This is a genomic window from Citrobacter werkmanii (genome assembly GCF_008693645.1).
In the GTDB taxonomy this organism is placed as follows: Bacteria; Pseudomonadota; Gammaproteobacteria; order Enterobacterales; family Enterobacteriaceae; genus Citrobacter; species Citrobacter werkmanii.
On sequence record NZ_CP044101.1, the window covers coordinates 3,217,141 to 3,447,826 of the forward strand.

The 230,686-nt window shown below is 52.1% G+C and carries 198 protein-coding genes, 1 tRNA gene, 1 pseudogene and 1 riboswitch (2 of these 201 running past the window's edge); of the genes and pseudogenes, 85 read left to right on the forward strand and 115 right to left on the reverse strand.

Translation table 11 applies throughout. The annotated features are described in order from the left end of the window. From wcaJ to FOB24_RS16375, 16 genes are all read right to left on the reverse strand, one after another. Positions 1-1,240, reverse strand: partial view of an undecaprenyl-phosphate glucose phosphotransferase gene (gene wcaJ, locus FOB24_RS16300; RefSeq protein ID WP_038641768.1) — the 5' portion only. 155 nt of this gene lie to the left of the window's left edge; only the first 1,240 of its 1,395 coding nucleotides appear in the window; its start codon is at positions 1,238-1,240; its stop codon lies off the left edge, out of view. A gap of 54 nt (positions 1,241-1,294) precedes the next feature. Then, complete coding sequence (gene cpsG, locus FOB24_RS16305) at positions 1,295-2,665, reverse strand: colanic acid biosynthesis phosphomannomutase CpsG (protein ID WP_150345178.1); 1,371 nt, start codon at positions 2,663-2,665, stop codon at positions 1,295-1,297. A gap of 130 nt (positions 2,666-2,795) precedes the next feature. Next, positions 2,796-4,232 (reverse strand): mannose-1-phosphate guanyltransferase, encoded by a 1,437-nt coding sequence (gene cpsB / locus FOB24_RS16310; RefSeq protein ID WP_150345583.1) that lies wholly within the window; start codon positions 4,230-4,232, stop codon positions 2,796-2,798. Beyond that, positions 4,232-5,458 (reverse strand): colanic acid biosynthesis fucosyltransferase WcaI, encoded by a 1,227-nt coding sequence (gene wcaI / locus FOB24_RS16315; protein WP_150345179.1) that lies wholly within the window; start codon positions 5,456-5,458, stop codon positions 4,232-4,234. Before wcaI ends, cpsB begins: the two co-directional genes overlap by 1 nt. Next, positions 5,455-5,934 carry a GDP-mannose mannosyl hydrolase gene (locus FOB24_RS16320; RefSeq protein WP_038641775.1) on the reverse strand — a complete coding sequence of 160 codons (480 nt, stop codon included), beginning with the start codon at positions 5,932-5,934 and terminating at the stop codon, positions 5,455-5,457. The genes wcaI and FOB24_RS16320 overlap by 4 nt, the downstream gene beginning before the upstream one ends. A 2-nt stretch (positions 5,935-5,936) precedes the next feature. After that, positions 5,937-6,902, reverse strand: coding sequence for a GDP-L-fucose synthase (fcl, locus tag FOB24_RS16325; protein WP_150345180.1), 966 nt, complete (start codon positions 6,900-6,902; stop codon positions 5,937-5,939). 2 nt (positions 6,903-6,904) lie between these two features. Beyond that, positions 6,905-8,026 (reverse strand): GDP-mannose 4,6-dehydratase, encoded by a 1,122-nt coding sequence (gene gmd, locus FOB24_RS16330; protein WP_038641779.1) that lies wholly within the window; start codon positions 8,024-8,026, stop codon positions 6,905-6,907. A 24-nt stretch (positions 8,027-8,050) separates the two neighbouring features. Beyond that, positions 8,051-8,605 (reverse strand): colanic acid biosynthesis acetyltransferase WcaF, encoded by a 555-nt coding sequence (wcaF, locus tag FOB24_RS16335; protein WP_150345181.1) that lies wholly within the window; start codon positions 8,603-8,605, stop codon positions 8,051-8,053. Positions 8,606-8,614: 9 nt separating this feature from the next. Next, on the reverse strand, positions 8,615-9,361 hold the full coding sequence (wcaE, locus tag FOB24_RS16340; protein WP_150345182.1) for a colanic acid biosynthesis glycosyltransferase WcaE: 747 nt from the start codon (positions 9,359-9,361) through the stop codon (positions 8,615-8,617). 5 nt (positions 9,362-9,366) lie between these two features. Further along, entirely contained in the window at positions 9,367-10,584 is a 1,218-nt protein-coding gene (gene wcaD, locus FOB24_RS16345; RefSeq protein WP_150345183.1) for a colanic acid polymerase WcaD, read from the reverse strand. Beyond that, positions 10,559-11,776: a colanic acid biosynthesis glycosyltransferase WcaC gene (wcaC, locus tag FOB24_RS16350; RefSeq protein WP_150345184.1), complete on the reverse strand. Its 1,218-nt coding sequence runs from the start codon at positions 11,774-11,776 to the stop codon at positions 10,559-10,561. The genes wcaD and wcaC overlap by 26 nt, the downstream gene beginning before the upstream one ends. Beyond that, the gene (gene wcaB, locus FOB24_RS16355) at positions 11,773-12,261 is read right to left on the reverse strand and encodes a colanic acid biosynthesis acetyltransferase WcaB (RefSeq protein WP_038641791.1); all 489 of its coding nucleotides are present in this window, start codon (positions 12,259-12,261) and stop codon (positions 11,773-11,775) included. The genes wcaC and wcaB overlap by 4 nt, the downstream gene beginning before the upstream one ends. A gap of 2 nt (positions 12,262-12,263) precedes the next feature. Further along, positions 12,264-13,106 carry a colanic acid biosynthesis glycosyltransferase WcaA gene (wcaA, locus tag FOB24_RS16360; RefSeq protein ID WP_069323489.1) on the reverse strand — a complete coding sequence of 281 codons (843 nt, stop codon included), beginning with the start codon at positions 13,104-13,106 and terminating at the stop codon, positions 12,264-12,266. A 77-nt stretch (positions 13,107-13,183) separates the two neighbouring features. Then, the gene (wzc, locus tag FOB24_RS16365) at positions 13,184-15,346 is read right to left on the reverse strand and encodes a tyrosine-protein kinase Wzc (protein ID WP_087855953.1); all 2,163 of its coding nucleotides are present in this window, start codon (positions 15,344-15,346) and stop codon (positions 13,184-13,186) included. After that, entirely contained in the window at positions 15,343-15,792 is a 450-nt protein-coding gene (gene wzb / locus FOB24_RS16370) for a low molecular weight protein-tyrosine-phosphatase Wzb (RefSeq protein WP_038641798.1), read from the reverse strand. Before wzb ends, wzc begins: the two co-directional genes overlap by 4 nt. Before the next feature lie 5 nt (positions 15,793-15,797). Further along, positions 15,798-16,937 carry a polysaccharide export protein gene (locus FOB24_RS16375; protein ID WP_038641800.1) on the reverse strand — a complete coding sequence of 380 codons (1,140 nt, stop codon included), beginning with the start codon at positions 16,935-16,937 and terminating at the stop codon, positions 15,798-15,800. Positions 16,938-17,592: 655 nt separating this feature from the next. Between FOB24_RS16375 and FOB24_RS16380 the strand changes: the two genes are divergently transcribed. Then, the gene (locus tag FOB24_RS16380; protein WP_069323487.1) at positions 17,593-19,176 is read left to right on the forward strand and encodes a TerC family protein; all 1,584 of its coding nucleotides are present in this window, start codon (positions 17,593-17,595) and stop codon (positions 19,174-19,176) included. 44 nt (positions 19,177-19,220) lie between these two features. On the opposite strand, the gene asmA is transcribed toward FOB24_RS16380, so the two are convergent. The 3 genes from asmA to udk form a co-directional block, all read right to left on the reverse strand. Next, entirely contained in the window at positions 19,221-21,074 is a 1,854-nt protein-coding gene (gene asmA, locus FOB24_RS16385) for an outer membrane assembly protein AsmA (RefSeq protein ID WP_150345185.1), read from the reverse strand. A 25-nt stretch (positions 21,075-21,099) separates the two neighbouring features. Beyond that, positions 21,100-21,681: a dCTP deaminase gene (dcd, locus tag FOB24_RS16390; protein WP_003834269.1), complete on the reverse strand. Its 582-nt coding sequence runs from the start codon at positions 21,679-21,681 to the stop codon at positions 21,100-21,102. Between the two features lie 91 nt (positions 21,682-21,772). Beyond that, positions 21,773-22,414, reverse strand: a complete 642-nt coding sequence (gene udk / locus FOB24_RS16395; RefSeq protein WP_003036776.1) for a uridine kinase — start codon at positions 22,412-22,414, stop codon at positions 21,773-21,775. 316 nt (positions 22,415-22,730) lie between these two features. Here udk and FOB24_RS16400 point away from each other — a divergent pair, with 316 nt between their 5' ends. Beyond that, entirely contained in the window at positions 22,731-26,060 is a 3,330-nt protein-coding gene (locus tag FOB24_RS16400; RefSeq protein WP_087855951.1) for a diguanylate cyclase, read from the forward strand. Here the strand turns inward: FOB24_RS16400 and alkA are convergent. Continuing rightward, positions 26,028-26,897: a DNA-3-methyladenine glycosylase 2 gene (alkA, locus tag FOB24_RS16405; RefSeq protein WP_150345584.1), complete on the reverse strand. Its 870-nt coding sequence runs from the start codon at positions 26,895-26,897 to the stop codon at positions 26,028-26,030. The two genes, FOB24_RS16400 and alkA, sit on opposite strands and share 33 nt — an antisense overlap. A gap of 136 nt (positions 26,898-27,033) precedes the next feature. Between alkA and yegD the strand changes: the two genes are divergently transcribed. Next, positions 27,034-28,386: a molecular chaperone gene (gene yegD / locus FOB24_RS16410; RefSeq protein ID WP_038641815.1), complete on the forward strand. Its 1,353-nt coding sequence runs from the start codon at positions 27,034-27,036 to the stop codon at positions 28,384-28,386. 99 nt (positions 28,387-28,485) lie between these two features. Here the strand turns inward: yegD and FOB24_RS16415 are convergent, their stop codons facing one another. Then, positions 28,486-28,545 (reverse strand): type I toxin-antitoxin system Ibs family toxin, encoded by a 60-nt coding sequence (locus FOB24_RS16415; protein ID WP_106672390.1) that lies wholly within the window; start codon positions 28,543-28,545, stop codon positions 28,486-28,488. A 279-nt stretch (positions 28,546-28,824) separates the two neighbouring features. On the opposite strand from FOB24_RS16415, the gene FOB24_RS16420 reads away from it, so the two are divergent. The 7 genes from FOB24_RS16420 (at position 28,825) to trhP (ending at position 41,333) form a co-directional block, all read left to right on the forward strand. Next, positions 28,825-30,072: an MdtA/MuxA family multidrug efflux RND transporter periplasmic adaptor subunit gene (locus tag FOB24_RS16420; RefSeq protein ID WP_150345186.1), complete on the forward strand. Its 1,248-nt coding sequence runs from the start codon at positions 28,825-28,827 to the stop codon at positions 30,070-30,072. Further along, positions 30,072-33,194, forward strand: a complete 3,123-nt coding sequence (locus FOB24_RS16425; RefSeq protein WP_150345187.1) for an MdtB/MuxB family multidrug efflux RND transporter permease subunit — start codon at positions 30,072-30,074, stop codon at positions 33,192-33,194. Before FOB24_RS16420 ends, FOB24_RS16425 begins: the two co-directional genes overlap by 1 nt. Then, positions 33,195-36,275, forward strand: a complete 3,081-nt coding sequence (gene mdtC / locus FOB24_RS16430) for a multidrug efflux RND transporter permease subunit MdtC (RefSeq protein ID WP_038641823.1) — start codon at positions 33,195-33,197, stop codon at positions 36,273-36,275. Then, positions 36,272-37,684, forward strand: coding sequence for an MFS transporter (mdtD, locus tag FOB24_RS16435; RefSeq protein ID WP_150345188.1), 1,413 nt, complete (start codon positions 36,272-36,274; stop codon positions 37,682-37,684). The genes mdtC and mdtD overlap by 4 nt, the downstream gene beginning before the upstream one ends. Next, positions 37,684-39,087 (forward strand): envelope stress sensor histidine kinase BaeS, encoded by a 1,404-nt coding sequence (gene baeS / locus FOB24_RS16440; RefSeq protein ID WP_085047912.1) that lies wholly within the window; start codon positions 37,684-37,686, stop codon positions 39,085-39,087. Before mdtD ends, baeS begins: the two co-directional genes overlap by 1 nt. Then, positions 39,084-39,806 carry an envelope stress response regulator BaeR gene (gene baeR / locus FOB24_RS16445; protein WP_038641831.1) on the forward strand — a complete coding sequence of 241 codons (723 nt, stop codon included), beginning with the start codon at positions 39,084-39,086 and terminating at the stop codon, positions 39,804-39,806. The genes baeS and baeR overlap by 4 nt, the downstream gene beginning before the upstream one ends. A 165-nt stretch (positions 39,807-39,971) precedes the next feature. Then, entirely contained in the window at positions 39,972-41,333 is a 1,362-nt protein-coding gene (trhP, locus tag FOB24_RS16450) for a prephenate-dependent tRNA uridine(34) hydroxylase TrhP (protein WP_150345189.1), read from the forward strand. A 268-nt stretch (positions 41,334-41,601) separates the two neighbouring features. Here trhP and clpA read toward each other — a convergent pair whose 3' ends face one another. Together clpA and clpS are read right to left on the reverse strand one after the other, a co-directional pair. After that, entirely contained in the window at positions 41,602-43,878 is a 2,277-nt protein-coding gene (gene clpA, locus FOB24_RS16455) for an ATP-dependent Clp protease ATP-binding subunit ClpA (protein WP_038641840.1), read from the reverse strand. Between the two features lie 30 nt (positions 43,879-43,908). Beyond that, positions 43,909-44,229, reverse strand: a complete 321-nt coding sequence (clpS, locus tag FOB24_RS16460) for an ATP-dependent Clp protease adapter ClpS (protein ID WP_006683877.1) — start codon at positions 44,227-44,229, stop codon at positions 43,909-43,911. 323 nt (positions 44,230-44,552) lie between these two features. Here clpS and cspD point away from each other — a divergent pair, with 323 nt between their 5' ends. Then, a complete protein-coding gene (gene cspD, locus FOB24_RS16465; RefSeq protein WP_003036813.1) occupies positions 44,553-44,777 on the forward strand; it encodes a cold shock-like protein CspD in 225 nt (74 codons plus the stop codon). A gap of 74 nt (positions 44,778-44,851) precedes the next feature. On the opposite strand, the gene macB is transcribed toward cspD, so the two are convergent. Continuing rightward, complete coding sequence (macB, locus tag FOB24_RS16470; RefSeq protein WP_150345190.1) at positions 44,852-46,798, reverse strand: macrolide ABC transporter ATP-binding protein/permease MacB; 1,947 nt, start codon at positions 46,796-46,798, stop codon at positions 44,852-44,854. Continuing rightward, complete coding sequence (macA, locus tag FOB24_RS16475; RefSeq protein WP_038641845.1) at positions 46,795-47,910, reverse strand: macrolide transporter subunit MacA; 1,116 nt, start codon at positions 47,908-47,910, stop codon at positions 46,795-46,797. The genes macB and macA overlap by 4 nt, the downstream gene beginning before the upstream one ends. 159 nt (positions 47,911-48,069) lie before the next feature. Between macA and FOB24_RS16480 the strand changes: the two genes are divergently transcribed. Beyond that, the gene (locus FOB24_RS16480; protein ID WP_150345191.1) at positions 48,070-49,017 is read left to right on the forward strand and encodes a VirK/YbjX family protein; all 948 of its coding nucleotides are present in this window, start codon (positions 48,070-48,072) and stop codon (positions 49,015-49,017) included. Here the strand turns inward: FOB24_RS16480 and FOB24_RS16485 are convergent. After that, the gene (locus FOB24_RS16485) at positions 49,014-50,672 is read right to left on the reverse strand and encodes an ATP-dependent endonuclease (protein WP_038641848.1); all 1,659 of its coding nucleotides are present in this window, start codon (positions 50,670-50,672) and stop codon (positions 49,014-49,016) included. The two genes, FOB24_RS16480 and FOB24_RS16485, sit on opposite strands and share 4 nt — an antisense overlap. Before the next feature lie 371 nt (positions 50,673-51,043). Between FOB24_RS16485 and aqpZ the strand changes: the two genes are divergently transcribed. The 4 genes from aqpZ to hcr all read left to right on the forward strand — a co-directional run bounded on the left by aqpZ (position 51,044) and on the right by hcr (position 55,567). After that, on the forward strand, positions 51,044-51,739 hold the full coding sequence (gene aqpZ / locus FOB24_RS16490) for an aquaporin Z (RefSeq protein ID WP_137347121.1): 696 nt from the start codon (positions 51,044-51,046) through the stop codon (positions 51,737-51,739). Positions 51,740-51,880: 141 nt separating this feature from the next. Continuing rightward, entirely contained in the window at positions 51,881-52,780 is a 900-nt protein-coding gene (locus FOB24_RS16495) for a lysine exporter LysO family protein (RefSeq protein ID WP_087855944.1), read from the forward strand. A gap of 155 nt (positions 52,781-52,935) precedes the next feature. Next, positions 52,936-54,588: a hydroxylamine reductase gene (gene hcp, locus FOB24_RS16500; protein ID WP_150345192.1), complete on the forward strand. Its 1,653-nt coding sequence runs from the start codon at positions 52,936-52,938 to the stop codon at positions 54,586-54,588. Positions 54,589-54,598: 10 nt separating this feature from the next. Continuing rightward, positions 54,599-55,567: an NADH oxidoreductase gene (gene hcr, locus FOB24_RS16505; protein ID WP_150345193.1), complete on the forward strand. Its 969-nt coding sequence runs from the start codon at positions 54,599-54,601 to the stop codon at positions 55,565-55,567. A gap of 67 nt (positions 55,568-55,634) precedes the next feature. Here hcr and FOB24_RS16510 read toward each other — a convergent pair whose 3' ends face one another. Beyond that, complete coding sequence (locus tag FOB24_RS16510; RefSeq protein ID WP_137350825.1) at positions 55,635-56,069, reverse strand: DoxX family protein; 435 nt, start codon at positions 56,067-56,069, stop codon at positions 55,635-55,637. A 153-nt stretch (positions 56,070-56,222) separates the two neighbouring features. On the opposite strand from FOB24_RS16510, the gene poxB reads away from it, so the two are divergent. The 4 genes from poxB to FOB24_RS16530 all read left to right on the forward strand — a co-directional run bounded on the left by poxB (position 56,223) and on the right by FOB24_RS16530 (position 61,531). Then, positions 56,223-57,941 carry a ubiquinone-dependent pyruvate dehydrogenase gene (poxB, locus tag FOB24_RS16515; RefSeq protein ID WP_042307401.1) on the forward strand — a complete coding sequence of 573 codons (1,719 nt, stop codon included), beginning with the start codon at positions 56,223-56,225 and terminating at the stop codon, positions 57,939-57,941. A 36-nt stretch (positions 57,942-57,977) separates the two neighbouring features. Further along, positions 57,978-58,979 (forward strand): low-specificity L-threonine aldolase, encoded by a 1,002-nt coding sequence (gene ltaE, locus FOB24_RS16520; RefSeq protein ID WP_085047903.1) that lies wholly within the window; start codon positions 57,978-57,980, stop codon positions 58,977-58,979. A gap of 10 nt (positions 58,980-58,989) precedes the next feature. Continuing rightward, the gene (locus tag FOB24_RS16525; RefSeq protein WP_038641871.1) at positions 58,990-60,420 is read left to right on the forward strand and encodes an SDR family oxidoreductase; all 1,431 of its coding nucleotides are present in this window, start codon (positions 58,990-58,992) and stop codon (positions 60,418-60,420) included. Positions 60,421-60,517: 97 nt separating this feature from the next. Beyond that, positions 60,518-61,531 carry an NAD-dependent epimerase/dehydratase family protein gene (locus FOB24_RS16530; protein ID WP_038641874.1) on the forward strand — a complete coding sequence of 338 codons (1,014 nt, stop codon included), beginning with the start codon at positions 60,518-60,520 and terminating at the stop codon, positions 61,529-61,531. On the opposite strand, the gene FOB24_RS16535 is transcribed toward FOB24_RS16530, so the two are convergent. Together FOB24_RS16535 and FOB24_RS16540 are read right to left on the reverse strand one after the other, a co-directional pair. Next, positions 61,528-62,358 (reverse strand): N-acetylmuramoyl-L-alanine amidase, encoded by an 831-nt coding sequence (locus FOB24_RS16535; RefSeq protein ID WP_150345194.1) that lies wholly within the window; start codon positions 62,356-62,358, stop codon positions 61,528-61,530. The two genes, FOB24_RS16530 and FOB24_RS16535, sit on opposite strands and share 4 nt — an antisense overlap. Then, a complete protein-coding gene (locus FOB24_RS16540) occupies positions 62,355-62,678 on the reverse strand; it encodes a heavy metal-binding domain-containing protein (RefSeq protein WP_001160725.1) in 324 nt (107 codons plus the stop codon). The genes FOB24_RS16535 and FOB24_RS16540 overlap by 4 nt, the downstream gene beginning before the upstream one ends. Positions 62,679-62,804: 126 nt before the next feature. Between FOB24_RS16540 and FOB24_RS16545 the strand changes: the two genes are divergently transcribed. The 7 genes from FOB24_RS16545 to yegS all read left to right on the forward strand — a co-directional run bounded on the left by FOB24_RS16545 (position 62,805) and on the right by yegS (position 68,355). Then, a complete protein-coding gene (locus FOB24_RS16545) occupies positions 62,805-63,320 on the forward strand; it encodes a lipoprotein (RefSeq protein ID WP_121529270.1) in 516 nt (171 codons plus the stop codon). 227 nt (positions 63,321-63,547) lie between these two features. Further along, entirely contained in the window at positions 63,548-64,276 is a 729-nt protein-coding gene (artP, locus tag FOB24_RS16550; RefSeq protein ID WP_003027295.1) for an arginine ABC transporter ATP-binding protein ArtP, read from the forward strand. 16 nt (positions 64,277-64,292) lie between these two features. After that, entirely contained in the window at positions 64,293-65,024 is a 732-nt protein-coding gene (artI, locus tag FOB24_RS16555; RefSeq protein WP_003027298.1) for an arginine ABC transporter substrate-binding protein ArtI, read from the forward strand. 6 nt (positions 65,025-65,030) lie between these two features. Further along, entirely contained in the window at positions 65,031-65,747 is a 717-nt protein-coding gene (artQ, locus tag FOB24_RS16560) for an arginine ABC transporter permease ArtQ (RefSeq protein WP_038641891.1), read from the forward strand. Continuing rightward, complete coding sequence (artM, locus tag FOB24_RS16565; RefSeq protein WP_003844364.1) at positions 65,747-66,415, forward strand: arginine ABC transporter permease ArtM; 669 nt, start codon at positions 65,747-65,749, stop codon at positions 66,413-66,415. Before artQ ends, artM begins: the two co-directional genes overlap by 1 nt. Before the next feature lie 178 nt (positions 66,416-66,593). Then, on the forward strand, positions 66,594-67,325 hold the full coding sequence (gene artJ / locus FOB24_RS16570) for an arginine ABC transporter substrate-binding protein ArtJ (protein WP_061382043.1): 732 nt from the start codon (positions 66,594-66,596) through the stop codon (positions 67,323-67,325). 130 nt (positions 67,326-67,455) lie between these two features. Further along, positions 67,456-68,355, forward strand: coding sequence for a lipid kinase YegS (gene yegS, locus FOB24_RS16575; RefSeq protein ID WP_038641896.1), 900 nt, complete (start codon positions 67,456-67,458; stop codon positions 68,353-68,355). 21 nt (positions 68,356-68,376) lie between these two features. On the opposite strand, the gene fbaB is transcribed toward yegS, so the two are convergent. After that, positions 68,377-69,429, reverse strand: a complete 1,053-nt coding sequence (gene fbaB / locus FOB24_RS16580; RefSeq protein WP_038641899.1) for a class I fructose-bisphosphate aldolase — start codon at positions 69,427-69,429, stop codon at positions 68,377-68,379. A 252-nt stretch (positions 69,430-69,681) separates the two neighbouring features. On the opposite strand from fbaB, the gene FOB24_RS16585 reads away from it, so the two are divergent. Genes FOB24_RS16585 through FOB24_RS16595 form a run of 3 tightly spaced genes read left to right on the forward strand, consistent with a single transcriptional unit; the run spans position 69,682 to position 72,925 of the window. Further along, positions 69,682-70,959: a nucleoside permease gene (locus FOB24_RS16585; RefSeq protein WP_038641902.1), complete on the forward strand. Its 1,278-nt coding sequence runs from the start codon at positions 69,682-69,684 to the stop codon at positions 70,957-70,959. After that, complete coding sequence (locus tag FOB24_RS16590) at positions 70,956-71,960, forward strand: ADP-ribosylglycohydrolase family protein (RefSeq protein WP_150345195.1); 1,005 nt, start codon at positions 70,956-70,958, stop codon at positions 71,958-71,960. The genes FOB24_RS16585 and FOB24_RS16590 overlap by 4 nt, the downstream gene beginning before the upstream one ends. Then, a complete protein-coding gene (locus FOB24_RS16595) occupies positions 71,957-72,925 on the forward strand; it encodes a PfkB family carbohydrate kinase (RefSeq protein ID WP_150345196.1) in 969 nt (322 codons plus the stop codon). The genes FOB24_RS16590 and FOB24_RS16595 overlap by 4 nt, the downstream gene beginning before the upstream one ends. Here FOB24_RS16595 and FOB24_RS16600 read toward each other — a convergent pair. The 5 genes from FOB24_RS16600 to FOB24_RS16620 form a co-directional block, all read right to left on the reverse strand. Further along, positions 72,899-73,645: a GntR family transcriptional regulator gene (locus FOB24_RS16600; RefSeq protein ID WP_038641911.1), complete on the reverse strand. Its 747-nt coding sequence runs from the start codon at positions 73,643-73,645 to the stop codon at positions 72,899-72,901. The genes FOB24_RS16595 and FOB24_RS16600 overlap by 27 nt on opposite strands. Before the next feature lie 42 nt (positions 73,646-73,687). Beyond that, the gene (gene thiD, locus FOB24_RS16605) at positions 73,688-74,488 is read right to left on the reverse strand and encodes a bifunctional hydroxymethylpyrimidine kinase/phosphomethylpyrimidine kinase (RefSeq protein WP_150345197.1); all 801 of its coding nucleotides are present in this window, start codon (positions 74,486-74,488) and stop codon (positions 73,688-73,690) included. Next, the gene (thiM, locus tag FOB24_RS16610) at positions 74,485-75,273 is read right to left on the reverse strand and encodes a hydroxyethylthiazole kinase (RefSeq protein WP_137350830.1); all 789 of its coding nucleotides are present in this window, start codon (positions 75,271-75,273) and stop codon (positions 74,485-74,487) included. The genes thiD and thiM overlap by 4 nt, the downstream gene beginning before the upstream one ends. 31 nt (positions 75,274-75,304) lie before the next feature. Next, positions 75,305-75,401: riboswitch (TPP riboswitch) on the reverse strand. Between the two features lie 219 nt (positions 75,402-75,620). Continuing rightward, on the reverse strand, positions 75,621-76,238 hold the full coding sequence (locus FOB24_RS16615) for a TetR/AcrR family transcriptional regulator (protein ID WP_137350831.1): 618 nt from the start codon (positions 76,236-76,238) through the stop codon (positions 75,621-75,623). Continuing rightward, on the reverse strand, positions 76,231-79,356 hold the full coding sequence (locus FOB24_RS16620) for an efflux RND transporter permease subunit (protein ID WP_150345198.1): 3,126 nt from the start codon (positions 79,354-79,356) through the stop codon (positions 76,231-76,233). The genes FOB24_RS16615 and FOB24_RS16620 overlap by 8 nt, the downstream gene beginning before the upstream one ends. 823 nt (positions 79,357-80,179) lie before the next feature. Between FOB24_RS16620 and FOB24_RS16625 the strand changes: the two genes are divergently transcribed. Then, positions 80,180-80,512 (forward strand): RcnB family protein, encoded by a 333-nt coding sequence (locus FOB24_RS16625; protein ID WP_150345199.1) that lies wholly within the window; start codon positions 80,180-80,182, stop codon positions 80,510-80,512. 51 nt (positions 80,513-80,563) lie between these two features. On the opposite strand, the gene FOB24_RS16630 is transcribed toward FOB24_RS16625, so the two are convergent. The 6 genes from FOB24_RS16630 to apbC all read right to left on the reverse strand — a co-directional run bounded on the left by FOB24_RS16630 (position 80,564) and on the right by apbC (position 87,354). Then, the gene (locus FOB24_RS16630; RefSeq protein ID WP_150345200.1) at positions 80,564-81,610 is read right to left on the reverse strand and encodes a fimbrial protein; all 1,047 of its coding nucleotides are present in this window, start codon (positions 81,608-81,610) and stop codon (positions 80,564-80,566) included. Between the two features lie 9 nt (positions 81,611-81,619). Next, positions 81,620-84,109 carry a fimbrial biogenesis outer membrane usher protein gene (locus FOB24_RS16635; protein ID WP_150345201.1) on the reverse strand — a complete coding sequence of 830 codons (2,490 nt, stop codon included), beginning with the start codon at positions 84,107-84,109 and terminating at the stop codon, positions 81,620-81,622. Between the two features lie 12 nt (positions 84,110-84,121). Further along, the gene (locus tag FOB24_RS16640) at positions 84,122-84,805 is read right to left on the reverse strand and encodes a fimbria/pilus periplasmic chaperone (protein WP_085047892.1); all 684 of its coding nucleotides are present in this window, start codon (positions 84,803-84,805) and stop codon (positions 84,122-84,124) included. A gap of 45 nt (positions 84,806-84,850) precedes the next feature. Further along, a complete protein-coding gene (locus FOB24_RS16645) occupies positions 84,851-85,420 on the reverse strand; it encodes a fimbrial protein (protein ID WP_190971840.1) in 570 nt (189 codons plus the stop codon). A 277-nt stretch (positions 85,421-85,697) separates the two neighbouring features. After that, positions 85,698-85,979: a DUF2574 family protein gene (locus FOB24_RS16650; protein WP_085047890.1), complete on the reverse strand. Its 282-nt coding sequence runs from the start codon at positions 85,977-85,979 to the stop codon at positions 85,698-85,700. A 265-nt stretch (positions 85,980-86,244) separates the two neighbouring features. Beyond that, the gene (gene apbC, locus FOB24_RS16655) at positions 86,245-87,354 is read right to left on the reverse strand and encodes an iron-sulfur cluster carrier protein ApbC (protein ID WP_038641931.1); all 1,110 of its coding nucleotides are present in this window, start codon (positions 87,352-87,354) and stop codon (positions 86,245-86,247) included. Between the two features lie 164 nt (positions 87,355-87,518). On the opposite strand from apbC, the gene metG reads away from it, so the two are divergent. Then, positions 87,519-89,552: a methionine--tRNA ligase gene (gene metG, locus FOB24_RS16660; protein ID WP_150345203.1), complete on the forward strand. Its 2,034-nt coding sequence runs from the start codon at positions 87,519-87,521 to the stop codon at positions 89,550-89,552. Positions 89,553-89,758: 206 nt separating this feature from the next. Next, positions 89,759-90,217, forward strand: a complete 459-nt coding sequence (locus FOB24_RS16665; RefSeq protein ID WP_038641935.1) for a YehR family lipoprotein — start codon at positions 89,759-89,761, stop codon at positions 90,215-90,217. Positions 90,218-90,261: 44 nt separating this feature from the next. On the opposite strand, the gene FOB24_RS16670 is transcribed toward FOB24_RS16665, so the two are convergent. From FOB24_RS16670 to FOB24_RS16680, 3 genes are read right to left on the reverse strand one after another with little or no spacing between them, the layout of a single operon-like run. Beyond that, complete coding sequence (locus FOB24_RS16670; RefSeq protein WP_087856170.1) at positions 90,262-90,732, reverse strand: YehS family protein; 471 nt, start codon at positions 90,730-90,732, stop codon at positions 90,262-90,264. A 46-nt stretch (positions 90,733-90,778) separates the two neighbouring features. Then, positions 90,779-91,498, reverse strand: coding sequence for a two-component system response regulator BtsR (btsR, locus tag FOB24_RS16675; RefSeq protein WP_038641937.1), 720 nt, complete (start codon positions 91,496-91,498; stop codon positions 90,779-90,781). Continuing rightward, entirely contained in the window at positions 91,495-93,180 is a 1,686-nt protein-coding gene (locus FOB24_RS16680) for a sensor histidine kinase (RefSeq protein WP_150345204.1), read from the reverse strand. The genes btsR and FOB24_RS16680 overlap by 4 nt, the downstream gene beginning before the upstream one ends. A gap of 225 nt (positions 93,181-93,405) precedes the next feature. Here FOB24_RS16680 and mlrA point away from each other — a divergent pair, with 225 nt between their 5' ends. Both mlrA and FOB24_RS16690 read left to right on the forward strand, forming a co-directional pair. Next, positions 93,406-94,137: an HTH-type transcriptional regulator MlrA gene (mlrA, locus tag FOB24_RS16685; protein WP_042307362.1), complete on the forward strand. Its 732-nt coding sequence runs from the start codon at positions 93,406-93,408 to the stop codon at positions 94,135-94,137. A gap of 51 nt (positions 94,138-94,188) precedes the next feature. Then, entirely contained in the window at positions 94,189-94,296 is a 108-nt protein-coding gene (locus tag FOB24_RS16690; RefSeq protein WP_003027354.1) for a protein YohO, read from the forward strand. Here FOB24_RS16690 and FOB24_RS16695 read toward each other — a convergent pair. The 5 genes and pseudogenes from FOB24_RS16695 to bglX form a co-directional block, all read right to left on the reverse strand. Beyond that, positions 94,277-95,008: an ABC transporter permease gene (locus FOB24_RS16695; RefSeq protein ID WP_085047889.1), complete on the reverse strand. Its 732-nt coding sequence runs from the start codon at positions 95,006-95,008 to the stop codon at positions 94,277-94,279. The two genes, FOB24_RS16690 and FOB24_RS16695, sit on opposite strands and share 20 nt — an antisense overlap. Continuing rightward, the gene (locus FOB24_RS16700; protein WP_085047888.1) at positions 94,992-95,939 is read right to left on the reverse strand and encodes an ABC transporter ATP-binding protein; all 948 of its coding nucleotides are present in this window, start codon (positions 95,937-95,939) and stop codon (positions 94,992-94,994) included. The genes FOB24_RS16695 and FOB24_RS16700 overlap by 17 nt, the downstream gene beginning before the upstream one ends. Next, positions 95,932-97,098, reverse strand: coding sequence for an ABC transporter permease (locus tag FOB24_RS16705; protein ID WP_317889573.1), 1,167 nt, complete (start codon positions 97,096-97,098; stop codon positions 95,932-95,934). Before FOB24_RS16705 ends, FOB24_RS16700 begins: the two co-directional genes overlap by 8 nt. Positions 97,099-97,113: 15 nt before the next feature. Further along, positions 97,114-98,029 (reverse strand): annotated as a pseudogene (gene osmF / locus FOB24_RS16710) (glycine betaine ABC transporter substrate-binding protein OsmF). A gap of 223 nt (positions 98,030-98,252) precedes the next feature. Beyond that, complete coding sequence (gene bglX, locus FOB24_RS16715) at positions 98,253-100,550, reverse strand: beta-glucosidase BglX (protein WP_137347135.1); 2,298 nt, start codon at positions 100,548-100,550, stop codon at positions 98,253-98,255. Between the two features lie 232 nt (positions 100,551-100,782). Between bglX and dld the strand changes: the two genes are divergently transcribed. Continuing rightward, positions 100,783-102,492: a D-lactate dehydrogenase gene (dld, locus tag FOB24_RS16720; protein ID WP_150345206.1), complete on the forward strand. Its 1,710-nt coding sequence runs from the start codon at positions 100,783-100,785 to the stop codon at positions 102,490-102,492. A 64-nt stretch (positions 102,493-102,556) separates the two neighbouring features. On the opposite strand, the gene pbpG is transcribed toward dld, so the two are convergent. Next, on the reverse strand, positions 102,557-103,504 hold the full coding sequence (pbpG, locus tag FOB24_RS16725; RefSeq protein WP_038641951.1) for a D-alanyl-D-alanine endopeptidase: 948 nt from the start codon (positions 103,502-103,504) through the stop codon (positions 102,557-102,559). A 181-nt stretch (positions 103,505-103,685) separates the two neighbouring features. Next, a complete protein-coding gene (locus FOB24_RS16730) occupies positions 103,686-104,273 on the reverse strand; it encodes a Yip1 family protein (protein WP_038641953.1) in 588 nt (195 codons plus the stop codon). Between the two features lie 815 nt (positions 104,274-105,088). Between FOB24_RS16730 and FOB24_RS16745 the strand changes: the two genes are divergently transcribed. Further along, on the forward strand, positions 105,089-105,661 hold the full coding sequence (locus FOB24_RS16745; protein WP_038641956.1) for a DedA family protein: 573 nt from the start codon (positions 105,089-105,091) through the stop codon (positions 105,659-105,661). Between the two features lie 24 nt (positions 105,662-105,685). Here the strand turns inward: FOB24_RS16745 and mdtQ are convergent, their stop codons facing one another. Further along, complete coding sequence (gene mdtQ / locus FOB24_RS16750; RefSeq protein ID WP_038641958.1) at positions 105,686-107,125, reverse strand: multidrug resistance outer membrane protein MdtQ; 1,440 nt, start codon at positions 107,123-107,125, stop codon at positions 105,686-105,688. A 169-nt stretch (positions 107,126-107,294) separates the two neighbouring features. Between mdtQ and FOB24_RS16755 the strand changes: the two genes are divergently transcribed. Together FOB24_RS16755 and yohP are read left to right on the forward strand one after the other, a co-directional pair. Then, positions 107,295-108,029, forward strand: a complete 735-nt coding sequence (locus tag FOB24_RS16755; protein WP_087855922.1) for a class I SAM-dependent methyltransferase — start codon at positions 107,295-107,297, stop codon at positions 108,027-108,029. Positions 108,030-108,099: 70 nt separating this feature from the next. Then, positions 108,100-108,183 carry a small membrane protein YohP gene (gene yohP, locus FOB24_RS24730; protein ID WP_087855921.1) on the forward strand — a complete coding sequence of 28 codons (84 nt, stop codon included), beginning with the start codon at positions 108,100-108,102 and terminating at the stop codon, positions 108,181-108,183. Positions 108,184-108,286: 103 nt separating this feature from the next. On the opposite strand, the gene dusC is transcribed toward yohP, so the two are convergent. From dusC to mhbT, 6 genes are all read right to left on the reverse strand, one after another. Continuing rightward, the gene (dusC, locus tag FOB24_RS16765) at positions 108,287-109,231 is read right to left on the reverse strand and encodes a tRNA dihydrouridine(16) synthase DusC (protein WP_085047881.1); all 945 of its coding nucleotides are present in this window, start codon (positions 109,229-109,231) and stop codon (positions 108,287-108,289) included. Positions 109,232-109,292: 61 nt separating this feature from the next. Then, positions 109,293-110,486 (reverse strand): 3-hydroxybenzoate 6-monooxygenase, encoded by a 1,194-nt coding sequence (locus tag FOB24_RS16770; protein WP_085047880.1) that lies wholly within the window; start codon positions 110,484-110,486, stop codon positions 109,293-109,295. 14 nt (positions 110,487-110,500) lie between these two features. Continuing rightward, a complete protein-coding gene (gene maiA, locus FOB24_RS16775; protein WP_150345585.1) occupies positions 110,501-111,145 on the reverse strand; it encodes a maleylacetoacetate isomerase in 645 nt (214 codons plus the stop codon). Positions 111,146-111,153: 8 nt separating this feature from the next. Continuing rightward, positions 111,154-111,855 (reverse strand): fumarylacetoacetate hydrolase family protein, encoded by a 702-nt coding sequence (locus FOB24_RS16780; RefSeq protein WP_038641969.1) that lies wholly within the window; start codon positions 111,853-111,855, stop codon positions 111,154-111,156. A 15-nt stretch (positions 111,856-111,870) separates the two neighbouring features. After that, positions 111,871-112,908: a gentisate 1,2-dioxygenase gene (gene gtdA, locus FOB24_RS16785; protein ID WP_150345208.1), complete on the reverse strand. Its 1,038-nt coding sequence runs from the start codon at positions 112,906-112,908 to the stop codon at positions 111,871-111,873. A gap of 11 nt (positions 112,909-112,919) precedes the next feature. Beyond that, positions 112,920-114,278, reverse strand: coding sequence for a 3-hydroxybenzoate transporter MhbT (gene mhbT / locus FOB24_RS16790; RefSeq protein WP_137371589.1), 1,359 nt, complete (start codon positions 114,276-114,278; stop codon positions 112,920-112,922). A 126-nt stretch (positions 114,279-114,404) separates the two neighbouring features. Here mhbT and FOB24_RS16795 point away from each other — a divergent pair, with 126 nt between their 5' ends. The 8 genes from FOB24_RS16795 to preA all read left to right on the forward strand — a co-directional run bounded on the left by FOB24_RS16795 (position 114,405) and on the right by preA (position 121,360). After that, on the forward strand, positions 114,405-115,313 hold the full coding sequence (locus tag FOB24_RS16795; protein WP_085047876.1) for a LysR substrate-binding domain-containing protein: 909 nt from the start codon (positions 114,405-114,407) through the stop codon (positions 115,311-115,313). Positions 115,314-115,435: 122 nt separating this feature from the next. Next, entirely contained in the window at positions 115,436-115,834 is a 399-nt protein-coding gene (locus FOB24_RS16800) for a CidA/LrgA family protein (protein WP_137347653.1), read from the forward strand. After that, on the forward strand, positions 115,831-116,526 hold the full coding sequence (locus FOB24_RS16805) for a CidB/LrgB family autolysis modulator (protein WP_038641977.1): 696 nt from the start codon (positions 115,831-115,833) through the stop codon (positions 116,524-116,526). Before FOB24_RS16800 ends, FOB24_RS16805 begins: the two co-directional genes overlap by 4 nt. A gap of 148 nt (positions 116,527-116,674) precedes the next feature. Further along, positions 116,675-117,559 (forward strand): cytidine deaminase, encoded by an 885-nt coding sequence (cdd, locus tag FOB24_RS16810; protein WP_038641979.1) that lies wholly within the window; start codon positions 116,675-116,677, stop codon positions 117,557-117,559. Positions 117,560-117,694: 135 nt separating this feature from the next. Next, a complete protein-coding gene (gene sanA / locus FOB24_RS16815; protein WP_038641981.1) occupies positions 117,695-118,414 on the forward strand; it encodes an outer membrane permeability protein SanA in 720 nt (239 codons plus the stop codon). 2 nt (positions 118,415-118,416) lie between these two features. Continuing rightward, positions 118,417-118,656 carry a DUF2542 family protein gene (locus FOB24_RS16820; RefSeq protein ID WP_038641982.1) on the forward strand — a complete coding sequence of 80 codons (240 nt, stop codon included), beginning with the start codon at positions 118,417-118,419 and terminating at the stop codon, positions 118,654-118,656. A 233-nt stretch (positions 118,657-118,889) separates the two neighbouring features. After that, complete coding sequence (locus FOB24_RS16825) at positions 118,890-120,131, forward strand: NAD(P)-dependent oxidoreductase (protein WP_150345209.1); 1,242 nt, start codon at positions 118,890-118,892, stop codon at positions 120,129-120,131. Continuing rightward, positions 120,125-121,360, forward strand: a complete 1,236-nt coding sequence (preA, locus tag FOB24_RS16830; RefSeq protein ID WP_085047874.1) for an NAD-dependent dihydropyrimidine dehydrogenase subunit PreA — start codon at positions 120,125-120,127, stop codon at positions 121,358-121,360. Before FOB24_RS16825 ends, preA begins: the two co-directional genes overlap by 7 nt. Positions 121,361-121,417: 57 nt before the next feature. Here the strand turns inward: preA and mglC are convergent, their stop codons facing one another. The 6 genes from mglC to folE form a co-directional block, all read right to left on the reverse strand. Beyond that, positions 121,418-122,428, reverse strand: a complete 1,011-nt coding sequence (gene mglC / locus FOB24_RS16835) for a galactose/methyl galactoside ABC transporter permease MglC (protein WP_003027393.1) — start codon at positions 122,426-122,428, stop codon at positions 121,418-121,420. Positions 122,429-122,443: 15 nt separating this feature from the next. Beyond that, the gene (mglA, locus tag FOB24_RS16840; RefSeq protein ID WP_005129207.1) at positions 122,444-123,964 is read right to left on the reverse strand and encodes a galactose/methyl galactoside ABC transporter ATP-binding protein MglA; all 1,521 of its coding nucleotides are present in this window, start codon (positions 123,962-123,964) and stop codon (positions 122,444-122,446) included. 70 nt (positions 123,965-124,034) lie between these two features. Further along, complete coding sequence (gene mglB, locus FOB24_RS16845; RefSeq protein WP_006683804.1) at positions 124,035-125,033, reverse strand: galactose/glucose ABC transporter substrate-binding protein MglB; 999 nt, start codon at positions 125,031-125,033, stop codon at positions 124,035-124,037. Between the two features lie 292 nt (positions 125,034-125,325). Beyond that, positions 125,326-126,351: an HTH-type transcriptional regulator GalS gene (galS, locus tag FOB24_RS16850; RefSeq protein WP_038641992.1), complete on the reverse strand. Its 1,026-nt coding sequence runs from the start codon at positions 126,349-126,351 to the stop codon at positions 125,326-125,328. Between the two features lie 144 nt (positions 126,352-126,495). Continuing rightward, complete coding sequence (gene yeiB, locus FOB24_RS16855; RefSeq protein ID WP_137347649.1) at positions 126,496-127,653, reverse strand: DUF418 domain-containing protein YeiB; 1,158 nt, start codon at positions 127,651-127,653, stop codon at positions 126,496-126,498. 14 nt (positions 127,654-127,667) lie between these two features. Further along, positions 127,668-128,336: a GTP cyclohydrolase I FolE gene (folE, locus tag FOB24_RS16860; RefSeq protein WP_003027410.1), complete on the reverse strand. Its 669-nt coding sequence runs from the start codon at positions 128,334-128,336 to the stop codon at positions 127,668-127,670. Between the two features lie 322 nt (positions 128,337-128,658). Here folE and fghA point away from each other — a divergent pair, with 322 nt between their 5' ends. Both fghA and FOB24_RS16870 read left to right on the forward strand, forming a co-directional pair. After that, complete coding sequence (gene fghA, locus FOB24_RS16865; protein WP_085047873.1) at positions 128,659-129,495, forward strand: S-formylglutathione hydrolase; 837 nt, start codon at positions 128,659-128,661, stop codon at positions 129,493-129,495. Positions 129,496-129,773: 278 nt separating this feature from the next. Continuing rightward, positions 129,774-131,759 (forward strand): ligand-gated channel protein, encoded by a 1,986-nt coding sequence (locus FOB24_RS16870; RefSeq protein WP_087855914.1) that lies wholly within the window; start codon positions 129,774-129,776, stop codon positions 131,757-131,759. 865 nt (positions 131,760-132,624) lie between these two features. Here the strand turns inward: FOB24_RS16870 and lysP are convergent. Further along, the gene (lysP, locus tag FOB24_RS16885) at positions 132,625-134,094 is read right to left on the reverse strand and encodes a lysine-specific permease (protein WP_038642000.1); all 1,470 of its coding nucleotides are present in this window, start codon (positions 134,092-134,094) and stop codon (positions 132,625-132,627) included. 195 nt (positions 134,095-134,289) lie between these two features. Next, the gene (yieE, locus tag FOB24_RS16890) at positions 134,290-135,171 is read right to left on the reverse strand and encodes a DNA-binding transcriptional regulator YeiE (protein ID WP_069323445.1); all 882 of its coding nucleotides are present in this window, start codon (positions 135,169-135,171) and stop codon (positions 134,290-134,292) included. Positions 135,172-135,415: 244 nt separating this feature from the next. On the opposite strand from yieE, the gene FOB24_RS16895 reads away from it, so the two are divergent. From FOB24_RS16895 to FOB24_RS16905, 3 genes are all read left to right on the forward strand, one after another. After that, positions 135,416-136,465, forward strand: a complete 1,050-nt coding sequence (locus tag FOB24_RS16895; protein ID WP_038642005.1) for a YeiH family protein — start codon at positions 135,416-135,418, stop codon at positions 136,463-136,465. A 72-nt stretch (positions 136,466-136,537) separates the two neighbouring features. Beyond that, positions 136,538-137,395 (forward strand): deoxyribonuclease IV, encoded by an 858-nt coding sequence (gene nfo, locus FOB24_RS16900; RefSeq protein WP_121529286.1) that lies wholly within the window; start codon positions 136,538-136,540, stop codon positions 137,393-137,395. Positions 137,396-137,397: 2 nt separating this feature from the next. Continuing rightward, the gene (locus tag FOB24_RS16905) at positions 137,398-138,486 is read left to right on the forward strand and encodes a sugar kinase (protein ID WP_069323444.1); all 1,089 of its coding nucleotides are present in this window, start codon (positions 137,398-137,400) and stop codon (positions 138,484-138,486) included. Between the two features lie 43 nt (positions 138,487-138,529). Here the strand turns inward: FOB24_RS16905 and FOB24_RS16910 are convergent, their stop codons facing one another. The 4 genes from FOB24_RS16910 to hypT form a co-directional block, all read right to left on the reverse strand. Beyond that, positions 138,530-139,780, reverse strand: coding sequence for a NupC/NupG family nucleoside CNT transporter (locus tag FOB24_RS16910; RefSeq protein ID WP_121529287.1), 1,251 nt, complete (start codon positions 139,778-139,780; stop codon positions 138,530-138,532). 96 nt (positions 139,781-139,876) lie between these two features. Beyond that, positions 139,877-140,812, reverse strand: coding sequence for a pseudouridine-5'-phosphate glycosidase (locus FOB24_RS16915; protein WP_038642013.1), 936 nt, complete (start codon positions 140,810-140,812; stop codon positions 139,877-139,879). After that, positions 140,800-141,741 carry a pseudouridine kinase gene (locus tag FOB24_RS16920; RefSeq protein ID WP_085047870.1) on the reverse strand — a complete coding sequence of 314 codons (942 nt, stop codon included), beginning with the start codon at positions 141,739-141,741 and terminating at the stop codon, positions 140,800-140,802. Before FOB24_RS16920 ends, FOB24_RS16915 begins: the two co-directional genes overlap by 13 nt. 303 nt (positions 141,742-142,044) lie before the next feature. Beyond that, the gene (gene hypT, locus FOB24_RS16925; RefSeq protein ID WP_079226151.1) at positions 142,045-142,956 is read right to left on the reverse strand and encodes a hypochlorite stress DNA-binding transcriptional regulator HypT; all 912 of its coding nucleotides are present in this window, start codon (positions 142,954-142,956) and stop codon (positions 142,045-142,047) included. Positions 142,957-143,309: 353 nt separating this feature from the next. Between hypT and FOB24_RS16930 the strand changes: the two genes are divergently transcribed. Continuing rightward, entirely contained in the window at positions 143,310-144,029 is a 720-nt protein-coding gene (locus FOB24_RS16930) for a cysteate racemase (RefSeq protein ID WP_087857399.1), read from the forward strand. 73 nt (positions 144,030-144,102) lie between these two features. Continuing rightward, on the forward strand, positions 144,103-145,401 hold the full coding sequence (locus FOB24_RS16935; protein WP_085047868.1) for an anaerobic C4-dicarboxylate transporter: 1,299 nt from the start codon (positions 144,103-144,105) through the stop codon (positions 145,399-145,401). A gap of 64 nt (positions 145,402-145,465) precedes the next feature. On the opposite strand, the gene FOB24_RS16940 is transcribed toward FOB24_RS16935, so the two are convergent. From FOB24_RS16940 to fruB, 4 genes are all read right to left on the reverse strand, one after another. Then, positions 145,466-145,702 carry a YgdI/YgdR family lipoprotein gene (locus FOB24_RS16940; RefSeq protein WP_038642021.1) on the reverse strand — a complete coding sequence of 79 codons (237 nt, stop codon included), beginning with the start codon at positions 145,700-145,702 and terminating at the stop codon, positions 145,466-145,468. A gap of 145 nt (positions 145,703-145,847) precedes the next feature. Then, entirely contained in the window at positions 145,848-147,536 is a 1,689-nt protein-coding gene (gene fruA, locus FOB24_RS16945; protein WP_085047867.1) for a PTS fructose transporter subunit IIBC, read from the reverse strand. 16 nt (positions 147,537-147,552) lie between these two features. Further along, positions 147,553-148,491 carry a 1-phosphofructokinase gene (fruK, locus tag FOB24_RS16950; RefSeq protein WP_006683781.1) on the reverse strand — a complete coding sequence of 313 codons (939 nt, stop codon included), beginning with the start codon at positions 148,489-148,491 and terminating at the stop codon, positions 147,553-147,555. Further along, the gene (fruB, locus tag FOB24_RS16955; RefSeq protein WP_150345210.1) at positions 148,491-149,621 is read right to left on the reverse strand and encodes a fused PTS fructose transporter subunit IIA/HPr protein; all 1,131 of its coding nucleotides are present in this window, start codon (positions 149,619-149,621) and stop codon (positions 148,491-148,493) included. The genes fruK and fruB overlap by 1 nt, the downstream gene beginning before the upstream one ends. 368 nt (positions 149,622-149,989) lie before the next feature. Here fruB and setB point away from each other — a divergent pair, with 368 nt between their 5' ends. Beyond that, positions 149,990-151,171 carry a sugar efflux transporter SetB gene (gene setB / locus FOB24_RS16965; protein ID WP_150345211.1) on the forward strand — a complete coding sequence of 394 codons (1,182 nt, stop codon included), beginning with the start codon at positions 149,990-149,992 and terminating at the stop codon, positions 151,169-151,171. Here the strand turns inward: setB and FOB24_RS16970 are convergent. After that, on the reverse strand, positions 151,168-151,422 hold the full coding sequence (locus tag FOB24_RS16970) for a YkgJ family cysteine cluster protein (RefSeq protein ID WP_005129254.1): 255 nt from the start codon (positions 151,420-151,422) through the stop codon (positions 151,168-151,170). The genes setB and FOB24_RS16970 overlap by 4 nt on opposite strands. A 157-nt stretch (positions 151,423-151,579) precedes the next feature. Here FOB24_RS16970 and yeiP point away from each other — a divergent pair, with 157 nt between their 5' ends. Then, on the forward strand, positions 151,580-152,152 hold the full coding sequence (gene yeiP, locus FOB24_RS16975) for an elongation factor P-like protein YeiP (protein ID WP_038642029.1): 573 nt from the start codon (positions 151,580-151,582) through the stop codon (positions 152,150-152,152). A gap of 800 nt (positions 152,153-152,952) precedes the next feature. On the opposite strand, the gene torD is transcribed toward yeiP, so the two are convergent. From torD to torC, 3 genes are read right to left on the reverse strand one after another with little or no spacing between them, the layout of a single operon-like run. Beyond that, positions 152,953-153,585: a molecular chaperone TorD gene (torD, locus tag FOB24_RS16985; protein WP_150345212.1), complete on the reverse strand. Its 633-nt coding sequence runs from the start codon at positions 153,583-153,585 to the stop codon at positions 152,953-152,955. Further along, positions 153,575-156,076, reverse strand: a complete 2,502-nt coding sequence (gene torA / locus FOB24_RS16990) for a trimethylamine-N-oxide reductase TorA (protein WP_150345213.1) — start codon at positions 156,074-156,076, stop codon at positions 153,575-153,577. The genes torD and torA overlap by 11 nt, the downstream gene beginning before the upstream one ends. A 9-nt stretch (positions 156,077-156,085) precedes the next feature. Beyond that, entirely contained in the window at positions 156,086-157,219 is a 1,134-nt protein-coding gene (torC, locus tag FOB24_RS16995) for a pentaheme c-type cytochrome TorC (RefSeq protein WP_137347663.1), read from the reverse strand. Between the two features lie 165 nt (positions 157,220-157,384). Between torC and pdxR the strand changes: the two genes are divergently transcribed. Next, complete coding sequence (pdxR, locus tag FOB24_RS17000) at positions 157,385-158,857, forward strand: MocR-like pyridoxine biosynthesis transcription factor PdxR (RefSeq protein WP_038642037.1); 1,473 nt, start codon at positions 157,385-157,387, stop codon at positions 158,855-158,857. A gap of 45 nt (positions 158,858-158,902) precedes the next feature. Here pdxR and uxuA read toward each other — a convergent pair whose 3' ends face one another. Next, positions 158,903-160,093 carry a mannonate dehydratase gene (uxuA, locus tag FOB24_RS17005; RefSeq protein ID WP_038642040.1) on the reverse strand — a complete coding sequence of 397 codons (1,191 nt, stop codon included), beginning with the start codon at positions 160,091-160,093 and terminating at the stop codon, positions 158,903-158,905. A gap of 202 nt (positions 160,094-160,295) precedes the next feature. Between uxuA and FOB24_RS17010 the strand changes: the two genes are divergently transcribed. From FOB24_RS17010 to yejF, 9 genes are all read left to right on the forward strand, one after another. Continuing rightward, on the forward strand, positions 160,296-161,762 hold the full coding sequence (locus tag FOB24_RS17010) for a mannitol dehydrogenase family protein (protein ID WP_150345214.1): 1,467 nt from the start codon (positions 160,296-160,298) through the stop codon (positions 161,760-161,762). A 119-nt stretch (positions 161,763-161,881) separates the two neighbouring features. Next, positions 161,882-162,868 carry a CobW family GTP-binding protein gene (locus FOB24_RS17015; RefSeq protein WP_069323434.1) on the forward strand — a complete coding sequence of 329 codons (987 nt, stop codon included), beginning with the start codon at positions 161,882-161,884 and terminating at the stop codon, positions 162,866-162,868. 34 nt (positions 162,869-162,902) lie between these two features. Beyond that, entirely contained in the window at positions 162,903-163,616 is a 714-nt protein-coding gene (locus FOB24_RS17020) for a phosphatase PAP2 family protein (protein ID WP_069323433.1), read from the forward strand. Positions 163,617-164,029: 413 nt separating this feature from the next. Beyond that, the gene (mepS, locus tag FOB24_RS17025) at positions 164,030-164,599 is read left to right on the forward strand and encodes a bifunctional murein DD-endopeptidase/murein LD-carboxypeptidase (protein ID WP_003027474.1); all 570 of its coding nucleotides are present in this window, start codon (positions 164,030-164,032) and stop codon (positions 164,597-164,599) included. A 168-nt stretch (positions 164,600-164,767) separates the two neighbouring features. Then, on the forward strand, positions 164,768-166,327 hold the full coding sequence (locus FOB24_RS17030) for a cyclic di-GMP phosphodiesterase (RefSeq protein ID WP_069323432.1): 1,560 nt from the start codon (positions 164,768-164,770) through the stop codon (positions 166,325-166,327). A 100-nt stretch (positions 166,328-166,427) separates the two neighbouring features. Next, positions 166,428-168,242 carry an extracellular solute-binding protein gene (locus FOB24_RS17035; RefSeq protein ID WP_121529292.1) on the forward strand — a complete coding sequence of 605 codons (1,815 nt, stop codon included), beginning with the start codon at positions 166,428-166,430 and terminating at the stop codon, positions 168,240-168,242. After that, positions 168,243-169,337: a microcin C ABC transporter permease YejB gene (locus FOB24_RS17040; protein WP_003834575.1), complete on the forward strand. Its 1,095-nt coding sequence runs from the start codon at positions 168,243-168,245 to the stop codon at positions 169,335-169,337. Beyond that, entirely contained in the window at positions 169,337-170,362 is a 1,026-nt protein-coding gene (locus FOB24_RS17045; RefSeq protein ID WP_061382084.1) for an ABC transporter permease, read from the forward strand. The genes FOB24_RS17040 and FOB24_RS17045 overlap by 1 nt, the downstream gene beginning before the upstream one ends. 1 nt (position 170,363) lies before the next feature. Then, positions 170,364-171,953 carry a microcin C ABC transporter ATP-binding protein YejF gene (gene yejF, locus FOB24_RS17050; protein ID WP_121529293.1) on the forward strand — a complete coding sequence of 530 codons (1,590 nt, stop codon included), beginning with the start codon at positions 170,364-170,366 and terminating at the stop codon, positions 171,951-171,953. Positions 171,954-171,956: 3 nt separating this feature from the next. Here yejF and FOB24_RS17055 read toward each other — a convergent pair whose 3' ends face one another. The 3 genes from FOB24_RS17055 to rsuA all read right to left on the reverse strand — a co-directional run bounded on the left by FOB24_RS17055 (position 171,957) and on the right by rsuA (position 174,549). Further along, positions 171,957-172,301, reverse strand: coding sequence for a YejG family protein (locus tag FOB24_RS17055; RefSeq protein ID WP_029139605.1), 345 nt, complete (start codon positions 172,299-172,301; stop codon positions 171,957-171,959). A gap of 334 nt (positions 172,302-172,635) precedes the next feature. Then, positions 172,636-173,826 carry a Bcr/CflA family multidrug efflux MFS transporter gene (locus FOB24_RS17065; RefSeq protein WP_042307254.1) on the reverse strand — a complete coding sequence of 397 codons (1,191 nt, stop codon included), beginning with the start codon at positions 173,824-173,826 and terminating at the stop codon, positions 172,636-172,638. 15 nt (positions 173,827-173,841) lie between these two features. After that, positions 173,842-174,549: a 16S rRNA pseudouridine(516) synthase RsuA gene (rsuA, locus tag FOB24_RS17070; RefSeq protein ID WP_061382086.1), complete on the reverse strand. Its 708-nt coding sequence runs from the start codon at positions 174,547-174,549 to the stop codon at positions 173,842-173,844. 151 nt (positions 174,550-174,700) lie between these two features. Here rsuA and FOB24_RS17075 point away from each other — a divergent pair, with 151 nt between their 5' ends. Both FOB24_RS17075 and rplY read left to right on the forward strand, forming a co-directional pair. After that, complete coding sequence (locus tag FOB24_RS17075; RefSeq protein ID WP_150345215.1) at positions 174,701-176,461, forward strand: DEAD/DEAH box helicase; 1,761 nt, start codon at positions 174,701-174,703, stop codon at positions 176,459-176,461. A 124-nt stretch (positions 176,462-176,585) separates the two neighbouring features. Continuing rightward, on the forward strand, positions 176,586-176,870 hold the full coding sequence (rplY, locus tag FOB24_RS17080; RefSeq protein ID WP_006683755.1) for a 50S ribosomal protein L25: 285 nt from the start codon (positions 176,586-176,588) through the stop codon (positions 176,868-176,870). Positions 176,871-176,988: 118 nt separating this feature from the next. On the opposite strand, the gene yejK is transcribed toward rplY, so the two are convergent. Then, positions 176,989-177,996: a nucleoid-associated protein YejK gene (gene yejK, locus FOB24_RS17085; protein WP_006683753.1), complete on the reverse strand. Its 1,008-nt coding sequence runs from the start codon at positions 177,994-177,996 to the stop codon at positions 176,989-176,991. 134 nt (positions 177,997-178,130) lie between these two features. Between yejK and FOB24_RS17090 the strand changes: the two genes are divergently transcribed. The 3 genes from FOB24_RS17090 to FOB24_RS17100 all read left to right on the forward strand — a co-directional run bounded on the left by FOB24_RS17090 (position 178,131) and on the right by FOB24_RS17100 (position 180,301). Further along, entirely contained in the window at positions 178,131-178,358 is a 228-nt protein-coding gene (locus FOB24_RS17090; RefSeq protein WP_003027506.1) for a YejL family protein, read from the forward strand. A gap of 31 nt (positions 178,359-178,389) precedes the next feature. Further along, complete coding sequence (gene yejM, locus FOB24_RS17095) at positions 178,390-180,150, forward strand: LPS biosynthesis-modulating metalloenzyme YejM (RefSeq protein ID WP_038642064.1); 1,761 nt, start codon at positions 178,390-178,392, stop codon at positions 180,148-180,150. A gap of 74 nt (positions 180,151-180,224) precedes the next feature. Beyond that, a tRNA-Pro gene (locus FOB24_RS17100) sits at positions 180,225-180,301 on the forward strand. A 250-nt stretch (positions 180,302-180,551) separates the two neighbouring features. On the opposite strand, the gene FOB24_RS17105 is transcribed toward FOB24_RS17100, so the two are convergent. Both FOB24_RS17105 and FOB24_RS17110 read right to left on the reverse strand, forming a co-directional pair. Further along, positions 180,552-180,830 carry a hypothetical protein gene (locus FOB24_RS17105; protein ID WP_150345216.1) on the reverse strand — a complete coding sequence of 93 codons (279 nt, stop codon included), beginning with the start codon at positions 180,828-180,830 and terminating at the stop codon, positions 180,552-180,554. Beyond that, positions 180,830-181,309, reverse strand: coding sequence for an Ail/Lom family outer membrane beta-barrel protein (locus FOB24_RS17110; protein ID WP_150345217.1), 480 nt, complete (start codon positions 181,307-181,309; stop codon positions 180,830-180,832). Before FOB24_RS17110 ends, FOB24_RS17105 begins: the two co-directional genes overlap by 1 nt. 646 nt (positions 181,310-181,955) lie before the next feature. On the opposite strand from FOB24_RS17110, the gene FOB24_RS17115 reads away from it, so the two are divergent. The 4 genes from FOB24_RS17115 (at position 181,956) to narP (ending at position 184,490) form a co-directional block, all read left to right on the forward strand. Beyond that, positions 181,956-182,519 (forward strand): hypothetical protein, encoded by a 564-nt coding sequence (locus FOB24_RS17115; RefSeq protein WP_048211134.1) that lies wholly within the window; start codon positions 181,956-181,958, stop codon positions 182,517-182,519. Then, positions 182,516-182,848, forward strand: coding sequence for a putative T6SS immunity periplasmic lipoprotein (locus tag FOB24_RS17120; RefSeq protein WP_069323424.1), 333 nt, complete (start codon positions 182,516-182,518; stop codon positions 182,846-182,848). Before FOB24_RS17115 ends, FOB24_RS17120 begins: the two co-directional genes overlap by 4 nt. Positions 182,849-182,850: 2 nt before the next feature. Next, positions 182,851-183,348, forward strand: a complete 498-nt coding sequence (locus tag FOB24_RS17125) for an Hcp family type VI secretion system effector (RefSeq protein ID WP_121529294.1) — start codon at positions 182,851-182,853, stop codon at positions 183,346-183,348. Between the two features lie 494 nt (positions 183,349-183,842). After that, positions 183,843-184,490 (forward strand): nitrate/nitrite response regulator protein NarP, encoded by a 648-nt coding sequence (gene narP, locus FOB24_RS17130; protein ID WP_016153764.1) that lies wholly within the window; start codon positions 183,843-183,845, stop codon positions 184,488-184,490. Positions 184,491-184,591: 101 nt separating this feature from the next. Here narP and FOB24_RS17135 read toward each other — a convergent pair whose 3' ends face one another. The 15 genes from FOB24_RS17135 to napF all read right to left on the reverse strand — a co-directional run bounded on the left by FOB24_RS17135 (position 184,592) and on the right by napF (position 196,776). Then, positions 184,592-185,641 (reverse strand): cytochrome c-type biogenesis protein CcmH, encoded by a 1,050-nt coding sequence (locus FOB24_RS17135; RefSeq protein ID WP_150345218.1) that lies wholly within the window; start codon positions 185,639-185,641, stop codon positions 184,592-184,594. Continuing rightward, the gene (gene dsbE, locus FOB24_RS17140) at positions 185,638-186,195 is read right to left on the reverse strand and encodes a thiol:disulfide interchange protein DsbE (RefSeq protein WP_003834613.1); all 558 of its coding nucleotides are present in this window, start codon (positions 186,193-186,195) and stop codon (positions 185,638-185,640) included. The genes FOB24_RS17135 and dsbE overlap by 4 nt, the downstream gene beginning before the upstream one ends. Continuing rightward, positions 186,192-188,147, reverse strand: a complete 1,956-nt coding sequence (locus FOB24_RS17145) for a heme lyase CcmF/NrfE family subunit (RefSeq protein ID WP_150345219.1) — start codon at positions 188,145-188,147, stop codon at positions 186,192-186,194. Before FOB24_RS17145 ends, dsbE begins: the two co-directional genes overlap by 4 nt. Next, positions 188,144-188,623, reverse strand: a complete 480-nt coding sequence (gene ccmE, locus FOB24_RS17150; RefSeq protein ID WP_038642175.1) for a cytochrome c maturation protein CcmE — start codon at positions 188,621-188,623, stop codon at positions 188,144-188,146. Before ccmE ends, FOB24_RS17145 begins: the two co-directional genes overlap by 4 nt. Then, positions 188,620-188,832 (reverse strand): heme exporter protein CcmD, encoded by a 213-nt coding sequence (gene ccmD / locus FOB24_RS17155; RefSeq protein ID WP_085047853.1) that lies wholly within the window; start codon positions 188,830-188,832, stop codon positions 188,620-188,622. The genes ccmE and ccmD overlap by 4 nt, the downstream gene beginning before the upstream one ends. After that, complete coding sequence (locus tag FOB24_RS17160; protein WP_006683732.1) at positions 188,829-189,566, reverse strand: heme ABC transporter permease; 738 nt, start codon at positions 189,564-189,566, stop codon at positions 188,829-188,831. The genes ccmD and FOB24_RS17160 overlap by 4 nt, the downstream gene beginning before the upstream one ends. Positions 189,567-189,641: 75 nt before the next feature. Further along, complete coding sequence (gene ccmB / locus FOB24_RS17165) at positions 189,642-190,301, reverse strand: heme exporter protein CcmB (protein ID WP_038642180.1); 660 nt, start codon at positions 190,299-190,301, stop codon at positions 189,642-189,644. Beyond that, complete coding sequence (gene ccmA, locus FOB24_RS17170; RefSeq protein ID WP_038642182.1) at positions 190,298-190,918, reverse strand: cytochrome c biogenesis heme-transporting ATPase CcmA; 621 nt, start codon at positions 190,916-190,918, stop codon at positions 190,298-190,300. Before ccmA ends, ccmB begins: the two co-directional genes overlap by 4 nt. Before the next feature lie 20 nt (positions 190,919-190,938). Further along, positions 190,939-191,541 (reverse strand): cytochrome c-type protein NapC, encoded by a 603-nt coding sequence (napC, locus tag FOB24_RS17175; protein WP_003027548.1) that lies wholly within the window; start codon positions 191,539-191,541, stop codon positions 190,939-190,941. Between the two features lie 9 nt (positions 191,542-191,550). Then, positions 191,551-192,000 carry a nitrate reductase cytochrome c-type subunit gene (gene napB / locus FOB24_RS17180; RefSeq protein ID WP_038642185.1) on the reverse strand — a complete coding sequence of 150 codons (450 nt, stop codon included), beginning with the start codon at positions 191,998-192,000 and terminating at the stop codon, positions 191,551-191,553. Further along, positions 191,997-192,860 carry a quinol dehydrogenase ferredoxin subunit NapH gene (napH, locus tag FOB24_RS17185; RefSeq protein ID WP_085047852.1) on the reverse strand — a complete coding sequence of 288 codons (864 nt, stop codon included), beginning with the start codon at positions 192,858-192,860 and terminating at the stop codon, positions 191,997-191,999. Before napH ends, napB begins: the two co-directional genes overlap by 4 nt. After that, complete coding sequence (napG, locus tag FOB24_RS17190) at positions 192,847-193,542, reverse strand: ferredoxin-type protein NapG (RefSeq protein ID WP_038642189.1); 696 nt, start codon at positions 193,540-193,542, stop codon at positions 192,847-192,849. The genes napH and napG overlap by 14 nt, the downstream gene beginning before the upstream one ends. A 6-nt stretch (positions 193,543-193,548) precedes the next feature. Further along, the gene (gene napA / locus FOB24_RS17195) at positions 193,549-196,035 is read right to left on the reverse strand and encodes a nitrate reductase catalytic subunit NapA (RefSeq protein WP_038642191.1); all 2,487 of its coding nucleotides are present in this window, start codon (positions 196,033-196,035) and stop codon (positions 193,549-193,551) included. Then, complete coding sequence (napD, locus tag FOB24_RS17200) at positions 196,032-196,295, reverse strand: chaperone NapD (RefSeq protein ID WP_038642193.1); 264 nt, start codon at positions 196,293-196,295, stop codon at positions 196,032-196,034. Before napD ends, napA begins: the two co-directional genes overlap by 4 nt. Then, a complete protein-coding gene (gene napF, locus FOB24_RS17205) occupies positions 196,285-196,776 on the reverse strand; it encodes a ferredoxin-type protein NapF (RefSeq protein ID WP_038642195.1) in 492 nt (163 codons plus the stop codon). The genes napD and napF overlap by 11 nt, the downstream gene beginning before the upstream one ends. A 413-nt stretch (positions 196,777-197,189) precedes the next feature. Between napF and eco the strand changes: the two genes are divergently transcribed. Further along, positions 197,190-197,687 carry a serine protease inhibitor ecotin gene (eco, locus tag FOB24_RS17210; protein ID WP_038643271.1) on the forward strand — a complete coding sequence of 166 codons (498 nt, stop codon included), beginning with the start codon at positions 197,190-197,192 and terminating at the stop codon, positions 197,685-197,687. 93 nt (positions 197,688-197,780) lie between these two features. On the opposite strand, the gene mqo is transcribed toward eco, so the two are convergent. Next, entirely contained in the window at positions 197,781-199,442 is a 1,662-nt protein-coding gene (mqo, locus tag FOB24_RS17215) for a malate dehydrogenase (quinone) (protein WP_085047851.1), read from the reverse strand. Positions 199,443-199,719: 277 nt separating this feature from the next. Between mqo and FOB24_RS17220 the strand changes: the two genes are divergently transcribed. Continuing rightward, on the forward strand, positions 199,720-200,964 hold the full coding sequence (locus FOB24_RS17220; protein WP_150345220.1) for a SulP family inorganic anion transporter: 1,245 nt from the start codon (positions 199,720-199,722) through the stop codon (positions 200,962-200,964). Here the strand turns inward: FOB24_RS17220 and mgtE are convergent. From mgtE to FOB24_RS17255, 6 genes are all read right to left on the reverse strand, one after another. Continuing rightward, a complete protein-coding gene (mgtE, locus tag FOB24_RS17225; RefSeq protein ID WP_069323415.1) occupies positions 200,927-202,363 on the reverse strand; it encodes a magnesium transporter in 1,437 nt (478 codons plus the stop codon). The two genes, FOB24_RS17220 and mgtE, sit on opposite strands and share 38 nt — an antisense overlap. Positions 202,364-202,468: 105 nt before the next feature. Further along, the gene (locus FOB24_RS17230) at positions 202,469-204,112 is read right to left on the reverse strand and encodes a multidrug ABC transporter permease/ATP-binding protein (protein ID WP_150345221.1); all 1,644 of its coding nucleotides are present in this window, start codon (positions 204,110-204,112) and stop codon (positions 202,469-202,471) included. Between the two features lie 75 nt (positions 204,113-204,187). Beyond that, entirely contained in the window at positions 204,188-204,838 is a 651-nt protein-coding gene (gene alkB / locus FOB24_RS17235; RefSeq protein ID WP_137347674.1) for a DNA oxidative demethylase AlkB, read from the reverse strand. After that, the gene (ada, locus tag FOB24_RS17240; RefSeq protein ID WP_150345222.1) at positions 204,838-205,902 is read right to left on the reverse strand and encodes a bifunctional DNA-binding transcriptional regulator/O6-methylguanine-DNA methyltransferase Ada; all 1,065 of its coding nucleotides are present in this window, start codon (positions 205,900-205,902) and stop codon (positions 204,838-204,840) included. Before ada ends, alkB begins: the two co-directional genes overlap by 1 nt. A gap of 79 nt (positions 205,903-205,981) precedes the next feature. Beyond that, on the reverse strand, positions 205,982-207,034 hold the full coding sequence (gene apbE, locus FOB24_RS17245) for an FAD:protein FMN transferase ApbE (protein ID WP_150345223.1): 1,053 nt from the start codon (positions 207,032-207,034) through the stop codon (positions 205,982-205,984). Between the two features lie 116 nt (positions 207,035-207,150). Continuing rightward, the gene (locus tag FOB24_RS17255; protein WP_085047845.1) at positions 207,151-208,251 is read right to left on the reverse strand and encodes a porin OmpC; all 1,101 of its coding nucleotides are present in this window, start codon (positions 208,249-208,251) and stop codon (positions 207,151-207,153) included. A gap of 742 nt (positions 208,252-208,993) precedes the next feature. Here FOB24_RS17255 and rcsD point away from each other — a divergent pair. Then, complete coding sequence (gene rcsD / locus FOB24_RS17260) at positions 208,994-211,663, forward strand: phosphotransferase RcsD (RefSeq protein ID WP_038642214.1); 2,670 nt, start codon at positions 208,994-208,996, stop codon at positions 211,661-211,663. 16 nt (positions 211,664-211,679) lie between these two features. Beyond that, on the forward strand, positions 211,680-212,330 hold the full coding sequence (gene rcsB / locus FOB24_RS17265; protein WP_003027592.1) for a response regulator transcription factor RcsB: 651 nt from the start codon (positions 211,680-211,682) through the stop codon (positions 212,328-212,330). 87 nt (positions 212,331-212,417) lie between these two features. Here the strand turns inward: rcsB and rcsC are convergent, their stop codons facing one another. Continuing rightward, positions 212,418-215,264 carry a two-component system sensor histidine kinase RcsC gene (gene rcsC, locus FOB24_RS17270; protein WP_150345224.1) on the reverse strand — a complete coding sequence of 949 codons (2,847 nt, stop codon included), beginning with the start codon at positions 215,262-215,264 and terminating at the stop codon, positions 212,418-212,420. Between the two features lie 365 nt (positions 215,265-215,629). Here rcsC and FOB24_RS17280 point away from each other — a divergent pair, with 365 nt between their 5' ends. Further along, positions 215,630-216,385 carry a MurR/RpiR family transcriptional regulator gene (locus tag FOB24_RS17280; RefSeq protein WP_150345225.1) on the forward strand — a complete coding sequence of 252 codons (756 nt, stop codon included), beginning with the start codon at positions 215,630-215,632 and terminating at the stop codon, positions 216,383-216,385. A gap of 93 nt (positions 216,386-216,478) precedes the next feature. Here FOB24_RS17280 and FOB24_RS17285 read toward each other — a convergent pair whose 3' ends face one another. The 5 genes from FOB24_RS17285 to gyrA form a co-directional block, all read right to left on the reverse strand. Then, positions 216,479-217,495, reverse strand: a complete 1,017-nt coding sequence (locus FOB24_RS17285) for a Gfo/Idh/MocA family protein (protein WP_150345226.1) — start codon at positions 217,493-217,495, stop codon at positions 216,479-216,481. 11 nt (positions 217,496-217,506) lie between these two features. Continuing rightward, positions 217,507-218,520 carry a PTS glucitol/sorbitol transporter subunit IIB gene (gene srlE, locus FOB24_RS17290; protein WP_150345227.1) on the reverse strand — a complete coding sequence of 338 codons (1,014 nt, stop codon included), beginning with the start codon at positions 218,518-218,520 and terminating at the stop codon, positions 217,507-217,509. Continuing rightward, complete coding sequence (locus FOB24_RS17295) at positions 218,501-218,899, reverse strand: PTS glucitol/sorbitol transporter subunit IIA (protein WP_150345228.1); 399 nt, start codon at positions 218,897-218,899, stop codon at positions 218,501-218,503. The genes srlE and FOB24_RS17295 overlap by 20 nt, the downstream gene beginning before the upstream one ends. Before the next feature lie 9 nt (positions 218,900-218,908). Continuing rightward, the gene (srlA, locus tag FOB24_RS17300; protein ID WP_006683705.1) at positions 218,909-219,430 is read right to left on the reverse strand and encodes a PTS glucitol/sorbitol transporter subunit IIC; all 522 of its coding nucleotides are present in this window, start codon (positions 219,428-219,430) and stop codon (positions 218,909-218,911) included. Positions 219,431-219,787: 357 nt separating this feature from the next. Continuing rightward, positions 219,788-222,424 carry a DNA topoisomerase (ATP-hydrolyzing) subunit A gene (gene gyrA, locus FOB24_RS17305; RefSeq protein WP_150345229.1) on the reverse strand — a complete coding sequence of 879 codons (2,637 nt, stop codon included), beginning with the start codon at positions 222,422-222,424 and terminating at the stop codon, positions 219,788-219,790. A 158-nt stretch (positions 222,425-222,582) separates the two neighbouring features. On the opposite strand from gyrA, the gene ubiG reads away from it, so the two are divergent. The 4 genes from ubiG to yfaE all read left to right on the forward strand — a co-directional run bounded on the left by ubiG (position 222,583) and on the right by yfaE (position 227,513). Next, positions 222,583-223,311 carry a bifunctional 2-polyprenyl-6-hydroxyphenol methylase/3-demethylubiquinol 3-O-methyltransferase UbiG gene (ubiG, locus tag FOB24_RS17310; protein ID WP_038642230.1) on the forward strand — a complete coding sequence of 243 codons (729 nt, stop codon included), beginning with the start codon at positions 222,583-222,585 and terminating at the stop codon, positions 223,309-223,311. A gap of 420 nt (positions 223,312-223,731) precedes the next feature. Then, on the forward strand, positions 223,732-226,017 hold the full coding sequence (gene nrdA, locus FOB24_RS17315; RefSeq protein ID WP_087857375.1) for a class 1a ribonucleoside-diphosphate reductase subunit alpha: 2,286 nt from the start codon (positions 223,732-223,734) through the stop codon (positions 226,015-226,017). A gap of 111 nt (positions 226,018-226,128) precedes the next feature. Next, the gene (gene nrdB, locus FOB24_RS17320) at positions 226,129-227,259 is read left to right on the forward strand and encodes a class Ia ribonucleoside-diphosphate reductase subunit beta (RefSeq protein ID WP_038642234.1); all 1,131 of its coding nucleotides are present in this window, start codon (positions 226,129-226,131) and stop codon (positions 227,257-227,259) included. Next, positions 227,259-227,513 (forward strand): ferredoxin-like diferric-tyrosyl radical cofactor maintenance protein YfaE, encoded by a 255-nt coding sequence (gene yfaE, locus FOB24_RS17325; protein WP_038642236.1) that lies wholly within the window; start codon positions 227,259-227,261, stop codon positions 227,511-227,513. Before nrdB ends, yfaE begins: the two co-directional genes overlap by 1 nt. Before the next feature lie 3 nt (positions 227,514-227,516). On the opposite strand, the gene FOB24_RS17330 is transcribed toward yfaE, so the two are convergent. After that, positions 227,517-228,707, reverse strand: coding sequence for an MFS transporter (locus tag FOB24_RS17330; protein WP_038642238.1), 1,191 nt, complete (start codon positions 228,705-228,707; stop codon positions 227,517-227,519). A 161-nt stretch (positions 228,708-228,868) separates the two neighbouring features. On the opposite strand from FOB24_RS17330, the gene FOB24_RS17335 reads away from it, so the two are divergent. Next, the gene (locus FOB24_RS17335; RefSeq protein WP_137347681.1) at positions 228,869-229,747 is read left to right on the forward strand and encodes a LysR family transcriptional regulator; all 879 of its coding nucleotides are present in this window, start codon (positions 228,869-228,871) and stop codon (positions 229,745-229,747) included. A 60-nt stretch (positions 229,748-229,807) separates the two neighbouring features. On the opposite strand, the gene glpQ is transcribed toward FOB24_RS17335, so the two are convergent. Then, positions 229,808-230,686 carry the 3' portion of a glycerophosphodiester phosphodiesterase gene (gene glpQ / locus FOB24_RS17340; RefSeq protein WP_038642242.1) on the reverse strand. The gene runs 189 nt beyond the window's last position, so the window shows 879 of its 1,068 coding nt (coding positions 190-1,068); its start codon lies beyond the right edge, outside the window; the stop codon is at positions 229,808-229,810.

Consider the following 230,686-nt stretch of genomic DNA (forward strand, 5'->3'; position numbering starts at 1 on the left):
TTTGCGCCCAACCGGTAATGCCCGGCTTCACCTTATGACGTAACATGTAACCCTCAATCAGTTGGCGGTACTGTTCGTTATGCGCCACCGCGTGCGGACGTGGCCCGACGATAGACATCCCTCCCGTCAGCACGTTAATAAACTGCGGTAACTCATCCAGCGACGTCCGGCGCAGAAAATTCCCCACCGGCGTCACGCGTGGGTCGTTTTGCGTCGCCTGCGTCACCACCGCGTCGTTTTCCATCACTTTCATTGAACGAAACTTCCAGACTTTGATCGGCTTCCCATCCATGCCGTAACGGGTCTGGCGGAAAATTACCGGTCCTTTTGAGGTCAGTTTCACCAGTAACGCAATGCCACACAGCACCGGGGAAATCAGCAGCAGGATCAGCGAGGCCAGCACGATATCTTCCGCACGCTTCAACAGACGGTTAATGCCCGAGAGCGGCGTGTCATACAGCGGCACCACCGGAACACCGTTCATCTCTTCAATCCGTGAATGCAGGATGTTGAAGGTAAAGACATCGGGGATGAGGATCACTGAGCAGGTCGTGTCGGCCAGATCGCGCACCAGTTTTTTCACACTGGCGCCATCGTTCATCGACATAGCGATATAGACGTTATGAATGCGTGAAGCTTTAGCGTCATCCACCAGTTGTTGCAGATTCCCGGCCCAGTCGCGGGAGTTTTTCCCTGGAACAGGATCGTGATAGACACCGGCTACTTCAAACCCCAGCCACGGTTCATGGCGAAAGCTGTCCAGTAGCATTTGCCCGGCGGGCAGGTTGCCTGCCACCGCAACCCGGCGGGTGTTGTAACCGCGATTACGCAGCCATCCCGCACCGTAGCGAATAAACGAACGGCTCAACACCAGACCCACGCTTGACAGCAGATACCACGCCAGCCAGACCGCAAGACGGTTATCGAAATCGTTATTAAAGGCAATTAAACCTGCGCTAAAAATCAGGCTCAGCGTCCAGTTTTGCAGCAACAGCACCAGCTCAGTGGATATTTTGACGCCGCGCCAGGAGCGATAAAAATCCGTTATCCCGCCGAGCATCTGAAAAACCACCAGCGTGATCAACGCCACCAGCAGGTGCATGTACAGGAAAGGCAAACCGCTTAATTCGCAGATTACCCATAGCCCGCCAAACATGATGGTGATATCCGAAAAACGTTGCACCATCGAAATTAACGACGCATTGGTTTTGGCGCGTTCGCGCTTCTTTAGATGTGTCATCGTGGTTCCTGTTAGTCGCCTTTGGCCCATAACCGGGCAAAGGAAGCACCGGCATTACTGATTCAGCAACGCCAGAAGAGTGCGCGTTCGCGCTTCCATCAACGGGATATCTCCGCGCGATTCCACGTTCAGGCGCACCACCGGTTCGGTATTGGAAGAGCGTAAATTGAAGCGCCAGTCGACAAACGACATGCTGATGCCATCCGTTCTGTCCACCGTCAGCGCTTCCCGGGAAAAGTGCTGCTCCACCCGTGCTATCGCTGCCGTCGGCTCCGCCAGCGTGCTGTTTATTTCTCCACTCGCCGGGTATGCCGCCATCCGGTCACGGACCAGTTCGCCCAGCGACTGTCCTTTCAGACACAGCAGCTCCGCCACCAGCAGCCACGGGATCATCCCGCTGTCGCAGTACGCAAAATCGCGGAAATAGTGATGCGCGCTCATCTCGCCGCCGTAAATGGCATCTTCATGGCGCATCCGCTCTTTAATAAACGCGTGTCCGGTTTTTGACATCACCGGTTTACCGCCTGCCGCCGTCACCACATCCACGGTGTTCCAGGACAGGCGCGGGTCGTGGATAATTTTCGCCCCCGGATTCTTCTCCAGAAACGCTTCCGCCAGCAGACCGACAATGTAGTACCCTTCTATAAACTGGCCTTTTTCATCAAACAGGAAGCAGCGGTCAAAATCCCCGTCAAAGGCAATCCCCATATCCGCACCGTGTGCAATCACCGCGTTACGCGTGTCTGCCCGGCACTCCGGCAGCAGAGGGTTGGGAATACCGTTGGGGAAATTGCCATCCGGCGTGTTGTGAATTTTGATGAACTCGACCGGCACGCCCAGCGCCTTAAAACGGGTTTCAATGGCGTCCACCACCGGGCCTGCCGCGCCGTTACCGGAATTGAGCACCAGCTTCATCGGTTTCAGGTTGCCGGGATTGATGTAACCCAGCAGGTGGTCAATGTAGGCATCGCGAGGATTAATCCGCTGGTAGCGGCCACGTCTGCTCTCATCAACCGCCGGGAAGTCATTCGCTTCCGCCAGACGTTGCACATCGCGCAGACCGGTATCGCCGCTGATAGGCCGCGCCCCTTCCCGCACCAGCTTCATGCCGTTGTAATCCAGCGGATTATGGCTGGCGGTCACTTCAATGCCGCCATCAACGCCAAGATGGAAAGTGGCGAAATAAATCTCTTCGGTGCCCGACATGCCAATATCCAGCACATCCACCCCTGCATCCTGCAGGCCTTTCGCCAGCGCCAGCTTCAGCGCCTCGCTGGTCAGGCGGACATCGCCGCCGAGGACGATGGTTTTCGGCTGCAAAAACTCGCCGTAAGCGCGGCCAATACGCCACGCAATCTCTTCATTTAACTCTTCGCCCAGTCGGCCGCGGATGTCATACGCTTTAAAACAGGTCAGTTTTGTCATGATTTACCCTTTTTCAGGCAACAGGAGGCCCTGACTCTTAATGAGCCTTTTTAACAAGTGTTAATGCATTGCCCGGTGCGCTTCCCTTATCGAGCCTACGCTGTTGCAGGCCGGATAAGCGCATCCGGCATCAGGCGCGCCCGTATCTGTCCGCAAACCGCACCACATCATCCTCATCGAGGTAAGATCCGGAGCGTACTTCAATCAGATCGAGCGGGATTTTTCCGGGGTTCTCCAGACAGTGGGTCGCTCCCAGCGGAATATAGACAGACTCGTTTTCAGCGAGCAGTTTGATATCATCATTAATTGTCACTTTCGCGGTACCTGCAACCACAACCCAGTGCTCAGCCCGATGATGATGCATCTGCACGGACAATCCCTCGCCAGGCTTGACGGTAATTCGCTTGACCTGGTAACGGTCTCCGGCATCAATGGAGTCATATTTGCCCCACGGACGATAAACTTCGCGGTGAATGTGGTGCTCATGGCGCCCGTCAGCTTTAATTTTCTCCACCACTTTTTTGACATCCTGTACCGCGTTGCGATCGGCAATCAGTACCGCGTCTTTGGTCTGCACCACCACCAGATCTTTCACCCCGACGGTCGTCACCAACCCGGATTCGGCATAGACGTAGCTGTTTTCCGTTTTGTGGCTAATGACATCGCCGTGATGCACATTACCTTCAGCAGTATGGGCGCTGATTTCCCACAATGATGACCAGGAGCCGACATCGCTCCAGCCTGCATTCATAGGCATCACCACCGCATCGGCCGTATGTTCCATTACCGCATAGTCCACAGACTCTTCCGGGCAGGCGAGAAACGCCTGTTCATCAACGCGAATAAAATCGAGATCGGGGTCGACGGTGCTCATGGCGTTTTCGCAGGCCTCAAGAATATCGGGACGATACTTTTTCAATTCTTCCAGGTAACGGCCTGCCCGGAACAGGAACATCCCGCTGTTCCAGTAGTAGTCGCCGCTTGCCACATACGCCTGTGCGGTTTCCAGATTGGGTTTTTCAACAAACTGCGCCACCTCAAAAGCCACCGCGTCAGTATTCGACGGTGAAACCTCGCCTCGACGGATATAGCCGTAGCCAGTCTCCGGTTGGTCCGGGACGATACCAAACGTCACCAGCTTACCCGCACTGGCATACGGCATCGCATTGCGAACCGCTTCGCGAAATGCCTCTTCGTCGGCAATCATATGATCGGCCGCCAGCACAAGTAGCAGCGGATCGTCACCCGGACACTGACGTTTTGCCGCCAGCGCAGCCAGCGCTATGGCTGGCGCAGTGTTGCGTCCGGCTGGTTCGAGAATAATGTTCTCGGTCAGTTTGTGCAGTTGCCGTAACTGTTCCGCAACGATAAAACGGTGTTGTTCATTACAGATAACTACCGGGCTTTCGCACTCCACACCGTTCAGACGGCAAATCGTCGTCTGCAACATGGTGAGATCGCCTTTCAGACACAGGAACTGCTTTGGATACAGTACGCGGGACAGCGGCCATAAACGGCTACCCGAGCCACCGGCCATGACTACCGGAAAGAGTTTGTTTTGACTCATCATGTACCCCGAATATCAGCAATAAATTGATTCAGCACGTTTTCTTTATCCAACGAGCGTTCGGCATACTCACGTGCCACCGTGTTAACTTTTGGCATGGTTAGCGCCTGTTGAATCCCGCCAACCAGCGCATTGACTGATTCCGGCTCGACACACACCGCGATGCCAGGATGAGCGTCACACAACTGACCCAATTCGGTCTCAGGCTCAGCGGTAATCACCGCGTTACCGCCAACGGCGAGGATATTAGTCAGTTTGGACGGCAGTACCGCATCCGCCGAGCCACGCTTTTGTACGACCAGATGACAGTCCGCGAGCTTGAGCAGCGCAGGCAGCGCTTCATAAGATTGCAGCGGAAAGAACATTACGTTGCGCAGGTCGCGTTCGCTGACCATGGTCTCCAGTCGCGCTTTGCCCCCGCCCTGCCCGACGATCGCAAACAGCCAGGGTTGCTCACTCAATTGGGCCGCCGCGTCGATGACGCTCTCAAGCCCCTGCTTTTCACCGATATTGCCCGAGTAGAGAATGATTTTTTGATCCGCGGGCAATCCCAGTTTCTGGCGCAACGCCAAAGCATCGGCGTCGGTCACGTCACGAAAGCGCGCCACTTCCGACCAGTTAGGAAAGAAAATAACCTTGCGTGGCGCAACGCCTTTTTCCATGGCTTTGCGCATCATGGAACGGGAAATCGTCGAAATATTGTCCACGTTGTGCAAACCACTGCGTTCAAACACGCTGGCCAGTTTCGCCACCATACCGCGCTTGCCTTTGCCTGCCATGCCAAGTCCCAACATGGCATCGACTTCATAATCCTGAATGTGCAGCAGCGTGCGCGCGCCGCTGAGTTTTGCCAGCAAGCGCATCCCCGGCGTACAAAACAGCGTCGGCACCACGCCGATGATGCGATCCGGTTTCCAGCGACGTTGCGCCAGCAGCGGGAAGAAACTGCTCAGGGCGAAACTGCCCAAATGCAGCAGACGCTTGAGCGTTGAGGGTTGCTCAGGCACATACAGCGGACAACGCCAGACGGTAGCATCCCCCTCCTCGCGACGATAGCGCCAGGATGAATAGCGACCATTAACTTTCCATTGCGGATAATAAGGTGGTGCGGTGATCACCCGCACGTCATGACCTTGTTGCGCCATCCACTCCACCATTTCACCGGTGTACTTGCCGATACCGGTCAGCTCCGGCGAGTAGTTAATGCCATACACCAGGATCCTCATAGCCCTGGTACTCCGCTCTGGCTTGCCTGGCAGAAGTAAGCCCGGCTGTTGGCGTGTACGCTGTCACTGGCCTGAATCTCTGTCGCCGCCAGCCAGCGGTAGGCATCATGTTGTGCATCAGGCAGTTGCAGGTCGTTTTCTGATACGCGCAGACGAAATCCCAGCACGATGTAATGCGTTGAGAAATCATCCCCGGAAAAGTTGTCGTCATAGAAGTGCTGCCAGACACCATAAAACTCAGCGGCGGACAGCGGTAGACGCAACCCCAACTCAGCTTCAGTCAGCCGTTCAAAAGCCGCATGTAGCGATTCATCTTTTTGCACACGACCGCCGGGAACAAACCAGTAGCCCTGCGCCGGACGATTGAGACGCTTACCGAGCAGAAACTCTCCCTCGGCGTTTTCCACGATCAAGTCGATAGAAATCAGCGGGGTTGAACGTACGACGGTGGCAAAATCCTCATGACGTAAAAACATGCTTACCCCCGATAACGCTGCTGGTTTTCAAGGAACCACTGCCAGGTGCTGGCAAGCCCTGCCTCAAGTGATATCTCGTGATACCAGCCCAACTGATGCAAACGCGTAACGTCGAGTAATTTGCGCGGCGTCCCGTCCGGTTTGCTGGCGTCAAACACCACGCGCCCCTTGTAACCCACTACCTTGGCAATGGTCTGGGCCAGTTCACGGATGGTGCAGTCCACGCCGGTACCCACATTGATATGCGACAGCATCGGCTGGGTATATTCCTGCCAGACTTCATGAGCCAGCTCCATTACGTGGATGCTGGCCGCCGCCATATCATCCACATGCAGAAACTCGCGCATCGGCGTGCCGCTTCCCCACACCACCACATCCGGCGCATTTTGCTCGCAGGCTTCGTGAAAGCGGCGCAGCAGCGCCGGGATCACATGCGAATTGCTTGGATGAAAGTTGTCATGCGGCCCGTACAAATTCGTCGGCATCACCGAGCGATAATCACGGCCATACTGACGGTTATACGATTCACACAGCTTGATGCCAGCTATTTTGGCAATCGCATACGGCTCGTTGGTCGGCTCCAGTTGCCCCTGCAAGAGTTCGCTTTCGGCTATTGGCTGGCTAGCATGTTTGGGATAAATACAGGATGATCCGAGAAACAGCAGTTTATTCACATTATGCAGATGCGCCGCATGAATAATGTTGCTCTCAATCATCATATTTTCGTAAATAAAATCAGCGGGATACGTGTTATTGGCCACGATCCCACCCACTTTTGCCGCCGCCAGGTACACCTGGTCAATACGTTCAGCGGCGAAGAAGTGACGCACCGCGTCTCCATCCAGCAGGTTAATCTCATCTCGGGTACGCAGCACCAGTTCGACATTATCTCGTTGGGCCAGCTGTCTTACGATGGCGGCCCCCACCATCCCGCGATGGCCCGCCACAAAAATACGTTGTTTCTTCATCCTCAGTACTCCAGCGCGATGGCAACCTCGTAACCGTGCGACTTCAGCAGGGAATGTTTCTTCGCTGCTTCAAGGTCGTTAGCGACCATTTCAGAGATCATCTGGCGCAGCGTAATTTCCGGTTTCCAGCCGAGTTTTTCATGTGCTCTGGCCGGGTCGCCCAATAGCGTTTCTACTTCTGCCGGACGGAAATAGCGCGGATCGACGGCGATTATCACGTCCCCAGGTTTCACGCCTGGCGCATCGTGTCCGGTCACGGAAACCACAATGCCTTTTTCATTCACGCCTTCACCTTCAAAACGCAGTTTGATACCCAGTTGCGCCGCCGCCATTTCTACAAACTGACGCACGGAATATTGCACGCCGGTGGCAATGACGAAATCTTCCGGCTGATCCTGCTGCAGCATCATCCACTGCATCCTGACGTAATCTTTGGCATGCCCCCAGTCACGCAGCGAATCCATGTTGCCCAGGTACAGGCATGACTCCAGGCCCTGAGCGATGTTGGCAATGGCGCGGGTGATTTTACGGGTGACGAAAGTTTCACCACGGCGTGGAGATTCGTGGTTAAACAGGATGCCGTTACAGGCATACATACCGTAGGATTCGCGGTAGTTAACGGTAATCCAGTAGGCGTAGAGCTTAGCCACCGCATAGGGCGAACGCGGGTAAAACGGCGTGGTCTCTTTCTGCGGAATTTCCTGTACCAGGCCGTAGAGTTCTGAGGTGGAGGCCTGATAGAAACGGGTCTTCTTTTCCAGACCAAGGAAGCGGATAGCCTCCAGCAAACGCAACGTACCTATTGCATCGACGTCCGCGGTGTATTCCGGTGAGTCAAACGACACCGCGACATGACTCATGGCGCCCAGGTTATAGACCTCATCCGGTTGGACCTCTTTTAAAATACGGGTCAGGTTGGATGAATCCGTCAAATCGCCATAGTGCAGATGGAATTTGGGGTTGCTTGAATGTGGATCCTGGTAGATATGGTCCACACGTTCGGTGTTGAATGATGAAGCGCGACGCTTAATGCCGTGCACTTCATACCCTTTTTCCAGCAGGAATTCTGCCAGGTAAGAACCATCCTGCCCGGTTACGCCAGTGATGAGAGCGACTTTTGACATGTTATTACCTCTTAAATGATCCCCTCAGGGAGTAACTTTCTCGACGCGTTCGCGCGTGACTACTGCGGGGTTTCCCCGACAAACGACATTTGCTGGCAGCGATTTAAATACGCTGCTGCGTGCTCCAACGACGGTGCCATCGCCAATCGTCACGCCAGGCGCGACAAAGACATCTGTCGCCAGCCAGCATTTATCGCCAACCACAATCGGTGTGGCGTTAATATCAAAATGTTGGCTGGCGTAATCATGACTTCCGGTACATAAATAACTTTTTTGCGAAATAACCGCGTGTGCGCCAATCGTAATATTACCCAACGTATATAAAACCGCGTCATCACCCACCCAGGCATAATCTCCCAGGGTTAATTTCCACGGATAAGTAATTTTTACTGAAGGTCGAATAACTACGTTTCTTCCTATTTTCGCACCGAACATGCGTAATAAAAACGCACGCCAGCGATACATTACCTGGGGTGACCAGCGAAACAGTGTTGCCTGTACCGCCCACCATAATTGCACTTTAATGACACCGCTACCGCGAAAACCTTTCGGCACGCTGAAGCCGCTTAAATCCTGCATAATGTGCCCTTACGTTTTGCCATATAAAGTTTTTGTTTTACCGGTTGTACGCAGCCGTAAATATTCAGAAACCCCAGTCAAAAAACCTGGCATATGTAATATCTGCCGCTGAACTTTTTTTGCATCGCGGCATAATTCCAGATTATTCGTCGTTGACACTCCGCCCATCGAAAACTCCGATACCAGCCCGTCCAGTTTTTTGAAAGCGTAACCAGATTTATATAGTCTGGCAGCCAGCGCGTAATCTGACGATATTTTATATTGCAAATCATAGCGCCAGACATTCAGTCCTGAGAGCGGAAAAAAGATGGCCTGATGGCTGGCAGGCAGGCTGTGATAAATATACCACCCCGGCTTTGCCCGGCGCTTAATTTTGTTACCATTGCCAAAATCCAGCAACGCGTCGCCGATAACCATGGCTTTATCACTCTGCGTTTTTAACTGGCGGATAAACTGAGCCGCATCGGCATGCAGAATATCCCCGGAATTGAGGAACAGCGCAAAGCGCCCGCGCGCCATCGCAATGCCTTTGTTCATCGCATCATAAATGCCGTTATCCGGTTCGCTGACAAACCGCAACCGATGTTCATCACCGAGACCTTCAAGAAACGCCGACGTACCGTCAGAGGAGCCGCCATCAACAACAATCCACTCAAAACTGATATCGCCTGCCTGCGCCAGGTGTGCCAGCGAGGCGTGAGTTTTGACGATCCCTTCCAGATTGCGAAAGGCGACGGTAATAATACTAAGCAGCATGTGATTTACCTCGCGATATTCAGCGCCTTGCGCAAAATAAACGGACACACAATTAAAAACGCGTATTCCGGACTAAATACTGACCCTGTAAAAAACAGCGACAGCGGCGTAAAAAGATATAGCTGCACCCGATAATTCTGATTATCACCAAAAGCAGTGATCATCATCTTCATGACTTTCCCCATGTACCACAGGGTTAATATCACGGCGAACCACGAAAAATTAATAATCAGCAGATACAAACCATTGTCTATCGTTTTACCCACATCCGCACCGTTAAAAATTCCGAATGACGCGACATATTCATAAAGCGAACCGAATCTTACGACGCCATCAACATGCATTAACGAATAACCGACCATCACTAGCGGTCCCACGATTCGATAATACGATGACGACCCCTCGGTGCCTAAATCCCCAAGGCGCGTTGCGATGTATGGAAACGCAAATATCACACCGACTAAAAACACGCTTAATGAGATTATCGCCAGCGGCAACTTCTTTTTAATCGCATCCTTATTCAGGTACTGGAACGCCCACTCCAGGAGATAAAACAAAATAAACGTCATCACCCCGGAAAACGACCCTGATAATATTATCCCTGCCAGAATCATAGCATCGGACTTAGGCGTTTTGATACCAAACTGTTTGATACTGAGCCAAATTGAGATTAACGCCAGAGCGAAGAATGCCGGTTCGAAATAAAGCGCAGTGGTGCGTTTTCCGCCAAACTTAATAAAGTTCAGAACATAGCTGTTACTGTAAATAAGATATTTCGAAATAACTTCCATTAAACTGCTGCCGCCGCTGAGAATGATCTGCGCCATTTCAACTGCCGCTAACCCTACCACCAGCCCGACAACCAGCCAGAAAAAGCGCAGGATCTTAATATAGTTATGCGGCGAAATGGTTTTGAAGCGAATACTCCACACCATGCCAATAATCACCACGGTATAGACAAACAGCATCGCGGACGTGACGTACTTACTGGCATTCAGCGATTGACCGAACAGGTAGTTAAACGCCGTCAACCCTCCCCCCACGCCCAGCGCAATCATTAATTTTTTAATATTGATGCGCTCGACAAACAGCAACAGCAGAACGGGCAAGAATGTGACAATCGTTATCGGGAAGCTCTCGCCAAGTTGGGCAAGTTTGACGTTAACCAGCAGATAAAGCAGCGGTAGCAGCAGATAGCTACAGATTCTGATAGAACGAGACATATTCCTCCAGCATCTGTTGTCCACTGTATGCCACCCGGCTGCGCTGGCTGAACGCGGCAAGCGATGTGTCGAATACCGCCTGCGCAATGTCTGATTTTTTCAGTTGTACCAGCCGCAATACATCCGCTTCACTGAACGTTTTGCCGCCCGCTTTCGCCAGTACCTCTTGTGCCGCCTCGCTGTGCGTAGCAATCACCGGTACCCCGATGGAAAGCGCTTCGCACAGAATCAGCGGGTAATTATCAACGCGGGAGCTGAACACCAGTCCATCCATCTCGTTAAGCGCACTCATCAACGTTCGCTTATCGCTTTCGAAGCCATGATTGATGACGTTATCGCCAGCAAAGGGAGAAAATTTGCCGAAGGTATGCAGCTCAATTTTTTCCCCGAGCGCCATCATCTCCTGCACCAGGCGCTGATTGGTTTTACCGTCATAGCGCAGGTCATGAGCCACCACCGCGATTTTCGGTCTGCCGTGTGGTTCATATCTGGCGGGCAGTTCGGCAAGAATGGCTTCGGTTGCCACATCAATACCGTTGTTAATAATGCGGCAGCGCCCCATGCCATACAGACTGTTGAACGCGTCAGCCACATGCTGGCTGGGAGAGATAAACTGGCAGCCAAGCGCTAACATGTCGCGAAACCTCTGCCGCTTAGCGGGCACCTGCTGATGGGCTTTGTCGATTTTTACCGGCGGATAATTGCTTAACGTCGGGCATTTCTGGCAGCCGGTTTTCCAGCTTTCACACCCGTCTGTGAAAGCGCAACGCCCGGTCACGCTCCAGTGATCGTGCAGCGTCCAGACAAAGGTGATGTCCGGTTTATGCGCCTTCACCTTTTCGCAAAAGGTCACGACCTCTTCCAGGTTCAACCAGTAACTGTGCAGCACATGAAAATGCAGTACCAGCGGGCCGGATGTGCGGATCACCGTACGATATAAACTGTTAAGATTGCCAAACAGGTCGCGGTTAGCGAAACGAAATAGCGCAATATTCGCCGCCGACGTCAGGCGCGGCGTATGTTTGATAACATGCGGATAATTACCGTGGCTGGCGCTTTTCTTGCCGCCTTTGCCATAGCCGTACACAAAGCGTGACGTCAACCCTTTCGCCAGCGCGCGCAGATGCAGATCTAACGCCACACCTGCCGCTCCACCTTCTGCGAGTCGCACATTAAATTGTAAGATATTCATTTTGTTACCTTCACTCGTGCTTTCTCGCCCACCACCAGCGTGTTGTCAGGGATGCTATCCACTACCACGCTCCCGGCGCCAATGGTCACGTTATCGCCAATAGCGACATCGCCGAGCACAGTGACGTTGGCCCCCAGTTCGACACCGTTACCGATGACCGGACAGGACAAATCTTTGCCGCCAGGATTGCCAATGGTGACACCGTGGCGCAGGGTTAAATCGTCCCCTGCCACCACGTGTTTATTGATCACTACGCCATAACCATGATGGATAGTGAAACGACGACCGATAGATGCAGCGGCCTGAATTTCATAACCAAACAGGCATTCAGTGATCAGGCGATACAACACCAGCACCGGCGCAGCCCACAGGTTGTTCAAGATATTTTTTTTACGCCAGACGGAGCAAAAATGGGCAATCCGATAGGCCACTACCATACAGCAGGGGCGCAGACTCCAGCCGTTCGCACGTAAATCTTCCAGCATACTTAGCGTCCTCGCAGTCCGTCGGCCAGACGCTTACTGTTGCGAATGGAAAGCAACGTCAGCAGCGTGCGCCAGTTCATTCGTTTATTGCGGATCTGATAGAGCGTAAACAGCTGATATTTCTTACTCGCCCGGTCAAATTTACCTTTGTGCTTACGATAGAACTGAAAGTAGCCGGAGAATTTATGCGGTGACGAGGTAATGCGCATCTCACCGTGGTTCACATGCAGGATCTGCGTCGCCTCTTTGACCTTCCACGGTTTGCCGTACGCCACCACCATCCTGAGAAAAATGTCGTAATCCTGCGCGGCTTTCAGTGTGGTATCGAACAGGCATGCTTTAAAACGCCATGCCCACGTAAACACCTGATTACCAATAATATTGCGCTTGTAAAACTTGCGTCGGGAGTAAACTGACTTCGGATAGAGCGGCAGACTGGCCGGTTGCGAATACACTTCGCCTTCACAAACATAATCATTGGCATACAGAAACGCGTGCGTAACCAGTTGATGACGATGCTGCAGAAACACGCTCAGGCGATTCGGCGTCCATTCATCATCATCATCAATACCCGTAATATATTGCCCATTAGCCTGCATGATGGCCTGATTGCGTACCGCGCAGGCCCCGGAGTTCGTCGCGTTATGCGTATAGCACACGCGTGGGTCGTTCAGTTCCTCAACGAACTGCTGTAGTTGCTCATACGAGGAAGAACAGTCATCCACGATGATCATCTCCCAGTGAGGATAGTCCTGGCGCAACACCGATTTAATCGCCCGAATGGCCAGCTGTTGGCGATTCCAGGTTGGCATATAAATTGAAATGAGTGGGTTTTCTGTCGTCATTTTCGTTTCCCAAATAAAGTTGCCTGATGGCGCTACGCTTATCAGGCCTACATTCGATATGCGTTGCTGTTCGTTATCTATTTCGAATCCGACGTGTATTCGTATTCGTAGTAACCGTAATCCTGATAGCCACTGGCACGGCGGAAGATCGAGTTCAGAATCACCCCTTTAACCTGAATGCCGTTTTGCTCAAACCGACTCAGGCTGGTTTCCACCTCTTTCAGCGTATTGACCGCATAACGCGCCACCATCAGCGTGGTGCCGACATGGCGGCCAACAATTGCCGCATCGGTCACCGCCAGTATTGGCGGGGTATCTATCAGGACCAGGTCATAGTGCTCGCTGGCCCACGTAATCAGTTCGCCAAAGCGTTCACTCATCAGAAGCTCAGATGGATTAGGGGGTATTTGTCCGCGAGGGATCAGATCAAAATTCGCAATGGAGGTCGGTTTCGCGCTGGAGGAGATATCCCCCTTACCGACGAGGATCTCAGACAGACCGTTGACGTTACTGGTACCCAGCAGTTCGTGGGTATAGCCTTTGCGCATGTCACAGTCGATCAACAGCACGCGCTTGTGGGTCTGGCTAATGACCGCCGCCAGGTTAGCGCAGACAAATGTTTTACCTATCGACGGGCTGACGCCGGTCAGCATCAACACGTTGTTGCGCGCCTGCATCATGGCGAAGTGCAGACTGGTACGCAGGCTACGGACCGCTTCTATGGCGAGATCCGTTGGATTCCCCACCGCCAGTAACTGGGTTTGTTTGTAACGCTTCACACCTTTAATGGTCTGAACGTTATCGCGCGCTTTTTGCCATTCTGAAAGCGGGATGCTGGCATAAACGCTGATGCCATGCTCTTCCAGCGCCTGCGGGCTTTCAATGCCGCGATTAAACAGGGAACGCAGCAATACGCCCACCACCGAAAGCATCAAACCAAGAATAATGCTACCGAGAATAATCAACGCCTTTTTCGGCTTCAGCACGCCTGGCTGGGCAATCGCGGGATCGACGATGCGTACATCTCCGACCGTACTCGCCTCGGTGATCTTCAGTTCCTGTTGCTTATTTAACAGCTGCATATAGACCTGCTGACCGGACTCCACATCGCGGGTCAGCCGGACAATTTCCTGCTGCGTTTTCGGCATTGCCGTAACGCGCCCGTTCAGCTTGCTTTTCTCATCTTCCAGCGCCTGGCGTTTTTCCAGCAATGTGCGATACGCCGGGTGCGCTTTGGTGAATAACTTGGAGATTTCCGCTTCTTTAAAGGTCAGTTCGTTGAGCTGCGCATCGATATTTACCATGGAATCGAGCACCGCTTTAGCTTCCAGCGGCAAATCCACGGAGTCTTTATCCTGACGGAAGGCATTCAGCTTGTTTTCGGCAACGTCCAGCCGGTTACGCACCTCAGGCAACTGTTTTGCCAGAAACGCCAGACTTTTAGCGGCCTCTTCTGACTTACGTTCTACGTTTTGTTGCAGATAGTTGCGGGTAATACTGTCGAGGATCTGGCGGATTTGTTCGCGGTCTTCGCCGGTAAAAGTCAGGCTCAATACGCCAGTATCTTTGCCGGTTTCTGTCACCATCAGGTTATTTTGCAGGGTGTTAATCATGCCCAATGTGGAAAATTTGCTGACGGTAAATTGGCTCTCAGGGCTGGCATGAATCGCCTCAACCAGCATCGTCACGCCATCGTGATTCAACAATTGCCCAACCTGACCGCGGGCGCTAAATCCCCCATCACTGACTAATTGATAACTTTTATCGTTCAACACGCTTAGCGTAAAAGTCTGTTCCTTCATCGCCTTTGGCAGCGTAAAGGTGGTGACATTAACGGTTTCATTCTGGCGCCCCATCAACCGATCCCAGCCTGCGCCAAAAATCGGAAATGTATCTTTCGTCACCGCGATATCCAGATTGAGATCGTCTACCGTTTTTCCCAGTACCAGCCGTGACTGAATGAGCTGAATTTCCGCTTCCGAAGCCGGCGGTTTATTCGACAACGCCGAGCCAATATCCTGCACCAGGGAATTCCCGGTATTTTGCTCAATTTGCACCAGCGCATCCGCACTGTAGATCGGCGTGGCAAACAGCGTGTAGACCGCCGCACATAACGCAAACGTCGCCGTAATACCAAGCACCCACCAGCGAGCTTCCACCACCGTTCCTACCAGACGACCAATATCGATTTCATCATTGCCCGTAACCGGCGCGGCAGACTGTTTTACTTTTTCTGTCATTGTTTTCCCTGCTCCGCGTTCAATGCCTGAGCCCACTGGCGGGCAGACCGTTCAAGTAATGCGTACACCGCGTCAAACGCATCCCGACTTTTACGGTATGGGTCGGGAATTTCACGTTCGCTGTCCCAGTGACCAAAAAGCATCACTTTGCCGCGCATCTCCGGCACCATTTCGCACAGGGCTGAAATATGGCGTTTTTCCATGGTCAGGATCAGGTCGTACTCCCGGCACATGCGTCCTGAGATCTGGCGGGCACAATGATTTTCCAGTGACAGGTTGTGCGCCTGCGCGACGCTAATAGCACAGGGATCCGCACCTTTACCCACCAGCGCCCCGAGACCTGCAGAAGAGACCGTCAACGCCGGATGAAACTTCCTTAACAAGCGTTCTGCCGTCGGGGAACGGCAAATGTTCCCCACACAGACAACCAATATTTTGTTAAACATGACGATTACCAGTTGTGAAGGTCGCTGGCCGTGTCCGTCATATAGCGAACACCGCTAATGGTCGGCAGCAACTGATTGATCAAACGGTTCCAGCGGGCAACCGGCGCGGTCGTGACATACACCACATCGTAAGGCTGGAGTCGGAATGACGTCGCCATCACCAGCGAAGTCGCATCGGACATATCAAGCTGATAGATATTGGCGATCTTGCCGTTGTGCCCGCTTTCGCCTTTCAACGGACGAATAACGAAAATGCCGCTGGCGTTGGAGGTGGTTAGATCGATACCTTCCGCATTGCCAAGCGCTTCGGTGAGCGTCATACCGCTGAAGTCCATTTTGAGGGTGCTCTGCTTCTTCACTTCCCCCATCACGAAGACTTTCAAATCGTCATTACGCGGAACAAACAGAATGTCGCCAGGATAGAGCAGACGGTTCTGGCTCAGGTCGCCATTTTGCATCAGCGCTTGCAGTGAAATTCGTTGCTCCTGACCTTTGTGAGTCAGTACAACATTGCGCCAGTCAGCCGCCTCGGTGAGACCGCCTGCGGCGTTAATGGCATCAAGAATGGTAAGCGGTACGTTGGTGATGGCCTGCTGGCCAGATTTATTCACCTGCCCGGAGACATAAGCCTTCTGCGAGCGGAAAGCGGCGATATTAACGTCCACCTGCGGGTCAGCAATGTACTTCGCTAAGCGCCCGGTAATATCACTACGAATTTCTGCCAGCGTTTTTCCCACCACGCTGACTTTGCCAATGTAGGGGTAAAACATGGTGCCATCAGGCTGCACCCAGTTGCCGGTATCGCTTGAGCTACGATACTGCCCGGCCGGGGTTGTTAGTTCAGGATGATCCCAGACGGTCACATTCAGGACATCGCCTGGACCGACCCGATACTGATATCCTGCAATCTCCTGCTCCAGCGACATGTTAGGCTGCGCAACATTCGGACGAGGACGTAATTGCTCGACCAGTCGCGGGGTCAGTGGATAAACATTCACCATCCGATTGATATCAAAATCAGCGTCCTGCTGTTTAATCACATCTTTGCCCATCGTAGACATATTGCTGCCCGGAAGCACGGTACAACCGTTTATCAAGATTACCGATACCAGGACTGGTATCAATTTAAGTTTGGAGTTCATCATTGATTATTTATCACTTTGACAGAGTAATTATCACGTGCGTTCTAAATAGTGGCTTCGCCTGTACACATTTACCTTGCCGTTAATTGAAAAGGAATTTAACTGGCATCAGTCCTAAAAATAATGGATTCATCTGCGGTCTCTTGACAGAATAATTTAGGCTTGTTTTCAGGTGACCAGACACGCTACCGCCCCTGGCTTCATTAGCTACCAATGCACTGATTAATTTAAATTTTTATCTTCTCCTTTATTTTCATCATATTCAGAACAGCAACGCATCGGGAATAACGTCACCGGTTAATGAGGAAATATTATCTTTTGATTATTACCGCAAGAATTGTTGCAGCTAAGTGAATAGCAGGCAAGATAACAAGCCTCCGTTCACTTGCTTTTAAGATTAATATTAAGCGTGGAATTTATATGTTTTTAGGATTTTATTGATATTGACAACATGACTAAATAAATACGCCATCTGCGATATTTCCTAAATATAATTGGCTAAAGAAGTTTATTTCCTGTAGTTACATTACGGCTATTATCCCGCTGGCATCCTGATATAACCGCCAGAGAAATCCCTTTCCGGCATTGCATTTTCCGCCAGTTTTACCCATGATCGAATTGTGACAATTGTCATACAACTATGGGTATAGCATTTACTATGGAATGGATTGCCGATCCGTCAATCTGGGCCGGACTCGTCACGCTAATCGTGATCGAACTTGTTCTTGGCATTGATAATCTTGTTTTTATTGCCATCCTCGCGGAGAAACTCCCTCCTGCCCAGCGGGATAAGGCGCGTATTACCGGGCTCCTGCTGGCGATGGTCATGCGACTGCTGCTACTGGCATCAATATCCTGGCTGGTGACGCTGACTACGCCACTGTTCAGCATTCGCGGCCTCAGTTTCAGTGCGCGCGATCTGATTATGCTGTTTGGCGGTTTCTTCCTGTTGTTTAAAGCCACAATGGAGCTAAACGAACGGCTGGAAGGCAAAGACAGCGACAATCCCACCCAGCGTAAAGGCGCTAAGTTCTGGGGAGTGGTCGCACAAATTGTGGTGCTTGACGCCATCTTCTCTCTGGATTCCGTCATTACCGCCGTCGGGATGGTCGATCACCTGGCGGTGATGATGGCGGCGGTGATTATCGCCATCAGCCTGATGATGCTCGCCAGTAAGTCGTTGACTCGCTTTGTCAACAGCCACCCAACCATCGTCATTCTGTGCCTAAGCTTCCTGCTGATGATTGGTTTCAGCCTGGTCGCCGAAGGGTTCGGTTTCCATATCCCGAAAGGTTACCTGTACGCCGCTATCGGCTTCTCGGTTATGATCGAAGCCTTGAACCAGCTGGCAATCTTTAACCGTCGTCGCTTCCTGTCAGCCAACCATACCTTGCGCCAGCGCACTGCCGAGGCGGTGATGAGGCTGCTGAGCGGTCAAAAAGAAGATGCCGAACTGGATGCCGAAACCGCTGCTATGCTGGCGGATCACCAGGAGGGTCAGATTTTTGCGCCCCAGGAACGGCGGATGATTGAGCGCGTACTGAATCTTAATCAGCGTACCGTCAGCAGCATCATGACCTCACGCCACGACATTGAACACGTCGATCTCAACGCACCCGAAGCAGAAATTCGCGCTTTACTGGAAAAAAATCAGCATACGCGCCTGGTTGTTACCGGGGAAGACGAGGAGGAAGAGCTGCTGGGCGTAGTACATGTCATCGATCTGCTGCAGCAGTCCCTGCGCGGCGAGGCGCTCGACTTACGCGTCCTGATTCGTCAGCCGCTGGTGTTCCCGGAAACCCTGCCGCTGCTTCCGGCGCTGGAGCAGTTCCGTAATGCCCGCACGCACTTCGCTTTTATTGCAGATGAATTTGGTTCTGTCGAAGGGATCGTAACGCTCAGTGACGTAATGGAAACCATCGCCGGTAATCTGCCAAATGAGGTAGAGGAGATTGATGCCCGCCATGATATCCAGAAAAATGCCGATGGTTCGTGGACAGCTAACGGTCACATGCCGCTGGAAGATCTGGTGCAGTACGTCCCTATTCCGTTAGATGAAAAACGTGAATATCACACCATTGCCGGGCTTTTGATGGAATATTTACAGCGTATTCCAAAAACCGGAGAGGAAGTTCAGGTTGGCGACTACCGACTAAAAACTCTGCAGGTGGAAAACCATCGCGTGCAAAAAGTCCAGTTGATACCGCTACACGGTGAAGAAGAGATGGATTACGAGGTGTAAATCACCCGCCGGATGGCGCATTAGCTGCCATCCGGCAATGTGAATCAGAGTTTATCCAGCAACTTTTTAACATCTTTACCGTTGCGGGAGTCTTTATTGCGATCGGCCCAATCGTTCAGACGACGTTTCGCTTCATCCTGCAGATGCTTACGCAGCAACTGATCGACCTGCAAGTTATAGTTCAGCGCCTGCCACTGGCCATAAACCCTGAGAGGAACCGGCGTGGCTTTCAGGAACTTAATCAGCTTGCTTTCGCCATCCCAACCGCCCAGCACGCGAATGTTAAACAGCGTGTCGCAATTCTGCTTCACCAGGTCTAACGTCCCCTTGCCAGTCAGCGCAAGCATCGCCGACTCACCGGCCATGTTATCCAGCGTAACCTCGCCGTTATCCAGCGTCATATCGGTGACAAAGCGATCCAGACGGGTGACGTTATCCAGATTTTGCTGTGATTTCACATCACCGCCGCTGCGTTCTACGGCTTGTTGTATCATCTGTTGGAAGTTCATTCCTTCCATTCGCGTATCACTCATTTCGACATGAGCCTGGCCTTGCCAACTATGGCGAAACGCCTGGGCGTCAATATCCGAGCCGGAAAAATCTCCCGCCAGTGACAGCTTGCCGGTCAGCGCGATGGGGTAATTGAAGGCTTTGAGGATAGCGCCTATTTCTACGCCTTCCAGCCGCGGATGAAAGACTGCTCGCGGCGCATCTTTTCTGGCGTCCAACGTACCGGGAAGCGAAACACGTCCACCGTTACTTTTGCCTTCCAGCTGTGCGATATTCATTAAGCCGAACTGGTTATTTATTTTTGCCGAGACATTCTCAAACGCCATTTTACGCCACAATACTTTGTCAGCCTGTAACGTGATGTCTGCCGAAAATCCCTTGAGTCCCTGGTAAGAGACGGCATCAACCTGCGAAGCAATGACGGGGCGCGCCAGCGTCGACTGACTCTGCCCTTGCTGAACCTCACCGTTTGTCGCCGCCACGGCATCGCGTTGCACAATCAGATTGTCCAGATTGAGCTGACCAAATTTCAGATCGACGAGCCATTCTGGTTTATCTAACAACGACACCTGGGCTTGCCCGGCGAGAGAGCTGTCGTTAGCGGTTAAATGAATCTCGCTAAACGCGAGCTGTTTTTTCTCTTCCAGCCACTGCGCCTGAAGCTGTCCCTCACCTTTAATGCCCTGCGACGGAAGATCGGCCCCCTGTAGCTGCCAGCTTAACTGCTCAATATTAGCGGACAAATTATGCGGGTAGTCGGAAGCATCGACGGTGCCGTTAAACGATAGCGCAAGGTCACGCTGATCGCGGTTCACACGCCCGGAGAAATCAAACGTACCGCGATGCTGGCTATCCTGTTCCATCTCCAGACGAATATCGCGAACCGTTACCTGCTCATCGTCTTCATGCTGGAATACCAGAACGCTGTCGGCGACGCGCAGACGGGCGATATCAAACGACCATCCTTTGTCTTCCGCCAGATCGGGCAACGTATTGTCTTTGGGGGCAACGGGCGCATCTTGTCCACGCACCGCCTCAGTTTGCGGGGTCAGTTGAATCACAGCCCCCTTGAGCATCACCTGCTTCACACTGAGCTGATGACTCAACAACGGCCACAACGCGACGTCGAGGCGCATATTGTCAGCACGAATCAGGGGTTCGCTGGCACCTTCAGCCGTCAACGCCATGCGCCCCGAGAGGATGCTCAACTGAGGCCATACGTGCCAACGCAGAGGACCATCCAACTGCAGCTGATATCCGCTACGCACAGCAACCTGCTTGACCATATACGCGCGGAAATCATTCGGATTCACCAACAGTACTAACGCAGAAAAACCGGCCACCAGCACGACCAGAAGGATCATCAGCGTTGTCAGAAATCGTCTCATGCTATCCCCAATGGACTGAAAACATTCAGTCTTTATCGATCCGGCTGGCAACGGCGCCCTGCTGATCGCGATACTTTGCATCCTGACGACGATTGTAAGGTCGCGCAGCCGGACCGGAAAGCGGTTCGAAACTCAACGCGCCAATTGGCATGCCAGGGCGCAGGGCCAGCGGTAATTTTCCGGAGTTGTAAAATTCCAGTACGATGCACCCTGACCAGCCCGGATCGATACGGTGTGCGGTAACGTGTACCATCAGTCCCAGACGCGCTAATGAAGAACGTCCATCTAACCAACCGACGAGATCGGAAGGCAACGTCACGGATTCGAACGTCACCGCCAGCGCAAGCTCCCCCGGATGCAGGAAAAATGCCTCGCCGTCCTTAAGGACGATTTCATCGCTCATCACGCGATCCAGCGCAGCGCTGACTTCATCTTTCGGTCCACTCAAATCGATATACGCCGCCGTATGACCGCGGAACGTACGGAATTTGTTACCAAGACGCACATCTACCGTGGCGCCATTGATTCGCTCGACAGGAGGGCGTGGAGTGATCGACAGGCGACCTTCATCCAACCAGGCTTCAATATCTCGGTCACATAAACGCATGGCACTTTCTCCTTTCGTGCTTCAACCCCTTAATGCCAGGCGCGTTAAGGGTGAGCCAGGTTATCACTGAACGGTACACAATTCGCTGAACTTATTCAAAGAACTGACTGATTTTAGCCTTCAGAATATCGATGGCGATGCGGTTTTTACCCCCGCGCGGCACGATGATGTCGGCGTATTGTTTTGAAGGCTCAATAAATTGCAGGAACATTGGACGTACGGTTTTTTGGTATTGCGCCATCACCGAATCCATGGAACGGCCACGCTCGTTCACGTCCCGTTTAATACGGCGCATCAGGCATATATCCAGCGGCGTATCAACAAAAATAGAGAAGTTCATCTCGTCACGCAAACGCGCGTCTGTCAGCAGCAGAATGCCTTCCAGGATGATCACTTTCTTGGGTTCGATATGAATAGTGTCTTGCGTGCGTGTATGCTCAACATAACTGTAAACGGGTAGTTCAATGGCACTTCCGCGTTTAAGCGTCTGCAGATGTTGAAACAGCAGGCTGTGATCCATCGCGTTCGGATGGTCGTAGTTGGTTTTTACACGTTCTTCCATCGACAGATGGCTTTGATCTTTGTAATAGCTGTCTTCGGGAATAACGCCAATATGTTCGTCACCGACTTGTTCACGTAATTCGCGGTAAAGCGTGCTGGCAATAAGACTCTTGCCGGAAGCCGATGCGCCGGCGATGCCGATAATGACGCACTGATGGGACTGATCAGTCATAAATTTAGCGACCTGATTAACCTGGATGTTAAGGAAGGGCGGCGTCGAAACGCCAAACGCGGCAATTATAGGGATTTCAGCGGCGCGATGCCAGTCCAGCCTGCGCCAATGCTTTCCTTGTCGCAAATTAAAATGATCAGTTTTAAAGCAGGTGCTAAATTTATCTATCAGCCTTAGGAATTAATAGCTTGAGAGTGTTAATTTATGCGCAGCTGGCGTATAAATTGTAAATTATTTGTACTAGCATAATCGCAGATTAAACAAGATGTATTCGGCATATCTCCCGGACAACATCGGCTATTTGGGTAGAGTGGTAATGAGTAAACAATCCCAACATGTTTTAGTTACCTTACCTCATCCTCTACTGCGCATGGCCAGTTTAGGTCTGGTGGCTTTTATTTTTACGCTATTCTCGCTGGAACTGTCACGTTTCGGCGCGCAGCTGGCGCCGCTTTGGTTCCCAACGTCAATCATGATGGTGGCTTTTTACCGTCATGCGGGAAAGATGTGGCCGGGAATTGCGCTGGCTTGTTCATTTGGTAATATCGGCGCGTCCTTACTCTTCTTCCCCGGTGAATCGCTTAGCTTCACCTATACGGCTATCAACATTATTGAGGCTGTCGTTGGCGCAATGCTATTGCGTAAACTGCTGCCCTGGTACAACCCCTTACAAAATCTCAACGACTGGGCGCGCCTGGCTTTTGGCAGCGCCGTGGTTCCTCCCGTGTTGGGCGGCTTGCTACTGTGGTTATTGCTGCCAAAGGAAACCTCGTTAAATACCTTTCTTATTTGGGTGCTGTCAGAGTCCATAGGCGCGCTGGCGCTGGTGCCGTTAGGTTTGCTGTTTAAGCCCCATTATCTGCTCCGCCACCGCGACCCACGGTTACTGCTTGAAACCGTCATCACACTTCTGGTGACCTTGACGCTCAGTTGGCTGTCCATGATGTATCTTCCATGGCCTTTTACCTGCGTTATCGTCCTGTTGATGTGGAGCGCTGTTCGTCTGCCGCGAATGGAGGCATTTTTAATTTTCCTCAGCACCGTAATGATGGTCTCGATGATGTTGGCCGCCGACCCTTCGCTGCTCTACATCCCAAAACCCAACTTGACGACCAGCCTGCCTTGGCTGCCGTTTTTGATGATCCTGCTGCCGGCCAATATGATGACGATGGTGATGTACGCGTTTCGGGCCGAACGCAAACATATCTCTGAAAGCGAATCGCGCTTTCGCAATGCCATGGAATATTCCGCGATTGGTATGGCGCTGGTGGGAACCGAGGGGCAATGGCTCCAGGCGAATAAAGCGTTGTGCCAGTTTCTGGGCTACAGCCAGGATGAGCTACGTTCGCTAACCTTCCAGCAATTAACCTGGCCGGAAGATCTGAACAATGATCTCGAACAGTTGGATATGCTGGCACGCGGGGAAATCAACAGCTACTCCATGGAAAAACGCTATTACACGCGCTCCGGTGATGTCGTCTGGGCCTTGCTGGCCGTTTCATTGGTGCGTAATAGCGATAATACCCCACTCTACTTTATTGCGCAGGTTGAGGATATTAACGATCTGAAGCATACCGAGTGGATTAATAAACGGTTGATGGAGCGCATTACCCTCGCCAATGAAGCCGGGGGAATTGGAATCTGGGAATGGGAGCTGCAGCCTGACGTAATCAGTTGGGATAAGCGCATGTTTGATCTCTATGAAGTCCCTGCGCATATCAAACCCAGTTGGCAAGTCTGGTATGACTGCGTTGTGCCCGAAGATCGTGAACATGCTAAAAATGTCATTCGCGATTCGCTGGCCGCACGGGCCCCCTTTAAGCTCGAGTTTCGTATTGCGGTCAAAGATGGCGTGCGGCACATCCGCTCACTGGCAAATCGGGTACTGAATAAAGATGGTGAAGTTGAACGCTTCCTTGGCATCAATATGGATATGACCGAGGTGAAGCAGCTTAACGAAGCGTTGTATCAGGAAAAAGAACGTCTGCACATTACGCTGGATTCGATTGGCGAAGCAGTGATTTGTATTGATGTCGATATGAACGTGACCTTTATGAATCCGGTCGCAGAGAAGATGAGCGGCTGGCAGCAGGAAAGCGCCATCGGTATTCCGCTGCTGACGGTACTCCGTATTACTTTCGGCGACAACGGACCGCTGATGGAGAATATCTACAGCGCTGACATGTCGCGTACGGCCATCGAGCAGGAAGTCGTTCTGCATTGTCGCAACGGCAACAGTTATGACATTCAGTACAGCATCACCCCCCTCAGCACACTCGATGGTGGCAGCATTGGCTCGGTGCTGGTGATTCAGGATGTCACCGAGTCACGTAAAATGCTGCGCCAGCTTAGCTACAGCGCCTCGCATGACGATCTGACGCAGTTGGCAAACCGGGTCAGCTTCGAAAATCATCTAAAACAGTTACTGCATACGGTTCACGACACGCACCAACGTCATGCATTGGTTTTTATCGATCTCGATCGTTTTAAAGCCGTAAACGATAGCGCTGGTCACGCCGCAGGCGATGCCCTGCTACGCGAACTCTCTTCACTGATGCTCAGCATGCTGCGTTCCAGCGATATGCTGGCGCGCCTTGGCGGTGACGAGTTTGGTCTGTTGCTGCCAGATTGTAATATCGAAAGCGCCCGCTTTATCTCAGGTCGCATCATCAGCGCCATCAACGATTACCACTTTATGTGGGATGGACGCTTGCACCGTATTGGCGCCAGTGCGGGAATTACGCTAATTGATGAAAAAAACCATGTCGCGAGCGACGTCATGTCCCAGGCGGATATAGCCTGTTATGCGGCGAAGAACAGTGGACGTGGGCGAGTCTGCGTTTATGAACCCCAGCAAAGCGAGGCCCATGCGGCGCGAAGCCAACTGTCATTGGATGAACAAAGACACACCATTACGCACAATCCAATGTTAATCATCGCCAGGGGCGTGGCCTCCCCGCGGATACCAGAGACGTTTAGCTTCTGGCTGCTCTCACTACGCTTAGGGACAACTGAAGGGGAAATTATTGAAGAGCACGCTTTCCGTGCCGGGCTGGTCGATTCTACATTGAATCAGGCGCTTGACCGCCGGGTATTTACCGAGTTCTTCCAGAGCGCAGCCCCGGCCGTCGCCAGTAAGGGACTCAGCATTGCCCTGCCCCTTTCCGCCGCCGGATTGCTGAATACAGAACTTGTTGACGAACTGCTGGGGCAACTGCAAAGAAGTCCGTTACCACCACGACTGCTGCACCTGACCGTTCCGTCTAACGTGATAAAAACAAACCCAACGCAGGCTATATCCACACTACATCGACTGCGACAGTGCGGATGCCGAATTATTTTAAGTCATGTCGGTCGCGATTTAGATCTTTTTGACAACCTGAAGTATCACATGGTTGATTACCTTCTACTCGACAGCGAGCTAAGCGCCAGTGTCCACGGTAACTTGATTGACGAAATGTGGGTGTCCATTATCCAGGGCCATGCTCAGCGTCTGGACATTAAAACCATCGCTGGTCCGGTGCAGTTGCCGCTAATCATGGATGCGCTTTCTGGCATCGGGATTGATATGATTTATGGCGATATCATTGCCGACGCCCAACCGCTGGATCTGCTACTGAATACCAGTAATTTCGCCATCAACTGACGGCTGCCAGCCATCCGTATACCAGATATGTAATAACGCATAGGAGCGCCAGGGCTTCCAGCGCTCTGCATACCGCCGAATCTGGGCGGGCGTCATGCCGGCAAAACGTTGTTTAATCAGATAGTCATCCGGCAGAAAAACATCTTTCGCCTGCCAGCCGCGCAGCGCAAAGTAGTTGGCGGTCCAGCGCCCTATTCCGGGGAACGTTTGCAGATGTTTGACGCCTTGCTCGATATCGGCAGGCGCTTGTGTCGCAAGCGTTCCATCCAGCGTCGCGCGAGCCAGATGAATTAACGCTTCAGCGCGTTTGAGCGGCATCCCTAACGCTTTCAGGTGTAATGGATCGGCATCAGCGAGCGCTTCAGGGGTAGGAAAACACACATACTCTGGCGCATCCTCCAGCGTGTCCCCATAAGTATGCGCCACTTTCGCCGTCAGTTTCGCCGCCATAGCTACGCTGACTAACTGCCCTAAAATCGCCCGTACTCCTTGTTCAAACGCATCAACACTGCCCGGCAAACGCAGTCCCGGACGCGCTGCCCCAAGGCTTCCCAGCGCGCTGACTATTTGCTGCGGGCAACAGGTAAGATCGAATAAGCGCGTCATTTTAGCCAGACACTCTGCGGCAACCGGCTGTAGCCCCGGACTCAACGTCACGTGTAGTTGATGGGTGTGTAGATCCGGTATCACGCGCACCAGACCACAATGATTCCCGACAGTCAGGCTTCTGGCATAACGCAGATCCCCCACGGTTTCTACCCCTTCCACCGCACGGGCGGCCAGGAACCCCAGCATCCAGGGCCAGTCATAAGGCGGTTGCCAACTCAGCGTGAACATTGCGTTTTCCTTTTCAAGCAAACCTACAGCATAAACGGTATTCAAACGATACGCCTTGCTTTCATATTCCAGTTGTCGGGACGTCGACATTTCGTTAAAGTCACGCCCCTTCTTCACTGGCATGGGGATTTTTACGGTGTTTATTGGTTTTGACTACGGTACGGCAAACTGTTCAGTGGCCGTTATGCAAGACGGGCAGCCACACTTGCTCAAAATGGAAAACAACAGCACGCTTCTGCCCTCAATGCTGTGTGCGCCAACGCGCGAAGCTGTCAGCGAATGGCTGTATCGCCATCACGACGTCCCAACCACGGATGACGAAACGCAGGCGCTGCTGCGTCGTGCGATGCGCTATAACCGCGAAGAAGATATTGAAGTGAATGCCAACAGCGTGCAGTTCGGTCTGGCTTCACTGGGTCACTATATTGACGATCCGGAAGAGGTGTACTTCGTTAAATCACCAAAATCCTTTCTCGGCGCCAGCGGTCTGAAACCGCAGCAGGTTGCGCTGTTTGAGGATCTGGTCTGCGCCATGATGCTGCATATTCGTAATCAGGCACAAAGCCAGTTGCCGGAAGCCATCACCCAGGCCGTTATTGGTCGCCCAATCAACTTCCAGGGTTTAGGTGGCGATGATGCCAATGCTCAAGCGCAGGGGATTCTTGAACGTGCGGCAAAACGCGCTGGTTTTCAGGATGTCGTTTTTCAATACGAACCGGTAGCGGCTGGCCTGGATTACGAAGCCACGCTGCAGGAAGAAAAACGCGTATTGGTCGTGGACATTGGCGGGGGTACGACCGACTGTTCATTGTTGCTGATGGGGCCGCAATGGCATCAACGCGCCGATCGCGAAAATAGCCTGCTGGGGCACAGCGGCTGCCGCGTAGGCGGTAACGATCTGGATATTGCGCTGGCATTTAAACACTTGATGCCGCTCCTCGGCATGGGTGGAGAAACGGAAAAAGGCATCGCCTTACCTATTCTGCCCTGGTGGAACGCGGTCGCGATTAACGATGTCCCCGCGCAAAGTGAGTTCTACAGTAGCGCCAACGGACGCTTACTGAACGATCTTGTGCGCGACGCCCGGGAAGCCGATAAAGTCGCCCTGTTGCTCAAAGTCTGGCGCGAGCGTCTGAGCTACCGCCTGGTACGCAGCGCAGAAGAGAGCAAAATCGCACTGTCAGACCAGAACATCGTTACGGCGGCGATACCGTTTATCAGTGAAACGCTGGCCACCGATATCAGCCAACACGGACTGGAAGCCGCGCTCAATCAGCCCCTGGTGCGCATTCTCGAGCAGGTTCAACTGGCGCTGGAAAACGCGCAGGAAAAACCGGACGTGATTTACCTGACCGGCGGCAGCGCGCGTTCGCCGTTGATCAAAAAAGCTCTCGCAGAGCAGCTTCCGGGGATCCCAATTGCCGGTGGCGATGATTTCGGTTCCGTCACCGCCGGACTGGCCCGCTGGGCTGAGGTTGTTTTCCGCTAAGCCGCTCGCATGCTGAAAAGGACGTGTATTGACATCACCTTAGCTGTAGCTTATTTTCAGGAGTGAGGGTTAGGGAAGGTTTCCCCTCCCCTTGGTGTCTTAGTAAGCCGGTAAGCTAATCACTAAGAGTATCACCAGTATGATGACGTACTTCATCATAACCCTTTCCTTATTTTGGCCCCTTCCTCAGGAGGGGCTTTCCCGTTCCAGCGTCCCGCTGAAATCTCTGGCTTACCTCCTTTTTGCCTTGAACGCACTCTAACGCACTATTTCTTGTTCGCCGTTTTCACCGCTTAATGTTGCGTAATACCTCGCAAAGCCGCGTCAGCATTCAGACGAATCCCGACAGTGTTTCATAATTCCTCCATTTTTCTCCCTTGTTCGCTGGCTAAACTAGTATCATTCCGCGAATCGTTTCAGGATGAGAAACTCATAACAATGAAAGGCAGTAACAAATCCCGCCAGGTGATAGCAATTGTGATCGTCGTGGCCGCCATCGCCGCATTCTGGTTCTGGCAAAGCCGCAGTGAACCCCAGGGAACCGCACCAGGCGCGACTAAACCAGCACAGCACTCGCCAGGGGCTGGGCGTCGTGGTATGCGTTCCGGGCCGTTGGCTCCCGTTCAGGCTGCCACCGCCACCGAGGAAGCCGTTCCACGTTATCTGACGGGGCTAGGCACCATTACTGCCGCCAATACCGCTACGGTGCGAAGCCGGGTAGATGGCCAGCTCATCGCGTTACACTTCGAGGAAGGGCAACAGGTAAAAGCTGGCGACCTGCTGGCAGAGATAGACCCCAGCCAGTTTAAAGTTGCTCTGGCTCAGGCGCAGGGGCAACTGGCAAAAGATAAAGCCACGCTGGCGAATGCCCGTCGCGACCTTGCGCGTTATCAGCAGTTGGTAAAAACCAATCTGGTCTCCCGCCAGGAGCTGGATGCCCAACAGGCGCTGGTAAATGAGACGTTAGGGACAATCAAAGCGGATGAAGCCAGCGTCGCCAGCGCCCAATTGCAGCTCGACTGGAGCCGTATAACTGCCCCTGTCGATGGTCGGGTCGGTTTGAAGCAGGTGGATGTTGGCAACCAGATTTCCAGCGGCGATACCACCGGTATCGTCGTCATTACACAAACCCATCCTATCGACCTGATATTTACCTTACCTGAAAACGACATCGCCACCGTGTTACGGGCGCAAAAATCGGGAAACCCGCTGAAAGTCGAAGCCTGGGACCGTACTAATTCGCAAAAACTGAGCGAAGGCGTCCTGCTGAGTCTCGACAATCAGATCGACACGAGCACCGGAACCATCAAAGTTAAGGCCCGGTTTAACAATCAGGATGATGCCTTATTCCCGAACCAGTTCGTTAACGCCCGCATGCTGGTCGACACGGAACAAAATGCCGTAGTCATCCCCACGGCCGCCCTGCAAATGGGTAATGAAGGTCACTTTGTCTGGGTGCTGAACAGCGACAATAAGGTGAGTAAACACCTGGTGAAACCGGGTATCCAGGATAGCCAGAAAGTGGTGATTACCGCCGGGCTGTCCGCAGGAGATCGCGTGGTGACCGACGGTATTGACCGCCTGACGGAAGGGGCAAAAGTTGAAGTCGTGGAGGGGCAAGACGCCTCAGTGACAGACGAGAAAACTGCGCCGCGCGGCTACGGCAAAAAAGGAGCTAACTCCTGATGCAGGTGTTATCACCAGGCAACTCAGGCGGCCCATCGCGCCTGTTTATTCTGCGCCCCGTCGCCACCACGCTGCTGATGGTCGCCATTTTGTTGGCCGGTATTATCGGTTATCGTTTCTTGCCGATCGCCGCCTTACCGGAAGTGGATTACCCCACGATTCAGGTCGTAACGCTCTACCCCGGCGCCAGCCCGGACGTCATGACCTCGGCAGTGACCGCGCCGCTTGAACGTCAGTTTGGACAGATGTCCGGCTTAAAACAGATGTCATCGCAAAGTTCCGGCGGCGCCTCGGTCGTGACATTGCAGTTTCAACTGACGCTCCCGCTGGATGTCGCCGAGCAGGAAGTACAGGCCGCAATTAACGCCGCGACCAATTTATTACCGGGCGATCTGCCCAACCCGCCGGTTTACAGCAAGGTAAACCCGGCGGATCCACCAATCATGACGCTGGCTGTCACCTCCAGCGCCATGCCGATGACGCAGGTGGAAGATATGGTCGAAACCCGCGTCGCACAGAAAATCTCTCAGGTTTCCGGCGTGGGTCTGGTAACGCTTTCCGGTGGGCAACGTCCGGCCGTCCGCGTCAAGCTTAATGCGCAGGCCATTGCCGCGCTCGGTCTGACCAGCGAAACCATTCGTACGGCAATTACCGGCGCTAACGTCAATTCGGCCAAAGGCAGTCTTGATGGCCCAACGCGCGCCGTCACTCTCTCAGCTAACGACCAGATGCAGTCTGCAGATGAATATCGTCAGCTGATTATTGCCTATAAAAACGGTGCGCCGGTACGTCTGGGCGATGTCGCGACCGTGGAGCAAGGGGCAGAAAATAGCTGGCTGGGCGCATGGGCCAATAAGCAACAAGCCATTGTGATGAATGTTCAGCGCCAGCCTGGGGCAAACATCATTTCCACTGCTGACAGCATCCGCCAAATGCTGCCGCAGCTCACTGAAAGCCTGCCTAAATCAGTAAAAGTCAGCGTGCTTTCGGATCGTACAACCAATATTCGTGCATCCGTAGCTGATACCCAGTTTGAGCTGATGCTGGCGATTGCGCTGGTTGTTATGATTATCTACCTGTTTCTGCGCAATATCCCGGCGACGATTATACCCGCGGTCGCCGTTCCGCTGTCGCTAATCGGCACCTTTGCGGTAATGGTATTTCTTGATTTCTCTATCAATAACCTGACCTTAATGGCGCTAACCATCGCCACCGGTTTTGTGGTGGATGACGCCATCGTGGTGATTGAGAACATTTCACGTTATATCGAAAAAGGCGAAAAACCGCTGACCGCCGCCCTGAAAGGTGCGGGCGAGATTGGTTTTACCATCATCTCTCTGACATTTTCGCTGATCGCCGTGCTGATCCCACTGTTGTTTATGGGCGATATTGTCGGGCGATTGTTCCGCGAGTTTGCCGTAACGCTGGCCGTGGCGATCCTGATTTCTGCGGTGGTGTCGCTCACCCTTACGCCGATGATGTGCGCCCGCATGCTCAGCCAGGCATCGTTACGTAAACAGAACCGCTTCTCTCGCGCTTCGGAACGGATGTTTGATCGCGTCATCGCCGGGTACGGCCACTGGCTGGCAAAGGTGCTCAACCATCCGTGGCTGACGCTCAGCGTGGCGCTTGGCACGCTGGCGCTGAGCGTCATGCTGTGGATCTTTATTCCAAAAGGATTCTTCCCGATACAGGATAACGGCATCATTCAGGGCACGCTGCAGGCGCCGCAGTCCAGTTCGTTTGCCAGCATGGCCCAGCGTCAGCGTCAGGTTTCAGATGTCATCCTGCAAGATCCGGCGGTTGAGAGCCTGACCACTTTTGTTGGCGTGGACGGCACCAATCCGGCATTAAACAGCGCACGTATGCAAATCAACCTTAAGCCACTGGATGAACGTGACGATCGCGTGCAGAAAGTGATCGCGCGGTTACAAGAGGCAGTAAACAACGTTCCCGGCGTCGACCTCTATCTTCAGCCTACGCAGGACCTGACGATTGATACTCAGGTCAGCCGGACGCAATATCAATTCACGCTGCAAGCAACCTCCCTGGATGCGCTCAGCACCTGGGTTCCCCAACTGTTGGAAAAGCTACAACAGCTTCCGCAGGTGTCTGATGTCAGCAGTGACTGGCAGGACAAAGGGCTGGTAGCCTATGTGAACGTCAATCGCGACAGCGCCAGCCGTTTAGGCATCAGCATGGCGGATGTCGATAACGCCCTGTACAACGCCTTCGGCCAGCGCCTGATTTCAACCATCTATACGCAGGCAAACCAGTATCGCGTCGTGTTAGAACATGACACCAACACGACGCCAGGGCTTGCGGCCATGGACACTGTTCGTCTGACCAGTAGCGACGGCGGCGTGGTGCCGCTCAGCGCTATCGCCAGCATTGAACAGCGTTTTGCACCACTGTCGATTAACCATCTCGATCAGTTCCCGGTGACAACCATCTCGTTCAATGTGCCAGACGACTATTCATTGGGCGATGCGGTACAGGCGATTCTCGATGCCGAAAAAACGCTTAACCTGCCAGCAAACATTACCACCCAGTTCCAGGGCAGTACGTTGGCCTTCCAGGCCGCGTTGGGCAACACTATCTGGCTAATTGTGGCAGCGGTTGTCGCGATGTATATCGTACTCGGCGTGCTGTATGAAAGCTTTATTCACCCGATTACCATTCTCTCCACGCTGCCCACGGCAGGCGTTGGCGCACTGCTGGCGTTAATGATTGCCGGCAGCGAACTGGACGTCATTGCGATTATCGGCATTATTTTGCTCATCGGTATCGTCAAGAAAAACGCCATCATGATGATCGACTTTGCCCTGGCCGCAGAGCGCGAACAGGGTATGGCGCCGCGTGAAGCTATTTTCCAGGCCTGCTTGCTGCGTTTTCGCCCGATCCTGATGACCACGCTGGCGGCGCTGCTGGGCGCGTTGCCCCTGATGTTAAGTACCGGTGTGGGTGCTGAATTACGCCGTCCATTAGGGATTGGTATGGTCGGTGGTCTGCTGTTAAGCCAGGTATTAACGCTGTTCACCACCCCGGTGATTTATCTGCTGTTTGATCGTTTGTCGCTGTATGTGAAAAGCCGTTTCCCACGTCAGGAAGAGGAAGCGTAAATGAAATTTTTCGCGCTTTTCATTCATCGTCCGGTGGCGACTATTCTCATTTCTGTGGCCATCACTCTGTGCGGCATACTGGGCTTTCGTCTGCTGCCGGTGGCCCCGCTGCCGCAGGTGGATTTCCCGGTGATTATGGTTAGCGCCTCATTACCCGGCGCATCTCCTGAAACGATGGCCTCCTCCGTCGCCACCCCGCTGGAGCGCTCTCTGGGCCGCATCGCGGGCGTGAATGAAATGACCTCAAGCAGTTCGCTTGGCAGCACACGCATTATTCTCGAATTTAATTTCGACCGTGACATCAACGGCGCTGCGCGAGACGTTCAGGCCGCGATTAACGCCGCACAAAGCCTGCTACCAAGCGGAATGCCCAGTCGCCCAACGTACCGCAAAGCCAACCCTTCCGACGCGCCGATAATGATCCTGACGCTCACTTCTGATACGTATTCTCAGGGTGAGTTGTACGATTTCGCCTCGACCCAACTGGCGCAAACCATCGCGCAAATCGACGGCGTCGGTGACGTGGATGTGGGAGGCAGTTCTCTGCCCGCCGTGCGTGTAGGACTCAACCCGCAAGCGTTGTTTAACCAGGGCGTCTCACTCGACGACGTGCGTAGCGCAATTGATAACGCCAATGTGCGTAAGCCGCAGGGAGCTATCGAGAGTGAAACACATCGTTGGCAGGTACAAACCAACGATGAGCTGAAAACGGCAGCCGAATACCAACCCATTATCATCCACTACAATAACGGCGCTGCGGTGAGGTTAGGTGACGTTGCGTCGGTGAGCGACTCGGTGCAGGACGTGCGCAATGCGGGGATGACCAATGCCAAACCGGCCATCCTGCTGATGATCCGCAAACTGCCGGAAGCCAATATCATTCAGACAGTAGACAGCATCCGGGCCAAACTACCGGAGTTACAAGCCCTGGTCCCGGCCGCCATCGACCTGCAAATTGCCCAGGACCGCTCTCCGACCATTCGCGCCTCGCTGGAGGAAGTTGAACAGACGCTGATTATCTCCGTGGCGCTGGTCATCCTGGTGGTCTTTGTCTTTCTGCGTTCCGGACGCGCAACACTTATCCCCGCCGTCGCGGTTCCGGTCTCGCTAATCGGCACATTTGCCGCCATGTATTTGTGCGGATTCAGCCTGAACAACCTGTCGTTAATGGCGCTAACCATTGCCACGGGTTTTGTCGTCGATGACGCCATCGTGGTACTGGAAAATATTGCCCGCCATCTGGAAGCCGGAATGAAACCACTTCAGGCAGCGTTACAAGGCACGCGCGAAGTCGGTTTTACGGTGCTCTCCATGAGCCTGTCACTGGTGGCAGTGTTTCTGCCGCTGCTGCTGATGGGCGGCCTGCCGGGGCGGCTGTTACGCGAATTTGCCGTCACGCTGTCGGTTGCCATCGGCATTTCCCTGCTGGTGTCGCTGACATTAACGCCAATGATGTGCGGCTGGATGCTTAAATCCAGCGCCCCGCGCGCGCAGACGCGTAAGCGGGGATTTGGTCGCGTGTTGGTAGCGCTGCAACAGAGTTACGGCACATCGCTTAAATGGGTACTGCGCCATACGCGGCTGGTGGGCGTGGTATTACTCGGTACCATTGCGCTGAACATTTGGCTCTACATTTCCATCCCGAAAACCTTCTTCCCTGAGCAGGATACAGGCGTATTGATGGGTGGGATCCAGGCTGACCAAAGCATCTCTTTCCAGGCGATGCGCGGCAAACTGCAGGACTTTATGCAGATCATCCGCGACGATCCGGCGGTGAATAATGTCACTGGCTTCACCGGCGGTTCCCGGGTCAATAGCGGGATGATGTTTATTACCCTCAAGCCACGCGATGAACGCCGTGAAAGCGCGCAACAGGTGATCGACCGCCTGCGCGTCGCGCTGGCAAAAGAGCCGGGCGCGAATCTGTTTCTGATGGCAGTGCAGGATATTCGCGTCGGCGGACGCCAGGCCAACGCCAGCTATCAGTACACATTGCTGTCCGACGACCTGGCGGCGCTGCGTGAATGGGAACCTAAAATTCGTAAGGCGTTAGCCGCCCTGCCCCAACTGGCGGACGTCAACTCCGATCAGCAGGACAATGGCGCGGAGATGAATCTGATTTACGATCGCGACACCATGTCCCGTCTGGGAATCGATGTTGCCGCCGCCAACAGCCTATTGAATAACGCTTTCGGACAACGGCAGATTTCGACAATTTATCAGCCCATGAACCAGTACAAAGTGGTGATGGAGGTCGATCGGCGCTATACCCAGGATATTAGCGCGCTGGACAAAATGTTCGTCATCAACAATGACGGTAAGGCGATCCCATTATCGTATTTTGCCAAATGGCAACCGGCGAATGCCCCGCTGTCGGTGAATCATCAGGGCTTGTCCGCCGCGTCAACGGTGTCGTTTAACCTGCCGACGGGCTCTTCACTTTCTGAAGCGACAGAGGCCATCAACAGGACGATGACCCAGCTTGGCGTGCCCTCAACGGTTCGCGGTAGTTTTGCCGGTACCGCGCAGGTCTTTCAGGACACCATGAACTCGCAGGTGATCCTGATTATCGCGGCCATCGCAACGGTCTACATTGTGTTGGGCATGCTGTATGAAAGTTATGTTCACCCTCTGACTATTCTTTCCACACTGCCTTCAGCGGGCGTCGGGGCGTTACTGGCACTGGAGCTATTCAATGCCCCGTTCAGCCTAATCGCCCTGATAGGGATCATGCTATTAATTGGTATTGTGAAGAAAAACGCCATCATGATGGTCGATTTTGCGTTGGAAGCGCAGAGAAACGGTAAGTTGCAACCGGAGGAAGCCATTTTCCAGGCCTGCCTGTTACGCTTTCGCCCAATAATGATGACCACGCTGGCTGCGCTGTTTGGCGCGCTGCCGCTGGTGTTATCCGCAGGTGATGGCTCCGAACTGCGCCAGCCATTAGGGATCACCATCGTCGGCGGGCTGGTAGTGAGTCAACTCCTGACGCTGTACACCACGCCCGTGGTGTATCTCTTTTTCGACCGTCTGCGTCTGCGTTTTTCGCGTAAAAATAGCAAACCGGTAGCCGAGTTATGACAGAACTTCCCGACAGCATCCGCTGGCAACTTTGGATTGTGGCATTTGGCTTTTTTATGCAGTCGCTGGATACCACCATCGTTAATACCGCGCTTCCTTCGATGGCCGCCAGCCTCGGAGAAAGCCCGTTACATATGCATATGGTCATTGTGTCGTATGTATTAACCGTTGCCGTAATGCTGCCTGCCAGCGGATGGCTGGCCGATAAAGTTGGCGTGCGCAATATCTTCTTCACCGCCATCATCCTGTTTACGCTTGGCTCGCTGTTTTGCGCGTGGTCCGGCACGCTCAACGAGCTGGTGATGGCGCGCGTCTTACAAGGCGTTGGCGGCGCGATGATGGTGCCGGTTGGCAGGCTAACGGTGATGAAAATCGTCCCGCGTGAGCAATATATGGCGGCGATGACGTTTGTCACGTTACCCGGTCAGATTGGCCCATTGTTGGGTCCGGCGTTAGGCGGCGTTCTGGTCGAGTATGCCTCCTGGCACTGGATATTTTTGCTGAACATTCCGGTTGGTATTGTCGGCGCGATAGCAACGTTAATGCTGATGCCCAACTATACGATGCAAACGCGACGCTTTGATCTTTCGGGATTCGCGATGCTGGCGGTCGGCATGGCGGTGCTAACGGTGGCGCTCGATGGCAGTAAAGGAACCGGCATCTCCGGTATTACGCTGGCAGCGCTGGTTATCTGCGGGGTGTTGGCTATTGCGCTGTATCTGAAACACGCCCATCGTAATCCACGCGCGCTGTTTAGTTTGAATCTGTTTCACACACCAACCTTCTCGTTAGGTCTGCTCGGCAGTTTTGCCGGACGCATCGGCAGCGGTATGCTGCCGTTTATGACGCCGGTGTTTTTACAGATTGGCCTCGGTTTTTCACCTTTTCATGCCGGGCTGATGATGGTCCCGATGGTGCTCGGCAGTATGAGCATGAAGCGCATTGTGGTACAGGTCGTTAACCGCTTTGGCTACCGTCGCGTACTGATCGCCACAACGCTTGGCCTGTCGCTGGTCAGCCTGTTGCTGATGACCACCGCGCTGCTCGGCTGGTATTACGCCCTGCCCTTGGTGCTGTTCTTACAGGGAATGGTCAACTCAACGCGTTTTTCGTCCATGAATACCCTTACGCTTAAAGACCTGCCAGACGATCTCGCCAGCAGCGGCAACAGCCTGCTGTCGATGATCATGCAATTGTCGATGAGTATCGGGGTGACTATCGCTGGCCTGTTGCTAGGTATGTTTGGCCAGCAGCATATCGCTATCGACAGCGGCAGTACGCATACCGTCTTTATGTATACCTGGCTGTGCATTGCATTCATTATTGCGCTGCCCGCCATTATTTTTGCCCGCGTGCCGAACGACACGCAAACTAACGCGGTGATTTCACGGCGCAGAAGGAGCACCTGATGAAGTTCTGGCGGCCCGGTATTACCGGCAAACTGTTTCTGGCGATTTTCGCCACCTGCATCGTGTTGCTGATCAGTATGCACTGGGCCGTACGCATTAGCTTCGAACGGGGTTTTATTGACTATATCAAACACGGTAACGAGCAGCGTCTGCAAATGCTCAGCGACGCGTTAAGCGAGCAGTATGAGCAGCATGGCAACTGGCGGTTCTTACGCAATAACGATCGTTTTGTTTTTCAGATCCTGCGCTCATTTGAACACGACAACGACGATGATAAACCTGGTCCCGGCATGCCGCCGCACGGCTGGCGTACCCAATTTTGGGTTGTTGATCAAAACGCTCGCGTGTTGGTCGGCCCGCGCGCTCCGGTCCCTCACGACGGTATGCGCCATCCTATCCGCGTCAACGGTAGCGAAGTGGGTGCCGTGATTGCCTCTCCCGTAGAGCGCTTAACGCGAAATACGGATATCAATTTCGACATGCAGCAAAGACGCTCCAGTTGGCTTATCGTCGCACTCTCCACAATTCTGGCGGCGCTGGCAACGTTTACGCTGGCGCGCAGCCTGTTGGCCCCGGTCAAGCGACTGGTGGAAGGCACGCATAAACTGGCGGCAGGCGATTTCACCACCCGCGTTGCGCCGACCAGTACCGATGAGCTGGGCAAACTGGCGCAAGACTTCAACCAGCTTGCCAGTACGCTGGAAAAAAACCAGCAGATGCGGCGTGACTTTATGGCCGATATTTCTCACGAACTGCGTACGCCGTTGGCGGTGCTACGCGGCGAGCTGGAAGCCATTCAGGATGGCGTACGCCAGTTTACTCCTGACTCCATTACCTCTTTACAGGCAGAAGTCGCAACGCTCACCAAACTGGTGGACGATCTTCATCAGCTCTCCATGTCCGATGAAGGCGCGCTGGCCTATCAGAAAACATCGCTGGATCTTATTCCCCTGCTGGAAGTGGCAAGCGGTGCATTTCGTGAACGCTTTGCCAGTCGTGGATTGACGATACAACTTTCTCTCCCGGACAGCATGACGGTATTTGGCGACAGAGATCGTCTGATGCAATTATTCAACAATCTGCTGGAAAACAGCCTGCGCTATACCGACAGCGGCGGCGGGCTGCATATCAGCGCCGAACAACGTGAACGAATGGTGTTATTAACCTTCGCGGATTCCGCTCCCGGCGTGAGTGAAGAGCAGTTGCAGAAGCTGTTTGAACGGTTTTATCGCACCGAAGGCTCGCGTAACCGCGCCAGCGGAGGTTCCGGCCTGGGGCTGGCGATTTGCGTCAATATCGTCCAGGCGCATAATGGTCTGATCCGCGCCGCCCATTCGCCTTTTGGCGGGGTTAGCATTACAGTAGAGCTACCGCTCGAACGCGATTTACAGAGAGATGTATGACAGAGTTACCCATTGATGAAAACACGCCGCGTATTCTGATCGTGGAAGACGAACCCAAGCTGGGACAACTGCTTATCGACTATCTGCGGGCGGCAAGCTACGCGCCTACGCTCATCAGCCATGGCGATCTGGTTCTGCCTTACGTACGTCAAACGCCGCCCGATCTGATCTTATTGGATCTGATGCTGCCCGGCACCGATGGCCTGACCCTGTGTCGGGAAATTCGCCGTTTCTCTGAAGTTCCCATCATGATGGTAACCGCAAAAATCGAAGAGATTGATCGCCTGCTGGGACTGGAGATTGGTGCGGATGATTATATTTGTAAACCCTACAGCCCGCGCGAAGTCGTCGCTCGCGTGAAGACGATCCTGCGTCGTTGTAAACCTCAGCGCGAACTGCAACAAATGGATGCAGACAGCCCGCTAATTGTCGACGAAAGTCGTTTTCAGGCGTCGTGGCGGGGGAAAATGCTCGACTTAACGCCCGCGGAATTCCGCTTACTCAAAACGCTGTCACATGAGCCGGGAAAAGTGTTCTCCCGCGAGCAGTTGCTCAACCATCTGTATGACGATTACCGCGTCGTTACCGACCGCACCATCGACAGCCATATTAAGAACCTGCGACGCAAGCTGGAATCGCTGGATGCGGAGCAGTCATTTATCCGCGCGGTGTATGGCGTAGGGTATCGCTGGGAAGCCGATGCGTGCCGAATTGCGTAATCAGCGATAGTCCAAATGATATCGGGTAAGGCGAAGCGACCACCAGCACAATGACTTTACCTGCCCGCCCCTCAGCGCTACAATGCCCGCCCTTAATATGGGGGCACTCCCCTAACCGCCTCATTAAGTGAGGCGAGTCTGACCTGTCATCAGAACGAGATAATTATGTTTAAACCGGAACTCCTTTCCCCGGCGGGAACGCTGAAAAATATGCGTTACGCTTTCGCCTATGGCGCAGATGCTGTCTATGCGGGCCAACCGCGTTATTCACTGCGCGTACGCAACAACGAATTCAACCACGAAAACCTGCAGCTCGGCATTAATGAAGCCCATGAACTGGGTAAAAAATTCTATGTGGTGGTTAATATCGCCCCGCACAATGCCAAGCTGAAGACCTTCATTCGTGATCTGAAACCGGTGGTGGAAATGGGTCCGGATGCGCTGATCATGTCGGACCCGGGTCTGATTATGCTGGTGCGCGAGAACTTCCCTGACATGGATATTCACCTGTCGGTGCAAGCTAATGCCGTTAACTGGGCGACGGTCAAATTCTGGAAGCAGATGGGGCTGACCCGCGTGATCCTCTCTCGTGAACTGTCGCTGGAAGAAATTGAAGAGATCCGTACCCAGGTGCCCGATATGGAGCTTGAGATCTTCGTTCACGGCGCATTGTGCATGGCCTATTCCGGGCGCTGCCTGCTCTCTGGTTACATCAACAAGCGCGACCCGAACCAGGGCACCTGTACCAATGCCTGCCGCTGGGAATACAACGTGCAGGAAGGGAAAGAAGACGTGGTGGGCAATATCGTCCATAAGTACGAGCCGATCCCGGTACAAAACGTCGAACCCACATTGGGTATTGGCGCGCCGACAGATAAAGTCTTTATGATTGAAGAAGCCCAGCGACCTGGTGAGTACATGACCGCTTTCGAAGACGAACACGGCACTTACATCATGAACTCGAAAGATTTGCGTGCTATTGCCCACGTTGAGCGTCTGACGCAGATGGGCGTGCATTCGCTGAAAATCGAAGGCCGTACCAAGTCATACTATTACTGTGCACGTACCGCGCAGGTTTATCGCAAAGCCATTGATGATGCCGCTGCCGGCAAACCATTCGACCCGCAACTGCTGGAAACGCTGGAAGGTCTGGCGCATCGCGGTTACACCGAAGGATTCCTGCGCCGCCATACGCATGACGACTATCAGAACTACGAATACGGCTTCTCTGTGTCAGAGCGTCAGCAGTTTGTTGGCGAATTTACCGGCGAACGTAAAGGCGAACTGGCAGCCGTACTGGTGAAAAACAAATTTACCGTCGGCGACAGCCTGGAGTTGATGACCCCACAGGGCAATATCAACTTTACCCTTGAGCAGATGGAAAACGCGAAAGGCGAAGCCATGCCGGTTGCTCCGGGCGATGGTTACACCGTGTGGATGCCGGTACCTGAGGATATCGATCTGAATTATGCCTTGTTAATGCGTAATTTTGCCGGTGAGTCCACACGTAACCCGCATGCTAAGTAGTTAATTACGGTTATTTTTCAGCGATCGGAAGATTCTTAGAAATCGATCACATACCGTTTCGTTCATTAAGGGTATTATCCCACCCGCTGAAAAACATAACCCATAAATGCTAGCTGTACCAGGAACCACCTCCTTAGCCTGCGTAATCTCCCTTACGCAGGCTTATTTTTTGCCTGCCGGTTAAATACTCCGGGTACCCCCAATTCAAATCACAACATTCAGGCGAAAAAAAACCGGGCATTACGCCCGGCTCATTAGTGATTAGAACTTAATGTGCGGCTTCTGGCTTGTGCTTTTGCGCACTCTGGAAACCATAGGTCAGCTCATTTTTCTCTTTATCCAACTCAACGGTTACCTGACCACCATCCACCAGCGAACCAAACAGCAGTTCGTTGGCCAATGGTTTTTTCAGGTTGTCCTGAACAACACGCGTCATTGGACGTGCGCCCATCGCGCGGTCATAGCCTTTCTCAGCCAGCCAGTTACGTGCTTCCTGGCTTACTTCCAGTGAGACGCCTTTCTGATCCAGCTGTACCTGCAACTCGACAATAAACTTATCAACAACCTGATGAATCACCTCGGTAGAGAGATGGTCGAACCAGATAATATTGTCGAGACGGTTACGGAACTCCGGCGTAAACACTTTTTTGATTTCGCCCATCGCATCAGTGCTGTTGTCCTGATGAATAAGCCCAATCGATTTACGCTCAGTCTCACGTACCCCGGCGTTGGTGGTCATGACCAGCACCACGTTACGGAAGTCCGCCTTACGGCCATTATTGTCGGTCAGCGTACCGTTATCCATTACCTGCAGCAGCAGGTTAAAGACATCCGGGTGCGCTTTTTCGATTTCATCCAACAGCAGGACCGCATGCGGGTGCTTAATGACCGCGTCGGTCAGCAAACCGCCCTGGTCATAACCGACATATCCCGGAGGCGCGCCAATCAGACGACTGACGGTGTGACGTTCCATATACTCGGACATATCAAAACGCAGCAGCTCAATGCCGAGCGCTTTGGACAGCTGCACCGTGACTTCGGTCTTACCAACGCCAGTCGGTCCGGCAAACAGGAATGAACCGACAGGTTTATGCTCATGGCCGAGACCGGCACGGCTCATTTTGATCGCTTCAGTCAGCGCCTCAATGGCTTTATCTTGTCCGAATACCAGCATTTTCAGACGGTTACCCAGATTTTTCAGCGTATCACGATCGCTCTGCGACACGCTCTTCTCCGGGATACGCGCGATGCGGGCCACCACGGACTCAATATCGGCAACGTTAACGGTTTTCTTGCGTTTGCTGACCGGTAACAGACGCGCACGCGCCCCCGCTTCATCGATCACATCAATGGCTTTATCCGGCAGATGACGATCGTTGATGTATTTCACCGCCAGTTCGACCGCGGCACGCACTGCTTTCGCGGTGTAGCGAACGTCATGATGCGCTTCGTATTTCGGTTTCAGACCGTTGATAATCTGCACGGTCTCTTCTACCGACGGCTCAGTGATATCAATTTTCTGGAAACGGCGCGCTAACGCCCGGTCCTTCTCAAAAATATTGCTGAATTCCTGATAGGTCGTGGAGCCTATCACACGGATTTTACCGCTGGAGAGCAGAGGCTTGATTAAGTTCGCCGCATCCACCTGGCCACCCGATGCCGCACCCGCGCCGATAATGGTGTGGATCTCATCAATAAACAGGATGCTGTTGGTATCCTGTTCCAGCTGTTTCAGCAGCGCCTTAAAGCGTTTTTCAAAATCGCCGCGGTATTTGGTGCCCGCCAGCAGCGACCCGATATCCAGAGAGTAAAGGGTGCAGTCCGCCATAACTTCCGGCACGTCGCCCTGGACAATACGCCAGGCAAGGCCTTCGGCAATCGCGGTTTTACCGACGCCAGATTCACCCACCAACAGCGGGTTGTTTTTTCTACGGCGGCAGAGTACCTGAATGGCGCGCTCCAGCTCTTTTTCCCGGCCAATGAGCGGATCAATTCCACCCACACGGGCAAGCTGGTTAAGGTTAGTCGTGAAGTTCTCCATACGGTCCTCCCCGCCAGCTTGCTCTTCGTTATTTGGCTGATTCCCAGAGTCAGAAGACTGACTTGGTTCGTCTTTGCGCGTGCCATGAGAAATAAAATTCACCACGTCCAGACGACTCACTTCATGCTTACGCAGCAGATAGGCCGCCTGAGATTCCTGCTCGCTAAAGATAGCTACCAGAACATTTGCGCCGGTAACTTCATTACGCCCGGAGGACTGAACATGAAAGACCGCGCGTTGCAGTACACGCTGAAAACTCAACGTTGGCTGCGTGTCGCGCTCTTCTTCACTGGCAGGCAATACGGGTGTGGTTTGTTCAATGAAGGCTTCGAGTTCCTGACGGAGCGCCACCAGATCCACAGAACACGCTTCCAGCGCTTCGCGGGCCGATGGGTTACTGAGCAACGCCAGTAACAAGTGCTCGACGGTCATAAACTCATGTCGGTGCTCGCGCGCTCTGGCGAAAGCCATGTTTAAACTGAGTTCCAGTTCTTGATTGAGCATAGGCACCTCCCCCAATATTTATGCCTGCATTCAGGCTTTTTCCAGCGTACACAGCAACGGATGCTCGTTCTCCCTTGCATATTTGTTCACCATCGCGACTTTGGTTTCAGCCACTTCGGCAGTGAATACGCCGCAGATAGCTTTACCTTGATAGTGAACTGCAAGCATCAGTTGCGTTGCACGTTCTACATCATAAGAAAAGAATTTTTGTAACACGTCAATAACAAACTCCATCGGAGTGTAATCATCATTGATTAATATCACTTTATACATAGATGGCGGTTTTAGCGCGTCGCGCAATTTGTCTTCCGCCAGCAGATCGAAATCCAGCCAGTCGTTCGTCTTACTCATTGTCAGTCGTCATCTTCAGTTACGGTTTCCGGCAGAAAATGTTGCCGCTGACAAGCAGCCTATGCACACAATCAATCTACCTCAAGTATTAGATAACTATCATCTATTAGTGTCATCCGCGACATCTGTCACAGAACCGACAATAGCGTTAACTGCTTCAAATTTTGATGCATTTTTACCCTATTCCATCCGTCTGACGCTTGACGCCCCGCCTGATTTCTCTAAATTGTAGTTTCGAGAGTTGGCGAGGTTTTGAACAGCCCCCACTCCGCAACCGGTTCATTCCATCTTACTTATATAAGATCTACGAAGGATGTCGAAGTATGGAAACGGGTACTGTTAAGTGGTTCAACAACGCCAAAGGGTTTGGTTTCATCTGCCCCGAAGGCGGCGGCGAAGACATTTTCGCCCATTACTCCACCATTCAGATGGATGGTTACAGAACGCTAAAAGCCGGACAGTCTGTCCAGTTTGATGTCCACCAGGGGCCAAAAGGCAATCATGCCAGTGTCATCGTGCCTGTCATTGAAGCAGAAGCCGTCGCTTAACCCTTCTGTTTCATTGTGTACATCCCGCAGTCAAAATGCCAGCCCTTGCGGCTGGCATTTTTATCTCTGTAACATTATTCCCGCGCTAACGCATCTACCGGATCAAGCCGCGCCGCATTACGCGCCGGTAACCAGCCAAACAAAATTCCGGTAGCGGTTGAGCACAGGAATGCCGTGAGCAGCGCAACGGGTGAGAAGCCAATTTCCCAGCCGGGCAGGAATAACTGTAGCGTAAAGGCGATCAGCATCGACAACGTGATGCCCAACGCGCCGCCAACCAGACATACCAGCACCGCTTCAATGAGGAACTGTTGCAGCACATCACTGGCGCGCGCGCCAACCGCCATACGAATGCCAATCTCGCGCGTTCGTTCGGTTACCGAAACCAGCATAATATTCATCACGCCGATTCCACCTACCACCAGCGAAATGACCGCCACCAGCGTCAGGAAGAGTTGTAATGTACGTGTGGTCTTTTCGGCGGTTTTCAAGACGCCGTCCATATTCCAGGTAAAGAAATCTTTCTTCCCATGGCGTAACGACAACAGACGGGTAAGTTGCTGCTCAGCCTGAGCGCTATCAAAACCGTCCTTCACTCGCACGGTGATTGAGTTCAGCCACGATTGCCCCATGATTCGCCCGGACATGGTGCTGTAAGGCAGCCAGACCCGCAGGATCTTACTACTGCCGAACATCGACTGTTTCTCCTCTGCAACGCCAATCACCGTAGCAGGCATATTTCCCACCAAAATGACTTCGCCCACCACCTTCGCTTTATTGGGGAACAACTGACGTCGGGTATTACTGTCAAGCACCACCACCTGCGCCCGGCCAGCCAGTTGCTCAGCGTTAAAGGTGGTGCCTTCGCTAAACGTCATGCCATAGACATTGAAATAGTCGCCGCTAACGCCGTTCGCACTGGCTGCCACGTCAATATTACCGTAGCGTAACCGCAGGTTCTTCGACACCGCAGGCGTCACCGAACTTACCCAGGGCTGTTTCTGCAGCGCGGTTAAATCGTCATATTTCAGCGCCTGTTGATACTGCGGATCGTCATCGCCGAAATCTTTGCCTGGATAGATATCAATGGTATTGGTACCGATAGCGCGAATGTCTGCCAGCACCAGCTGTTTTGCCGCATCCCCCACCACCACAATTGAAACCACCGAAGCAATACCGATGATAATCCCTAGCATGGTCAGCAGCGTACGCATCTTATTCGCAGCCATTGCCAGCCAGGCCATGGTGAGCGCTTCGCGAAAACCGCTGATAAACTGACTCCAGCCGGATACTGTTTTCACTGTCGACTCGGAGATTTCGCGTCCGCCAGAAGATTTGTGCGGCGGCGGATTACGTACGATCTCTCCGTCGCGAATTTCAATGACGCGCTCGGCCTGCTCGGCGACCTGGCTGTCGTGCGTAACGATAATTACCGTATGTCCGCGATCGCGAAGTTGATGCAAAATCGCCATCACCTCTTCGCCAGAATGGCTATCCAACGCGCCGGTGGGTTCGTCGGCAAGAATCACCTGCCCACCGTTCATCAGCGCACGCGCAATACTGACCCGCTGCTGCTGACCACCGGAAAGCTGGGAAGGCTGATAGTCAACCCTGTCGCCCAGCCCCAGCCGCTGGAGTAATTTCTGCGCACGAGCCAGACGTTGCTTACGTTCAGTCCCGGCATAGACCGCAGGCACCTCAACGTTTTGCGCGGCGCTCAAATGCGACAGCAAATGATAACGCTGGAAGATAAAACCGAAATGCTCGCGTCGCAGCTGCGCTAACGCATCGCTATCGAGGGTGGAGACATCGCGCCCGGCCACCCGATACGTGCCGCTGGTCGGTTTATCAAGACAGCCGAGAATGTTCATCAGCGTCGATTTACCCGAACCAGACGCGCCGACAATCGCTACCATTTCACCGGCCTGAATGCTCAAGGAAACGTCCTTTAACACCTCGACCTGCCCTTCGCCTGACGGGTAACTACGGCGGATATTGCTCAGCTCAAGCAATGCCGTCATTTCGCCGCTCCTGGATTGCCCTCGCCGGTAATGACTTCATCTCCCTCTTCCAGCCCCTTCACAATCTCCACATCGGTGTCATTGCGCGCGCCGATCACCACCTCACGCTCGCGGGTTTCGCCGTTACGCAGCAGCCTGACGTTATAGCGATTATTGCCAATAGGATCGCCCAGCGCCGACAGCGGGATGGTCAGGACATTTTTGACATCCGTGAGCTGAATATGAACCTGTGCGGTCATATCCAGACGCAGGATCCCTTTCGGATTAGGCACTTCAAAGCGGGCATAGTAGAAAATCGCATCATTCACTTTTTCCGGCGTCGGCAGGACATCTTTCAGCGTACCTTCGTAGCGCGTCTGTGGATCGCCCAGGACGGTGAACCAGGCTTTTTGTCCGGGATGCAGGTGAATAACATCCGCCTCGGAAACCTGCGCTTTCACCAGCATGGTACTCATGTCTGCTAGCGTCAGAATGTTAGGCGCCTGCTGGGCGGCAATAACGGTTTGTCCTTGCAGGGTGGTTATTTGCGTAACCTCACCCGCCATCGGCGCCACAATGCGGGTGTAATCAAGGTTGGTCTTTGCTGTATCAAGAGAGGCTTGATTACGCTTAATCTGCGCATCAATGGTGCCGATTTGCGCCTGTTTGACCGCCATCTCGGTAGCCGCGGTATCGAGATCCTGTTGTGAAACCGCCTGGGTTTTCGCCAACTGTTGCTGACGGGAAAGCGTCACCCGCGCCAGCTTCCACTCGGCTTCAGCCTGTAAACGCTGGGCGCGTAATTCCATCAGCGTCGCTTCAACCTCTTTGATCTGGTTTTGCGCCTGTTCAGGATCGATAACGCCAAGCAGTTGATCTTTTTTTACTTTATCGCCAATCGCGACCGACAGCGTTTTTAACTGCCCACTGACCTGCGCCCCGACGTCAACTTTACGCAGCGCATCCAGTTTCCCGGTTGCCAGTACGCTTTGCTGGAGATCGCCTGGACGAACAATTAACGTTTGATACTGAGGTAAAGGCGCATTAAGCGTTCGCCATAGTGCAATTATCGCCACAATAAGGATGATGGCGAAGATAAAATAGCGTTTTTTGATTTTTCCCTTGAGCTTCATAAATGTCCCAATTCCCCCAATACGTCCATCAGAGTGGAGTGTTAAACGTCAACGTTAAATAAATAGCCGTTGAAAAGCGCAAGAATAACAGAGTTATTGATGAATGGTTAAGATCCGCTGTGCTGAAATTAATGCCAGGGTATCAATCGGATTTATATTATGAGTCAACTAACTGAAAGCGCTTTTCTTTCCAGCAAACCCATCACCAGCCTGAGTCTTTTTTACAGCCTGAGCCGCGGTCAATTACGGCCTGCACAGTGTTGGGATAAACGGAGCTTTCGGCGTAAGTTTATCTGGCGTTCATTGCTGATACCTCGCCTTACCCAGGAATGGATGACTGAACTGGCGCAGTGGCCGGAGCTTGAAGACCTGCTCGCCCGTCAACCCCGACTGCCCGTTCGTCTGCATCGTCCTTACCTTGCCGCCAACTTCGATCCCAGAATGCGATTAGATGCGGTGCGTTTTCATTATCATGTTATCCGCCATGCATTTTTACCTGGTGAATTTAACGCTTTATTAAGTCATGACGGCTTACAGTTGGCGCAAATTGCAGGCAAAGATAACGAGATATTTACCGTGACCATGATGATGTTTCCGGTACTGGATAAAGAAGGTGAAAGTACCATTCTGGTACGAAATGGCGATGGTGACGAGCTGACTAAAATGACATTTACGTTCTGCGAATATAATGGGAAAAGCACATTATTTATCGGCGGCATGCAGGGCAATTCACAACTTCCGCACGAAGCAACACAAAAAGCGACCAAATCCTGCCACGGAATATTCCCCAAACGCCTTGTTATGGAAGCCATTTGTCGTTTAGCGGAACAATTGAATATCGAAAAGGTAATGGCTGTCAGTAACGAGCAGCATATCTTTCGCAGTCCGCGTTACAACGATAAAAACAAAGTGATTCTTTCCGACTACAACGCATTTTGGTCGTCGCTTGGCGGCGAGTGCGACAGCCGCGGGTACTATCATATTCCGCGTGCGCTGGCACGAAAAAGCGAAGCGGAAATTGCCAGTAAAAAACGCGCAGAATACCGCCGTCGCTATCAGCTACTGGACAGCATCCACGCGCAGCTGTCGTCGATGTTTCGCCACTAATCCGCTCTGCCGCGTGCCAGCCACAGCACGCGGGAAAACATTTTCCGCAACAAAGTGGGAACGGCGTCTACACCACGCCGCCCTGCTTCCATCGCCACCTCGATCGCCAGATCCGGTTTTGACGAACGATGAATCGCCTTGGAGATAATTTTGCGCATATTCATTGGCACGTTTTCCGGAATCTGCGCGACGCGATGAAAGACATCGGCGAACCCCTGACGATACATAAAGTGTTCCATATCCAGCGCGGGGAGCATGGTTAAATGATCGCGCTCCTCCTCTCTGTCGTTATTCAATAAACCGCGCACCGTGGCGGCATACTTTTTCCCCGCTTCATCGCCATCGACCAGCACGTGCCATTCAATTCCCATCCGGCGGGCAAACTTAACCAGTGGTTTAAGGCCTGACTGAGCAAATTCGATGACTTTAATGCCTTCCGCATCAAAGTGGTGTCCGCACTGGCGGGCCAGCTCGTTAATGACCCAAGTTTCCGTTTCGCCTTCCACCAGCAGCCAGCAGCGGGCAAACAGTGAAGATGCGCGATTGAAACGAATATGGAAAGCAATACGCCGACCGTCCTCCGCGCTGATCCCACCCGGCCCCAGTCGCCAGGCGGCGACGCGGGATGACTCACGCACCAGACGGACAACATGTTCCACCGGCGTGAGAGACAGCAACTCACCGGAGTTGGTGGTCGCCACCCGCTGGAGAGGAAGTAGATTCAGCAGGTGCCAGGCAACCGACAACATGATGGGATGTAAACGCGTTTCCGGGTCTTCTATCAGCAATAAAGGCCGGGCATCTTTATCCAGCCTTAACGTGCCTTTGGCCTGCAACAGCGTCGAGAACAGTCCCAACAGGATAACGCGATGCGTTCGTCCGCCAGGTTTATCAATCATGCGGTTAATGATATCCAGATAGCGCCAGCTACGTTGCTCGTTATTGGAGCGGCGGCGCATCAGGCGATAGCGGGACTGACCAGAACCCTGCTCAGAAAAATAGTGCTCTAATAGCTGCACCATAGCCGACAGCCCCTGACGAATCTGCCCATCGGTCAGGTTTTGTGGTCGGGTAGCCAGTTCACGCGCCAGAAAATCCAGCTGGCGAGCGGTCACTTCAACATCCGCCGAATCCGGCACCGTACCGTTACGAATGCGCCGCATAAAACGCGCGTCGCGCAGACGCAACACAGGCATCAGACGCACGAGATGCCGCGCCAGATCGTTAATGTCGTCGAGATTTAGCGGATGACCATCACTATCAAGAAAACTACGTAGCGTCAGGACGGTCCCATCATCCGCGCACTCGCCCTCCAGACGATAGAATATACGGTGATAGCTATCGTGGCACGGCGTCCAGCAGGCTTCCAGAGGACGGTAGCGACGAACCCGATGACGACCCGGCTGAGATTCACGAAACGTCAGGATAATGTGCAAATGATGTTCCCGGCCCTGTATATCCCCCGGCGGGAACCAAAAATCATCGCGGTCAAAGTGGTACAAATCAGATTCCGGCGACAGCAGCAAGGTTAAGGCATCCAGCAGACTGGACTTCCCCCACGCGTTCTCCCCAATCAGCACGTTACTCTGCTCAAGCATCAACGACAGGCGGTTAATACCACGAAATCCAACAATCTCAACGCGTTCGAGAATCATATAGCCTCCGGAAATGCTAACTTTTTCCTTCAAGTTATCAGAAGTATAACGTTAACCGAGCGCTCAGGGCACCCGATATCATCAGGAGGTTAATCGCAGAAATCAAAAAAATTAAGAATATTCTTCTTATGTTTTCCTGTGATTATAATTTCTGAGCTCAATCATCATTTTTAGCTAATTGAACTATGCTTCATTCATCCAATATTCAAAAAGGAATCACGACATATTGCCTTAAATCAAATTTTTTCATCAATTTAACTGGCGAAGGGATGATGTTTTTTTCTAAAATACCCGCTCTTTCATCATCGTCCCTTTAAGCGATGAATTACCGGGCAAGGAATACGAACCCGGAACTTTTAATTGAGGTGGTTATGTTCAGGAAATTAGCAGCCGAATTCTTCGGTACGTTTTGGCTCGTCTTTGGTGGGTGCGGTAGCGCAGTACTGGCCGCAGCATTCCCGGAATTGGGAATTGGATTCACCGGTGTCGCATTGGCATTTGGTCTGACCGTATTAACTATGGCCTTTGCCGTGGGCCATATTTCAGGTGGACATTTTAACCCGGCAGTAACCTTCGGTTTATGGGCTGGCGGTCGCTTCCCGGCGAAAGACGTTATTGGATATGTTATTGCGCAGGTTGTGGGCGGTATTGTTGCAGCTGCGGCTCTGTATCTAATTGCCAGCGGTAAAGCAGGTTTTGATGCAACCGCCAGCGGTTTTGCTTCGAACGGCTTTGGTGAGCATTCACCTGGCGGTTATTCCATGCTTTCTGCTGTTGTAATTGAAATTATTCTGACCGCTGGTTTCTTATTAGTGATCCACGGCGCGACCGACAAACATGCTCCGGCAGGTTTTGCCCCTATTGCAATCGGTCTGGCGTTAACACTGATCCACTTGATCAGCATTCCAGTCACTAATACCTCCGTAAACCCGGCACGTAGTACCGCAGTTGCCATTTTCCAGGGCGGCTGGGCATTGCAACAATTGTGGTTCTTCTGGGTCATGCCAATTATCGGTGGGGTTCTCGGCGGTCTTATTTACCGCACTCTGCTGGAAAAACGCGATTAATCGATAACAAAAAGGCCTGGCGAAAGTCAGGCTTTTTTTCCTCGCTATATTTCCTTTTATTTGCAACTTTACTCCCCTCTTTGCATTGAGTAGTGTGTGCTTGCGCATTTCGTCTTACATCTCAGCAAGGATCGGGTTTTCATGTTTTCAGGGCTGTTAATCATTCTGGTTCCCCTTATTGTGGGCTACCTTATTCCACTTCGGCACATGGGCGCACTAAAACTCATCAATCGCCTGTTGAGCTGGATCGTGTACCTTATTCTCTTTTTTATGGGCATCAGCCTGGCGTTTCTGGATAATCTCGCCAGCAACCTGTTAGCCATACTTCATTATTCTGCTGTCAGCGTGACGGTCATTTTGCTGTGTAATATCGCCGCGCTGTTCTGGCTGGAGCGTTCACTGCCCTGGCGGCATAACCATCAGCAAGAGAAACTACCGTCGCGGATCGCGATGGCGTTTGAGTCGCTCCAGCTTTGCGGGGTTGTCGTGGTGGGCTTCCTGCTGGGTCTCACCGGTCTTTCCTTTTTGCAGCACGCCACCGAAGCAAGCGAATATACGTTAATCTTTTTACTGTTCCTGGTGGGGATTCAGCTTCGCAACAGCGGTATGACCCTCAAGCAAATCGTGCTGAATCGCCGGGGCATGATTGTTGCCGCCGTCGTCGTCGCCAGTTCGATGCTGGCGGGGGTTATCAATGCGTTTATCCTCGGCCTGCCGGTCAAAACCGCGATGGCGATGGCGTCAGGTTTTGGCTGGTATTCGCTGTCCGGTATTCTGTTAACCGAATCGTTCGGGCCGGTGATTGGGAGTGCCGCCTTCTTTAATGACCTGGCGCGAGAACTGATTGCCATTATGTTGATTCCCGGCATGGTGGGCCGCAGTCGCTCTACCGCGTTGGGGCTATGCGGGGCCACATCGATGGATTTCACCCTGCCGGTTTTACAACGCAGCGGTGGACTGGAAATGGTTCCGGCAGCCATCGTGCACGGTTTTATCCTGAGTCTGTTAGTCCCTCTGTTAATGGCATTTTTCTCCGCCTGACCCTCAAACAAATACCTCTCTGGCGGTAGTCAGCTACCGCCAAAATTGCGCTAAATCAATCTCCTTGCAAGTTGTAGCAGAAATCCCTTTTATCCCTGCGCGCACAGGCATAACCTTAAACATGTATATTAAATATAACTTTAAAAGGTGTGACCATGTTTTGTGTGCAATGTGAACAAACCATCCGTACTCCGGCAGGGAACGGCTGCTCTTACGCGCAGGGTATGTGCGGTAAAACGGCTGAAACCTCCGATTTGCAGGATCTGCTGATTGCTTCCCTACAAGGTCTGTCTGCATGGGCTGTTAAAGCGCGTGAATACGGCATCATCGACCATGACGTTGATAACTTCGCACCGCGTGCGTTCTTCTCCACGCTGACCAACGTTAACTTCGACTCCCCGCGTATTGTTGGCTATGCCCGTGAAGCGATTGCCATGCGCGACGCGCTGAAAGCGCAATGTCTGAACATCGATGCGAACGCAGTGGTCGACAACCCGATGGCCGACCTGCAACTGGTCAGCGACGATCTGGGCGACCTGCAACGTCAGGCGGCGGAATTTACCCCGAACAAAGACAAAGCGGCCATCGGTGAGAACATTCTCGGCCTGCGCCTGCTGTGCCTGTACGGCCTGAAAGGTGCCGCGGCTTACATGGAACACGCGCACGTTCTCGGCCAGTACGACAACGACATCTACGCCCAGTACCACAAAATTATGGCGTGGCTGGGGACCTGGCCTGCCGATATGAACGCTCTGCTGGAGTGTTCTATGGAAATCGGCCAGATGAACTTCAAAGTGATGAGCATCCTGGACGCCGGTGAAACCACTAAATACGGTCACCCGACGCCGACTCAGGTCAATGTTAAAGCCACCGTTGGTAAATGCATCCTGATCTCCGGTCACGACCTGAAAGATCTCTACAACCTGCTGGAGCAGACCGAAGGTACCGGCGTTAACGTCTATACCCACGGCGAAATGCTGCCGGCACACGGCTACCCGGAACTGCGCAAGTTCAAACATCTGATTGGTAACTATGGCAGCGGCTGGCAGAACCAGCAGGTTGAGTTCGCTCGCTTCCCTGGCCCAATCGTGATGACCTCTAACTGCATCATCGACCCAACCGTGGGCGCGTACGACGACCGTATCTGGACCCGTAGCATCGTCGGCTGGCCGGGTGTGAGCCACCTCGAAGGCGACAACTTCGGTCCGGTCATCGCTCAGGCACAACAGATGGCAGGCTTCCCGTACAGCGAAATCCCGCACCTGATAACCGTAGGTTTCGGTCGTCAGACGCTGCTGGGCGCTGCTGATACGCTGATCGACCTGGTCAGCCGTGAAAAACTGCGTCATATCTTCCTGGTCGGCGGCTGCGACGGCGCGCGCGGCGAACGTAACTACTTCACCGACTTCGCCACCAGTGTCCCGGACGATTGCCTGATCCTGACCCTGGCGTGCGGTAAATACCGTTTCAACAAACTGGAGTTCGGCGATATCGAAGGCCTGCCGCGTCTGGTCGATGCCGGTCAGTGTAACGATGCTTACTCTGCCATCATCCTGGCAGTCACTCTGGCAGAGAAGCTGGGCTGCGGCGTCAACGACCTGCCGCTGTCTCTGGTGCTCTCCTGGTTCGAACAGAAAGCGATTGTGATTCTGCTGACCCTGCTGTCGCTGGGCGTGAAAAACATCGTCACTGGCCCAACAGCGCCTGGTTTCTTCACGCCGGATCTGCTGGCTGTGCTCAACGAGAAATTCGGCCTGCGTTCCGTGACCACCGTTGAAGAAGACATGAAGCAGTTGCTGAGCGCGTAAGGAGTAAAGAATGACAATGCCAACTCATCAGTGCCCATGGCGGATGCAGGTGCATCACATCCATCAGGAAACGCCGGATGTATGGACGATTTCGTTGCTGTGCCACGACTATTATCCGTACCGCGCCGGGCAGTATGCACTGGTCAGCGTACGTAACTCAGCCCAGACGCTGCGTGCTTACACCATTTCGTCTACGCCGGGAGTAAGCGAGTACATTACGCTGACCGTTCGCCGGATTGACGATGGCGCAGGTTCAGAGTGGCTGACCCGTGACGTGAAGCGCGGCGACTATATCTGGCTGTCCGATGCCATGGGTGAATTTACCTGTGAAGATAAGGCGGAAGATAAGTTCCTGATGCTGGCTGCCGGTTGCGGCGTGACGCCAATCATGTCAATGCGTCGCTGGTTGGCAAAGTACCGCCCACAGGCCGATGTGCAGGTGATCTTTAACGTTCGTTCACCGCAAGATGTTATTTTTGCCGACGAATGGCGTGACTATCCGGTGACGCTAGTCGCTGAAAACAATGCCACCCACGGTTTTGTTTCTGGCCGACTGACGACCGATCTGCTGAAAAGCGTGCCGGATCTGGTCTCTCGTACCGTGATGACCTGCGGCCCGGCGCCGTATATGGATCTGGTCGAGAAAGAAGTCAAAGCACTGGGCGTGACGCGCTTCTTTAAAGAGCAGTTCTTCACGCCAGTTGCCGAGGCCGCCACCAGCGGTCTGAAGTTCACCAAGCTGCAACCGGCGAAAGAGTTTTACGCGCCGGTGGGCAGTACGCTGCTGGACGCGCTGGAAAGCAATAAAGTGCCGGTCGTTGCCGCATGTCGTGCGGGCGTTTGCGGCTGCTGCAAAACCAAAGTGGTTGACGGTAACTACACGGTCAGCAGTACCATGACGCTGACGGATGCAGAAATAGCCGAAGGCTATGTACTGGCCTGCTCCTGTCATCCGCAGAGCGATTTAGTACTCGCTTAATCTGTAAAATACCCCTTCGTAGCTGCTCCAGGCCGGATAATGCGTTTACGCCATATCCGGCCTTTTTTTACCGCCAGGCCGAATTTCCTGCCACCGAGAAACGCCCCGCCCCTAAAAACGCGACAGCCAGCGCGCCGAGCAAGAAGTACACCAGACTCTCAATCGCCCATGCGCCGGTTTTGTCCAGTGACCAGGTTTCGCCCATCCCGACCATCAGCCACGCCACCACCATCGTAAACGCCAGCCCCAACGCCGCCGGACGGGTCAGGATCCCCAGGATAATCAGGCAAGGCGCAACGACCTCCCCCAACAGAACGCCGTAAGCAATAAAGCCCGGAAAACCTTTCGCTATCAGCATGCCGCTGATGCCCTCAATACCGGAGAACAATTTATGTAAGCCATGAAACAGCATCAGCCCGCCGACAGCGATGCGTAACAGAAACTTGCCAAAGTCTTCATGAGTCAGCGTTCGGTTAACTGCATTTAATAGTTTAGTAACCATTTGAATTCATTCCTTGTTTCACCATGCCAGATATCAAACTACGCGTTATCTGCTCGAAATGTAAGCTGCCGAAAATAAGGGGGAAATGAGAAGCATAACTATCATCTTCATCTAAACTTGTAACCGGTATCACATTAAAGGAGATGGAAAACCATGAAACAAACGGTTGCCGCTTTTATTGCTAAAACCCTCGAACAAGCTGGCGTTAAACGCATTTGGGGCGTGACGGGCGACTCATTAAATGGTCTTAGTGACAGTCTTAATCGTATGGGAACGATTGACTGGATGCCGACCCGTCATGAAGAAGTTGCCGCCTTCGCCGCTGGCGCAGAGGCGCAGCTAACCGGCGAACTGGCCGTCTGTGCCGGTTCATGTGGACCAGGGAACCTGCACCTGATCAATGGGCTGTTTGATTGCCACCGCAACCATGTTCCAGTCCTGGCGATTGCCGCACATATCCCTTCCAGTGAGATCGGCAGCGGTTATTTTCAGGAGACCCACCCGCAAGAGTTGTTCCGCGAATGTAGCCACTATTGCGAGCTGGTTTCCAGCCCTGAACAGATCCCGCAGGTACTCGCCATTGCCATGCGTAAAGCCGTATTAAATCGTGGCGTCTCAGTCGTGGTATTACCCGGCGACGTCGCGCTGAAGCCCGCGCCGGAAAGCGCCAGCACGCACTGGTATCATGCGCCACTCCCGGTCGTCACCCCGGAAGAAGAAGAACTCAGAAAACTGGCGCAACTGCTGCGTTATTCCAGCAATATCGCCCTGATGTGCGGCAGCGGCTGTGCCGGCGCGCATCAAGAACTGGTTGAGTTTGCGGCAAAAATCAAAGCGCCGATTGTTCATGCCCTGCGGGGTAAAGAACACGTCGAATACGATAACCCGTATGACGTCGGTATGACCGGGCTGATTGGCTTTTCATCCGGATTCCACACCATGATGAATGCCGACACGCTGATCCTGCTCGGCACCCAGTTCCCCTATCGCCCGTTCTACCCCACCGACGCCAAAATTATTCAGATTGATATCAATCCGGCGAGCATCGGCGCGCACAGTAAAGTTGATATGGCGCTGGTGGGCGATATTAAATCCACTCTCCGCGCCCTGCTGCCGCTGGTGGAGGAAAAAACCGAGCGGAAGTTTTTGGACAAAGCGCTGGAGCACTATCGTGAGGCGCGCAAGGGTCTGGATGATTTAGCCAAACCGAGCGACAAAGCCATTCATCCGCAGTATCTGGCGCAGCAGATCAGCCATTTTGCCGCTGACGACGCGATCTTTACCTGCGATGTTGGTACCCCGACGGTTTGGGCGGCACGCTATCTGAAAATGAACGGCAAACGCCGCCTGCTCGGGTCGTTTAACCACGGGTCGATGGCGAACGCTATGCCACAGGCGCTCGGCGCCCAAGCGACCGAACCGGGACGCCAGGTCATCGCCATGTGCGGTGACGGCGGTTTTAGCATGCTGATGGGCGATTTTCTGTCGGTTGTCCAGATGAAGCTGCCGGTGAAGATTATCGTCTTCAACAACAGCGTGCTGGGATTTGTGGCGATGGAGATGAAGGCTGGCGGTTATCTGACCGACGGCACGGAGCTGCACGACACAAACTTCGCGCGGATTGCCGAAGCCTGCGGCATTACGGGCATTCGTGTGGAGAAATCCTCAGAGGTCGATGAAGCGCTGCAAAGGGCGATGTCGATTGACGGTCCGGTGCTGGTCGACGTGGTGGTGGCGAAAGAAGAGTTAGCCATCCCGCCGCAGATCAAACTCGAACAAGCAAAAGGTTTTAGCCTGTATATGTTGCGCGCAATCATCAGCGGACGCGGTGATGAAGTGATGGAACTGGCGAAAACGAACTGGCTCAGGTAAAACAGAGGGCATTACCTCACTAAAAAAGGAATGCCCGTGATTGACTTACGCAGTGATACCGTAACCCGGCCGAGTCGCGCCATGCTGGAAGAGATGATGGCCGCCCCGGTCGGGGACGACGTATACGGAGATGACCCTACCGTTAACGCTCTCCAGCAATACGCTGCAGAGCTTTCCGGCAAAGAAGCCGCTATTTTCTTACCTACCGGCACCCAGGCGAACCTGGTTGCACTGCTCAGCCACTGCCAGCGCGGCGAAGAATATATTGCAGGCCAGGGCGCACATAACTATCTCTACGAAGCGGGCGGCGCAGCGGTGCTCGGCAGCATTCAGCCGCAGCCTATCGACGCCGCGCCGGATGGCACCTTACCGCTGGACAAAGTGGCGGCAAAAATCAAAGCGGACGATATCCATTTTGCCCGCACACGCCTGCTTAGTCTGGAAAACACCCACAACGGCAAAGTGCTGCCACGCGAGTATCTGAAAGATGCCTGGGAATTCACTCGTGAGCGCAATCTGGCCCTGCACGTTGATGGCGCGCGTATTTTTAACGCCGTCGTCGCTTACGGTTGTGAGCTGAAAGAGATCGCGCAATACTGCGACTCGTTCACCATTTGTCTCTCCAAAGGTCTGGGAACGCCGGTAGGCTCACTGCTGGTCGGTAGTCACGACTACATTAAACGCGCCATCCGCTGGCGTAAAATGACCGGAGGCGGAATGCGTCAGGCCGGGATTCTGGCGGCGGCCGGACTGTATGCGTTGAAAAATAACGTGGCGCGTTTACAGGAAGACCATGACAACGCGGCCTGGATGGCGGAACAACTGCGCGAAGCAGGCGCAGACGTCATGCGTCACGATACCAATATGCTGTTTGTCCGCGTTGGCGAAGAACACGCTGCTGCGCTGGGCGAGTACATGAAGGCGCAAGGGGTACTGATTAACGCCTCCCCGATTGTACGCCTGGTGATGCATCTGGACGTATCGCGTGAACAACTTGCTGAAGTCGCCGCCCACTGGCGCGCTTTTTTAACTCGCTAAGGAGATAGGCGTGCCGCAACGGATTTTGGTTCTTGGCGCCAGTGGCTACATTGGTCAGCATCTGGTACAGGCGCTCAGTCAGCAAGGGCACCAGGTACTGGCTGCGGCACGCCGGATTGAACGGCTGGAAAAACTGCAACTGGCCAACGTCAGTTGCCACAAAGTCGACTTAACCTGGCCTGATAACCTGACGCCGCTGCTGACGGATGTTGATACGGTTTATTACCTGGTCCATGGCATGGGCGAAGGCGGTGATTTTATCGCTCATGAGCGCCAGGTCGCGATGAACGTGCGTGATGCGCTACGTAGCATCCCCGTCAAACAGCTTATTTTCCTGAGCTCATTACAGGCTCCGCGACATGAACAATCCGATCATCTGCGTGCGCGGCAGATAACCGCAGACATCCTGCGCGAAGCAGGCGTGCCGATGACCGAATTACGGGCAGGCATTATCGTCGGGGCGGGTTCCGCCGCTTTTGAAGTGATGCGCGATATGGTCTACAACCTGCCGGTACTTACGCCTCCGCGCTGGGTACGTTCGCGTACCACGCCCATCGCGCTGGAAAATTTGATGTACTATCTGGTGGCGCTGTTGGACCATCCCACAAGCCATCACCGCGTACTCGAAGCCGCAGGGCCACAGATATTAAGCTATCAGGAACAGTTCGAGCATTTCATGGCCGTCAGCGGCAAACACCGCTTGTTGATCCCTATCCCGTTTCCGACCAGTTGGATTTCGGTGTGGTTTTTGAATGTTATTACATCGGTACCGCCCACTACAGCAAAGGCGCTGATACAAGGCTTAAAGCATGACCTGCTGGCCGACGACGCTGAGCTACGCGCGCTGATCCCGCAAAAGCTGATCGCCTTTGATGACGCAGTGCGCAGCACGCTGAAAGAAGAAGAGAAGCTGGTTAACTCCAGCGACTGGGGGTATGACGCTCAGGCATTCGCCCGTTGGCGTCCCGAATATGGCTATTTTGCCAAACAGGCTGGCTTCAGCGTCGACACCTCCGCCAGTCTGAAAGCGCTGTGGCAGGTGGTGAACCGACTCGGCGGGAGAGAGGGCTATTTCTTTGGCAATTTTTTGTGGAAGACGCGCGCCGCACTGGATCTGCTGGTCGGCCATAAGCTGGCAAAAGGCCGCCCGGAAAACCCGTTGTTGCAGGTTGGCGATGCCGTGGATAGCTGGAAAGTGATCATCGTTGAGCCAGAAAAACAGCTCACACTGCTGTTTGGCATGAAAGCGCCGGGATTAGGCCGTTTAAGCTTTACACTGGAAGATAAAGGCGATCATCGGCGCATTGATGTACGCGCCTGGTGGCATCCGCACGGCATGCCCGGTCTCTTCTACTGGTTGTTGATGATCCCGGCTCATCTGTTCATTTTCAGAGGGATGGCAAAGCGTATCGCCAAACTTGCAGAACAAATCACAGACTAATGACAAAAAGAGACTGTATTCTTTCACGTTTCCCATTGCATACAGGCGTATTTCACGGAAGAATGCGCACGACGTTTTTTAAACACAGTGGATTGATATGAAGGTACTGGTTACCGGAGCCACCAGCGGCTTGGGCCGAAATGCGGTTGAGTTTCTATGCAGCAAAGGCGTCAGCGTCAGAGCCACCGGTCGCAACGAAGCGATGGGCAAGCTGCTGGAGAAAATGGGCGCAGAATTTGTGCATGCGGATTTGACCGAACTGGTCTCTTCGCAGGCAAAGGTCATGCTCGCAGGTATCGACACGCTGTGGCACTGCTCCAGTTTTACCTCGCCGTGGGGAACGCAGGAAGCCTTCGATCTGGCCAACGTTCGTGCTACCCGCCGTCTGGGCGAATGGGCCGTTGCCTGGGGCGTACGTAACTTTATCCATATCTCCTCTCCGTCACTCTATTTTGACTATCACCATCATCGGGATATCAAAGAGGACTTCCGACCACATCGCTTCGCCAATGAATTCGCCCGCAGTAAAGCGGCTGGTGAAGATGTGATTGCGCTGCTCGCGCAGGCTAACCCGCAGACCCGCTTCACGGTATTGCGTCCACAAAGTCTGTTCGGACCTCACGATAAAGTTTTTATCCCCCGTCTGGCCCACATGATGTACCACTACGGCAGCATCCTGTTGCCGCACGGTGGAAGTGCGTTGGTGGATATGACCTATTATGAGAACGCGGTACACGCAATGTGGCTGGTAAGCCAGGAAGCTTGCGATAACCTGCCGTCAGGCCGCGCATACAACATTACTAACGGCGAGCATCGAACGCTGCGCAGTATCGTGCAGAAGCTGATCGACGAGTTGAATATTGATTGCCGAATCCGCTCGGTGCCCTACCCGATGCTGGACATGATTGCTCGCAGCATGGAGCGTCTGGGCAATAAATCGGCGAAAGAGCCAAAGCTTACGCACTACGGCGTCTCGAAGCTGAATTTTGACTTTACGCTGGATACCACCCGCGCTCAGGAAGAGTTAGGTTACCAGCCCATCGTCACGCTGGATGAAGGGATTGAGCGTACCGCGGCCTGGCTGCGCGACCACGGTAAGCTGCCGCGTTAACCCTGCCCGTATTTCTCCAGCAAGGCCTCCGCAATCGCCTGCGTTTCTGCATCCGCCACGCCGTTCCACAACGTCGGGCGGAAGTGCATCTGGAATGCCATAATCACTCGCTGCTGTTCACGCGGCGTCATTTCGGGTTTCACCTCATAACCATAGCGCGACAGCAGATCGAGTAACGATGCAGTGTCTACCGGTGTAGACGGCGCTCTCCCGTTGAGATAAAACCCCACGCGCTGAGCATCAGGCCATGCGCCGATTCCCTGTGCAGCCAGCTGTTTCCATGGAAACAATGGGCCAGGATCGTCCTTACGCTGCGGTGCGACGTCCGCATGAGCCACCACGTTTTGCGGCTTGATGTCGTAGCGAGCAATAATGTCCTTCGCCAGTGGGATCAACGCCTGAATCTGCGCTGGCTCAAACGGGGCAAAATATTTCGTTCCCGCCGATTTTTGCCAGCCGCGGTTTTCCAGCTCAATGCCAATCGAGGTATCGTTAATCCGCGTCGCGCCGCGCCAGAAGCTAATCCCGGCATGCCAGGCCAGATCGTTTTCCGGCACCAGTTGCCAGATACGCGGCTTGCCGTGATAAAGCGGCGGCACAGCCGGGATCAGATAGTGCGAACTGACGTTTTTATCGGTCAGCGTAGCCAGAGAAGCGTCAAAATCATCAGCCGTGTAATGGATAACCAGCACTTTGATGCGCGGATAAGCGGCCTGCGCCTGACGGCGGGTATCTAACTGGTATCCGTCTTTATCGACAATCCCTTTTTCGCCAGCACAGCCCGCCAGCAGCAGCGTCAATGCCAGCAGCCACAACAGACGCTTCATCGGCGAGTTTTCACCGCAGTGCCGCTGACGCTCACCATCAACATGCTGCCATCTTTACCCACGGTTTCGTAATCAATGTCGATACCGACGACCGCATCGGCACCCAGCGCTTTCGCCTGTTCACCCAGCTCCTGAAAAGCAATTTCGCGCGCTTTACGCAACTCTTTTTCATACGCGCCGGAGCGGCCGCCGACAATATCGCGAATGCCGGCGAAGAAATCGCGGAAGATATTCGCGCCTAAAATCGCTTCGCCCGTCACCACACCGCAGTATTCCACGATGCTCTGCCCTTCAAGCGTTGGGGTAGTTGAAAACTGCATGATTAATCTCCTTTTTGCGCTAAGAGCACGATCTCAAAAGCATTATCGAACCGATCCACTATCATTGAAAGGATATATTCTATCAACGTAGAACACTAATAGTAGAAAGCTAATAAGGAAATCATTATGCGCTACTCGAAACTCTCACTGCTGGTTCCATGTGCACTACTTCTCAGCGCCTGTACTACCGTGACCCCGGTTTATAAAGATAACGGCTCTCGTAGCGGTGCATGCGTAGAAGGTGGGCCAGACAGCGTGGCTCAACAATTCTATGATTACCGTATTCAGCATCGTGACAACGACATTACCGCCCTTCGCCCGTACCTCAGCGACAATCTGGCGAAACTGCTGACCGATGCCAGCCGCGATAACACGCATCGCGACCTGTTTAACAGCGATCCTTTCTCCAGCCGCGCCACGTTACCGGATAGCGCCAGCGTCGCCAGCGCATCGACCATTCCGAATAGTGATGCACGCAACATTCCGCTGCGCGTAGAGCTGAAACAGGGCGATCAGAGCTGGCGTGACGAAGTGCTGATGATCCGCGAAGGCCAGTGCTGGGTAGTAGACGACGTCCGCTATCTGGGCGGCAGCGTACACGCGCCAGCCGGGACGCTGCGCCAGTCTGTGGAAAACCGCTAGTCCCCCCCATTCACCCGCCCGCATCATAACCCCCATAAATTGTCCGGCATTCTGCATAGAATGCCGACAATTATTCTTGCCCGCTGGTGGCCCCGCTATTTTGTGCTATGTTTAGATAAGAATGCGGTTTGCATTTAACTTTTAACGCATAAATATTGCATAACTATTCTGTCAAAGGTAGTATCTGCGGCTTCAATAGCTATCAGACTGCCAGCATACGAGTGTCAATGAGTATTCAATTAAACGGCATTAACTGCTTCTACGGCGCACATCAGGCGCTGTTCGATATCACGCTGGATTGCCCTCAGGGTGAAACACTGGTGTTACTTGGCCCTAGTGGAGCCGGGAAAAGCTCGCTACTGCGCGTACTCAACCTGCTTGAGATGCCGCGCTCGGGCACGCTCTCTATTGCGGGTAACCGTTTCGACTTTACGAAAACGCCGTCAGATAAAGCTATTCGCGATCTGCGCCAGAACGTGGGTATGGTTTTTCAGCAATATAATCTTTGGCCGCATCTCACGGTTGTGCAGAACCTGATTGAAGCGCCCTGCCGTGTGCTCGGTCTGACAAAAGAGCAAGCAATGGCGCGCGCCGAGAAACTGCTCGAACGTCTGCGTCTGAAGCCCTACAGCGATCGTTATCCGTTGCATCTCTCCGGCGGCCAGCAGCAGCGTGTGGCCATTGCCCGCGCATTAATGATGGAACCGCAGGTGCTGCTGTTTGATGAACCGACCGCCGCGCTTGATCCGGAAATTACCGCGCAAATCGTCAGCATCATTCGTGAGCTGGCGGAAACCAACATTACTCAGGTGATCGTCACCCACGAAGTGGAAGTTGCTCGTAAAACGGCCAGTCGTGTGGTGTATATGGAAAACGGTCATATCGTCGAGTTTGGGGATGCGAGCTGCTTTGCTAACCCGCAAACCGAAGCATTTAAAAACTATCTCTCTCACTAAGATTCGGGACAATACAATGAAAAAAGTTCTGATTGCCGCGCTAATCGCAGGTTTTAGCCTTTCCGCTACCGCAGCCCAAACCATTCGTTTCGCCACCGAAGCGTCTTATCCTCCGTTTGAATCTATTGATGCGAATAACAAGATCGTCGGTTTTGACGTTGATCTGGCGAACGCGCTGTGTAAAGAGATTGACGCCACCTGTACCTTCACCAATCAGGCCTTCGACAGCCTGATCCCGAGCCTGAAGTTCCGTCGTTTTGACGCGGTGATGGCCGGTATGGACATCACGCCTGAGCGTGAAAAACAGGTCCTGTTTACCACCCCTTACTACGACAATTCTGCGCTGTTTGTTGGCCAGCAGGGTAAATACACCAGCATTGATCAGCTGAAAGGCAAAAAGGTTGGCGTACAAAACGGGACGACGCACCAGAAATTCATCATGGATAAGCATCCGGAAGTGACCACCGTACCGTATGATAGCTACCAGAATGCCAAGCTCGATCTGCAAAACGGTCGCATTGACGGCGTCTTCGGTGATACCGCAGTGGTAACCGAATGGCTGAAAGACAATCCAAAACTGGCCGCTGTTGGCGACAAAGTGACGGATAAAGATTACTTCGGTACAGGTCTGGGCATCGCGGTGCGTCAGGGCAACACTGAGCTGCAGCAGAAATTTAACGCTGCGCTGGAAAAAGTGAAGAAAGATGGGACTTACGAGACCATCTACAACAAATGGTTCCAGAAGTAATATTTGATGAATGAATTTTTTCCGTTAGCAAGCGCCGCCGGGATGACCGTCGGCCTTGCGGTTTGTGCGCTGATCATCGGCCTTGCGCTCGCCATGTTTTTTGCCGTCTGGGAGTCCGTAAAATGGCGTCCAGTGGCATGGGCAGGTTCTGCGCTGGTCACCATTCTGCGCGGGTTACCAGAAATTCTGGTGGTTCTGTTTATCTATTTCGGCTCCTCGCAACTGCTGCTGACGCTGGCCGATGGTTTTACGATTAATCTCGGGTTTGTAGAAATCCCGGTACAGATGCAGATCGAAAACTTCGACGTCAGCCCGTTCCTGTGCGGTGTGATTGCGCTGTCTTTGCTGTACGCCGCCTATGCGTCGCAAACGCTGCGTGGCGCGCTGAAGGCCGTGCCGCTCGGACAATGGGAATCCGGTCAGGCATTGGGTTTGTCTAAAGCCGCGATCTTCTTTCGTCTGGTGATGCCGCAGATGTGGCGTCACGCTCTGCCGGGGCTGGGTAACCAGTGGCTGGTATTGCTGAAAGATACCGCGCTGGTCAGCCTGATCAGCGTGAACGATTTGATGCTGCAAACCAAAAGCATTGCCACGCGTACCCAGGAGCCATTTACCTGGTACATTGTGGCGGCGGCTATTTACCTGGTGATTACGCTGGTGAGTCAGTACATTCTCAAACGCATTGACCTGCGCGCGACACGTTTTGAGCGGAGACCAGGCTGATGCTTGAGTATTTACCTGAATTGTTGAAAGGGCTGCATACCAGCCTGACGCTGACGGTCGCCTCCATCGTGGTTGCTCTGGTGCTGGCGCTGATTTTTACCGTCATCCTGACGCTAAAAACGCCGGTACTGGTCTGGCTGGTCCGCGCCTATATCACGCTGTTTACCGGTACGCCATTGCTGGTGCAAATCTTCCTGATCTACTACGGGCCAGGACAGTTCCCGACGCTGCAGGAATATCCGGTACTGTGGCATCTGCTCTCCGAACCGTGGCTGTGCGCGTTAATTGCGCTGTCGTTAAACAGTGCGGCTTACACCACGCAGCTGTTCTACGGCGCTATCCGCGCCATCCCGGAAGGCCAGTGGCAGTCATGCGGTGCATTAGGGATGAGCAAAAAGGATACGCTGGCGATTCTGTTGCCATACGCCTTTAAACGCGCCCTCTCCTCGTATTCCAACGAAGTGGTGCTGGTGTTTAAAAGTACCTCACTGGCTTACACTATCACGCTGATGGAAGTCATGGGTTATAGCCAACTGCTGTATGGTCGCACTTATGACGTCATGGTCTTCGGCGCGGCGGGCGTGATTTACCTGATCGTCAACGGTTTGCTGACGCTGATGATGCGCTTAATCGAACGTAAAGCGCTGGCGTTTGAACACCGGAATTAAGCCGATAACTGCATAAAGCGAAATATAAAAGACGGGCAAGTCTAACAACCGCCCGTCTTTTTTTATATCGATAAAATACTTAATCATTTTTATTGCATATAAATTCATTAGATGGCATTGTTAATTCACGCCGCAGACACGGTAAATCATCATAAGATTGACAGACGGGAGTTCCACCATGAAAAAGTTAGTACTGGCCGCATTACTGGCTACTTTCGCCGCTGGCGCCTCAGCCGCTGATAAAATTAGCTTTGGTGTATCAGCGACTTATCCGCCATTTGAATCGCTGGACGCGAGCAACAAAATTGTCGGTTTTGACATTGACCTGGCAACGGCGCTGTGCAAACAAATGCAGGCGGAATGTACTTTTACCAATCATGCTTTCGACAGCCTGATCCCCGCGCTGAAATTCAAAAAATATGATGCAGTGATTTCCGGAATGGATATCACGCCTGAGCGTAGCAAACAGGTTGCGTTCACTCAGCCTTACTATGCTAACTCCGCGCTGGTTATTGCCAAGAAAGACGCCTATAAAACCTTTGCCGATCTGAAAGGAAAACGCATCGGTATGGAAAACGGCACCACGCACCAGAAATACCTGCAGGACAAACATCCTGAAGTGAAAACTGTGGCCTATGACAGCTATCAGAATGCGATTATCGACCTGAAAAATGGCCGTATTGATGGCGTATTTGGCGATACCGCCGTCGTTAACGAGTGGCTGAAAACTAACCCGCAATTAGGCGTGGCTACCGACAAAGTGACCGACCCACAATACTTCGGTACCGGTCTTGGCATTGCGGTTCGCCCGGATAACAAAGCCCTGCTGGAAAAACTGAATAACGCACTGGCCGCCATCAAAGCGGACGGCACCTACCAAAAAATCAGCGATCAGTGGTTCCCGCAGTAATTTCCGCTCAATCTGAAAAGCCGCAACCGCGGCTTTTTTTATCTCTTCTCCTGCGCTTTCAGTCAGTTCTTACGCCAGAAATGCATTCATGGCATACACTAATTAAAACGATAAAGAATGAGGCATAAGGATGATAGCGTTTCCTGCCAGCTTGCTGATCCTCAATGGAAAAAGTGCTGATAATCTCCCTCTGCGTGAAACTATTGCGCAGCTTCGCGATGAGGGCGTGGAAATTCATGTACGCGTCACCTGGGAAAAAGGCGACGCTCAACGTTACGTTGATGAAGCGCGTCGATTAGGCGTTGCAACGGTGATTGCCGGCGGCGGCGATGGCACGATCAACGAAGTCTCGACAGCGCTAATCCAGTCGCAGGGCGGCAATGTTCCCGCCCTGGGTATTTTACCGTTGGGAACGGCGAATGACTTTGCCACCAGCGTGGGTATTCCTGAAGCATTGGATAAAGCGTTAAAACTGGCTATCGCCGGAAATGCGACAGAGATCGATATGGTGCAGGTCAATGATAAAACCTGTTTTATCAACATGGCGACCGGCGGCTTCGGCACTCGTATCACCACCGAAACGCCAGAAAAACTCAAAGCCGCGCTGGGCGGCGTATCGTATTTTATTCACGGTTTAATGCGCATGGATACGCTCAAGCCCGACGTCTGCGACATCCGTGGAGAAGATTTTCACTGGCAGGGCAAAGCGCTGGTGATTGGGATTGGTAATGGCCGCCAGGCCGGTGGTGGACAACAGCTTTGCCCGACGGCGCTGATTAACGACGGATTGCTGCAACTGCGCATTTTTACTGGCGAGGAGTTGTTGCCCGGCCTGCTTTCAGCGTTAACGCAATCTGAAGACAACCCTAATATCATTGATGGCGCTTCATCGTGGTTTGATATCCGCGCCCCACACGAAATTACCTTTAATCTTGATGGCGAACCGCTCAGCGGACAGGAGTTTCATATTGAAATCCTGCCCGCGGCGCTACGTTGCAGATTGCCGCCGGGTTGCCCGCTGTTGCGCTAACAAAACGGCACCCCGCTGCAATCAGGCAATGGTGACTTTGCTGTCCAGATAAACATCCTGCACGGCGTTAATCAGCTTAACGCCGTCGGCCATGGTTTTCTTGAATGCTTTGCGTCCAAGAATCAGCCCCATACCGCCAGCGCGCTTATTAATGACCGCCGTACGTACCGCATCGCTCAGATCGGTTTCTCCACCGGCAGCGCCGCCAGAGTTAATTAATCCGGCGCGCCCCATATAGCAGTTCGCCAACTGATAACGTACCAGGTCAATCGGGTTGTCGCTGGTCAGCTTGTTGTAGACGCGATCGTCGGTGTAGCCAAAGTTAACGGCTTTGTATCCGCCGTTATTTTCCGCCATTTTCTGCTTCACGATATCCGCCCCAATGGTGGCTGCCAGATGGTTAGCCTGACCGGTGAGATCGGCGGAGACATGATAATCCACCCCGTCTTTCTTAAACGCGGAGTTGCGCAGATAAGCCCACAGTACGGTGACCATACCCAGCTCATGGGCACGCTCAAACGCGGCGGAAATCTCTTCAATCTGACGTCGAGACTCCTCAGAACCGAAATAGATAGTCGCCCCGACCGCCACCGCGCCCATATTGAACGCCTGTTCGACGCTGGCATATAACGTCTGGTCAAACGTATTGGGATAACTGAGCGTTTCGTTGTGGTTAATCTTCACAAGGAACGGAATACGGTGCGCGTAACGGCGGGAAACAGAAGCCAGCACGCCATAGGTCGATGCCACGCAGTTACACCCTGCTTCGATTGCCAGTTCCACGATATTCTTTGGATCAAAGTACAACGGGTTAGCCGCAAACGATGCCCCAGCGGAGTGCTCCACGCCCTGGTCCACCGGAAGAATCGACAGGTACCCTGTTCCAGCCAGGCGCCCCGTGTTATACAGCGTCTGCATATTACGCAGTACGGCTGGGGGACGGTTGTTATCAACCATTACGCGATCAACGTAATCATGTCCTGGCAGGTAAAGTTGGTCAGAAGGAATGGTCATACAACGATGCTGTAAAAGGCTGTCGGCATCTTTGCCAAGCAACTGCGCAATATCAGTCATAGCTATGCTCCCGTAAGTTCCGATTAATAATCGGAATGTGAATTATCCTGACCCGCTTTTTTGCGGGCAGCAATAAGCCTGGTACCGACTGCGCTTTTTTTCCATCTTTAGCGCACTTTTCAGCGATTTCCGCTGGAACGATTCAGGAAGAAATAATGTTAAGGCGGTCAAATTTAGACCACAAAGGTATTTTAAAGGTATTATCAGGTGGTACTATCAACGCGTACCTTACCTGTCATGAAGGATTTAAAGATGAAAACTACAGTTAAGCTGTCGTTCATGATGTTTGTTGAGTGGTTTATCTGGGGCGCCTGGTTTGTCCCGCTTTGGCTGTGGCTCAGCAAAAGTGGCTTTACCGCGGGTGAAATTGGTTGGTCGTACGCCTGTACCGCCATTGCTGCGATCCTGTCGCCGATTCTGGTCGGCTCTATCACTGACCGTTTCTTCTCGGCGCAAAAAGTCCTCGCCGTATTGATGTTTGTCGGCGCTATCCTGATGTACTTCGCCGCGCAGCAAACCACCTTTAGCGGATTCTTCCCGCTGTTACTGGCCTATTCACTGACCTATATGCCGACAATTGCGTTAACCAACAGTATCGCTTTTGCCAACGTACCGGACGTGGAACGTGATTTCCCACGCATTCGCGTGATGGGCACCATTGGCTGGATTGCGTCTGGTTTGGCCTGCGGCTTCTTGCCGCAAATGCTCGGCTATAGCGATATTTCCCCCACCAATATCCCCCTGCTTGTTACGGCCGGAAGTTCCGCGCTGTTAGGCGTTTTTGCGTTCTTTTTACCGGATACGCCGCCGAAAAGTACCGGCAAGATGGATTTCAAAGTCATGCTGGGGCTGGATGCGCTGATCCTGCTGCGGGATAAGAACTTCCTCGTCTTTTTCTGTTGCTCATTCCTGTTTGCCATGCCGCTGGCATTTTATTACATCTTCGCCAACGGTTATCTGACAGAAGTTGGGATGAAAAATGCGACCGGTTGGATGACGCTGGGCCAGTTCTCTGAAATCTTCTTTATGCTGGCGCTGCCGTTCTTCACCAAACGCTTTGGCATTAAAAAGGTATTACTGCTTGGTCTTATTACTGCGGCTATCCGCTACGGATTCTTCGTTTACGGCGGTGCGGAAGAATATTTCACTTATGCCCTGCTGTTTCTCGGCATTCTGCTACACGGCGTCAGTTACGACTTCTACTACGTTACGGCTTATATCTATGTCGATAAAAAAGCGCCGGTACACATGCGCACCGCAGCGCAAGGGCTTATCACGCTCTGCTGTCAGGGATTCGGCAGCCTGCTGGGTTATCGCTTGGGCGGCGTAATGATGGAAAAAATGTTTGCCTATAAGGAACCGATTAATGGTCTCACCTTCAACTGGGCGGGCATGTGGGGATTTGGCGCGATCATGATCGCCGTCATTGCCGTGCTGTTTATGATTTTCTTTCGCGAATCAGATAAAGAAATTACCGCCATTCAGGTGGACGATCGCGATGTAGCGTTGAAACAAGGGGAAGTGAAATGAAAGCAGAACGTATTCTCGGTGCTCTTTATGGGCAGGCGTTAGGGGATGCGATGGGCATGCCGTCTGAACTGTGGCCAAGAACCCGGGTTAAAGCACACTTCGGTTGGATCGACCGTTTTTTGCCTGGACCTGCGGAGAATAATGCCGCCTGTTATTTTAACCAGGCGGAGTTTACCGATGACACATCCATGGCCCTGTGTCTGGCTGATGCCTTGCTTGAATGTGATGGAAAGATAGTTCCAGACGTTATTGGCCGCAATATTCTGGCCTGGGCCGAGCGTTTCGATGCCTTTAATAAAAACGTGCTTGGTCCAACGTCAAAAATTGCGCTAAATGCCATTCGCAACGGCAAACCTGTTGCCGAACTGGAAAATAATGGCGTCACTAACGGAGCGGCAATGCGCGTTTCGCCGCTGGGATGTCTGCTGCCCGCGCGCGATCTCGATACCTTTATTGATGACGTCGCACTGGCCTCCAGCCCGACACATAAATCGGATCTGGCTATCGCCGGCGCTGTCGTCATCGCGTGGGCGGTGTCGCGTGCTATCGACGGAGAAAAATGGTCGGAGATCGTCGACGCGCTGCCTGCCATTGCCCGACATGCGCAGCAAAAACGGATCACCACCTTTAGCGCCTCGCTCTCTGCCCGTCTTGAACTGGCGCTGAAAATCGTTCGTCATGCCGATGGTATAGAGTCCGCCAGCGAGCAGTTATACCAGGTCGTTGGGGCCGGAACCAGCACCATTGAGTCCGTGCCCTGCGCCATCGCGATGGTCGAACTGGCGCAGACCGATCCTAACCGCTGCGCCATTCTGTGCGCGAATCTTGGGGGCGATACCGACACCATCGGGGCAATGGCGACCGCTATTTGCGGTGCGTTACATGGCGTAAGCGCGATTGACCCGGCATTGAAACAGGAACTGGATGCGGTAAATCAACTGGACTTTACCCGCTATGCCAGCGGATTACTGCGACTGCGCGGACAACGGGAGGCGCTATGAACAGCACCACGCGTCTGCAACAACTTCTCCCGCAGTTAGGTTCACACAGGCCGGTTACGGTGGTGGGGGCAGCGGTCATTGATGTTATTGCCGATGCGTATGCCCTCCCCTGGCGCGGGTGTGATATCGAGCTTAAGCAGCAAGGCGTTAACATTGGCGGCTGCGCGCTCAATATTGCCGTTGCGCTCAGGCGTTTAGGTATCAGCGCCAGCAATGCGCTACCGCTGGGTCAGGGGGTATGGGCCGATATTATCCGCAACCGGATGGCAAAAGAGGGATTGCATAGCCTGATCGACAACGCAGAAGGCGATAACGGCTGGTGTCTGGCGCTGGTGGAACCGGATGGCGAACGAACCTTTATGTCTTTTAGCGGCGTCGAAAACCAGTGGAACACCGACTGGTTGGCGCATCTGAACATCCCGCGTAACAGCCTGGTCTATCTGTCAGGCTATCAGTTAGCCTCTCCATGTGGCGAGCTGCTGGCACAGTGGCTGGAAGGTCTGGAAGACGTGACGCCGTTTATCGATTTTGGTCCGCGAATCGGCGATATTTCAGACGCCTTAATGGCGCGAATCATGGCCTGCCGACCACTGGTATCACTCAATCGACAGGAAGCCGAAATTGCCGCCGAGCGGTTTGCATTAAGCCAGGATGTAGAGGGTTTTGGCGCAGAATGGGTACGCCGTTTCGCCGCACCGGTGGTGATACGCCACGATAAAGACGGCGCGTGGTATTTCAGCGCGCAAACATCCGGTTGCGTACCAGCATTTAAGACGACCGTCGTGGATACCATTGGCGCGGGCGACAGCCACGCCGGCGGCATGCTGGCCGGACTGGCGTCAGGCTGGCCGCTGGCTGATGCGGTACTGCTGGGCAATGCGGTGGCTTCCTGGGTAGTCGGGCATCGCGGCGGCGATTGCGCCCCCTCGCGAGAGGCGTTACTCCTCGCACACAAAGACGTATAGATCGCTTCGGCAATAGCTGATGCTGTATTCAATGGGCCGTTGCTGCTGGTCAAGCGCTACCTGCTTGATCACCAGCACCGGCACTTTGCTGTCCATTTGAATGTGTGCCTGGAACTCTGCGTCAGGCATCCGGGCGCTGACGCGTGAGCGCGTGCGCTGCGGGAAGATATGCTGGCTGCGAAAATAGTCGTACAGCGAAACGCCGATGGCATCCACATCATGGATTAGTTGGACCGGCACCCATGACTCTTCAATAGAAACGGCGTCTTCATCGACATAGCGAATACGTTTGAGCAGGAAAACGTCACTCCCGGCGGCAACAGCCAACTGCTGCGCTACCTCTTCCGGACAAGGCACAATGCGCTTGTTGACCCACAGCGTATCTGGTTTTTTACCGCGTAAAACGACTTGCTGCGAAAAACCCCGCGCTTCTTTAAGCGAATACTCGAAGATGTTGTTGATCTGCGTCCCGTAACCGCGGGCGCGTGTCACCACGCCTTCTTCCTCAAGGGCCTGCATCGCCTTGCGTACCGTAATTCGCGACACGCCGGTCAACTGACTGAGATCGCGCTCGCCGGGCAGGATATTGCCATGCTCGAGGATCCCGCAGCGCACAGCGTTCTTCACCGTTTGCGCAAATTTCATATACAGCGGCGTGTTATCTGCCGCTGCAATGCGTTCATTCAGTTGCGCGATAAGCTGGGTATGCGCTTGTTCCATTTATCTTTTTCCAGGCAGACGTTTCTGCTGCCAGTATACTCATTACCACCACGCGTGGAAATGATGTACCGGACCTATTCCCTGCCCGACTTCAAGGGTGTCGGCTTGTGCCAGCGCAGCTGAAAGCCACAGCTTGGCTTCCTGTACCGTATCAGCCCAGTTGTTATGCCGTGGACGCAGCGCCGCCAGCGCTGCGGACAGCGTACAACCGGTACCGTGGGTATTTTTAGTGATAACACGGGGCGCAGTAAAACGCTGTTCGCCGTCACGGATAAACAGCCAGTCCGGGCTTTGCGCATCCTCCAGATGACCGCCTTTCATCAGCACCGCCTCACAGCCCAGCGCTCGCAGCGCCCTTCCCTGTTCTAACATCTCCCGTTCCGTTTGCGCATGCGATGCGCCGAGCAATGCCGCGGCCTCCGGCAAATTTGGGGTGATAATTGAAACCTGCGGCAGCAAACGGGTACGCAGCGTTTCTACCGCCGCGGGCGACAGTAACGGATCGCCGCTTTTCGCCAGCATTACCGTATCCAGCACCACATTTTGCACCCGATGGCGGTGCAAACGTTCGGCGACCGCTTCAACAATATCTGCTTCCGCCAGCATGCCGATTTTGGTGGTGTCGATACGTACATCGCTGAACACCGAGTCCAGTTGCGCAGCGACAAAGTCAGGTTCAATGCGATACACCGACTGCACCCCGCGCGTATTTTGCGCCACCAACGCCGTGATCACCGAACAGCCGTAAGCGCCAAGCGCGGAGAACGTTTTTAAATCGGCCTGAATACCCGCGCCACCGCTGGGATCGGTTCCGGCAATCGTTAATGCGTTAATCCGTTTCATGCTTGCTCCTGCGCGTTCAGGTTATAGAGGGCGTCGAGAAATGCCGGGACAAAACTGCCCGGCCCGGTCGATTGTTGCGTGGCGATTTGTCCGGCCTGTTTCATCCAGCTACAGGCGGAGGCGACGTTATCAAGCCGGTCACCGGGCAGTGCGCAACTGGCCGCAACGACCGCAGATAGCGCACATCCGGTGCCGACCACGCGCGTCATCAACGGATCGCCGCCATTCACGCAGACGGTGCGCAGGCCATCGGTAACATAGTCCACTTCGCCGGTCACCACGACGATGGTCTCTACCTGACGGGCCAGCGCCTGGGCCGCGCCGAGCGCAGCGGCTGGCGTATCGGTCGTGTCCACGCCACGCCCCCCGCCGTTCATTCCTGCCAGCGCCAGTATTTCCGAGGCATTACCGCGAATTACGGCTGGCTGTAGCGACAGTAAATCCAGACAGAAGCGGCGGCGAAACTCAAGAGCGCCCACGGCAACGGGATCGAGCGTCCAGGGGGTTTTAGCAAGAAGCGCCTGCTCAACGGCGACGCGCATCGCCGTGGCCCGCTCCAGGGTAAGCGTACCGACGTTAACCAGCAATGCGCTGGCGATAGCCGCAAACTGGCTGGCTTCTTCAGGTTCAACCACCATCGCAGGTGATGCGCCTAACGCCAGCAGCGTATTGGCGGTAAAGTTTTGCACGACCTCATTGGTCATACAGTGCGTGAGGGGGGAAAGCGTTCTAAAGTGGTGTAAGGCATGGGCCGCGAGCGCGCGGCTGTGCAGGTCAGGCTGCATGGTTCAGCTCCTGCCCGCGCGAAGAAGGGACACGAGCAGTGTCAGACTTCCCTACGCTGGCATTATCCAGATCAGGTGGTACGGGTATTTCTCAGCCTTCACAAAGAAGGGCACCCCGAGTCGTTTTACATAAAACTCAATAATATTAAAGGATAGCGAGAGAAACTTACATACTCGAGCCCCTGCTATCCATTTACTGAATGGCGGAATGTATCCACACCACATACTTTACCAGTCAGTGAGGGAAGTGAACAGCAGGGGTTGATTCTGGAAAGGATGATCATTGGCGCAGGCGACGTCATCCACTCAGGCATTTCGTATAGCGTCTCAATGCAGGGACACAACGATCATCCCTGCTTAAATTTCCAGGCAGACAGAAACGTTGCAACTGAACATTCAGCCAGTTTCTCAAGTTTATGGGGATCAACTGCTTTTTGCGCAATTATTGCACCAGGAAGGAGATATCCCATAATGGCCCCGAGGAAAGCAGTAGCCTGTAATTCCGGATTATCTAACGTAACTATTCCTTCATTATTTTTCTGTTCCAGAATTTCTGTCAACGCCTGCAAAACGCGTCCGGAGTTTCTTTGCTCGAGCATGACATGTAAATCGGGCTTTTGAACCAGCACTTGAATCAATAAACGCTGGAAATGGATATTCTCCGGAGTATAGAAATGATTCTGTACAACCCGGGCAAACCCTCTCAGGAGATCGGGAAAATCCAGTTGCTCCTGGAGTAACTGGCGTAAAGGCGGCTGCATTTTGTCATTCAGAAATTCAAACGTCGCCAGCAGGAGAGCATCCTTTCCCCCTGGAAAATGGCTGTAAAGTGTCGGCCGCGTTGTCCCTGCTTCACTGGCAATAGTATCAAGAGACACGTCAATGCCATGTTTGAGAAACAGCTCACATGCCGTTTGTAAAATGCGAGGACGGGACTTCATTGGCCGCCCGCGTTGATTAACCATTATTGCATTCCTTACGTTTGCCTTTTTTCAGTCTCGAGATTCCCTGCTGAATGAGAATAAAAAATATTGGGACAAAGAGCAGCGTCAGTAACGTGCCGGTGAGCATACCGCCGATTACCGAAGTTCCAATCTCTTTTTGGCTGGAGGCCCCTGCGCCAGTAGAGAGTACCAGAGGGATAACACCAACAACAAATGCCAGAGACGTCATGATGACAGGACGTAAGCGTAATCTTGCTCCTTCAAAAGCAGCCTGAATCAAAGGTTTACCCTTGCGGATTTGCGCCAGAGCAAATTCAATAATGAGAATTGCATTTTTTGCTGAGAGCCCCATCGTTGTGAGTATACCCACCTGGAAGTAGACATCATTTTCAAATCCGGCGATCAAGGCTGCGCTCACTGCGCCGAGAACCCCAAGTGGGATAATCAGCAGCACAGCAATGGGCACAGACCAGCTTTCATATAAAGCAGCCAGACATAAAAATACGAACGCAACGGAGGCAAGATATACCCATAGTGTCTGTGCCGATGAAGCCTGTTCCTGCCATGATATCCCGCTCCACTGCAGATCAAATCCTTCAATTGGCGCTATCAGCCGGGCCATTTCAGCCATTGCTGCCCCAGAACTTATTCCCGGAGCTGCGTCTCCTTGAAATTGCACAGCAGGTAATCCATTGAATCGCTGAAGCATTTGTGGACCAGTAGTCCAGCGGAAGGAAGCAAAACTGGCGAATGAGGTCATATTATCGCTACTGTTACGTACAAACCAGGAGGATAAGTTTTCAGGTAGTGAACGCCATGGCGCATCACCTTGTATATAAACCCTTTTTACACGGCCACGGTCAATAAAGTCATTAACGTAAATCCCTCCCCATGCAGCAGAAAGCGTTTCGTTGATATCCGCATGTTCAAGGCCGTGAGCTTGTGCTTTTTGTCTGTCAATATCTACCTGCAGCAACGCCTTCTCGGCCAGGCTGTTCATTCGCACAGCACTCAGATTTTGGTTTTCTCTGGCAGCCGTAAGTAACATTGTTTGCGCCTGATTAAGACTGTGGTAACCGCGGTCTGAAATGTCCTGAAGCCATAATTCGAACCCGCTGGATTGTCCTAGCCCCCGAACTGTGGGTGGCGATACAATGCTGACAGAGGCGTTCTGAGACGTTTGATTAAAATATTGATTAGCTCTTGCGATAATAGCCTGAGCGCTGTTAGTTTCCCCCTGACGTTCGTTCCAGTGCTTTAACTCAGCAACGGACATTCCCACATTTTGCCCGCTACCTGCGTTATTTCGTCCAGCGACAGTAAATATAGCGTTAAGATTGGCATTCTCCCGCGTCATGAAATAGCGTGTGATTTCATCTCCAACCCTCTGAGTCATTGACATTGGCGCCCCTGGAGGAAGAGTGAACTGGATTGATATTGCCCCCTGATCCTCCTCCGGAAGAAAACTGGTCGCGAGTTTTTGATATTGCCAAACCATGAACATCGACATCAGAAAAGCGAGAATAATGATTCTCACAGGGCGTGCTGATATTTGCGCGAGCACATTAATATAACGATGCTGGCTTTTTTCGACATACCTGTTGAAATGAGTGAAGAATTTCCCTTTCTTCTCATTTCGGCTTTTAAGCAAATGAGCGCACAATGTAGGGGTTAAAGTCAGTGCAACCAGCACGGAAAGCACCATAGCAGAAACAATGGTGACCGTGAACTGGCGGTAAATAATGCCGACTGAGCCACCAAAAAACGCAACTGGAATAAAAACTGCGGATAAGACCAGCGCGATACCTATTAATGCACCGGTTATTTCCCGCATGGAGTTTAGCGTAGCCTGCAGCGGCTCGAGATGTTCTTCTTCCATTACTCGTTCGACATTCTCAACCACGACAATCGCGTCGTCGACAAGTAACCCAATGGCAAGCACCATGGCAAAAAGTGTTAAGGTATTGATGCTATACCCTAGCAGGCTGAGGATGCCGAATGTGCCCAATAATACGACAGGCACCGTCAATGAGGGAATTAATGTGGCTCTCCAGTTTTGTAAGAACAGATACATTACCACCACAACAAAAACGATCGCTTCAATCAGCGTCTGCACAACATTTGTGATGGACACCGTCACAAACGGAGTACTGTCACGAGGATAGGCAACTACAATGCCTTGCGGAAATCGATCTTTTAATCTGTTAACTTCAGCGCGAACCTTTTCAGCAGTTTCCAGAGCATTAGCTCCGGATGCGAGTTGAATAGATATTCCAGCCGCAGGATGACCATTAAGTGTGGTCAGATTCTGATAGTTTTCAGCCCCGAGTTCGACTCGAGCAACATCTCGCAAATATACAGCTGAGCCATCATTATTTGTCCGAAGAATGATACTTTCAAATTGCGTCGATGTTTCCAGGCGGGACTGGGCGGTCACCGTCGCATTCAGATACTGATCATTGAGAGAAGGAAGAGAGCCAATTTCTCCGCTGGTAACTTGCGAATTTTGTGCCTCGATAGCCGTTTGTACATCAGAGGGCATCAAACCATAATTATTGAGCTGATGTGGGTTGAGCCAAATCCGCATAGCATATTGCGCACCAAAAACTGTTGTTTCTCCCACCCCCTTAACTCTACTTAAGGGCTCCTGCAACGTGTTGATAAGGAAGTCGCTGATATCGACACTGGTTAAACGGTCGTTCTGGTCATATAAGGAGATAACCATCAGGCTATCTCCCTGTGATTTAGTCACAGAAAGTCCCTGTTGTTGCACTTCCTGCGGTAGCCGTGTCATAGCCTGGTTTACAGCATTTTGTACCTGGACCTGGGCTATATCGGGATTGATACCTTGTTCAAAACTAAGGCTAATACGGGACTGGCCAGCTGAACTGCTGGTTGAAGAAAAATAAAGCAGACCATCAATTCCTTTTATTTGCTGTTCAAGCAGCTGCGTTACGCTGTCCTCAACGTTTTGCGCAGAAGCGCCTGGGTAGTTTGCCGTAACGTTCACCCCCGGTGGCGCAATATCCGGATACTGCTCAACAGGCAGTGTTAAAAGAGCCAGGATACCAGCAGAAACGATGCAAATAGCAATGACCGCGGAGAACACAGGACGGAAAATAAAGAAGTGAGCCAACATCGTGTTTTCCTCCGTTTAGTCAATGGGGTCGCGCAGTGAAAACACGTGCGGAGGCCTGGCTCGTTGAATAAAAGCCATATGCGATGTTTGCCACAAATTAAAAACAGGTTGAGGTATGGGTAATTTGACCGTTGCTGGGCATAGCAGAATATTGATTGCTTTCGCGACAATGTATCTGCTGATTTCGAGGCAAGACATTGTTCGTTGATGTTCACGCCATAAATAGTCATAGGTTTGGATAGTGAAACTATTTTGGAGTAGTAAAAAACGTAAATAGCTGAGTCGTAACTGCATATGCTGATAATTCAAATCGGTACACTGGAAGCAAGCCTGCTCCCGGTCCCGCGTAACAAGACAGCGATCAACCGTCTTTGGCTCTACAGCCCCCCCTCCAGGCAGAGATGCCTTAAGATGACATGACAAAGGCATTAACAATATGAAAATTAATAACTTTCCCCATTTACTAAAGTTCGTCATAGTAAAGCCTCGCCAATTTATTTACTTTACAGTAAAGTAAATAAATTGATTAAACAAGCATCAACTTTTTTACTCCATTCCAGTAGTGGGTTTTCTTGAAGACAATTGTTCCGGGTCACAGAAACCGGAGCAACTCATGTATGCTGTGGAACAGCGCCACCCTGAGTTGATATGCAAAAACGTGACACCTCATCGCTAAATTGCCACTCGAAATTGTCGCAATGCTGTACATTCATTTACACTTTTTACGAAATTACTGGAGTGATAACAAAAAAGTCCTTGTCAGATGCCCTGTAAGCCAGGAATGATACATGACTGATTTTGATGACCCGAAGAGGTAGAGAAGATGGGTATGAAGGATAAAATGTTGCTGGGTGCACTCCTGCTTGCGAGCAGTGTCGTCTGGGCCGCGCCGGCTGCAACAGCTGCCCCCACCGGTATCGATAAATATGAGCTGAGCAGCTTTATTGCTGACTTCACCCATTTCAAACCCGGTGACAAAGTTCCACCACTGTATCTCACCAGCGAATACACTATTAAGCAGTGGAATCTGCGCAACCTGCCCGCACCGACAGCAGGCACCCACTGGACCTACATGGGCGGCGCGTATGTGCTGGTCAATGATGCCGATGCTAAGATCATTAAAGCCTACGACGGCGAGATTTTTTATCACCGGTGATAAAACACGCACTCACTCTGATGAGGGAGTGCGTAAAATACCATAGCGTGATCAATCATAATCGATAACAATTTTTACACGGCTTAGTACCTGCCCGGCTTTAAATATCTTATCTCCATAAGGAGTGTATTTATATTTCAGCGGTATAATCGTATTTCTGGCCACGTTTTCTTTTAAATCTCCCCATGCTATCAGATCATAATGATTATTGCTTAAATTAACTACAGAACCATCTTTTATTAACTCAAAGCCAATATTTCCAGCGCTATCACTATTCGTATATTCATTAGGTAAAACATTACCGACAGCATTATCAGAAACGAATCTGTAATGAACTGCTCTTGTGGCATAGGCCACAATTTGGTCACAATCAATTTTCACTTCGGCATCAGCATCATGCACAAGCCCTTTACTTACATCTCCGTAATTTATGTTGCTAACTTTAACGGTAGTATCATTGAAAGAACATGTGGTTGGAGTGTAATTAAACTTAACTCTTATATATTGTTTTAAATTATAAGAATCCGATCCGGAACTTTCATTAAAACGCACATGATCTTTAAGAGTCACAGTTTCCCCTATTTTTTTTATTTCAGATGAAACAGATTTATTTTTCGTTAATCTGTATTTAATTGCATAGGTTACCTTAGAATTAAGATCATCTCTCGGAAAATTAAAATAATTACGAGCAATACCAAAAAAACTATTTACAACGCTATAAGGTCCGAGTGAACCATTAACAGACAACTGAACTTCAACATATACACCTTCATTATTTCCAGTTGTTAATACCTGATAATATTCAGAGGTGCCAGACTCTTGACTTTTGGCTATTAAATAATAAGGCGAGCCTGGGTTAGACGTTCCAAAATCACAATGATAGGTACTATTTCCTCCCGTAAAATTAAGAGGAATACCTTCTTTTGATTGAAATGAATTAAGAGAGGCATCATTCAAATCCAACTCAATCACTTCACTTTCAGCTATTGCACCAGCAGTACTTGGGTTAAAATCAAAATATTGAAATGAAACCGGAAAACAATTGCAGAGTACTGAGCTTGACATCATAACCAAAATTAATCCCAGGATAAATCTCATATCTCCTCCTCACCGACAAATATAAACTTTACTTTCATCAATCGTTTTACCAAAGGAGATTGAGCATGAAAGTCCCTGTTGTTTATCCACTGCGACTTTAATTTCCGGCGGCACACTGTCGGTACGAATAAAGAGCTGGCTGCCCTGACCGACCAGGCCAATATTATTCCCTTGGTTATCTTCCACCTCATAACCAAAAGTTAACGGTGAACCATCCGGGCGCTGGGCGCGAATAAACCAGGGCTGCCGTTGGTCGGTATCGAATTTCACCAGCACCACGGCGCCGCGATAAGGCGCGGCACTGTGTCGGTTACCCAATAGCTCGGTTTTACTGTCGGTATTAGAAACGTCCAGCGTCAGGCTATTTTCCCGGTACGGGGTCAACATATCATATAACACCACACCGCTGCGGTTAGTGGTGCGGTAACGTTGCCCGTTGACGTAGGCGCCTTGCAGTCCCGGCGCCTGCATTACTGCAAAAGTATCGGAAAGGCGGTTCGCAAGATTCACCCCGCCGGACCAGGCCACTATCCCGCCCGAAATATTACCACCCGCCTGCCGGTATTTATTAGACTGGCTATAGCTACCGCTTAGTTTAGCAATCGGTGCGTTCCAGGTTAAGTTGGTGCCTGCCGTCGTTTCGCTGTCCTGGCGCTGATGGCTCAGGTTAACGCCATAGTTAAACTGGTCGCGATCGCCCATCGTCCCGGAAAGTCCGGTATTGTTTGAGGAAAACCCATCGTTATTAAAGGTCGTTGAGTTAGATAAATATATCTGGCGGCGTCTTGAGGTAATATCATCCCCCCAGTCAAACGGAACAGAAATTAAAAGGTTAAAACGCTTATCCTCGCGATGATCCTCGTCATAGGTCTGGCTGGCCGAAAAGGTATAGCTAATACGTTGCCAGTTATTGGTATAACTCAACTGATAATCCTTACTCGTGCCACTACGCTCCCAGTAATCGCGCCACAATATACTTAGTGATAAGGAACCATAGCCCGCCGGTAAAGTTTGGCTCACATTGGCGGAAAAACTGTTTTTGCGACCAAAATCATACTGGTAATAATCTGCTATGTCATAAACATCATTTTCATCACGATGATAGCTGTCTTTATTATTGGCCCAAACGTGATCGTTAAAAGTCCGATAATCCCGTGATGAGTATCGATAGGCAGCAAGGCCAAAACGCGTGGCGGTTTGTGTCAAATATTTATTATAAGCAATTTGATAGCTTTGCCCATCAAATACATCACCATTATCCTGTTTACTGTGTGAACGCGTCGCATCCACGGAGATTGCGCCAATTCGGGTATTCCAGCCAGTTCCTAACGTGAACGAATTATAGTTATCAGCGAGCATCGTACCGCCATATAACGTTAATAGGTTACTCCACCCATATTGATAGCTCATCTGCGCAAAGTCGGTCTGATTACTTGCCCCTTCGATATGGCTACGTCCGGCGGCAAAATCATATTTTGAGACCCCAGGCTGCAACATGTTAGGTACCGCTGCATATGGCACCAGATAGGTGGTAACCGATCCATCGGCTTCTTTGATGCTAACATCAAGATCTGCACCTCCCCCTGCTAACTGCAAATCCGCGATAGAAAACGGGCCTGGCGGTACTTCTTTCTGATACACCACAAAACCGTTCTGCTCAATAGTGACCAGCGCATTGCTCTGCGCAATCCCCTGCACCACCGGGGTAAAGCTTTGTTTTGAGTTGGGTAACATCTGCATATCACGGTATAAACGCACCCCACGAAAGCGTACCGAGTCAAAAATATCAGATGAGGTGTACATATCCCCGGCGCGTAACGTGCCGAGAATTTGTGGAATACCGTATTCCAGATAAAGGGTGTTACTTTTCCATTCCCCGCTGCTGTCATCCGTTTTGTTGTAGCTGGCATCGGAATGCAACTGCCAGCCCAGCAGGTTTAATCCACTGGTAAATCGCGCATAGGTACTTTTGCTGTTACCAGAATTCTTATAGTCGCTATTGTACTGGCTGAGATAATAGGAGGTATAAAGGGCATTGATACCGCGATCCCAGCTTTCCGGCGGCACATAGCCATTTTCCAGCTCGTCAACGTAGGCCTGGGGTACGCTAAGATCTAACTGAAATTTTCCTATGTTCCAGCGATAACTCCCGCCCTGCACCGCTTGCTCAAGAGAAAGGCAGTTTTTGGTTTTATCAAGCTTATCGGTATTAATCCCTAAACGCGTGATGGTATCGCGAGTCAGGCAGGTTTCAGCAGCCGTATCTTTAACTGTAATCTCATATTTGCCGCGCCACTGTTTATTAACGTAGATATCCACGTCATATTGTCCAGGTAAAGGATGATTATCATCAACGCGTAAAGCAGAAACTTTTTCGCCCTTCATCCCGCCCATCATAAAGTGTGTATCAAAAGTTTCTTCTGCCGACAGGACAGAAAAAGACAACAAAGACAACAAAGACAATAATATCGCAGAAGCAAGCGGGGTCATCCTTAACATAATCAGCTCCTGTCATCTCAGGCTGACGTTATCACTTATATAATTGCCATGATCATCAATAATTGTTAGTTTATACTGACTGGCATTACTATTCTTCACCGTAAAAGATTCGCTAGATAATGGCGCAACCATCACCGAGTCATTATTTATCTTGATACTGCCAGCTTTAACTTCCGTGACCGTTATCCAGTTAGCGCTGCTATTTTTTATAGAAAAATTTCTTCCACTATGGTTTAACGATAATTTCTTAAAAATTTCTTTATTAACTGGCGCAACACCTGCAGGACGATAAAAGAGCTTAATCCGGTTCTGCATAGCAAATTTAAGTACATTTTTACCATCATATGCCGGATTATTGGGTGGGATATCCAACACATTGAGATAAAACAGACTCTCTTTATTATTTGGTAGCATATTAGGCATTTTCTTAATTTTAAGCTGCTGCCCTGAATTTCCCGCTACTTTAGCGACTGGAGGCGTCAGCAAAAAAGGTACCTGAATCTTCTCGGGTGGCAGCGTTGTATTACCATCATCAATCCAGGCCTGTATCAAAGAAGCGCTTTTTTCCTGGTTCATCAACTGTATAACTATTTCATTTTTTTCTGCAGGGTAAATTACTCTTGTGCCATAAATCACTATCCCTGCCTGAGCCGGTGTCATAAGTGATAATGTAATTACCGCGCCTAATATTTTCATTTTAATTCCCTTTTTATACCGGCAACCCAGGTTGCCGGTATAACACTAATCCTGAACAACAATCAGTTTTATATTTGCTTTTACTTCACCTGTACCAACGGGAGCACCCGCAGCACCTATAGCCTTTGCATAACGAGCCGAAAGTCGAAGCCCGTATTGAGTATTACCCTCAGTTGATAAACCCAACCGTTCAAGATCTGAAAGCTTAAATTCATCCTGACCATCTTTTGTAATTAAAACATTCTTGTGAAATAATTTAAAACCGACCTCCGCAGGACCTGTGCCTTTATTTTCAATAACACTATTATAATCAAAAGCACTACCATCAACTTTTATTTTGACATTATCGCTACTATTACACTCAAGAATTAAATTCTTATCTGCTTCATTTTCACCATACCCCGTATCCTGACCCGCGGCCAGTGGAGTAAGTATTGTAGCGGGAATATCGTCTAATGTAATAGTAGCGGTATTTGCTGTATCAAGGAACTTACAAGCGGTACCTGACACCATACCGGTAATAGTTAACGTACCTTCTTCAACCCCAGCAGCAAACGCCCCGCCACTCATAAATAATCCTGTTACCACTGCCGCAGCAATAATTGAACGTTTCATAGTATCTTCCTTAATCAACATATTTAGATTTGTTACGTGGTGTTATTCCTGTAATTAGAATCTACACGCTTAAATCGTTACCGCAATGTAAACGGAATGTTTTTTTGATTTAAGACAAGTTACTCAATGCAATATAATTACAACAAATAGTCAGGAACCAATCTTATTTACACAATTAATAAGTTAACGTAATTTACCATTCATATTTATTTTCAAGATAAATAAAAAAGCCCACATCATTCATGAGAGTGATGTGGGCTATATGAAAGAGAGTATCCTAGTCGTAGCGGTTGAGGATAATTTGACGATTATCGCTGCCCGGAACAGCGACCAGTTCCGTTGTTACTCCCCTCACCACCGATGAAACAGTTTGTTCGGTACTCGAAACGTGGGTGGTGTTGCCGCAGCGCTGTTGAAGCTGAGCATTTACCACTTCGGTACTGCAGGTCGGCGCGACAACGTTGCCGCTAATAGTTAAGGTTGCGGTATCTGTTCCCAACGCGGGAAGACTTAATCCATAAGCCAGAACTATAATTCCCAGCGACAAAGTTTTTTTCATCTAAATGTCATTCCTGTATTAAGCCCGATTTAACATGCAGGGTAGTTATTTAGCGTAATAATAGGTGCGCTACCACGCGAAAACCAATTGAAATACTAAATCAATAGGATAGGCATGATCAATTTAAATGATGAATAACGGATTTAATTCAGAAAAAAACATGTTTTATTAAGACAGGGTAAACAATGCTCTATTTTTTCTTCATCTTATATATTCACCGCATCAATATATCATTGATACGGTGAATAATATTTAACGCCAGAAATTACACCGCGCGGAAGGCAATTTCGCCCGGAATAACTTCACCCTGCCAGTACAGCTGCGCTGCCACGCGCCCTGCAAGGTCACGGTAAATGGCGGTAAATTCGCTGTCTGGGCGGCTGATAACCGTCGGCGTACCGCGATCGAGGTCTTCACGCAGAGAAATATGCAGCGGCATTTGTCCCAACAGTTGGGTGTGGTACTGCTCGGCCAGTTTCTGTGCGCCGCCGGTGCCAAAGATTGGCTCATGATGCCCGCAGTTGCTGCAAATATGCATACTCATATTCTCAACAATACCCAACACCGGCACTTCGACTTTTTCGAACATCACAATGCCTTTTTTCGCATCGATCAGCGCAATATCCTGCGGCGTGGTCACTACAACCGCCCCAGTTACCGGAATGTTCTGCGCCAGCGTCAGTTGGATGTCACCGGTGCCTGGCGGCATATCCAGTACCAGATAATCAAGATCTGGCCATAAGGTTTCCTGCAGCATCTGCAATAGCGCTTTACTGGCCATCGGCCCGCGCCACACCATAGCGTTATCGTCGGTTACCAGATAGCCAATGGAGTTGGTCGCCAGACCGTGAGACATGATCGGCGCCATATGGGTGCCGTCCGGTGAAGTGGGACGCTGGTTTTCCGCGCCGAGCATCGTCGGGATGGACGGGCCATAAATATCGGCGTCAAGAATGCCCACCTTTGCCCCTTCCGCAGCCAGCGCCAGCGCCAGGTTCACCGCAGTGGAAGATTTACCCACCCCGCCTTTGCCGGAACTGACGGCAATGATGTTTTTCACACCATTAATACCCGGCTGATTTTTCACACGTTTCAGGGTGGCGATGTTATGTGACAACTTCCAGTCAATCGCTTTCGCGCCGGTAATACGCAACAGATCGGCACTGCATTGCTCTTTTAATGCTTCAAACGCGCTATGCCAGACGAAGGGCATGACCAGCTCGACGTGCAACGTGTCATCCATCCAGGCGACGTGGTGCAACGCTTTAAGCGTCGTCAGATTATGCTTCAGGGTTGAATGCTGAAAATTCGCCAGCGTCCCGGCGACCATAGCGCGCAGGGTTTCTGGTGATTTGGCCTGGGATTGTGCGTTCATCCCGACTCCTTTTTGTTGTTCTGAAAATACAATAGTCACCAGGTAGTTTACTCCAACCGCAACAATTATTCATTTACGGATAAATGCCCTTATCGCTTGGCGCAGTAATTACCATTTTGGTACTATCAAAGCCCTTTTCACTACAAAAGAAGTAATTGCCCACTATGACTCAAGTCGCGAAGAAAATTCTGGTAACGTGCGCGCTGCCGTACGCCAACGGCTCTATCCACCTCGGCCATATGCTGGAGCACATCCAGGCTGATGTCTGGGTCCGTTACCAGCGAATGCGCGGCCACCAGGTAAACTTCATCTGCGCGGACGACGCCCACGGTACGCCAATCATGCTGAAAGCACAGCAGCTTGGGATCACGCCAGAGCAGATGATCGGTGAAATGAGTCAGGAGCATCAGACTGATTTTGCAGGTTTTGACATCAGCTACGACAACTACCACTCTACGCATAGCGAAGAGAACCGCGAGCTGTCTGAGCTGATTTACACACGTCTGAAGGAGAACGGTTTTATTAAAAACCGCACTATCTCCCAGCTGTACGATCCGGAAAAAGGCATGTTCCTGCCGGACCGTTTCGTTAAAGGCACCTGTCCGAAATGTAAGTCTCCGGATCAGTACGGCGATAACTGTGAAGTCTGTGGCGCAACCTACAGCCCGACCGAACTTATCGAGCCGAAATCCGTCGTTTCCGGCGCAACGCCGGTGATGCGTGACTCAGAACACTTCTTCTTTGACCTGCCGTCATTCAGCGAAATGCTGCAGGCATGGACGCGCAGCGGCGCGTTGCAGGAGCAGGTCGCCAACAAAATGCAGGAATGGTTTGAAGCCGGCCTGCAGCAGTGGGATATTTCCCGCGACTCACCGTACTTCGGTTTTGAAATCCCGAATGCGCCTGGCAAGTACTTCTACGTCTGGCTGGATGCGCCGATTGGCTATATGGGATCGTTCAAAAACCTGTGCGATAAGCGCGGCGACACCACTAGCTTTGACGAATACTGGAAGAAAGACTCTACCGCCGAGCTATATCACTTCATCGGTAAAGATATCGTCTACTTCCATAGCCTGTTCTGGCCTGCCATGCTGGAAGGCAGCAACTTCCGTAAGCCGACCAACCTGTTCGTACACGGTTATGTGACGGTGAACGGCGCGAAGATGTCTAAATCTCGCGGCACCTTTATTAAGGCCAGCACCTGGCTGAAGCACTTTGACGCCGACAGCCTGCGCTACTACTACACCGCGAAGCTCTCTTCACGTATTGATGACATCGACCTGAACCTGGAAGACTTTGTCCAGCGCGTTAACGCCGATATCGTCAACAAGGTGGTTAACCTGGCCTCCCGTAACGCTGGTTTTATCGCCAAGCGTTTTGACGGCGTGCTGGCGGCAGAACTGGCCGATCCGGCACTGTATAAAACCTTTACCGATGCCGCTGCGGTCATTGGCGAAGCGTGGGAAAGCCGTGAATTCGGTAAAGCTATCCGTGAGATCATGGCGCTGGCCGATGTGGCAAACCGCTACGTTGACGAACAGGCTCCGTGGGTTGTGGCTAAACAGGAAGGTCGCGACGCGGACCTGCAAGCAATTTGCTCAATGGGCATCAACCTGTTCCGCGTGCTGATGACTTACCTGAAACCGGTACTGCCGACGCTGGCTGAGCGTGTTGAAGCTTTCCTGAACAGCGAACTAAGCTGGGATGCTATCGAGCAACCGCTGCTCGGCCACAAGGTCAACACCTTTAAAGCGCTCTACAATCGCATCGACATGAAACAAGTTGAAGCGCTGGTTGAAGCGTCTAAAGAAGAGGTGAAAGCCGCAGCCGCACCGGTCACCGGCCCGCTGGCGGACGATCCGATTCAGGAAACCATCACCTTTGACGATTTCGCCAAAGTTGACCTGCGCGTAGCGTTGATTGAAAACGCTGAGTTTGTAGACGGTTCTGACAAGCTGCTGCGTCTGACGCTGGATCTCGGTGGCGAAAAGCGTAACGTCTTCTCCGGTATTCGTTCTGCTTATCCGGATCCGCAGGTTCTGATTGGACGTCAGACCATTATGGTAGCCAACCTGGCTCCGCGTAAAATGCGCTTCGGTATTTCCGAAGGTATGGTGATGGCGGCGGGTCCTGGCGGGAAAGATATCTTCCTGTTAAGTCCGGATGAAGGCGCAAAACCAGGCCAACAGGTGAAGTAAGACCTATCAAGCGCTGCAATGGCAGCGCTTTTTTTTTGCAGTAGCTATTCCCCTAATCTCAAACGCGTCACTTCACTCCATTTTCGGACTGCTCAGCCATCGCGATTAGATTTATTCTATACTGCTTTGCTATTAAGGTCGTACGGGCCCATCAAATTCATAGGCTCTATTATTTTGCATCCGATATTCATGAAATGGAGTTTTACATGACAGCGTTTCAAAAATTAGTTTCTCTTGCCGTAGCGTCGGTTGTCATTTTTTCCCTGACGGGGTGTGGTGATAAAGAAGAGACAAAAACATTTAATGCCAACCTAAACGGCTCGGATATTACCGTCTCTTACACCTATAAGGGCGATAAGGTTCTGAAACAAATCTCTGAAAGCAAAATCAGCTATGCGTCGGTCGGCGCCAGCAATAAAGAAGAAGCAGCAAAAGTATTTGACGCCTTAAGCGCTAAATATCAAAACATCCCTGGCATAGAAGAAAAGCTCACCTATTCAGACACCTATGCGCAGGAAAACGTCACTATCGATATGGAAAAAGTCGATGTAAAAGCATTGCAGGCAATTTCCGGGATGAAGCTGTCTGAGAATACCGATAAAAACATCAGCATGAAGCAAATGCAAACGGTAATGGAATCGGCGGGTTTTAAAGAAGTGAAGTAAACCGTCGGCGACCCGATTTTAATCGTGGTCGCCCGTTTTTCTCGTTATGCTTTCGTGCTATGTACGCGTGCGGTCAAACCGCGCAGGAAATAACGCAGGAACTGATCGCCGCATTCGCGATAGTTTTTATGATCCGGCGCGCGCATCATGGCGGTAATTTCCGGCATCGACACGCGAAATTTCTGCTCGGTCATAATGGCCAGAATATCATCGGTTTTCAGCGAAAAGGCGATACGCAGCTTTTTCAGCACCGTATTGTTATTAACACGACGCTCAAGCGCCAGCTCCGGCGCTGATTCATCTTTCCCACGCAGATGATAAATCAGACCGTTTAAAAAACCGGAAAGAATGATATCCGGGCAACGCACAAACCCGTCTTCATCTTCTTTTGTCATCCAGGTATCAAAACCCGCGGAGGTGGATTCCATGTCAGCAAGCGCAAGAATACGCACCATGTCGTTATTGTTCGCTTTCAGGGTGTAGCGCAGGCTACGAAGAATATCGTTACTTAGCATAGAGCCTTCAACAGTCGGTGATGCAATGGCGCGCAGTGTATCAGTTTTACAGTCCAATCGCCTCTTTTAGACTTTTAAGATAACGACGACTCACCGGAACGGTCAGCCCGTTACGCAAAATCAGCTCGGCCTGGCCGTTATCTTCCAGTCGGATTTCCTGCAATTGCGCCAAATTCACCAGATATTGGCGGTGGCAGCGCAGGAGTGGCGTACGGCTTTCCAGCGTTCTGAGCGTTAACTCTGTGAACCCCTCTTTGCCATCGCTACTGGTGACATACACGCCGCTCATACGGCTGCTGATAAACGCCACATCATCCATTTGCAGCAAATAAATACGGCTATGACCGCTGCACGGAATAAACTTCAGCGGCTGCTGATGCTCGGGCAGTAGCGATACATCCTGCTTCGTGCGTTCCTGACGTAAACGGCTCAGCGTTTTTTCCAACCGCGCTTCTTCAATCGGCTTGAGCAGATAATCAAACGCGTGTTCTTCAAAGGCTTTGACCGCATACTCATCAAACGCGGTCAGGAAAACAATGTATGGACGATGTTCGGGATCAAGCATCCCGACCATTTCCAGGCCGCTGATACGCGGCATCTGAATATCGAGAAACAGGACATCCGGGTGCAGTTTATGTACCGCGCCGATGGCTTCCACCGCATTCGAACACTCCCCGATAATCTCGATGTCGCTTTGCTCCTGCAACAGGATCCGCAGATTCTCCCGCGCTAACGGTTCGTCATCGACAATCAGCACTTTGATCATGCCAGTTCCTCCAGAGGAAGTCGTAAAGTAATTCGGGTAAAGCGGTCAGGTTCACACGCTACGCTGATGCCAAAGTCATCGCCAAACCGCTCGCGTAGTCGCTTATCGACCAGATTCATACCCAACCCGCTGGCCTCAGACGTTGGCTGATACAGCCCGGCATTATCTTCAATATCCAGCATCAGATACTGTCCTTCGCGACGGGCGGTAATCGACACCTCTCCGGTATCCAGTAGCTGAGAGGTACCATGCTTAATGGCATTCTCCACGATGGGCTGCAGGGTAAAAGCCGGTAATTGCTGATGCGAAAGTTCATCAGGCACCGTTAAAGTCACCTGTAGCCGTGACTGGAATCGTGCCTTTTCAATTTGCAAATAGGCGTTCACGTGCTCAATTTCATCGGCCAGTGTGACAATCTCCGACGGGCGTTTTAAGTTTTTGCGAAAGAAGGTCGACAGGTACTGCACCAGTTGACTGGCCTGCTCGCTATCGCGGCGGATCACGGCTTTGATGGTGTTGAGCGCATTGAACAGAAAATGAGGATTCACCTGGGCATGCAGGAGTTTTATTTCTGACTGCGTAAGCATTGCTTTTTGCCGCTCGTACTGTCCGGCCAGTATTTGCGCCGAAAGTAGCTGAGCGATCCCCTCCCCCAACGTGCGGTTGATCGAGCTAAAGAGGCGGTTTTTAGCCTCATACAGTTTGATGGTCCCCATCACCCGCTGATTTTCACCCCGCAGCGGAATCACCAGCGTCGAGCCTAATTTGCATTGCGGATGCAAAGAACAACGGTAAGGGACTTCATTCCCGTCGGCATACACCACCTCTCCGGTTTCTATTGCCCGTAGAGTGTACGACGACGAAATCGGTTTACCAGGCAGGTGGTGATCGTCACCAATGCCGGTAAATGCCAGCAGCTTCTCACGATCGGTAATCGCCACCGCGCCGATATCCAGCTCTTCGTACAGCACCTGGGCCACCTTCATGCTGTTAACCTCGTTGAATCCCTGACGCAAAATACCTTCCGTAGAGGCGGCAACTTTGAGCGCAGTAGCGGAAAAAGCGGAGGTGTATTTTTCAAACATCGCCCGTTTATCGAGCAATATACGCATAAACAGGGCTGCGCCCACGGTATTGGTGACCATCATCGGCGCGGCAATATTGCTGACCAACCGAAACGCATCATCAAACGGACGAGCAATTAACAAGATAATCAGCATCTGCACCAGTTCGGCCACAAAGGTAATCGCGCCCGCCGTCAACGGGCTGAAGACTTTATCGGTACGACCGCGACGAGTGAGCACGCTGTGCACCAGCCCGCCGAGTAAACCTTCCACAATGGTCGAAATCATGCAGCTTAGCGCCGTCATACCGCCCATTGAATAACGGTGTAAGCCACCGGTCAGACCGACTAAACCACCGACTACGGGACCGCCAAGCAGCCCGCCCATCACCGCACCGATGGCACGCGTGTTAGCAATAGAGTCATCAATGTGCAGCCCGAAATAGGTGCCCAATATGCAGAAAATGGAAAAGGTGACATAGCAAAGCAGTTTGTGCGGGAGACGGATAGTGACCTGCATCAGCGGGATAAACAAACGCGTTTTGCTCATTAGCCACGCGATAACGAGAAACACGCACATCTGCTGAAGCAGCAGCAACACCAGATTAAACTCGTACATACGCGCCAACCACACATCACTTAAAAGCGCGTAACATACATGGGCTGCGCGTAACTTTCTTTGAAGTGTTGCAAAAAAACAGGAATTTGTGAGAACGATCACTCGAAAGCGCGAGTAGGACGACAAACTCACCCCTTCACTGATCAAAAAACAGACAAAACTACCTGGTTCGTAAAAGAGCGTCTAAAGTAAAACTGGGACCTCGCGAGCAAGAGTGAGACGACGATGGCGCTTTACACAATCGGTGAAGTGGCTTTGCTTTGTGATATCAACCCTGTCACTTTACGCGCGTGGCAGAGGCGTTACGGATTACTCAAACCGCAGAGGACAGACGGCGGTCATCGCCTGTTTAACGACGCGGATATTGACCGGATCCGAGAGATAAAACGCTGGATAAACAACGGCGTTCAGGTCAGTAAGGTGAAAATGTTGCTCAGCAATGAGAACATTGATGTGCATAACGGCTGGCGTGAACAGCAAGAGACGCTATTAAGCTATTTGCAAAGCAATAATTTGCATAGTCTGAGAATGTGGATCAAAGAGCGTGGCCAGGATTATCCCGCACAAACGCTCAACACCCATTTGTTCACACCGTTACGCCGCCGTCTGCAATGTCAGCAGCCGATCCTCCAGGCGTTACTCGGGATCCTCGACGGCGTCCTCATCAACTATATCGCGATTTGTCTGGCCTCAGCGCGCAAGAAACAGGGTAAAGATGCGCTGGTTGTCGGCTGGAACATTCACGATACCACCCGTTTGTGGCTGGAGGGTTGGGTTGCCAGTCAGCAGGGATGGCGCGTTGACGTTCTGGCCCACTCACTGAACCAACTACGACCGGAAATGTTCGAAGGTCGAACCTTACTTGTCTGGTGCGGCGAGAACCAAACGCCCGCTCAGCAGCAACAGCTGAGTGAATGGCGCGCGTTAGGTCACGATATTTATCCACTCGGTATTTAATATTCTATTAACAAAAGTGTACAATCCTTAGATTCACATAAGGAGTGCACAATGAGCGCAGCTAAAATCGGTGTAATAACCCTCTTCCTGCTGATGGCTATCGGCGGTATCGGCGGCGTCATGCTGGCAGGCTACACCTTCATTTTACGTGCCGGGTAAGGTAGCTCGCTAATCGCTCAAATCCGCGATCGACAATCACTGCCGCCAACGCGACCAGCAACGCCCCCTGAATCACATAGGCGGTATTGAATCCGCTAAGTCCGATAATTATCGGCGTGCCCAGCGTATTCGCCCCGACGGTTGAGGCTATCGTTGCGGTGCCGATATTAATGATCACCGATGTGCGGATCCCCGCCAGAATAACCGGTGCCGCCAGCGGCAACTCCACTTTACGCAGGCGCTGCCAGCGACTCATCCCCATCCCGCTGGCGATATCCATCACGCTGACAGAGATGCCTCCCAGCCCCGCCAGGGTTGCCTGTAGGATCGGTAACACGCCATACAGGATCAGCGCGATAACCGCCGGCTCAAGACCAAATCCCATCACCGGCACGGCAATCGCCAGCACCGCGACCGGGGGAAAAGTCTGCCCCACGGCGGCGATAGTTTCCACCATCGGCCTGAACTCTGCCCCCCAGGGCCGGGTTACCGCAATTCCGGCGCCGGTGCCGATGAGTACAGCGATAAGACTCGATATTCCCACCAGCGCAAAATGACTCAGCGCCAGCGTCGTAAAACTTTCCTGCTGATACACGGGACGCGGCAACTCTGGAAACAACGAACTAAACAGGGCCTGACTGTGCGGCAACCCGACCAACAGGATCAGGAACAGGACAACCAGCCACAGCAGTGGATCAGCAAGACGTTTCACGGGGCGGCATCTCCGAAAGCAGATCGCGAAAGTGAAGCGTACCGCAGGACACGCCCTGCGGCGTCACAACCGGCAGGACATCGCATCCCCGCGCCACAAACATCGACAGCGCATCACGCAGCGTCATTTCAGCCACCAGCGGCTCACCGTCTGAATGTTCGCCGCGACGGATAAAATCACCTACTGTACGCAGCGACAGTAACCGTACGCCCAGTTCGCTGCGGCCAAAGAACGTTTGTACGAAATCGTTCGCTGGCGCCGTCAGCATCGACAACGGCGTCCCTTGCTGCACGACCTTACCCGCGTCCATCAGGACCAGATGTTCCGCCAGCCTCAGCGCCTCGTCGATATCATGCGTCACCAATACAATGGTACGCCCCAGAAGACGATGAATACGGGTCATCTCCTGCTGCAGCGCACCGCGGGTGACGGGATCCAGCGCGCCAAAAGGCTCATCCATCAGTAGCACCTGCGGATCTGCCGCCAGCGCGCGTGCAACCCCGACCCGCTGCTGTTGCCCACCGGAAAGCTGATGCGGATAACGGTGACGCAAACTCGCCTCCAGCCCCAACAGCGCCATAAGTTCATCTGTGCGATCATCAATACGCGAACGCGACCACTTTTGTAATTGCGGCACGGTGGCGATGTTCTGCGCGACGGTCCAGTGCGGGAACAAACCGATAGACTGGATCGCGTACCCCATACGCCGCCTTAACTCCAGTACCGGCAGACTGCGAATCTCCTCGCCCGCAAAAAGAATCTGCCCGCTGTCATGCTCGACCAGTCGATTGATCATCTTCAGTGTGGTGGATTTCCCGGAACCCGACGTGCCAATCAGCACCGAAAAGCTCCCCTCCGCCAAATGCAGATTAAGGTCGTCGACGGCTTTTTGCTGACCGTAGGTTTTACTGACATGACTAAATTCAATCATTATTCGTTCCCTTCAGCAGCGCTAGCCCTAAATCAAACAGCGCATCAATCAACACTGCCAGCACAACTACCGGGATCACGCCCAGCAGCACTAAATCAACGGCGCTACTGAGCAATCCCTGAAAGACCAGCGCGCCAAAGCCCCCGGCACCGATCAGTGCGGCAATCACCGCCATCCCTACTGTCTGGATCATCACCACCCGCAAACTGCGCAAGAAGACCGGCAGCGCCAGCGGCAACTGCACCGAGATAAACCGTTGACGCGCGCTCATCCCCATCGCTCGGGCGCTTTCCAGTACATCCTGTGGAACCTGATTCAGTCCAGCCACCACGCCACGTACCAACGGTAAGAGCGCGTACAGTACCAACGCAATAAGCGCGGGTGTCAGGCCGGTTCCCGCAACGCCGAGTGAGCTTAACCAGGGAAAATGCTTAACCAGCCCAGCGAGCGGCGCAATCAACAGGCCAAACAAGGCCACCGAGGGAATGGTCTGGATAATGTTCAGTACGGCGAAAACGGGTCCCTGACGCGAGTCAGAAAAAGAGCACCAAACGCCCAGCGGCACACCAAGGAATAGCGCGGGTATCACGGTGCCAAACAGAATAGTCAGATGCTGCGCCAGTGCGTCGTTAAAGACATCCTGGCGGTTGGCATACTCTTTAAGCAGGGAAAGATCGTTAAACGTGCCGGACAGTAATAACACTATCGGCATAACAAAAAGTTGCGTATGCAGCACCCATCGCCACAACATCTGACGGGTGATGCGCCGAATGGCGTCACTGGCAGCCAGCAGCATGAATCCGAGACCCAGCCAGAACCCGGAGCCAAGACTGGTTCTGGCCAACGTACTGCCCGTCTGCGCCAGATACGTTGCCGTTGTACCTGCGGTTACCAGCGCCGCAATCACCAACAGCTGGCTGATAACAAGCGTCAATATATTGCCGGATTTGCCCGACACAAAGCACAGAAGAAACAGTAGCAGACAGGCCACCGCCAGTCCCCACGCCATGTCGGGCCTGATATCCCAGAGTTGACGACCTTCGCCGGAAACCAGGCGATTGGGAGCATAGCTAATGAAAGGAAGCGCAGCTGCTGCGAAGGTAAGAAGAACCAGCAGCAACAGCACCCGATTAACCGAGATATTGGACAAAACACCCACCCGCCGTAAATTCCGTTACTTAACCCATCCTTTTTGCTTCAGATAATCTGCTGCAACTTTTTTTGCATCCAGCCCCTCTACGGCAATACTGGCGTTAAGCTGCTGGAGCGTTTTTTCATCCAGACTGGCAAAAACAGGCTGCAGCCATTCTTCCATTTGCGGATAGTCCTTGAGTACCGACTCACGTACCACTGGCGCAGGCGCATAAATCGGCTGAACGCCTTGCGGATCGCTTAACGTTTGCAGCCCCAGCGCGGCGACCGGACCATCGGTGCCGTAGGCCATCGCGGCATTGACGCCGGAGGTTTGCTGCGCTGCGGCTTTAATCGTCACGGCGGTATCCCCCCCGGCCAGTGATAAAAGCTGATTCTGATTCAGTTTAAAATCATAGGCTTTTTCAAACGCGGGCAGCGCGTCCGCACGTTCGATAAACTCCGCAGAGGCGGCCAGTTTGAAGGTGCCCCCCTCTTTCAGGTAGCGCCCTAAGTCTGCAAGCGAAACCAGTTTATTCTTTTCGGCGACATCCTGGCGGACCGCAATGGTCCAGGTATTGTTGGCGGGCGCAGGCGTTAGCCAGACCAGTTTATTTTTCTCTGCGTCCAGCTTTTTCACTTTGTCGAAACCAGCCTGCGCATTTTTCCACGCCGGATCATTCTCATCTTTAAAGAAGAAGGCGCCATTGCCGGTATATTCCGGGTAGATATCCAGCTCGCCGGATGTAATCGCGCCACGCACCACTGGCGTAGTCCCCAGTTGCACTTTATTGACGGTTTTCACACCATGGCTTTCGAGCACTTGCAAAATAATGTTACCGAGCAGCGCCCCTGGTATCAATTTTTGACCCAACCGTAACGGGCGACGCGGCCTGCAAGGGCATACTTATCGCGGCTAACAATGCCAACGACCCTACCCCAAACTTTGAGATTATCATGCTGTGCTCCTCATCCTTTTGCGGCCCTTTTCAGAGACTTGAGGAAAAAGCATAGTCGAAAAATCAGGCCTTAACCTGGCAATTGGGTAGTAACACTGAGAGTAATTAGCAGTAAGGCGATAAAAAAATCCGGCAAACCCAAAGTGAATTTGCCGGATAGCGTTATTTCATAGACCAGATAAGCATTGCGCCATCAGGCATGATGCGTGGCTTTCTTCATCAACTACAGCAGTTCAAATTCACCCTGCTTCACTCTGGCGGAATCCACGCCGATAAAGACGTTAAATTTACCCGGTTCAGCATCGTATTTCATACGCTGGTTCCAGAATTTCAGCGCTTCGATATCAATCGGGAAGCTGACAGTCTGCGTTTCACCCGGTTTAAGATTCACTTTCTCAAAGCCTTTCAGCTGTTTTACCGGACGGCTCATTGAAGCGGTCACATCCTGCAAATACATCTGAATCACCGTGGCACCTTCGCGCTTGCCGGTGTTGGTCACCTGGACGCTGGCCGTCACAGTCCCGTCACGTTTCATCGTCGGTGCAGAGAGTTTCACATCCGAAACGGTAAAGGTGGTGTAGCTCAGGCCATAGCCAAAGGGATACAACGGACCGTTTGCCTCGTCAAAATAACGCGAGGTGTACTTATTCGGCTTATCGGCGTTATACGGACGACCGGTATTGAGATGGCTGTAATAGACCGGAATCTGTCCGACAGAGCGTGGGAAAGACATCGGCAGCTTGCCTGATGGGTTGTAATCGCCAAACAACACATCGGCGATGGCGTTACCGCCTTCCGTCCCGGCAAACCAGGTTTCGAGGATCGCATCAGCCTGTTGATCTTCCTTAACCAGCGCCAGCGGACGTCCGTTCATCAGCACCAGCACCAGCGGTTTGCCCGTTGCTTTCAGCGCGGCAATCAGGTCACGTTGGCTCTGCGGAATAGTAATGTCCGTACGGCTGGAGGCTTCATGCGCCATTCCCTGTGCCTCACCGACCACCGCAACCACCACATCAGACTGTTTCGCAGCGTTAACGGCTTCATCAATCATCTCCTGCGGCGAGCGCGGGTCAACTTTCACCGCCTCTTCATACAGGTTCAGGAAGTCGACAATGCCTTTATCGTTGGTGATATTCGCCCCTTTGGCGTATACCACTTTACCCTGCTCGCCAATGGCATTTTTAATCCCTGTCAGCACCGTTACCGACTGATCGGCAACACCCGCTGCGGACCAACTGCCCATCACATCACGCTTGCTATCGGCCAGTGGCCCGACAACCGCCACGGTGGCGGATTTTTTCAGCGGCAGCGTGTCGAGGCGGTTTTTCAGCAGCACCAGGCTTTCACGCGCCACTTCACGCGCTTCTTTACGGTGCAGGCGGCTTTCGGCGTTGGTATCCACCGGGTCAGACTCTTTGGCTCCCAGATGGCTGTACGGATCGTTAAACAGCCCCATATCATATTTCACGTTCAGCACGTGACGCGCAGCGTCGTCAAGCTCCGCCATCGTCACTTTGCCTGATTTAATCAGCCCCGGCAGGTATTTGCTGTAATACTCATCGCTCATACTCATGTTGATACCGGACTTGATAGCCACGCGTACCGCATCCTCAGGATCGGACGCCGTGCCGTGCTTAATCAGTTCCTTAATCGCACCGTGATCGGAAACGGTGATGCCTTTAAAGCCCCACTCATCGCGCAGCACGTCTTTCAGCAGCCATGCATCCGACGTCGCCGGCGTACCGTTGAGTGAATTAAGTCCTACCATCACCGCGCCGCTACCGGCATCCAGCCCGGCTTTGTACGGCGGCATGTAGTCGTTAAACAGACGCTGCGGGCTCATATCGACGGTGTTGTACTCTTTCCCGCCCTCTACCGCACCATAAGCAGCGAAGTGCTTGACGCTGGTCATCACCGAATAGCGATCGGCCGGGCTTTTCCCCTGCATCGCTTCCACCATGGTTTTACCCATTGTGGCGGTCAAATACGTGTCTTCGCCAAACCCTTCCGATGCCCGGCCCCAGCGCGGATCGCGGGAGACATCAACCATCGGCGCCCAGGTCATGTTCAGGCCATCGTCAGCGGCTTCATACGCTGAAACGCGACCGACGGTTCTGACCGCATCGAGATTAAAGGAGGACGCCAGACCGAGGCTTATCGGGAACACGGTACGCTGGCCGTGCAATACGTCGTAGGCAAAAAAGAGAGGAATTTTCAGGCGGCTGAGTTCCATCACCTGATCCTGCATTTTGCGGATATCCTGGCGTGTGACGGTGTTAAAAATAGCCCCAACCTGCCCGTCTTTGATCATCTCGCGGATGGCTTCCTTCGGATTATCAGGCCCGACGCTGATTAAGCGTAATTGACCAATTTTCTCATCCACGGTCATCTGTTTGAGTAAATCGGTAACAAACGCATCCCGCGCTTCTGGCGTCAGCGGATGGTTACCAAACAGAGTGTCCGCCAGCGCGGGTTGCACTGCCAGACTCACCGCAACACCTACAGAACATAGCCATTTCATGTTGATTCTCTCTTTATTTTTTCCTGACGCATCAGCGAAAATATAACAAAAACCGCAATTTGCCGTAAGACTAAACGGGAGCGCTAAAGAAAGCTAAGGTTATTCTCCTAATTTTCAAAACCAGCGTGAATCAATGAAAGACAAGCCAGAGACAATATGAATGAGAAAGCGTATTGTCATACAAAGCGCTATGCTTGTTCCTGATATTGAGTCCCACCACAAGGAGTGGAGAATGTCTTCCATTACAACAGATAATAAAGCTTTCCTGAATGAACTGACCCGCCTGGTGGGTCATTCGCACCTGCTCACTGAAGCCGCTAAAACCGCCCGCTATCGCAAGGGATTCCGCTCCGGCCAGGGCGATGCGCTCGCCGTCGTTTTCCCGGGCTCGCTTTTAGAATTGTGGCGCGTCCTGAACGCCTGTGTCGCCGCAGACAAAATCATTCTGATGCAGGCCGCCAATACCGGCCTGACCGAAGGCTCTACGCCAAGCGGCAATGATTACGACCGTGAGATTGTTATTATCAGCACCCTGCGTCTTGATAAGCTGCACGTCATCGGCAAAGGCGAACAGGTGCTGGCCTGGCCTGGAACAACGCTCTATTCGCTGGAAAAAGCGCTCAAACCTTTTGGTCGTGAACCGCATTCAGTGATCGGTTCTTCCTGCATCGGTGCTTCCGTGATTGGCGGCATTTGTAACAACTCCGGCGGCTCGCTGGTGCAACGAGGCCCGGCCTACACGGAGATGTCGCTGTTTGCGCGTATTGATGAACAGGGCAAATTACAGCTGGTTAACCATCTGGGCATCGACCTTGGCCAAACCCCAGAGCAGATCCTTAGCAAACTCGATGACGAGCGCATCAAAGATGACGATGTTCGCCACGACGGACGTCATGCGCACGATCACGACTACGTGACCCGCGTCAGAGATATTGAGGCGGACACGCCCGCACGCTATAACGCCGACCCGGACCGCTTGTTTGAATCTTCCGGTTGTGCCGGAAAGCTCGCGGTTTTTGCCGTGCGTCTGGACACTTTCGAAGCCGAAAAAAATCAGCAGGTCTTTTATATCGGCACCAACCAGCCAGAGGTGCTGACGGAGATCCGCCGTCATATTCTGGCGAAGTTTGAACATCTGCCGGTTGCCGGTGAATATATGCATCGCGATATTTACGACATCGCTGAGCAGTACGGCAAAGATACGTTCCTGATGATTGACAAGCTCGGCACCGACAAAATGCCGTTTTTCTTCACCCTGAAAGGCCGCACCGATGCGATGCTGGAAAAAGTGAAATTTTTCCGTCCGCACTTCACCGACCGGGCGATGCAGAAGTTTGGTCATTTATTCCCCAGCCACTTACCGGCGCGTATGAAAAGCTGGCGCGACAAATACGAGCATCACCTGCTGTTAAAAATGGCCGGTGGCGGCGTGGCTGAAGCGCAAAACTGGCTAAATGAGTTTTTCAAAACGGCCGAGGGCGACTTCTTTGCCTGTACGCCGGAAGAAGGCAGCAAGGCATTCCTGCACCGCTTTGCGGCGGCTGGCGCAGCTATTCGTTATCAGGCCGTTCATGCGGATGAGGTGGAAGATATTCTGGCGCTGGATATCGCGCTGCGTCGTAACGACACCGAATGGTATGAACATCTGCCGCCAGAAATCGACAGCCAACTGGTGCACAAGCTCTATTACGGGCATTTTATGTGCTATGTATTCCATCAGGATTACATCGTCAAAAAAGGCGTGGATGCCCATGCGCTGAAAGAGCAGATGCTGGAGTTACTTCGCGAGCGTGGGGCACAGTATCCGGCGGAGCATAACGTCGGGCATTTGTACCAGGCGCCGGAAACATTAACCCGCTTTTACCGCGAGAATGACCCAACCAACAGTATGAACCCGGGTATTGGGAAAACGAGTAAGCAGAAGTTCTGGAAAGAATCGTAGGCCCGATAAGCATAAGCGCCATCGGGCACGTTGCCGGGGGCGCTTCGCTTGCCCGGCCGACGGTTTAATCGTTCTGCGCGGTTTGCTCACCCGTAGCTGAACCTGCCGCCGCCATCTGCGCCGCTTTTTGCTTTTTGTAGCTCAGCGCCGCCGCCGGAACCGGCATCACCTTGCCGGTTTCAATCCAGGTGCGTAAACGGCTGGCATCGGCAAAGTGGGTATATTTCCCAAAAGCATCCATCACCACCAGCGCCACCGGTTTGTTATTAATCACCGTGCGCATCACCAGACAGTGGCCCGCCGCATTGGTAAACCCGGTTTTAGTTAACTGAATATTCCAGTTATCGCGATACACCAGATGGTTGGTATTACGGAACGGCAATGTATATGCCGGATTGGCAAACGTCGCCATATCTTCACGCGTAGTACTTAGCTGACCAATCAGCGGATACTGTTTGCTGGCAATCAGTAACTTCGTTAAATCACGCGCGGTTGAGACGTTATGAATCGATAACCCGGTCGGCTCCACAAAACGGGTATGGGTCATGCCCAGCGCTTTCGCTTTCGCATTCATCGCCTTGATAAACGCGTTATAGCCGCCAGGGTAATGATGCGCCAGACTGGCTGCCGCGCGGTTTTCAGATGACATCAGCGCCAGTAACAGCATGTCTTTACGGCTGATTACACTGTTCAGCCGTACGCGAGAGTAAATTCCTTTCATCTCAGGCGTCTGACTGATATCAACTTTCAGCTTTTCATCCAGCGGCAGTCGCGCATCAAGCACCACCATCGCCGTCATTAATTTGGTAATCGACGCAATCGGACGCACCAGATCCGGATGGTTCGAATAGATAACCTTGTTGGTATTCAGATCAACAATCATCGCGCTACCGGACGCTATCTCAGGTTGAGAAGCCGCTACGGTAGGTGCCGTTTTCGCCACGGCTTGGGGTGCAAAAGGAACGGCCAGCACCAGGGCAAGGCTTAATAATGAAACTCGGAATTTCAGCATGATGAGATTTCTGATAAGGGTTCACGCACGTCACAACGCACACCGCCCGAGATTAAGTATTTTCTCAGGCTAGCTCAGGCATCATAGCGATCCGGCAGGTTTGCCGCTACAGGATAATCGTCTCGAAATGCTGCGTTGCTGACTTTTACGTCAACAACGCAGCGCAGAGGCGTTTTACAGGTCAGAATAAGCGATAGCCGTAACCCCACAGAATTACCGTAATCGCCAGCAGAACCTCCAGTACCAGCACACCAATAGCCAGCGTGGAACTGGAAAAACTTAACCCTTCCTCACGAGTGATATTCAGGAACGTTGGAATACCGAGATAGAGTAAATAACCGGTGTAAAACAGCGCGATAGTTCCCACCAACGCACACAGCCAGACCAGCGGATAAAGGGCGACCAGACCGCTTAAAAACAGCGGAGTCGCGACATATCCGGCAAAGACCATACAATGCGCCAGCGATGGACGCTGTGGGTAATTACGCGCCATCCACCAGATAACCCGGCCCATGACAGCCACGCCCGCCAGCATCACGCCGTAAAACAGAATGGCCAGCGCCAGTCCGGTCAACAGGGATAACTGCAGTATGTTGCCGTCACCAAAATTCCAGCCGATTTGTGTGGTACCGATAAACGCGCAAACAACCGGGATTGCCGCCATCAGCAGTACATGATGGGTATAGTGATGCGAAACGCTTTCGTTTTCGCTGTTGATCACGTGCATTTCACGATCGGGATGGGAAAACAGCCCCCAGACATGGTTCATACCGCCCCCTTCTTGTCAGCTCCGGACCTCAACACTTCAAGTATAATTCAGCTTTTGATTATTTTATGTACACAGAGAAAATACCGGATCGCTACGGCGTATTGTTACGTTCACCCAATGTTTATCACTTCTCTGAAACGATACTGCCTGTGAACGTGTTAAGGGTACTATCGCCGTACCCTTAACAATCCCGGCTCCCGGCGGGAAAATTGCCACTTCGTGGTTCCCCCCGCTTATTCCTTCAGGCTACCGGGCCGGGCGCGATGAAGCGTCCCTGTAAAGCGCGCCCTGAGCCAGCATCCATGCTGGCTCTCCCGGCCTTACGGAAACACGTCGGCAATTTTCAGCCGGACCAGCCCACACCTCACCATCTGCGTTTTTGGTCTGAACAGCAAAACAGATTTAACTGGAAGTCAGAGCATTGAAGCGATGACTCCGGTCCGGCTGAAAATCGATGAGGCGTTGACGGCTGACCGGGGTTGCCCGCAGGGATGCGGGCAGAGGGGACGGCCTGCATGGAGGCAGGCTCGGCCCCGACCCGACAGGCAGACGGCATAAGACGAATAACTCGCGCAGCGACGATTTTCCCGCCGGGAGCCTGGGATGCAAGGGAGGCGGCGGTAAGCCTCCCTTGCACGTTCACGGGTAACGGCGTTTCAGAGAAATGACACCGCGGAGGTGAACGGAACCCTGAGCCAGAATCACATGTCCTTCATAATACTTAACTGACAAGCATTAGATCGCTACGGCGCGGCTTTTCCGGCATCAAGTATTCATAGGGTGTATGCTATAAGCGGTGGAGGTCATACAATCGTATGGATATAAATCATTATGTTGCGCAATACGGCTATGCCGCATTAGTGATTGGCAGTCTGGCTGAAGGGGAAACCATTACCCTGTTAGGCGGCGTCGCGGCCCATCAGGGAGTACTTAAATTTCCGCTGGTGGTGCTCTCCGTCGCGCTGGGCGGGATGATTGGCGATCAGTTGCTCTATTTACTCGGACGTCGTTTTGGCGGCAAAATTCTGCGGCGTTTTTCGCGTCATCAGGCAAAAATTGATTACGCGCAGAAGATGATCCAACGGCGTCCTTATCTGTTCGTGGTCGGCACGCGTTTTATGTACGGTTTTCGCGTTATTGGTCCTTTGCTGATTGGCGCCAGTCACCTGCCACCGAAGATCTTTTTACCGCTCAATATTCTCGGGGCGCTGGTGTGGGCGCTGATATTTACCACTCTGGGTTATGTGGGGGGAGAAGTCATCGCGCCGTGGCTGCACAATCTCGACCAGCACATTAAGCACTGGATATGGCTGGTTCTGGTGATTGTACTGGTGGTAGGCGCGCGCTGGTGGTTGAAAAAACGCAGCAGCAAGAAGACGGCCCGGTAGAGCGGCATCTACCGGGCAGGTGTGTTACGACGCGTGGTAACCGCCGCCCAGCGCGCTGGTCAACTGAATGGAAGCATCCAGCCACTGGCCTTGCAATACCAGACCGTTACACTGCTCACGTAACGCCGGGATCTTTGCTTCGCTGACCCGGGAACCCGCGATAATACCGGCGTTAAATCGCGCCTGCGCAAGTCCCACCACACGCTGTGCATCATGTTCGATCTGCTGCTGATGCTGATTCTTCTGCGCCAGCGTTTCCACCTGCGATGCGGCACGCGCCACGTCATTCACCGCATCTACCACGGCTTTGTTGTAATTCGCCACCGTCAGGTTGCTTTGCGCTTTGGTGATATCAAGATTGGCATTCAATCTGCCGCTGTCGAAAATAGGCAGCGTGAGTCCGGCAGTGACGCCCATTTGCTGCGCGGAATGGCGGAACAGATCGCTCAGATGTAACGCATCTTGTTGTAAAAACGCCATCAAATTCACGTCCGGATAAAACGCGGCTTTGGCCGCATCAATGCTGCTCAGCGACGACTCTATGTACCAGTGCGCGGCCTGTAAATCCGGTCGACGGGCCAGCAGCGAATAACCTAACTGGGACGGGAGCTGGCTTTCTACGGTAGGTAACTTACTGGTATGCAGTTTCAGAACGGTAGACTGTGAATTAGTCAGGGCGCTCAGCCGCGCCTCAATCACTTTCATTTTGCCGTTAACATCGTTCAGCTGCTGATCCGTTTTACTGGAATCGATATCGGTCTCAACGCCTTCCACTGATGAGGTAATGCCGTTTTGATACAGCTGACGATCGACGGTTATCACGTTCTGTTGCTCATTTTTAATCTGCGTCAGCACGCTTTTCAGTGCCGCCTGCGTCTGCCATTCCCAGTACAGACGCGAAACACCGCTCGCCAGCAGTTGGCGGGTTTGTTCACGCTCAGCTTCACGCGCTTTAACGGCCCCAATACGCGCCGTCACTTCGGCCCGATTTTTCCCCCACAGATCCAGATTCCAACCGGCGGTTAAACCAAAGGTCCCGTTGGTGTACCACGGGCCTGTCGTTCCGGCGGCAGGATCGGTAATGGCAAACGGCCCCATCAGCCCTTCAGCTGACATTCTCTGACGCTCAACGTCCGCAGAGAAATCGATCTCCGGACCATCCTGCGCCTCAACGGCCTTCGCCTGCGCCTCCGCCAGTTGAATGCGCTGTTCCGCCACCTGCATATCAGGAGAGTTTCGCAACGTGCTGTCAATCAGCGCATTAAGCTGAGGATCGTGGTATGCCTTCCACCATTGGCTGTCCGGCCAGCCATTTTTTAACGCCGCAGGTAAGGCGGAATCGACATTCGCAGCAGGGGTCTGCTGCGACAGAGATTGACGGTCATCATGCATAGGCGCACAGCCAGCCATGAGAATAAAAAGGGGCAACAATGCCGTCGCGGCAAAAACAGAATTACGATTCATGGAGATATACAGGTAAGAAAAGATGCGCAGAGAGTACGACTTGTCGCTGTTACTTTTTTAGTTACGCGTGGCAATACATCTTTGGCAATAAAAATATATAATCAGAAAAATATACACCACACAAATAATACAGATTAAATAATTTTAATAATTTATAGATGGAAACCTTATGTCACAGAATATTTATGACGACCCGGAATTCTTTGCCGGATATGCCACGCTGGATCGTTCAGTAAAAGGGCTTGACGGCGCACCGGAATGGCCAGCAATACAGGCTATGCTCCCCGCTCTGCAGGGTAAAAACATTCTCGATTTGGGCTGCGGATATGGCTGGTTTTGTCGCTACGCGCGCGATAATCATGCCGCCAGCGTCGTGGGGCTGGATATCTCACAAAAGATGTTAACCCAAGCGCATAATATGACTCACGGCAATGGCATCGTCTATCGCCGTGAAGATCTCGAAACGCTTACGCTCTCGCCGGCGTCTTTCGACCTGGCGTATAGCTCCCTTGCCCTGCACTATTTACACGATATTGAACGATTATTCGTAACGATTTACCAGGCATTAACACCGGGAGGCATGTTGGTTTTCTCTGCCGAGCACCCCATTTATACCGCACCGCTTAACCAGGGCTGGATAAAAGACAAAACCGGGCAGCTGTCCTGGCCGGTTAATCATTACCAACAAGAAGGCGAGCGTATCAGTAACTGGTTTGCTGAAGGCGTTAAAAAACAGCATCGCAAGCTGGCGACCTGGATTAACGCGCTCATTGCCGCCGGATTCGACATTGTGTGTGTTGATGAATGGGGACCCTCTGCTCAGCAGATTGCTGAAAACCCGGCGCTGGATGAAGAAAAAGAGCGGCCAATGGTGTTTCTGCTAAGCGCACGTAAACCCGCATAACAGCGCCACCAGGCAGAATAGTTGATACTTTCCTATACTCAATCTGAATTTACCAAAAAAAGGAAAGTTAATGAAAATTCTGCTGTGGATTATTCTAATTATTTTTCTGATTGGACTGTTGGTGGTAACCGGCGTGTTTAAGATGATTTTTTGATGTTGTCTTTTAGCCCAGGCCTGATAGCAGAAATGTCAGGCGATTATTCTCTCTGATGCCGGATGGCGGCGTAAACGCCTTATCCGGCCTACCGGAACTGATGTCAGGCGGTAATCTTGATGGCCTGAATCGCCCGAGCGATATCCGGCGAATTGTTTAACGCGCGAATCTCCTGAAACAGTGCCGTGGCTTCTGAATATTCTTTACGCAAATACCCTAACCACTGCTTAATACGCGCCACATGATACAACCCCGTGTCACCCTGCTTTTCGAGACGGGTATATTTTTGCAGCAGCATCACGACGTCAGGCCAGGGCATACGCGGCTCGTTGTACTTCACCACGCGACTCAGGTTCGGGATATTTAACGCACCACGACCGATCATCACCGCATCGCATCCGCTGATGGCCATACAATCCTGGGCGCTCTGCCAGTCCCAGATTTCACCATTTGCGATAACCGGAATGGTAAGTCGCTGGCGAATTTCGCCAATCGCCTGCCAGTTAATATGCTCGGCCTTATAGCCCTGCTCTTTGGTACGACCATGCACCACCAGTTCACTGGCACCAGCCTGCTGGACGGCATCGGCAATTTCAAACTGCCGGTCGCTGTTGTCCCAGCCCAGGCGTACTTTCACCGTCACCGGGAGAGGGTCCGGCACCGCCTCGCGCATGGCTTTTGCGCCGCGGTAGATGAGCTCAGGATCTTTCAATAACGTCGCGCCACCGCCGCTGCCGTTGACCAGCTTCGACGGACAGCCGCAGTTCAGATCGACACCGTACGATCCCAGTTCGACCGCGCGCGCGGCGTTCTCCGCCAGCCACTGCGGATACTGGCCCAATAGCTGTATGCGCACCCGCGTGCCGGATGGCGTGCGGCTGTTGTTATGCAGTTCCGGGCAGAGCCGGTGAAATACTTTTGCCGGCAGGAGCTGATCCACCACGCGCACAAACTCCGTGATGCACAGATCGTAATCATTCACTTCAGTCAGCAGCTCGCGCACCAGGGAATCGAGCACGCCTTCCATCGGCGCCAGTAAAACACGCATATCGTCACCCGCAAAAAAAGAGGCGCTATGGTAGCGCCTCCGTTCGGGAGATTAAAGAGGCTCAGCGCGGCAACAGACAGTTATCTTCTTTCCAGCCGTACAGCCACTCCATACCGCGATAAAACTCCGCCTGTGATTTACCTTTCCACAGCAGATTACGCACCTGGCGCTCGACGCCCGCGGCGTGATAAACGCGGCCCATTTCGCGCGTCGACCAGACAATCCGCGCCGTACGCGGAATGCGCACCGACTCATACAGGGCAAAGGCATCAGCCGCATCGCCGTCACACTGCTGTAACGCCTTACCAAGCGTGACGGCATCTTCCAACGCCATACAGGCTCCCTGCGCCATATATTGCGCCACCGGGTGCGCGGCATCACCCACCAGCGTAATGCGGTCGGTACCCCATTTCTCGACCGGCTCGCGGTCAGCGGTGGACCAGCGCCGCCATGATGTCGGTTTATCCAGCATCTGGCGCGGACGTGGATGAATACCGGCAAAATAGGAGAGCACCTCCTCTTTACTGCCATCCTTCACGCCCCACTCTTCCTGCTGACGGCTATGAAAGGTCACCACCAGATTATATTGTTTGCCGCCGCGCAGCGGATAGTGCACCAGGTGACAGTGCGGTCCGGCCCACAGCACCGGCGCGTTAATGCGCAAATCTTCCGGCATATCATCGCAATCAATCACCGCGCGGTAGACCACGTGCCCGGTCACGCGTGGCGCATCGCCAATCAGAGACTGACGGACAACCGACTTCACACCGTCACAGCCGACCAAAATATCTGCCGTCCAGCTGTTGCCATGCTCGTCAAATACCGTCACGTCATTCTCGGTCTGGCGAATATCAACCACGTTAGTTGAAGTGCGATACTCAACGTTGGGATGAACCAGCGCCGCTTCCCACACAGAAGCATGAATATCCACCCGATGGATAACCGCATAAGGACCGCCAAAGTGATCGCGGAACGCCTGTCCGGTTTCAATACGCACGACTTCCTGCGCATTTACCGCATCCATCATGGTGATATGATCGGTAAAAACGGCGCGCTGGCGGGCAACCTCTCCCACGCCAAGGCTGTCGAGAGCAGAGAACGCGTTTGGCCCGAGCTGAATGCCCGCGCCGATTTCGCCAATCTCATGCGCTTTCTCCAGCAACATCACTTTGATTCCCTGACGGGCCAGCGATAACGCGGTCGCCGCGCCGCCAATCCCACCACCCACGATAATTGCGCGTGTCACTTTAGCCATTGTCGTTCTCCTTATCAGGCCGGAATTTTATCTTGTTGATTCTCGGGCGCGGCGGCGATAAACGCCGGAAGCTGGGTACAGGCATCATAGACCGCCTTACAGCGTGGATATGCGCTCAAATCGCAGCCCATACGTAGCGCGTTCGCCCATTGCGGGATCAGGCAGCAATCCGCCAGCGTCGGCGCATCACCCACGCAGAACGCCCCCGAATGACTCTGACGCAGCATCTGTTCCACTGCGCTTAACCCTTGCTGGATCCAGTGCGCATACCAGCGTTTTTTATCCTCTTCACTGATCTTTAATTCGTCGCTCAGGTAGCGCAGTACCCGCAGATTATTCACGGGGTGGATATCACAAGCGATGGCATAAACAATTTCCAGCACCCGACTGCGCATCGGGAAGTCACCAGGCAGCAGCGGCGACTGCGGAAAGTGGCCATCCAGCCAGTCGATTATCGCCAGCGATTGTCCAAGCGATTCTCCGTCGTCGGTCACCAGCGTCGGCACCAGCCCCACCGGATTCATCCGCCGGTAGGCCAGCTCGTTCTGCTGACCGATGCGAATGTTGACGCCCACCGTCTGGTAATCGAGCCCTTTCAGCGCCAGCGCAATACGCACGCGATATGACGCGGAGCTATTAAAGAAACTGTACAGCTTCATCATCCACCTCAGACAATCTTCACGGCGATGGGGGTTAAACCGTCTACGTTGCCGGTGATCACATCCCCTTTCACTACCGCCCCCACGCCTTCCGGCGTACCGGTGTAGATCAGATCGCCCGGCTGCAGTTCGAAAAATCCGGACAGATAGCTGATGGTTTCATTCACAGACCAGATAAGGTGACGAATATCGCTCCGCTGATGATCGTCGCCGTTAACCTGCAGCCAGATAGGCGCATTGTTAACATCAGCGATTTCACTGGCTTTATGCAGCGGCGCGATGGGCGCAGAGAGATCAAACGCTTTGCCGATTTCCCACGGACGCCCCATCTGGCGCATCTCCATCTGCCTGTCACGACGGGTCATATCCAGACCGGTGGCATAGCCCCAGATATATTCGTGCGCTTTTTCCAGCGGTATATCGCTGCCCTTTTTACCAATCGCCACCACCAGCTCTATCTCGTAGTGATAGTTATCGGTCTGCGACGGGTACGGCAGTTCAAGGGTTTGACCAGCCGCCACCGGAACCACCGCGTCGGCCGGTTTACAGAAGAAGAACGGCGGTTCGCGATCCGGGTCAAAGCCCATTTCACGCGCATGTGCAGCATAGTTGCGCCCCACACAGTAAACGCGGCGCACGGGAAATTGTTCATCACTACCAACCACCGGAACGGTAACAGGCGCTTGTGGTTCGAATACGTATTGCGTCATTTTCTCTCTCCCAAATTAATAGCGTGCTTCACGGAACAACCCCAGCGCTTCCTGAACCGGTCTGTCCGAAAAACTGAATAAGACGGCATCTTCGCTGGCCTGGAACGACACACCGTGCCAGGTCGGCACCACGAAGATATCTTTTGGCGAAAAGTTGAAGGTTTCGTTGCCGATGGTGACCCGCCCGCTTCCTTCCACCACATGGTAGATAGTGCTGTCAGTGGTACGCGCCATCCGTGAAGAAAAGCCCTTCGGCAACAATTGCAGGAAGGTCCCCATTGACGGCATGGGATAACCGCCGGTTACCGGGTTCACGTAGCGCATCTTGTAACCATCCCACTTGTCGGCTTCGCCCATGCGGGTCAGGTCATGCAGTGCTTCACGGCTACGATCGTAGCGATAGTTGAAAATGGGCGATGAGTTACCCTTCTGATGACGCAGCGGCAACATGTTGGCCGCATAGCGCGGTAAATAATCCCCTTCCTTGCGCGTGACCGGCTGCTGATCTTCCGGGTAGTCTTCCGCAAAGCCGCAGCCCAGCAGATTCACCAGCGGCAGATCCAGACCGTCCAGCCACACTACCGGTTCGCTGCCAGGGTTGCCGTGATCGTGCCAGCGCCATTGCGGCGTCAGAATAAAATCGCCTTCATGCATCTGGGTGCGCTCGCCATCGACGGCGGTAAATGCCCCTTTCCCTTCGACAATAAAGCGCAGCGCAGACTGATTATGGCGGTGGCTCGGCGCAACCTCGCCCGGCATGATCAACTGTAATCCCGCGTACAGCGTCGGGGTGATGGAAGACTGTCCGCGCAGCATTGGGTTTTCCAGCACCAGCACGCGGCGAATCGCCTCTTTCGCGCCAATCAGATCGCCACTTTCCAGCAGTAGCGGACGGATCTCCTGATAGTTCCAGTACGCAGGCGCGCAATTCGCGTTCGGCGTTGACGGCACCAGACGGTGCAACGACTCCCACAGCGGGGTCAGATTCTGCCCGGAAATATGCTGGTAAAACTGCTGACGGCTGTTCTTAACATCCTGATTCAGTTCAGACATAGGGATTCTCCTTATTCATTCACGATGCCTGCGCGTGGCAAGGCGTCAGGGACAGAGGCCGACTGGCGAACAACAACCGTCAGCAGCGTAAGCATCACCGCGCTGATGGCCGCCGGAACGGCAATAATGAAAAACAGGTTATCGAATGAGAAATTCATCGCCATCATCACGCCGCCGGAAAGCGAACCGACAATCGCGCCGCAGCGGCCAATGGCATTAGACCAGCTGACGCCCGTCGCCCGGCTTTGCGTCGGATAAAGGGTGGCGGTTAACGCATTGAGACCCACCTGAGAACCGCTAATCCCGATGCCGGTGCCAAAAATCGCCAACGCCATCAGCCACAGGCCGTTTTCGCTCAGGCCAATCATGACGATACATACCGCCCCCAGCGCATAGCTCACCGCCAGCACGCGGAAAGGATTGTATTTATCCATCAGTACGCCCAGCGCCAGCGCGCCTAACGTACCGCCAATCTGGAAGGCCGCAGTCACCCAGGAGGCATGTTGCAGGTCGATTCCTCGATGGTTAAGCAGCGTTGGCATCCAACTGGAGAGCAGATAAATAATCAGCAGGCTCATAAAGAACACCACCCATAACATCAGGGTAATGGGCAACTGTCGCCCGACGAACAGCTGGCGGATACTGCCTTTGGCAATCGCTGCGCCTTCGTTGAGATAAAAATGGGTATCGTCATAACGTTCCCGGGTAATAGCGCTGACAGTTCTGGCAATCACGTTTTGCGGTAGCTGGCGACGAACCTGCCAGCGCGGGGATTCCGGTAGCGCAAACAGCAGGGCGACAAACAGCATGAGCGGCAAAACGCCTCCCAGCACCAGAATGCCGTGCCAACCAATAACCGGCACCAGTTGAGCACTGACGATGCCGCCCATAGCCGATCCGAGAGTAAAGCCGCAGAACATCATGGTGACCAATGCGCCACGCCGACGGGCAGGCAGGTATTCCGACGTCATGGTGATGGTATTAGGCATCGCGCCGCCCAGACCTAACCCGGTAAGGAAACGCAAAATAACCAGCGTTTGCAGATCGGGCGAAAAAGCAGAGATCAGACTCAGCGCGCCAAACAGCGCCACGCAAAGCTCAATCACCCGTTTACGGCCAAAACGATCGGACAGCGGGCCGCAGAGCAACGCGCCAGCAGTTAGCCCCAGCAGTCCTGCGCCAAAAAGCGGCGCCAGATCCCCGGCGGTCAATTGCCAGTGAGTGCGTATATCGGGTGCGATAAAACCAATCGCCGCGGTATCAAAACCGTCGAGCATGACGACCAGAAAACAGCAAATAATCACGCGCCACTGCGTCTTACCGACGGGGGCGGAATCTATTAGTGCTTGTAGATCACGTTGTTGAGTCATAGTGAATGCCTCAGTGCAGGTAGAGTAGATGTCTGTTTTGTTTTAGGTATGTTGCGACTTTGTATGTTTGGAGATGAAATGTACAATGGCTTTTCATGCAGAGGCATAACCTAGAGGTTATAGCAAATGGCTAACTGGGCACAGAAACTGAAGTTGCACCACCTGCAAACGCTGGTCGCGCTAGGGGAACAGGGAAATTTGACTCACGTCGCCCGAATGATGAATATCACCCAGCCTGCCTTGTCCAAATGGTTATCACAGCTCGAAGATGAGATTGGCATCACGCTCTTTGAACGACATAGCAAAGGCTTACGCCCCTCCGAAGGCGGCAAGCTGTTGCTGCAACATGCTCAACGCCTGATCAATGATATGGAGCGTTCGCAGTACGAAATTGCCCGTTTCAAGCAAGGCGGTCTGGTGGGAAGTCTGAAGATTGGCTGCTCGCCGGTGGCGACCGACTGCGTTTCACAGGCAATACTGGGCTTGCTTACGGAGCTACCCACTCTGCATCTCAATATTGAAGAGAAAGTGATGACCCCGTTACTGCACGATCTGCTGGCGGGTTCAGTGGATGTCGTCGTCGGTCGCGTTGGCGGCCGGGCGCTTCAGCTGCCGCTTAATTACCAGGTGCTCTATACCGAGCCGGTCTGTTTTGTCGCCCGCCCCGATCATCCGCTGGCAAAATATCCTCTGCTCACCTGGAACGATCTGGCTAACTGGCGTTGGATTGTCTGGCCGACAGGCACCCCCATTCGGATTAGCATTGACAACGCGCTGGTCGATAATGGCGTAATGCTGCCGGAAAACACCATTGAATCAGCGTCGATAAACGTCAGTACCAACCTGCTGCAAAGTAGCGACATGGTTTCTATTCTTTCTCTGCGTCTGGCGCAGCGTTACGCCGCCCAGGGACAACTGGCTATCCTGAATCTGCCGAAGATTGAACAAAAAGGCAGCGTAGGCGTATTCTGGCGCAACAATGAAACGCCTACCACAGCCCTGAGTCGTTTTTTGTATTACCTGGCGCAGGTTTAGCGCGATCATATGCGCAATGTTCCAGACGTCTATTTCCTCTATGCTTAGAATTCATGATGTGATCGGTAGCACGTTTTGAAGTTTAATTGTATGATGAATCAGTCTCGTCAAGGGTTTCAATTATGAGCAAATCACTGAACATTATCTGGCAATATTTGCGCGCATTCGTCCTGATCTATGCCTGCCTCTATGCAGGTATTTTTGTCGCTTCGCTGCTGCCGATCACAATTCCGGGCAGCATCATTGGCATGCTGATTCTGTTTGTCTTACTGGCATTGCAGGTATTACCGGCAAAATGGGTTAATCCCGGCTGTTATGTCCTGATTCGCTATATGGCCCTGTTATTTGTCCCGATTGGCGTGGGGATCATGCAGTACTTTGATTTGCTCCGCGCACAATTTGGCCCGGTGGTGGTGTCATGCACCATCAGTACGCTGGTTGTTTTCCTCGTGGTGAGCTGGAGCTCGCATCTTGTACACGGTGAACGCAAAATTGTTGGCCAAAAAGGTTCGAAAGAATGATGACATATATCTGGTGGTCGTTGCCCCTGACTCTCGCGGTGTTCTTTGGCGCACGTAAGCTGGCAGCACGCTTTAAAATGCCGCTGCTGAATCCGCTGCTGGTCGCGATGGTGGTGATTATTCCCATTCTGATGCTGACCGGAATTCCCTACGATCACTATTTCAAAGGCAGCGAGGTGCTGAACGATTTACTGCAACCTGCCGTGGTCGCGCTGGCCTATCCGTTATACGAACAGCTGCACCAAATTCGCGCGCGCTGGAAATCGATAATCGCTATCTGTTTTGCGGGGAGCGTCGTGGCGATGGTTACCGGCACAACAATCGCCCTGTTGATGGGCGCCTCACCGGAAATTGCCGCGTCAATCATGCCGAAATCGGTCACCACACCTATCGCGATGGCGGTGGGAGGAAGTATTGGTGGTATTCCGGCCATCAGCGCGGTGTGCGTCATTTTCGTCGGCATTCTCGGGGCGGTATTTGGTCATACTTTACTGAATGCTATGCGCATTCGCACGAAGGCCGCGCGAGGACTGGCAATGGGTACCGCTTCGCACGCCCTGGGAACCGCGCGTTGCGCAGAACTGGATTATCAGGAAGGCGCGTTTAGCTCTCTGGCGCTGGTCATTTGCGGCATTATCACCTCGTTGGTCGCCCCGTTTCTGTTCCCGGTTATTCTGGCAGTGGTCGGCTAACCTTCACTTTTTGGTTATTTATTTGCGATGCGTTGCACATTTTTCATTTAAGTTTCATAAGTTGCACACACAATGAGATTTGGATCACATATAAAGCCGTAACAGGCCCGTAAACTACGATTCCATTACATTGTTATGAGGCATCGCCATGCATCCACGTTTTCAAACTGCTTTTGCCCAACTCGCGGATAACTTGCAATCAGCCCTGGCCCCTGTTCTGGCGGATACGCATTTCCCCGCCATGCTGACTGCTGAGCAGGTCTCTTTGCTGAAACGCGAATCGGGACTGGACGAAGACGCGCTGGCATTCGCTCTGCTGCCGCTGGCTGCGGCCTGCGCACGTACCCCGCTTTCCAACTTCAACGTGGGCGCGATCTCTCGCGGCATTAGCGGCACCTGGTACTTCGGTGGCAACATGGAGTTCCTGGGCGCAACAATGCAGCAAACCGTTCATGCCGAGCAAAGCGCCATCAGCCACGCCTGGCTGCGCGGTGAAAAAGGCCTCGCCGCCATCACCGTTAACTACACCCCTTGCGGCCACTGCCGCCAGTTTATGAACGAATTGAACAGCGGGTTGGATTTACGCATTCATCTGCCTGGGCGCGAACCACACGCACTGCGCGACTATCTCCCGGACGCGTTCGGGCCAAAAGATCTCGACATCAAAACGCTACTGATGGACGACCAGGATCACGGCTTCGCGCTGCAGGGCGACGCCCTGACCCAGGCGGCAATTACCGCCGCCAACAGATGCCATATGCCGTACAGCAAATCGCCAAGCGGCGTGGCGCTCGAGTGTAAAGACGGGCGAATTTTTAGTGGTAGCTATGCTGAAAACGCCGCCTTTAACCCCACTCTCCCACCGCTGCAAGGCGCGTTAAACCTGTTGAGTCTGAACGGTTACGACTATCCGGACATTCAACGCGCGGTGCTGGCAGAAAAAGCCGATGCGCCGTTAATCCAGTGGGATGCGACCTCCGCCACCCTGCACGCGCTGGGCTGCAACAATATTGAGCGCGTGCTGCTCAGTTAAATCATAAAGCCCGGTGGCGCTGCGCTAACCGGGTAACAGTGACTAAAATCCCCTCAATCAGACTGCTGTTTCTTGCGCTACGTCTTCCGGTACAGTAGCCTGATTGAAATTCCACCCAAATAACGAGTTTTCTGCATGTTAAAGCGCGTGTTTTACAGCCTGTTAGTCCTGTCAGGCCTGCTGCTGTTGACTGTGCTTGGACTCGACAGATGGATGAGCTGGAAGACTGCCCCCTATATCTACGACGAATTACAGGATTTACCCTACCGCCAGGTCGGTGTGGTCCTGGGTACGGCAAAATACTATCGAACCGGCGTTATCAACCAGTATTACCGCTACCGTATTCAGGGCGCATTGAACGCCTATAACAGCGGGAAGGTAAACTATCTGTTGCTGAGCGGCGACAACGCGCAGCAAAGCTATAATGAACCCATGACGATGCGTAAGGATCTGATTGCCGCAGGGGTCGATCCGGCTGACATTGTGCTTGATTACGCCGGGTTCCGTACGCTCGACTCCATCGTGCGTACCCGTAAGGTATTCGATACCAACGATTTCATCATTATTACTCAGCGATTCCACTGTGAACGCGCCTTGTTTATTGCGCTGCATATGGGCATTCAGGCCCAGTGCTATGCGGTGCCTTCACCAAAAGATATGCTTACCGTGCGGGTACGCGAATTCGGCGCGCGTTTTGGCGCACTCGCCGATCTCTATATTTTTAAACGTGAACCCCGTTTTTTAGGCCCACTGGTACCCATCCCTACCATGCATCAGGTACCCGACGATGCGCAGGGGTATCCGGCGGTTACGCCTGAACAATTACTCGAATTACAAAAGAAACAAGGAAAATAAGCATGGATGTACAAACCCTCTTCGTCGTGTTGGCCTTTCTGCTCATTCCTGTGTTTTGTTTCCGTGAGGCCTGGAAAGGCTGGCGCACCGGGGCCGTAGATAAAATTAAGAAGAATACGCGCGAACCGGTATACGCTTATCGCCATCAAGAGCCCCTGCAATTTTGGTCCTATGTGTTGGTTTATGCCGGATGCGGATGTTTATCCTTCGGTATGGTTATTTACTTAATTTTCTATCGATAAAGATATTATTTTTATATTAGCGTTTGAGAATAGCTAATATTATGATAACGGTTACCATTTCAAAGTAAGGGATTAATGCTGCCCGCCAGCATTTCCCGCCAACACTCTTCTATTTGTGAATCCTTTCACAGAATACTCTTCCTGCAGTGCTTAGCCTTAAGAATAGCCTTTCGATTTTTATATTTTGTTATTAACGGTTTGCCTTAATTTACTCACGCATTAAGGAAGAAAATATGCCACAACAAAATTATCTGGATGAGCTCACGCCTGCTTTTACGCCATTATTAGCCATAAAAGAGGCTTCCCGCTGTTTATTATGTCACGATGCCCCCTGTAGCCAGGATTGTCCGGCGCAAACTGACCCGGGAAAATTTATTCGCTCCATTTATTTTCGTAATTTTAAGGGTGCAGCCGAAACTATTCGTGAAAATAATGCACTTGGGGCAGTATGCGCCCGGGTATGCCCAACCGAAAAGTTATGCCAACGCGGGTGTACACGCTCAGGCATTGATAAGCCGATTGATATTGCACGTCTGCAACGCTTTATTACCGACTTTGAGCAGCAGACCGCAATGAAAATTTATCAACCCGCCACAAAAACACGTGGCAAGGTAGCCATCATTGGCGCAGGCCCGGCAGGATTACAAGCCAGCGTAACGCTGAGCAATCTGGGCTATGACGTCACTATCTATGAAAAGCAGGCCCAACCTTGCGGCTGGTTACGCTATGGCATTCCAGAGTTTCGTCTGCCGCATGCTGTTTTAGATAACGAAATTGCTCGTATCGTTGAAATGGGCGTAACAATCAAATGCAATTGTGAAGTCGGCACTGCCCTTTCCATTGAGCAACTCAAAACAGAATACCGCGCCGTACTGGTTACCGTAGGGATGTCTTACGGTTCAACGTTACCGCTGTTTGAGAAGGCCAATCACGTTGAAATTGCCGTCGATTTTCTGCAACGAGCCCGGCAAACCAGCGGCGATATTACCGTCGCGCAAAGCGCATTGATCATCGGCGGCGGCGATGTCGCGATGGATGTCGCCAGCACGTTGAAACTGCTGGGCTGTCCGTCAGTTACCTGTGTCGCCCGTGAAGAACTGGCCGATTTCCCAGCCAGCGATAAAGAGTTCAGCAGCACACAAGCGTTAGGGGTATCGATTATTGACGGTTTCACGCCTGTGGCGGTTAGCGGAAACCGGGTTACTTTTAAACACGTTCGCCTGCCGGGAGAACTGACGCTTGAAGCCGAACATATTATTCTCGCCGTTGGTCAACATGCTCAACTTGAACATTTCGCCGCGTTAAAACCACAGCGCAATCTTATCGACACGCATCATTATCAAACCGCCGATCCCGCTTTGTTTGCCGCGGGCGATATTGTAAAAGGCGATAAAACGGTGGTTTACGCCGTGAAAACCGGAAAAGAAGCCGCTCAGGCCATTCATCACTACTTAGAGGGAGCTTGCTCATGTTAACGAAAGATCTTTCTATTACTTTTTGCGGCGTCAAATTCCCCAACCCGTTCTGCCTCTCTTCTTCTCCGGTGGGCAACTGCTATGACATGTGCGCCAAAGCCTATGACACCGGCTGGGGCGGTATTGTTTTTAAAACCATTGGTTTCTTTATTGCGAATGAAGTCTCTCCACGCTTTGACCATCTGACCAAAGAAGATACCGGCTTTGTTGGCTTCAAAAATATGGAGCAAATTGCCGAGCACCCGCTGGAGGAAAATCTGGCCGCTATTCGCCGGCTGAAACAGGACTACCCGGATAAAGTTCTGATTGCATCGATCATGGGAGAAAATGAACAGCAGTGGCAGGAGCTGGCACGGCTGGTCGAAGAGGCGGGTGCAGACATGATCGAATGCAACTTCTCTTGCCCGCAAATGACCTCACATGCCATGGGTAGCGATGTTGGGCAAAGCCCTGAGCTGGTCGAAAAATATTGTCGGGCAGTTAAACGCGGTTCTTCCCTGCCGATGCTGGCTAAAATGACACCGAATATCGGTGATATGTGTGAGGTTGCGCTGGCGGCAAAACGCGGTGGCGCCGACGGTATTGCAACCATCAATACGGTTAAATCCATTACCAATATCGATCTGAACCGGAAAATTGGGATGCCGGTCGTCAACGGTAAATCCAGTATTTCCGGCTACTCCGGCAAGGCCGTTAAACCTATCGCCCTGCGATTTATTCAGCAACTGCGCATGCACCCTGAACTGCGCGATTTCCCGATTAGCGGCATCGGGGGTATAGAAAACTGGGAAGATGCCGCCGAGTTTTTACTGTTAGGCGCGGCCACGCTGCAGGTGACCACCGGGATAATGCAGTATGGTTATCGGATTGTGGAGGACATGACCAGCGGGCTGTCACATTACCTCGCCGATCAAGGATTTGACTCACTGGAGGAGATGGTGGGCCTTGCCAATGCCAATATCATCCCCGCTGAAGATCTTGACCGTAGCTACATCGTCTACCCAAACATCCATCTCGATAAATGCGTGGGCTGTGGTCGCTGCTACATTTCCTGTTATGACGGCGGGCATCAGGCGATGGAATGGAATGAGGAAACCCGAACCCCACACTGCGACACGGAAAAATGTGTGGGATGCTTGCTGTGCGGCCACGTTTGCCCGGTCGCCTGTATCGACCTGGGTGAAGTAAAATTTAAACCCGGAGAGAAAGAGCACGCGTTAACATTATAACGCGGACAAAAAAGGCCGGTGCAGATTGCGCTGCACCGGCCTTTTGGCGTTTTATCGTTACTTCTTACGCGCGTACTTCAGGGAGTCCAGCGCCACCGCAAAGATGATGATGCCGCCCTTAATAATGTACTGCCAGTATGGGTTAACGCCGATGTAAGTCAGCCCGTAGTTGATGACGGTAAAGATAATCACACCGGTCACCACGCCGAAGACGGTCCCTACCCCACCGCTAAACGAGACGCCGCCAACCACGCACGCCGCAATCGCATCCAGCTCATACATAAAACCGAGGTTGTTGGTCGCCGAGCCGATACGTCCTGCTTCCAGCAAACCACCGAAGGCATAGAACACACCAGACAACGCATAGATAATCAACAGGTTCAGCGCGACGTTCACGCCAGACACTTTCGCCGCCTCTGGGTTACCGCCGATAGCAAAAATGTTTTTACCGAAGCGGGTCTTGTTCCACAGCACCCACACAAAGGCCACGGCAATCAGCGCATAGAAGGTGATATAAGAGAGTCGGAAGCTGCCCAGCGCGATAAAGCCCTGCGCAAAGGTAGAGAATCCGCTGTCAAAGCCAGAAATTGGCGATGCGCCGACAAAATCATAGTACAGGGAGTTGATCCCGTAGACGATGATCATCGTACCCAACGTGGTAATAAACGGCGTCACGTTCAGATACGCGATGATGATACCGTTCACCAGACCGATAATCGCGCCGATGACGCAAACAATCAGTACCACCACGATAATCGGCATCGTCGCCATTTCCGGGAATACCTTGTTGGCGTTCTCCATCGATTGCAATAAGGTTGCCGCCACCACTGCCGCCAGACCAACCTGACGCCCTGCCGACAGGTCTGTCCCTTGCGTCACAATCAGTCCGGCAACACCCAATGCGATAATAATACGCACTGAGGATTGCGTCAGAATATTACTCAGGTTGAGTAAACTTAAGAAAGTGGGATCCTGGAAAATAATAATTGCCAGCAAAACCAAAAGAACAACGTATATTCCGCCTTCTTTCAGATAAGTAAGAAAACTTTTCTTATTTAACGCACTCATGAGGAGCCCCTAATCTTAAAGGTGCAAAGACGCAAGACGGAGGATTTCGTTTTGCGTTGTCGTTTTAGTGTCAACAATTCCGGCAACGAGACCATTGCTCATCACCAGAATACGATCGGTAATACCCAGCAGCTCCGGCATTTCAGAGGAAATAATAATAATCCCCTTATCTTTTTTCGCGAGTTCGGCTATCAACTGATAAATTTCAAATTTTGCGCCGACATCGATACCACGTGTAGGTTCATCCAGCATCAGGATTTCTGGCTGCGTTAATAGCCAGCGGCCAATAACCACCTTTTGCTGATTCCCCCCGGAAAGTGAACCAATTTGTGTACGATGGCCCGGCGTTTTCACCCTCATAGAGTCAATCACCCACTGGGTATCGCTCTTCATGCGGGAATTATCCAGCAGACCGACTTTATTTTTATAGTTTTGGATATTGGAGATTAACGAGTTAAAACCAATGTCCAGATACGCATAAATACCGGTCGAGCGGCGCTCTTCCGTGACCAGTGCAAAGCCATGGTTGATGGCTTCATTGGCGCTGTGGTTATTAATTTTTTTGCCGTGTAACGTAATCGTACCCGATGATTTCTCACGAATACCAAAAAGCGTTTCAACGATATCAGTGCGTTTTGCGCCTACCAGACCGGCAATCCCGAGGATTTCCCCTTTGTGCAAATCAAACGAGACATCACGAATCGACGGCTGACGCAGCGAGGTCAGGTTACGCACTTGCAGAATCACTTCACCAGGTTTGTTTTCTTTATCAGGAAAACGTTGGTTCAGCGAACGTCCAACCATCATGGCGATGATCTTGTCCATATCCAGCCCTTCCAGCGGCTGGGTTGCGATCCACTGCCCGTCGCGCAGCACGGTAATTTCATCACATAGTTGGAAAATTTCTTCCATTTTATGAGAAATATAAACAATACCGCATCCACGCTCTTTCAGCTTACGAATGATGGTGAACAGATGATTAACTTCTTTCTCGGTTAACGATGACGTCGGCTCATCCATGATGACGATTTTGGCATCGTAGGAGAAGGCTTTCGCAATTTCGATCATCTGCATTTGTGAAACGGATAATGTACCGACGCGCGCCCGCGGATCGATATCAATATCCAGCTCATCAAATATCGCTTTGGTATCACGGTACATTTTTTCCTGATCGACAAACATACCTTTGGTGGGATAGCGCCCCAACCACATGTTGTCCATCACGGAACGTTGTAATACCAGGTTTAATTCCTGGTGGACCATCGAAATACCATTTTCAAGCGCTTCTTTCGCCGAATGAAAATCGATTTCTTTACCCTGAAATAAAATACTACCGGAATCTTTTTGATAGATGCCGAAAAGACATTTCAATAATGTGGATTTCCCCGCGCCGTTCTCGCCCATTAAGGCGTGAATTGAATGCGGGCGGACCTTTAAATTAACGTTATCAAGAGCCTTAACGCCGGGGAAAGACTTGTTAATGCCGGTCATTTCCAACAAGTATTCGCCTGACGACTGAGTATGTGTGCTGACCATAAATATACCTTGTTGGCCTTGCAAAGCGCGTTATTAAGGGCGCAATGACATTGCGCCCATAGACGGAGATTTATTTATTAGTGAACTCAGCCAGATTATCTTTATCGACACCGACGTACGGAACGCGAACAATTTTGTTGTCAATTTTCCAGTTAGTGCCGTCTGCTGCGCCTTTGCCATCAGCCAGGTTTTTCGCCAAATCGAAGGTCGCTTTCGCCTGGTTGTTGGCATCGTTCAGCACGGTACCGGCCATGGCGCCGGATTTCACCAGGGCCAGCGCTTCAGGCAGCGCATCCACGCCAAACACCGGTACGCTGGTTTTGTTGTGCGCTTTCAGTGCTTCAACTGCGCCCATCGCCATCGCATCGTTGTTGGCGATAACCACTTCAATTTTGTTAGCGTTCGGACCGGACATCCACGCATCCATCTTATCTTTCGCCTGAGCGGTATCCCACATCGCGGTATCTAACTGCAGTTGCTCAGTTTTAATGCCCTTGTCGTTCAGCTCTTTGATCACGTAAGTGGTACGTGCTTCAGCATCCGGGTGTCCCGGTTCGCCTTTCAGCAGAACAAACTGGATTTTACCGTCTTTATTCAGATCCCAGTTCGGGTTAGCAGCCCAGTGTTTAGCAATCAAGTCACCCTGAATAATGCCAGACTCTTTAGAGTCAGTACCGACGTAATACGCTTTGTCATAGCTGTCCAGCGCTTTACGAGAAGGTTCTTTGTTGAAGAACACGATCGGGACGTTCTGACCGCGTGCTTTTTCAATTACCGTGCCTGCAGCTGCCGGGTCAACCAGGTTAATCGCCAGTGCTTTAACGCCTTTTGCCAGCAATACGTCGATCTGGTCGTTTTGTTTGGACTGGTCGTTCTGCGAGTCATTCATCAGCAACTGTACGTCAGGCGCCGCTTTGGCATCCTTTTCAATAGCCTTACGTACCACAGACATAAAGTTATCGTCGTACTTATAAATCGTCACACCAATGCGGGTATCAGCAGCGTGCGCAGCCGCGCCGAATAACATGCTTGCCATTACAGCAGACAGGGTCAACACCTTCTTATTCATGGTATCTCCGGTTTTATTATGCAGGGTAGTACTTGAGATAAATGCTCGGCAGGCAGAACGTTACTGAAGTGTTACTGAACGCCGAAGCTCACTTTTAAAAATAATTCTTCCGTGCCTGGCAACGCTCCAAAAACTGGCTTTAATTTTTGTTTAAGGCACCAATACCTCGATGAAAGTGATTATTCACCGTTACATAGTAGTTACAGCGCAACAAACAGAGTCATCATAGCTATCGCATTGTTAATATACTGTGAATTTACTCACATATTGAAAGCGGTTACATAGTTCGACTTTATGAGTTAGTGATCGGTGCCGCATTCTGCCGCAATGCCACAGAATGACGACGCACCAGTGTCGGCATAAAGCAATGCGACGCCGCAGGATCTAACGTGCCCGCCGCGCCTTGCAGCGCAAGCTCCGTCGCCATTTTTGCCATTGAAGCGATGGGATAGCGTACGGTTGTCAGTTGCGGATCGGTGTAACGCGCAATGGGAATATCATCAAAGCCAATGATAGAAAGATGTAATGGGATGGCGATGCCGTTGTCTTTTAACGCGGTCAGTGCGCCCGCTGCCATGTTGTCGTTGTAGGCGAAGACCGCCGTCAGTTGCAAATTGCGCCCCAGCAGCTCCACCATGGCAGACTCTCCTCCCTGCATATCGGGCGAACCGGTACCGATCCAGCTTTCCGCCGCATCAATTCCTTGTTCTTTCAGGGCCGATAACCACCCTTCTTTGCGCATCGCATCATCTTCAATACGGTGGCTTGATGCCAGGTAACCAATGCGTTGATGACCATTATTCAGCAGCATGCGGGTCGCCATTTTGGCGCCGCTGATATTATCCAGGCAGACGCAACGGTGGGCGTAACCCGGAACAAGGCGATTGATCAGCACCATGCCAGGAATCTGATCCATAAACTCTGCCAGTTCCCGATCGCTGAGCGCTTTAGAGTGAACAATCAGAGCGTTACAGCGTTGGCGAATCAAAACCTCGATAGCATGGCGTTCTTTTTCAGCCTCATGATAGCTATTACCAATCAGGACATATTTCTGATGCTGCTGGGCAACCATATCGACAGCTTTAACCAGCGCGCCAAAAAACGCATCTGATACATCCATCACCACCACACCAATGGTGTCACTTACCTGTGTCGCCAGCGCCTGCGCATTGGCGTTAGGTCGATAGCCTAACTGAGTGACTGCTTTCATCACCGCTTCACGCGTGTCGGGACTCACCAGCGCACTGTTGTTCAGTACGCGGGAAACGGTCGCTACAGATACGCCAGACTGTCGTGCCACATCACGGATGGTTACCATATTCACTGCCCTGTTTTAGATTGCGGTTATCCACAGACACCCCAGGCTGGGTATTTTGTCAGCACAATGAAACGGACTGCGTGAGTGATGTCACAGGAATGAAAGCGCTTACATCCATTTTGTTAATGAATGTGATCCAGATCGTTATCTGGATGTACGTGGTAATGATGTCCCTGAAGCACGCAGGGTTAATTGACGCCACAGCCACTCTACCGGGCCCTGCCGGTAAAAACGCAGCCAAATGACGGAGAACAGAAGATTAACGGCCCAGACAGGAATGACGAAACAGAGCAGCTCCAGCCGATCGAATTTCATAAACAAGCCGAATTGATAAAACAGCGTGGTGCAAATTAAGGTTTGCAACAGATAGTTAGTTAACGCCATACGTCCCACGCAGGCGATGGCAATCACCCACTTTAAGCGGCTCAACTGCGGCCAGAAGCCAAACATCAGGGCGGCGTAGCCGATAGTCTGCAACGGCGCGCCCAGCTCGCGCGGAGCTTGTAACAGGAAAGCACACCAGCGGTAGACCCACTCCAAATGCCACTGAATGATAATAGCAGGCAGGTTAATCGCCATGCCAATAATGACCAACAGTACGCCGGTACGTCGATAATGCTGCAAACTGTACTGCCCTTTCAGCCAGCCGCTGCGCATTAATGCTGCGCCAAGCAGCATCATCCCAGCCAGTTGCCAGCCGTACTGCGCGCCCAGTGCCAGCAAGCTATTGGACATCATATCCACGCGATTGCTGACCGCTTCCAGACCGCCATTCACTTTCCAGTATTTTTCATACAGCAAAGCTGAGGCATCCGGCGTCCACGCCCGACTGGTTTCCCCGCCGGAGATAACGCCCAGCAGCAGCAGTACGCCAATCCCCACCAGATAAAGCAGGACGCCGGTGTTAAACAGGCTTTTTACCGAAGGGGCATCGCGAATCAACCGCCAGCAAATCAGACCAATTAAGCCATACGCCAACAGGATATCGCCGTCCCAGAAGAGTAAACCGTGAATAAAACCCAACAGCACCAGTAGCGTAAGCCGCGACTGGATCCAGCGTTTGCCGCGCGGGAGCAGCATTTGCAGCCCTGCCCCAAACAGCAATGCAAACAGCGTGAGAAACTTGACCTGTGCGAAGAGATCAAGCACCGCCCAGCTCCAGGCGTCGGATAAGGTGATATTGCCATACCAGGCGGGATTGAGATATGCCGCCTTTGGCAAGCCAAAGGCGTTAATATTGAGAAGCAGGATACCAAGAATGGCGACGCCACGAATAAAATCCAGCGTGACATTACGCTCCATGGCTCCTGCCCTAATCAGTTGTGATGACGTACTGCGCGCAGGAATTCCTGACGCGTGTTCTGGCTGGACTTAAACAATCCGCCCAGAGAAGTGGTGGTGGTCGCGCTGGTCGCATCGCGAATACCGCGCGCTTTCACGCAGTAATGCACCGCATCAATCGACACCGCAACATTATTCGTTCCAAGCAGCGTTTGCAGCGCGGTGAGAATTTGCTGGGTCAGACGTTCCTGCACCTGCGGACGCTGCGCAAAGAACTGCACAATGCGGTTGATCTTCGACAGGCCAATGACTGAATCTTTCGGGATATACGCCACCGTCGCTTTACCATCGATAGTGACAAAGTGATGCTCGCAGGTGCTGGTCAGCGTGATATCGCGGACCGTAACCATCTCATCCACCTTCATTTTGTTTTCAATGACGGTGATTTTCGGGAAGTTGGCGTAATCGAGACCGGAGAAAATCTCATCGACATACATTTTCGCAATGCGATGCGGAGTTTCCATCAAACTGTCATCGCTCAAATCGAGATTGAGCAATTGCATAATCTCGGTCATATGGCCTGAGATAAGACGTTTGCGCGTTTCGTTATCCATCTCCTGCACGGGCGGGCGTAGTGGTGTTTCGAGACCACGCGCGACCAGCGCTTCATGAACCAAAGCCGCTTCTTTACTGAGTGATGACATTTCTTTTTCTCCTGCAGGTGTGGCGCCTCTGCCCTGCATGGGGCAAAGTTTTTAGGCTGTGTCACAGCCAGAACATTGTGCGTGAGGCGGCGCACATAATCCAGTATTCACCGCGATAATTATTGAAATTGGCACAGCCTTTCAGCTGTATCAAATTCACGTAGCGTTCAGCCCGGCGATGTTGAGTGTTAATGTAAAGTTATATAGATGATGAAGTATGTTTGCCCAATGCGGAAGTGAAAGTTACTCACAGTGCAATGAATAATCTGTATTATGATGAATTCGCAAACATATTCAGGTTCAACACAACAAGGAGCCACGCATGGAAATGCTTGAAGAGCACCGCTGTTTTGAAGGCTGGCAGCAACGCTGGCGTCACGACTCCGCCACGTTAAATTGCGCTATGACTTTCAGCATCTTTCTTCCCCCGCCTCGTGAGAATACCCCGCCTCCGGTGCTGTACTGGTTGTCGGGCCTGACCTGCAATGACGAAAACTTCACCACCAAAGCGGGTGCGCAACGTGTGGCGGCTGAGCTGGGTATTGTGCTGGTGATGCCGGATACCAGTCCACGCGGCGATCAAGTAGCCAACGATGATGGCTACGATTTAGGCCAGGGGGCTGGGTTTTACCTCAATGCCACCCAGCAACCGTGGGCAAGCCATTTTCGCATGTATGACTATCTGCGTGATGAGCTTCCGGCACTGATCCAGTCGCAGTTTAACGTCAGCGATCGTTGCGCCATCAGCGGACATTCCATGGGTGGTCACGGGGCGTTGATTATGGCGCTGAAAAATCCGGGGAAATACACCAGCATCTCCGCTTTTGCTCCCATCGTTAACCCTTGCCGCGTGCCGTGGGGCGAGAAGGCTTTTAGCGCTTATCTGGGTGAAGATAAATCGCTGTGGGCCGAATGGGATAGCTGCGCGTTAATGTTGGCCAGCAGGCCCGAAGATGCGATTCCGACGCTTATCGATCAAGGGGACAACGATCAGTTTCTTGCCGATCAGTTGCAGCCCGCGGTACTGGCCGAAACGGCACGTCAGACCGCATGGCCGATGACGTTACGCATCCAGCCGGGTTACGATCACAGCTATTACTTTATTGCGTCGTTTATTGAGGATCACCTGCGCTTCCATGCGCAATATTTACTGAAGTAACGCCTGAGTGAGGGCGAAAGCCCTCTTCATTTCGCCATCATCCCTTCACTTTTTCTCCATTTTTCTTTTTCACTTATCTTATTGATTTAATAATAATTCCCTCTCAATTCACATCAAACACAAATGATTTCGATTATCATTTGTGTTTACAAAAATTCATACTTTTGTACAATCCATTCGCTTCTTTACTGAAAAGAGTCCTTAAAAGACAAATACATACAATTGTCATGGCCTTTCACATGACGCGCAGTTTGATTCATTTAAATGGAATGATACAAATGACTATACCTCACGTTAAGGCTGTAGCTGCCGCAGTATGCGTCGCCAGTCTCCCATCACTCGGCCATGCCGCTGAACAGGACACCGTCGTCGTCACCGCTACCGGCTTCGAGCAGAAAATTCAGGACGCCCCCGCGTCGATATCTGTTATTACCAAGCAGCAAATTGAAGACAAAGCCTATCGCGATGTCACCGATGCGCTAAAAGATGTCCCAGGCGTCGTCGTCACCGGTGGCGGCAGCAGCAGCGATATCAGTATTCGCGGTATGGCTTCGCAATACACGTTGTTCCTGGTCAACGGCAAACGCATCAGCACACGCAGCACACGACCTAACAGCGATAACTCAGGGATTGAACAAGGCTGGTTACCGCCGCTGGAATCCATCGAGCGTATCGAAGTTATCCGTGGACCAATGTCATCGCTTTACGGCTCTGATGCGATGGGTGGCGTTATCAACGTCATCACCAAAAAAGTGTCGAATACCAAAGCCTGGACCGGCTCCTTACATGGCGATGCCACTTTCCAGGAAGACAGGGATTCCGGTGATATTTACCAGACGAATGCCTATGCGTCCGGGCCGCTGATTGACGGGTTACTCGGTGCGAAGGTGACCGGATTATTCTCTCATCGTGCCGAAGATGAAATCCTCAATGGCTACAATGAACAGCGTATGCGTAACGGGGGTTTAACCCTCAACTTCACGCCGGATGATAAAAACGACATCGACTTCGATTACGCACGTGAACTGCAGGATCGTGACAGTACGCCGGGCAAATCCAGGGCTGAAGAAATCTGCCGCAACGGAAGCTGTAAGCCCAACAGTAAAAGCGAAAGCAAGTATGTGCACACCACATATTCACTCACCCATAGCGGCTATTACGACGACTTCAACTCCACCAGCTATATCCAGCAGGAAGAGACCGACAACCCTGGTCGCCAGATGAAGTCCTACAACACCATCTTTAACAATCAGAACCAGATTTTCCTCGGGGCGCACACCCTGACAGTAGGTGGACAGTACCGTTATGAGAAACTGCGCGATAACGGCAATCAGTTGCAAGCTGCCGATGGGCTGAACAAACTGACCCGCTGGAGCTGGGCGCTGTTTGCTGAAGATGAATGGGCTATTACCGATACCTTCGCGCTGACCGGCGGTCTGCGTATGGATAAAGATGAAAACTACGGCGACAACTGGACACCACGCGGTTACGGCGTCTGGCATCTGAGCGATCAATGGACCTTGAAAGGTGGCGTATCCGCAGGCTATCGCGCACCGGACCTGCGTCAGTCTTCTGCAAGTTGGGGGCAGGTCACCGGCGGCGGTCGTCTGAACGGGATCATTGTCGGCAACCCGGATCTGAAGCCAGAGAAAAGCCTGAGCGAGGAGATCGGGTTATTGTGGGATAACGGCAACGACCTCAACGCGGGCGTGACGCTGTTCAATACCGACTTCAAAAACAAAATTACCGAAGTGCGTCGCTGTAACAGCAGTTCCGACCCGGCCTGCACCATCGGTGGCACCCATTATGATTTCGTCAGCGATCGTGTGAACGTCGATAAAGCCAATATGCGCGGCGTAGAATCCACCTTCGGCTGGAAAATCACCTCCGACGTCAACTGGACGGCGAACTACACCTATACGGAATCTGAGCAGAAAAGCGGTCAGTTCTCCGGTCAGCCATTAAACAAAATGCCAAAGCATATGTTTAACACCACGCTGGACTGGCAGGCAACGCAGGATCTCGGTTTCTGGAGCCGTCTGAATCTGCGCGGTAAAACGTCGGAGTACCTGAGCCGTACCTCCATGGCACAGGGTACGCCATCGTATACGCAGGTCGATGTTGGTTTACGCTACTATGCTACCAAGGATCTGCTGATGACCGCCGGCGTGTATAACGTGCTGGATAAGCAAATCGATTATGACACCTACGACACCGTTCTCGATGGCCGTCGTTACACGGTTGGCCTGACTTACAGCTTCTAAGTCTGGCGCAATAAAAAAAACCCGGCAAGGTGAATGCCTAATGCCTGTTAGTTAAGCATGTATGGAGAATATTTTATTCCGCTACGGGGTTCCGTTCACCTCAGCGGTATTACTTCTCTGAATCACAGATACCCGTGAACGTGCAAGGGAGGCTCACCGCCGCCTCCCTTGCATCCCAGGCTCCCGGCGGGAAAATCGTCGCTGCGCGATTCATTCGTCTTATGCCGTCTGCCTGTCGGGTCGGGGCCGAGCCTGCGTCCCTGCAGGCCATCCCCTCTGCCCGCATCCCTGCGGGCAGACCCGGTCAGCCGTCAACGACTCATCGATTTTCAGCCGGACCGGAGTCATCGCTTCAACGCTCTGACTTCCAGTTAAATCTGTTTTGCTGTTCAGACCAAAAAACGCAGATGGTGAAGTGTGGGCTGGTCCGGCTGAAAATTGCCGACGTGTTTCCGTAAGGCCGGGAGAGCCAGCATGAATGCTGGCTCAGGGCGCGCTTTGCAAGGACGCTACCTCGCGCCCGGCCCGGTAGCCTGAAGGAATAAGCGGAGGGTATTGCGCAGCAACAATTTTCCTGCCGGGAGCCGGGATTGTTAAGGGTGCGGCGATAGCACCCTTAACACGTTCACTGGCGTTCAGTGTACAGAGAAGCGATGAACATGAGGTGAACGGAACCCTTTCTCAGAGAGAGCATGTTCATTATCCCGCCAACACATGTTGATGCTTTCTGAAACTGAGATGTTAACTGAACATGGTGAGTGGCGAGGGGGGGGGGTTATTGTCTGCCGGATGGCAGCATGGAGGGCTTACCCGACCTACACTATCTTACGTAGGTCGGATTAGCACGGTGCCAGCAGGTACAAGATTACTTCTTCACGCGTCCAGGGAATTTCATTTCACTGTAGCGAACGAAATGAGTGCCTTTCGTCAGCTTGTAACCAAACCAGATAATCAGGAACAGTGGAATACCGATATAGGTTGCCATCACGCCGCCCCAGTCAATACTATCCTTCAGGAACGCTTCGTAGTTCTGACCCAGAGTGATGATCAGGCACAGCACAAAGGCAAAGATCGGCCCCAGCGGGAAGAAGCCAGAACGATACGGCAGATCCTGCACATCATGCCCCTGCAGCACATAACCACGACGGAAACGATAATGGCTGATAGCAATCCCTAACCAGGCGATAAAGCCCGTCATCCCGGAAGTATTCAGCAGCCACAGGTATACGGTCTGGTTGCCAAACATTGAGGTCAGGAAGCACAGCCCCGCCACCACCGTAGTTGCATATAGTGCGTTACGCGGCACACCACCACGAGACAGTTTGGCGAAGATACGCGGCGCTTTACCGTCGCAGGCCAGGGTGTAAAGCATACGCGTTGAGGCATACATCCCGGAGTTACCCGCTGACAGTACCGCCGTCAGGATAACCGCGTTCATTACCGCCGCCGCAGACAGCAGACCCGCATGCTGGAATACCAGCGTGAACGGGCTAACGCTGATGTCTTTCACATCGTTACGCAGCAGGCTTGGATCGGTGTACGGAATGATCAGGCTAATAATCAAAATCGCGAACACATAGAACAGCAGGATTCGCCAGAACACCTGACGCACCGCGCGTGGAATATTCTTCTCAGGATCTTCCGATTCACCTGCCGCGATACCAATAAGCTCAGTTCCCTGGAAGGAGAAGCCGACAATCATCGCCACGCCAATCATAGCGGCAAAACCACCGGCAAACGGCGCATCACCGGTCGTCCAGTTGCTCCAGCCCACCGGCTGAGCGCCTTTGAAGATACCGAAGATCATCATTACGCCAACCACGATAAAGATAATCACGGTGGTCACTTTGATCAGTGAGAACCAGTACTCCGCTTCGCCAAACCCGCGCACGGAAATGTAGTTCAGCAGGAAGATAACGCCGAGGAACAGCGCACTCCAGATCCAGCCTGGCGTGTCCGGGAACCACCAGCTCATTACCAACTGTGCGGCTACCAGGTCAACGGCAATTGTCACCGCCCAGTTGTACCAGTAGTTCCAGCCCAGCGCGAAGCCGAAGCCTTCTTCTACATAGTTCTGACCGTAGGTGGAGAACGAACCGGAAACTGGCATGAAGGCTGCCAGTTCACCGAGACTGGTCATCAGGAAGTACACCATCAGACCAATCAGAATATACGAGAACAACGCGCCGCCAGGACCCGCCGCAGAAATAGTTGCACCAGATGCAACAAAAAGACCTGTACCGATGGAGCCTCCGATGGCAATCATCGTCAGGTGACGCGCCTTCAGTTCACGACGTAGCGTGGGCGCTTCTGTGGTTTTAGTTTCGGAAACCATGTGAAAATGCTATCCATCCAAAAAATGAGGCGCGATTGTAGCAGACGAAAGGGCTTTCTTCCGGCACAAATGCGCTGTTATAAGAGACCTTCATGACTGGCCGCGGATTATAAGTAAAGCAGAAAATGGGCGGAGCATGGCGGTTAAGACGAAACCGCCGTTATACATAGAGGTGATATTACGCCAGTGAGTGCCTTATTCGCCCTGCGCAACCTGATCGCTGTAATGTAAAAAGCGCGTAATGGCATTAGAGAGATGCTTTTGTCGATGATGAACGCGCCAGAGCGTGCGAACTAAACGCGGCAGCGGCACAGGGACTTCACTCAGCGTACCCGCCTGTAACTGTTCTGCAATGACCCGACGCGACAAACAGCTGATACCGAGCCCATGGCGGACCGCATGCTTAATGGCCTCGGAGTTACCCAACTCCATCGCCATCTGGAATCTCGGCAGATGCGATAACAACAGATAATCTACCAGTTCACGCGTACCGGAGCCTCGCTCACGTAAAATCCACGGCGAAGCAGCCAGTTGATCCAGCGTCACGGGACCTTTTGTCAGCGGCGAAGATGGGGCGGCAAACACCACCAGTTCGTCCTCCAGCCATGGTTCAGAGATAATTTCTGTGCTGTGACACGGTCCTTCGATCAGCCCAATATCTACCCGAAAATCCAGAACAGCGTTGATCACATCCTGGCTGTTACCCACGCTTAGCTCCAGCGGTAAATCGGGAAAATCCTGGCGATAGCGGGCGATCATGGCGGGCAAAATGTAATTGCCAATGGTGCTGCTGGCATAGACGCGAATCGCACCATTATCCTCACGAAAAAGCTGTTCGATTTCTATCGTTTGCTCAAGTAACGCCAGCGCGCGCGGGTAGAGCAAGCGCCCGTGCTCATTGACCACCAGCCGCTTGCCAACGCGGTCGAAGAGCTGTACGCCAAGCTGCCCTTCCAGATCGGTAAGCGCCGCACTCACCGCCGACTGCGACAATGCCAGCATGACAGATGCCTGAGTCGTCGAGCCGCTTTTCAGTACCTCAGCAAACACTTCAAGTTGTCGCAGGGTGATATGCATAGTCGTTTTCCACCGGATATCCGTTACTTATACCCTAAATAATTCGAGTTGCAGGAAGGCGGCAAGAGAGAGCATCCCCGGGAGCGTACTTAAGTACGTGACTGGGGTGAACGAGCGCAGCCAACGCGCATGCAACTTGAAGTATGACGGGTATACCACTTATATAGATTAATTATAAATATATAATCAATTTTATTTTTAAACCACATCGCCGTACTCTTTTACCCAGATAAAGGAGAAGGATATGACAGAACTCACCTTACAGACTCATCGTCGTACAGCGTGGCATTTTATTCCGGGGCTTGCCCTGAGTGCAGTTATCACTGGGGCCGCCTTATGGGGGGGATCCATTCCCGCCGTTGCAGGTGCCGGGTTTAGCGCCCTCACCTTAGCCATCTTGTTTGGGATGGTTATCGGCAACACCGTGTATCCACAAATCTGGAAAAGCTGCGATGGCGGCGTACTGTTTGCTAAACAACATTTATTACGCCTGGGGATAATCCTCTACGGTTTCCGCCTTACCTTCGCGCAAATTGCTGACGTCGGCGTCAGCGGTATCGTAATCGACATATTAACGCTCAGCAGCACCTTCATGATTGCCTGCTTCCTTGGGCAGAAAGTGTTTGGTCTGGACCGTCACACCAGTTGGCTGATTGGCGCGGGCAGCAGCATCTGTGGCGCCGCCGCGGTACTGGCAACAGAGCCTGTCGTTAAAGCCGAAGCCAGTAAGGTGACGGTCGCCGTCGCCACGGTGGTTATCTTCGGTACTATCGCTATCTTCCTGTATCCGGCGATGTATCCGCTGTTAGCGCACTGGTTTACTCCCGAGACTTACGGGATTTACATTGGCTCCACCATGCATGAAGTTGCGCAGGTTGTTGCCGCCGGACACGCCATTAACCCGGATGCTGAAAACGCCGCGGTTATTGCCAAAATGCTGCGCGTCATGATGCTGGCTCCGTTCCTCATCCTGCTGGCCGCACGAGTAAAACAACTGTCTCCGGCAACCGGTGGTGAGAAGAGCAAAATCACCATTCCATGGTTTGCCATCATGTTCATTGTGGTGGCGATTTTTAACTCTTTCCACCTGCTGCCGCAGTCGGTAGTGAGTATGCTGGTGACGCTGGATACCGTGCTGCTGGCAATGGCGATGGCCGCACTGGGGCTAACCACTCACGTGAGCGCCCTGAAAAAAGCTGGTGCTAAACCTTTGCTGATGGCGCTACTGCTGTTTGTCTGGCTGATTGTAGGCGGTGGTGCGATTAACTTCGCTATCCACGCGCTAATGGCATAAACGATCACGACTAACGTTAGTTGACCCGCTATACTCTTCCTTTTTTGAATTTGAGTATGGCGGGTTTAATTCATGAAATACATCGGAGCGCACGTAAGCGCCGCTGGCGGTCTGGCTAACGCCGCTATTCGGGCCGCAGAAATCGAAGCTACCGCATTCGCCCTGTTCACCAAAAATCAGCGTCAGTGGCGCGCCGCGGCGTTGACCACTGAAATCATTGATGATTTCAAATCCGCTTGCGAGAAGTATCACTATACTTCCGCTCAGATCCTGCCTCACGACAGCTACCTGATTAATCTCGGCCACCCAGTCAGCGATGCGCTGGAAAAATCACGCGATGCATTTATCGATGAAATGCAGCGCTGTGAACTGCTCGGTTTATCGCTGCTCAACTTTCATCCGGGCAGCCATTTGATGCAGATCCCGGAAGATGAATGTCTGGCGCGCATTGCTGAATCTATCAACATCGCCCTCGCTCAGACCCAAGGGGTTACGGCAGTTATCGAAAATACCGCCGGACAGGGCAGCAATCTCGGATTTAAGTTTGAGCACCTTGCCGCCATTATTGATGGTGTTGAAGATAAATCCCGTGTTGGCGTCTGTATTGATACCTGCCACGCTTTCGCTGCCGGTTACGATTTGCGTTCTGTCGAGGAATGCGAAAAGACGTTTGCGGAATTTGAACGTATTGTCGGTTTCAGCTATCTACGCGGTATGCACCTGAACGACGCCAAGAGCACGTTTGGCAGTCGCGTCGACCGCCACCACAGCTTAGGTGAAGGGAATATTGGCCACGACGCTTTCCGCTGGATCATGCAGGACAATCGTTTTGATGGCATTCCGCTGGTGCTGGAAACGATTAATCCGGATATCTGGGCAGAAGAGATTGCCTGGCTGAAAGCCCAGCAAACAGAACAAGCGGTGGCGTAATCATGAACGACAGGGAAAAGCAGATCCTTAAGATCCTGCGTCGCAATCCGTTGATTCAGCAGAATGAAATCGCCGATATTCTGCAAATCAGCCGTTCTCGCGTCGCTGCGCATATTATGGATTTGATGCGTAAAGGCATGATCAAAGGTAAAGGTTATATCCTTACCGAACAGGATTATTGCGTGGTTGTCGGAGCAATCAACATGGATATTCGTGGTGTTGCAGACATCCATTATCCTCAGGCAGCCTCTAATCCTGGCAGCATTCACTGCTCGGCAGGCGGCGTAGGACGCAACATCGCCCACAACCTGGCGCTGCTGGGCCGTGACGTTCACTTAATTTCCGCTGTTGGCAGTGATTTCTATGGGGAAACATTGCTGGAACAAACGCGTCAGGCCGGTGTTAACGTTGCAAGTTGCATACGCCTGCATGGGCATAACACCTCAACCTACCTGTCGATCGCTAATCAGCAGGAAGAAACCGTACTGGCAATTAACGATACCCATATCCTGCAGCAATTAACGCCGCAGTTGCTGAACGGATCGCGAGATTTGATCCGCCATTCCGGTGTCGTACTGGCAGATTGCAATCTGACCGCCGAAGCCATTGAGTGGGTCTTTACTATTGCTGATGATATTCCGGTATTCATTGACACCGTTTCAGAGTTCAAAGCGGCAAAAATGAAGACATGGTTTACGCGTATTCATACGCTAAAACCAACGCAGAAAGAGCTGGCGATTTTGTGGGGCCAACCTATCCATTCAGATGCCGATCGCGTACTGGCCGTCAATAGTCTGCATCAGCAAGGGGTAAAACGGATCTTTGTCTGTCTGGAAGATGAATCTGTTTTTTGCAGCGAAAAGGACGGAGAACAATTTTTACTGACGCCTCCCAATCATACGATCGTAGACAGTTTTGGCGCCGATGACGCTTTTATGGCCGGATTGCTGTACAGCTTTCTGGAAGGTAGCGAGTTCCGTGAAAGCGCTCACTTTGCCATGGCCTGCGCGGCATTATCGCGAGCCAGCGTCAGCATTAACAACCCAACCCTTTCGGCAGATAACGCCTTATATTTGCTGCAAACAGCTTAAATGTAATGCCGGATAGCGCCACGCTTATCCGGCATTATTCTCACTATGCTATACCGATAAAGAAACCCGCTATGGTGGCGCTCATCAGGTTTGACAACGTTGCTGCTGCCAGCGCGCGCATTCCAAGCTGCGCGATTTCCGGGGCTCGCTGTGGCGCTATCGCCGAAAATGCGCCGACGACAACGCCAATCGAACCAAAGTTAGCGAACCCGCACAGCGCAAACGAGATAATCGCAATGGTCTTCACATCCAGTGTTCCGCCGGTTTGCAGATACGGCGAGAAGTTGAGATAGGCGACAAACTCGTTGATTGCCAGCTTCTGTCCAATCAGGCTACCTGCCAGCGTCGCCTCGCTCCAGTCCACGCCCATAATCCACGCCAGCGGGGCTAACACATAGCCAAAGATCCCTTCCAGGGTGGCGTGACCAAAACCAAACCAACCACCAATTCCGCCGATAATGCCGTTAATCAGCGCAATAATGGCAACAAATGCCATTACTACCGTCGCCACGCCTGCGGCAATTTTCAGCCCGGTCATCGCCCCGCTCGCCGCTGCTTCGATGATGCTTTTCGGCGGCGTTTCGGTAAATGACAGGTTCTCAAAGGTGACGCGAGATTCTTCAGTTGCCGGACTCAGCATACGCGCAAATAAAATACCACCAGGGATTGCCATCAACGATGCCGCCAGCAGATAGTCAATCGGAACGCCCATTCCAGCGTAACCAATCATCATTGAGCCAGCAATCGAGGCCATCCCGCTACAGATAGCGGTAAATAGCTCATTGCGATTCAGCCGGTCAATAAACGGTTTCACGATTGCCGGGATCTCGTTTTGCCCGAGGAAAATCGTGGTTACTGCGACAAATGACTCGATCTTACTGATGTTTAACGCTTTCTGGAAAATACCGCCAAGGATGCGGATCAACAGCCCCATCACGCCAATGTAGTAGAGTAGACTGATCAGCGCGGTCACAAAAATGATGGCCGGGAGCACCCGAAAGGCGAAGATAAACCCGGCTCCGTCGAACAGCACATCCATTTTTGGCCCGACCAGGGAGCCAAAGATAAATGCACTACCCGCGTCACTGTATGACATCACCTTGTGGACACCGAGCGCGGCCTGTTCAACCAGCCATTTCCCCGGCGGGAAATAGAGCATAATGCCGCCGATTGCAATTTGCAGCACCAGTGCTGCCCCGACCGTACGCAGACTAATACGCTTTTTATTTACTGACAGCAGAAACGCGATAGTCAGTAATACCACCATACCCACAACACTTCTCATTATATCCATAATGAAATTCCCTTCATGCCAGGAAACCCGGCGTTACCGCCAGGTTTTGGTAGGTTTGCTATCCGCGGGCGACCGCATTCTGCCCGGAAAATTTGGTCAGGCGAGGCGTTGATACTCCTTCGCAATTTCACAAGCCAGTACCGCGTTGTTGAACACCAACTGAATATTTGATTTCAGGCTGTCACCGCCGGTCAGCTCCGCAACGCGCGCCAGCAGGAACGGCGTACTCTCTTTGCCCACAACCCCCTGCTCTTCCGCTTCTTTTACCGCCCGATCGATTGCCGCATTAATTTTCTCTTCAGCCATCGCAAACTGTTCCGGGATTGGGTTTGCAACAACCAGACCGCCGTCGAGACCTGTCTGCCATTTCACCGCCATGGCACGGGCAATCTCTTTTGCGCTGTCCAGACGGATACTGACCTCAAACGGACTGGTTCGGCAGAAAAATGCCGGCAACGCGTTAGTCTGATATCCAATTAACGGCACGCCAAAGGTTTCTAAATATTCGGTCGTTAAACCGAGATCAAGAATAGATTTCGCCCCGGCACAAATTACCGTGACATTGGTATGCGCCAGTTCTTGCAGATCTGCGGAAATATCAAAGGTATGTTCAGCACCACGGTGAACACCACCAATCCCGCCCGTCGCAAATACTTTAATTCCCGCCAGGGAGGCAATAATCATGGTTGAGGCAACTGTCGTCGCACCATTTTTCCCTGCAGCAACCACAAATGGTAAATCACGACGACTGACTTTAGTAACGCTATGCCCCTCTCTTCCAAGCAACTCAATTTCATCTTTGCTTAAACCAACTTTCATTACCCCGCCAATAATGGCAATGGTCGCAGGAACTGCCCCGTGCTTACGAATAGTTTCTTCTACTTCAATAGCAGTCTGGGCATTCTGCGGAAATGGCATACCATGAGAAATAATGGTTGACTCGAGGGCAACAATCGGTTTTTTACTGTTTAATGCTTCCTGTACTTCTGGAGATATTTGTAATAATTCAGAGGAAAGAGTTAATTCAGACATTCTGTGTTCTCCACGATTGAGATAACATTCGCAACAGACAAATCAGGGTTATTGGTATATTCACAGGCTAATGCCATTGATGAACAACCCTGCGCAAATCGAACCGAATCAATAAAGGGCATGCCGTCTACCCAGCAGGAAGCCAGTCCCGCCATCATCGCATCGCCAGCCCCGGTAACATTAATGACGTGAGTTTTAATCGGCAGCGACCAACCGCAATCCCCCGCAATATCACTGTAATAAACTCCGTCACCGCCCATGCTGAGCACCAGGCGATTTAAGCCGCGATCGTGAAACCAGGCGGCCACTTTGCCAACATCATCACGCCCGGAAAGCGCAATACCGCTCAGCGTTTCGGCTTCAAGCCGGTTAGGTTTGAGGGTGTGAATTTGTCCAAGCCGCTCGCGAACTTTGACGCATTTCCATGCCGATACCGGGTCGACAAACACCGGAACATCTCCGGCATTATCCAGCACCCATGCAAGGGCGTCTTCGCTGATATTGCAATCGGCGACGATAACTTTCGCCTGCCGAATAAAATCATGCTGCTGCGATAAAAAACTCGGTGAAATATGTTCGGTAATGCTCATATCATTAATGGCAACCAGCATTTCACCGGTGTTATCAAGCAGAGATAAATAACTCGATGTATTCTCTCCCGGAACGATAAGACACTTATCAACATGTACTCCGGATAGATTAGTTTGCGCCAATAACGATTGACCATAAAAATCATTACCAACCGCGGTCAGTAACCACGAATTTTTACCCAGTAGCGCGAGATTATGTGCAATGTTGCGTCCAACTCCGCCGGGGGTGAATTTTATCTTTCCTGGATTCGAATCCGCATAATTTAGAGAAGCATGCGAATACCCAGCAACATCCATATTGGCTGAGCCAATAGTTACTATGTATTCCTTTTCACGCATAGCACGTCCCCTGGCAATTATCTTGCCACAAATGAGTTCGTTAAGAATAACCACCGCCACACACAAAATTATTAGAGCACATGTTCAGTATCGAACATGTGTTTATAGTAAGCATGTTTTTGACAAAGTAAATCTATCTGCAAGAACCAAAGTCAATAGATATGAACAGAATCACAATTTTTTATAGATACAGTTTGTAAGGGAGAGAGAAAATGAGAGGTAGTACACAAATTAAGCAGGCTAAAAAGTATAACTCCGGTATAACCGGAAATTTTTCAGATGCGCCAGGCGAGCTGGCGCGTCTCAGGTAAGCGAAACCAGGTCCTCTGGCATATGGTTGTACAAAATACGCCAGAAATGTTCAGCCGTTTTATTCAATCGGGTATCCATCCGGTAAATATAGGCCTGAATAGGTACCATCAGTTCAGGTGTCTCCAGGCGCACCAGACGCTTATCGCGCAGCTCGTTGACGATCGACCACGCTGGTAGCCAGGCGATCCCATGCCCATCCAGCGCCATGTTTTTCAACAACTCACTCATCGAAGACATAAACAACGTTCGTGCTGAAATGCCGCCAACTTCCGCTAACTGACGGTTTACCAATCTTCCCATGTAGGATGTGCTGGTATAGTTCAGAATCGGCGCCTGCGGCTGATAGATATCAAACAACGCGTTCCCCTGTCCATCGGTAGCACAGACAGGATAGAGCTCTGACTCAAAAACCTTCAAGCCACAGAAAGGCGACTGCATTAAATCCTCGTCACGAAACGAGATAATAAAATCACTTTTCCCCTCGCGCAGGGTATTCACCGCTTGCACCACATCAATCGCCTCGACGTGCCAGACAAATTCTTCCCCCCAGGCCGCCATTGAATGCACTAACCGGGGCAACATGGTCAGCGACAAAGAATGCGCTGCCGCGATTTTTATGTTGGGGACCCCAAGCAGATTGTGACCACTGAGTTCGTCCAGATTACATTCCAGCTGTTGTAGCAGGCTACGCGTTTGCGAATGGAATAACTTGCCCTCCTCCGTCAATTGCAGCGGCGTCGTCGTGCGATCAAACAGCTGCACCCCCACGGCTGATTCGAGCGCTTTGATCCTCCGGCTAAATGCCGGCTGAGATATATTGCGCTCCTCCGCAGCCTGGGAAAAATGACGGCATGCCTCCAGCGTCAGGAAATCATATAACCATTTTGTCTCAATATTTTTCATGCCTGTCACGCGGATGTTTAAATATGCTGATGAGCCTAAAAACATCATGCCTGAACAATTCCAAAGATGGTATTGACGATTAGCCCATAATGATTCGTTTTTTGCATCAAGCCTTCGTTTTTGACATTAACATGTCAGCGTCACCATCCAGCCGCAACCCTACTCTGCTTGCAGATCTTCAGGCTCCGCACCCTATCCTGACCTCATAGAACGGCGAAAAAAACTACAGTCATGCGGTTTTTGCATTAAGCCAAACATTATTGCATTTCTCGTCGCGACGCTCTGCTGTTAAACATTAGGGCAAGATAAAACACAGACTGAATATTATTTAATGGTTAAACGAGGTATATATCGTGAAAGGTTTAATTGGCGTACTTGGTGGTATGGGACCTGCTGCAACCGTCGATCTATTTAATAAATTCGTCACATTTACTGCAGCGCAACGCGATCAGGAACATATTCCATTAATTATTTCATCCATTCCTGATATACCCGACCGTACTGACGCATTAATGCGTCATGGTAATTCCCCGCTTCCGGCCATGCGTGATTATATGCATAAACTCGAAGATGCTGGCGCGGAGTGTATTGTGATCCCGTGTAATACCGCCCACTTTTGGTTTAAAGAGTTAAAAGAATCCTGTCATACGGAGTTGCTGAGTATTGTGGAGACAACCCTGAATGAGGTTAGAAGCTGCGGAAAATCGCGCATCGGACTGCTGGCTACCAATGCCACGTTGTACATGGGTCTCTACCAAAAGGGGATAGAGTCTCTTGGGTTAACCTGCGTCAGCCCTGATTCTTCCAGCCAGGAAAAAGTCATGGAAAGTATTTATTGCCTGAAAGCAGGAGATGTTAAGCAAGCACAAATATTAATGAATGAACAGGCTGAAGCACTTTTTGCACGCGGCGCGGAAGTCATCGTTCTGGGATGTACTGAAGTCCCCGTTATCCTTGCTGAAGCCGTCAAGAAATCACCAGCAAAATATATTGATTCAACCGGTTCATTGGTTCGTGCCGGAATTAAGTGGTATGAAAAACGCGTTGGAAAAAGCCACCTTCTGGCGCAATAAAAAAACCACAATTTAACCATCACATTTAATAAAAGCCATTCTTATAGCGAATTATTATCTGGCGGAGGCCATTATGCTTTGGTTGGAAATTATCGTAGTATTAGGCGCAATATTTTTCGGCATCCGCCTCGGCGGAATTGGTATCGGTTTATGCGGTGGGCTGGGGTTGGCTATTTTAACCCTGGGATTTGGTCTGAAAATTGGCTCGCCGCCTGTGGACGTCATTCTTATTATTATGACGGTGGTTGTGGCGGCATCAGCGCTACAGGCAGCCGGAGGCATGGATTATCTGGTACGCATTGCCGGTAATTTTATGCGTCGTAATCCTAAATATATCAATGTTATTGCACCGATTATCACCTGGTCGATGACCATAATGGCGGGAACAGGTTTCATTGTCTTTTCCACCCTGCCGGTGATTGCCGAAGTTGCGAAAGAGTCAGGCATCCGCCCTTCTCGTACGCTCGCAGGCTCCGTAGTGGCGTCCCAGGTGGCAATATCCGGCTCGCCGATCAGCGCCGCAATGGCCGCAATGCTGACCATCATGGAAGGAAACGGTATCAGCTTTATCCAGGTTATGGCGGTATGTCTGCCCGCCTCGTTTGTTGCCGCGATGGTTGGGGCATTCATCGCCTCGCGCCAGGGATGTGAACTCCAGGACGATGAGGTCTATCTGGAACGCCTGCAGAAAGGGCTGGTGCGCAAATACGAAGGGCAAAACAGTACCACACCGGGTGCAAAACTTTCCGTCGCCCTGTTTATGCTGGCCACGGTGCTCATCGTTATTCTTGCCGCATTCCCGCAGCTACGCCCTGGATTTGATGTTGGCAGCCCAATGAATACGCGGGATATCATTATTATCTGCATGCTGGCTGCCGCTTGCCTGATGGTGGTGCTGTGCAAAACATCTACAGATGCCATTGTCCTGACGTCAACTTTTCGCGCCGGGATGAGTTCGCTGGCAGTCATTCTCGGCATTGTTACGCTGGGAACCACATTCATTGACGCGCACCTAGCGGAGATTAAGGACATCGCGGGGAATATTCTGCAGGCCTACCCGATGCTGCTGGCTCTGGTATTGTTTGGCACCTGCGCGCTGCTCTATTCGCAGGGAGCCACCACGCCGTTGATTATCCCGCTTGCCGTCGCGCTTGGCGTTCCTACCTGGGCAATTCTGGCTTCCTATGTGGCTGTGACCGGCGTGTTTGTTCTCCCAACGTACCCGACTTCACTGGCGGCGATGGAGTTCGACACCACCGGGACAACGCGCGTAGGTAAGTATGTCTTAAACCATCCGTTTATGTTGCCAGGACTGGGTGGGATCATCGCGGGCGTTGCCTTTGGCTTTATCATCGCCCCAATGATTGCCTGAGCCGTCTTATTCAGGGGCGCGAAAGATTTCGCCCCTGAATGATTCTCTATTCACTTGACCCGGCTCACCACATCAATACCGTCTTACCTTTATCTATTTGCTTCACATCGCTGCTTTTAATCACGCGGTGATAACCATAGGCGTCAGCATATTTTGTCAGTCCTGTCCCGGGGTCTTGCTCAGGCTTGCCTTGCGTCTCTATTGTTGCACCTGATGTTGTCGTCATCACCCAGGTGGTTGAACATCCCGTCAGCAGCAGCGTCGCGAGTGACAGAGCAGCAAAAATGGGCGCTTTTTTCATATTCGATTTCCGTGACCAGTTTGATTTAAAGGCACTTTATCGAATTTGCTTAAGGCAGGATGGATTATTGTGGCGATGCTGCAACGGTAAGGGTTAAGGCATAAAAAAGGGCAGAGATTTCTCTGCCCTGGATTTCAGCGCTTAATCAGACCGCCTTTGCCACAACCTCTGCTTCCGGGCGCTTCAGCACCGCGTAGGAGAGACCGGCTACCAGCGTACCGGCAATAATGGCCAGCAGGTAGCCAACCACCGGTGTAATTGCGCCAGGGATTAACAGCACGAACAGACCGCCGTGGGGCGCCATCAGCTTAGCCCCTACCGCCATGGAGAGAGCGCCGGTAATCGCACCGCCAACGATACAGCAAGGCAGAACGCGCATCGGATCACGCGCGGCGAATGGGATAGCCCCTTCGGTGATAAAGCACAGGCCCAGCACCAGCGCAGCTTTACCGCCCTCCTGCTGGGCTTTGTCGAACTTACGACGCGCAACCAGCGTTGCCAGACCCAGCGCCAGCGGAGGTACCATACCCGCCGCCATAATGGCAGCCATCGGCGCATAAGTTTGCGTACTCAGCAGGCCCACACCAAAAGCATACGCCGCTTTGTTAACCGGACCGCCCATGTCAGTGCACATCATGCCGCCAAGAATCGCACCGAGCAGCACCGCATTCGCCGTACCCATGGTTTGCAGCCAGTGGGTCAGACCTTCCAGAATGCCGGCTACCGGTTTACCGATCAGGTAGATCATGGCCAGACCCACCACCAGGCTTGAAAGCAGCGGAATGATCAGAATCGGTTTCAGCGCTTCCATACTCTGTGGGAGTTTCAGCCTGGTGCTAATGAGCTTCGCCACATAACCGGCAAGAAAACCGGCAATAATCCCGCCAATAAAGCCAGAACCGGTGCTCACTGCCAGCATACCGCCGATAAGACCTGGCGTCAGACCCGGACGGTCAGCGATGGAAAACGCGATATACCCCGCCAGAACCGGCACCATCAACGCAAAGGCTGAACCGCCGCCAATCTGCATCAGCGCCGCCGCCAGCGTGCCCTGCTCTTTAAACGCTTCAATACCAAAGGCGAATGAGAGCGCAATACACAGACCGCCAGCAACAACCATCGGCAGCATGTAGGACACGCCCGTCAGCAGGTGGCGATACGCGCCAGCGCTCTCTTTCTTCCCTTCGGTTGCCGCAGACTGCGCCTTGCCGGTTGGCTGATACGGCGTCGCCTCTTCCAGCGCTTTATCCAGCTCCTGTTTGGTTTTCTTCAGCGCCAGGCCAGTAGACGTGCGGTACATTGGTTTTCCGGCAAACTTCGCCAGATCAACTTCAATGTCAGCCGCCACAATCACCAGATCCGCCTGAGCCACCTCTTCCGGGGTAATGGCATTGCCTGCCCCGACCGAGCCACGGGTTTCAACTTTTACCCACCAGCCACGTTTTTTCGCTTCTGTTTCAATAGCTTCAGCAGCCATAAACGTATGGGCAACGCCGGTCGGACAAGCCGTCACCGCCACCACGCGTTTTGGGCCACTGCTGGCAACAGACGTTGTCGCAACCGGGGCGCTGTAAGGTTTTGCATGACCTTTCGCTTCGCTGAGGAAGAGTTCAGGATGCGCAACCGCACGACCGATATCGCCGAGCCAGACTTTTTTGCCGTTCAGCGAACTGTCAGCAGGAAGCGTGTCGCCCAGAACAATCGCCAGTTCTGCATCATTCGGATTATCAATAATTTCCAGATGCGCTTTTTGCGCCGCCGCTCCAAGCAGGGTTTTCGCCATGTAAGCGCGAGCCTGGCCGAGATTGGCGTCAATAATCAGCAGCGTTTTCATTATGCCTCTCCTGCTGTCAGTTAAACGGTTTTAAGTCGACACGCGCCATCATTGCGGCCAACTGAGGACGATCGGTAATGCCCACGTTACTTTGGCTTACCGCCAGAGCGGCAACAGCCGTTGCCAGACGCAGGGTATGTTCGCTGGACTCACGCATCAGCAGGCCATAAATCAGACCACCAACCATCGAATCACCCGCGCCAACGGTGCTGACCACCTCAACTGACGGCGGTTTTGCGATCCACTCACCCGAAGCGTTGACCCACAGCGCGCCTTCCGCACCGAGGGAAATCACCACATGAGCAATACCCTGCTCGCGCAGCGCATGCGCCGCATCAATCACATCTTTCATTTCAGGCAGTTTACGACCCGCCCAGATTTCCAGTTCACGACGGTTTGGTTTCACCAGCCACGGCGCCGCCTTCAGACCTGCCACCAACGCTTCACGACTACTATCAAAGATAATGCACGGACACTGACTGCGCAGACGCGTCATCCAGTCGGTGAAAGCTTCCGGGCTCACGCCGGTCGGCAAACTACCGCTAACGCACACCATGTCGAACTGGCCCAGCCAGCTCAGCGAATCATTCACAAAGCGTTCCCAGTCAGCGGGGGTGACTTCAAAGCCAGAGAAATTGAAGTCGGTGACTTCACCGTCTTTTTCGGTCAGCTTGACGTTGATACGGGTACGCCCTTGTACAACCTGAAAACGGTTGGCAATGCCCAGCTCGCTGAACAACTGCTGAAAACCATCCTGGTTGTCTTTACCCAGAAAACCGCCCACCGTGACATCGATACCTAAATCTTTCAGGACTTTAGCGACGTTAATCCCTTTTCCCGCCGCATGCAGACCGGTGGTTTTCACCAGGTTCACTTCGCCACGTTCAATTTCCGGGCAGAAACCCACCAGGTCGTAGGCCGGGTTAAGGGTGATAGTAGCAACACGTCTGCTCATTACGCGCCCTCCCCAAGACCTGCAGCGATGGCTTCGCCAATCGCTTTCAGCGCCTGTTCAGCATCCTCGCCCTGGGCGGTAAAGCGCAGGTGATGTCCTTTCTTCACGCCTAATGCCACAACTTTCATCAGACTGCGTCCATTTGCCGGTTTGCCGGTTCCATCAAGATTTGTCACGGTAATTTCACTGTTAAATTGTTTAATCGTATTCACCAGCATGGTGCCCGGACGGGCGTGTAAACCATGCTCATTGCGCACAACAAATTCGGCGCTCAGTACATCATCGGTTAAGGCGTCATCGCTGGTCAGCAGCGCCAGCACCGTTGCCGCATCCGCTTTCAACAAACGGTCAGCTTTATTATTCAGCAGCAGATCGCCAAGGCGCTTCAGCACCGCAACCGGTTGATCGTCATTCATCGCGACGGTCACCAGCAGGGCTGCCGCATCCCCCTGGACATCAAACGCCGTTGCTGCGCGGCTGACCGCAACGGCGCTGCGCACGTTACCTTCAGCACAGTCATTCAGCCAGATCCCCTGACCGAGATTCATCGGCTGCTCATTGATTGCCCTGGCGACAAATGCGGCATCAACCGCACCAATTTCTTTCAGCCGCGCAGCGTTGAGCGCCTGCAGCGTCACCAGCGAGCTGGCAACGACGTCCAGTGACAGCGTTTCGTTATCAAGCTTTAATTGTTCGCTCTGCTTTTCGCCCATCAGCAACGCGCGCAGCTCTTCCGCCGAAGTCGCTGATTTCAGCTGTTCAGCAACGGAGTCATCGCTCAACACATGCGTTAGCTGACGCAGTAAACCGAGGTGCTCATCAGAGCTGGCGGCAATACCGATCGCGACATACGCGACCTGTCCTTCGCCCCAGACCACGCCCTGCGGAAACTGAAACACCTGCACACCGGTTTTCAGCACCCGATCGCGCGTGTCCGTCGTCCCGTGAGGAATAGCAATACCGTTGCCTAGAAACGTGGACGTTTGTTGTTCACGCGCCAGCATGCCATCGACGTAGCCTTCCGCAACGTTACCCGCTTGCACTAAGGCCGCGGCAACCTGGCGAATAGCCTCTTCTTTATTCCCGGCCTGTTCGCCCGGGTGAATATCCTGAACAGATAACTGGAACATGGTTCTCCTCTCCCGCTGAATTGAAACGATTCAGCCAATATGAGAAAAAAGGCGTCACCTGACTCCATCAGTTATGGCAAGATGACGCTGAAACGTTTCAAGAAGTCTTGATCTTTTTTCTTCAGCACACAAGTAAAGTTGACAAATTACTTGCTGAATTTAGAGATAACGCACATTTTCTTCTGGGGAGAGATAAAATTGCTGAAGCAAAAATGGCGTCAGCGTGTCAGATTCAGCAACATCAGCAAACAGCATTCTTTGACTGAAATGCTATTTTGATTTTTGATGCCGATTTTGATTTGGCTACCTGTTTATTTTCTGGCAAGCAGCGTAAACTCCGCGTCTCTTCACATCATTGATATCAAAACATGCATAACACCCCCGTAGCCGCCACACCTAAGGCGTTCGATTTAACGTCTGCGGCGTTCCTGCTTGTCGCGTTTCTGACGGGTATCGCCGGCGCTTTGCAGACACCAACGCTGAGTCTTTTTCTGACCGATGAAGTCCATGCCCGTCCCGGTATGGTCGGGTTCTTTTTTACCGGCAGCGCCGTAATCGGTATCCTGGTGAGTCAGTTTCTGGCCGGGCGCTCGGATAAAAAAGGCGATCGCAAAAACCTGATTGTCTTCTGTTGTGTCCTGGGCATGCTGGCCTGCGTGCTGTTTGCCTGGAACCGTAACTATTTTATTTTGCTGTTTGTCGGCGTCTTCCTCAGCAGCTTTGGTTCAACCGCCAACCCGCAAATGTTTGCTCTCGCTCGCGAGCATGCCGACCGTACAGGCCGGGAAGCGGTCATGTTCAGCTCAATTTTACGTGCGCAGGTATCGCTGGCCTGGGTAATTGGCCCGCCGCTGGCCTACGCACTGGCAATGGGATTTAGCTTCACGGTGATGTACCTCAGCGCGGCGGTTGCTTTTATTGTCTGCGGCGCAATGGTTTGGCTGTTCTTACCGTCAATGAGTAAAAATGTGCCTCTCGCCACTGGCGTGCTGGAGGCGCCACGGCGCAATCGTCGCGACACGCTGCTCCTTTTTGTTATCTGCACATTAATGTGGGGGACCAATAGCCTCTATATCATTAATATGCCGCTGTTTATTATCAATGAACTGCATCTGCCGGAAAAACTGGCGGGTATCATGATGGGAACCGCTGCCGGGCTGGAAATCCCGACCATGTTGATTGCCGGATACTTTGCTAAGCGTCTGGGCAAGCGTCTGTTGATGCGAATTGCCGTCGTGGCCGGCTTTTTCTTTTATGCCGGTATGCTGTTGGCCCACTCTCCGGCGGTATTGCTTGGTTTACAGCTGCTGAACGCGATTTATATCGGCATCCTTGGTGGGATTGGCATGCTCTATTTCCAGGATTTGATGCCAGGACAAGCAGGTTCAGCCACGACCCTTTATACGAATACCATTCGCGTAGGCTGGATTATTGCCGGATCGTTGGCAGGTATTGCCGCTGAAATCTGGAATTATCACGCCGTGTTCTGGTTTGCGCTGGTGATGATCATCGCCACCATCGTGTGCCTGGCGCGCATCAAAGATGTTTAAGGCGCGGTCAGCGCTTCAAGCTCAATAAGATACAGCATGGCCTGGTGCGTCGTCTTCCCACACATTTCCGCACTGGGCTGCAAACCGGCACATACTTTTGGCCGCAGCGGCGAAGCAAAAATTTTGCAGCGCAAGGATTCATCCAACTGAACGCATGGCGTATTAGCGGGCTTGCCATCAGGCATACCAGGGATAGGGCTGGAGATTGAAGGCGCGGTGCAGCATGCACCACAATCCGGACGGCATTCCATACAGTATTCTCTTTATCGTAAACCATCGGATTGTGAGAGAAGCGCACAGTAACACCTTTTTTGCACCAGCAAAAGCATCAATTCCACTTGCCTGAATGCCCCGGCGCGAGTAGTTTTACGCGATATTTTAGACACTCCTCACTACAGGATTTTTTCGATGCCAAGAGCGAACGAAATTAAAAAAGGTATGGTACTGAATTACAACGGCAAGCTGCTGATTGTAAAAGATATTGATATTCAATCACCAACCGCACGTGGCGCCGCCACGCTGTACAAAATGCGTTTTTCTGATGTCCGTACCGGCCTGAAAGTTGAAGAGCGTTTCAAGGGCGATGATATCGTTGATACTGTCACCCTGAGCCGTCGTGGCGTCGACTTTTCCTATGTCGATGGCAACGAATATGTCTTTATGGATAAAGAAGACTATACCCCGTATACCTTCACCAAAGACCAGATTGAAGAAGAACTGCTGTTCATGCCGGAAGGCGGGATGCCGGACATGCAGGTTCTGACCTGGGACGGCCAACTGCTGGCGCTGGAACTGCCGCAAACGGTAGACCTGGAAATTGTTGAAACAGCGCCCGGCATTAAAGGGGCATCAGCAAGCGCGCGTAACAAACCTGCGACCCTGACTACCGGCCTGGTGATCCTGGTTCCTGAGTATTTGAGTGCGGGCGAAAAAATCCGTATTCATATCGAAGAACGTCGCTACATGGGCCGGGCAGACTAATTTTCTGCTCCTCATTGACGAAAAGGGACAGCGCAGGCTGTAAGGCTTGTTAGTTTACAAAGATGAATGATCGTAACGATATCTGAGAGTAAAACAGCCACAGGTATTGAATCTGTTACCTCTGGTGTATTGTTACGTTCACCTTATGTATTTCATTTCTCTGAAACGATACTGCCTGTGAACGTGTTAAGGGTACTATCGCCGTACCCTTAACAATCCCGGCTCCCGGCGGGAAAATTGCCACTTCGTGGTTCCCTCCGCTCATTCCTCCAGGCTTCCGGGCCGGGCGCGATGTAACGTCCCTGTAAAGCGCGCCCTGAACCCGCATCCCTGCGGGTTCTCCCGGCCTTACGGAAACACGTCGGCAATTTTCAGCCGGACCAGCCCGCACCTGACCATCTGTATTTTTATTTGAATATATCTGAACAGCAAAAGAGATTTAACTGAAAGTCAGAGAGTTGAAGCGATGACCCCGGTCCGGCTGAAAATCGATGAGTCGTTGACGGCTGACCGGGTCTGCCCGCAGGGATGCGGGCAGAGGGGACGGCCTGCATGGACGCAGGCTCGGCCCCGACCCGACAGTCAGACGGCATAAGACGAATAACTCGCGCAGCGACGATTTTCCCGCCGGGAGCCTGGGATGCAAGGGAGGCGGCGGTGAGCCTCCCTTGCACGTTCACGGGTATCTGCGCTTCAGAGAAATGACTCCGCTGAGGTGAACGGAACCCTATGCTGCAATAAAATATTCTCCATAATGCTTAACTGGCTGGCATTACAGCACCAGCTGTCCCTTTTCATTTTCAACGCTGACTGCTGAGATAAAAATCATCCATTAACAGCGATTCCAGATACTGTTCATCCTCGCGCATAAAACTCACTATCAGATTGACCGCCTGCGGGTAAAACCCCTGTTCATCTCGCGCCAGGCAGGCATCGCGTAGCAATGGCGCCCAGCACATCATATGGTGATGCAAAAAGTAATACTGCGCAGATACCGCCTCCTCTTTAGCAACCATCTTCGCCATCAATGCCAGTTGAATGGCGATATGATCGGATGGCTCATTTTCCCGCGCGGTCAGACCGTGTTCGATCAGCAGCACATTCATTTGTTGACGTTCTGCTGACGCGGTCGTATGCGGATAGTGCCCTGCATAGGGAGAGACTCCGCTAGGCGGCGCCAGCAGAAACAGCGAGGCAAAATCCGCGGCGAGTTCCAGCTGTCGGGAATCACGGCGTAAAATCCGGGTCAGACTACGCTCAAAATGCTTAACCTTGCCAGACAATCCAGGAATCGCCGCCAGTGAGACAATCCACGCCCGATTATCGTCGTTTTCAAGGCTGGCAAGTTGCTTTTCGTCCAGCTCACGGAACAGCAATTGCGAGAACCACTGGTATATGTCCACCCGCTGCTGATGTATTTGGTTATGCTGCACTTTCCCCCTCCTCTTTTACTGTCTCCGGGCCGCCGAATGCCGTTACTGGTGGCGCTTTTTTCTGCTGATAACGTTCGACCTCCACCAGCACGGTATGCGCTGAAGGGCCTTGCGCCAGCTGTGAAGTACCAATATCGGCGCTCAGGACATTCGGGTCGCCATAAGTGCATAACGTCCCGGCTTTTCCCCCCTCCTGCGGGGAATACCACGCCCCTTCATGAATGCGGATTACGCCAGGGGTAAAATCCGGGCTAATCACCACCCCAGCCAGCACCTGACCACGGTCGTTGAAGACGCGAGCGATATCACCTGCTTTCAGACCACGGGCAGTGGCATCCTGCGCGCTGATATAAAGCGGTTCTCTTCCGGCAACCGCATAGGTATTGCGAAACGCCTCGCTCGAGCACAACTGCGAGTGCAGACGTTTATCAGGATGGCAGGATTGCAGATGCAGCGGATATTTATTTTTTTTAGCGGCATGATTACGTTCAAACGGTTCCATCCATACCGGATGACCGGGACAATCCTCGTAAGCAAAGCCAGCAATGGTTTTACTGTAGATTTCAATCAGACCTGACGGCGTTCCCAGGGGATTAAGATCTGGTTGGTCGCGAAACTCACCGTGACGCACCCACGGCTGTCCGGCCGGATATTCAATGTATCCTTCGCCCTGCCAGAACGTAGTAAAGTCCGGTAAGGAGACACCGAGCGACGCGCCCATCTTCACGCCTTCGTCGTAGAGCGCCTGTATCCACTGCATTTCATCACGGTTCTCGCGGTACACCGCCTCTTTATCAAAGCGCTTACATAATCCGGCAAAAACGTCAAAATCATGCCGCGCTTCATATTGCGGTTTAACAATCTGATGCAGGGCCATCAGCCCTTTGTTCGAATGCGTACCAAACTGTTCAATATCGTTACGTTCAAAGCGGGTGGTAACAGGCAGGACGATATCGGCAAATCGACACGACGCGGTCCATTGATGATCCAATACCACCACGGTTTCCAGCTTCTTCCATGCCTTGATCATGCGATTACGATCCTGCTGCGCATGGAATGGATTCGCCGCGCTGTAGATCGCCATTTTAATATCAGGCCAGGTTAACGTTTCGCCGTTAAAGGCAACCTTTTTGCCCGGCTCCAGCAGGCAGTCAACGATGCGTGAGGTGGGGATATGCTCCGATGCGCCGCGAAAATCCGCTTTATACTTCGCCGGTGGAGGATTCGCGATCCCTCCCAGCCCGGACAGTACAGGTCCGGTGGATGTCACCGTACCACCGCCGTTGTAATGCCAGCCAAACCCTACGCCGCCGCCCGGCAAGCCAATTTGCCCAACCATACTGGCCAGCACCACCAGCATCCAGGGATACTGTTCGCCATGATGCATGCGTTGTACGCACCAACCGCCCATAAATTGGGTCCGGCCTTTGACCAGCAAGCGGGCGAAATCACGGATCTGCTCCGCCGTCAGGCCACAGATTTGCGCTGCCCATTCGGCATTTTTCGGCTGCTTATCACTCTCCCCAAGCAGATAGGGCAAAAACTGCTCAAAACCCACGGTGTAATCGTTAATAAACGCCGTGTCATACAGTTTTTCTTCATACAGCGTATGGGCGAGTGCCAGCATTAGCGCGACATCGGTTTGTGGTCGTAGCGCCAGTTGTTCACAGCCAAGGTAGTTTTGCGATTTGCTACGCACTGGATCGACGCTGATAACGCGCATTTTACCCTGCGCAACCGCTTCTTTAATCTGTTGCCAGTAGCCAAACGCATCGTGATCGGGAACCAGGAACTCGATCTGCAAGTTTTTGATCGGATCGCACCCCCACAGCACGATGGTATTACTGTTCTGAATAACCAGCGGCAGTGACGTTTGCTGTTCATAAACTTCCAGCGAACCAATCACATGCGGCAAGATAACCTGCGCAGCTGCTGCAGAGTAGTCGCCAACGGTCGTCACATAGCTACCATGCAGACCAAGCCCTCTGTCCATCGCCCCGCCCGCTTTATGGTATTTCCCTACCATTTGCCAGTCGGCCAGCCCGGTAAATACCCCCGATGAGCCGTAGGTTTTTTGTACCCGTTCCAGCTCTTCGTAAAACAGATCCAGCGCCTGATCCCAGCTTACCCGCACAAAACGATTATCTCCGCGCTGGCTGCGATCCGATTTCTCGCGTTTACGTAACCAGTCCAGACGAACCATTGGATAACGCACCCGCGACGGGTTATAGACCACTTCACGCACCGCGTTCAGCATATCGCAAGGGTATTTGTCATGTTTGAAAGGCCGGGTTTCTGTCCACTCGCCGTTGACAACCTTGGCTTCAAAAGCGCCAAAATGCGAACCGGATTGAATCCACTGTGCGGGGTTTTCTCCCGCTGCCCATACTTTTGATATCAGCGGATTCGGCGCCAGCGCACTGGCCGCGCCCACCGCCAACATACCGCTCAGAAAACGGCGGCGAGACGGGTTAAAGTCATGAATATCCATATATTTTCCTTAATTTTTGTTAGGTTCAGACACATCGCTGGCATGGGTCTGGAGGTATTTCAACAACGTACGTTCTTCCACCGGATTCAGTCGGTAATAGGTGGACATCGCTTTCAATCCGGCGATCCAGCCGTTGGCGGTATATCGGGTCGTAGGAGGAGTGCTATGACAGGCGCTACAGGTGGATTGCAGCATTTGATCCGAATATTCCCAGATCGGTGCAATATTGCTGATAAGCCCCTGGGCGGAGGTCCAGGCGGTCACGCTCACCTGCTGCCATTGCTGGTGTGAGTCAGGATCGACCTGGGTTTGTAGTACTTTTACGTTCGCCATCAAGGCGTCATCAAGCACGGCCGAGAACACACGCTTACCCATATACTGGGTTATCACCCGCCCGCGTCCTTTGCTTTCACGCCAGCCCGTCAGTTCAAGCTGCACGTTGCTGCCCTCTTTTTTCAGCACTTTGACCTCGGTGGCAGGAAATAACAGCGCTTTACCTGCGGGGCTTCCGGCCGTTGGCGTCAATGCTTTTTCGCTTAACGAGAACAGCGTGCTCGCATTCGATAAAGACGCTCCCTGCTGCTGCAACTGCTTATAGCGATCGCGGAAACCCCTGCTCATATCGGGTTTGTGATGGGCAATACCTTTATGGCAATCAATACAGTTGCTGTCTTTTGCCGCCGCCGCGGTCATTTGCGCCGCCGCATTCGCAGATTGTTTGCCGTGATCCATCGCCTCATAGCTGTGGCAAGATTTACATGCCGCCGAATGGTTAGCGCTCATTCGCGCCCACTCTCGCTGGGCCAATTCCGCTCGTTTTGCGGCAAATTTTTCAGGGGTATCAATCGAAGGAGAGATAAAGGTGTGGTAGAGGTCGTTTAAGGCTTCCGTTTTACGAACCAGCGTCGGGACGATCCCTGGAGGAATATGACAATCCTTACACTCAGCACGCACGCCAGAAGCATTGCGAAAATGCACGCTGGTTTTATATTCCTCTCCTGGTGTACGCATCGAGTGACACGATAAACAAAATTCGGTGGTACTGGTGTAATGAACGCCTTGCCACGTCCCCCAAATTGCAAGGGCCATTGCTACTGCCCCGACGAATGCGCACCACAGTGCGTTCTTTCTTATCCACGACATGCTTGCCTCCATTTTTTTAATAGCGACACGCTAAGCGATCATAAAAATCAAAAATAGAGACAGTAAAAGCAGCTTATAGGAACAGCATCTACTCTATGAGGTGCATCAAAACGTAAAGAAGAGAAGCTCGTAATATAGTGCGTATATATACATAAGGAATTCCTCATGCTAACACTGACTCTCGATCGAGAAAGCCGTACCCCGCTGCAATTGCAGATATTTCAATTTTATTTCCAGGCCATTCAGCGCGGTGATTTGCTTTGTGGAGATAAACTTCCCTCTATTCGCGAGCAGGCGCAGGTATTAAACGTTGCCAAAATAACGGTCGTGATGGCCTATGATAAGCTCATGGCCGCGGGATTAATTAAGAGTCGACAAGGTATCGGCTACGAGGTCATCTTCACCACACCTGTACGCACAACGCCAGCAATCGTGCCCGTCGCGCAGGGTTCCCCGCCGATGAAACCTAAAGCGGCTGGGATCCCCACCGATGTTTATGCAGAGCCTGGGCGAGAGTGCTATTGCCAAATGAGCGTTCCCGATCCCAATGCTTTTCCCTGGTCAAGCTGGCGCAAATGGAATAACGCCCCCAGCGTCCTCAAGGAACAATTATTCACCCGATATCATTCACCAAATGGATTATTTTCACTGCGTGAACAATTGGTCAGATACCTTAATTTATCTCGCGGTATTAATACTCGAGCAGAGAACATCATTATTACTAACGGGATTCAGGAAGGACTGTCACTGCTCAGTCAACTCTTTATTAACCATCATACTTTCAGTCAGCAAAAAAAGTGCCATATTGTAACCGAGTCCCCTTGTTATTCGGGGGCCTGGCATCTGTTTAATTATTACGGCGCAGACATTACGCCAATTGCTGTCGATAACCACGGACTGCAAACAGATAATTTACCGGAATATGCTACCCAGCTTTGTTATGTTACTCCAGCGCATCAGTATCCGCTGGGTAGCGTCCTGTCACTGGAGCGGCGTCAGGCATTATTAACATGGGCGCAGCGCGTCGGCGCTTACATTATTGAAGACGATTACGATGCCGTTTTTACCTATGGAGAAAATCCCCTTCCCGCGCTGAAAGCCATGGATTATCACAACCGGGTTATCTATATAGGGACATTTTCCAAAACATTGGGACCAGGAGGACGTCTTGGCTATCTCATTTGCCCTGACGAACTGCTTCCGGCCGTACAGAATATGAAAGCGCTCAACAACAACGGGAGCCAGTGGTTGTTGCAGCAATTTTTGGCCGAATTAATGCAAAATCAGGTGTTTTATACGCATATCAGCAAGCTGGCCTGCAATTATGCGGCACGTCTTACGCTATTACGCGACGGCCTATCCGCACTGTTTCCCGAAGGGAAAATCGCGGGCGCAACGGCAGGTCTGCACCTCTCATTACGCATTGCCTGGTCCCCCGAAATTATCGCCAGGCTACAACAACGCTGCCTGCTGGCCGGGATTCGTTTCGATACGTTGCCAGATATAGAGAATGGCTCAGAAGCCGCATGGCGTGAAGAGAACAGCGACGCAGTTATGTTTTTTGGATTTGGTGGATTGCAGTTACAGCAGATAAAAAGAGTCCTGGCGGTACTGGAGCAGGCGCTATCGCAGCCTTAATGGATTACAGGGATCGAGCCTGCCGCTCAATCCCTGTTGTTCGCCTTACAGCAGATCGCGGAACTGTGTTTGTTTCAGCGCCAGCTCAACGCCACGGACTTCCGCCAGTCCTTTCAGACGACCAATCGCAGAGTAGCCCGGGTTGGTTTTTTTATGCAAATCATCAAGCATCTGGTGCCCGTGATCGGGGCGCATCGGGATTGGACGCAGATCGCCCGCCTTTTTACGACGCTGCTCTTCGCTCAGAATCGCCGCCACCACCGATACCATATCCACATCGCCCTGCAAATGCGCACCTTCGTGGAAGGTTTTCGGGTTATCTTCACGGCAAGTTGAACGCAGATGCGTGAAGTGAATACGATCGCCAAAGGTTTCAATCATTTTCACCAGATCGTTATCGGCGCGTACGCCGTAGGAGCCGGTGCACATGGTGAAACCGTTATTGATGCTGTCGACGGTGTCTTTCAGCCACTGCATATCTTCGATGGTCGAAACGATGCGCGGCAGGCCAAGGATCGGACGCGGCGGATCGTCCGGGTGTACGGCCAGACGCACGCCGACTTCTTCTGCCACTGGCACTATCGCCCGCAGGAATACCGCCATGTTATTGCGCAAGTCGTCTTTGCTGATGCCGTCATATTCAGCAAGGCGCGCACGGAACTGATCCAGGGTATACCCCTCTTCGGCACCGGGCAGACCTGCGATGATATTGCGCGTCAGTTTTTCAATATCGGCCTCGCTCATGGCATTGAAATAGTCCAGCGCCTGGCGTTGTTCTTCCGGGGTATAATCCGCTTCAGCCCCTGAACGTTTGAGGATATGCAGCTCAAAGGCAGCAAAAGCGATCTGGTCAAAACGCAGCGCTTTGGAGCCGTCCGGCAACTGATACTCGAGATCAGTACGCGTCCAGTCGAGGATCGGCATGAAGTTATAGCATACGGTATCGATGCCGCAGGTCGCCAGATTACGGATACTCTGCTGATAGTTAGCAATCCACGTTTGATATTGACCAGAGTGCGTTTTGATATCTTCGTGGACGGGGATACTTTCCACCACTGACCAGGTCAGCCCTTTTTCAGCCAGAATAGCCTGCCGCTTTTTAATCTCTTCTACCGGCCAGACTTCACCGTTGGCAATGTGGTGCAAGGCGGTCACAACACCCGTTGCGCCAGCCTGACGCACATCATCAAGCGATACTGGATCGTTAGGTCCGTACCAACGCCAGGTTTGTTCCATGGTTTCACCTCACAAGTTGTTATACCAAATTAGACTCACTTAATGACGACTACCATACAGGCATCTGGGCGAGGATCAACGAATCCGCAATGATTGGTTGATCCAGCTCACATTACCCGGATAAATGAGGCACACCAATTCAATTTGCTGTCATATAACTTTATACTGCCATTGTTAATTAATGGTTAATCAGGTGTATTGAATGAAAACTATTGCCTCAGTGCCGCTCGCGAAAAATGTCATGATGCCGCAGTACGATCGCCAACAATTAAAAACGCGGATTGTGCATTTTGGTTTCGGTGCTTTTCACCGTGCCCATCAGGCATTACTGACCGACCGGGTACTGAATGCACAGGGTGGGGACTGGGGAATTTGTGAGATAAGTCTGTTCAGCGGCGATCGACTAATGAGTCAGCTTCGCGAGCAGGATCATTTATTTACCGTGTTAGAAAAAGGGGCGAATGGCAACCAACCGATTGTTATCGGCTCCGTCAAAGAATGTCTGAACGCCACGCTGGATTCGCTGGCGGCCATTATCGAAAAATTCTGTGAACCTCAGGTGGCGATTGTCTCGTTAACGATTACGGAAAAAGGCTACTGCATCGATCCGGCAACAGGCTCGCTGGATCTTTCTCATCCACGCATTATTCATGATCTACAGACTCCGGCTGAGCCACATTCCGCACCCGGCATTATTGTTGAAGCGCTGCACCGCCGACGTGAACGCGGGCTGCAACCTTTTACCGTCCTCTCCTGCGATAATATCCCGGATAATGGCCATGCGGTAAAAAACGCCGTACTGGGAATGGCGGAGAAACGCTCACCTGAGCTGGCCCACTGGATCCAGGAGCATGTCAGCTTCCCGGGTACCATGGTGGACAGGATTGTTCCTGCCGCCACCGAAGAGTCACTGGCTGAAATCGCCCGCGAGTTGGGGGTGGCCGATCCCTGCGCAATCAGCTGCGAGCCCTTTATTCAGTGGGTGATTGAAGACAATTTTGTGTGTGGTCGTCCGCAGTGGGAAACCGCCGGCGTACAAATGGTTGAAAACGTTCTGCCGTGGGAACAAATGAAATTGCGGATGCTGAACGGTAGCCATTCGTTTCTCGCGTATCTCGGCTATCTGGCCGGGTTTCAGCACATCAGCGACTGCATGCAGGACAGCGCTTTTCGTGAAGCCGCCTACCGTCTGATGCTCAACGAACAGGCGCCTACCCTGCAAATCACCGATGTTGATTTAGACCAGTATGCCGCTAGCCTGCTGGAACGCTTTGCCAACCCGGCGTTGAAGCATAAAACCTGGCAAATCGCGATGGATGGTAGCCAAAAATTACCCCAGCGTATGCTGGAAGGGATCCGCGTACATTTAGCACGGCGCAGCGAGTGGCCGCTGCTGGCACTCGGCGTCGCAGGCTGGATGCGTTACGTAAGCGGAGTGGATGATTCAGGTGCGGCCATTGATATTCGTGATCCATTGAGCGAGAAAATCAGCGCGCTTGTGAAGCAGAGTACAGACTCAGAACGCGTCAGCGCCCTGCTGTCTCTGCATGAGATTTTCGCCACCGATCTGGTACAGAATCCGCAGTTTGTTGCGGCCATTCAGCTCGCCAGGCAACGTATTGCCCAATATGGGGCGCATCAGGCTGTCATTGAGACGTTAAAAAGTTAACGATTTCTGCCATTAATCAGGACGAAGCGCGTCTTCGTCCTCTCACCCCTTCTCTTTTTCCCCGTTTTTCGCCAGGATTGTTAAATGCCATTACGGCAATTTATGATTCTGGAGTAAATGTGACTAAAACCAATCTCATCACCGGTTTTCTCGGCAGTGGCAAAACCACCTCTATTCTTCATTTATTGGCAAACAAAGATCCCGCAGAGAAGTGGGCCGTACTGGTCAATGAGTTTGGCGAAGTCGGTATTGATGGTGCCCTGTTAGCCGACAGCGGCGCATTGCTAAAAGAGATCCCCGGCGGCTGTATGTGCTGTGTTAACGGTCTGCCAATGCAGGTTGGCCTCAATACATTATTGCGTCAGGGAAAACCTGACCGACTGCTCATTGAACCTACCGGTCTCGGACATCCCAAACAGATTCTGGATTTACTTACCGCTCCGGTTTACGAACCGTGGATCGATTTGCGCGCGACCCTTTGTATTCTTGATCCTCGCCAGCTACTGGATGAAAAAAGCGTCGCCAATGACAATTTCCGCGATCAACTGGCTGCCGCCGATATCATCGTCGCCAACAAAGCCGACCGCGCCACAACGGAAAGCGAAAACGCCCTGCAAACCTGGTGGCAGCACTATGGCGGCAATCGTCAGTTGGTTCATGCCGATCATGGAAATATTGCCGGTCAATTACTGGATTTGCCCCGACTAAACCTGGCGCAGCTTCCCGCAAGCGCTGAGCACGCCCATAGTCATGCTGACAAGAAAGGGCTGGCGGCGTTAAGTTTGCCCGCGCAACAGCGTTGGCGTCGCAGCCTGAACAGCGGTCAGGGTCATCAGGCCTGCGGCTGGATCTTTGACGCCGATACGGTGTTCGATACCATCGGCCTGCTGGAATGGTCGCGCCTTGCACCCGTAGGGCGTGTAAAAGGTGTAATGCGTATCAAAGAGGGGCTGGTGCGCATTAACCGTCAGGGAGACGACTGGCATATTGAGACGCAAAACGTCGCTCCGCCGGATAGCCGTATTGAACTCATCTCCGATACCGACACCGACTGGAATACGTTACAGAGCGCATTGTTGAGACTTCGTTTAGACGGTAGCGCGTAAGGTTGCCTTCGTTTTATAGCAATGGTAAACGACGATGAAAACCCGATACCCTCTTATTATACTGCTCAATATTGCAGGTATAGCGCTGTTTCTGTCCTGGTATATTCCCGCCGGGCACGGGTTCTGGTCCTCACTGGATACGGGCGTCTTCCGTTTCTTCAATCAGAAGCTGGTTGAAAGCCCGCTGTTTCTGTGGATTGTTGCGATCACCAATAACCGGGCATTTGATGGCTGCTCGTTGTTGGCTATGGGCGCACTGATGCTGCACTTTTGGCTGAAGGATACGGCGGAAGGTCGCCGGCGTATTGTGGCTATTGGTCTGGTGATGCTGCTCACCGCAGTGGTATTAAATCAGTTGGGCCAGGCGCTTATTCCGGTTAAACGCGCCAGCCCTACTCTGATGCTGGATAATATTTATCGCGTCAGCGAACTGCTGCATATTCCAACCAAAGATGCCTCCAGAGACAGTTTTCCTGGCGATCACGGCATGATGCTGCTTATTTTTTCCGCATTTATGCTGCGTTATTTCGGAAAAGTTGCAGGCATAATCGGCCTTATTATCGCTGTGGTTTTTGCTTTTCCACGCGTAATGATCGGCGCTCACTGGCTCACCGATATCGTGGTCGGCTCCATGACGGTTGTGCTGATTGGCTTACCCTGGTGGCTAATGACGCCATTAAGCGATCGTCTGGTCACGCTGTTTGTGAATTATCTGCCCGGCAAAAACAAACAATTTTCAAACAAATAACGCAAAACAATTAACATCATCAGGGAAACTTCTGATTCCCTGATGATGACGACCGATATTCCATCATTCTGATTGTCATTCTCCTGTCATCTTATTCATGTTTAGAATGAATGGCTTGCATATTTTTTACGCTAATTGTTCTTAATTTAGCCAATGCCGTTTATTCACTTTCTGTATCAATTTTTCTTATAAGAAATCACATAAAATCTCTCGCAATGACTGGGGCGATCGGGTAACCTCGAACTCGTTTTGCCTCGCGGGACAATTATTCCCTTTCTGAATAAATTTGTGCGTTCTGCCACAGATTTGACCTTAAGGAATTGTCTCATCGTGCGATGGTAATTAGTCTCGTCACGTTTGGCATTTTTTATAACGATATTTATCGTTAAGGACTTCAAGGGAAAACAAACAAAATGGTCAAATCTCAACCGATTTTGAGATATATCTTGCGGGGCATACCCGCGATAGCAGTTGCGGTTCTGCTTTCCGCATGTAGTACCACGAACACCGCCAGGAATATGCATTCTGAGACGCATGCTGTGGGCAATGGAGATAACTCTTCACTGCAAGCCTCTCAGGATGAATTTGAAAATATGGTCCGTAATATCGATGTTAAATCACGTATTATGGATCAGTATGCTGACTGGAAAGGCGTGCGTTACCGCCTTGGCGGCAGCACCAAAAAAGGTATTGATTGCTCCAGCTTCGTACAGCGTACGTTCCGTGAGCAGTTTGGTTTAGAGCTTCCGCGCTCAACCTACGAACAACAGGAAACGGGTAAATCCGTTTCGCGTACTAATCTGCGCACAGGCGATCTGGTTCTGTTCCGTGCTGGCTCCACAGGCCGCCACGTCGGTATCTATATCGGCAACAACCAGTTTGTTCATGCCTCGACCAGCAGTGGCGTTATCATTTCCAGCATGAACGAGCCTTACTGGAAAAAACGTTACAACGAAGCTCGCCGGGTTCTGAGCCGCAGTTAATTTCGTTTGGCAGCTATCCCTTGGCTATCCTGATGAGACATATCAAAAGCACTGCTTCGGCGGTGCTTTTTTGTTTCGCCTCTCGACTAAGAAAAATCTCACAGCATGGACCATTTCAGGTTATATTCATACAGAATAAGCGGTTACTACAGGTAAACATAAGGAACTATGTTCAGACGCAGCTCTTCATCCGGTCGGAAAATCCTGCTTTCCTGTATGTTAACGGGGCTTATCGTCGCATTGCTGGTGAGTACCCTGCAATTTTTGGTTACCTGGCATAAGCGAGAGGTTAAGTACGAAACGCTGCTTGCCGATATCCAGAATTATGTCAGTAGTTACTTTGCAGATCTCAAAACCACCACAGATGCGCTTCAACCCCTGCTGGAAAAGAACTGCCAGCAAGTCGCTGCAAAGCTTACCTCCAGTGCGGCTTTTAACCTCAACGTTCGCGCTTTTTTGCTGGTAAAAGACGGCATTGCTTTTTGCTCCTCCGCAACAGGCGCAATGAACGCCCCCATTTTGTCGCTGATCCCCAAGCTGAATATCAACAAAGATGTTGATGTGGAAATACTTTCCGGGACGCCCATGATGCCGGATAAGCCAGCGATAATGATTTGGCACCGCAATCCCTCGTTCCATAACAGCGGCGTATTTTCTTCATTGAATATCAACCTGGCGCCCTATCTGCTTTATACCGCCCGCGAGGATAATTTTAATGGTATTGCCGTTATTGCTGGCGACACGGCTATTTCAACATTTTCATCCCGAATTATGGACGTCTCTGCGCTGCCTAACACGCCATGGCGCCAGGCGACGCTTAAAGAGGTACCGCTGAAGATTCGTTTGTATGCGCAAGAGTGGACGTACAACGACATCTGGTACGCGATTATGTTGGGATGTATGGCCGGGATTATCACCGGGGTTCTCCTCTGGTATTACATCTTCACTGTCCGGTTACGCCCTGGTAAAGATATCCTCCACGCCATCAAACATAATCAATTTTATGTGGTGTACCAGCCCGTCGTAGAGATGCAAACGCTGGAGGTAAAAGGTGTTGAGGTGTTATTACGTTGGCATCATCCATCAACGGGTGAGATCCCACCGGATGCCTTCATTCATTATGCAGAATCGCAGAAAATGATTGTCCCGCTGACCCAACATCTCTTTAAGTTGATAGCGCAGGACGCCCCGACGCTGCAAAAAGTGTTTCCTGCTGGCGCCAAACTGGGGATTAACATCGCACCAACGCACCTGCACGGCGAGAGTTTTAAAGATGACATCCGACGGCTGCGCGCCTCGCTTCCCGCGAACCATTTTCAGTTAGTGCTGGAAATCACTGAACGCGATATGCTTAATCAACACGAGGCGACACAGCTATTCGAATGGCTACACTCTGTTGGCTTTGAAATTGCTATTGATGATTTCGGCACCGGTCATAGCGCGCTTATCTATCTGGAACGCTTCACCGTTGACTACCTGAAAATCGATCGCGGGTTTATTAACGCCATCGGCACAGAAACCCTGACCTCTCCGGTTCTGGACGCCGTGTTGACACTCTCTAAGCGTCTTAATATGCTGACGGTTGCTGAAGGGGTAGAAACACCTGAGCAAGCTCGTTGGCTGCGCGATCGTGGAGTACATTTTTTCCAGGGATACTGGATTAGCCGACCGTTAAAGCTTGCTGATTTCGTGCGTTGGATGGCGCAGCCCAATAAGCCAACGTGGTGATCGCAGTTTGCGATTCATATACTCTTACTCGCCGCCACACCCCTTATCTCTCAGGCATGATGCCCGTCGGGTTGTGACAGGAAAAGGAAAGCGCTTTTATATGATCCCTCGCCTACTGCTGCTGTTTATCGCCCTCATCGGGTTTAGCGTTCAGGCGCAATCCATCAAAGAAAGCTATGCGTTTGCCGTACTGGGCGAACCGAAGTACGCGTTTAACTTTAACCACTTTGATTACGTTAACCCAGCCGCGCCCAAAGGCGGGCAAATCACCCTCTCCGCGATTGGTACGTTCGATAACTTCAACCGCTATGCAATGCGTGGCAATCCCGGCGCGCGCACCGAAACGCTGTACGATACGCTTTTTACCACCTCTGACGACGAGCCTGGCAGCTATTACCCGCTCATTGCCGACAGCGCGCGCTATGCTGACGACTATTCCTGGGTAGAAATCGCCATTAATCCACGGGCGCGTTTTCACGATGGCTCCCCCATTACCGCCAGCGATGTCGCCTTCACCTTTCACAAATTTATGACTGAAGGCGTGCCGCAGTTTCGCCTCGTCTACAAAGGCACAACGGTAAAAGCCATTGCGCCGTTAACCGTGCGTATTGAATTAGCCAAACCGGGCAAAGAGGATATGCTCAGCCTGTTTTCATTACCCGTGATGCCTGAGAAATACTGGAAGGATCATAAACTCAGCGATCCCTTATCTTCCCCACCGCTTGCCAGCGGCCCGTACCGCATCACCCAGTGGAAAATGGGCCAGTATATTGTCTATTCGCGTGTCAAAGATTATTGGGCCGCGAACCTGCCCGTTAACCGCGGGCGCTGGAACTTTGATACCATCCGCTACGATTACTATCTTGATGACAACGTCGCCTTTGAAGCGTTTAAGGCCGGTGCGTTTGATCTGCGTCTGGAGAACGATGCCAAAAACTGGGCGACACGTTATACCGGCAAAAATTTCGCAAATCATTACATCATCAAAGATGAGCAGAAAAACGAATCCGCACAGGATACGCGTTGGCTGGCCTTTAATATTCAGCGTCCGGTATTCAGCGATCGACGCGTACGTGAAGCCATCACGCTGGCCTTTGATTTTGAATGGATGAATAAAGCCCTGTTCTATAACGCCTGGAGCCGGACAAACAGCTATTTTCAGAATACCGAGTATGCCGCAAAAAATTACCCCGATGCGGATGAACTGGTGATACTCGCGCCATTGAAAAAAGATCTCCCCCCTGAGGTCTTCAGCCAAATTTATCAGCCGCCAAAATCAACAGGTGATGGTTACGATCGTGACAACTTATTGAAAGCCAATACCTTACTGGAACAGGCTGGCTGGATACTAAAGGGACAGCAGCGCGTGAACAGCGCCAGCGGTAAACCCCTGAGCTTCGAACTGTTGCTCCCGGCGGGCAGTAACAGCCAGTGGGTACTGCCGTTCCAGCACAACCTGCAGCGCTTAGGCATCACCATGAACATCCGCCAGGTTGATAATTCGCAAATCACGAACCGCCTGCGCAGTCGCGACTATGACATGATGCCGAGGTTGTACCGCGCGATGCCGTGGCCGAGTTCGGACCTGCAAATTCTGTGGGCTTCTGAATACATTGACTCCAGCTACAATGCGCCCGGCGTGCAAAGCCCGGTGATTGATAAATTGATCAATCAAATCATCGCGGCACAAGGTGATAAAGCCAAACTGATCCCGCTGGGACGGGCGCTGGACAGGGTATTAACCTGGAACTACTACATGTTGCCGATGTGGTACATGGCCGAGGATCGTATCGCCTGGTGGGACAAATTTTCACATCCTGCTATTCGCCCAATTTACACCATCGGCCTCGACAACTGGTGGTATGACGTCAACAAAGCGGCGAAGCTACCCGCAGCCAGACGACAGGGAGAGTAAATGGGCGCTTATCTGATTCGACGTCTGCTGCTGGTGATCCCGACGCTCTGGGCCATCATCACCATCAACTTTTTTATCGTGCAAATTGCCCCCGGCGGTCCCGTTGAGCAGGCCGTCGCCGCTATTGAGTTCGGGCAAAGTGGCGCCTTACCCGGCGCGGGCAGCGAAGGCGTTCGCGCCAGCCACGCGCAAACCGGCGTGGGTAACATCAGCGACAGCAATTATCGCGGAGGCCGCGGTCTGGATCCGGAAGTGATTGCAGAAATCACCCGCCGCTACGGGTTCGATAAACCTATTCATGAGCGTTACTTCAAAATGCTCTGGGACTACATTCGTTTCGATTTCGGCGACAGCCTGTTTCGTAGCGCTTCGGTGCTGACGCTTATCAAAGACAGCCTGCCCGTTTCCGTTACGCTTGGGCTGTGGAGCACACTCATCATCTATCTGGTGTCGATCCCGCTAGGTATCCGTAAAGCGGTACACAATGGCAGCCGATTCGATGTGTGGAGCAGCGCATTCATTATTATTGGCTATGCCATCCCGGCATTTCTGTTTGCGATTTTGCTGATCGTCTTTTTTGCCGGGGGAAGCTACTACGACCTGTTCCCGCTGCGCGGGCTGGTTTCCGCCAACTTTGACTCTCTGCCCTGGTATCAGAAAGTGACCGACTACCTGTGGCATATTACCCTGCCGGTGCTGGCGACGGTGGTTGGCGGGTTTGCCGCGCTGACCATGCTGACTAAAAACTCATTTCTGGATGAAGTCCGCAAGCAGTATGTCGTTACCGCGCGAGCCAAAGGGGTAAGCGAGAAAAATATTCTATGGAAACATGTGTTTCGCAACGCGATGTTACTGGTGATAGCAGGTTTCCCGGCAACGTTTATCAGCATGTTTTTTACCGGCTCGCTGCTGATTGAAGTCATGTTCTCGCTTAACGGACTGGGGTTACTGGGGTATGAATCCACCGTATCACGCGACTACCCGGTGATGTTTGGCACGCTCTATATCTTCACCCTGATCGGACTGCTGCTGAATATTCTCAGTGATATCAGCTATACGCTGGTCGATCCCCGTATTGATTTTGAGGGACGCTAATGTCGCGATTAAGCCCCGTCAATCAGGCCCGCTGGGCGCGTTTTCGTCATAACCGCCGCGGCTACTGGTCGCTGTGGATTTTTCTGGTGTTGTTTGGCCTTAGCCTGTGTTCCGAACTGATTGCCAACGATAAGCCGCTGCTGGTGCGCTATGACAGCAGTTGGTATTTCCCTCTGTTCAAAAACTACAGTGAAAGCGACTTTGGCGGACCACTGGCGACCAAAGCTGATTATCAGGATCCCTGGCTACAGCAGCGCCTGGAGAAGCAGGGCTGGATCCTGTGGGCGCCCGTACGCTTTGGGGCCACCAGCATTAACTTTGCCACTGATAAGCCCTTCCCTTCCCCACCTTCTGCGCAAAACTGGCTGGGGACGGACGCCAACGGCGGCGACGTGCTGGCGCGTATCCTCTACGGCACGCGTATCTCGGTCCTGTTTGGTTTAATGCTGACCCTGTGTTCCAGCGTGATGGGCATCATGGCTGGCGCTATTCAGGGCTATTATGGCGGCAAGGTGGACCTGTGGGGGCAGCGATTCATTGAGGTTTGGTCTGGTATGCCAACGCTGTTTCTGATCATTTTGCTGTCGAGCGTGGTCCAGCCCAACTTCTGGTGGCTGCTGGGCATTACCGTGCTGTTTGGCTGGATGAGTCTGGTTGGCGTGGTGCGTGCGGAATTTTTACGTACCCGAAACTTTGATTACATTCGTGCCGCGCAGGCGCTCGGCGTGAGCGATCGCAGTATTATTCTGCGTCATATGCTACCCAACGCGATGGTCGCCGCCCTGACTTTTTTACCGTTTATATTATGCGCCTCGATAACCACCCTGACCTCGCTGGATTTCCTCGGATTCGGCTTACCGCTTGGCTCGCCATCGTTGGGAGAACTCCTGTTACAAGGTAAAAATAACCTGCAGGCGCCGTGGCTTGGGATCACTGCGTTCATCTCCGTTGCCCTGCTTTTATCGCTACTGATCTTTATTGGTGAAGCGGTACGCGACGCGTTTGATCCCAATAAGGCGATTTAAAATGACACAACCTCTGTTAGCTATTGAGAATTTATCGGTAGGTTTTCGCCACCAGGAGAGCGTGCGCACCGTGGTCAACACTCTCTCATTGCGGGTTGATGCCGGGCAAACGCTGGCGCTGGTGGGCGAATCTGGCTCAGGGAAAAGTGTGACCGCGCTTTCTATTCTGCGCTTATTACCGTCCCCTCCTGCGGTCTATCTTGCCGGTGATATTCGTTTCCATGGTGAATCATTGCTTCACGCCGACGAGCAAACGCTTCGCGGCGTACGAGGGAACAAAATCGCCATGATTTTCCAGGAGCCGATGGTGTCACTGAACCCGCTTCACAACCTGGAAAAACAGCTTTACGAGGTGCTGTCGCTGCATCGGGGAATGCGTCGCGAGGCCGCCCGGGCAGAGATTCTGACCTGTCTGGACCGCGTCGGGATCCGTCAGGCGGCCAAACGTCTCGCAGATTACCCACACCAATTGTCCGGCGGTGAGCGCCAACGTGTGATGATCGCCATGGCGCTGCTAACGCGGCCAGAACTGCTGATTGCCGATGAACCCACCACCGCGCTGGATGTCTCCGTTCAGGCGCAGATCCTGCAACTGCTGCGGGGGTTACAGCGAGAGCTGAATATGGGATTACTATTCATCACCCATAACCTCAGCATTGTGAAAAAGCTGGCCGATACCGTGGCGGTCATGCAAAACGGCCTGTGCGTTGAGCAAAATCGTGCCGCACAACTGCTCTCTGCGCCCTCGCATCCGTACACGCAGAAATTGTTAAACAGCGAACCTTCCGGTGACCCGGTCCCCTTACCTGTAGGGCAAACTCCCTTGCTGGAAGTGGAAAAACTCCGCGTCGCCTTCCCTGTCCGCAAAGGCATTCTGAAGCGCGTAGTAGACCATAACGTCGTGGTCAACGACGTCAGTTTTTCCCTGCGGCCCGGTGAAACGCTGGGGCTGGTCGGTGAGTCAGGTTCCGGGAAAAGCACCACCGGGCTGGCGCTACTGAGGCTAATCACATCGCAGGGGAGTATTGTGTTCGATGGCCAGGCGTTGCATACCTTAAATCGTCGCCAGCTGTTACCCGTACGTCACCGCATTCAGGTGGTATTTCAGGATCCTAACTCCTCGCTAAACCCACGTTTAAGCGTGCTACAAATTATTGAGGAGGGACTACGCGTTCATCAACCGACACTTACTGCCGAACAACGTGAAGCGCAGGTGAAAGCGGTCATGACGGAAGTGGGGCTGGATAGCGAAACGCGACATCGTTATCCCGCAGAGTTTTCCGGTGGTCAACGTCAACGCATAGCCATTGCCCGGGCGTTGATTCTAAAACCTTCGCTGATCATTCTGGATGAGCCGACATCCTCACTCGACAGGACCGTACAGGCGCAAATCCTGATGTTGTTAAAGTCCTTACAGGAAAAGCATCGTCTGGCCTATATTTTTATCAGCCATGATTTGCATGTCGTACGCGCGTTGTGCCATCAGGTTATTGTGCTAAGGCAGGGAGAAGTTGTGGAACAGGGGCAATGCGAGCACGTATTCAACGCGCCACAACAGGCCTATACGCGTCAGCTGCTCGCGCTAAGCTGACGCTCAAAACGGATTGTTATTTGAAAAAGGTTCTGCGATTGCCACGCCGAAATTTTTCAGTCTGCAGGTCGCAGCAAACTCATCCTGACGATTCACAAACAGGCACGGCTCCCCTTCGCATTCCAGAACGGAACAAGGAACCTCAATGTCACTGAGGGCCTGGCTGAGTTTATGCATGACTGACCACGCGCTATCACCATCCGGGCTGAGCAATTTGAGCGCCACCAGGCTGTTCTCATTGCTCTGGCCGTTTTGCGGAATCGGTTCAACTTTCGAACCTGCGAAACCCACCGACCAACGATAGCACTGCGGCAGACGATGAACGATTGAGAGTTGTAATGTCATCACTTTCTTTCCCTGGAAGCACAATCACTTCACAATTATTTTACATCAATATTAACACATCATTGACAAAACGTCTTTAAACAGTTGGTAAACGTTTACACCCATGTCCATATGCTGCTTTCCGAACCAGGTATTTAAATTTATTCAATGGTTCTGGCAAATTTCCGGGCTATATGTACTCGTTTCTGAGATCTAACTCAACCTTTTTAACTACAATGATGTGACTTTTTACATAAATTGATTTTACATAAAATAAACATAAGCAGGAGAATTGATAGATTTGCGGTTGATATACATCAACTCTGGAGGCCTTATGACCTCCAGGTTGTGTATTAGATCACCGTTTTTTAGCGCGACTGGCGTAGAGATAGAAGAGAATAGAGCTGGTGGCGCAAAACGCTATCGACCAAATCATCGGCCAGGCCGAGTTAAAAGTCGCCAGTGACAACAGTGCCCCAACAATAGCGCCAATGCCAAATCTGAACGTCCCCGCCAAAGATGATGCCGTTCCCGCCATGTGCGGGAATTCATCCAGGATGACCGCCATCGCGTTAGATGACACCATCGACACGCAGCCGACAAATGCCGCCACGCCCACCACCAGCGCCCAAAAACCTACCCCGAATAGCGCACTGAAAACCATCCAGCCCGCCATCACAAACTGGATCCACAGCCCCGCACGGAACATATTCAATGCCCCAACCCGGCGAACAAAGCGGCTGTTGATGATGGTCATCACGAACAGGAAAACAATATTCAGCGCGAAGTAGTAACCGAAATGCTGCGGTGAAACATGGTTAATCTCAATGTAGACAAAAGGCCCGGCGCTAAGGAAAGAAAACATTCCGGCAAAGCTGAACCCGCTGGCCAGCATATAGCTCAGTACGCGCTTATGACGAAACAACGAGGCAAAGTTGCCAAGAGTAGTGCGCAAGCGAAACGGCTGGCGACGCTCTACGGGCAATGTTTCTTTGATCAGCGTAAAGATCATCACTGAAGCCAGAATAGCCGCCACGGCGAGGATCCAAAAGATATAGTGCCAGCTCAGCCATACCAGCACCCAGCCGCCCACAATGGGCGCCAGCAATGGCGCTATCGTGGTGACCAACATGACGAATGACATCATGCGCGAGAACTCTTCCTTCGGATAGATATCGCGCATCAGGGCGTTGATAACCACGCTCGCCGCCGCAGCCGCCAGACCATGGAAGAAACGCATTATGATCAGTTGATCGATAGTTTGCGCCAGCGCACAGGCAACTGCCGCCGCCGCAAACACCAGCGTTCCGCCCAGTATTACCGGCTTACGCCCAATGCTGTCTGCCATTGGACCATACAGCAACTGCCCCACCGCAAAACCTAAAATATAGGTACTGAGGGTCATCTGCGCGCTACCGGCAGGCACACCAAACTGTTCAGAGATAACAGGCAGCGCCGGAAGATACATATCAATCGACAACGGCATCAGCATGGCTAACAAGCCAAGGATAAAGACAATGGCAATTGACGAGTTCTGCCGGGTGGTCACATTTAGCTCCTGAGATTAACGCGGGGTTAAGTTAACGCTGGCAATTTCTTCTTCAGTTAATGGACGGTATTCGCCAGGCTCAAGGTCATCATCAAGCTTAATGGCGCCGATCCGTTCACGGTGCAGTTCTACAACGTGGTTCCCCACGGCGGCGAACATGCGTTTCACCTGATGATAGCGCCCTTCGCTGATGGTCAATCGCACCTGAGTTGGCGTAATGACTTCCAGCACGGCCGGCTTTGTCAGGTCTTTTTCGTTATGCAGTTGTACGCCACGGGCAAACTGCTCGGCGGTATCATCCGCCACCGGCGATTCCAGCGTCACCAGATAGGTTTTCTCACAATGGTGACGTGGCGAAGTGATGCGATGCGACCACTGTCCGTCATCGGTCATCAGCACCAGTCCGGTGGTGTCGATATCCAGACGGCCTGCCGCATGTAATTTGTGTGCGACGGGTTCATCGAGGAAATAAAGAACCGTCGGGTGATCCGGATCATCCGTTGAACAAACATAGCCCTGCGGCTTATTCAGCATAAAATAGCGCGGGCCATTCTGTTGAATCAGGGAATTGCCGTCATATTCGACGTCATGTTCTGGCAGCAGCTTAAAGGCGCTATTTCTGACGATTTCACCGTCGACGGTAACGCGGTTAGCACGGATCTCACGCCCGGCAATAGCGCGGCTGACGCCGAGTTGCTGAGCGATAAATTTATCAAGTCGCATGAGTGTGATTTTTGCCTGTAAAAATACGAGAATCGGGTTTGCGCCCGAAAAGTGGGACTGTTATCCGCCCAGTATAGCGGCGTTACACCATCCCTCAAGGGAAATGATTCATGGCATACTATTCATTGTTACTGTTTACCTTAGTGAGCCCATGATTTTTACTCTTCGCCCGTACCAACAAGAAGCCGTGGACGCCACGCTCAACCATTTTCGCCACCACCGCACGCCGGCGGTTATCGTCCTGCCAACCGGCGCGGGCAAAAGCCTGGTGATAGCGGAACTGGCCCGCGTGGCGCGTGGTCGCGTGCTGGTACTGGCGCACGTCAAAGAGCTGGTCGCGCAAAACCACGCCAAATATTGCGCGTTGGGGCTGGAGGCCGATATTTTTGCCGCCGGGCTGAAGCGTAAAGAGAGCCACGGAAAAGTGGTATTTGGCAGCGTACAGTCGGTGGCGCGTAATCTGGATGCCTTTCAGGGAGAGTTTTCCCTGCTTATCGTCGATGAATGTCACCGCATCGGTGATGATGAAGAGAGTCAGTATCAGCAAATCCTCACTCACCTGACCAACGTCAATCCCCATTTACGCCTGCTGGGGCTTACCGCCACGCCTTTTCGTCTGGGTAAAGGCTGGATTTACCACTTTCATTATCACGGAATGGTGCGCGGCGATGAAAAAGCGCTGTTTCGCGACTGCATTTATGAATTACCGCTGCGCTATATGATTAAACACGGCTACCTGACGCCGCCGGAACGCCTCGACATGCCGGTCGTGCAGTATGACTTCAGCCGCCTGCAGGCACAAAGTAACGGCCTGTTCAGCGAGGCGGACCTTAATCGGGAATTAAAAAAGCAGCAGCGAATCACGCCGCATATCATCAGCCAGATTATTGAGTTTGCCCAGATGCGCAAAGGGGTGATGATTTTCGCCGCCACCGTTGAACACGCCAAAGAAATTCTGGGCCTGCTGCCTGCTGACGATGCCGCGCTTATTACCGGAGATACGCCAGGCGCGGAGCGTGACGCACTGATTGAAGAGTTTAAAGCCCAGCGCTTTCGCTTTCTGGTGAATGTGTCGGTCCTGACTACCGGCTTCGATGCCCCACACGTCGACCTTATCGCCATTCTCCGCCCGACGGAATCAGTCAGCCTGTACCAACAAATTGTTGGTCGCGGACTGCGCCTGGCCCCAGGTAAAACCGACTGTCTGATCCTCGATTACGCGGGTAATCCCCACGATCTGTACGCCCCGGAAGTGGGCGCGCCGAAGGGAAAAAGCGACAACGTGCCGGTACAGGTGTTCTGCCCTGCCTGCGGATTTGCCAACACCTTCTGGGGCAAAACAACAGCTGACGGCACGCTGATTGAACACTTTGGTCGCCGCTGCCAGGGATGGTTTGAAGATGATGACGGTCATCGCGAACAGTGCGACTTTCGTTTCCGTTTTAAAAATTGCCCGCAGTGCAACGCGGAAAATGACATTGCCGCCCGCCGCTGCCGTGAATGCGATACGGTGCTGGTCGACCCGGATGATATGCTGAAAGCGGCGTTGAGGCTAAAAGATGCGCTGGTCCTGCGCTGTAGCGGTATGGTGTTACAAAATGGCCAGGATGAAAAAGGCGAATGGCTAAAAATCACCTATTACGATGAAGACGGAGCCGACGTCAGCGAACGCTTTCGTCTACACACTCCCGCGCAGCGTACGGCATTCGAACAACTGTTTATTCGCCCGCACACCCGTACCCCCGGTATTCCCTTACGCTGGATAACCGCCGCCGATATCCTCGCCCAGCAGGCGCTGTTACGCCATCCTGATTTCGTGGTTGCGCGCATGAAAGGTCAGTACTGGCAGGTGCGTGAAAAGGTCTTCGATTATGAAGGTCGCTTTCGCCGGGCACATGAATTACGCGGTTAATTGTACTTTTGATTGATGTACCAGCCGTTTGAGTATAGAATCTCGCCCGCTTTTGCATACGCAAAGCAGATCACTTACCTGTTGCTGGGTCGCCTGTAGCAGGAATTATTAAAGAGAGATTTAAATGTTTACTATCAACGCTGAAGTACGTAAAGAGCAGGGTAAGGGTGCGAGCCGCCGCCTGCGTGCCGCTAACAAGTTCCCGGCAATCATCTACGGTGGCGCAGAGGCCCCGATTGCTATCGAACTGGATCACGATGCAGTTATGAACATGCAAGCTAAAGCTGAATTCTACAGCGAAGTTCTGACCATCGTTGTTGACGGTAAAGAAGTTAAAGTTAAAGCTCAGGCTGTACAGCGTCACGCTTTCAAGCCGAAGCTGACTCACATCGACTTCGTTCGCGCGTAATCGCCTGGAAGTTGAAGAAAACCCCGCCTCGGCGGGGTTTTTTTATGGAATTTTGTTCGCGATAAAGATGAATCACGCAGGCCGGATAAGGCGTTTTCGCCCCATCCGGCAAACAGTTTTATTTCCCGCCCGACGTGCGGCGCTGGAGTTGGTCGCGCAGGTTCGGCGGCGTACCTTTGATGGTTAACGTGTCCGTCGCCGGATCCCAGAAAATACGCTCGCCCAGCAGCATGGCGTCAAAATTAATGGTTAACCCACCGCCGCTGCCAGCAAATTTGGTTAATTGGCGCAACGTACTGCGATCCGCCGGGAAGCTCTCTTCCAGCTCATACCCTTTATCAGCAGCGAATTCGCTGAAGCTGACTTCACTGACGCCGGAAAGCTCTTTAGACAGCGACTCCAGCTCAATCTCCTCACCAGCCTGTAGCTGCTCGTTGCAGTAGCTGTACACCTGCTGCCGCACGTTCTGGCGCTCGGCTTTATCCAGTTGCGCCTCATTGGTGAAGTCATCAACCGCCTGCAGCAGACCGCGGTTTTGCGCTTTGGCGTTCAGACCTTCGCTGGCGCCGAGAAAGTCCATGAAGAAATCGGCGACTTTGCGCCCTACCCGCCCTTTCAGGAACGTCAGATAGCGTGTGGACTCCGGATTGGTTTCCCACTCGGTTAAATCAATACGCGCCACGATGTCCGCATGATTGATATCCAGATAGTGCGTCGGATTGATATCCAGATTTTCATTGACGCGCATGCTGCTTAAATTGTTCAGTACGGCAACCAGCAGATACTCTACCGCCAGATAGCGGTAATGGCAGAACAAGACAATACCACCATCGGCAAAAGGATATTTCGCCAGCTCGTCCCGCAAACGCCCTGTCGCGGCACGGCTAAAGGCCAGAAAATCCTCTTCACCCTGACGCTGTAAACGCAGCGTTTGCGCCAGCTCGCTCTCTTCGCTGAACAGGCCATAGGCTTTATTCTTGGCGCTATACACCCGATGCAGTTCAGCCATCATATCGACAACGGTCGCTGTCGGTTCCAGTAATGAATCGCGCAAGACCAGCTCAAGGTTTTGCTCATCACGTTTGATAAGCTGGTGCAGGGCAATCTGGTTGATATCCAGACTCATGATAAACTCTCCTTTTAGACCGGGCGGTATTCAACCACCTGCCGGGCAGTGACGCAATAGAAGATAAAAAAGCAGAAAAAAAACTGTCCGTACGGTAATATGTTGCCCTTTCATGAACAGACTGATTTCGATTTATGCCACAAATTTCCCGCTATAGTGACGAACACGTTGAACAACTGCTGAATGAGATGCTCAACGTACTGGAAAAACATAAGGCGCCGACCGATCTTTCCCTGATGGTACTGGGAAACATGGTGACTAACCTTATCAATACAAGCATCGCACCGGCCCAGCGCCAGGCGATTGCCAACTCTTTTGCCCGCGCATTACAGTCTTCGGTAAACGACGACCAAGCGCATTAAGAGCCTGATCCGGGGAAACGAACAACAGTTTATGGTAACTCATCGTCAGCGCTACCGTGAGAAAGTCTCCCAGATGGTTAGCTGGGGGCACTGGTTTGCTTTGTTCAACATTCTGTTGGCCATGGTACTCGGTAGCCGTTACCTGTTTGTCGCCGACTGGCCGACTACGCTTGCAGGGCGCGTTTATTCCTACCTGAGCGTTGTCGGGCATTTTAGCTTCCTGGTGTTTGCCACCTATCTGCTAATCCTGTTTCCCCTGACGTTTATCGTCATGTCCCAGAGGCTGATGCGATTCTTATCAGCTATTCTGGCGACAGCTGGCATGACGTTGTTGTTAATCGACAGCGAAGTTTTTACCCGCTTCCACCTGCACCTTAACCCGATCGTCTGGGAACTGGTCATTAACCCTGACCAGAATGAAGCGGCGCGTGACTGGCAACTGATGTTTATCAGCGTGCCGGTTATTCTGTTAATCGAAATGCTGTTTGCGACCTGGAGCTGGCAAAAACTACGCAGCCTGACGCGTCGTCGCCATTTTGCTAAACCGTTAGCCGCATTCTTCTTCGTTTCCTTTATCGCCTCGCATGTGGTGTACATCTGGGCAGACGCCAATTTCTATCGCCCTATTACCATGCAACGCGCGAACCTGCCGCTCTCCTACCCGATGACGGCACGCAAGTTTCTGGAAAAACATGGTCTGTTGGATGCGCAAGAATATCAACGCCGCCTGATCGAGCAGGGAAACCCGGAAGCGGTTTCCGTGCAATACCCGCTCAGCGAACTGCGCTACCGCGATATGGGAACCGGACAGAACGTTCTGCTGATCACCGTAGACGGCCTGAACTACTCCCGTTTTGAAAAACAGATGCCAGCGCTGGCTGAATTCGCTGAGCAGAATATCGCCTTTACGCGTCACATGAGCACAGGCAACACCACGGATAACGGGATTTTTGGCCTGTTCTATGGCGTTTCTCCAAGCTATATGGACGGCATTTTGTCGACCCGAACGCCTGCGGCGCTGATCTCTGCGCTGAACCAGCAAGGATATCAGTTGGGGCTATTCTCCTCGGATGGCTTTACCAGCCCACTTTATCGCCAGGCGCTACTGTCAGATTTTTCTATGCCGAGCGTGCAAACGCAGTCTGACGAGCAGACCGCCAGCCAGTGGATCAACTGGCTGGGCCGCTACGCGCAGGAAGATAACCGCTGGTTCTCCTGGGTCTCCTTTAACGGGACGAACCTGAACGACAGTAACCAGAAGAACTTTGCCAAACGCTACGCCAATGCCGCTCAGGATGTGGATGCCAACATTAACCGGATCCTTAGCGCCCTGCGCGACTCCGGTAAACTGAACAACACGGTGGTGATTATTACCGCGGGTCGGGGCGTACCGCTGACTCAGGAAGAGAACAATTTTGCCTGGTCGCGCGGTCATCTGCAGGTTCCTCTGATTATTCACTGGCCGGGAACACCTGCTCAGCGCATCAATAGCCTGACCGATCATACGGACCTGATGACGACGCTCATGCAACGTCTGCTCCACGTCAGCACGCCAGCTAACGAGTACTCGCAGGGCCAGGATTTGTTTAATGCAACCCGCCGCCATTACTGGGTTACCGCCGCCGACGGCAGCACGCTGGCGATTACCACGCCAGAGATGACGCTGGTGCTTAACAACAACGGTAACTATCAGACCTATGATTTACACGGTGAGAAGATAAAAGATCAGAAACCGCAGCTGAGCCTGCTGCTACAAGTTCTGACGGATGAGAAACGATTTATTGCTAACTGATTAATTATAAATCAGTTAGCAAACCATCCTCTTGCATTCACGCTGGAAAGCAGTAGTATTGTCAGCCATAGCGTCGGCACGTAGCGCAGCCTGGTAGCGCACCGTCATGGGGTGTCGGGGGTCGGAGGTTCAAATCCTCTCGTGCCGACCAAAAATCCCAAAAAAACCAACCCTTGTGGTTGGTTTTTTTATGCCTGTATTCTGAACGGGGAAGTAACGGGGAATTACTGGGGAAGAAAGCCGTTAAATGTTGTACCCGCCCCCTGGCTGCCCGCGAATAGCTGCGGATGGAGGTTCCAGGGAGAAAGGACGAAGAAACTGCAGTTCATAGTATAGTGCCAGTTGATAGATCTTTCTGGCACGCGGTGACACGCGCCATTTTTGTTCTCATGATTTAACTATCAATCATCATCCAAACCAAAAAGCTTGCCTAATTTGGATACTTTCTGCTTCTTATGATAAGGACTCGCGTCTTTATAAGCTTGCGCCTGAGTCTCTCCAGCCCTTTCGATAGAATAGTTGGTCTGATAGTTGCGCTGATTAGCCATATCCTCTTGATAGCAAACATTGCGATCTATGCCCATGGCCTGACAACGGTTAAGACGTTCTGCCTGACTAACACAACCAGAAAGCATGGAGACAGAAGAAACTGTGACCAATAACAGAATTAACTTTTTCATCAGAATCTCCACCCGGCACCGATAACCACGCTATTAGCTTGTGAACCAAAAACCTTAGAACCTTCGTAACCAGCATCAACAGTGAAGCCAGAAATGGGGGTTAACTGGATACCTGCACCATATGCAAAGCCTGTAGACGTATCTGTGTCGCCATCGTTCTTAATAGCACCACGTCCCACACCAACCATGACATAAGGTTTCACAATATCGCTAACGCGGTAACTTACACCTAGTAAGGCCGAACCATAACCACGATCAATATCGTTATCATTATTTCCTGAGATAGTTAGAGAACTTATAACCCCTAAATCACTTTTATCTGGTGTGTAACCAAATTTGCCATTTAATCCATTTAAGGTTTTCCCTTCTAAATTTGTATGTACATATCCAGCTGTTACCACACTCTCAGAAGCAGCCAGTGCTTTAATGGAAAACAGGATCACTAACGACAAAGTCAGAGTTAATTTATTGTTTTTCATAAGAACGCCATCACCTTAACTATTATTGCATTTATCATGCATGTTTTAACGTAAAGCAATGTAAGCTTAGTTTTAGGTGAGAACTAACAAAAAATTCAGTTTAAAATGAATAAATATTTTAATTGTCCGGCTATATATTACTTCATTCGAAAACAAAAACACCGCGTATGAAATTAATTTTCATGACCACATGTTTAACCACTTGAAATCAATGAATTTGATATAATATTTATTTATTAGTGAAATGTTATCAAAAAGAAAAAGATAAATTAAAATAGAAAAAGAAATACTGTTAATGCCCATTTTTACACAATATTTGTGCCCAGCCAATATTAACAACAAATAACCAACAAAATTTTAATATGAATTATCACTTACTGTTTTCTGTGCAGCCAAATAAACCGCGTACAGATCGCTTCCCAAAGAGAATTAAACCGAGAAAATTTCAAAGTCACACAGGCCCCAGCCCAATCATAATACCCTGCATTCACTTTGTAATGACAAGGCTGATTTATTCAGTAAACAGATGATTTATAATAGTTTAATTTTAAAGGATTCAGAATTTATCCCGGAAAGAAACATTCCCAATGCTTTAGGGTAGGAGTACGATTAGCGCATAAAACAATACAAATAATATGGATATGCTATGCCCGTAGACTGGACAATAAACCCCACGTCGGGAACTCCCATAGTCCCCGGAGGGGTCAGGCAACTTACAATAGGAGAGATTGCACTAGCCAGGACGCTGTTTGGTGGAAGTATTATCTATAGCAAGGTGTGGGTACACCTTGAAAGCTATCTCCCCTTCAATATGCAACCCGTAAATGTTGCCATGACGCCAAACGGTGAACTTTGGTTTAGAGAGGGAACTTATTCACCTGATTTCTCTTTGGAACGTGACATACAGAAAAAGCACAGATTCATGCATGAGATGGTTCACGCCTGGCAAGCACAGAAGGGAATGTTTGTCAGAACCAGAGGTTTGTTCTCTCGTTTCGCTGATTACAGTTACAGTTTAGATAAGGCTGATTTTCTTCATTACGGATTAGAACAGCAAGCATCAATAGCCAGTGATTATTGGTTACTTCTCACATATGGATTTAATAGTGGCACCTCATATTTATCTGTATACAGAGATTACAATCCTAATGAATCAGTTTATTCTTTAATATCAAAATACAAAGCTGTTATGAAAGGATTTCCCGGATGAAAAAATCAACTATTATCCCCTTAATATTTCTTCTGTCAGGCTGCCCCGGTGGAGGTGTACCAGTTCCACAGCAACGTAGTGTTTTTAAACAAGGCGATACTATTTGCTTCACTGTAAATAAAACAGATGTTTTAGAGCGTTATAGTATCTACTATTCGCCTGGCAGGAAATATACAGTTATTAAAGCAGATGATGGAATCTCTCTAAAATATCCTGACACTTGCTTTAAAATTAAATTAAAGCACGGATATATATATAATATATCTTATTCTCTCAATAATAAAAGCTATTCAGATTCATTCTTTATAGATAACGATGGAAACTATTAATCATGTCATTACCAGCTTATTTATTTTTATATGATGAAAACGGAATGCAGATTCCGGGAGATTGTTTATCCTTAGGCCGTGAAGGTGCTATAGAAGTCATGAATAGTAGTTACGGTGTGAGACAGCCTGTTGATAGCAACACTGGCAGCATGACAGGCTGTAGGCAGCATAATCCCGTAATTGTGCATAAGCAACTTGATAAAGTCAGCCCTTACCTGGCTGTAGCTGTTTGTGAAGGGAAGAGACTGCAAAAGGCAGTCATTAAATATTATGAGACTATAGAAGCAGGGATCGAAGTAGAGATTTATAATATTACTCTGGAAGATGTCGTTATATCCTCTGTAGATTTTACACATGTCTACTATCCCGGTAGTTCGTCCCCTAATATGCATGAGGTAGTAGGTCTTAGATTCCGTGACATTGAATGGAATTATGTTAGAGGGAATATTAAATACAATGATGCCTGGATGAAACCAGCAAAAAAAGAACAGCAACAATAAATAAACGGGCATCACGCGCCCTCTATTTCATCAATCAATTTTAAACTCAACAATATCAGAACGTGGGTAACATTTTTGTACCTGGGTACCCATTCCTGATGAAGAACGACGGCTGATGCGTAAAGACGTACGGGTCGATCCTCAATGCTCCAGATTGTTACACCATAACCATTTGTGAACGTTGGTTCTCAGTAAGTCGCTGTAACTATACATTACTGACAGAACCGTAACCGTATGCAGGATCGGCCCGATTACAGACACTGAAAAGTTATGCCATAGCCTGATCCCATTTTCCCCCGCCCCCCAGCACCCTCACGGCGTCTTACCGTTCTTGAGCATCACATTGTCCAGGTATTCTCCCTCTCTTCAGCACAGGTTTTACTACTTACCCATGCACAAATTGGGGTAAAATTTATCCTCTCATCAGCGCGATGAATCTGGACGATTGATGCGCTGAAAACAATAATGATACTAATAAAACTCAGGAGAATAGTATGCCTGAAGCAACGCCTTTTCGGGTGCTGATTGTCGATGACCACCCACTGATGCGGCGGGGAATTAGTCAATTATTGCAACTGGATCCCGCATTTAACGTAGTAGCTGAAGCAGGTGACGGCGCAAGTGCGATCGATCTGGCAAACCGTCTGGACCTTGACGTGATCCTGTTGGATCTCAATATGAAAGGTATGAGTGGGCTGGATACCCTGAATGCGCTGCGTCGGGACGGTGTGACCGCACAAATTATCATTCTGACCGTTTCGGATGCCGCCAGCGATGTATACGCCCTAATTGACGCGGGTGCGGATGGTTATTTGCTCAAAGACAGCGATCCTGAAGTCCTGCTGGAAGCCATTCGCAGCGGCGCCAAAGGCGGTAAAGCGTTCAGTACACGCGTCAGTGAATATCTGCGCGAACGCGACCTGTTCGGGGCACAAGAAGATCCGTTCAGCATTCTCACCGAACGCGAGCTGGATGTCTTGCATGAACTGGCTCAGGGGCTGTCGAATAAACAGATTGCTTCAGTGCTGAATATTTCCGAACAGACGGTGAAGGTGCATATTCGCAACCTGCTGCGCAAACTCAACGTGCGCTCTCGCGTTGCTGCCACTATTCTGTTTTTGCAAACGCGCGGTATGCAATAACCAGATATTGCCCGATAGCGCTACGCTTATCGGGCCTACACGTCACGTGCATCGCCAGGCCGGATAAGACGCGTTGCGTCGCCATCCGGCATCTTCCACTCTTACTTCTCCTGCGGCGTTAGCTGCTCCATCGCCTGTTTAATACTGCGCTCGATTACCGCCCGACGGGTATCGTTGGCGGGTAATAATTTCAGCATCATCTCCCACGCCGCAACCGCTTCGCCGAAGCGCTGCTGTTCGAAAGCGTTAAACGCGTACATGCTCAATACGCGCACGTTGGCATGTTCGCCGCGTATTAGTTGACGTAACAGCTCCCCGCCCCGACGGTTATCATCAGGATCGGATGAACGGGTTAGCGCTTCCGCATAGCCCAGCGCCGCATCGCTGTTTTTCGGATCCAGCCGATAAGCATTGGCATAGGCTTCAGTAGCCGTGCTGGCGTTGCCGAGCACCATGCCAATGCGTCCAAGCATAATCCAGCCTTCAACGTTTGCGGGATCGGCCTGTAAGCGAGTGCGCAGCCCCAACGCCAGACGCGTCATGTCTTCTTCATTCAACGGGTCGGCTTTTGGATCCAATGCCCGCTCCAGCAGCGCTGGGGCCTGAGCGGTGGCCTGTTGCCAGAGCTGCACCTGTTTATAGTTCCCGGTTTGGTAATAGCTCACCGCGCCGACCACCAGCGCCACCACAATGCCGGGCACAAAGAGTCCGAATCCACCGCGCTTGCCATCCGGGATGATGTCGTCAGGAAACTCTTCTTGTTTCACCCGCACGCGTCGGCGAGTACGGGCGAAAATAATCCAGCCCCCGAGACCAATCGCTACCACCGGCATCACCCACAGCAGCACGGTCAGCGGAGTTAACGGCGGATCGTAAGTGACGAAGTTGCCGTAGCGCGCCACCATGTAGTCAACAATCTCTTTCTGACTTTTGCCTTCCTGCATCAGTTCGTACACTTTCTGCCGCAGGTCGGTGGCAATCATTGAGTTAGAGTCGGCAATGCTGTTGTTCTGACACTTAGGACAACGCAGTTGCTCGGTAAGCTGGCGGAACTGCTGCTCCTGCGCTTCATCCTTAAACTGCATTACGTCGATAGTCGCCAGCGCGGATCCCGAGATAACCAGCATCAGCAGGCCCAATAAAAATCTCATTGCGCAGCCTCCTTACTGTACTTGTCCCACAACGGTTTGATCTCGCTTTCCCACACACGGGCGTTAAGATCACCGGCATGGCGATAGCGAATAATACCTTTCCCGTCGATCAGGAATGTCTCCGGCGCGCCGTACACGCCAAGATCGAGGCCTAGCATACCGTCGCCGTCAAACAGACTTAATGAGTAAGGATTGCCCAGCTCTTTCAGCCAGACAATGGCTTTCTGACGATCGTCTTTATAGTTCAGGCCCACTACCCGCACGCCTTGCGCAGACAGCTGATTCAGATACTGATGCTCGGCGCGACAGGTCGGACACCAGGTCGCCCAGACGTTCAGCAACACTGGCTTGCCCTGCGTCAGCACATCGGCCTGATAATGCTGACCCGGGTTTTCCAGCGATTCCAGGCGGAACGTCGGAACAGGTTTGCCGATCAACGCCGACTCCAGATTAGTAGGGTCGTCTCCCTGCGCGTTACGCGCTAACTGCCACAGCAGCGCCGCCGCAATAATGAGAAAAATAATAAACGGAATTAACAGTGCGTTGCGCTTCATACAGCCTCCGACGCATTTTTTTGCACCGCGGTGCGAGGGCGCGTGCGCTGGCGATAGCGTGGATCAAACAGGCAGAACACCCCGCCCAGCGCCATCAGCAATCCTCCGGCCCAAATCCAGCGAATAAACGGTTTGTAATACAAACGTACAGCCCATGCGCCGTTATCCAGCTCTTCACCCAGCGCAGCATACAGATCGCGCGTGAACCCGCCGTCAATCGCCGCTTCGGTCATCATCGAACTGGTGCTGTTATAGAAGCGTTTCTCCGCATGCAGCGTGGCTGCCGGTTTACCATCACGCGTGACGCCAATAATAGCGACCCCGCCCCGGTAGTTTGGTCCGGTAATATCTTTCACTTCACGGAAAGTAAACTGATAGTCATGGATGCTGACGCTATCACCCGCTTTCATACGGACATCGCGTTCCACGCTGTAATTCTGGCTAAAGGCAATACCAACAATGGTAATCGCCAGCCCAACGTGAGCCGATACCATCCCCCAGTAGCTGGGCGTCAGCTTCGTTCCACGAGAAATGCGCAGGTACGCTTCGGACATGGCCAGCACAAAAATCCAGCACGCCATCGCCAGCCCCACCACCGTCATGGCGGCAATACGATTCTCAAACAGCCACGGCAGCAGCAGCGACAGAATAAGCGTGGTGACAAACGCGATGATCAGTAACGTTTTCAGTTTACGCGGTCGGTCACGGCCCCAGCGCACTAATGGCCCAATGCCCAGCAGCAGCGCAAACGGCGCCATCAGCCAGGTAAACATGGTATTGAAGAACGGCTCGCCAATCGAAATGCTGCCCAGCCCAAGCTGTTTGTGCACCAGCGGCAGTAGCGTGCCCAATAACACCACCAGCATAGCGGCGATCAGCAGGACGTTGTTACCCAACAGCAGTGATTCACGCGACCACAGCGCGTTGTTTACCCGCGAGCGGACCTTATGCCCACGCACCGCAAACAGCAGCAGGGAACCGCCAATCACCAGCACCATGAAGGCCAGTATAAACATCCCTCGCGACGGGTCTGAGGCGAAAGCATGCACCGAAACCAGTACGCCGGAGCGTACCAGGAAAGTCCCCAACAGGCACAGCGAGAAGGCGCTGATTGACAGCAGCAAGGTCCAGGCTTTGAAGCTGGCGCGCTGTTCGGTTACCGACAGCGAGTGCATCAGGGCTGTGCCCACCAGCCATGGCATAAAGGAGGCGTTCTCAACCGGATCCCAGAACCACCAGCCGCCCCAGCCCAGCTCGTAATAGGCCCAGGCCGAACCGAGTACAATCCCCAGCGTCAGAAACACCCACGCCGCCAGCGTCCATGGACGCGAAAAGCGAGCGAAGGTGCTGTCCAGACGCCCGCTCATCAACGCGGCGATCGCAAACGCGAAAGCTACCGAGAAACCGACATACCCCATGTACAGCAACGGCGGATGGAAAATCAGTCCCGGATCCTGCAACAGCGGGTTCAGATCTCGCCCTTCAACAGGGAAATTGGGCAACGTGCGGGCAAACGGATTAGAGGTAAACAGGATAAACAGCAGGAAGCCGACGCTGACCATCCCCATCACCGCCAACACGCGGGCGACGATATCCAGCGGCATGCGCTGGCTGAACGCCGCGACGGCGAACGTCCAGCCGCTCATCAGCAGCACCCACAGCAGCAGCGAGCCTTCATGCGCGCCCCATGTCGCTGCCACCCGGTACCAGACAGGAAGCTGGGTATTGGAGTTACTGGCGACGTAGGTCACGGTAAAGTCATTAACCACGAAGGCATTAACCAGAATCAGGAACGCTCCCATCACGCAGATAAACAAGACCCAGGCAAAGGGCCGTGCGGAGGCCATCATCCGCACGTCGCCGCGCGCCACGCCCCACAACGGATAGACTGACAGCAGTAGTGCAACGCCAAGCGCAAGGCACAACAGCGCATTGCCAATTTCCGGCATCATGACGTTTTATCCTTATAAACACTTTCCGGGCGACGGTGGTTTTCCTGCATCGCTTTTTCGACTTCCGGCGGGGTGTAATTTTCATCATGTTTGGCCAGAACCTCTTTAGCCTGCACATGATTTCCCTTGTCCAGCTCGCCCTGAACAACAACCCCCTGCCCTTCGCGGAACAGGTCCGGCAAAATGCCTTCATAGGTCACATCCACCACACCTTCGGCGTCATAGATGCTGAAAGTTACTTTAAGCGATTGCGGGTCGCGCTTCACGCTGCCCGGCATCACCATCCCACCCACGCGCAGACGCTGACCGACTTCAGGCATCTGCTGTGTCTCGCGCTTACCGTAGAGTATCTCTCCCGGGGTGTAGAACAGATCGATATTGGAACGCAGCGCGTAGAGCACCAGCGAAATGGTCAACGCCAGACCTGCCAGTACCGCGCAGGCTATCCATAGCCGATTTTTACGTCGAATATTCACGCCGCCTCCCGTTGTACTTGCGCTGCGCGCATGCGCGCTTCCCTCGCCCGCTGCTGGGCCACGCCGCGTAAGATTGCGCGATGCTGTAATGTTGAATGCAGCACCAACACCAGCAGCGGAATAACGCTCATGGCAACAGCCAGCCAGACATACAAGGCGTAACCGCCCATCGCGAAAAAATCACTCCATGATGCAAATGCAGGGGTCATTGGCGGCCTCTTTTTAAGATCAGTTCACTCACCCACGGGCGGCGTTTTTCCATCATCAAAATCAGGTTACGCATGCGCATTAGCGCCAGCGTGACAAACAGCAACAGGTAACCGACAATCGCCAGACGCAGCGGTGCGCGCATTGCCGGATCGATGCTTTGCTGCATACGGGTTGACCCCTGATGCAGCGTGTTCCACCACTCGACCGAGTAGTGAATAATCGGTAAGTTGACCACACCAATCAACACCAGAATACCGGCGGCACGCCCTGCCAGGCGGCGGTCGTCAAACGCATGCCACAATGCAATGGCGCCAACGTAGAGAAACAGCAACACCAGTTCAGAGGTGAGTCGGGCATCCCAGACCCACCAGGTTCCCCACATCGGTTTGCCCCATGCGGACCCCGTCACCAGCGCAATAAAGGTAAACACAGCGCCAATGGGCGCCATCGCAGCCAGCGCCAGATTGGCCATTTTCATCTGCCAGACCAGGCCGATAAACGCCGCAACAGCCATCGAGGCATAAATTCCCATCGACCAGATTGCCGCCGGAACGTGCAGATAAATGATGCGATAGCTCTGTCCCTGCTGATAATCAGCCGGCGCGAAGCCAAAGCCCCACACCCATCCGGTTATCAGTACCACCGCGCTGGCAATCGCCAGCCACGGAATAAACCAGCCGCAGATCTGATAGAGCCGAGGGGGCATCGCCAATTGATGAAGTGTTTTCCACATAGTTCAGTCACCAGACTCCATTAATTAATATCCGTTTTGCCGGAGCGCCTTGCCCGGCCTGCAAATCCTGTCGCATTACTGCACGCTTATCCGTAACGCCGCAGCCGTGGCAAACGGGCTTAACGTGGCGCTGCCTACCAACAAAGCCCCCAGAATCGCCATGTATCCTTCAACAGGCAAGTGCATGGAGGCCGCATCCATCGCCGCGGTCGCAAAAATCAGTAGTGGAATAGTAAGCGGGAGAACCAGCACGCTTAACAGTACGCCGCCGCGCTTTAATCCCACCGTCAGACCTACGCCAGGCGCGCCGAGAAAACCCAGCGTCGGCGTGCCGAGCAGCAAGGTCAGCGCCATAATTTTCCAGCCGTACATATCCATGCCCAGCAGTAATGCCACCAGCGGAGAGAGGATTAACAGCGGCAAACCGGTTACGACCCAGTGCGCCATCACTTTCGCCAGCACGACCGCCGGAAGCGGCAGCGACAGCAGCATCAACTGCTCAAGGCTGCCGTCCTGTAAATCATCACGAAACAAGCGCTCCAGCGCCAGCAATGACGCCAGCAGCGCCGCAACCCAGATAATGCCTGGCGCAATACGCGCCAGCAGCTGTGGCTCCGGCCCAATGCTCAGAGGAAACAACGTGATAACAATCAGAAAGAACCATAAAGGATTGGCGATTTCCGCACTATGACGAAACGCAACTCGCAGTTCTAAACGGAAGATTCGCCACATCATTGCGTTGCCCTCTCGCTGGTCAGCGCAATACGTCGCACTTTATTGGTCTCAACATTAAGCGGCTGGTGGGTAGTGAGAATGACAATACCGCCCTGTTCCGTATGCTGTGCCATACGCTGAGTCAGTCGCTCAACGCCGTTTACATCAATGGCGGTAAAGGGTTCATCGAGGATCCACAGCCGGGCGCGGGTCAGCCACAAACGGGCCAGCGCCACGCGCCGCTGTTGTCCGGCGGAAAGTTGATTCACCGGAATATCTTCGTATCCGGCAAGTCCCGCCTGCGCCAGCGCGTCCAGACACTGTGCGATGTCGCCATCGTGATGGAAAAAACGCAGGTTCTCCAACGCCGAAAGCCGGGTTTTTATCCCCGGCTGATGTCCGATCCACAGCAATTGCTGATGGTAGCTGTCCCGCACGTGATGCAGGGGTTGCTCTTGCCAGCAAACCTCCCCTGCGTCGGGACGCGCCAGCCCGGTAAGCAACCGCAGTAAAGTGGTTTTCCCCGCGCCGTTGCTGCCGGTAATTTGTACCCATTCCCCTGCGTTGACGCGAAATGACAGATCGCTGAACAGTATTCTGTCATCCCGCTCGCAAAGTAATTCTCTGGCTTCAAGCATACCTGGTTATCTACATCCTGTTAAAAGCCCGGTTTGACTTCGCGCATATCAGGCAGTTTGTGCGCTATCCCTTTATGACAGTCAATACAGGTTTGCCCGTCTTTCACGGCCTGGTCATGCATTTTGGCCGCAACGCCTTTCTGGGCGGTTAAATCCATAAACTCGAAGTTGTGACAGTTGCGACACTCTTGCGAATTATTATCTTTCATACGCCGCCACTCATTTTGCGCCATCGTCAGACGATGATCTTCAAATTTCTGCGGTGTATCTATTAACCCCAGCGCCTTCGCGTACAGCTCTTTACTGGCCTTGATCTTACGGATCATTTTCGGGCCCCACTCATGTGGGACGTGGCAATCAGGACAAGTCGCACGCACACCGCTGCGGTTGTTGTAGTGTACGGTTTCCATATATTCCTGGTACACCGTATTGCGCATTTCGTGACAGCTAATGCAGAACTCTTCCGTATTGGCCTTTTCCATACCGGTATTAAAGCCGCCCCAGAAAATAATGCCGCCCACAAAGCCGATTAACAACAGCGTGCCGAGCGCCAGACGGCTGGGGCGACGCCACCATTGCCAGACGCGCTTAATCCAGCCTGGTTTACGGTTAGAATTTTCCATAATGACCTCTTATTTCCCGTAACCTTTCGAGGGGGTGAAGGTATTTTCAACAATCGGCGCAGCGTCAGCCTGCGGGACGTGACATTGCAGACAGAAATAACGACGCGGCGCGACTTCAGCCAATACCTTGCCGTCGCTGTCCATAAAGTGCGTCGGACTGATGCGCGGCGCGCCGGTGGTGCGATAGCTTTCCACACCGTGGCACTGCAGGCAGCGGTTAGTATTGGTCGTCACCTGATACCCTTCAACGCTGTGCGGAACCATTGGCGGTTGATTCACATAGTTCAGCGGCATACGCTCCTGCTCTTTCGGCATGCGAATCGCCCCTTCCTGCGTCCCTGAGACTTCCGGTGACTGGCTTAGGTCCACTCCGTTTGCAGCCCAAACGGCCCCACTGACGACCAGGGCAAGCAGGGCCGTCCATTGACTCAGCTTTTTAATCAGGTCATGGCTTTTCATGATTTCGCTCCCGAACTCCATCGTGTTGTTATTGTAAAAACATCCTCAGAACAGACATCCACACAGCGACCGCAGGCCATGCAATCGCGACTGGTTACCTGCACCGGGCTTTGCTCATCCAGCACCGGCGCACGTAGCACATGCGGTTCCGGGCAAACATGAAAACAATCCATACAGCGGTTACATCTGTTACGTTCTTTTGCCGAAACGGTTAATGCGCCTTTACTTCCCACTACGCTATACAGTGCGCCCAGTGGGCAGAGATGCCCGCACCAGCCATGCTCAACGACCAGTAGATCAAATAAAAACAGTGCCAGAATCAGCAGCGCTCCACTGCCAAATCCCATTATCAGACTCCGTCCGAGCAGAGAGACGGGATTTATCCATTCCCACAGCAGCGTACCGGTCAAGGCGGAACCGACCAGGATAACCACCAGCAGGACATACCGTATATAGCGCGGTAGGGTAGCGGACTGATTCAGGTCAAACCTTCTGCGTAACCAACTGGCTAAATCGGTGACCGGGTTCATCGGACAAACCCAGCTGCAAAACAGACGCTTACCCGCAAGGGCATACAGCACCGTGATGACGACCGCCCCCGTTAACGCAACCGTTGCCGGCAGGTGTCCGCTGGCCAGGCTTTGCAGCGTAATTAGCGGATCGGTGAATGGGACAGTATCCAACAGCAGGCTGCCACTGTAATTGCCATGCAGGATCCATACGCCAAACCACGGGCCGCTCAGGAACATCGCCAGTATCAGAAACTGACTCAGACGACGCAGCAGCAGCCAGCGATGACTCTTCCACCACCCTTTTTTTGCCTGCGCTTCACGCCCGGCGTCACGTTTACGATTTGCCATTGTTCCCCTCCAGCCAGCCGAAGCGGTAATGGTGTCCTAACTCCCCTTTCGCCAGCGACAGCGGCAGCACTTTTATTGCTGGCTGCTCCAGTACGCAGACTTTTTCGCATTTCCCGCAGCCGGTACAGGCATCGCTATGGACGGTTGGAATAAACCGCGCATGCTTGCCGGTACGCATATTGCGGTCCAGCTCAAGGGTGATAGCCTCATCGATTTTCGGGCACTCACGATAGCAAACATCGCAGCGTAGCCCTTGATAATTGAGGCAGTTTTCGTGATCCAGCAGTACCGCCAGCCCCATACGCGAATCGTCAATGGATTCAATTTCCTTGTCCAACGCGCCGCTGGGGCAGACTTTGGCGCACGGAATGTCCTCACACATTTCGCAAGGAATATCGCGGGCGACAAAATAGGGCGTACCTGCTGCCAGCCCGGAGGCCAGCGTCGCCAGCTTCAGCGTGTCATACGGGCATGCCTGAACGCACTGACCGCAGCGCACACAGGCGCTGGCGAATGCCTCCTCGCTCAGTGCGCCAGGCGGGCGTAACCGCACGCCGGTTGCACGTGCGGTTTGCTGTTGTAACCCCAGCGCCACGCCAACGACGGCCAGCCCGCCCGCCGCGCGAACCATATCGCGCAGAAAGCGGCGGCGGCCATTTTGGGGTTTTGCTGACCGGGACATAACGCGTTACACCTTCGCCAGTTTCACAGCGCACTTCTTGAAATCCGTCTCTTTGGAGAGCGGATCCGTCGCATCCAGCGTCAGATTGTTCACCAGTTGTGCGGCATCGAAGAACGGCATGTATACCAGCCCCTGCGGCGGACGGTTACGCCCGCGCGTTTCAACAATCGAGATAACTTCGCCACGGCGGGAAACCACTTTGACTTTATCGCCACGGCGCAGATCGCGCGCTTTTGCATCCAGCGGGTGGATAAACAGCACCGCTTCCGGGAAGGCGCGGTGCAGTTCAGGCACACGACGCGTCATGCTGCCGGTATGCCAGTGCTCCAGCACACGTCCAGTGGAAAGCCACAGGTCATACTCTTTATCCGGCGCTTCAGCGGCAGGTTCAAATGGCAGCGCGAAGATGACTGCTTTGCCGTCCGGCTTACCATAGAACTTGTAGCTTTCCCCCGCTTTCACGTACGGGTCGTTGCCTTCGCTGTAGCGCCACTGGGTCTCTTTGCCCTCAACGACCGGCCAGCGTAAACCGCGCGCTTTGTGGTAATCGTCGAATGGTGCGAGATCGTGCCCGTGGCCACGGCCAAACCAGGCGTACTCTTCGAACAGCCCTTTTTGCAGATAGAAGCCCAGCTCGCGGGATTCATCGTTGAGCTGATCTTCAGCCAGTTCAGCTACCGGGAATTTGGTCACGGCTGGCGTGGCGAACAGCACGTCATACAGCGTTTTGCCGCGCAGCTCCGGTTTCTGCGCCAGTAGTTCTTCCGGCCATACCTCTTCTGTTTTGAAGCGACGGGAAAACTGCACCAGTTGCCACAGATCCGATTTCGATTCACCCGGCGCTTTAATCTGCTGACGCCAGAACTGAGTGCGTCGTTCCGCGTTACCGTAAGCCCCTTCTTTCTCTACCCACATTGCGGTCGGTAGGATCAGATCGGCTGACAGGGCGCTGACCGTCGGGTACGGATCGGAGACGATGATGAAGTTGCGCGGATCGCGCCAGCCCGGCATACGTTCTTCGTTGATGTTCGGACCGGCCTGCATGTTGTTGGTGCACATCGTCCAGTAGACATTGAGTTTGCCATCTTTCAGCGCACGGTCTTGCGCCACGGCATGCAGCCCGACTTTTGCCGGAATGGTCCCTGATGGGATATTCCAGTGCTTCTCACAGATATCGCGGTGTTTTTCGTTGGTGACCACCATGTCCGCAGGCAGACGGTGGGAGAACGTCCCAACTTCACGCGCGGTACCGCAGGCGGAAGGCTGACCGGTCAATGAGAACGGACCACAGCCTGGCTGAGAAATTTTACCGGTCAGCAGGTGCAGGTTATAGACCAGGTTGTTGGCCCACACGCCGCGGGTATGCTGGTTAAAGCCCATCGTCCAGTAGGAGATGACTTTTTTCTTCGGATCGGCATACAACTGCGCCAACTGTTCCAGTTGATCTTTCGGTACGCCGGTCATTTCGGCGGTTTTATCCAGCGTGTACTCAGCTACGAAGGCTTTGTAATCCTCAAAGCTCATCGGTTCAGAGGCATCGGAACCTGGATTCTTCGCCGCTTTTTCCAGCGGATGAGTTGGACGCAGGCCGTAGCCGATGTCCGTCACCCCTTTACGCAGGTTAACGTGCTTGCTAAAGAAATCCTGGTTGATCGCATTGTTTTGAATGATGTAGTTAGCGATGTAGTTGAGGATCACCAGATCGGTTTGCGGCGTGAAGACCATACCGTTATCCGCCAGCTCAAAACTACGATGCTGGAAGGTGGAGAGCACCGCGACGGTAACATTCGGATCGGACAGACGACGGTTGGTGATGCGCGACCACAGAATCGGGTGCATCTCCGCCATATTCGCGCCCCACAAGACGAAAGCATCGGCATGCTCAATATCGTCATAACAGCCCATCGGCTCATCCATACCAAAGGTACGCATAAAACCAACCACCGCTGACGCCATGCAGTGACGCGCGTTCGGGTCGATGTTATTAGAACGGAAGCCGGCTTTAAACAATTTGGCGGCGGCGTAACCTTCCCAAATCGTCCACTGACCCGAGCCGAACATGCCGATAGACTCTGGGCCTTTTTCTTTCATGGACGTTTTGAATTTCTCTTCCATCACGTCAAAGGCCTGCTCCCAGCTAATCGGAGTAAATTCACCCTCTTTGTGATACTTCCCGTCCTTCATGCGCAGCATCGGCTGTGTTAAACGGTCTTTTCCGTACATGATTTTCGGCAGGAAGTAACCTTTGATGCAGTTAAGCCCACGGTTAACCGGCGCATCCGGATCGCCCTGGCATGCCACTACACGCCCTTGCTGCGTCCCGACCAATACGCCACAGCCTGTCCCGCAGAAACGGCACGGGGCTTTGTCCCATTTGATGGCTTCTTGCTGACCGACTACCGCGCGGGCTACGCCCGGCACGCTTAACCCGGCAGCCGCCGCAGCGGCCGCAACGGCGTTAGCTTTCATAAAGCTACGACGACTGAGTTTCATGGTGTTTCCTCACCTTGCTCATCCTGCTGGTGATAAACCAGCGACACCGCCAGCACGCCCGCAACGTTGCGCACTGACTCAATAGTTTTCATTAGCGTTTCACTTTGCTCTGCTTCCACCACCACAATGAGCTGGCCGCTTTCCACATCGCTAAGTGCAACTTCGCAACCTGGAAACGAACGCAACTGCGTGGCGATATCATTGATATGCTGACTTTTGGCCTGAACGACCAGGCTGCAGACCTGCCAGTTACTGTCCATGGTTGTACTCCGCATTAATGGCTGATACCGGGCAAATCGCGACACACGCGCCGCATCCGTTACAGGCCTGATTGTCGAGCTGTGGCTGATAAATACCGGACAGCGTGGGGCGAAAGGTTATGGCCATGGGTTCACAGCTATCCTGACAGCGATGACACTCAACTGACTGGTGTGCGAGACAGTTTTCCCCGATCGTAAAATTCAGATCCCATGCCCTGGTGTGGCGCGGAAGAAAAAGTGATTCGGGACAGGCCTCTGCGCAGGCATAACAAAAGCTGCACTCGCCGTGTTTGAAATTTACGCTCGGATAACCACCCTGGCCTCGCTGCAGGATGTCGGTTTCACACGCCTGGATGCAGGCGTCACAACGAAGGCAATGGGCCAGAAAGTGAGAGTCTTCCTTGCTCCACGGCGGACGGATCCCTGCGTTGGCGTTACGCCAACTGCCTGTCAACATGCCTCGACGGGATAAATCAACCATGACATTGTCCTTCCATAATGACGCTCTCCCCCGGCGGGTTGAACGACATAAAAAACTGCACTATTTATGAGTAGTTATTTTTAGTCGTAAGATATTTCAGGATGTGTAAGAGGAGCATACCCCGATCGGGGTAAATGCTGTTGCCGGATCAAAAGAGTGTTGAGTTGACGGGAAAAAATGCGCTTTTGCTCACATTTCAATGGGTTATATAATAAATTACACAACGAATACATCACAAAGAGAATAATCTTAAAATCAAGATAAATCTTAGAATATATCGCTACACACAACCGACAACGCTCAAATACTCACTGAAAATATAAGTAAATCCAGATTAATAGATAATGCAAATATGTTAACCTGCCCCAGACTCGTTCATAAGACAGAAGAAAGGAAACACTGTGAACAATAAGATGAAGACAATTGTCCCTGCCGTGCTTTTCGCCGCCTTTGCCAGCACCTCTGCCTGGGCTGGCAGTAACGATACCGGTGCTCAGCCGCTGGAAAAGGTCGCCCCTTATCCTAAAGCGGAAAAGGGTATGAAGCGCCAGGTAATCCAGCTTCCCCCTGAGAAAGATGAATCTACCCTGAAAGTAGAACTATTAATCGGCCAGACGCTGGAGGTCGACTGCAACCAACATCGCCTGGGCGGAGAACTGGATAGCAAAACGCTGGAAGGTTGGGGATACGACTACTATGTTTTCGACAAAGTCACCTCTCCGGTTTCAACCATGATGGCCTGCCCGGACGGTAAAAAAGAGAAGAAATTTATTACCGCGTATCTGGGTGATGACGGTATGCTGCGCTACAACAGCAAGTTGCCGATTGTGGTCTACACCCCGGAAAACGTGGAAGTGAAATACCGTATCTGGAAAGCGGAAGAGAAGATTCAGGACGCAGTCGCGCGCTAAGTGAGAATGTGCCGGATGGCGGCGTTCCGCCTTATCCGGCCTACAGACGCGTGAACCAGGCCGGATAAGCACTGCGCTTATCCGGCATTTTATTTACAGCGCGATATCCGCCACAGCTTTCTGCTCAGGCTGCGGTTGAGCCTGAGGTTTCAACTGCGGTTTTGGCGCTTCATCGGCAACCTGCGGCTTGTCGTATTTCAGACCCAGAACTTCGCTGGTGTATTGCAGCTCTTGTTCAGTTGCCTCAACGTTTCCGTTCAGCTTAGTACCATAAGACGGAATAATCGTTTTCAGCTTCGCCTGCCACTCGGGGCTGGCGACTTTATCTTTAAACACTTTTTCCATCAGATGCAGCATGATCGGCGCCGCGGTTGATGCACCAGGCGAAGCGCCCAGCAGTGCAGCAATCGTACCTTCTTTATCGCTGACCACTTCAGTTCCCAGACGTAGCACGCCGCCCTTTTCTGCATCACTTTTAATGATCTGCACACGCTGCCCCGCCTGCCATAGACGCCAGTCCTCTTTTTTCGCCTGCGGATAGTATTCTTGCAGTGCGGCAAAACGGTCGTCATCGCTCAGCATCACCTGACTTACCAGATATTTCACCAGATCGAAGTTATCCAGACCTACGTTGACCATCGGCATAAAGTTCGACGTCGTGGTCGAGCTGAGCAGATCCCACAATGAACCGTTTTTCAGGAACTTGGTGGAGAATGTCGCGAATGGCCCAAACAGCACGACACGCTTGCCATCCAGGATACGGGTATCGATGTGCGGTACCGACATCGGCGGCGCACCCACAGAGGCCTGACCATACACTTTCGCCAGGTGGCGATTCACTACGTCCGGGTTTTCCGCCACCAGGAACTGGCCGCCAACCGGGAATCCGGCATAGCCTTTCGCTTCCGGAATGTCGGTTTCCTGCAACAGCTTCAGCGCCGCGCCACCGGCACCAATAAAGACAAACTTCGCCTTGATATCATGTTCCGCTTCGTTGTTTTTCAGATCGGCGACCGTAACGGTCCAGCTATTGTCTGCATTACGCTTAAAGCCTCGTACTTCGGTGCTCAGTTGTAGCGCAAAGTTGGGCTTCTTCTGCAACGAGGCAATCAGTTGGCGCGTGATTTCACCATAGTTAACGTCAGTACCAATCTCGGTGCGCGTTGCCGCGACTTTCTGTTTCGGATCGCGACCTTCCATGACCAGCGGCGCCCACTCTTTAATCTGCGCGTGATCTTCGGAATAACGCATACCACGGAATAAGGTGCTCTGCTGCAGGGCGGTGTAACGGGCGCGCAGGAAATTCACGTTCTCGTCGCCCCAGACAAAACTCATATGCGGGACGGTAGTGATAAATGAGCGCGGTTCATGCATCACGCCATTATTGACCTGATAAGCCCAAAACTGACGGGAAATCTGGAAGGCTTCGTTGATTTCGACTGCCTTTTCAATGCTGATGCTACCGTCGGCCTTTTTAGGCGTGTAGTTCAGCTCCATCAGTGCGGAGTGGCCGGTTCCGGCGTTGTTCCAGCCGTTCGAACTTTCCTGAGCGACGCCATCCAGTCGCTCGACCATGGTCATTGACCATTGTGGCTCCAGCTCTTGTAAATAGGTTCCCAGCGTGGCGCTCATGATACCGCCGCCAATCAACAGTACATCCGTTTCCTGCTCTTCCGCCGCTTTCGCTTTTGCTGCCATTGAGACAACGTTCAGCCCTACAGCCATGGTGAAGAGCATGGCAGTCACTTTTTTCATAATGTTAATGCCTTACTTTTAGTATCGCTTTTTGCTTTTAATGCAGGTGAAAATCGAGCGGCACCAACGGTAACACTTAAGTAAAAATAATTAAATATTGTTTATAAATTATATTTTAATTTTAAAAATGTTATTAATACGTTGATAATTTATACGGTTATTGACAATCACTTCTGGAAACCTGCCCGCCAGACGCGTACTATGCTGCGCTTTGCTATTCACGCACGGATGCCTGTCGGTCTGCTGTTATCAGGCCCTTTCTGACCTGAGAGTTACTATGTCTGCAACACACTCCTCCCCTGCGGTGACAGAACAGAGCACCCGCGCCGCACTGCGACAACCCCGCCTGTTGGTACGAGAAACGCTGGCGGGGGTGGTAACCGCCCTGGCGCTGATCCCGGAAGTGATCTCTTTTTCCGTTATTGCTGGCGTCGATCCTAAAGTCAGCCTGATAGCTTCCGTCGTGTTGTGCCTGGCAATGTCTTTTTTAGGCGGCCGTCCGGCAATGGTTACCGCCGCGGCAGGATCGGTTGCGCTGGTGATTGGTCCGATGGTGCATCAACATGGCGTGCAGTACATTCTGCCTGCGGTGGTGCTGGCTGGGATGATTCAGATCCTGTTTGGCGTATCAGGGATGGCGCGTCTGATGCGATTCATTCCTACAGCCGTCATGACCGGCTTTGTCAACGCCCTGGGCATTTTGATTTTCTTTGCCCAGGTCCCGCATTTCTGGAGGAAAAGTCCGCTAATCTGGGGACTGTTTATCCTGACGCTGCTGATTGTGCTGTGGGTTCCGCGATTGATTAAAACAATCCCCGCGCCGCTTATCGCCATCGTGCTGCTGACGATATTTACTGTAAGCAGTGGGCAACTGTTACCAACCGTCGGTGATGAAGGTTCAATGAGCGGTAGCCTTCCGGGGTTAACGCAGTTGTTAGTGCCGCTCAACCTGCAAACATTGGCCATTATCTGGCCCTGTGCGCTGAGCATCGCTTTTGTCGGTTTGATGGAGTCACTGTTAACCGCCCGTCTGGTGGATGATCTGACGGTGACACCGTCGAATAAGAATCGAGAGAGCACGGGACTGGGGATAGCCAATATTCTGGCCGGATTTTATGGTGGCATTGCCGGATGCGCGATGATTGGTCAAACCATCGTTAACGTCGAGATGGGCAAAGGACGCAGCCGCGTTTCGACGATTGCCGCCGGGCTGGTGTTGCTGCTGCTAGTCACCGCGTTGAGCGAAGTCATGGCGAAAATACCCATGTCGGTGCTGGCGGGAATTATGGTGATTGTGGCGGTGAAAACCTTCAGTTGGCAGAGTATCCAGCCCGCGACACTGACGAAAATCCCCGTTACTGAAACGCTGGTCATGCTGATAACCGTCGGCGCAACGGTCGCTACCGGCAACCTGGCGATTGGCGTGGTTGCCGGGGTGATGACGATGTTCATCCTGCCGCGCATCGTCAGACGTAAACGCGCGGCTACATCAGAAATAGCGTTGCCAGACCGAGAAAAATAAAGAAACCGCCGGTATCGGTGATTGCCGTGATCATGACGCTTGAGCCGACCGCTGGGTCGCGCCCGAGCTTCACCATCGTCATGGGAATAATCACCCCCATCAACGCCGCCATCAGCAGATTAAGCATCATCGCCAGGGTCATCACGCCGCCGAGCGCCATATCATCGTACAGCCACCAGGTAATGCCGCCCATAATCCCACCCCAGACGAGGCCATTTACCAGCGCCACGCCCATCTCGCGCAGGATCAAAAATGTCAGGTTTCCCGGCTGAATATTTTGTAGCGCCAACGCGCGAACAATCATGGTAATAGTTTGATTTCCGGTATTGCCGCCGATCCCTGCCACAATCGGCATCAGCGAGGCCAGCGCCACCAGTTGCGAGATCGTATGTTCAAAGCCATCAATGACCCGCGAGGCGATAAAGGCGGTACAGAGATTAATGGCCAACCATGCCCAGCGGGTTTTTACCGCTTTGGTAACAGGAGCAAACACATCCTCTTCGGCGCTCAAGCCCCCCATTCGACGCAGATCGGTATCGGTCTCTTCGTATACCACATCAACGATCTCATCAATGGTCAAACGGCCCATCAACTTACCGGCAGGATCAACCACCGCGGCACTGACCAGGTTGTCACGTTCGAATGTACGCGCGGCGTTTTCGGCAATGTCTTCCGGGGAAAAGGTGAGTGGGTCATCTTCCATCACCTCGCTGACTTTACGCTGCACATCATTGAGCAGGATACAGGTTAGCGTCAGTTCGCCGACCAGCACCTTATTGCGATCGGTTACGAAAAGTTTATCGGTGTTCTCCGGCATCCTGCCCAGCCGCCGTAAATAGCGCTGCACCACTTCCAGCGTCACGTCCGGGCGCACGGTGATGACTTCGAACTCCATAATCGCACCGACGCGATTCTTCTCGTAGTGCAATACCTGGCGCACGCGCGCCCGCTCCTCTGCGGGTAACGTTGCCAGCAGACGACCTGTAAGATTACGCGGCAGATGCTGGACCAGGTAAATCTGTTCATCGATGTCGAGATATTGCAGGGCATCCAGCAGCTCGCGGTCGCTCATCTCATCAATCAGATCGTCCCAGACGTTTTCTGACGCCTCAAGCAGGACGTTACCACGTTTTTCATTTTGGACCAGCCGCCACAGGGCGTGGCGCTCTTCAGAAGGTAATGCTTCGAGGGTATCGGCCAGATCGGGCGGCGGCAGGTGCGCCACCAGCGCCCCTACCTCAGCAATATCGTCGGCTAAGGTACCGACGTCATATTGCTCAGCCAGGGTAAGCTTGCCCAACAGCGTGGAAATAATGGCTTTATCAGTGGTCAGCAGCCAGATGAGGCGCGCACGCTCTTCATCACGCAGTCTGGCGCTGTTTTTGTTGAATGCGGACATTAATCATAAATCCATGATATGAAATATCATTAATCATGATGCCGATTTATGTAAATAACAATAAACGCAACCGCCGGGCGGCTAAAAAACCGGCGGTTGCAGGGATTACGCAGTACGAGCGACGGCATCTCGCGAGGCGGCGTCACGCTCATTACCCACTAATTCACTTAACTGTCCGTTACGCATCTCCAACAGACGATCGGCGTGAACAAAATAGTGATCGTCATGGCTAATAGCGAAGATGGTTTTACCCATTTCCTGCATCAGCGGCAATAACACCTGATAGAACTCACGGCGGAAGTGCGGGTCCTGATCGGCAGCCCATTCATCCAGCAGAATAATGTCACGCTCCTCCGCCAGCGCCAGCAGCAGCGCCACGCGTTTTTTCTGCCCTTTCGACAGCTTGAGATTGAGAATACGCCCATCGTTCAGCTCAAGCTTGTGACCCATCTTCAGATGTTCCAGCCACTTCGCCACCAGCGCCGGATCGGCCTCTTTACCTTCCGGACCGAGCAGTTTGTCGAACAACCAGACGTCGGTAAACACAGCGGAGAACAGCTGGCGATAGTCCTCTGGTTTTTCGACAGCAACCGCTTTGCCGTCGAGCAGGATCTCGCCTGACTGCGGTTGATACAACCCGGTGAGTAACATAGCCAGTGTGGATTTCCCGCTACCATTGCCGCCAATCAGGAAGATCAGTTCCCCGCGACGAATAGTCAGATTTACCGGTCCGACAGAGAACGCATTATCCTGATAGTGGAATACCACGTTACGCAGCTCCAGCGTTTGCCAGTCCGGAAACGCGGTTGGTCGCGGGAATTCGGCCTTAAAGGGCACCAGTGAGAATTTATTCAGCTTGTTAAAAGCGACCTGTGCGGTGAGCAGCGTCGGCAATGCGCCAACGGCAGAAAGCAGCGGCGTACGCAGGAATAACAGCGTCAGCGAATAGGTCGCCGCCACGGCGGTATCCGCCCAGCCCAGACTGTTAGCCATCCAGAACACCAGGCCAATGGCGCCCAGCATCATAATGTTCGACCAGTTCACCGCGCTGAGGTGGAAGGTATCGGCACGGATAATATGGTGACGATATTCTTTAGCGTCCGGGACGTATAATTGATTAAAGATATGCTCGGCGCGCTCGCGGTTGAGCGTCAACTCTTTGCGCCCTTCCAGCACCGTCTGGTAATCGTTGTACAATTTGTCTTCTGTTTCGCGCAGGGTGGCCATATGTTTATATACCCGCGCGACCAGCACAAACCCGCCCCAGATGGTGATTGCCATCCAGATTGCCGTCACCAGCAGCATTTTGGTTGATAGCATCGCCAGATACGCCGCCGACCCAATAGTCAGGATAATCCCCTGCACCAGCTCAGGCAGACGAACAAAAGCAATGGTGATGTTGCGGATATCGCTGGTTAAACCGGCCAGCAACGAGGCGCTGCCAAGCTGTTCGATACGCTCGACGTGGGTGTCCAGAATACGCTTGATAAATTCACTACGCAGGCGGTAAACAAAGTGGTGTCCCAGCGTGGTTAACGCCAGCTGTGAGCCAAGGGTAACAATCATCAACAATAGCAGCAGGCCAAGAAACTCCGGCAGCACCATCAATGTGGTGTCGACCGTTTCAATCAGGCGCTGGTTAATAAACGCAATCAGCCCAATTCCCAATGCAGCGCTGGCGAGGCTGAGCGCCATGACGCTGATAAATGGCCAGCGATACTGCCGCCAGACAAGAAATAAAAGTTCCATGCAAACAACCCGGACAAGTAATAACAGCCCGCAGTTTAAACATCTCTTTGCCGACAGCAATAATAATTCTTATTTTTATTCTTTTTTACCAGCCTGGCGAAACGTCAGATTGTAACGACAGTCACCGGTTAACGGATGATACCCTGTCTTAAGCGGCTGGATCCCATGATAAAACAACCGTGAGTTCCCACCCCATACCACGACATCGCCATGCTCCAGCAGTAAACGTTTTAAAGGGTCATTACGGCGCAAACCGCCAAACTGAAAGATGGCCGGTAACCCCAGCGAAACAGAAACGATAGGCGCCCGCAGGTCAGGTTCGTCTTTATCCTGATGTAATGACAGTTTCGCCCCTGGCGTGTAGCGGTTAATAAGGCAGGCATCGGGTTGAAAATCGGCATAGCCCGCCGCCGTTGCCGCCTGCTGGCACAGCGCAGCGAAAGCATCCGGCATCGGCGGCCATGGCGCACCGGAAAGCGGGTCAAACGGAGAATAAAGGTAGCCATGTTGATCCGTCGTCCAGCCCAAATGACCGCAGTTGGTCATCGCCACCGACATCGTGTAACCGCCGGGCGTCACCATCTGGCGAAACGGCGACTGTCGGGCGACAGCCGCGATCGCCTGCAGCAAAGACGGCGCGGACTCAAAGGCAAAACGCCGCAAAATTACCGCGCCGGATGCCAGCGGTTCCTGCCAAGGTTTCTCATCCGCAAAGAGATCAAGCATTACGTTTCCTCCCCAGTAGTTTCTCGTTGCAGTAACTGCGCTTTGCGCGCAATACCCCAGCGGTAGCCCGAAAGCGCGCCATCATTACGGATCACCCGGTGACACGGGATGACAATCGCCAGTTTGTTGGCTCCGCAGGCGCTGGCCACCGCGCGCACCGCTTGCGGTTTACCGATGGCGCTGGCTAACTGCTGGTAACTAACCGTCTTACCACATGGGATTGCGCGCAGCGCCTGCCACACCTGCAGCTGGAATGCGGTCCCGCGGATATCCAGCGGCAGCGACAGTGGCGTATTGCGCGTATTAATCACGGCGATAACCTCACGCACATGCTGCTGGAAATCGGCATCGGCTGCTTCATCCTGAGCGGCGGGAAACAGCTCATGCAGTTCCGCGACCAATGTAGCATCATCATCACCCAGCAAGATCGCGCAGATACCGCGTTCGCTTTCCGCCACCAGGCAACGCCCCAGGGCGCAATCTGCCAAGGTATAGCGCACAGAAACGTTGTCGCCGCCTTTGCGAAATTGCCTGGCGGTCATCCCTAGTGCCTGATCCGCTTGCCGGTAATAGCTGCTGCTGTCGGGGAATCCGGCGTTCAGAATCGCCTCGGTTACTGGTGCCCCTTTTGCCAGGGCATCGCGCAGACGACGAGCGCGCCAGGACTGCTGCCACGCTTTCGGGGTCATGCCCGTCGTGGCTTTAAACAGACGGTGCAAGTGATACGGGCTCATCGCCACCTGCTGCGCCAGCTCATCCAGCGTGAGGGGCGACTCCTGCTCCAGCAACTGACAGGCGTGGGCTATTTTGTCCAGCCGATGCTGCTGCGCGCTGTCTTTATCCGGCTGGCAGCGTTTACAGGGCCGAAACCCGGCGGCCTGCGCCTGCTGGGCATCAGCAAAGAAACTGACATTTTTGCGCAGCGCATGTTTCGCCCGACAGGACGGACGGCAGAAAATACCGGTGGTGTGGACGGCGAAAACAAACTGACCGTCGGCGTCAGCATCACGATCCACAACAGACTGCCAGCGGTCATCATCAGTTATGCGTAAACGACTTTTCATTATGGACTCCTTTGTTAAGCATAGCGCTTAGCCTCAGTGTGTCCTGATAGCCAGGTATAAAAACCCGCAATCTTGCTTTTTAATTTTTTTCGCTGAGCAGAAAGCTTTTAAACTGCGGCGACATCCAGGTTTTAAACCCTTGCCCCTCTTTCATAATCATATACACCGCCAGCCCTTCACGACGCACCACCTCTTTGGCCTTTTCCGGGCCGAGCACCATCAAACCGGTATCCCAGCCGTCAGCCTCCAGCGCCGTAGGGGCTATCACCGTCACAGACACCAGATTGTGTTCGATCGGACGCCCCGTTTGCGGATCGATAACATGCGACAGGCGTTTACCGTCCAGCTCGTAATAGTTACGGTAGCTACCGGAGGTACTGATGCCGTGCCCGTTAATGTCGACAACCGCTTGCACCGCGTTTTCTCGATCGGTGGGTTTCTGGATCGCCACCCGCCATGGATGACCTTCCGCATTCATACCACGGCTGTTTAGCGCACCGCCAACGGAAACCAGATAACGAGCGATCCCCTCTTGCTCCATCAGTCGCGCCAGATGATCGGCGGCATAACCTTCACCAACGGTAGACAGATCCACATACAGATCCGGCAAGTCTTTTTGCAGGTAATCCCGATGAGCCTCATTAATCACTTTCAAATGTGAAAGTCCGGTTTGCGCTTTTGCGGCGTCAATTTGCTCCTGAGTGGGAATGTGTACGGGTTGCTGATCCGGACCGAAACCCCACAGGTTGACCAACGGTCCCACGGTGATATCCATCGCCCCATCGGTTTTCGCGCCAATTCTCAGCGCCGACGTGACGATATCCGCCATAGCGTCATTGACCGGCCACGGCGACAAGCTTTTCGACAGATTAAAGCGCATCAGGGCAGAATCATTTTTATAGGTTGAAAGAAGCTGATCGTCAGCATCAAGCTGAGTCTGGATCTTCGCCTGCAACTCCCTGGCGCGTTTGGCATCCACGCCCACCGCGCTGACCCGCCAGAAGGTGCCCATCGTTTTACCTTCCAGAACGGTGGCGGATTGAGCGGTCTGAGCCGGTTTCGGGGCCTCATCGCACCCGACAAAAAAGATCGTCACAGCCAGCAGCGCTGCGCGATAAAAATTCATTTCCATACGTAATTATCCTCATGCGAACGAGCGCAAGAGTACACCAAAAATCGTTGTTTGTACGGCGGAAAAAAAGCATTAAAAAAGGCCCCGCAGGGCCTTTTAACAATAATAAGCGCAGATTAGAACTGGTAAACCAGGCCCAGTGCTACGATATCATCGGTAGAGATGCCAGCATCACGGGTGAACTGGTTGTCATCCAGCAGGTTGATTTTGTAATCAACATAGGTGGACATGTTTTTGTTGAAGTAGTAGGTTGCGCCAACATCAACATATTTCACGATGTCCTGGTCACCGTAACCATTGTTCAGGTCTTTACCTTTAGACTGCAGGTAAGCCACAGACGGACGCAGACCGAAGTCGAACTGGTACTGCGCAACAGCTTCGAAGTTCTGCGCTTTGTTAGCCCAGCCCAACTTACCCGCACGCGTTGCGTTGTAGGTCTGGGTGTACTGTGCTGCCAGGTACACGTTGTTCGCGTCGTATTTCAGACCACCAGTGTAAGTTTCAGCACGATCGCCAGTACCGAAGTTCAGCTTGTTCTGCTCGTCAGTACGTTTAGAGCTGGTGACTGCAGTACCCAGGGAGAAGCCTTCACCGATATCATAGGTGATAGATCCGCCAACGCCGTCGCCGTTCTGATTCAGTGCATCACGACCGTTGCCGGTCACACCCGTCATGCCTTCGCCTTCCGGGCTACCGTTTTTACCCTGGTACTGAATGGCAAAGTTCAGGCCATCAACCAGACCGAAGAAGTCGGTGTTACGGTAGGTCGCGAAGCCGTTACCACGCTGCTGCATGAAGTTGTCAGAAGTGTAAGTGTCGCCACCGAATTCCGGCAGAACGTCGGTCCAGGACGTTACGTCGTAAACCACGCCGTAGTTACGACCGTAGTCGAAAGAACCTGCATCAGCGAACTTCAGACCAGCAAACGCCACACGGGTCCAGGCGTTGTTTTCGTTTTCAGAGGAGTTACCCATGATCTGGTATTCCCACTGGCCGTAACCGGTCAGTTGGTCGTTAACCTGGGTTTCGCCTTTGAAGCCGATACGCATATAGGTCTGATCACCATCTTTAGAAGAGTCATCAGAGAAATAGTGCAGACCATCGACTTTACCGTACAGGTCTAATTTGTTGCCGTCTTTGTTGTAAATTTCAGCCGCATTTGCTGCGCCTGCTACCAGCAGAGCCGGTACCAGGAGGGACAGTACTTTAACTTTCATGTTATTAACCCTCTGTTATATGCCTTTATTGCTTTTTTATGCCACTGCTCACTGGCTAACCCTCATTAACCAGTCGGCAACTTCATTCTCCGCAAAAACACAGAATAATCCAACACGAATATGATACTAATACTTTAAAGATGTTTCATTTATCTATGTAGATGTTTCAAAATATTAACAAAAGGGAACTTTTTTTAATTAAGGAAATGGAGAGAATAAGCACAAATAGTCAAGAATCATTATAAAATATATATAAATCAATAAATTAAACAAATGGCAACCATAGCACTGAATGATAAAAAAAAATCTTCACTCGCAACTAAAATAGACTCGCTATCATCATTAACTTTATTTATTACCGTCATTCATTCATGAATGTCTGTTTACCCCTATTTCAACCGAATGCTCTGCGTTCGGTTTTTTTTTACTCTTCTTTACACAAAGCTGACTGCTCTGTGCTACCGATGAAAAACTATCACGTCTATTAATCATCCCGTCACGTCGAGATCAGAAATAAACCTTATTATTAATTTCTTGTTATTTAATGCTAAATGTATACATTCACTACAAAATATTTGTACCCGTTATTATCCGCTGTACACTTTTGCACCATCGGGGGGTTGCAGCAAAATGTGACGTAGACAATGCAAACTCTGTGGCATGGTCCAGGTATGGCAATTCATACATTACCCTTTATACTGCCCCTTCAACTTTCGCGTCGTTTAACAGGTCATAAACACGAATGAGTCAGTCTGACACAACGGCTTCTACCCGATTCTCCCTACTACCGGGAAATATTACCCGTTACTTCTTATTACTGATCGTGGTGCTGTTGGTGATGATGGGCGTCATGGTCCAGAGCGCCGTCAATACCTGGCTAAAGGATAAGAGCTATCAGATTGTCGATATCACCCATGCCATTCATAAAAGGGTCGATACCTGGCGATACGTGACCTGGCAAATTTATGACAATATTGCCGCCACGCCGAGCTCGCCTGGCGCAGAAGGGCTGCAGGAAACTCGCCTGAAACAAGATGTCTACTATCTTGAAAAACCTCGCAGAAAAACCGAGGCGCTGATTTTCGGCTCACATGACAGCTCTACGCTGGAGATGACCCAACGAATCTCAACCTATCTGGATACGCTGTGGGGCGCGGAAAATATTCCATGGTCAATGTATTACCTTAATGGTCAGGACAATAGCCTGATCCTTATCTCAACATTGCCGCTAAAAGATCTGACTTCCGGCTTTAAGGAATCGACGATCGGTAATATTGTCGACTCCCGGCGCGCTGAAATGTTGCAGCAGGCCAATGCGCTGGATGAGCGCGAAAGCTTCTCGTCGCTGCGCCGCCTGGTCTGGCAAAACGGACATTACTTCACGCTGCGCACGACCTTTAATCAGCCGGGACATCTGGCAACGGTTGTCGCCTTTGACCTGCCGATTAATGACCTGATCCCTGCCGGCATGCCGCTGGACAGTTTCCATCTGGTCCCTGATGCCAGTTCAACGACTGAACACGTCAATGAAAAAGAGTCGCCTGACAGCGTCAGTATTAGCTTCAACAACAGTAAAATTGAGATCTCATCGGCGCTGGACACGACGGATATGCGGCTGGTCTGGCAGGTTCCATTTGGCTCATTGCTACTCGATACGCTGCAAAACATTCTGCTGCCGCTGTTACTGAACATCGCGTTGCTGGCCCTGGCGCTGTTTGGTTATACCACCTTTCGTCACCTCCCTGCCCGTTCAACCGAAGTGGCGCCAAATCATGCGGCAAATAATGAATTGCGGATCCTGCGTGCGATCAATGAAGAGATTGTTTCCCTGCTGCCGCTGGGATTGCTGGTGCACGATCAAGAAGCCAACCGCACGGTAATTAGCAATAAAATTGCCGACCACCTGCTGCCGCATTTAAATCTGCAAAATATTACCAGTATGGCGGAACAACATCAGGGCGTTATTCAGGCCACTATCAATAATGAACTGTATGAAATCAGGCTGTTTCGCAGCCAGATCTCATCGCGAACGCAGATCTTTATCATTCGTGACCAGGACCGTGAAGTACTGGTTAATAAGAAGTTGAAGCAAGCGCAGCGGCTGTATGAGAAAAACCAGCAGGCCCGCGCGGCCTTTATGCAGAATATTGGTAATGCGCTGAAGGACCCGGCTAAAACACTGGCTGCTAATGCCGCCGCGCTCAATACCCCCGACAGCCAAAAACTGGCCAATCAGGCCGACGTTCTGGTTCGCATGGTGGATGAAATCCAGTTGGCTAACTTGCTGGAAAGCGACGCCTGGAAAGGTGAATCGACGCTGTTTTCCGTGCAGGCGTTGATTGACGACGTGGTCCCGGAGGTGTTGCCGGCCATTAAGCGTAAAGGGCTGCAGCTACTGATTAAAAATCACCTTAGCGCTCATGACGAACGCCGTGGCGACCGCGATGCCCTGCGTCGTATTTTGCTGTTGCTGATTCAATATGCGGTAACCACCACGCAGATTGGTAAAATCACACTGGAGGTCGATCAGGATGAATCGGAAGCTGAACGTCTGACCTTCCGCATTCTGGATACCGGGGAAGGCGTCACGCTACAGGAAGTTGATAACCTGCATTTCCCGTTCATTAATGACACACAAGGCGATCGTTATGGCAAAGCCAACCCGTTAACGTTTTGGCTGTGCGATCAGTTAGCCCGTAAGCTGGGTGGACACCTGAACATTAAAGCGCGGGAAGAGCTTGGAACACGTTATATAGTCCATGTTAAAATGCCACTGCACGATCAACATGCTGATAGTGAAGAGCGCCTGTTAGATGACGTCTGCGTGATGGTTGATGTGACCTCTAATGACGTACGGAGCATCGTATTACGTCAACTGGAAAACTGGGGGGCAACCTGCATCACGCCCGACGAACGGTTGAATAGTCAAGAATATGATCTCTTTTTAACAGATAATCCGTCTAATCTTACTGCCTCGGGCTTGCTTTTAAGCGATGATGAGTCTGGCGTACGGAAAATTGGCCCCGGCCAGCTGCGCGTCAACTTTAATATGAGCAATGCTATGCAGGAAGCTGTCCTCGAGCTGATAGAAGAGCAGTTGGCACAAGAAGAGCTCCAGGAGCTCCCCCTCGGCGGAGATGCAAACGCCGAACTTCATGCCAGCGGTTACTATGCACTCTTTGTAGACACAGTACCGGATGATGTTAAGAGGTTGTATACTGAGGCAGCAATCAGTGATTTCGCTGCGTTAGCCCAAACGGCTCATCGCCTGAAAGGCGTGTTTGCCATGCTTAATCTGGTACCCGGCAAGCAGTTATGTGAAGCGCTGGAACATCTTATTCAAGAGAAAGATGCTCCAGGTATAGAAAAATACATCAGCGACATTGACGCATACGTCAAGAGCTTGCTGTAGCAAGGTAGCCCAATACATGAACACTATGAACGTAATTATTGCCGATGACCACCCGATTGTACTGTTCGGTATTCGTAAATCACTTGAACAGATCGAGTGGGTTAATGTTGTCGGCGAATTTGAAGACTCCACAGCACTGATCAACAATTTGCCTAAGTTAGATGCTCATGTGTTGATTACCGACCTCTCCATGCCGGGAGATAAATACGGTGATGGGATCACGTTAATAAAATACATCAAGCGCCATTTCCCGAGCCTGTCAATTATTGTGCTGACCATGAACAATAACCCGGCCATCCTGAGCGCGGTGCTGGATCTCGATATTGAAGGGATTGTCCTGAAGCAAGGCGCGCCAACAGACCTGCCGAAAGCGCTGGCCGCGCTGCAAAAGGGGAAGAAATTTACTCCGGAAAGCGTTTCTCGTCTGCTGGAAAAAATCAGCGCCAGTGGCTATGGCGACAAACGCCTGTCACCGAAAGAGAGCGAAGTTCTGCGCCTGTTTGCCGAAGGTTTCCTGGTGACTGAAATTGCCAAAAAGCTCAACCGCAGTATTAAAACCATCAGCAGCCAGAAAAAATCGGCGATGATGAAACTCGGTGTGGAAAACGATATCGCGCTGTTGAATTACCTCTCTTCCGTGACGCTGAGTCCTTCAGATAAAGAGTAATTAACTGCCTGATGGCACTGCGTTTATCAGGCCTACGAACAGTTTGTTCCGTAGGCCTGGTAAGGCAAACCCCGCTATCCGGCATCTTTATCCCCGCGCCTTCCTCACTCTTTCCGCATAGACCGTCAGCGTTTGCTTCAATACATCTAATGTCACTGGCTTGGAAAGACAGCTATCCATACCGGATTCCAGACACCGCTGCTTCTCTTCAGCCAGCGCGTTTGCCGTCACGCCCACAACCGGCAACGTTAAACCTAACTGGCGGATGCGCTGAGTCAGGCGATAACCATCCATGTTTGGCATGTTGACGTCGCTCAGCACGATGTCGATATGGTTTTTACTCAGTACATTGAGGGCATCGACACCGTCATTCGCCGTTTTACACTGATATCCCAACGATCCCAGTTGATCGGCCAGTAAACGCCGGTTGATAGGATGATCGTCGACCACCAGTATCATCATGTCATCGTTGGTAGCGCCGACTTTATCCGGAGCGGGTAGCGCCGTCGAGAGTTCTTCACTCCCCAGATCAACGCTGTAAATATGCGCCAGCAGCGCGGGCAGTTCGTGCGGTGACGCCACGCTGTGCACCCACTCCCCTGGCCCCCTTTCCAACGGAATCCCAATATGGCGACGGCAGAAAATCACCGCGGCACGTCCTTGCCACACCTGTTCCAGCACATCATCGGCAACCAACAAGTCATCAGCATCCGGGCGCTGCCCCTCATAACGCAGCACGGTCACCCCGTTACGCATCAGACTGGATTCGACAAAGCGATACAGCGATGCGTTACGCACCGCCAGCCAGCAACGGGTGCCAGCCAGTCCTTCTACGCCTTTTTTCTGCGGATACTGGGCGCCATAAAGAGGAATACGGAGCGTAAACTGGCTGCCCATTCCCGGTTCTGAATCAACGGAAATGTCGCCATCCATCATGCTGATCAGTTTTTCACAGATAGCCAAACCGAGCCCGGTTCCCTGGAAATTACGCTGTACGCCAGTGCCCACCTGGAAGAAAGGATCGAACAAACGGACCACTTCTTTGGCGGGGATACCCACCCCGGTATCACGCACACGGATACTGAGGTAATCACCGTCACACTGCACATGCAGCACAATGCAGCCGGTATCGGTAAACTTGATCGCGTTACTCAGCAGATTGGAGATCACCTGCTGTAAACGCATAGGATCGCCATTCAACGCGACGGGCACATCCGGGTCGATAAAACAGTACAATCCCAACTGCTTACGCACCACCAGCGGCAGATAGTTTGCCGTAATATGGCTCATCACTTCACGCGGTGAGAACTCGCGCGGTTCAATCTTCAACTGTTCAGATTCAATTTTCGAGAAATCGAGAATATCGCTGATAATTTTCAACAGCAGGCTGGAAGAGTTATTCATCGCCGTCACCAGGCGATCCACCCCGTTGGGTAACTCTTTGGTTTGCAACAAATCGAGGTTACCGATAATGCCATACAGCGGCGTACGCAGCTCATGGCTCACTGTCGCAAGGAACATCGATTTGGACTGACTCGCCTGTTCCGCCGCCTGGGCCATCTCCTGCAACGACTCTTCCATTTTAACGCGCGCACTGACGTCAACCAGGACGCAAATTGCCACGTTTTCATTGCGATAGCGCGAATGCACAAAGCTGATTTGCAGATTGGTATTGTTACTGGTCAGCACATCGACAAAATTAACCTGCTGGCCGCAGATGATTTGCGTTAACCGTTGCCGGTCTTCATGCGTCAGCATGTTCAGATAGGTATGCGCCAGTTCATTACTCAGGATGTTAATGCCATCCAGCGTGCGCAAAATACAAATTCCCACCGGCGCGGAAGCCACGATTTTACGGTTAAATTGCTCGTGTTCCTCCAGGCGCTGAGCATCGCTTTCCGCAGGAATAAAAATACGCCGCTCATACATACGCGTAAGCATAAACAATGCCGCGCCGACCAGCACATTCAGCAGAATAGCGTTCAGGATCATCATGCGGATCCGCTCCAGCACCAGATCAACCGGAACAGAGTACACAATGCTCAGCGATGACGGCGGCAGATTTTTCTTCAGCACCAGATCGCGAAAACCCGGCGTATAGCCAAACCAGGAACGCTCCTGCATCCAGCGTGGTTCAGCCTTAATATTCCCCTCAGGGCCGGTGAGCGAAATCAGCGCATGGCCATTTTCATCGAGAATGGTCACCCCCATCGGCAAACTGCCCGGCGTGAAGAAGTTCTCCATGCGAATAGGTTGTTCCACGCCCAGCAGCGCCTGCAAACGGTTGGCAAGATAAACCGGCGTCAGCGCATAGAAATAGCCCACTCCAGGACGCGGCCCCTGGCTAATCCAGAACAGGTTATTACCGTTTTCATCCTGCGGCGCATTGCGATACTTAATAATGCGCTCATGCAGCGCTTTCAGGGCCTGGTCACGTTCGACGGGCATCTCACGCAGACCAAAGTTCGCCATACAGAGATTATCGCTGCCGATCAGGAATACGCGATTCAAATCATAGGCAGCAGAAAAATTGTCGCGCCAGTAGCGCATAAACCACGCCAGCGACTCCAGAGAACCTCGCCAGGCGTTGCCCATCACCGAACAGTCGGAGTCGGCAAACAGCGGCTCAAAATTAGGTACGACGGTTTTGTCATCCCGCGCCCGCAGCGACATCACGCCGTTTTCCGCCGTTAAGCGATTCTCGGCAATATATTTCAGCTCTTTAATAACATCCGATGTGCGCTGGATATAACGCTGGGCCTGATCGGAGCTGAGGTTAAGTTCCTGATGGATCTCAGACTCTCTCTGGTGCAGCGCGTTCACAATGTAGAACACGGAGGCAAAAGCGATCAGACACCAGATCAGGAGCGCCAACGCTCTGAACAGGTAGCGTGAGACTTTTAGGGTTGAATGAACGGAAGCAAGGTATTTCAAAGGGGCGAAGCTCCGCCTCAGGGCATTAATAGAGTGTGGTTAAGGTAGCGGTAAATGTCCGGCGTCGCAATGCCCTCTCTTTACGGGAATATGATACACCGCTCTGAAACCGTTGTCTTAACCCCGCGACGTTTACACCACCGAACAATTTCTGCGCCGATGACTTCTCTTGTTTATATCGTAGAAATCGCCAGCCGTTCAGCAGTCTTATCTGAAAATGAGAAAAAACGCTTCGCGCCTTACCCTGCTTAACGACACGCAGAACATCGTCTACTCCCCTGCGCGTGCACGAGTCCGCGAGCGCCACAGAGGTAACTTGAAGGAAAAAGTGTATATGTCATAATAAACAAAACCGAGGGACCTCAATGAACATTATCGAACAGCTTCAGTTACTGGTAAAAACGGGCTCACACACGGAACAAACTATTAGCCGTTACATTCTGGCTACATTATCAGGTGCAGAAAAACTGACCTCGACAGCAATATCAAAAAAGACCCATACCAGCCAACCGTCTATTGTTCGTTTTGCCCAGGCTCTCGGTTATACCGGTTTTACTTCCTTTAAATATGATTTAATTAAGTGTCTGCGTAGTGAGCCCGCCGCCCTGCTTCCGGCGCAGGCGGCCAGGAACAATATTATTCTCAGTGAATTTATTAACAATAATAACCCAGCGGCAATTAATACTTTCTTTGAAATTATCAGTTCCAGTCGTAATCTTTATTTTTGTCACTCACGGGAACTCGGCTCTCTGCTCAGTAATATTATTCAGGACTATAGTGATATTGGTAAGGTGTGTATTCCCGTTGAGTATCAAAACGCCGATTCGCTGTTAGCCAACAGCCTGACAGATTGTGATTCCGTCATCCTGCTGCCGGGCCCTAAGGATGAGCCAGATAACCAGTTGATTACATTGATTCGCGAGCATGAAGCCGCCTCGCTGGCCGTCGCCTGCCATCAGAGCGGTACATCACTGGCCGATGTGACGCTCTACACCCCGCAATCCAGCGTCAGCCCTCTGAGTTTCGCCGCGTTGAAAATGTCACTGCATACGCTTTTTTTTCATGCCCTGCAATATTGCTATCTGAATATGAATAATGAAAAGACGTCCCATAAACGATGATCGTTGGCAGGGTCAGGGGGAATAAGATACCCTGCTTTAATCATAGAAATTAAAGCCAAAAAGAATGTTTATGAGACGTGAAAACCAGATTAATTACAACTGCACAATCTTCCCTGTTGATAACGAATGATGCACCGCCTCACAGATTAACGTCGCCTGTAGCCCATCGTCAGCTGTTGCCAGATACGGCGTATCAAATAATATGTGTTCCACAAAATCATGTATTGGCTGAATTCCATATCCGCTGGCCTTATTATTAACGTAATTAATGAAGTTATAATTTGGTGTCGCGCTACGCTGTGGGGTAAACATTTCATAACCGCGCAACTGCGCATCCGCACGATAATAGTTATTTTCAGTGATCACAAAACTCCGACCATCATTGGCTTTGGGGAACGTTGGAGGTAAACACCACCCTACTTCCACCGTCCATTGCGCACCATTTTCAAACGTAACAAACGACTGAATGGTATCCCAGGAATCGATGCCTTCAGCCACCAGTTTCTTCTTCTGTCCTATCGCATAGACACTTACCGCGTTAGCGCCGTTCATATAATAGCGAATTAAATCAAAACAGTGAGTACCGAGGAAATGGACCGGAGAGCTCTCGTTCGCCCACGATAACCAGTTTTTTGGCACGTCTATGATGTCATCCATGCTCATATAGCCACGCAGTACCTGTCCGGTTTCCGGCTTCAGCAGCTCATGATGAATATGTTGCGCCATCCCGTCCCAGCGCTTGTGGTAATCAACGCCGATTTTCACCCCATGCTCTGCGGCACAGAGAATAATCTCCCGACATTCCGCCGAGGTTGTCGCCATCGGTTTTTCAATCAGCACATGTTTGCCAGCGGTGATGGACTCAATCGTAGCATCAAAGTGGAACGGATCCGGGGTGGCGATCGACACCAAATCGACCTGCGTGGCGGCAAACAATTCTGCCAGCGATGCAAAGCCGGGAGTGTGAAACTCCTGCGCCACGCTGGCCCGGATTTCCGGGTTGATTTCGCAAAACCCGACCAGATTCACCCACGGATTATAGTGATAAGCATTGATATGGTGTTTGCCGTAAATTCCCGCGCCAACCACCGCGGCATTGATTTTGTTCATGACACGATTCCTCAGTTAAACAAACCAAAAGAAAACAGATAGCCGATAGCCACCGCCAGAGGTGCGGTAATCATTCGTGACAGCAGGAAAGCCGGTACACCAAGGCGAATGGTTTTCTCTTTCGCCTCCTGCATAGAAAGCCCAACGGGAATAAAGTCAGCGCCTACCTGGACATTTATCGCAAACAGCGCCGGCAACGCCATCAGGGGTGAAACCACTCCGCTGCCGATGAGCGTCCCCACCAGCACGCCCACCACCTGTGCTATGGCCGCCCCCGGAGCCAGAATCGGCGAGATAAACGGTAAGCCGCAGATAATCGCGATCACAAACAGACCGGTTAACGATCCGGCAAGCGGTGACAGCGTATTCCCGGCCCACTGACCAATTGCCGTTTCCTGCACCAGAGCAATCAGCACGGAGATAAAAGCCATAAACGGAATAACGTTTTTAATGCACAGCTCAACCGACTCGCGCGCGGAGGTATAGAGCAGGCTGACAAAGTTGCCTATCCCCGTCGCAAATCGGGTCATCAACTCCAGTGCGGTGTTGGTCGCCGAACCGCGCGGTTTGGTATCCCCCTGGCGACTGACGGCCACCGAAGCATCACCAGCGGACAGAGGTTCAACAACATCAACCTCTTGGGCAGTGACCGGCTGATTAAACGTTTCAATCAGCGATAGCGATTCACTGCTGACATCAGAAATGTAGATATCCTCGGTGATATACTTCGCCAGCGGCCCCATCGCGCCGGTGGGGAGAATATTGATGGTCTTGATTCTTTTTTGTGGGTAGATGCCGCAGCGCAATGAACCGCCGCAGTTGATCACCACGCAGAGGATTTTCTTATCATCCGGCATCGCATCAAAGCCGTTAACAACCGGCATCTCCAGCATATCACCCAATTTTTTGGCAATCGGGTCAATGCTTTTCCCGGTGAGCGACAAGATGACTTTGCTGGTATCGCGAGATAAATACATATCATCGCCAATCCCTGAATGACCTTTTTTAATCAGCACGGTTTTCATCGGTTTTCCTCATTATTGTCAATGGGCCCGTTAATTCATTCACGGCAGGCGGGCAATCGCTTTTTACGTGTAATGAACCATAGGCGATTGGCTTTTCTGCCCCGTCAAATACCACTGTCATATGCCCCAGCTCACATAAGTTTTGCCACGCCGCATCTCCCCAGCAGGTGATACTCCATATCTGGTTATTAATCTGTAAAACGTAGTTCGCTGTTTTTTGTAATGGCGCGCTATTACAAACAATATTCTTAATTACCAGCACATAATCGAGATAATCTTCCGGGGCGCGATCGTTAAACGTTATCAGCATGCCACTAAGCAATCCCTCTTCTACTTTCTTTCCAGCTTTTACGACGTCAGCCGAAAATAGTACTTTCATTTTTTTTCCTTATTCCTGATTAAGTTCACGCTTCTCCAGCCTGGTGAAGATATATTCGGTAAGAAAACCGCGGATAAATCCAAGCAGAATACCTGCCGCGATATAACGCAATGCCAGATCGGCAACGGGAAGGTCGAGTCGGGTAATCCCCGCAGCTACGCCCAGCCAGATAAAGAGTTCAGATGGCACAATGTGGGGAAACAGCGAGGTCAGCGGGTGAACGGTACTGCCCAGCGCATCCTGATAAGCGGGCTTACACCGTTCTGGCAGGAATTTGCCCATGGTCAGCGCGCCGGGACTGCTCAGGAAGAACCAGGCAAAACTGGGCAATATTCCGTAGGTTAATATTTTTGATTTACCCATCAGGGTGGCGACTTTTTCCATCCGCTGCTGACCTATTAACTTCATAATGAAATTAACCGTCAGAATTAGCGTTATTAACATCGGAATAGTGCTGACGATCATCCCGGAGAATATCTTGCCAGCACTCTGAAAAAGATGGATAAAACCTTCCGCAATTTCAACTATCATAGTTAACTCCCAACGCCGAGGTAAAAGTATATTCATCCGTCAGAGGTGAACTGACAGACTGAGGCAGCCAACGCATTTCTCTTTCACACTTCAGGTGTTTTTTCTTAAATAATTTGTCGGTCTCCTGTTCACAACGGATCTTAAAATTCTTTTAGTGGACAGAATAACGTTAGCGGTAAAAGTGTGAACAAACAGTGAGCACTCTCACGAAACTATAATTATTCATTTATTTTTGTATTTTTATACATGAAGCCTGCAGCAAGCGGATAAAGGATAATTAGCTGATGGGAAAGGGAATATTCAGAACGTAAAAAAGGGAGGCAAAGCCTCCCTTTTGTGCAGTATTAAAATACTGAATTACTCTTCTGCGTCGTCCGCCGCATCATCATCGGTTTCTGCTTCAGGCGCGATATCCTCGTCGCCCTCAGCGGCACTTCCGTCGATGGAGTCGAGTTCTTCATCATCAACCGGCTCAGCAACGCGTTGCAGACCCACGACGTTTTCATCTTCCGCAGTACGGATGAGGATCACGCCCTGGGTGTTACGCCCTACTACGCTGATTTCCGACACGCGAGTACGCACCAGCGTACCTGCATCGGTGATCATCATGATCTGGTCGGTATCTTCAACCTGTACCGCGCCAACAACAGATCCGTTGCGCTCGGTCACTTTGATGGAGATAACGCCCTGAGTCGCACGAGACTTGGTCGGATACTCTTCTGCCGCGGTACGCTTACCGTAGCCGTTTTGCGTCACGGTCAGGATAGCGCCTTCGCCGCGCGGAATAATCAGAGAAACGACTTTGTCTTCGCCTGCCAGCTTGATACCGCGTACGCCGGTCGCGGTACGACCCATCGCACGAACGGCATCTTCTTTAAAGCGCACTACTTTACCCGCGGCAGAGAACAGCATGACTTCGTCACTACCGGACGTCAGGTCAACGCCAATCAGCTCGTCGCCTTCGTTCAGGTTAACCGCAATGATACCGGCGGAACGCGGACGGCTGAACTCGGTCAGCGCGGTTTTCTTCACGGTACCGCTGGCGGTCGCCATAAAGACGTTCACACCTTCTTCGTACTCGCGTACCGGCAGAATAGCGGTGATACGTTCGTTCGCTTCCAATGGCAGCAGGTTGACGATTGGACGTCCACGCGCGCCACGGCTGGCTTCCGGCAACTGATAAACCTTCATCCAGTACAAACGACCACGGCTGGAGAAGCAGAGGATCGTGTCATGGGTGTTGGCCACCAGCAGGCGGTCAATAAAGTCTTCTTCTTTAATACGTGCTGCTGATTTGCCTTTACCGCCACGACGCTGTGCTTCGTAATCGGTTAACGGCTGATATTTCACGTAGCCCTGATGAGACAAGGTCACGACAACATCTTCCTGGCTAATCAGATCTTCGATATTGATGTCAGCGCTGTTGGCGGTGATTTCGGTACGACGTTCGTCGCCGAACTGCTCGCGAATCAGCTCCATCTCTTCACGGATAACTTCCATCAGACGATCTGCGCTGCCCAGAATATGCAGCAGTTCAGCGATCTGCTCCAGCAGCTCTTTGTATTCGTCGAGCAGTTTTTCATGCTCAAGGCCGGTCAGTTTCTGCAAACGCAGATCCAGAATCGCCTGGGCCTGCTGTTCAGTCAGGTAGTACTGACCGTCACGCACGCCAAATTCCGGCTCCAGCCATTCAGGACGCGCGGCGTCATCACCGGCACGTTCCAGCATGGCGGACACGTTACCCAGCTCCCACGAACGCGCAACCAACGCAGCTTTCGCTTCTGCCGGGGTCGGCGCGCGGCGGATCAGTTCAATGATTGGGTCAATGTTCGCCAGCGCAATCGCCAACGCTTCAAGGATATGCGCACGGTCGCGGGCTTTACGCAGTTCAAAGATAGTACGGCGCGTTACGACTTCACGACGGTGACGTACAAACGCGGCAATAATATCTTTCAGGTTCATGATCTTCGGCTGACCATGGTGCAGCGCAACCATGTTGATACCGAAAGAAACCTGCAGTTGGGTCTGGGAATAAAGGTTGTTCAGAACCACTTCCCCGACCGCATCGCGTTTCACTTCAATCACGATGCGCATACCGTCTTTATCAGACTCGTCACGCAGCGCACTGATGCCTTCAACGCGTTTGTCTTTTACCAGCTCGGCGATTTTCTCGATCAGGCGCGCTTTGTTCACCTGATACGGAATTTCATGGACGATGATGGTTTCACGGCCGGTTTTGGCGTCGGCTTCGACTTCCGCGCGGGCGCGAATGTACACTTTGCCGCGACCGGTACGGTAGGCTTCTTCGATACCACGACGACCGTTAATGATCGCGGCGGTCGGGAAGTCCGGACCCGGAATATGCTCCATCAGCCCTTCAATGCTGATGTCTTCATCGTCAATGTATGCCAGACAGCCGTTGATCACTTCCGTCAGGTTGTGCGGCGGAATGTTGGTTGCCATACCTACCGCGATACCGGACGAACCGTTCACCAGCAGGTTAGGAATTTTGGTCGGCATGACGTCAGGAATTTGTTCGGTGCCGTCGTAGTTATCGACGAAATCAACCGTTTCTTTTTCCAGGTCAGCCATCAGCTCATGGGCGATTTTCGACATACGGATTTCCGTATAACGCATCGCCGCTGCGGAGTCGCCATCGACAGAACCAAAGTTACCCTGACCATCTACCAGCATGTAACGCAAGGAGAATGGCTGCGCCATACGAACAATGGTGTCGTAAACGGCGGTATCACCATGAGGGTGGTATTTACCGATTACGTCACCAACGACACGGGCAGATTTTTTATAGGCTTTATTCCAGTCGTTGCCCAATACGTTCATGGCGTAAAGTACGCGACGGTGAACCGGTTTCAGGCCATCTCGGACGTCTGGCAGCGCACGGCCAACAATGACCGACATCGCATAATCCAGATATGAGCTCTTCAGCTCTTCCTCAATGTTGACCGGTGTAATTTCTCTCGCAAGGTCGCTCATCTAACCGCTATCCCTCTACTGTATCCCGGATTCAAAGGTCGCAAATTATAACACATTCGCACAGATTCAGGTAAATGGATTCCCCCTGACAGAGGCTTTATTCATCCCGTCAGGCTGATATACTCATTTGCATCGCAAATTTAGGAGTAGAAGCCCCAATGAATGCCGAAAAACCCCCGGTAAGTCACAACGTTGACCATGAAGAAATTGCCAAGTTTGAAGCAGTCGCGTCACGCTGGTGGGACCTTGAGGGGGAATTTAAGCCACTGCACCGCATTAACCCGCTGCGTCTGGGCTACATCACGGAGCGCTCAGGCGGCCTGTTTGGTAAAAAGGTACTCGACGTCGGCTGCGGCGGCGGCATTCTGGCGGAAAGTATGGCGCGCGAAGGCGCAACCGTCACGGGCCTGGATATGGGCTTTGAACCGTTACAGGTAGCAAAACTGCATGCGCTGGAGAGCGGTATCCAGGTCGAGTACGTCCAGGAAACCGTCGAAGAGCACGCGGAAAAACATGCGCACCAGTATGACGTGGTGACCTGCATGGAAATGCTGGAGCACGTGCCGGACCCGCAGTCGGTGGTCAGCGCCTGCGCCAGGCTGGTCAAACCGGGCGGCGAAGTGTTTTTCTCCACGCTTAACCGCAACGGCAAATCCTGGCTGATGGCCGTGGTCGGAGCGGAATATATTTTGCGCATGGTGCCGAAAGGCACGCATGATGTGAAAAAATTTATTAAGCCTGCAGAGTTATTACAGTGGGTAGATCAGACCGTGCTGAAAGAGCGTCATATGACCGGCCTGCATTACAACCCGATCACCAACAGCTTTAAACTCGGTCCGGGCGTAGATGTGAACTATATGGTCCATACCACTGCCAGCGTTGATTAACCGCTTCCTGTAGGCCGGATAAGGCGTCCAACGCTGCTATTCGGCATGCTGACAGGAACAGGGCCTGATGGCGCTTCGCTTATCAGGCCTACAATTCCTGTGCCAGATCATAAGAACTTTCTTCGCCTTAGATGAAGAAATCAGCACTCGATCAAATTTTCTATTTTTTTTCTCAATTATTGACATCCCCGCCAGGCCTTATAAGACGCGCACTTAGCGATTCTTACCCTTTTGCAACCTCAATTTAACGTCAAAATCAACTCTTGTGCTGAAAAGAATCCCTACTAGAATACTCACCATATAGCGTCTATTTTATCAAACAACCCCTACATATAGTATTTATCCACAGACTTAGTCACAACATGACTCTGTGGATAATATGGGGGATATTTTTTCTTTCACGGACAGGTAAAAAACCACATGAATCAGAGTCTGCTGGTGACAAAGCGTGATGGTAGTACAGAGCGCATCAATCTCGACAAAATCCACCGAGTTCTGGATTGGGCGGCAGAAGGACTGAATAACGTATCGATTTCTCAGGTCGAGCTGCGCTCTCATATTCAGTTTTATGACGGTATCAAAACGTCCGATATCCATGAGACGATCATCAAAGCAGCCGCCGACCTGATCTCCCGCGAGGCACCGGATTATCAGTACCTGGCTGCCCGCCTGGCCATTTTCCACCTGCGTAAAAAAGCCTACGGCGAGTTTGAACCGCCTGCACTTTACGACCATGTCGTGAAAATGGTTGAAATGGGCAAATACGACAATCATCTGCTGGAAGACTACACGGAAGAAGAGTTCAAGCAGATGGACTCGTTCATCGTACACGACCGTGATATGACCTTCTCCTATGCAGCGGTGAAGCAGTTAGAAGGTAAATATCTGGTGCAAAACCGTGTCACCGGTGAGATTTATGAAAGCGCGCAGTTCCTCTACATTCTGGTAGCGGCCTGCCTGTTCTCTAACTATCCACGTGAAACGCGTCTGCAATATGTAAAACGTTTCTACGATGCCGTTTCAACGTTCAAAATTTCTCTGCCGACGCCAATTATGTCCGGCGTGCGTACCCCAACCCGCCAGTTCAGCTCCTGCGTACTGATCGAGTGCGGCGACAGCCTGGATTCCATCAACGCCACCTCCAGCGCTATCGTGAAATACGTTTCTCAGCGCGCCGGTATCGGTATCAACGCCGGCCGCATCCGTGCGCTGGGTAGCCCGATTCGTGGCGGTGAAGCGTTCCACACTGGCTGTATTCCGTTCTACAAGCACTTCCAGACCGCGGTGAAATCCTGCTCGCAAGGCGGCGTGCGCGGCGGTGCGGCCACCCTGTTCTACCCGATGTGGCATCTGGAAGTCGAAAGCCTGCTGGTGCTGAAAAACAACCGCGGCGTTGAAGGCAACCGCGTGCGTCATATGGACTACGGCGTGCAGATCAACAAGCTGATGTATACCCGTCTGCTGAAAGGCGGTGACATCACCCTGTTCAGCCCGTCCGACGTCCCGGGCCTGTATGATGCGTTCTTCGCCGACCAGGACGAGTTCGAACGTCTGTACACCCAATATGAAAACGACGACAGCATCCGTAAACAGCGCGTGAAAGCGGTTGAACTTTTCTCCCTAATGATGCAGGAACGTGCCTCTACCGGCCGTATCTACATTCAGAACGTTGACCACTGCAACACCCACAGCCCGTTTGATCCGGTTGTTGCGCCGGTGCGCCAGTCCAACCTGTGTCTGGAAATCGCCCTGCCGACCAAACCACTGACCGACGTGAACGACGAAAACGGCGAAATTGCGCTGTGTACGCTATCCGCATTTAACCTGGGTGCTATCAACAGCCTGGACGAGCTGGAAGAGCTGGCCGTACTGGCGGTACGCGCGCTGGATGCACTGCTGGATTATCAGGATTACCCAATCCCGGCCGCCAAACGCGGCGCAATGGGCCGTCGTACGCTGGGTATTGGCGTCATCAACTACGCCTACTGGCTGGCGAAAAACGGTAAGCGTTATTCTGACGGTAGCGCCAATAACCTGACCCACAAAACCTTTGAAGCCATTCAGTATTACCTGCTGAAAGCTTCTAACGAGCTGGCAAAAGAGCAAGGCGCGTGCCCGTGGTTTAACGAAACCACTTACTCCCAGGGTATTTTACCGATCGATACCTATAAAAAAGACCTTGATGCTATCTCTGACGAGCCGCTGCATCTGGACTGGGAACAGCTTCGCGAGTCCATCAAGACGCACGGCCTGCGTAACTCCACGCTCTCTGCGCTGATGCCGTCGGAAACCTCTTCGCAGATCTCTAATGCGACCAACGGTATTGAACCACCGCGCGGCTACGTGAGCATCAAAGCGTCTAAAGATGGGATTCTGCGTCAGGTCGTGCCGGACTACGAACACTTGCACGACGCCTACGAACTGCTGTGGGAAATGCCGAGCAACGACGGTTATCTGCAACTGGTAGGTATCATGCAGAAGTTTATCGATCAGTCGATTTCCGCCAACACCAACTATGATCCGACGCGTTTCCCATCAGGAAAAGTGCCGATGCAGCAGTTGCTGAAAGACCTGCTCACCGCCTACAAATTTGGCGTCAAAACGCTGTATTATCAGAACACCCGCGATGGCGCGGAAGATACTCAGGACGATCTGGTGCCGTCCATTCAGGACGATGGCTGCGAAAGCGGCGCATGTAAGATCTGATGAATATTGCCGGGTGGCGCTACGCTTACCCGGCCTACGATTGCACGGTTTGTAGGCCGGATAAGGTGTTTGTACCACATCCGGCGCTCATCCCACAAAGGATTCACATTAATGGCATACACCACTTTTTCACAGACGAAAAATGATCAGCTTCTGGAACCGATGTTCTTCGGCCAGCCGGTGAACGTCGCCCGCTACGATCAGCAAAAATATGACATCTTCGAAAAACTGATCGAAAAGCAGCTCTCTTTCTTCTGGCGTCCGGAAGAGGTCGATGTTTCCCGCGATCGCATCGACTTCCAGGCGCTGCCGGAGCATGAAAAGCATATCTTCATCAGCAACCTGAAGTATCAGACGCTGCTGGACTCCATTCAGGGACGTAGCCCGAACGTCGCGCTGCTGCCGTTAATCTCGATTCCTGAACTGGAAACCTGGGTCGAAACGTGGGCGTTTTCTGAAACGATCCACTCGCGTTCTTACACCCATATCATCCGTAACATCGTCAACGATCCGGCGGTGGTGTTTGACGATATCGTCACCAACGAGCAGATCCAGAAGCGCGCGGAAGGCATTTCCAGCTACTATGACGAATTGATCGAGATGACCAGCTATTGGCATCTTCTCGGTGAAGGCACCCATAGCGTTAATGGCAAAACGGTTGTCGTGAACCTGCGTGAGCTGAAGAAAAAGCTGTACCTGTGCCTGATGAGCGTGAACGCGCTGGAAGCCATTCGCTTCTACGTCAGCTTCGCCTGCTCCTTCGCCTTCGCCGAACGTGAACTGATGGAAGGCAACGCGAAAATTATTCGTCTGATCGCCCGCGACGAAGCCCTGCATCTGACCGGTACGCAGCACATGCTGAACCTGCTGCGCAGCGGTGTAGACGACCCAGAGATGGCGGAAATCGCAGAAGAGTGTAAGCAAGAGTGCTACGACCTGTTCGTGCAGGCCGCGCTGCAAGAGAAAGAGTGGGCGGACTATCTGTTCCGTGACGGTTCGATGATCGGCCTGAACAAAGATATTCTGTGCCAGTACGTTGAGTACATCACCAACATTCGTATGCAGGCTGTTGGGCTGGATCTGCCGTTCCAGACGCGTTCTAACCCGATCCCATGGATCAACACCTGGCTGGTGTCCGATAACGTACAGGTTGCGCCGCAGGAAGTGGAAGTCAGCTCCTATCTGGTCGGCCAGATCGACTCCGAGGTTGATACCGACGATCTGAGTAACTTCCAGCTCTGATGGGCCGCGTTACTCTGCGCATCTCTGGCACACAGCTGCTGTGCCAGGATGAACACCCCTCCCTGCTTGCCGCACTCGAATCGCACAATGTTGAAGTCGAATACCAGTGTCGTGAGGGTTACTGTGGTTCCTGCCGTACCCGCCTGGTGGCGGGACAGGTGGACTGGATCGCCGAGCCTCTGGCCTTTATTCAGCCGGGCGAAATATTGCCCTGCTGTTGCCGGGCAAAAGGCGATATTGAAATCGAGCTGTAACGGTTAGTGCACTTCGTGTGCGCTAACTAACGGCATCGCCCCGCGGCGCTTCATCTGCGCAATGTACAGCGCCCCGGCTAAAACCACCAGCAGGGCCCCTACCAGATAAATCGCCCGATAGCCCACGCCCTCGACCATCATCCCCATAATGAACGCGCCGATCGCCATTCCCGCATCCATCGCATTGAAGAAAAGCGAATTGGCGATGCCAATTTTATGCGGCTCCACCGAGCTAATAATTTGTGTCTGGAATACCGGCGTGACGGAACCGTAACCAATGCCGATTAATCCCCCGGCAATAATCATCATGATACTGCCGTTGGTGTAGCCAAGCGCCACCAGTCCGATGGTAAAGGCCAGCAAACACGGATATACCACGTATTTCGGCCCCTTTTTATCACAAATATTGCCGGTAAAGGTTCGACAGATCATCAGACAAATGGCGTAGCACAACAGGAAATTACTGGCGGCGGCCATCAGATCCAACTCGCGCGCATACAGCGCAAGAAAAGCAGAAACACCCGCATAGGAGAAAGTCATGAAAAACGTCACCATCGCGAAAGGCAGCGCGGCGCGATCAAACATTGCCGCAAATCCCAGCTTCGGTTTTGAGCCGTCGGCATGACGGATGACCGGCGGTACGGCGACGATCAATGACAGGATAATACCCAGTACGGCAACCGCGCTACACAGCCAGAATGCGGTGGTAAAAGCTTCCCAGCGTGCCATATTCAGCCCTACCCACGGCCCCACAACCATTGCCAGTCCCATGGCCAAAGAGAAAAAACTGATGCCCTCCCCACGTCGGGAGGCCGGTATCAGCCGCGCGGAAATCGTTCCTTTTACCGTGGTAATGACGCCAAACGTCACCCCATGAAGCACCCGAATAAACAGCAGCGATTCAATTGAGTGGCAAACAGGATACAGCGCAGTGACAACCAAAAAGGCCAGAGAAGAGAGCACCAGAATCGTTTTATTCGAATATTTCCCCACCCATTGCCCGGCGAACGGACGCACAACAATTGCGGCACCTAAAAAGAAGGTGACCAATAAGCCGGCTTTATCTGGCGTGGCGTGCAGGCGATCCGAAATATAGATCGGTAATAACGTGAGCAGGACATAAAACACAAAGAATATAATGAAGCTAATTATCGTGATTGCCCAAAAATCTTTCGTCCACAGTTTTTCTTTCATATTCGACAGCCTGTCCAGACGGCGCACGCAGGCAACGCTCAGCTCAACTGAGCAACGGAGAGGTGCGTCAAAATGTGATTTATACGGTAGACCGCAAGTGTAAACAGATTCATCATATTAGAGAAATTAATCGTTTTAATATTGTTAATTAGAGGGAACTAATGACATTAACCCAGATCCACGCCCTGCTTACCGTGCTTGAATGCGGCGGTTTTACCGAAGCCAGTAAGCGGCTGTATATGACCCAATCCGCTGTAAGCCAGGCCATTTCGGCGCTTGAAGAAGAGTTGGGAGTCGAATGTCTTATCCGCGAGCGCCGTAAAGACATTCAGCTCACCCCGGTTGGAAGGCGGATCGTTCCGCACCTGCGCATGATCGTTGCAGAAACCAACGCGGTGAAAGAAATTGCCGAGCAGGAGCGAAAAAACCCAGCCCGAACCCTGCGCATCGGCTGCTTTCCCAGCGCCTGCGCCTGCATTTTACCGGGCATTATCCACCACTTCGAGCAGCATCATCCGCACATCAAAATCATTCCCTTCGAAGAGAACAGCACGGCGATCGTTGATTCCCTGCGCAGTGGGGACATTGATGCCGGATTTGTGCATTTTCCGGTGAGCGGCATGTACTGCGTACCGGTCTATCGCGATAAATTTACCGTTGTAGTTCCCGAAAGCCATCCTCTGGCAGCCCATACCGCGGTTACGGTTGAACAACTGGTGGGAGAACCGCTGATTATCAGTAAAGGTCGCTATGAATTAAGCATCATGACGCTATTTAAAGAGAAAGGTATCGAGCCGGTTATTAAATACGAATTTAACCATCCGGATACCGCGATGAGTTTTATTCGTCAGGGGCTGGGTATTGCGTTATTACCGGAGTTAACGCTGAAAGCCGTTGGCGGGGAGATACGCTCGGTGGCGCTGGAGCCGACGTTCTATCGACAGATATCGTTACTGGCAAAAGAGCCGCCGGTGGACGGCAGCCCTTTATTTCTCCTGCAGGCTTGTATGGAAATGTTGACAGCAGACGGCCTTATCTAACAGTTTATAACGTTATCCAATAAGGCCTGTGACCGGAGGTGCATCACAGGCCTTGTGCCATTACTCTTTATTCAGGAATTTCACTGCTTTGTCGGGGAAGTCGGTGAACAACCCGTCAACGCCCGCCTTGTTATACAGAATGTCATACAGCTGGTTTACGTCAGTGGTGTAATCCGGTAGCTGATCGGCACGAACAGTATAAGGATGCACCACCATCTTGTTCTGATGCGCGTCCTGAACCATGCCAGTTAACGAGATATTGCCTTTTTTCGACTTCTCATCAACCAGCATGTGGTAGTCCGGCCCAATGCCGTCCGCATACTGCGCCACCTGCTTCATGGCACCCGGTTTAAACATCCAGTCATAGTTGTAATTAACCCAACTACCGTCCGGCTTTTTCTCCTGGGTTTCATTCCAGTCAGTGTACGCAATCAACTGCACCAGATTGAGATCCATCCCCATCTTTGGTTCCAGTTCATTTTTAATGCGCTTTAACTCCGCGACATCAAAACACTGTAGGTAAACCTTGTCGTTTTTGCTGGTATACCCGTACTTTTTCAGCACTTCCAGCGTTTTCGCTGCGATGTCCTTCCCTTCCTGGTGATGGAACCACGGCGCCTTCATTTCCGGATAAATGCCGATGTTTTTACCGGTTGAGTGATTCAGTCCCTGAACGAACTCAATCTCTTCTTCGAAAGTGTGCACGCGGAAATCAGATTTACCCATCGGGAAGCGCCCAGGGTAAGTCTGTACCTTTTTGCCATTCTCGATATCAAAGCCTTCGGTAAATTTCAGCGATTTGATCTCGTCCAGCGTAAAGTCGATGGCGTAATAACGTCCATCTTTACGCGCACGATTCGGAAAACGCTCAGCGACATCGGTGACGCGGTCCAGATAGTGGTCATGCAGGACGACCAGATGGTCATCCTTGGTCATTAC

Bases quoted from the DNA above. Each gene is read 5' to 3' on its own strand.
- FOB24_RS16510 (WP_137350825.1), bottom strand. From the start codon at position 56,069: ATGGTTACTAAACTATTAAATGCAGTTAACCGAACGCTGACTCATGAA.
- FOB24_RS17120 (WP_069323424.1), top strand. From the start codon at position 182,516: ATGAAAAAATCAACTATTATCCCCTTAATATTTCTTCTGTCAGGCTGC.
- FOB24_RS16630 (WP_150345200.1), bottom strand. From the start codon at position 81,610: ATGAGATTTATCCTGGGATTAATTTTGGTTATGATGTCAAGCTCAGTA.
- maiA (WP_150345585.1), bottom strand. From the start codon at position 111,145: ATGAAGCTGTACAGTTTCTTTAATAGCTCCGCGTCATATCGCGTGCGT.
- wcaE (WP_150345182.1), bottom strand. From the start codon at position 9,361: ATGCTGCTTAGTATTATTACCGTCGCCTTTCGCAATCTGGAAGGGATC.
- macA (WP_038641845.1), bottom strand. From the start codon at position 47,910: ATGAAGCTCAAGGGAAAAATCAAAAAACGCTATTTTATCTTCGCCATC.
- wcaI (WP_150345179.1), bottom strand. From the start codon at position 5,458: ATGAGGATCCTGGTGTATGGCATTAACTACTCGCCGGAGCTGACCGGT.
- pdxR (WP_038642037.1), top strand. From the start codon at position 157,385: ATGCTAACACTGACTCTCGATCGAGAAAGCCGTACCCCGCTGCAATTG.
- FOB24_RS16615 (WP_137350831.1), bottom strand. From the start codon at position 76,238: ATGGTTAATCAACGCGGGCGGCCAATGAAGTCCCGTCCTCGCATTTTA.
- gtdA (WP_150345208.1), bottom strand. From the start codon at position 112,908: ATGTCTGAACTGAATCAGGATGTTAAGAACAGCCGTCAGCAGTTTTAC.
- FOB24_RS17105 (WP_150345216.1), bottom strand. From the start codon at position 180,830: ATGAAAAAGTTAATTCTGTTATTGGTCACAGTTTCTTCTGTCTCCATG.
- FOB24_RS16665 (WP_038641935.1), top strand. From the start codon at position 89,759: ATGACAGCGTTTCAAAAATTAGTTTCTCTTGCCGTAGCGTCGGTTGTC.
- FOB24_RS16755 (WP_087855922.1), top strand. From the start codon at position 107,295: ATGTCACAGAATATTTATGACGACCCGGAATTCTTTGCCGGATATGCC.
- yieE (WP_069323445.1), bottom strand. From the start codon at position 135,171: ATGCATATCACCCTGCGACAACTTGAAGTGTTTGCTGAGGTACTGAAA.
- yohP (WP_087855921.1), top strand. From the start codon at position 108,100: ATGAAAATTCTGCTGTGGATTATTCTAATTATTTTTCTGATTGGACTG.
- mepS (WP_003027474.1), top strand. From the start codon at position 164,030: ATGGTCAAATCTCAACCGATTTTGAGATATATCTTGCGGGGCATACCC.
- nfo (WP_121529286.1), top strand. From the start codon at position 136,538: ATGAAATACATCGGAGCGCACGTAAGCGCCGCTGGCGGTCTGGCTAAC.
- cspD (WP_003036813.1), top strand. From the start codon at position 44,553: ATGGAAACGGGTACTGTTAAGTGGTTCAACAACGCCAAAGGGTTTGGT.
- narP (WP_016153764.1), top strand. From the start codon at position 183,843: ATGCCTGAAGCAACGCCTTTTCGGGTGCTGATTGTCGATGACCACCCA.
- artP (WP_003027295.1), top strand. From the start codon at position 63,548: ATGAGTATTCAATTAAACGGCATTAACTGCTTCTACGGCGCACATCAG.
- napC (WP_003027548.1), bottom strand. From the start codon at position 191,541: ATGGAAAATTCTAACCGTAAACCAGGCTGGATTAAGCGCGTCTGGCAA.
- asmA (WP_150345185.1), bottom strand. From the start codon at position 21,074: ATGAGACGATTTCTGACAACGCTGATGATCCTTCTGGTCGTGCTGGTG.
- FOB24_RS16635 (WP_150345201.1), bottom strand. From the start codon at position 84,109: ATGTTAAGGATGACCCCGCTTGCTTCTGCGATATTATTGTCTTTGTTG.
- FOB24_RS16585 (WP_038641902.1), top strand. From the start codon at position 69,682: ATGAAAACTACAGTTAAGCTGTCGTTCATGATGTTTGTTGAGTGGTTT.
- FOB24_RS16795 (WP_085047876.1), top strand. From the start codon at position 114,405: ATGGCTAACTGGGCACAGAAACTGAAGTTGCACCACCTGCAAACGCTG.
- clpA (WP_038641840.1), bottom strand. From the start codon at position 43,878: ATGCTCAATCAAGAACTGGAACTCAGTTTAAACATGGCTTTCGCCAGA.
- ada (WP_150345222.1), bottom strand. From the start codon at position 205,902: ATGAAAAGTCGTTTACGCATAACTGATGATGACCGCTGGCAGTCTGTT.
- btsR (WP_038641937.1), bottom strand. From the start codon at position 91,498: ATGATCAAAGTGCTGATTGTCGATGACGAACCGTTAGCGCGGGAGAAT.
- poxB (WP_042307401.1), top strand. From the start codon at position 56,223: ATGAAACAAACGGTTGCCGCTTTTATTGCTAAAACCCTCGAACAAGCT.
- FOB24_RS16895 (WP_038642005.1), top strand. From the start codon at position 135,416: ATGACAGAACTCACCTTACAGACTCATCGTCGTACAGCGTGGCATTTT.
- fruA (WP_085047867.1), bottom strand. From the start codon at position 147,536: ATGAAAACGCTGCTGATTATTGACGCCAATCTCGGCCAGGCTCGCGCT.
- FOB24_RS16425 (WP_150345187.1), top strand. From the start codon at position 30,072: ATGCAGGTGTTATCACCAGGCAACTCAGGCGGCCCATCGCGCCTGTTT.
- nrdA (WP_087857375.1), top strand. From the start codon at position 223,732: ATGAATCAGAGTCTGCTGGTGACAAAGCGTGATGGTAGTACAGAGCGC.
- mglA (WP_005129207.1), bottom strand. From the start codon at position 123,964: ATGGTCAGCACACATACTCAGTCGTCAGGCGAATACTTGTTGGAAATG.
- FOB24_RS17115 (WP_048211134.1), top strand. From the start codon at position 181,956: ATGCCCGTAGACTGGACAATAAACCCCACGTCGGGAACTCCCATAGTC.
- FOB24_RS17020 (WP_069323433.1), top strand. From the start codon at position 162,903: ATGAAAACCCGATACCCTCTTATTATACTGCTCAATATTGCAGGTATA.
- napD (WP_038642193.1), bottom strand. From the start codon at position 196,295: ATGGACAGTAACTGGCAGGTCTGCAGCCTGGTCGTTCAGGCCAAAAGT.
- FOB24_RS16690 (WP_003027354.1), top strand. From the start codon at position 94,189: ATGAGCGCAGCTAAAATCGGTGTAATAACCCTCTTCCTGCTGATGGCT.
- FOB24_RS16540 (WP_001160725.1), bottom strand. From the start codon at position 62,678: ATGCAGTTTTCAACTACCCCAACGCTTGAAGGGCAGAGCATCGTGGAA.
- artJ (WP_061382043.1), top strand. From the start codon at position 66,594: ATGAAAAAGTTAGTACTGGCCGCATTACTGGCTACTTTCGCCGCTGGC.
- FOB24_RS17335 (WP_137347681.1), top strand. From the start codon at position 228,869: ATGACATTAACCCAGATCCACGCCCTGCTTACCGTGCTTGAATGCGGC.
- mglB (WP_006683804.1), bottom strand. From the start codon at position 125,033: ATGAATAAGAAGGTGTTGACCCTGTCTGCTGTAATGGCAAGCATGTTA.
- apbE (WP_150345223.1), bottom strand. From the start codon at position 207,034: ATGGAAATGAATTTTTATCGCGCAGCGCTGCTGGCTGTGACGATCTTT.
- FOB24_RS16800 (WP_137347653.1), top strand. From the start codon at position 115,436: ATGAGCAAATCACTGAACATTATCTGGCAATATTTGCGCGCATTCGTC.
- FOB24_RS16745 (WP_038641956.1), top strand. From the start codon at position 105,089: ATGGATATAAATCATTATGTTGCGCAATACGGCTATGCCGCATTAGTG.
- preA (WP_085047874.1), top strand. From the start codon at position 120,125: ATGTTAACGAAAGATCTTTCTATTACTTTTTGCGGCGTCAAATTCCCC.
- alkB (WP_137347674.1), bottom strand. From the start codon at position 204,838: ATGCTTGATCTCTTTGCGGATGAGAAACCTTGGCAGGAACCGCTGGCA.
- FOB24_RS17160 (WP_006683732.1), bottom strand. From the start codon at position 189,566: ATGTGGAAAACACTTCATCAATTGGCGATGCCCCCTCGGCTCTATCAG.
- srlE (WP_150345227.1), bottom strand. From the start codon at position 218,520: ATGAAAACCGTGCTGATTAAAAAAGGTCATTCAGGGATTGGCGATGAT.
- FOB24_RS17220 (WP_150345220.1), top strand. From the start codon at position 199,720: ATGTCTGCAACACACTCCTCCCCTGCGGTGACAGAACAGAGCACCCGC.
- macB (WP_150345190.1), bottom strand. From the start codon at position 46,798: ATGACGGCATTGCTTGAGCTGAGCAATATCCGCCGTAGTTACCCGTCA.
- FOB24_RS16530 (WP_038641874.1), top strand. From the start codon at position 60,518: ATGAAGGTACTGGTTACCGGAGCCACCAGCGGCTTGGGCCGAAATGCG.
- napF (WP_038642195.1), bottom strand. From the start codon at position 196,776: ATGGTTGATTTATCCCGTCGAGGCATGTTGACAGGCAGTTGGCGTAAC.
- alkA (WP_150345584.1), bottom strand. From the start codon at position 26,897: ATGTTCACGCTGAGTTGGCAACCGCCTTATGACTGGCCCTGGATGCTG.
- FOB24_RS17040 (WP_003834575.1), top strand. From the start codon at position 168,243: ATGGGCGCTTATCTGATTCGACGTCTGCTGCTGGTGATCCCGACGCTC.
- FOB24_RS16970 (WP_005129254.1), bottom strand. From the start codon at position 151,422: ATGGAATGCCGTCCGGATTGTGGTGCATGCTGCACCGCGCCTTCAATC.
- yejK (WP_006683753.1), bottom strand. From the start codon at position 177,996: ATGAGTCTGGATATCAACCAGATTGCCCTGCACCAGCTTATCAAACGT.
- FOB24_RS16600 (WP_038641911.1), bottom strand. From the start codon at position 73,645: ATGGAACAAGCGCATACCCAGCTTATCGCGCAACTGAATGAACGCATT.
- ccmA (WP_038642182.1), bottom strand. From the start codon at position 190,918: ATGCTTGAAGCCAGAGAATTACTTTGCGAGCGGGATGACAGAATACTG.
- sanA (WP_038641981.1), top strand. From the start codon at position 117,695: ATGTTAAAGCGCGTGTTTTACAGCCTGTTAGTCCTGTCAGGCCTGCTG.
- mqo (WP_085047851.1), bottom strand. From the start codon at position 199,442: ATGAAAAAAGTGACTGCCATGCTCTTCACCATGGCTGTAGGGCTGAAC.
- fruK (WP_006683781.1), bottom strand. From the start codon at position 148,491: ATGAGCAGACGTGTTGCTACTATCACCCTTAACCCGGCCTACGACCTG.
- baeS (WP_085047912.1), top strand. From the start codon at position 37,684: ATGAAGTTCTGGCGGCCCGGTATTACCGGCAAACTGTTTCTGGCGATT.
- FOB24_RS17045 (WP_061382084.1), top strand. From the start codon at position 169,337: ATGTCGCGATTAAGCCCCGTCAATCAGGCCCGCTGGGCGCGTTTTCGT.
- FOB24_RS16820 (WP_038641982.1), top strand. From the start codon at position 118,417: ATGGATGTACAAACCCTCTTCGTCGTGTTGGCCTTTCTGCTCATTCCT.
- lysP (WP_038642000.1), bottom strand. From the start codon at position 134,094: ATGGTTTCCGAAACTAAAACCACAGAAGCGCCCACGCTACGTCGTGAA.
- yfaE (WP_038642236.1), top strand. From the start codon at position 227,259: ATGGGCCGCGTTACTCTGCGCATCTCTGGCACACAGCTGCTGTGCCAG.
- FOB24_RS17010 (WP_150345214.1), top strand. From the start codon at position 160,296: ATGAAAACTATTGCCTCAGTGCCGCTCGCGAAAAATGTCATGATGCCG.
- FOB24_RS17330 (WP_038642238.1), bottom strand. From the start codon at position 228,707: ATGAAAGAAAAACTGTGGACGAAAGATTTTTGGGCAATCACGATAATT.
- FOB24_RS16825 (WP_150345209.1), top strand. From the start codon at position 118,890: ATGCCACAACAAAATTATCTGGATGAGCTCACGCCTGCTTTTACGCCA.
- FOB24_RS17295 (WP_150345228.1), bottom strand. From the start codon at position 218,899: ATGAAAGTACTATTTTCGGCTGACGTCGTAAAAGCTGGAAAGAAAGTA.
- torA (WP_150345213.1), bottom strand. From the start codon at position 156,076: ATGGATATTCATGACTTTAACCCGTCTCGCCGCCGTTTTCTGAGCGGT.
- napA (WP_038642191.1), bottom strand. From the start codon at position 196,035: ATGAAACTCAGTCGTCGTAGCTTTATGAAAGCTAACGCCGTTGCGGCC.
- gyrA (WP_150345229.1), bottom strand. From the start codon at position 222,424: ATGAGCGACCTTGCGAGAGAAATTACACCGGTCAACATTGAGGAAGAG.
- FOB24_RS16905 (WP_069323444.1), top strand. From the start codon at position 137,398: ATGAACGACAGGGAAAAGCAGATCCTTAAGATCCTGCGTCGCAATCCG.
- FOB24_RS16595 (WP_150345196.1), top strand. From the start codon at position 71,957: ATGAACAGCACCACGCGTCTGCAACAACTTCTCCCGCAGTTAGGTTCA.
- FOB24_RS16535 (WP_150345194.1), bottom strand. From the start codon at position 62,358: ATGAAGCGTCTGTTGTGGCTGCTGGCATTGACGCTGCTGCTGGCGGGC.
- FOB24_RS16940 (WP_038642021.1), bottom strand. From the start codon at position 145,702: ATGAAAAAAGCGCCCATTTTTGCTGCTCTGTCACTCGCGACGCTGCTG.
- FOB24_RS16320 (WP_038641775.1), bottom strand. From the start codon at position 5,934: ATGTTTTTACGTCATGAGGATTTTGCCACCGTCGTACGTTCAACCCCG.
- dld (WP_150345206.1), top strand. From the start codon at position 100,783: ATGTCTTCCATTACAACAGATAATAAAGCTTTCCTGAATGAACTGACC.
- FOB24_RS17075 (WP_150345215.1), top strand. From the start codon at position 174,701: ATGATTTTTACTCTTCGCCCGTACCAACAAGAAGCCGTGGACGCCACG.
- mglC (WP_003027393.1), bottom strand. From the start codon at position 122,428: ATGAGTGCGTTAAATAAGAAAAGTTTTCTTACTTATCTGAAAGAAGGC.
- FOB24_RS17285 (WP_150345226.1), bottom strand. From the start codon at position 217,495: ATGAACAAAATCAATGCCGCGGTGGTTGGCGCGGGAATTTACGGCAAA.
- hcr (WP_150345193.1), top strand. From the start codon at position 54,599: ATGACAATGCCAACTCATCAGTGCCCATGGCGGATGCAGGTGCATCAC.
- FOB24_RS17145 (WP_150345219.1), bottom strand. From the start codon at position 188,147: ATGATGCCGGAAATTGGCAATGCGCTGTTGTGCCTTGCGCTTGGCGTT.
- FOB24_RS17230 (WP_150345221.1), bottom strand. From the start codon at position 204,112: ATGGAACTTTTATTTCTTGTCTGGCGGCAGTATCGCTGGCCATTTATC.
- thiM (WP_137350830.1), bottom strand. From the start codon at position 75,273: ATGCAGCCTGACCTGCACAGCCGCGCGCTCGCGGCCCATGCCTTACAC.
- wcaF (WP_150345181.1), bottom strand. From the start codon at position 8,605: ATGCAGGATTTAAGCGGCTTCAGCGTGCCGAAAGGTTTTCGCGGTAGC.
- FOB24_RS16805 (WP_038641977.1), top strand. From the start codon at position 115,831: ATGATGACATATATCTGGTGGTCGTTGCCCCTGACTCTCGCGGTGTTC.
- hypT (WP_079226151.1), bottom strand. From the start codon at position 142,956: ATGAAAAATATTGAGACAAAATGGTTATATGATTTCCTGACGCTGGAG.
- fruB (WP_150345210.1), bottom strand. From the start codon at position 149,621: ATGTTCCAGTTATCTGTTCAGGATATTCACCCGGGCGAACAGGCCGGG.
- artM (WP_003844364.1), top strand. From the start codon at position 65,747: ATGCTTGAGTATTTACCTGAATTGTTGAAAGGGCTGCATACCAGCCTG.
- folE (WP_003027410.1), bottom strand. From the start codon at position 128,336: ATGTCATCACTCAGTAAAGAAGCGGCTTTGGTTCATGAAGCGCTGGTC.
- nrdB (WP_038642234.1), top strand. From the start codon at position 226,129: ATGGCATACACCACTTTTTCACAGACGAAAAATGATCAGCTTCTGGAA.
- FOB24_RS16700 (WP_085047888.1), bottom strand. From the start codon at position 95,939: ATGATTGAATTTAGTCATGTCAGTAAAACCTACGGTCAGCAAAAAGCC.
- yejM (WP_038642064.1), top strand. From the start codon at position 178,390: ATGGTAACTCATCGTCAGCGCTACCGTGAGAAAGTCTCCCAGATGGTT.
- gmd (WP_038641779.1), bottom strand. From the start codon at position 8,026: ATGTCAAAAGTCGCTCTCATCACTGGCGTAACCGGGCAGGATGGTTCT.
- ccmB (WP_038642180.1), bottom strand. From the start codon at position 190,301: ATGATGTGGCGAATCTTCCGTTTAGAACTGCGAGTTGCGTTTCGTCAT.
- uxuA (WP_038642040.1), bottom strand. From the start codon at position 160,093: ATGGAACAAACCTGGCGTTGGTACGGACCTAACGATCCAGTATCGCTT.
- wzc (WP_087855953.1), bottom strand. From the start codon at position 15,346: ATGACAGAAAAAGTAAAACAGTCTGCCGCGCCGGTTACGGGCAATGAT.
- rsuA (WP_061382086.1), bottom strand. From the start codon at position 174,549: ATGCGACTTGATAAATTTATCGCTCAGCAACTCGGCGTCAGCCGCGCT.
- FOB24_RS17090 (WP_003027506.1), top strand. From the start codon at position 178,131: ATGCCACAAATTTCCCGCTATAGTGACGAACACGTTGAACAACTGCTG.
- FOB24_RS17035 (WP_121529292.1), top strand. From the start codon at position 166,428: ATGATCCCTCGCCTACTGCTGCTGTTTATCGCCCTCATCGGGTTTAGC.
- napH (WP_085047852.1), bottom strand. From the start codon at position 192,860: ATGGCAAATCGTAAACGTGACGCCGGGCGTGAAGCGCAGGCAAAAAAA.
- dcd (WP_003834269.1), bottom strand. From the start codon at position 21,681: ATGCGTTTATGTGACCGAGATATTGAAGCCTGGTTGGATGAAGGTCGC.
- FOB24_RS17255 (WP_085047845.1), bottom strand. From the start codon at position 208,251: ATGAAAGTTAAAGTACTGTCCCTCCTGGTACCGGCTCTGCTGGTAGCA.
- FOB24_RS16625 (WP_150345199.1), top strand. From the start codon at position 80,180: ATGGGTATGAAGGATAAAATGTTGCTGGGTGCACTCCTGCTTGCGAGC.
- mdtD (WP_150345188.1), top strand. From the start codon at position 36,272: ATGACAGAACTTCCCGACAGCATCCGCTGGCAACTTTGGATTGTGGCA.
- napG (WP_038642189.1), bottom strand. From the start codon at position 193,542: ATGTCCCGGTCAGCAAAACCCCAAAATGGCCGCCGCCGCTTTCTGCGC.
- FOB24_RS16590 (WP_150345195.1), top strand. From the start codon at position 70,956: ATGAAAGCAGAACGTATTCTCGGTGCTCTTTATGGGCAGGCGTTAGGG.
- yegS (WP_038641896.1), top strand. From the start codon at position 67,456: ATGATAGCGTTTCCTGCCAGCTTGCTGATCCTCAATGGAAAAAGTGCT.
- artI (WP_003027298.1), top strand. From the start codon at position 64,293: ATGAAAAAAGTTCTGATTGCCGCGCTAATCGCAGGTTTTAGCCTTTCC.
- FOB24_RS17110 (WP_150345217.1), bottom strand. From the start codon at position 181,309: ATGAAAAACAATAAATTAACTCTGACTTTGTCGTTAGTGATCCTGTTT.
- aqpZ (WP_137347121.1), top strand. From the start codon at position 51,044: ATGTTCAGGAAATTAGCAGCCGAATTCTTCGGTACGTTTTGGCTCGTC.
- pbpG (WP_038641951.1), bottom strand. From the start codon at position 103,504: ATGCTGAAATTCCGAGTTTCATTATTAAGCCTTGCCCTGGTGCTGGCC.
- rplY (WP_006683755.1), top strand. From the start codon at position 176,586: ATGTTTACTATCAACGCTGAAGTACGTAAAGAGCAGGGTAAGGGTGCG.
- rcsB (WP_003027592.1), top strand. From the start codon at position 211,680: ATGAACACTATGAACGTAATTATTGCCGATGACCACCCGATTGTACTG.
- fcl (WP_150345180.1), bottom strand. From the start codon at position 6,902: ATGAAGAAACAACGTATTTTTGTGGCGGGCCATCGCGGGATGGTGGGG.
- wcaA (WP_069323489.1), bottom strand. From the start codon at position 13,106: ATGACGACAGAAAACCCACTCATTTCAATTTATATGCCAACCTGGAAT.
- baeR (WP_038641831.1), top strand. From the start codon at position 39,084: ATGACAGAGTTACCCATTGATGAAAACACGCCGCGTATTCTGATCGTG.
- wcaC (WP_150345184.1), bottom strand. From the start codon at position 11,776: ATGAATATCTTACAATTTAATGTGCGACTCGCAGAAGGTGGAGCGGCA.
- FOB24_RS16620 (WP_150345198.1), bottom strand. From the start codon at position 79,356: ATGTTGGCTCACTTCTTTATTTTCCGTCCTGTGTTCTCCGCGGTCATT.
- FOB24_RS17125 (WP_121529294.1), top strand. From the start codon at position 182,851: ATGTCATTACCAGCTTATTTATTTTTATATGATGAAAACGGAATGCAG.
- eco (WP_038643271.1), top strand. From the start codon at position 197,190: ATGAAGACAATTGTCCCTGCCGTGCTTTTCGCCGCCTTTGCCAGCACC.
- ccmD (WP_085047853.1), bottom strand. From the start codon at position 188,832: ATGACCCCTGCATTTGCATCATGGAGTGATTTTTTCGCGATGGGCGGT.
- dusC (WP_085047881.1), bottom strand. From the start codon at position 109,231: ATGCGTGTTTTACTGGCGCCGATGGAAGGCGTGCTCGATTCCCTGGTG.
- wzb (WP_038641798.1), bottom strand. From the start codon at position 15,792: ATGTTTAACAAAATATTGGTTGTCTGTGTGGGGAACATTTGCCGTTCC.
- FOB24_RS16645 (WP_190971840.1), bottom strand. From the start codon at position 85,420: ATGAAACGTTCAATTATTGCTGCGGCAGTGGTAACAGGATTATTTATG.
- wcaB (WP_038641791.1), bottom strand. From the start codon at position 12,261: ATGCTGGAAGATTTACGTGCGAACGGCTGGAGTCTGCGCCCCTGCTGT.
- FOB24_RS16915 (WP_038642013.1), bottom strand. From the start codon at position 140,812: ATGTCTGAATTAACTCTTTCCTCTGAATTATTACAAATATCTCCAGAA.
- FOB24_RS16680 (WP_150345204.1), bottom strand. From the start codon at position 93,180: ATGTACGAGTTTAATCTGGTGTTGCTGCTGCTTCAGCAGATGTGCGTG.
- yejF (WP_121529293.1), top strand. From the start codon at position 170,364: ATGACACAACCTCTGTTAGCTATTGAGAATTTATCGGTAGGTTTTCGC.
- metG (WP_150345203.1), top strand. From the start codon at position 87,519: ATGACTCAAGTCGCGAAGAAAATTCTGGTAACGTGCGCGCTGCCGTAC.
- fghA (WP_085047873.1), top strand. From the start codon at position 128,659: ATGGAAATGCTTGAAGAGCACCGCTGTTTTGAAGGCTGGCAGCAACGC.
- udk (WP_003036776.1), bottom strand. From the start codon at position 22,414: ATGACTGATCAGTCCCATCAGTGCGTCATTATCGGCATCGCCGGCGCA.
- fbaB (WP_038641899.1), bottom strand. From the start codon at position 69,429: ATGACTGATATTGCGCAGTTGCTTGGCAAAGATGCCGACAGCCTTTTA.
- thiD (WP_150345197.1), bottom strand. From the start codon at position 74,488: ATGAAACGGATTAACGCATTAACGATTGCCGGAACCGATCCCAGCGGT.
- FOB24_RS17280 (WP_150345225.1), top strand. From the start codon at position 215,630: ATGAACATTATCGAACAGCTTCAGTTACTGGTAAAAACGGGCTCACAC.
- dsbE (WP_003834613.1), bottom strand. From the start codon at position 186,195: ATGAAGCGCAACGCACTGTTAATTCCGTTTATTATTTTTCTCATTATT.
- galS (WP_038641992.1), bottom strand. From the start codon at position 126,351: ATGGTAACCATCCGTGATGTGGCACGACAGTCTGGCGTATCTGTAGCG.
- FOB24_RS16480 (WP_150345191.1), top strand. From the start codon at position 48,070: ATGAGTCAACTAACTGAAAGCGCTTTTCTTTCCAGCAAACCCATCACC.
- FOB24_RS16485 (WP_038641848.1), bottom strand. From the start codon at position 50,672: ATGATTCTCGAACGCGTTGAGATTGTTGGATTTCGTGGTATTAACCGC.
- FOB24_RS16420 (WP_150345186.1), top strand. From the start codon at position 28,825: ATGAAAGGCAGTAACAAATCCCGCCAGGTGATAGCAATTGTGATCGTC.
- yeiP (WP_038642029.1), top strand. From the start codon at position 151,580: ATGCCAAGAGCGAACGAAATTAAAAAAGGTATGGTACTGAATTACAAC.
- FOB24_RS16650 (WP_085047890.1), bottom strand. From the start codon at position 85,979: ATGAAAAAAACTTTGTCGCTGGGAATTATAGTTCTGGCTTATGGATTA.
- FOB24_RS17030 (WP_069323432.1), top strand. From the start codon at position 164,768: ATGTTCAGACGCAGCTCTTCATCCGGTCGGAAAATCCTGCTTTCCTGT.
- FOB24_RS16770 (WP_085047880.1), bottom strand. From the start codon at position 110,486: ATGGCTAAAGTGACACGCGCAATTATCGTGGGTGGTGGGATTGGCGGC.
- mgtE (WP_069323415.1), bottom strand. From the start codon at position 202,363: ATGTCCGCATTCAACAAAAACAGCGCCAGACTGCGTGATGAAGAGCGT.
- bglX (WP_137347135.1), bottom strand. From the start codon at position 100,550: ATGAAATGGCTATGTTCTGTAGGTGTTGCGGTGAGTCTGGCAGTGCAA.
- artQ (WP_038641891.1), top strand. From the start codon at position 65,031: ATGAATGAATTTTTTCCGTTAGCAAGCGCCGCCGGGATGACCGTCGGC.
- mdtC (WP_038641823.1), top strand. From the start codon at position 33,195: ATGAAATTTTTCGCGCTTTTCATTCATCGTCCGGTGGCGACTATTCTC.
- trhP (WP_150345189.1), top strand. From the start codon at position 39,972: ATGTTTAAACCGGAACTCCTTTCCCCGGCGGGAACGCTGAAAAATATG.
- cdd (WP_038641979.1), top strand. From the start codon at position 116,675: ATGCATCCACGTTTTCAAACTGCTTTTGCCCAACTCGCGGATAACTTG.
- cpsG (WP_150345178.1), bottom strand. From the start codon at position 2,665: ATGACAAAACTGACCTGTTTTAAAGCGTATGACATCCGCGGCCGACTG.
- FOB24_RS16545 (WP_121529270.1), top strand. From the start codon at position 62,805: ATGCGCTACTCGAAACTCTCACTGCTGGTTCCATGTGCACTACTTCTC.
- FOB24_RS16780 (WP_038641969.1), bottom strand. From the start codon at position 111,855: ATGACGCAATACGTATTCGAACCACAAGCGCCTGTTACCGTTCCGGTG.
- wcaD (WP_150345183.1), bottom strand. From the start codon at position 10,584: ATGTCTCGTTCTATCAGAATCTGTAGCTATCTGCTGCTACCGCTGCTT.
- napB (WP_038642185.1), bottom strand. From the start codon at position 192,000: ATGAAAAGCCATGACCTGATTAAAAAGCTGAGTCAATGGACGGCCCTG.
- FOB24_RS16400 (WP_087855951.1), top strand. From the start codon at position 22,731: ATGAGTAAACAATCCCAACATGTTTTAGTTACCTTACCTCATCCTCTA.
- FOB24_RS16375 (WP_038641800.1), bottom strand. From the start codon at position 16,937: ATGATGAACTCCAAACTTAAATTGATACCAGTCCTGGTATCGGTAATC.
- FOB24_RS16935 (WP_085047868.1), top strand. From the start codon at position 144,103: ATGCTTTGGTTGGAAATTATCGTAGTATTAGGCGCAATATTTTTCGGC.
- yeiB (WP_137347649.1), bottom strand. From the start codon at position 127,653: ATGGAGCGTAATGTCACGCTGGATTTTATTCGTGGCGTCGCCATTCTT.
- FOB24_RS16870 (WP_087855914.1), top strand. From the start codon at position 129,774: ATGACTATACCTCACGTTAAGGCTGTAGCTGCCGCAGTATGCGTCGCC.
- srlA (WP_006683705.1), bottom strand. From the start codon at position 219,430: ATGATAGTTGAAATTGCGGAAGGTTTTATCCATCTTTTTCAGAGTGCT.
- mdtQ (WP_038641958.1), bottom strand. From the start codon at position 107,125: ATGAATCGTAATTCTGTTTTTGCCGCGACGGCATTGTTGCCCCTTTTT.
- hcp (WP_150345192.1), top strand. From the start codon at position 52,936: ATGTTTTGTGTGCAATGTGAACAAACCATCCGTACTCCGGCAGGGAAC.
- FOB24_RS16920 (WP_085047870.1), bottom strand. From the start codon at position 141,741: ATGCGTGAAAAGGAATACATAGTAACTATTGGCTCAGCCAATATGGAT.
- setB (WP_150345211.1), top strand. From the start codon at position 149,990: ATGCATAACACCCCCGTAGCCGCCACACCTAAGGCGTTCGATTTAACG.
- ubiG (WP_038642230.1), top strand. From the start codon at position 222,583: ATGAATGCCGAAAAACCCCCGGTAAGTCACAACGTTGACCATGAAGAA.
- FOB24_RS16730 (WP_038641953.1), bottom strand. From the start codon at position 104,273: ATGAACCATGTCTGGGGGCTGTTTTCCCATCCCGATCGTGAAATGCAC.
- FOB24_RS16495 (WP_087855944.1), top strand. From the start codon at position 51,881: ATGTTTTCAGGGCTGTTAATCATTCTGGTTCCCCTTATTGTGGGCTAC.
- FOB24_RS17135 (WP_150345218.1), bottom strand. From the start codon at position 185,641: ATGAGATTTTTATTGGGCCTGCTGATGCTGGTTATCTCGGGATCCGCG.
- FOB24_RS16640 (WP_085047892.1), bottom strand. From the start codon at position 84,805: ATGAAAATATTAGGCGCGGTAATTACATTATCACTTATGACACCGGCT.
- FOB24_RS16380 (WP_069323487.1), top strand. From the start codon at position 17,593: ATGGAATGGATTGCCGATCCGTCAATCTGGGCCGGACTCGTCACGCTA.
- mlrA (WP_042307362.1), top strand. From the start codon at position 93,406: ATGGCGCTTTACACAATCGGTGAAGTGGCTTTGCTTTGTGATATCAAC.
- clpS (WP_006683877.1), bottom strand. From the start codon at position 44,229: ATGAGTAAGACGAACGACTGGCTGGATTTCGATCTGCTGGCGGAAGAC.
- cpsB (WP_150345583.1), bottom strand. From the start codon at position 4,232: ATGAGTCAAAACAAACTCTTTCCGGTAGTCATGGCCGGTGGCTCGGGT.
- FOB24_RS16910 (WP_121529287.1), bottom strand. From the start codon at position 139,780: ATGGATATAATGAGAAGTGTTGTGGGTATGGTGGTATTACTGACTATC.
- rcsD (WP_038642214.1), top strand. From the start codon at position 208,994: ATGAGTCAGTCTGACACAACGGCTTCTACCCGATTCTCCCTACTACCG.
- mhbT (WP_137371589.1), bottom strand. From the start codon at position 114,278: ATGACTCAACAACGTGATCTACAAGCACTAATAGATTCCGCCCCCGTC.
- apbC (WP_038641931.1), bottom strand. From the start codon at position 87,354: ATGAACGCACAATCCCAGGCCAAATCACCAGAAACCCTGCGCGCTATG.
- torC (WP_137347663.1), bottom strand. From the start codon at position 157,219: ATGTCGTGGATAAGAAAGAACGCACTGTGGTGCGCATTCGTCGGGGCA.
- FOB24_RS16670 (WP_087856170.1), bottom strand. From the start codon at position 90,732: ATGCTAAGTAACGATATTCTTCGTAGCCTGCGCTACACCCTGAAAGCG.